A 230,686-nucleotide genomic window follows, 5' to 3' on the forward strand; every position below is an offset into this window, starting at 1 on the left:
CCTGTATCGAAAATTACCAGGTAATCGTCGATACAAGCTTTATATTTTAATGTTTAATAATGGTTATATATATTTAACATATGGGTGTCTTTTTTTATTGAGAATATGTGAATAGGGCAAATTATTTAGCCTAATCGTTTGTCATACATTAGCTGAATTTGTATGCCGTAAGGATCTTCAATAATCCCATATGCTTCACTAAATATATTTTTTTCTAGTGGAGAGAGTATCTTCACGTTCTTATCGGAAGTTAAATTATTATAAAATCTTTGTATTTCTTCTAAATTAGCGCTTTGAATGCAAAGTGACATGTTATTTCCAACGTTATAACGTTCATTAGGATTCATTGTATTTTCAGCTATCATTAGCTTTGTATTCCCAATTTGTAAAACAGAGTGAGCAATATGATCTTTATTTTCACTTGTAATTTTAAAAGAACGATCTCTTTTCGCCAGTTCTTCATACGTAACAATCATTAACTGCTTAGCTTCTAAATTGCGTGTATAAAAATTAATTGCCTCTTTTGCATGCCCATTCATTGAAAGAAAAATAGCTATTTCTAATGTCATAAATATATAACTCCTTTATTAGTTAATAATTATAATATAGACTAAAAAGGTTTCAATACATGACACCTTTCGGGAGGGAAATATGAAAAAAACGGAACGAATTAATGATATGCTTATTTTCTTAAATAATAAAAGGCATTTTAATTTAAAGGATTTAATGGTTAGATATGCTATTTCTAAAAGTACCGCGTTGCGAGATATTCAATCATTGGAAGAAATAGGTGTACCAATATATTCTGAATTAGGTAGAAATGGAAGTTATAAAATTATAGAAAATAGTGTGCTATCGCCAATTTATTTTAGTGTGGATGAGATGTATGCGCTATACTTTTCGATTCTTACATTAAATGGATACAAGACGAAACCATTTAATATAGAAAGTATGGCGCTTGAAAATAAATTTAAACATGTATTACCTGATAATGTGAGTAAAAATATTTCAATTATGGAACGAACGCTTTCTTTTGAAGTAACAAATCATAGTAATTTTAGTCCGTTCTTAAAACAAATTTTACAGGGGATTTTTGCTGAGCGAGTTTATCATTTAATATACTTAAAAAAAGACGAGGAGAAAGCATTGGTTGCCCAATTTATTCGAATAGAATCTAAATTTGGTCAGTGGTATGCTAAAATCTTTAATTTTGAGACAAATCATGTTCAAATAATTAGATGTGATAAAATTCTTTCTATTGTGGAAACAAGTAATACGAATCCAAAAAATCTTGAAGAATTATTAAGTTATCTTACTACTTTTCATAGAAAACCTGATGCAACTGATTTTATTGTCATTGTTAATCAAAAAGGAAAAGATATTTTTGATAAAGAAAATTATCCTTCCATGGAGATACAAAAAGAAAATGAAAATTACATTATAACAGGCTACTTTAACAAACAAGAAGTTGATTTTATCTCGAACTATTTTCTGAATTTCGGTGAAACGATTATCTCAATTCAGCCAGTTATGCTAAAAGAGTTAATCTATAATAAGGTATTATCTATAAAGCAGCATTTAACTTCGTTAAGATAAAGTTAGTTTTAGTCATTTTTTTGACATGAAAAAAGCCCTGGAGTATTAAATATCCAAAGGGCTTTTTTGTGATTTTATTTCTTCTTTAGAAAAATTATTTTTGGGGGACGGACAGTCCATAAAAGAACATCGTAACGATATCTTGTATATGTTTTTCGCGATCTCCTTCAAGAAGCTGTGCCCCAAAATCATCACCTAACTTAGTGAACATTTGAATGTACAGTAACATCATTTCTTTAGTAAGGTGAGGGTTAATTTCATTTTTTTTCTGTGCTTGTTCTAATATTTCTATATACCAAGGCAGGATTTTTTCGCTTTGATACTTATAAATAAATTCTTTGAGTTCTTCGTCTCTTTGCATCATTTGTAGCAACATGTCAGGTTGGAATAACCCGCCCGTATTCATTTTTCTTACAATCATTTTTTGCATCATCTCATGAAAAGGTAATTTTTCTTCTGCAAGTTTTTTATAATATTGAAATTCAGATGTTATAAATTCCTGTATAAGTTCTCTAAATAACGCGTCTTTACTTCCGAAATGATTATAAATGGTAACTTGAGAAACATTTGCTTCCTTTGCAATATGCTCTATTTTCACCTCATTAAATCCGCGTTCTGAAAATAATAGGAAAGCTGCTTCTTTAATGGCACGTTTTTTCTTTTCTTTCACTCTTTCAAAGCCGTTCAATGCAATCACCTCAATTAAAATATACAAGAAAAAATAATGGAAAACAATATTTTTGAAATATGGACATATAAATATTTCAAAAAGTTGTTGCGGATATGAAAGATGAGGAGTACAATGATTTTGAAATATCACATATTAAATATTTCAAAAAATGAGGTGGAATTATGATTTCAGTTCAAAATGTCACAAAACAATTTTCAAATGGGAAAGGCTTGTTTCATATTACATTTGATGTAAAAGAAGGTGAAGTATTCGGTTACTTAGGACCAAATGGTGCCGGGAAATCCACAACAATTCGTAATTTAATGGGATTTATAAAACCAACAGCTGGTAAAGCGACAATTTTTGGATTAGATTGTTGGAAAGCTGCTGCAAAAATTCAAAGAGAAGTTGGCTATCTACCGGGTGAAATCTCTTTTATAGAAGGAATGAACGGATTAGAGTTTTTAAAGTTAATGCAAGGAATGCGTGGGCTAAAGGATACGAAAAGACGAGATGAATTAATAGAACGTCTACAATTTGATGTGAAAACACCGATTCGAAAAATGTCTAAAGGAATGAAACAAAAAGTAGGAATTGTTGCTGCTTTTATGCATGATCCGGAAGTGTTAATTTTAGATGAACCGACATCAGGACTCGATCCTCTTATGCAGCAAGTATTTATAGATTTAATAGTAGAGGAAAAACAAAGAGGAAAAACAATTCTTATGTCGTCGCATATTTTCACTGAAATTGAGCGTACGTGTGATCGAGTAGCGATTATTAAAGATGGTCGTCTTGTGACGGTTGAAAATATGCATGATTTACAAAGTGTGAGACGACAGGTAATAGATGTAACCGTATCATCGCAAGAAGAGATTGAATCTCTGGCGCAATGTAATTTGCAATTTGAAGCGGTGAAAGGAAGAGAAGCATCGATTATTGTACAAGGAAATTATCAAGCTGTTTTACAAACACTTTCAAACTATAATGTCACGGCACTTCAAACGAGAGCAATGGATTTAGAACATTTATTTATGCATTATTACGATAAGAAAGAAGGGATAAAGCATGAATAAGCAATTGTTTTTAGCTAGTTTGAAAGAAACACAAAAAAGTATTTTGAGTTATGCAACTGGTGCAGCGCTATATTTATGGTTGTTAATTTGGATATTCCCTTCAATGGTATCGGCGAAAGGATTAAATGAATTAATAAGTGCAATGCCTGATAGTGTGAAAAAAATTGTTGGCATGGAAAGTCCGATTCAAAACGTAATGGATTTTTTAGCTGGCGAATATTATAGTCTATTGTTTATTATCATATTAACAATTTTTTGTGTAACAGTTGCAACGCATTTAATTGCTCGTCATGTAGATAAAGGGGCGATGGCATACTTGCTCGCAACGCCTGTATCTAGAGTGCAAATTGCTATTACACAAGCGTCTATTCTCATATTGGGACTACTAATCATAGTAACTGTTACGTATGTAGCGGGTATAGTAGGTGCAGAGTGGTTTCTACAAGATAATAACTTAAATAAAGAATTATTTCTGAAGATAAATGTTGTTGGAGGGCTCATATTTTTAGTCGTTAGTGCTTATTCATTTTTCTTTTCTTGTATATGTAATGACGAAAGAAAGGCACTTAGCTACTCAGCGAGTTTAACTATTTTATTTTTCGCATTAGATATGGTAGGTAAATTAAGTGATAAGTTAGAGTGGATGAGAAATATATCATTATTTACGCTATTTCGTCCGAAAGAAATTGCTGAAGGAACGTATAATATATGGCCAGTGAGTATAGGTTTAATTGTTGGAGCACTTTGTATTTTCATCGTAGCGATTGTAGTGTTTAAGAAGAGGGATTTACCGTTGTAAAGTAGAAAGTCCACTGAAATAGTGGGCTTTTTTTGATGAGGAGGAAACGAATGAATCATTTGTTCCGGGTGCAGCTATATGTAAATGATATAGAAAAGTCAGCATTGTTCTATAAAGAAGTAATTGGTTTAAAGCTGTATAAAAAAGGTATGCATGGAGCACGTTTTAATCACGACCAGTTCTCTTTATTACTAGTTAGTGATTCAAGATTGAATGAAAATCACTATTTTTACGATCGAAAAGAAATGAAGGGGAATGGTTTTGAACTAATTATTGTTGTCAATCGGATTGAAGACGTATATGAACGTTGTAAAGAGAAGCGGTGCACAATACAAGAAGAAATTCAAGCTTACCCATGGGAGATGAGGGGATTTAAAGTTCTAGATCCAGATGGATATTTCCTTAGAATTACATCTGAGTAAAGGTAAACATGAAGAATGTTTATCTTTTTTGTGAAAATATTCAAAAAAAATGAACCTTTTTCTAGGCCCATCCGTCTAATACATGTAAAGTTAAATTTGAAGTGAGGATGAAACAGGAGGAGGAATTGTGAAAGTAATCCCTTTATATAAAATGATTGTAAAAGAAGAAACAGATGTTTCCTTAGCGAAAAAAGGTGATCATGAAGCGTTTATGGCGCTTATACATACAGAAAAAGTGAAGATGTATCGTATTGCAAAGGCTATGTTACGTGATGAGACAAATATAGAGGATGCGATACAGGCAACAATTTTAAAAGCCTATGAAAATATAAAAAAATTAAAAAAAGAAGAGTTTTTTCAAACTTGGTTAATTCGAATTTTAATGAATGAGTGTAACAATATTATTAGAACATATAAAAAGGTAATTGTGACAGAAGAGAATGATTACAATATGAGTGCGTGTGATCAGTATGAAGATATAGATTTGTGTAATGCGATTCAATCGTTACATGAAGAATTAAGAGCTGTTACGGTGCTTTATTATTATGAAGATATGAATCAAGAAAGTATTGCCAAGCTTTTAGAAATACCAAAAGGAACAGTGAAATCGAGATTGTCACGTGCGAGGGAACAACTGCAAAAGCGATTAAAGATGGAATAGGGGGTGCAAAGGATGGATGATGAAAAATTATTTGATGAAAAATTAAAAAAGAGAATAAAAGAAGAGAATGTGATAGTACCGCCAGAGTTAAATGAAAAGATTAATAGTACCCTTCATAATCTCCCGGTAAAAAAGAAAGGTTACAGAGTTTATATGATGGCTATAAGTGCTGCGGTTCTAGCACTTTCAATCGTATCTATGTCGGAGTTCTCTGATCAAATTTTTGCTCAAAATGGCGGAGTATTTCAATATGTAAAGAAAAAGGCGTTTTCTGATTATGAAAATGAAGAGGAAATAAAATCGAATGTAAATTATCCAGATAAAGAAAAAATTCATGAAAAGATGCTGGATTCTATTGATCATTTTAATAATATTTCAGGACAATTTGAGGAATATTCTAGCTCGTCAAGAATTGCTACAACATACAAATATGCGATTGATACGGAGCAACAAAGTGGGATCTCTTCGAAAGAAGATAAACTAGCGAGAAAACGAACAATTATATATAACGAGGGCAAGAAAAAAGAATTTGATGATGAGAAGTATACATATAAAGAGACAAAATGGAGCCCGAAAGAAAAAAACAATGAACTATTAAAATTAAATCCTACGGAAAGGTTATTGAGAAAATCAGGTGAGAAAAAAAGATATGATGATGAATATGTGGGATTCGCGAAGTATAGTATTCAATCAGAATTTACTGATCTATTAATTCGATATAAAGATTGGAATTATAAAGAAACGAAGTATCTTGGACTTGATTGCTACAAAATAGAAGGAACAATAAACATAGAAATGCCTGTAAGTACATCTGAAGATTTAAGAGGGAAATTTGAAATGGTTGTAGAGAAAAATACAGGGATTATGCTAAAATTCCTTAGTTTCCACGAGGGTATGATTCAATATTCGATTACGACCGAATGGATACAAATAAACAAAGGATTGAAAGAGAATACATTTCAAAAGGAAAGCGCTAATTATGAAAAATTGAAAAATATATTAGATGAATAGAAAACGGAGGAAAACATATGGAGAATCACTCTTCTTCAAGAGAAAAGAAAAATAAACGAAAATATAAGAAGACAACGATAATAAGTATATTGTTAGCAATATTACTATTTGGCGGAGTTGGATATGGTACTTACGTATATATGAAAACTTCTAATCTCGTACAAAAATCAAATGTTAATTTAGCGCGGGGTGAAAAATCAAATTTACGTGAGAAAGCCGTAAAACCAATTGCAAATAATGTTTCACTTTTAATTATGGGAATTGATGAAAATCAAGAACGACAAAAGGAGTATAATGGTGCATTTCATACAGATGCACTACTGTTAGCTACTTTTAATAAAGATGATAAGACTGTGAAATTAACGAGCATACCACGTGATACATACACATATGTTCCGGTTGAAAAGAAAAAAGATAAAATAACGCATGCATATGGAAGTGGTTTCGTTAAAAATGGTAAAGATGGAGGGCCGCAAGCTTCAGTGGAAGCGGTAGAAAAATTATTACAAGTGCCTGTTGATTATTTTGTGAAGTTTAATTTTAATTCATTTACTAAAATTGTTGATGGGTTAGATGGGATTGAAGTAGATGTCCCAGTTGAATTTACGGAGCAAAATAGTAAAGATGAGCCTGACGCAATTCATTTGAAAAAAGGACTACAAAAATTAACAGGGGAAGAAGCACTTGCACTAGCAAGAACGCGTCATATTGATAGTGATGCAATGAGAGGTCAGCGCCAACAGCTTGTTATTGAAGCGATGTTAAGTAAATTAAAAAGTGTAGGTTCGATTACGAAACTAGAAAAAATGGTTGAGGCGGTTGACGGTGATTTTAAAACAAACTTAGTAATGGATGATATTTTATCTTTTTATAAATACGGTTTAAACGGTTCAGTTGAAAAGATTCAATTGGGTGGGGATGATTTATATTTGCCAAATGGTCCAAATGGGCAACGTGTATATTACTATAACCCTAATAAAAAAGATCTACAGAGTTTGAGTAATACGCTTAGAACACATCTAGGATTAAGTGAAAAGCAGATTGAGGAGAATTAAAGCAGGCGAAATGTCTGTTTTTTTATTGTATTTAGTAGTATGTCATTTATCTTTTAATGTTATATACTATTTAAAAATAAAAGGAAATAGTGTAACGTAAAGTTGTGGTTTAAGGTAAATAACAAGGGGGTTATTACATAGAATAAATGTTAATGATTAATATAGTTTGGGAGAAATGAAAAAACAGGGGAGCATTAAAAATGAGAATTGCAAAAAATTTAACATTCCAAGTTATTATGGCAATTATTTGTGGTATTGCAGTAGGGGCAATTTGGCCTAGTGTTGGACAGCAGATGAAGCCAATTGGTGAAACGTTCATCAATATGATTAAAATGGTTATTGCACCGATTATTTTTTTAACAATTGTGCTTGGTATTGCAAGTATGGGAAGTATGAAAAAGGTAGGTCGTGTTGGTGGTAAGGCACTATTATATTTTGAAATTGTTACAACAGCGGCTTTAATTATAGGTATCATCGTAGCGAATGTTGTACGTCCCGGAGATGGATTAGATCCTTCAAAACTAAAGGGCGGAGATGTTTCACAATATGTACAAAGCGGGCAAGAAATGAAATGGATGGATTTCTTTTTACATATTGTTCCATCTAACATGTTTGAAGCATTTGCAAAAGGAGATATTTTACAAGTTCTGTTCTTCTCCATTTTATTCGGTGCAGGGTTAACGATGCTAGGGAAAAATGGACAACCGGTTATCGACTTTTTTGAAAGATTATCGAAAGTATTTTTTAATATTTTATCCATTGTTATGAAGTTAGCACCGGTTGGCGCATTCGGCGGGATGGCGTTTACAATTGGTAAATATGGTTTAAGTACACTTATTCCACTCGGTAAATTAATGATTTGTGTATATGCAACAATGGCATTATTTGTTTTTATCGTTTTAAATTTTATTTGTAAATTGTATAAATTTAGTTTGTGGAAATATTTGGCGCATATTAAAGAAGAATTACTCATTGTTCTCGGGACATCATCATCAGAATCAGTACTGCCGCGAATGATGACAAAGATGGAAGACTTCGGGTGTTCGAAGCCGGTAGTAGGTTTAGTCATTCCGACGGGATATTCTTTTAATTTAGACGGAACAACGATTTATTTATCGATGGCTACTATATTTTTAGCTCAAGTCTTTCACGTCGATCTTTCACTAGGTCAACAATTAACTATAATAGCTATTTTGTTAGTTACATCTAAAGGTGCAGCAGCAGTAACAGGTGGAGGGTTTATTGTATTAGCATCTACTCTATCTGCAATGAATGTTATTCCATTAGAAGGGTTAGCACTATTACTTGGTGTAGATCGTTTCATGTCAGAAGCACGTGCTATCGTCAACTTAATTGGTAACGGTATTGCGACTGTAGTTGTTGCAAAAAGTGAAAATGAATTTGATGATGAGAAGTATAAGAGGATAGTAGAAGAAATGAAAAGAGAGAAAATGGCCGGATAAAAAAGTCAGCTTTGCTGACTTTTTTTATTTTTGTAGAAAAGAGGTTTGTTACGATATACATTATTTATTAACAATAATTTACAAGTGTTTTATAGTGGAAGGATATAAAGGTTATTAAATCAATACATAGAATTCAATGAGATATAGTGTTTCAAAAGATTATGGAATTTTTATGAATATTACTGTAAAAAAATAATTTTTTAAAAATTTTCAATAATAACACTTTACAAAACTCAAAAAATTAGTAGAATAATAGTTAATAAGAATCTTCTGATAAATATATAAAGAAAAACAGAATTATCAGAAAATTCTTAAATGAGAGCGTTAAGAATTAGGGAGGGTACAGAAAGTGAAAAAGAAAAAAATCAAAAAATTAACAGCAGTTGTAGCACCAGTTTTAGCAATGAGTATGGCATTGACAGCATGTTCTACATCAGGCGGAGATAAGAAGACAAGCACAAATTCTAGCTCTGGCGGAGATAGCAAATCAGAAGAAAAATTAGCAGCGAAACAAGTACTAAATCGTACTGAAACAAATGAGATTCCGACAATGGATACTTCTAAAAATACCGATACATTAGGTTCTCAAATTTTAGGGAACACAATGGAAGGTTTATATCGATTAGATAAAGATAACAAACCAATCCCAGCTGCGGCAGAGTCAAGCACGAAGAGTGAGGATGGTAAAAAATATACATTCAAATTACGTAAAGATGCAAAATGGTCAAATGGTGATCCTGTAACAGCGAAAGATTTCGTATATGCTTGGCAACGTCTATTAGACCCAAAAACAGCTGCTGAGTATGCATTCATTGCATTCCCGATTAAAAATGCAGAAGCTGTTAATAAAGGGGAAAAACCTGTAACAGAACTAGGAGTAAAGGCAGTAGACGACCTTACTTTTGAAGTTGAATTAGAACAAGCAGTACCATACTTCTTAAACTTAGTAGCATTCCCATCGTACTATCCATTAAATGAGAAGTTCGTAAAAGAAAAAGGGGATAAATACGGTTTAGAGTCTGATACAACAGTATATAACGGACCGTTCGTTCTTACTGATTGGAAGCACGAGCAAGGCTGGAAACTAAAGAAAAACGATCAATATTGGGATAAAAAGACTGTAAAACTAGATGAAATTAACTATAGTGTAGTAAAAGAAGTAGCTACAAGAGTAAACTTATATGATACAAATGCAATTGATTTCGCGCTATTAACAGGTGAATTCGTTGATAAGTATAGAAGCAACAAAGAAGAGTTTGGCACATACTCACAAGTAAGTACTTACTTCTTACGTATGAACCAAAAACGTGGTGGACAAGATACACCGTTAAAGAGCCAAAAATTACGTGAAGCAATCGCATTATCAATCGATAAAAAGAATTTATCAAACGTTATTTTAAATGATGGATCTAAGCCTGCGGACTTCTTAGTACCGAAAGGATTAGCAACTGGACCAGACGGTAAAGACTTCCAAGAAACATTTAAAAATGGTATTAAACCAGATGCGAAAAAAGCAGCAGCTGCATGGGATGAAGCGAAAAAAGAGCTTGGGAAAGACCAAGTTACAATTGAGCTATTAAACTATGACACTGGTAATGCGAAAAAAGTTGGGGAATATGTAAAAGATCAAATTGAGAAAAACTTAAAAGGTGTAACTGTTAATATTAAACTTCAGCCATTCAAACAAAAGCTGAAATTAGAAACAGAGCAAGACTATGATTTATCATATGCTGGTTGGGGACCTGACTACGCTGACCCAATGACATTCTTAGATATGTTCCAGTCTAATCATTCTCATAACCAAATGAGCTTCGCTGATTCAAAATATGATGATATGATCAAAAAAGCTGGCGGAGAATTAATGGGTGACGCGAAGAAACGTTGGGAAGAGTTAGGAAAAGCTGAGAAATTACTTCTTGAGCAAGATGTAGCGCTTGTACCTTTATACCAACGTGGTGATGCATACGTTCAAAAACCAAATGCAAAAGGCATCGTTCACCATAACATTAGCCCAGAGTATAGCTTCAAGTGGGCGTACATGACTGAAAAAGATGGAAAATAATTTTTAAGCAGTGAGGCTATATTTAAGTGGATGCATATAAGTTTCTTAGCTTATTTTGTAGTGAGAATCTCGTTGTCCACAATAGAAAGATAAACTGAAAGAGCATTCCAAAAGTAGACTATTTACTTTTGGAATGCTCTTTTATTATGTTATCAAATGCAAATAAATCAATAGATATAAGAAAGATGGTACTTGCATAGTGCTAATTGTAAAAAATACGTTTTACTATCACAAAAAAATAATTTTTAGAATATTTTAAAAATAACTTTACAAAAGCTGAAAAATTAGTAGAATATTAATTAATAAGAATTTTCTGATAACTAATTATTAGAAAATCTATCAAAATTAGTTTCGTACATATAATTGGGGAGGGTACAAAAATGAAGAAAAAGATGAAAAAGTTCACGGCGGTTGTAGCGCCAGTTTTAGCGATGAGTATGGCGTTGACAGCGTGTTCTGGATCTGGTGGGGAGAAGAAATCAACTACGACGTCTAGTGGTGGTGGGGAAGAGAAAAAATCAGAAATTAAATACGCAGCGAAACAAGTGTTAAATCGTACAGAGAATCAAGAGATTCCGACGATGGATGTTTCGAAATCTACTGATACATTAGGTTCTCAAATTTTAGGGAACACAATGGAAGGTTTATATCGATTAGATAAAGATAATAAGCCGATCCCAGCTGCAGCAGAATCTAGCACGAAAAGCGAGGATGGCAAAAAATATACATTTAAACTACGTAAAGATGCAAAATGGTCAAACGGCGACCCTGTAACAGCGAAAGATTTCGTATACGGATGGCAACGCTTACTTGATAAAAATACAGCGGCAGAATATGCGTTTATCGCTTTCTACATTAAAAATGCAGAGGCAATTAATAAAGGCGAAAAGCCACTAACAGATTTAGGGGCAAAAGCGGTAGATGATTATACGCTAGAAGTAGAATTAGAAAAACCAGTACCATATTTCTTGAATTTAATGGCATTCCCATCTTACTATCCTTTAAATGAAAAGTTCGTAAAAGAAAAAGGAGATAAATTCGGTTTAGAAGCAGATACAACGTTGTATAACGGACCGTTTGTGATGGCTTCCTGGAAACACGAACAAGGATGGCAGCTAAAGAAAAATGATAAGTACTGGGATAATAAGACTGTAAAATTAGAAGAAATTAACTACAGTGTAGTAAAAGAAGTTGCGACGAAAGTAAACTTATATGATACAGGATCAATTGATTTCACATTATTATCAGGAGAATTCGTTGATAAATATAAATCGAACAAAGAGGAGTACGGTGAGTATTCTGAAGCGAGTACATTCTTCTTACGTTTAAACCAAAAACGTAACGGACAAGATACACCGTTAAAGAGCAAAAAACTGCGTGAAGCGATCGCATTATCAATTGATAAAAAAGGATTAGCAAACGTTATTTTAAATAACGGTTCAAAAGCAACAGATCAATTAGTACCAAAAGGACTTGCGACAGGACCAGACGGTAAAGATTACCAAGATACATTTAAAAACGGTCTAAAATATGATCCGAAAAAAGGTGCAGCAGCTTGGGATGCAGCGAAAAAAGAACTTGGAAAAGACCAAATTACAATTGAATTACTAAGCTATGATGATGGAACTGCGAAGAAAATTGCTGACTACTTTAAAGATCAAATTGAGAAAAACTTAAAAGGTGTAACGGTTAACACAAAAATTCAGCCGTTCAAACAAAAACTGAAATTAGAGTCGGCACAAGATTATGAAGTTTCATTTGCAGGCTGGAGCCCAGATTATTCGGATCCAATGACATTTATTGATATGTTTGAGTCGAAGAGCCCATATAACCAAATGAGTTATTCGAATCAAAAATATGATGAAATGGTTAAACAAGCAGGTAATGAATTATTGTCTGATCCGAAGAAGCGTTGGGAAACGTTAGGAAAAGCAGAAAAATTATTCCTTGAAGAAGATGCTGGATTAGTTCCTTTATACCAAACAGGAAGAGCGTATGTAATGAAGCCGAATGTAAAAGGAATTGTGAAACATAACATCAGTCCAGAATATAGCTTTAAGTGGGCTTATGTAACGGAAGGAAAATAATAAAAAAGAGCGTGTTTAAAAGTAAATAATTCACTTTTAACACGCTCTTTTTCTATTCAATTAAATAGAGAAGAATAAGAAAAGTAGTACTGACATATAGTAGATGGGGGAGAATCCGTATAGTAGTAATAGTAAAATACATAGTTACTATGAAAATAAAATAATGGAAACTTCAAAAATGAGGATAATTACCAAGATGTTAATTGGTGAAAAAGTACTAATAACTAAGTTCATAGAAAATCTCTCAAAGTTAGTTTCGTACATATAATTGGGGAGGGTACAAGAATGAAGAAAAAAATGAAAAAACTAACGGCAGTTGTAGTGCCAGTTTTAGCAATGAGTATGGCGTTAACAGCATGTTCTTCTGGATCTGGTGGGGAGAAGAAATCGACTACAACGTCTAATAATGGCGGGGAAGAGAAGAAATCTGATATAAAATATGCAGCGAAGCAAGTGCTAAATCGTACAGAAACGAATGAAATTCCGACGATGGATACTTCAAAAAGTACAGATACACTTGGCGCACAAATTTTAGGGAATACGATGGAAGGTTTATATCGCCTTGATAAAGATAATAAGCCAATCCCAGCTGTAGCAGAATCTAGCACAAAAAGCGAGGATGGTAAAAAATATACATTTAAATTACGGAAAGATGCAAAATGGTCAAACGGTGATCCAGTAACAGCGAAAGATTTCGTATTTGCATGGCAACGTCTAGTAGATCCAAAAACAGCTGCTGAGTATGCATTTATTGCTTATTATATTAAAAATGCAGAAACAATTAATCAAGGAAAAGGAGAAGTTGCTACATTAGGTGTAAAAGCGGTAGATGATTATACACTTGAAGTGGAACTGGAAAGACCGGTACCGTACTTCTTGAACTTAATGGCATTTGCGTCATACTATCCATTAAATGAAAAGTTTGTAAAAGAAAAAGGGAATAAGTTTGGTTTAGAGTCTGATACAACAGTATATAACGGACCGTTCGTTCTTACTGATTGGAAACATGAGCAAGGCTGGAAATTAAAGAAAAATGATCAGTATTGGGATAAAAAGACTGTAAAACTAGAAGAAATTAACTATAGCGTAGTAAAAGAACCAGCTACTAGAGTAAATTTATACGATACAGGTGCAATTGATTTCGCACTTTTATCAGGAGAGTTTGTTGATAAGTATAGAAATAATAAAGAGGAGTTTGGCGCATATTCGGAAACAAGTACGTTTTACTTACGTCTAAACCAAAAACGTGGCGGGCAAGATACACCGTTAAAGAGCAAAAAATTACGTGAAGCAATTGCATTATCAATTGATAAGAAAGCTTTAGCGAATGTCATTTTAAATGATGGTTCAAAACCAGTGGATTACTTAGTGCCAAAAGGTTTAGCGAGTGGACCAGATGGTAAAGATTTCGCAGAAACGTTCAAGAATGGTTTAAAACAAGACACTAAAAAGGCAGCAGCAGCTTGGGAAGAAGCGAAAAAAGAACTTGGAAAAGATCAAGTAACAATTGAACTGTTAAATTATGATACTGGTAATGCGAAAAAGGTTGGGGAGTATGTAAAAGATCAAGTTGAAAAAAATCTAAAAGGCGTGACAGTAAATATTAAACTGCAACCATTTAAGCAAAAGCTAAAATTAGAATCAGACCAAGATTATGATTTTTCATATGGTGGCTGGAATCCAGATTACGCGGATCCAATGACGTATCTTGATATGTTTGAAACGACAAATTCTCAGAACCAGATGAGCTACTCAGATTCAAAATATGATGACATTATTACTAAAAGTAAGACAGAATGGATGGCTGATGCAAAAAAACGTTGGACAGAGTTAGGGAAGGCGGAGAAATTGTTACTTGAAGATGATGTAGCGCTTGTACCTTTATACCAAAGTGCTAAATCATATGTTATGAAACCAAATATAAAGGGAATTGTGAAACATAATATTAGTCCGGAATATAGCTTCAAATGGGCGTATATTGAAGAGAAATAAAAAAGAGAAGAGCATTTTCAAGTTGCGGTATTATAGCACTTGAAAATGCTTTTTCTATGCACTTTTATTTCTTCCTTGAATATATAAAATAAAAAAGGGAGAATCCCATGGAACGAAATGCTTACATCGATTTCCTAGCTTATTATGGAATAGGAAGTGCTCATCCTGGTGGCTTTACGTTAACAAAACAATTGTTGACGCAACTACCTTTTAGATTTGGAGCGAATGTCCTTGAGATAGGGTGCGGTACGGGGAAAACAGCGGCATATATGACAAAAGAATGTGGTTATAAAGTAACGGCGGTTGAAAAGAATGAGATTATGATTCAAAAGGCGAAAGATAGATGGTTAATTGAAGGACTAGACATTCAATTAATAGAAGGAAATGTAGAGCAATTACCTTGTTTGCATGACTCATTTGAGTTCGTACTCGGAGAATCGATCCTAGCTTTTACAGAGAAAGAAAGGGTTATCTCGGAGTGCTATCGTGTACTACAGAAAGACGGTAAACTTGTTGTCATTGAAATGATTATTGATAGGCACATTGAGAAGAGTGAGGAAGCAAAAATTGCGCAATTATACGGGATGAAAGAACTATTAACTGAGAATGAGTGGGTACAATTATTTCAGAAAGCAAACTTTAATCGGGTTACCATTGCTGGTGGTGGTACAATTGCAGAAACAATCTCGGGCTATATAGAAGAGCCAGAATGGAATGTATCCTCGCATATTCCAAATGAATTATATGAGGCATGGGTACAGCATGAAAATGTACGACTTATGTACCAACATATTTTAGGGCATCGTATTTTTATATGTGAAAAATAAAGAAAGAGAGTTGGCTAAAGGTAGTCAACTCTTTACTATGTTAAATGAAAAATAATGCAGCTAATGTAATTCCGAAGATGAAACCAAATCCGAGTTCAACGCCCCAGCCACCGCCGCCCCAGCCGCCACAACTACCGCAACCACGACCGCCACATCCACAGCCGCTGAATCCACCACCACAACCAAATCCGCAACTATCACATCTGCTAAGGCCGCCGCAAAGATCGCAACCACCGTTTGTATAAGCGTCATAGTATCCAAATCCTGTATCAAAAGATGAGCGCTGTTGCACTGGTTCAATCCATACAGAGCTTTTTGTCACATCAATTATTTTGCCTAAATGAATGCGGCCATCACGATCTTCAATTCGAACGACTTTACCGAAATAACGTTGGCACGTATCGTAACATTTTTGTCTATGCATGTTCTTTCCTCCTTCCCCATTACAGTAATACGATATGTAAAGGGGACAAGTGCGGCTTGTACGAATGCCCTATCTATCATAATTGTTAAAGGAAAGGGGAAATATAGGAAGAGGATATATAAGGAGGAAAAGGTATGAAATCTACAGATCAGTTTCAGACATACGAAGTACCATGGGAAGAATTTATTGAAGCATTGCGAGAGGAAATGAAGAAGCAAGTAGGGGCAGATATAATTGATACAGTAGTTTGTAATTTAGAAGATGGCTTTGAAGTGTATACATATGTGCAGGGGGATTTGGATTTTGAATACAAGGAAGCACTTGAAAGGAAATACGGAAGCGATGCAAAAACGCCTAATGTGTTAACGATTATGTTATTAGCTAGCATTTATAGTACAAGTGAAGAGAATTTACGCTTGCATGCGGATAATAAAGAAAATCCGGTTGTTGAAGTGTATGTGAAGCAATGAAACACGCTGTGAAAGGCGTGTTTTTTATTTTTATGATAAAATGTTAGAAAATTAAGAAAGAAGGTGGCGGTTTGAAAATTAAACATCTTAATTTAACAGTTTCAGATGTAGTAGCTGCTAGAGAGTTTTTAGAGAAATATTTTGGTTTAACTTGTAGCGGAACAAGGGGAAATGGCTTTGCAGTTTTGCGTGATAATGCTGGGTTTATATTAACATTAATGAAAGGGAAAGACGTACAATATCCACAAACATTTCATGTAGGGTTTCCTCAAGAAAGTGAAGAACAAGTAAATAAGATGAATCAAAAATTGAAGGAGGATGGCTTTTTGGTCGAACCTCCTAAGCATGCACATGCGTATACGTTTTATGTTGAAGCACCTGGTGGATTTACAATTGAAGTGATGTGTTAATTCAAAATCAAACTTTTTGATATATGTTTTGAAGACGAAAAGTAGGAAAAGTCTGTTTTAAGTGTAGAGCTTAAACAGGCTTTTTTACTTATAGTATCGGATAGAAAACGATAGAAGGAATAATATTCAACTTATATAACTGTTTACATAATAAAGTTATGATGTGTTAGTTGTCCTAAAATACAAGTCATATATCTTGTATCCTCTCATAAATTTAAACATAGGAATTTGTCTACAAAGGTGGCGAAGCCTCATCATGAAAATTCGAATTTGTGCCACATTCATGTTGTTTCTATTTATATGGTTACATCCTTTTTGGACTTTTGCAAAAGGAGAGGAGGCAAAGGAAAGGGTCGTTTCACTTGTATATGATGATTCGGGCAGCATGAGAAATAACGATCGCTGGAAATATGCCAATTATGCTTTGCAAAGTTTAGTTGCGCTATTAGATGAAAAAGATAAATTTTCGTATGTTCCAATGAGCAAGCCGAATGATCCATTAGACATTTCGTTAACGAAGGATAAGAGACAAACAGAAATTGAGGGAATTGGGGCATGGAAAACGTATTTAAATACTCCGTTTAGCGCAGTAGAAACGGCGATGCAATCTATAAAAAAGGAAGCAGATATAGATGGAAAACGTGAATTTTGGCTTATTGTCTTAACTGACGGGGCATTTAATGATTTAGAGAAAGATAAGGTTGGCGGGAAAGAACAAATCTCGCAGAAGTTAGCACAGTTTAAGAAGGATATGGATGCAAAAAAGATATCGCTACATCCAATTTTAATTACGATGGAAGAGGATTTAGGACAGCAAGAAAAGGCACAACTAAATACGTTTAAAGAGATATGGAAGAAAGAGATAAACGGAGTTACGATGCCATCTAGTGGAGAGGATGGTATTGTAAAAAGTGTCAATCAAGTCGCAGCATTAGTTGCAAATCGTGATCCGTTCTCTTCTGTTGAATCAATTGTAAAAACGAAAGTAGTAGGGAAGAAAGTAGAGATTACAACACCATTTCCATTAAAGCGTATGACGCTTGTACGACAATCGCCTTCTTTGTCTAATTATCAGGTCACACAAATTTCTAAACCGTTACAATTACAATCTTCCTATTCCATACATGCACCAGGAGAAGCGAAATTATTCGGAAATATAGTTCATATCAGTACGGAAAATCAGGAAGTTATTAAACCAGGAACTTATACGATAGAGGTGGACCAGAATATTGAGAAAGAAGGACTACAAGTACTAGTTGAACCAGCGCTTAACTATACTGTTTCTACTTATGACAAAGATGATCGTAGTCAAAAAAATGTGGAAGAAATGTACGAAGGTGTTACCGCTGTTATTGAAGCGAAGCCTACCGAATTACCAATTCAGTCTTCATATTTTCAGGCAGAAGTAGAAATAGACGGAAAACAGTACCAGATGAAGTGGGACGATAAAAAACATGTATTTTACTACGAAACGAAGATTGATAAAGGGTTAGTGCGCGGGAAAGTTCATATGAACATAAAGGGATTTTACAGACAAACGAAAGAATTTAAAGTCGAAGTAACGGAAAAACCAAAATTATCATTGCAAACTATTACGAAAGATTATGAAGAAAAAGTAACAAATTTAGAGAATAGTAAACCTTTTATTATACAACCACAGTTAGATGGTAAGCTGATGACAGAAGAGGCTGTAAAGAAACTAATAAAATCTACTGGTGTCACATCTAAACAATCAATCAACTATGAAATAAAACAACATGGTAAACAAATTTATATTTATCCTCGACCTCATTACTCCGACACATTCAATTTTACAGATACCGGCACCGTAGAAGCTACCATCGTAGTGCAAGATTCAAAATTACAAGAAGTAAAGAAAAATATATCACTTCATATTCAAAATGCACCGTTTTATGAAAAATATGCGCTTATTTTTAAGTTTGTTATTCCTATCACTTTATTATTGTTAGTAGTAGGAATAATCATTTTAGGATGGATTGTTCGTCCAAGATTTCACCGAAAAGCACTATTGTATTATGAATGGGATCAAGAGGTAGCAAAAGATTGGTTATATCAATCTGAACCAGAGTTACTTAAAAATAAATGGTGGAAACACTATTTTGGCATTCCATTCCGAGCAGAAAGAAAGACTGTGCAATCCGTTACGTTTATAGCAAAGAAAGGGTCGAAATCAATATTTGTAGCGAAAGAGTCACAAGTAGTAGGAATGATTATTGATGGGATGTCTATAACAGAAGATGAGGTTGGAATGGAACATAAGACGCTATATCCAAATGAACTTTTAGTAATTGATAGAGGGTATGGTAAAGAAATTTACAAATATGAGTGTGAATAGTAGATAGGGAAAAGGAGGGAGTCTCATCTTTCTCCCCCTTTTTTCAAACAAGCAAGAATAGGAAGGTGGTTCACATGACGTTACAAGTTCCAACGATATTAATTGGTTTAGGTGGAATCGGTAGTACTGTGACACATCAAATATATGAAAGGCTACCTGAGGAGCGCCGAAAAAAGGTAGCAATGCACGTATTTGATACAGATGTGAATACATTGAGTAAATTTGATCATATTCGAAAGTTTAAGACGCAAACGAGTTCTAGTAAAACGCCAAGAGAGTATATTGCGGGAGATCCAACGATTCCAGAGTGGTTTCCGATGGACCCGACTATACTTGATAAACCACTGACAGAAGGGGCAGGACAGTTACGCGTCATTTCCCGTTTAGCGTTACTTGCTGCGATGAAAGAAGATAAATTGACATCCTTTTGGCAAGAAATTGAGAAGATTTTTCCAGTTACAAGCGATCAAACGGAGTATGGAGTACGTGTCATTATCGTAACGTCACTAGCGGGCGGAACAGGTTCAGGGATGTTTCTACAAATTGCATTATATTTACGTGAAATGCTTCGGAAAAAACTGCAGCATCACAACATTTTAATACGCGGTGCGTTTCTAATGCCGGATGTGTTAGTTAAGACGAGAACGGTTAGTGCGAAAGAGTTTGAAACGGTGCAAGCAAACGGCTATGCATCGTTAAAAGAATTACATGCCATTACGCTTGGCTCTACCGGAGAACTATCCAAACGCGGTGGCGTCACGATTGAATTAGAGTATCGTCCTGATCAAGTAGATGAAGACGGAAGAACGAATCATACGATTAAACAACATCATTTACCGTACAATTATTGTTTCCTATACGATTACGAAAATCTACATGGACACCATCTGCACAATTTATCAGATTATATGGAGCAAATGGCAAATACGATTTATTTACAGTTATTTAGTCCGATGTCTGCCAATCATTTTGCACAGGAAGATAATCAAATTCAGCAATTAGCAGAATCGAGCGGGAAAGGACGATATTGCGGGGCAGGAACGGCAAAGATTATTTATCCGTATGAGCACGTGTTAAAATATTGTGCTTTAAAATGGGCTGTGCAAGGTTTAGATGAATCGTGGCTTCATTTAGATCAACTGTTTCAAGAGAAGAAACAAAGATATGATCAAGATGTAAAACGTGGTATGCAACGCGAAAAGCCAGAGCGTGGGAAAAGTTATTTAGAAGACTTAGAACATCTTGCTACTCGTCCGGAACAGGCTCATATTTTCTATAGACAAATGTACAATGAAACGCGTGAGGGAGCAGAAGGCGGTAAGGTCGGGGTTGCAAAATCTAAACTGTTTTTAGAAGCTGTAGAAAGTTATGTACAGCGTACGGTGCAAAAAGATGAGGAATTAAACCGTCTGCAGCACGAGTGTAAAATTTCGGCTGCGAAGCTGAAAATGATGGAACAAATGAAAGGTGAAGTAGCAAGGGTGGATCATGCGGTTCGTTTATATGCGTATGCGATTCCGAGCCGCGTACATGAACATGTAACGACACTATTGTATGACATGATTGAATCAGACCGTTTTTCACCAAGTGGTTCTGAAGGCCAGTCATATCAACTAAATACATGGTTTTTAAAGAAAACAGATCCTGTTCATCCAGTATCAGCTCGTTTTATGTTGTATGAAATTCGAAAGCAGTTAGTAGAGAAAATGAATCGTCTACATGAAAATAATGAACAAAAGCGCAATTTAATTCAAAACTACGATAAGAAATTTAATGTAAGTAATATTGATGGGACGGTAACAGCTGTTCGCCGAGTAGAAATCGCGCAGCAACAAGGCTGGTTTGGAAAAATGATGAATAATCAGCAGCGTTTGTTTAAAAAAGAATTTGAAGATATTGTAACGCAGTACGTACACAAATTAAACGAGTATCGTAAAGAAATGCTATTAGAACTCGTTTATCAATCACTATATCAAGCAGTTAGTAAAATGATTCAATATTGGGAAAGGTTTTTTGATAATTTACACGAAACACGTGAAAATTTATTGTTCGAAATTCAAAAACGAAGCAAGGAATTTGAAGGGAAAACAAACCCAACGAATGTATATGTATTAGCAGAAGAGAAGTTACAAGAAAAAATATGGCAAGATATGCAGCAACATTTAAATTTAGGAGTATTACCGAAAGATATATCTGCGGAAATTTATATGAGTTTATACGGGGAATATTGCCGGGATGCAAAAACAGAAGAGATTCAATCGAAAAAGGTAGAAGACTTTTATCGTGAGCACATACTAAGTTATTGTTACGATGAATTACAAATACGTTATCGCGATAAATTAGAACTGAATATCGTTGAAGCACTAAGAAAAGAAGCCGATTATAAGAAACGTGATCGTGATGAGTATGTTCGTGAAAAAATTGAAGACTTGTTCCATTTAGCAAGTCCATTCGTGCCGAAAGTTTCCCATCATAGGGAATTACAATATTGGGGTATACATCCATCTTTAAAGAAAGAACTACAAGAAGAATTAATTCAAGAAATGTTTAAAGAAAAAGATACAGTACATGAAGCTTTTTCGCCATTTGAAGTCATTTGTTATCGTGCGCATTACGGTTTATCGTTGCAAGACTTCCCTAAGCTTTCGTCTGGACACATTGCAAATGGATTTATGAATGATAAAGGTGATTATTTTCAGTCATACTATCGCCGTGTGAACAAGTTGAATAGTAAAAAATCTAGTTTAACGCCGCACTTAGATAAGTATTGGCACTTACCAGCATTCATGCCAGACTTAAATGCAACGCAAACGAAGTTGGATTACGACAAATGTAATCGAGCTCTTCTATACGCGTATATGTATCGCTGGATTAGTTTAGTTGCTGTTGATGGTCAGTTCGTATATCAATATAACGGCGTTGGACGTAGCTTCTTAATTCAGTCGATGGGAAAAAATATTTCAAGCGAAAGTTATAAATTACACAGAGCGTTGCTTCATAACCCATTTATTTATGAAAACATTCTGTCCAGATTTGAAGAAGAACAAGAAAAAGCTATGATACAGGGCGGACATTTATATACACATCCGTTCGTATTAGGAGCTCAAGATATTAGATGGCTTCGTAAAGAGCATGTCCATAATATTTTAGATATGATTTTAATGTATGACCGTGAAGCGAAATATGACCCAACGCTAGAAGAAACTTCTGATGAATTATTAAGGCTATTCCTTGATGAAATTGAGTTATATTTCCAAAACTATTACGGTACAGGTGCCGATATGGTTGCAAAGAAAGAGAAAGAAATGTTTATTAAACAATTGTGGGATCGTTCGTATGCGAAAGGTTATGTAGATCCAAATAGTGCTCCTTATAAAAAGTGGCAAAATTTATTAAGCGTTCATGATGAAGAGGAAACGCCAAAAACGAATGTTTAATGAATGAAAAGGGAATCCTTAAAAGTGGCAATACAACTTTAGAAAAGAGGGATTCCGATGCCGTTTTTAGGAAGTGTATATCAAATATTTGGATTGTATCCAGAAATTTATTATGGAATGATTTCAGCTGAACTTGCGGAGCAGCAAAGATTGGAACAAGCGGAAAACGAAGAACCAGAAACAGAAGCGTAACTGTATAAGAAGTTTCAAAATAAAAATGATAACACGCTACTTACTCTTTACATGTATAAGAGTAAGTAGCGTGTTTGTATTATTTAATGATTCCGTTTTCTAAAATTTTAATAGTAGAAGTTACTTTCACATTAGCTTTTGAAAAGGCACTTGGCCAATCATCTTCGACAGTTTTCCATTCTTTATATTGAAATGCTCTCGCATAATCACCAAATCCGAATGGATCAAGTTGCTGTTTTTGAATGTTGTGGATTAATTCGTTTAAATCTTTGTTTAGTTGTTTTGTAATAAGTGCAGTTAATTTCTTTGTATCTTTATCTATATCCATATTGAATGTAATCTCAGATATGGCCACATTCAAATTCATTCCAACGTTGAACTTAAAATGGTTGTCATTATAGCCTGTGTTAATATAACGATTTATGCTAAAGACATTAATCGTTATAAAATCTTTTTCCTTTGTATCTTTTAGACGGTTATTATTTTTAACTGGAGCAGAAGGAATATGCATTGTAAGAGAGACCGGTGTATTAGCTTTTTCTTGTAACATAAGAAGAAGGGCACTTTCATATCGATTTAAGGACATCTTATAAATTCCACGAGAAGTTAAAAGTGCGGATCCAGTAACAGTAATTTCTTTCTTGTCTTTCTTTATTTCTGAAATTGCTGGTGTTATCCCTTTATTAAAAGTTTGTCTATGGAATTCATGAAATGTTGTATAAACTGTCCGATTGTATAATTTGTTTGTATTAATTAATTCAGTCAAATGTTCAGGGAGATCCGGTTTATCTTTAAAGTTATTATAAATTATAGAAGAAACTGGTCCTTGTACTGCTACAATACGCATATTACCAGTGTTTTTCGGATCTCGATACCAAACATCAAGATAGGGCATGGCCCCTTCTTGTTTCAAAAACGTATTGCTTAATAAGACGATTTGTAATTTTTCAGTAGATACTAAACCACTACTGGAACTATTAAACATCGCCTTTGCTTCTCTAGGTGTATGTACTTTTGTTTCATGTGTTTCGTACTTTTTCTCGACGTCCTTGTTAAAAACAGGTATTATTTGGTACACTTTCAGCATTTCTTTATTTTCTTTATCAAAACCGTAAACTAATGAGATGGATTGTTTTTCGAGATCCAGTCGATCTCCGCAGCCAGTCAAAAAGATTGTGAGGAAACAAAGTATAGTGAAATGAGTAAATCGTTTCATTTAAATGTTTCTCCTTTTCCAATACTGATAAAATGTAATGTATGAGAGGAATACGACCGGGAATAGAAAAACGATAAAATAACTGGCAGTTCCCCAGAAATCCCGTAAAGCATTGATTTGATAAGAAGAAGGGGTATAAAAAAGTAGGACGAAAATACACCCGAATAATAAAAGCCAAATAGGTAATGAACTGCCTTGTTTGTTAAGTAATTGATTGATTCCATCTGAAGCAGTGAAAATATAAGGAATGCAAGAATCAAAAATAATGAAGAGATAAAATGATAAAAATATAATTTCAAATCGCTCTAAGAATGAAAAATGAAATGGTGTAATGAGAGACAGAGTAGGCCATAAAAACTTCGTAATGCCATCTGGGCTAAAATAAACAAAAGAAACGAACGTAACTTGAAGATAAATAAATAGTGTAATTAAATTCGCAAGAACAATGCCTTTTTTTGCAGATGATTTGTTACTAAGATAAGGATAAAGGACAAATGCAAACTCAAATCCAAGAAACGCAATGATAGTTGATTTTACTGTATTTAAAACGGGTAACCACCCCTCTTTCAGAAGAGGAAGAAGGTATATCCAATGGCCATCTTTAAGTGGAATAAATAATAATAATGGCATCCAAATTGTAAAAAAAAGAGTGAAAACGGCATACCGACTTATAATGAGTACGCCTTTGCACGCCAACATAATCATTGGGATGGATAGCAAAATCATAATTAAAAACATAGGAGATCTAGGTAAAATCCAAATATGAACGATGTATAAGAGAGAGAATATTAAGGAAACAGCAGCAAGAACAGCATATAAAATCCAAAGAACCATCATTCCTTTTCCTAGCCATTTTCCAAGGTAACGTATTAACACATCAAGTAAAGTATAGCCAGGGTGTTTTGACATGATATGTACAATGCAAAGGCTAACTAAGATAGTTATAGCACATCCAATAATAACTGATATCCAACCGTCAGTATTGGCTCCTTCTGCAACTTCACGCGGAAGTGTAAGTAAACCGAATCCGACTTGAACACCACTAATAGTGAGAATGTATTGAAATAAAGTAATCTCCCTCTTTGCACGCTTCGTCACTTGTTTTCCTCCGTTTCTTCTACATTTCGTTGTCGATTTTCTTGTTTTAAGTTAAGGGATAGTGGGCGTTTCTTCATAATTTTCCACGGTAAACGTACAAGGGTATCTTTTAAATCCGAAGTAAATAAGGGAGAAAAAGGACTACCATAAGGAACACCGAGAGATTCCATGGACAGTATATGAATGATAATGATTGCCATCCCAACCATAATTCCAATGACGCCAAATAAAGAGGCACTTATCATCATTGGGAATCGAAGAAGCCGAATTCCTGCAGACATTTCCATGTTAGGAATAATGAAAGAAGCGACCGCGGTAATCGATACGACGATAACCATAACGTTACTGACAATTCCTGCTTGAACCGCAGCTTGTCCAATTACAATACCTCCTACAACACCGATTGTTTGTCCGACGGGACCAGGAAGCCGAACAGCAGCTTCACGAAGCATTTCAAGTACTAATTCCATTAACAATGCTTCTAGTATAGGGGGAAACGGAATTTTAGCTCGAGACTCTCCAATTGTTAATAATAACTTCAGTGGAATGACTTCATAATGAAAAGAAATCATAGCAATATAAAGAGCAGGAGCAAAAATTGCAATAAATAACCCGGTGAAACGAAGGAGTCGTATAAAAGATGGAATCATTGGCCTGAAGCTGTAATCATCTATCGTCTGAAAAAAATCTGAAAAGGTCATAGGGCCAATTAATACGCCTGGTGAGCGATCTACAACAACAGCGATTCGCCCATCTAGAATGTGATGGGCCGTTGTGTCAGGGCGTTCAGTGATGGATAATTGAGGAAAGAGAGTATAGGAATTATCTTCAACAAACCCTTCTAATTCTCCGGTAGTAATAATGGCGTCCACTTTTATTGATTCGATGCGGCATGCCATTTCTTGTACGACATCTTCGTTTGCAATATCTGCTAGATACAGCAAAAAAACCTTTGAAGTAGCTCTTTCACCAACAGTGAATTCCTTCACTTTCAATTCGCGATTTGGAATATATCTACGAATAAGTGCAAGACTGTCGCTCGCTACCTCATTAAATCCTTCGTGTGAGCTTTTTATGGAAGTTTCTGTTGTAGGTTCTTCAATACTTCTTTTTGGCGCCGATTGCGTATCTAGTTCTAATGCCATAAGTTGTCCATTTATGAATAAAATGCTTTTACCGTGTAAAAGGGACTGTTCAATGTCTGTCCACTGCTGAACTTTTTTTACATTTCCGATTGTAACGGAGGATTCCCAAAAATCGTCCTCATTCCACTCTTTAAATAGGAGGGGGCGAAGAATATCAATGTTAATAACAGTTTTATCTACAAGTCCTTCCATATATATAAGTGCAGCTTCTTGTCCGTTTTTTAACGGAAAAGTACGTGTAATTAATTCTGGAATACCGCTAAACAATTTGGACAAATGCTTTAGATTAAGGGAAAGAGAAGAAGAAATAGGTTTATTTAATGTATGATCAGCTTGCTCTTGTGCAGAAAAAGATTTTTCACCACGTATCCATTTGTTAAAAGATCCCATTTGTTTGCTTTCTCCTTGTTATTTTTTATCCCGCTATTTGCGGACAGCCCCACTGATTATAGTTTCATTTTATATGGGTTATTATGGATAGTTCCGCGCTGACATATGCGTAGTTTAAATTTTATATTGTATATTTCCACCTTTAACGCTATAATTATAGTGTTAAAGATGGAATCGTGATATGACCTGTTATGAATCTATCGTTTTATTTATGAATAAATGGATTGGTATTTTAGCAAGATGTGCTAATAAACTACTCCACCATGATAATAACGTGCCGAAATGTGGTGCGTATATTTTCGTGGTGGAGTTTTTTTTATTCTCAAAAAGGGGGAAAGACCATGAATAACAACATGGTTCATATTACAATTGACGGAAAAAAGTATACAGCGGAGCCTGGTTCAACGATATTGGGTGTTATTAATGAGAACGGGATTGAACATCCGCAAATTTGTTACGTGCCAGAAGTAGATCCTATTCAAACATGTGACACTTGTATTGTAGAGGTTGACGGAAAGTTAGTGCGCTCTTGTTCGGCAGTAGTGACAGAAGGGATGAACATTGAACGTAATTCTGCTCATGCCAAAGAAGCACAAACAGAGGCGATGGATCGGTTACTAGAAAATCATTTATTATACTGTACAGTATGTGACAACAACAATGGGAACTGTAAACTGCATAATACAGCAGAATTAATGGAAATCGAACATCAAAAATATCCTTATGAACCGAAAGTAGATGCAAGTGAAGTTGATATGACGCATCCGTTTTATCGTTATGACCCTAATCAATGTATTGCATGCGGTCAATGTGTTGAGGTGTGTCAAAACTTACAAGTAAATGAAACGTTATCAATAGACTGGGAAGCGGAACGCCCACGAGTTATTTGGGATGAAGGAGTAAATATAAATGATTCTTCATGCGTGAGCTGTGGTCAATGTGTAACCATTTGTCCTTGTAATGCTTTAATGGAGAAAACGATGCTCGGTGAAGCGGGATTTATGACGGGATTAAAACCAGATATTCTTGAACCGATGGTAGATTTAATTAAAGAAGTTGAGCCTGGATATAGCGGCATTTTTGCGGTATCAGAAGTGGAAGCGGCCATGCGTGATACTCGTACGAAAAAAACGAAAACAGTATGTACATTTTGTGGTGTAGGTTGTTCATTTGAAGTGTGGACGAAAGGGCGTAAAATTCTTAAAGTACAACCTTCTTCTGATGCGCCGGTTAACGCAATTTCTACTTGTGTAAAAGGAAAATTCGGTTGGGATTTCGTAAATTCTAAGGAACGAATTACGAAACCTTTAATTCGTAAAAATGGAGCGTTTGTTGAATCTACATGGGAAGAAGCACTGAATGTAGTTGCAAGTAAATTAGGATCGATTAAAGAAGAGTACGGTAAGGATGCTATCGGTTTTATTTCTTCATCAAAAATTACGAATGAAGACAATTATGTTATTCAAAAATTAGCTCGACAAGTATTTGAAACGAATAATATTGATAACTGCTCACGTTATTGTCAATCGCCAGCAACAGACGGATTATTCCGTACAATTGGTATGGGCGGAGATGCTGGAACGATTAAAGATATCGCAAAATCTGGTCTTGTTATGATTGTAGGTTGTAATCCGACAGAAGGTCATCCTGTTTTAGCTACACGTATTAAACGTGCGCATAAATTACACGGACAAAAATTAATTGTGGCTGATCTTCGGAGAACAGAAATGGCAGAGCGTTCAGACGTCTTTATTAGTCCAAAACAAGGAACAGATCAAGTATGGTTAATGGCTGTTACGAAATATATGATTGATCAAGGCTGGCACGATCAGCAATTTATTGATGCGAATGTAAACTTCTTTGAAGATTTCAAAGAGAGTCTTACAGAATATACACTTGAATATGCAGAAGAAATGACTGGTATTTCAAAAGAAACACTTATTCAAATGGCTGAAATGATTCGTGATGCAGATGGTACATGTATCCTTTGGGGTATGGGAGTAACGCAAAATACAGGTGGATCTGATACATCCGCTGCGATTTCAAACTTACTTCTTGCAACAGGTAATTATCGTCGTCCAGGTGCTGGTGCATATCCACTTCGAGGTCATAATAACGTACAAGGTGCTTGTGATATGGGTACTTTACCAGGATGGCTTCCAGGATATCAGCACGTTACTAACGATATGGAGCGCACGAAATTTGAAATGGCTTACGGAGTAAAAATTAATAGTGAACCAGGTCTTAATAATATTGAAATGCTTCATGCAATTGATGAAGGGGAAATGAAAGCTATGTATCTTGTTGGAGAGGATATGGCTCTTGTAGACTCTAATGCGAACCACGTACATGAAGTGTTATCAAGCCTTGATTTCTTCGTTGTGCAAGATGTTTTCTTATCTAAAACTGCTCAATATGCAGATGTTGTATTACCGGCAGCACCGTCTCTTGAGAAAGAAGGTACTTTCACAAATACAGAGCGCCGTGTACAAAGATTGTATCAAGTTCTTCCTACGCTTGGAGATGCGAAGCCAGACTGGTGGATTGTGCAGGAGATTGCGAATAAATTAGGTGCAAACTGGAATTATAGCCATCCAAGTGAAATTTTTGCTGAAATGGCAAGTTTATCACCACTATTCTCACAAGCAAATTATGAAGTACTTGAAGGGTGGAATAGTTTCCATTGGGGAAGTTTTGATGGAACGAATACGCCACTTCTGTTCCAAGATGGATTTAACTTCCCAGATAAAAGAGCTCGTTTTGCGATTGCTGATTGGGTACGTCCAGCTGAATTCCCAGCGGAGTTCGATCTTCACATTAATAACGGTCGTATGCTTGAGCATTTCCATGAAGGGAATATGACAAATAAATCAACAGGTATTCAAACGAAAGTACCTGGTGTGTTTGTTGAAATTTCTCCAGCGCTTGCAAAAGAACGTGGAGTGAAAACAGGTTCATTAGTTCGTCTTGTCTCTCCTTTTGGAGCATTAAAATTACGTGCGCTTGTAACAGACCGTGTAAAAGCGAATGAGTTATATTTACCGATGAACTCTACAGATAATGAAACAGCAATTAATTTCTTAACAGGTCCTGCTGTGGATGTACGTACAAATACACCTGCTTATAAACAGACGAAAGTGCGCATGGAAGTGCTAGAAGTTGATGGCGAAAATCCGATGCCAAAAGCAAATCCACGCAATAAAAAACGTCACCCTCAAGCTGGTATTGAAGTGGATCGTAAGTGGGCACGTCCAGGGTATGTGCATTTAACGGATAAGTAGGAGGAGAAAAATGTGGCTGCACCTATAAAAATGATTCAGAAACAAGAATTAACTGAGGAAGAAATAAAACAGCAAAAATTAGATGATTTAAAAGAGCTTCTAGCAAATAATGAAGACGCTCTAAATCAAATGTTTAATATAGTAGGGGAATTGAATGATATTGGCATGCTAGAAGCAGCTAATTCTATGCTAAAGGCGAAAGAACCAATCGCAAAAATTGTTCTTGGCCAAGTGACCCGTGAGCCTGTTACAAATTTAATTAATAATATGATGGGTGCTGCAGGTGCTTTAACAGAACTTGATCCGGAACTTACGAAAAAGCTTATAGGTAGCTTATTAGTAGGGCTAGAAGAAGGTAATGAACATCTAGAGAGTAATAAAAAAGTAGGGGTATTCGATCTTATGAAAGTATTGAAAGATCCAGACATTAACCGTGCCATCGGATTTGGGCTTCATTTCTTAAAAGGTATGGGTAAAGGGTTAAAAGACGAGTAACCTTCATGAAGTGAATCTTTTCGCCTAAATGATTGTATGAAATAGTTTGGGCGGAAGGCTCATTTTGGTAAAATATATAATAAAGTAAAATGAGGCTTTTGGGAGGAATAATTGTATGTCAAAAAAAGTACATGAATTTAATGATATGATACGAAAACTTCGAAAGGAACTTTTCGGAAAAGGACCAGAACGAATTCATACTGTTTTTGCTGAAAATATGGCGATTGCGACCCTTTATGGAAACTTAACACCTACTGAAAAATTCATTTCAAGTACGATGGACGGTGCGGAAATGGTTCATATGGCTAGAACGAAAATGATTCAAGAAGTGTATGCTGCGAATTCCCGTGAACATTTGGAGGAACTTGTTGGAGCGAAATTAGTGAATTTGTTTTCAGATATGAAAGTAGAAGAAGATATTGCAGTTTCGGTATTTGTTTTTGATAAAAATATAACGTGAGAGAAGGATACTGATCGTGAAACCGATACAGGTAGAAAGAGAAATCTTTCGTTATGAACAAGGGGCGTTTAAGCATATAGAGGACAGCATTGTAACAGAGTTTCCAGTCACGATTAAAATGAACGGACAGGAGTTTGTTACAATGGTTAGTACTCCAGAATATATAGAAGATATGGTAATAGGCTTTTTAGCATCTGAAGGAATTATTCGGAAGTATGAAGATATTGATGACATATGGGTACAAGAGAAAGAAGGATTTGTACATGTCACAACGAAAAAAGTGAATCCGTATTACGAACAAATGCAAAATAAACGTTATATTACTTCATGCTGTGGTATGAGTAGACAAGGGTTTGTGTTTGCAAATGATGCACTAAGCGCGAAGAAAATGAATGGCGTACATGTACAGGTTGCTGCAGAAGACTGCTTTCGGTTAATGAAAGAAATGCAGCAATCTGCAGAGACATTTCGTCATACAGGCGGCGTTCATAATGCATCTTTGTGTGATGTGAATGGCATTATTTTAAGCCGAATGGATATCGGTAGACATAATGCATTAGATAAAATTTACGGTTATTGCTTAAAAAATAATATTTCTATAAAAGATAAAATCATTGTTTTTAGTGGTCGTATTTCTTCGGAAATATTATTGAAAGTTGCAAAAATTGGTTGTGAAATTATACTGTCAAAATCAGCTCCAACAGAGTTGGCTTTGCAGCTAGCAGAAGAACTAGGTATTACTACGATAGGGTTTATTCGGAATGAATCCTTAAATGTATATACGCATCCAGAGCGTGTTTTAAATATAAAATAAGTAAAAGCGAGGCAATAAATATGAAATCTGTCACATTAGACAAACTACAACGTCCTTTAAAGGATTTACGTATTTCTGTTACTGATCGCTGTAATTTTCGCTGTCGTTATTGTATGCCAGAAGAAATATTTGGTCCTGATTATTCGTTTTTGTCTAATGATAAAATTTTATCTTTTGATGAGATTGAAAGGATAACACGTATTTTCGTTTCTTTAGGTGTGAGAAAGTTACGAATTACAGGCGGAGAACCGTTACTTCGAAGAGGTCTTCCACAGCTTATCGAGCGCCTTAATAAAATTGATGGTGTGGAGGATATCGGTTTAACAACCAATGGATCGTTACTTAAAAAGTTTGCTCCTGATTTATATAAGGCGGGTTTATCACGTGTGACAGTTAGTTTAGATTCCTTAGAAGAAGAGCGATTTTTCTATTTGAATGGTAATAGAAGCAAAGTGCAAAGAGTTTTGGAAGGAATACAGGCTGCAGCTGAAGTTGGTATGAAAATTAAAATAAACATGGTCGTTCAAAAGGGAAAAAACGAACAGGACATCTTGCAGATGGCACAATACTTTAAGGAAAATAAGCATATTCTTCGTTTTATTGAGTATATGGACGTTGGGAATTATAACGGTTGGGAATTAAAAGAGGTCGTCTCGAAACAAGAAATAGTAGATGCCATTCATCAAGTTATGCCATTAGAACGGATAGAAGCGAATTATGCAGGTGAAGTTGCGACTCGCTATCGTTATATTGGAAGTGATGAAGAGATAGGTATTATTTCATCAGTAACAGATTCCTTCTGTTCATCATGTACGAGAGCCCGTATTTCTGCAGAAGGAAAATTATATACTTGTTTGTTCGCTTCTAAAGGAACTGACTTGAGAGAACTGCTTCGATCTGAATACACTGGCGAGGAAATAACAGATGTCGTACGTGATATATGGAACAACCGAGAAGATCGTTATTCAGATGAACGCTTAAATCATACAAGTAAAAAAAGAGTGCCTAAAATTGAAATGTCACATATTGGTGGCTGATATATAAGAGTGACGCTTTGAGGAAGTATATACAAAATGGAAAGTATGCAACGTTTGTAGATTTTCTATTTTATAGTAAAAGTGATGATTGATATCTCTGTAAAAGATGTGCAGAGAAATTAAGCAGCATTCAAAAACCTTTATTTTGAGGAGGTTTTTTGAAGCTGCTTTTTTATTTGGAGAAAATGGAGGAATGGGTAATGGCATTTCATAAACCGGAACAAATTGCTGAACTCGTAATTGAGGCCGGTGTTCAAAAAGTAAGTCAGACGTTGCCAGCAATGCTTATTCTCGGTTTTTTAGGAGGAGCGTTTATTTCGTTAGGTTTTTTGCTTAATATTCGCGTTTTAGGTAATTTACCTGAGCGCTGGGGTAGTTTAGTCAATGTTTTAGGAGGAGCGGTTTTTCCTGTTGGATTAATGCTCGTCGTATTAGCAGGAGGAGAATTAATTACTGGAAATATGATGTCACTGTCTATGGCGCTTTATGCAAAGAAAATTACATTGGTAAGTGTGTTAAATAATTGGGTTTGGATTACTTTCATGAATTTCGTAGGAGCTATTTTCGTAGCGTATTGTTTCGGTCATCTTGGCGGATTAACAGAGGGAGATTATTTAAATAAAACAGTAGCGATAGCGGAAGGAAAATTACATGAATCATTTGGGAGAACTTTAATTTTAGCAATTGGATGTAATTGGCTCGTTTGTCTTGCACTTTGGCTCGCTTATGGGACGAGTGATTTGGTCGGAAAAATAATCGGAATTTGGATTCCGATTATGGCATTTGTAGTGATTGGATTTCAGCAAGTGGTAGCAAATATGTTTGTTATTTCGGCAGTTATTTTTGCAGGGCATCTGACGTGGATGGATCTTGCTAGAAATTTTGTTCCTGTTTTTATCGGAAATGTAATTGGGGGAGCTGGATTTGTTGGATTTGCTTACTTTGCTTGTTATCAAAAACAACATTCTAATATGAAATAGAGTTCGTGAGAGGAAGGGTATGTAATGGCTAAGCGGTATTCACGACAACAGTTGTTCAAACCGATTGGGAGTAAAGGACAAGAAAAAATTCGAAATAAACATGTGTTAATTGTAGGAGCAGGCGCATTAGGAAGTGCAAGTGCCGAAAGTTTCGTACGTGCAGGTATTGGCAAGTTGACGATTATTGATCGTGACTACGTTGAATGGAGCAATTTACAAAGGCAACAACTGTACTCTGAACAAGATGCGAGAGAGAAAATACCGAAAGCAATTGCTGCTAAAAATCGGTTAGAGCAAATTAATTCGGAAGTACACATAGATGCTTTCGTAATGGATGCAAGTGCAGAAAACATGGAAGACCTATTAAAAAGGGTAGATGTAATAATTGACGCAACAGATAATTTCGATATTCGATTTGTAATAAATGACTTATCACAAAAACATAATATTCCGTGGGTATACGGTTCTTGCGTTGGATCGTACGGTATGAGTTATACGGTTATTCCGCAAGAGAAACCATGTTTACATTGTGTGCTGAAGAATGTTCCTGTTACTGGTGTGACATGTGATACCGCTGGAATTATTAGCCCGACTGTCCAAATCGTCGCAGCGTATCAAGTGGCGGAAGCATTCAAAATTTTAGTAGGAGATTTCTCGGCAGTTAGAAAAACATTTTTCATGTTTGATATATGGAGTAATCAAAACCATTTTATAAAACTAGGGAAAATCAAAACAGACGATTGCCCTTCGTGCGGCTTAAATCGAACTTATCCTTATTTATCATACGAAAACCAAACGAAGGTAGCTGCTTTATGCGGAAGAAATACAGTACAAATTAGACCAGTAGAAAATAGAACGTACGATTTTGACGATATAGAAAAAGTATTTAACAAACTGGGGAAAGTAGATCAGAATCCGTATTTACTATCTTGCCAAATAGACGATTACCGCGTCGTTATTTTTCGGGATGGTCGTGTTTTCATTCATGGTACAAATGATATTTCGAAAGCAAAACAATTATATTATCGTGTATTCGGTTAACAGAAAGGGTTGTCAATAATGGAAAAAAGAGTGCCAATTACGGTTGAAGAAGCTGTTCGTAAAGTAATGGGATTTGCTAATGAGGGGTTAAAGGAGCTACTGCCTATTGAATTAGCTTACGGACGTATATTAGCAGAAGATTTAGTAGCTGACCATGATGTACCTTCATTCAATCGTTCACCGTATGATGGATTTGCTATTAGAGCAGAAGATACGAATGTAGCAAGTTATGAAACGCCAATTGTGCTTGAAGTAGTTGGTGAAATTGGCGCGGGATCACTATTCCACGAGAAAGTAGGTCCGTTTCAAGCAGTTCGAATTATGACAGGAGCACAAATTCCGAATGGGTGTGATGCGGTTGTTATGTTAGAGCTGACTCGTCAATATGAGGAGACTGGCAATAATTATATAGAAGTGAAGCGATCATTCAAAACGGGCGACAATATTTCTTTTCAAGGTGAAGACGCTCGTAAAGGAACGGTTCTTGCAAAGAAAGGATCATACATTCATCCAGGTATTTCAGCTCTTCTTGCTACGTTCGGGTATAACGAGGTGCCTGTGGCGAGAAAGCCTGTAATTGGATTGTTAGCGACTGGTAGTGAATTACTTGATGTAAATGATTCATTACAGCCAGGGAAAATCCGAAATAGTAATACGTATATGATATTGTCTCAAATTCGCAGAGCGGGTGGCAGAGTAAAATGTTTTGGGAAGTTTAGCGATGATTTTCATACATGTTTTACAGCTGTAAAAGAAGCACTAAGCCAAGTAGATATGCTCATTACAACAGGCGGTGTATCAGTAGGAGATTACGATTATTTACCAGCTATATATGAAAAATTAGGTGCCTCTGTTCTTTTTAATAAAGTTGCAATGCGACCAGGGAGTGTTACGACTGTAGCACAATTAAATGGCAAGCTATTATTTGGTTTATCAGGAAACCCATCTGCTTGTTACGTAGGGTTTGAATTATTTGTAAGACCTTGTATTCGGACGTATATGTTTAGTGAAAAAGCACATGTAAAAAGAGAAAAAGCATTATTAGGAGAAGATTTCCTGAAACCAAACCCATTTACAAGATTTGTACGAGCAAAACTGGCATATAAGGAAGGACAGTTAATCGCTTATCCGTCAGGGTTTGATAAATCTAGCTCGGTTTCTTCATTAGCAGAGACAAATATATTTATTGTACTTCCAGGTGGTACGAGAGGTTACAAAAAAGATATGTTCGTAGATGTTCTTTTGCTGGAAGATAATGAAGGTAGTGAATGGTCTTGGACGATTTGTAAAGTGAGAGGTGGTTCTAGTGGGACAAGCGCTATTTGAGATTGTAGATATACCGATTGTAGTTGAAGAAGTAACGAATAAAGTCGCAAGAAGAGAAGCAGGTGCAATTACAACATTTATTGGTACGGTGAGAGAATTAACAAAAGGAAAACGAACACTATATTTAGAGTATGAAGCATATAAACCGATGGCAGTAAAACAACTTACGAAAATTGGTAAAGAGATTAATGATAAGTGGCCGGATGCCAAAGTAGCAATTACACATCGTGTAGGGCGGCTAGAAATCATGGATATTGCGGTAGTCATTGCAGTTTCATCACCGCATCGTAAAGTAGCGTATGAAGCGAATGAATACGCGATTGAACGGATAAAACGAATCGTCCCAATTTGGAAAAAAGAATTTTGGGAAGATGGAACGATGTGGATTGGAGATCAGCTTGAAAATACGGCATATCCAGAAGGAAAACCGAAGAAGGAAGAATGAGAAGATGATTACAATTTTATTGTTCGCAAATTTGCGTGAGGAAGTCGGATCGGATCGATTCGTAATTTTTGAAAAACAAGAAATGACAGTTCAGCAATTAAAAGAATGGCTCAAAGCAAACTATTGTTTACAATCGCTTGATAGAGTGATGGTGGCTGTTAATGAAGAGTTTGTAACGAATGAAGAGATGATAAAAGCTGGAGATATAGTCGCATTAATCCCGCCTGTTAGCGGGGGATAAAAAGCTTTTTTGCCAAGAAAATGTTGTATATAAATTCGAATACGAGAAGGGATGAGTGCTATGATTACGCAAGAACAAATAATGAACGCATTAAAACATGTAGAGGATCCGGAGTTACACAAAAGTATTGTAGAATTAAATATGGTTAGAAATATACAAATGAATGGAACAGAGGTTAAACTTGAAGTAGTGCTAACGATTCAAGGTTGTCCATTAAAGGCAAAAATTCAACAAGATGTGGAAGAGTCTCTTCAGGCAATTGGTGCATCTAAAGTAGATTTGACATTTGGTTCTATGACACAAGAAGAACGAGCTGCGCTAACAGAGAAGTTAAAGAAGAATACTAGAACAGAAACGGGAATGCCGAGTATGCTTCGCCTGGATTCAGGGGTACGATTTATTACTGTAACGAGCGGTAAAGGTGGAGTTGGAAAATCAACGGTGACAATTAACCTTGCAACTGCTTTAGCTCGTATGGGCAAAAAAGTGGGGATATTAGATGCAGATATATATGGTTTTAGCATTCCAGCTATGATGGAAACGAATCAAAAAACGACGATGATTGATCAAACAGCAATTCCAGTTGTTAGTCACGGTGTTAAAATTATGTCGATGGGATTTTTTACGGAAGGAAATACCCCGGTTATGTGGCGCGGACCGATGTTAAATAAATGGATTCAAAATTTCCTTGCGAATACACACTGGGGAGAATTAGATTATTTACTTCTTGATTTACCACCTGGTACAGGAGATGTTGCTATTGATGTTGCAGCAATGATCCCACAGGCTCAAGAAATTATCGTTACAACACCACACAATGTAGCTTCATTCGTAGCATCTAGAGTAGGTGTAATGGCAAAACATACGAAACACGAGATTTTAGGGATTGTAGAAAATATGGCTTATTATGAAGAACAAGATGGATCAAAAAATTATCTCTTCGGAAAAGGTGGAGGCGAAATGCTTGCAGAACAATTGCAAACAGAAGTGATCGCACAAATACCTTTTGCAAAACGAGAAGAAAATAACGGCTCATCTGTATATGATGAAGAATCTCTTGTAGGAGAAGTGTTTACATCGTTAGCGGAAGATATTATTTATAGAGGATAGAGGGGGAAGTTTAGTATGGCGTGTAATATCGATCATTCTATGGAAGATGTAATGAATAAGCTTGAAAGTCAGAAGGTTTTTTTACCGGAAGGGATTTTTATAGGATTGAAGGGATTTTTGCAACGTAATCATTCACAGGAGATATTAAATGATGTCTTTCATCTTCTAAAGAAGTATGACTTAGTTAGTGAAGAAGAACGAGAGATGAGAAATACTCAATTATTGCTGATTATAAAATAAATACACGTTTGCTTTTGTTTTGTAACAGGAGGCGTATATGTAATGGATATGAAAAAGATGATTGAAATGGTAGAAGCAACTAAAGTGACTGACGAAGAATTATCGATTTCTACTTTACATCAAAAGCTTGTGAAGTTGTATAGTCAAAAAGATAGTGTAGAGTATACGGAGCTATTAAAATGTATTTTATCATTATCCGTGCAGATGGATTTACATTTCGTATTGAAATATTTTGGGGTGCGACCAGTTGTTGCTTCAGATGAGCGCATGCAATTTCAAGGGATATTTAAATGTCTAGCTAACAAAGATGAAAATGGCGAATGGTTTCTAAATTTCGTTTCTTTATATGTAGGACTAATTGTAGTTCTTCATTTTGATGAAAAAGAGATTGAGAGAAGTTTTTTCGATGATATGGCAGTGGGTGAGGGGAATGCAATATAAGATTCTGTTCATAACATCTTTCTATTTAATTGCTTTAACTGCAATTTTAGTTGGTTATTTAAATATAAAGGTAACTAATTAATAAAAAGTGTTCTTCAGTTGTTTCCATCGTTTTTTCATGTTACCATTAAGCGAATTTTTCATAGGGAGAGAAAGCGATGAAATGGACTTATTTCATTATTATTAACGTTATAGCTTTTAGCCTTATGGGGCTTGATAAACGAAAAGCGAAGAAAAAACAGTGGAGAACGCCAGAAAGTACGTTGTTTTTATCAGCGGCAGCTGGAGGCGCAGTTGGTGCTTGGATCGGTATGTATATGTTTCGCCATAAAACACATAAAAAGAAATTTGTTTTCGGTATACCGTTACTTGTCGTTATAACAGTATGTTTACTTTTTGCTGTATGAGAAATGTCGAAAGAATTGCAGATTGATTATTGGTAAAGTGAGCATGCGGGACCGTATAATGGAGAAAAATGAGAAGAGGAGAAAAGGGAAGATGGAGAGTCAATCAGCACAGCAAAAAAAAGGGATTATATATGCGGCTGGTGCATATACGATGTGGGGAATCCTACCAATCTATTGGAAATGGGTTGAGGAAGTTCCGGCAGATGAAATATTAGCACACCGCATCGTTTGGGCGTTTGTTTTTATGTTACTTGTATTAGGTGTTACGAAAAGGTTTCGTCAGTTTATTGGGGAGTTCGTGAATCTTTTTAAACGACCTAAATTATTAATGTCATTAACAATAGCTTCAGTCTTGATTAGCGGAAACTGGTTTGTTTACATATGGGCCGTTAATCATAATCATGTCATTGAAGCGAGTCTTGGCTATTATATTAATCCTCTTATTAGTATTTTACTTGGTACAGTCGTTTTAAAGGAAAAGTTAAACTTTTGGCAATATGTTGCAGTTGGGCTAGCTGGGGTAGGGGTTATCATTTTAACAGTGCGTTTCGGATCTATTCCGTGGGTTTCTTTATCACTTGCCTTTTCATTTGGATTATATGGATTAACAAAAAAATTGTTAAACTATGATGCGACAATTGGTCTTACGATGGAAACAATGTTAGTGACGCCGTTTGCGATTATCTATCTCGTTATGACAGGAGCGCATGGATTCGGTTCATTTGGATCTATTTCCATGTTATCGACGTTACTATTAATAGGAGCAGGCATTGTTACAGCTTTACCACTTTTTTATTTTGCAAAAGGAGCACAACTTATTCCGCTCTATATGGTAGGTTTTTTACAATATATTGCGCCAACAATTAGTTTAATTTTAGGTGTATTCGTATTTGGTGAACATTTCACATCTACTCATATGATGGCATTTTTCTGTATATGGGTTGCATTATTTGTGTTTTCAATAGCGAAAACAAAGTTTTTAGTGCAGAAACAACCGAAATTTATAAAAAATAAATCAGCAAAAGTATCATAATGCGTAGTATTTTCTACGCATTTTTCTTTATACTGATACTATATAGATTTCCATTATAGTCAGTAGGGAGCTGAGAACGTGGAAACAATTTTACATAATGATCCGCTTATGGCCGCTGTAATTTCATGGTTTCTAGCACAATTAACGAAAGTAGTCTTTAAATTATTCAAAACGGGTGAATTTGATTTTGCAAAGTTTTTCGCTTCAGGTGGGATGCCGAGTTCTCATGCTTCAACTGTTACAGCACTTGCGACAGGTGTTGGCGTTGTGGAAGGTGTGGAAAGTACTTTATTTGCTATTGCTGCTATCTTTGCAATAATTGTTATGTATGATGCTTCAGGAGTAAGACTTGCAGTTAGTAAGCAAGCGAAAATATTGAATGAGTTCTTTCACGGTAGACAAACAGAATATAAGAAGTTAAATGAACTTGTCGGGCATACACCGTATGAAGTAGTAGTCGGTGCTTTAGTAGGGATTATTGTCGGAGTGGGATATTGCTTATGAGCAGAACATTTTATATGTTCTGTTTTTCTTTATTTTCATACATATTTAGCTACCTTTTTGAATATCGTTATACGGATTTCGAAAGGGTGGGTGAGTAATTTGTTATTATATGAAAAAGTGCATGAAGAAATAGCGAGAAGAACAACTGCACTTCAAACGATGCAACGGCAAGATGGTACGTGGCAGTTTTGTTTTGAAGGAGCACCATTAACAGATTGCCATATGATTTTTTTATTAAAATTATTAGGTAGAGATAAAGAGATAGAACCGTTTGTAAAAAGATTAGCATCACTTCAAACAAATGAAGGAACATGGAAGTTGTATGAAGATGAAGTGGGTGGCAATTTATCTGCTACAATTCAATCTTATGCTGCCTTACTAGCTTCAAAAAAATATACAAAAGAAGATGCGAATATGAGGCGAGCCGAAATGTTTATTAAGGAACGTGGAGGCGTGGCGCGTGCTCATTTTATGACGAAGTTTTTATTAGCAATTCATGGAGAATATGAATACCCTTCGCTCTTTCATTTGCCAACACCGATTATGTTTCTGCAAAATGATTCACCCCTCAGTATATTTGAATTGAGTAGCTCAGCACGTATCCATTTAATTCCGATGATGGTTTGTTTAAATAAAAGATTTCGAGTAGGAAAAAAGTTACTGCCAAATTTAAATCATATCGCAGGCGGGGGCGGGGAATGGTTTCGGGAGGAGAGGTCTCCGTTGTTTCAAACGTTATTAGGTGATGTAAAACAAATCATATCGTATCCACTTTCTTTACACCACAAAGGATATGAGGAAGTCGAACGTTTTATGAAAGAGCGTATTGATGAAAATGGAACGTTATATAGTTACGCAACTGCCTCATTTTATATGATTTATGCTTTACTCGCGTTAGGACATTCTCTTCAATCATCGATGATTCAAAAAGCTATAGCTGGGATAACATCTTATATATGGAAGATGGAAAGAGGGGATCATTTGCAAAACTCTCCTTCAACTGTATGGGATACGGCTTTACTCAGCTATACGTTACAAGAGGCACACGCTTCGAAAGATAATAAGATGATTCAACATGCAGCAACATATGTATTAAAAAAACAACATACAAAAAAAGCTGATTGGAGCATACATGCTCCGGCGCTGACTCCAGGCGGTTGGGGTTTTTCGGATGTAAATACGACAATTCCAGATGTCGATGATACAACAGCTGTGCTAAGAGCGTTGGCAAGAAGTAGAGGGAACGAAAATGTAGATAATGCTTGGAAGAAAGGGGTCAATTGGGTTAAAGGATTACAAAATAATGATGGTGGCTGGGCAGCGTTTGAAAAAGGTGTGACAAGCAATTTATTAGCAAATTTACCAATCGAAAATGCAAGCGATATGATTACAGATCCCTCTACACCAGATATTACAGGAAGAGTGTTAGAGCTTTTCGGGACATATGCGCAAAATGAATTGCCTGAGAAGCAAAAACAAAGTGCGATAAATTGGTTAATGAATGTACAAGAGAAAAATGGATCATGGTACGGGAAATGGGGGATTTGTTATATATATGGTACGTGGGCGGTGATGACAGGTTTACGGTCACTCGGAATTCCATCTAGCAATCCTTCATTGAAAAGAGCAGCTTTATGGCTGGAACATATACAGCATGAAGATGGTGGGTGGGGAGAATCGTGCCACAGTAGTGTGGAAAAAAGGTTCGTTACTTTACCATTTAGTACACCATCCCAAACAGCGTGGGCATTAGATGCTCTCATTTCTTACCATGATAAAGAAACACCAACTATTCGAAAAGGTATTTCATATTTGCTTGCGAATCCTTATGTGAATGAAAAATATCCTACCGGAACAGGTTTGCCAGGCGGGTTTTATATTCGCTATCATAGCTATGCATATATATATCCGCTACTTACTTTAGCACATTATATAAAAAAATATAGAAAATAAACCGAGAGGATGTCTCTCGGTTTATTTTGTTGGGTAGTAGGTCCCTGTTGAAAAGAATAAGGTTGTGCGTCCCTTATTTTTCTGTTGACTGGCGTTTTTGACGTGCATCAGCGGCATTTGCACGTGCGTTTGCTTCTAAATCATTGTGGTCAGCGAGTTCACGAGAGAACTCAACGTCAATGCCATCAGCAGCTTTGTTTTGCTTGAAATTTTTTTTGTTCATTCGACACAATCTCCTTGTGTTTTATGCGACGTTGCAAAGTTAGTTTGACACAAATAGACTTTTTTATACAAAGAGGAATTGGGAAGCAAAGAGCCGAAATATACAGTATAAGTAATAGAAATGGGGGATAGGGATGGAGTTTTTAAATGGAAAAACTGCTGTAGTAACAGGAGCTGCACAGGGAATTGGAAAAGAGATTGCAAGGGTTTATGCAAAACTAGGGGCGAAAGTATTAATTAGCGATGTAAATGAAGAAAAGCTACAAAAAACGACACGTGAGTTATCAGATGAAGGGTATGAAGTGAAGCAGTATCGTTGTGATGTGAGTAATCAAAATGATGCGAAGTCCTTAATTGAATACGCTGTCCAAACATTTGGTACACTGCATATTTTAGTAAATAATGCAGGGATTACGCGAGATGCAATGTTACATAAGATGGAGAAACCTGCATGGGAACAAGTACTGCAAGTAAATTTAACAGGTGTTTTTTATTGTATGCAGCCAGCGCTTCTTTACATGAGACAACAAGGGTATGGACGCATTATTAATATATCTTCAATTAGTAGAGAAGGAAACATAGGTCAAGCGAATTATGCTGCTACAAAGGCAGGAGTTGTAGGTTTGACGAAAACAGCGGCGAAAGAAGTTGGAAGCTTCGGCATTACGTGTAATGCGATTTGTCCAGGGTTTATGGATACAGATATGACAAAAACGATACCAGATAAAGTAAAAGAAAAGATGGTTGGTGCGATTCCAGTTGGTAGAATTGGAACGCCAGAAGATATTGCGAACGCAGCGGCCTTTTTAGCGTCAGAATACGCATCCTATATTACAGGAGAAGTATTAAATGTTAGCGGGGGACTGCAAGTTTAAATGAATACATAATGAAAAGAACCTGACCGGATAGGCCAGGTTCTTTTCATTAGTTTAAGTTGAGCCAAACGCTCTTCACTTCTGTATAGTTATTTAATGCGTAAGATCCCATTTCACGACCAAGACCAGATTGTTTAAATCCTCCGAATGGAGATGCTGCATCAAATACGTTATAACAATTAACCCATACTGTACCTGCACGTACTTTACTTGCAACATAGTGTGCTGTTTTAACATTTTCTGTCCACACACCAGCCGCTAAGCCGAATTGTGATTTATTTGCACGTTCAATTACTTCATCAATATCGTTAAACGGTATTGCAGAAATAACCGGACCGAAAATTTCTTCTTTTGCGATCGTCATTTCATCATTTACGTCAGCGAATACGGTAGGAGAAACGAAGTAGCCTTGATCGAATGGATTACTACCTCCGCAAAGTACTTCAGCGCCTTCTTCAATCCCTTTTTCAATGTAGCCCATTACACGTTTTTGTTGTTCTTCGGAAACGAGAGGACCGATTGTTGTTTCAGGGTTAAGACCGACACCTTGATTTAGTTTTTTAGAATAGAGGACGAGATCAGCCATGACATTATCGTACATTTTCTTCGGAACAAATAAGCGTGATCCAGCAGAGCATACTTGTCCTTGGTTAAACATAACACCAGAAAGTGCACCAGGAATCGCGCGAGATAAATCAGCATCTGGCAAGATGATATTTGGTGATTTACCGCCTAACTCAAGTGTAACGCGTTTTAATGATTCGGATGCTTGTCGCATAATTTGTTTACCGACTGGAGTAGAACCGGTAAATGCAATTTTATCAACGAGTGGATGATTAACGAGAGCTTGTCCAGCTGATTCACCGAATCCAGGTACGATATTAATAACACCTTTCGGGAATCCAGCTTCTTCAATTAATTCAGCTAAGTATAGAGCAGATAGTGGAGTTTGTTCTGCAGGTTTTAAAACGATTGTACATCCTGTAGCAAGCGCTGCTCCCATTTTCCACATTGCCATAAGAAGCGGGAAGTTCCAAGGAATAATTTGACCGACGACACCAACAGCCTCATGGCGTGTATAGTTAAAGTAATCACCGGAAACAGGAATTGTTTGACCAACGATTTTCGTAGCCCAGCCAGCATAATAGCGCATATGCTCAATTGCGAGCGGTATGTCTGCTGCCATTGTTTCACGGATTGGCTTTCCGTTATCTAACGTTTCGAGTTGTGCAAGCTCTTCTTTATGTTCTTCCATTAAATCAGCTAACTTGTACATAAGGCGGCTTCGCTCAGCAGTGCTCATGCGAGACCAAGGACCTTCGTCAAAAGCCATGCGAGCTGCAACGACAGCTTTATGAATATCTTCGCGACCAGCTTCAGAAACGATGGCAAGTGTTTCGCCAGTTGCTGGGTTAGGTGTTTTAAAGGTTTTACCGGAAGCGCTTTCAATGAAAGATCCATTCACATATAACTTTTTTGTACCTTGAAGAAACTTTTCTACCTTTTCATGAAGATTTACAGCTAGTTGACTCATTGTATAACCCCCTTGAAAATATAATGTAAACGCAGTACGAGACGGCGTTTATTCCGAAATCAAGGATGTGGGAACTAGATGGAAAGCCTCTAATTAAAATCATAATTAATAAATACTGAAAATTCAAATTTCATTTGTGTTACAATTGTAAAAAATATGTAATGTAAGAGAATCTTCTATATGATTATAAAAAATCCTGCTTGTTTTTGCTTTCTAGTAGGAAAAACTAGAAGAACAATGGTACAATAATACATCGTGAGAGGAGGGGGAAAATGAAGAATTATCATGATGATCCACGCTTTCGAATTGCCCATAGAGAAGCGTTAATTGGTCTTGGACTTGCTATTATTAATTTTATAATATGGTACGGATTTGCTTATGGGCTTGGTAGTAAAAATCCAAGTGAATATACATATGTATTCGGTTTTCCGGCATGGTTTTTTTATAGCTGTATCGTTGGATTTATCGTTATGGTTATTTTACTTAGTTTAGTTGTTCGTTTTGTATTTCAAGATATTTCACTCGATGAGGAAGAAAAAAGTGAGGAATAATAGATGAATTGGTATGTAATCATTCCAATGATAATTTCGTTTATCGTTGTATTTTTAATTGGTGTATATGCTTCAAGACGCGTGCAAGCAACTGCTCATAATAAATTTTTGCAAGAATATTTTCTTGGCGGTCGTGAGCTTGGCGGTTTATTATTAGCGATGACAATGATTGCTACATACGGTAGTGCTAGTAGCTTTATTGGTGGTCCTGGTATTGCGTACAATATGGGGCTTGGATGGGTACTACTATCTGCGATTCAAGTTGTAACAGGGTATATCGTTTTAACGGTTATCGGTAAAAAGTTTGCAATTATCGCTAGGAAGATGGAAGCCATTACTCTTATCGATTATTTAAAGGGAAGGTACAATAATAAGGCAGTTGTTATACTGTCTGCGTTATGTATTATTATCTTCTTATTTTCAGCAACAGTAGCTCAGTGGGTCGGCGGTGGCCGATTAATTGAGTCGTTAACGGGTCTCTCTTATACAACAGCACTATTTTTATTTACTTTTTCTGTACTTGTGTACGTATTAATTGGTGGATTTCGTGCAGTTGCTTTATCAGATACGTTATTAGGAATCATTATGTTAGTTGGAACGACAATCATTTTAATTGCTACTGTCATTGCTGGTGGTGGAATTGAAAAGATTATGCAGGAACTTGTTCAAATTAACCCGAATTTAATTACACCATTCGGAGCGGATGGTAGTTTAACGAAATCATATGTGACATCATTTTGGATTTTAATTGGAATTGGCGTTGTTGGCTTACCGCAAATTAGTGTGCGTGCCATGTCTTATAAAAACTCAAAAGCTATGCATCAAGCGTTAATAATTGGTACGGTTGTTGTAGGTACCATTATGATTGGTATGCATTTAACAGGTGTATTTGCACGAGTCGTACTTCCGGGTATAACGGTACCGGATAAAGTCATGCCGCTACTCGCGATGGAAGTATTGCCACCTTGGCTAGCTGGTGTTTTCTTAGCTGCGCCAATGGCAGCAATTATGTCTACAGTAAATTCGTTATTGTTACTTGTAAGTTCATCAATTATTAAAGACATATACGTAAATTACATAAATAAAGATGCAGCAGACAGTACAATCAGAAAAGGAAGTTTGTGGATTACTGCTATCGTAGGGCTGCTCGTTTATGCAGCAGCAATTAAACCACCAGATTTTTTAATATGGTTAAATTTATTTTCTTTCGGTGGATTAGAAGCAGCATTCATTTGGCCAATCGTATTAGGGTTATATTGGAGAAAGGGAAATGCAACAGGAGCGCTTGCCTCTATTTTAGTTGGGGTAGGTTCATATATGTGTATTCACCTTTTCTATCCAAATCCGTTCGGTATACATACAGTTGTCTTCCCAATTTGTTTTGCGTTTATCGCTTATATCATTGGAAGTATGAGTGTTGTGAAGAAAAACAGTATAGGTTAGAGGGAGAACGTAGTCCTTATAGGACTGCGTTTTTTTCGTATAAATTTGTTCTTTTTTATTCTGTATGCCTATTGCGATTCATAAATTAATAACAATTGAGGGGATGGAGTTGAGGTCGATGAAAAAAGTATTATTTTTGGGAGACCCGGGAATTGATGACTCTTTAGCCATCATGTATGGAATTATGCATCCTGATATTGATATTGTTGGTGTTGTAACAGGATATGGAAATGTAACGCAAGAAAAGGCGACAAGTAATGCAGCATATTTATTACAAATAGCAGGGCGGGAAGATATACCTGTTATTAATGGTGCAAAAATCCCTTTATCTGGGGACTATGTAACGTATTATCCGGAAATTCATGGGGCAGATGGATTAGGACCGATTAAACCACCAAAAGCTTTTTCGCCAAATATAAAACCTTTTTGTGCTTTTTTTGATATTCTTGAAAAGTATAAAGGAGAATTAATCATTGTGGATGCTGGTAGATCAACGACACTAGCGACAGCATTTATTTTAGAAAAGCCGATGATGAAGTATGTGAAAGAATATTATATAATGGGCGGTGCTTTTTTAATGCCCGGCAATGTGACACCAGTCGCAGAGGCGAATTTTCATGGTGATCCGATTGCATCACAATTAGTTATGCAAAATGCCAAGAATGTGACATTAGTGCCACTTAACGTTACATCTGAAGCAATTATTACGCCAGAGATGGTGAAATATATTACGAAACACTCTAAAACGAATTTTAATAAATTAATTGAACCAATATTTGCGTATTATTATAAAGCGTATAAAAAGTTAAATCCCAAAATAACAGGTAGCCCAGTACATGACGTTGTTACAATGATGGTCGCGGCGAATCCGTCCCTTTTAGATTATGTATATCGCCGAGTCGATATAGATACAGTTGGAATTGCAAAGGGTGAAAGTATTGCTGATTTCCGTCCTCAACCTGACTCAAAAGCTTTAAAGAATTGGGTGCGAATCGGTTGGTCATTGCATTATAAAAAATTTCTCGAAGACTTCGTGAAAATTATGACGTAGACATAATAGGAGAATACAAGTTAAAATAATGGAGATGGTTATTTCAATAACCATCTCCATTATTTTGTTTTTTTAAGATAAATAGAGAAGAGTTACACAATAGGAGAGGAATTTTACTTGAAAAAAACTATAGTATGCGCAGTAATTGTGGGTATTTTCGTTTTGCTAATATCGGGTAATTTTTTAGTAAAAAAAGTGTGGAGTTCTAATAATGATGATGCACAGTATATCGCATCCTTTATTGAAGAACATAAAGATGAAAAAAATAGTGCGCTTCTAGTAAAGAGAAATGATAAAGTTGTTTATTCTGTCAATCCCAACGTTGTATTACCAGTTGCTAGTACGATGAAATTAATTGTGGCGCTTGAATATACGAAACAAGTTACAGAAGGGAAAATTGACCCGTCTAGTTTCGTTTCCATTAATGATCTGAATCGTTATTACGTACCGAATACAGATGGTGGTGCACAAGATAGATGGCAAAAGTATTTGCAAAAGACAGACAAGATAACAGAAGGAGCGGTTTCTTTAGAAGAAGTGGCAAAAGGAATGGTTAAATTTAGTTCGAATGCGAATGCTGAATATTTAATGGAAGTGTTAGGATTAGATAATATTAATCGTAATTTACAAAGTTTATCGCTTCCAGCACATCAGCCGCTATTTCCGATTGTTTCATCTTTATACATCCCTGGATATTTGCATAAAGAACTACATGTTCCGAAATATAAAATAGAGAAAAAGTTAAAAGAAATGTCTCAAGAGCAATATCGTGAATATGCGATGATCATTCATGAACGCTTAAAAAAGAAAGGGCCATTATTACAGAAGGAAATTCCTCTTTATTTAGAGGAACGTTACGATAAAATTTGGTCAGATCGATTACCAGCAGCTTCTGCAAATGATTATATGGTACTGCTTCAAAAGGCAAATCATAAAGGTGGCCTGACAGACGCTGAAGAAAAAGTGTGGGCGAATATCGTTGAAACAGATATGAGTGCTAAGAAATACCGTAAAACATTTAGACATGCAGGGCAAAAAAATGGCTATACGCCATGGACAGTTACAAAAGCAGTTTATGCGATGGATAAACGCGGGAACTGTACAGAAATTGTGTTCTTAGCAAATAATTTAAATGAGGACGACAGTGCAGAAATACGAAAACATTTAGCGAACTTACATTTCCAAGTGTTGCAAAGTGATAAGTATGATGCGACTTTTATTAAGTAAACTCGGTGCTTTCTGCATCGAGTTTATTTTTATATACAAGCACTTTTTTCCTATCTCTGGGTATGATGGGTAGTAATACTTAGGTGAGAGGGGAAAAGGTGATGAAACAAAGTAAAGAAGAGTTTATAAAGAGTGAAGGCGCTGATTTCCCTGGGAGAACATATGTAGATTGTGTATTACAACATGTATTTCATTTTCAGCGAGATTACTTATTAAAAGATATGTTTCAAGTGCATAAAGCGCATATTGCGATGCTGACGGAAGAGAATTTAATGAAAAAGGAAGAAGCTAAAGTTATATTACACGCACTAAAAAAGATAGAGGGAATTCCAAAAGATCAATTGCTATATACAGAGCAGCATGAAGATCTCTTTTTTTTAGTGGAACATTTAATTTCTCAAGAAGCGAAATGCGATTTTGTAAGTAATATGCATATTGGTAGAAGTAGAAATGATATGGGGGTAACGATGTATCGCATGAGTTTAAGGCGATACGTACTACGATTAATGGAGCACCATTTGTTATTGCAAGAAAGTGTATTGCAACTTGCTGCTGACCATAAGGAAACGATTATGCCAGCTTATACACATACACAACCAGCACAGCCAACAACATTTGGTCATTATACGTTAGCGATTTATGATACGATGCAAAGAGATTTAGAACGAATGAAAAGAACGTACAAACTTTTAAATCAGTCCCCAATGGGAGCCGCTGCTCTTTCTACAACAAGTTTCCCGATTAAACGAGACCGAGTGGCCTATTTACTTGGGTTTACAAATGTAATTGAGAACTCATATGATGCTGTTGCTGGAGCGGATTATTTATTAGAGGTTAGTTCGTTACTTATGGTAATTATGACGAATACGAGTAGATGGATTCATGACTTCTTACTATTAGCAACGAAAGAGTATGATGGTATTACTGTTGCGAAGCCATATGTACAAATTAGTAGTATTATGCCGCAAAAGCGAAATCCAGTTTCAATTGAGCATGCGCGTGCGATTACGAGTAGCGCTTTAGGAGAAGCATTTACAGTATTTCAAATGATCCATAATACACCATTTGGCGATATTGTCGATACGGAAGATGATTTGCAGCCGTATTTATATAAAGGAATTGAAAAGACTATTCGCGTTTTTTGTATTATGAATGCAGTTATTCGAACGATGAAAGTAGAAGAAGAAACGTTGAAAAGTCGATCTTATAAACATGCAATTACGATAACTGATTTCGCAGATGTTTTAACAAAAAACTATGACATTCCATTTCGGCATGCGCATCATGCAGCAAGTGTTATTGCAAATATGTCATTGGAGCAACAAAAGGAGCTACATGAATTACATTTAAAAGATGTAAACATATACTTACAAGAAAATTATAAAATACATTTATTAGAAAACGAGTGGGAAGAGATTGTATCGCCAGAAGCTTTCATTCAAAAAAGAAATGTATACGGTGGACCGAGTAAAAAAGAAATGGAGCGCATGATTAAAAATCGAAAAGAGTCATTTCAAAAAGAAGAAAAGGTATTTGAAAGGGAAAAACAAAGAATTTTACAAGCTGAAAATGATTTGACTACGTTAGCTTTGAATATTATTGAATCGTAAAAGAGGAATTTAGTGAATTAATCGCCAATACTTTATGAAACTATAAATAGAGAGAAGAGATTGTCGATGATTCAATTACATGTATATGAAGAGATTCTTACTTTTAAAGAAGAGGTTACGTCATTTTTAGAAAAGAATGAGCAGGAAAATAATCTCATATTAGGTGTATTACAAATGGTCCAACAACCGGTATTTATGGGGGTAGCAAAACAAGAGGAAGAAATAGCAGCTGTATTTCTTCAAACAGAAGAGAAGAAACAAATCATTGTTGCTACGTCTGAAATGGCAGAAGAGGAGATCGTGGAACTTGCAAACAAATTAACGAAAGTATATTCAAATGTTCCTGGATTGATTGGTAATAAGAAAATTGTACAGAAATTAGCGGAAGAGATTGCCGTGTTAGAAAATAAGAAAACGAATGTTGTAATGGAACAAGGTGTGTATGCATTACAACAGGTTAAGAAGAAGTGGAATGAGGATGGGGCTTTTCGAGAAATAGGTGGTGATGAGCTACCATTAATAGAACAGTGGATTTATCAATTTTGCGAAGATGTAAGGCTTCCTACTACGAAAGACGAAGCGAAACAAACCGCCCATACATTAATTACTAACCGTCGTCTATTTGGTCTAGAAGTAGAAGGAAAGCTTGTTTCTGTAGCTGCAAAAACGAGACCGACTACAAACAATATAACAGTTAATTTCGTATATACGCCGAAAGAAGCACGGAAAAAAGGATACGCATCTAGTTGCGTCGCTGCACTTAGTCAACGAATGCTAGACGAAGGTTACAAAACAACTACATTATATACGGATCTGGCAAATCCGACATCGAATAAAATTTATCAAGAGATTGGTTATGAACAAATTGCGGAGTCTGTGCTCATATTTTTAGAGAAGTAGAAAAAAAGCGTGCTATTTTAGCACGCTTTTTTGTTATTCATCAATTCTAATAACCTCGCCTTGAGGGAAGTCTTCAGTTTCTAGTAAATTACGAATAGCTTTTGCAACATATTCGGGTGATAATAGCTTTCCTTCTTCTTTTAGTACGATGAAGCGGTCTAAATTTATGAAGTCTTCTTTATTTGTTTCACGAATTTGTGCTTGCATACTTGTATCAACAACACCAGGTGCAAATGCGACGATTTTTACTGGATATTCTTTTTCTGCTTCTTCGGTTGCTACGCACTGTGTAAACATATTTACACCAGCTTTCGTTGTACAATAAGCGCCCCATCCAAAATAAGGATTTTTTCCTGCGCCAGATGAAATGTTTATAACACGTTTATCTACTTTCCAGTCTTTCGTATGTTTCATGAAAGTGGAGGTAAGAATCATAGGTGCAAGTAAATTAATGTGAACGTTCGTAATGAATTGTTCGCTTTCTACTTTTTCAATCGGCTTCATAGGTGCAACTGTACCCGCATTATTAATTAAATGAATAGAAGATACATTGTCTTCTTTAATGGATGAAATGATTTCGTTAAAGTTAGTTTCTAAATGATGTACATCTTGAAGATCTAAGGAATGGAAAATGCAATTGCTGTTATATTGCGCTGCAAGTTTAGTAAGATCTTTATTTTCTCTTCTAGAAATAGAGATGATGCTCGTATTTTTTTCTAATAATTGTGCGGCGATTGCCTCACCTAAACCTTGTGAAGTTCCTGTTATGATAACGTAGCGCATAGATTTATAAACTCCTCTCATATGTGCGGAATTTTGTTGGACAACGTACATTGTATAGTTTGTCTACATTTTATAGTATAGAGCACTTTTTACTATAAATGAAATGAGATGATTACGTGCCTTTTATGAATCGATTTACAACGACAGTAACTGGTGCCGTCACGTTCACTGGGAATACGTTGGGACTCAGTCCTACATCGCCTGCACCAGGCAATAATTTCGGTACGATTGATGTATTTACTACAGTAAATACATCGCTTCAAGTGCCAGGGTTCCCAGCAGGAACGACAAATGATTGGCCATTAAATTCTTCAAGTGCAATTTTAAACCTTCCAGCAGGGAGTAGTGTTTTATACGCAGAACTAGTGTGGGCGGGCACATACAGGACTGATACTGAGGATGTTACTGCATTTTTAAATGATAATATTTCGTTTACGACACCGGCAGGGACGTTTTCTGTTACACCAGATCCCGCTACTGCGCAGCAAGGGTCGGTTGGGCAACAGTTTTATTATGTTCGATCAGCTAACGTAACCAACCTTGTTAATGCTAGTGGGTCCGGTACGTATACAACTGGTGCCGTACCAGCTGCAAGAACGTCTTTTGATTCAACCATCAGCCGCTCAGTAGGTTGGACCCTCGAAGTCGTTTATCAAAATGCGAGTTTGCCACTGCGAAATTTATCGGTGTACGCAGGGCAAGAAATCATCGATGCTTCATCACCGCCAGTTAATGCAATTATTTCAGGTTTTGCAACGCCGTCTACGGGAACTGTTACAGGAAGAGTACTTGTAACTGCCCAAGAAGGTGATTCTAACATCGTTGGAGATCAACTTCGCTTTGGACCGAATGCTAATGCTACAGTTGCTTTATTCGGACCGAGAAATCCTGCAAATAATTTCTTTCAGTCACAAATTTGTAATGACAGTGGAAATCTAGATACGAGCGGCACGTTTGGAAATTTGAATCAGCCATTAGGAATAGCTTTGGCAGTTCGAAGACAAGGGTGGGATATTACGAATGTAGATGCCTCCTCGTCATTAGTAAACAATCAGACGTCAGCGACTGTTCGTTTCATTACAAATGGAGATGGGTATGCGGCGGCAGGTTTTGGTGTTCAAATTGATGCAACGGGGCCAATTATAAATCCTGTTAAATCGGTTGATAAAACAGTTGCAGCAGTTGGCGATATTCTTACCTATACGATTACCGTTCCGAATACAGGGACGGGAAGTGCGGATAACGTTGTATTACAAGACAGTATTCCGAATGGAACAACCTTTATTGCAGGTAGTGTCACAGTAGGTGGGGTAACCCAGCCGAGTGCAAATCCAGCCATTGGAATTAATTTAGGGACAATACCTAATAATGCTCAAAGAATTGTTACATTTCAAGTGAGAGTAACGTCATTCCCAAGTCCAAATCCAATTCCCAATCGTGCAATGGTTTCTTACCAATTCCGTCCTTTCGTTGGAAGTCCTCCTATCACGAGTACAGCATCTTCAAATACAGTACAGACGACGGTAAATCGTGCAAGTCTAAGTTTGCAAAAATCTGTAGATCTACAGACGGCAACACTTAATGACGTACTAACCTACACAGTGAATGTCACGAACAATGGGAATGTCGCTGCAAATAATGTTATTTTTGTTGATAGTATACCTGCTGGAACAACGTTTGTAACAAATAGTGTTACGGTAAATGGAGTAGCGCGTCCAGGAGCGAATCCAGCAAGTAGTATTAATCTTGGAAGCATTAATGCTTCGCAAACGACTGTAGTACGCTTTCAAGTTCGAGTGACATCTAATCCTCTTGTCAATCCAATTCCGAACCGTGCGAGTGTAACATTTAACTTTATTCCAGTGCCTGGTCAACAACCAGTTTCAGGCCAAGCGACGAGTAATACAGTATTTACTACAATAAATATAGCTGATATAAGAACGAGAAAAACAGTAGATAGAGCTTTTGCGACAGTTAATGACGTTCTTACGTATACAGTTACAATTGAAAATACAGGAAATGTACTGGCGACGAACGTTATTTTTCAAGATCCAATCCCAATTGGAACGACTTTTATACCAAATAGTGTAACTGTTGATGGAGTTTCACAACCTGGGGCAAATCCAGCGACTGGGTTTACAGTAGCGAATATATCTCCAGGTGGAAGTAGAACGGTGACTTTTCAAGTACGAGTTACATCTACCCCATCAGGAGGTACGATTGCGAATCGCGGTAATGTATCTGCTAATTTCGTCGTTATTCCGAATCAACCACCAGTAACGATTAATAGACAAACGAATACCGTTGTAACACAAGTTAATACAGGTGGTTTAAATGTAATAAAAGAAGTAAATACAGCTCAAGCGGCAGTAGGTGATACTTTAACATACACGATTGCCGTCCAAAATACAGGTAACGTTCCGTTAACAAATGTATTTTTCCAAGACACTACTTCTTCAGCGGTTTCTTTCGTTGTAAACTCTGTAACAATTAATGGAACACCACAAAGTGGACTAAATCCAAATTTAGGATTTTCTCTTCCGAATATCCCTGCGGCACAGACAGTTGTAGTTACATTTGAAGTATTAATTGAGCAGGATCCGCCAAATGAAGATATTTTAAATAGTGCAACTGTATCCGCAAGTTTTCAAGTAAATCCGAGTGAACCACCAGTTACTATTACTGTTCCGAGTAACGTCGTGAATACAACAGTACAATCAGGGAATTTTGAAGTTGTGAAATCAGTGAATACGGATGTTGCAACGGTAGGTGATGTTTTAGTATATACAATCGAAGTCATAAATGCAGGTAGTGTACCAGCTACAAATGTATTTTTCCAAGATTCAATTCCACAAGGGACATTATTTATTGAAAACAGTGTAGTTGTTAATGGTGTTTTACAAGAAGGGGCAGATCCAGAACTTGGATTCCCATTAAATAATTTGTCTACTGGTGCGAATGTAATTGTTAGCTTTGAAGTATTAATTGATGAAATCCCCCAAGGAAATAATGTCGTAAATAATGCGAATGTAACGGGAGATTTCCTTGTAAATCCGACAGAGCCACCGATTACTGTAACAGTACCAAGTAATACGGTTATGACTGTCGTGAATTCCTCAGGATTAAATGTGATGAAAAGTGTAAGCGCTACTGAAGCTGGTTTAGGAGATACGTTAACGTATACAGTTCGTATACAAAATAGTGGAACAGTAGCAGCAACAAATGTATCATTCCTTGATCCAATTCCATCTGGAACAACGTTTGTAGCGAATAGTGTAACAATAAACGGAACACCTCAACCAGGTTTAAGCCCAACAACTGGATTTCCGCTTGCCAATATTCCAGTAGGAGGGATAGTAACAGTTGCTTTTCAAGTGACAATCACGAGTGTACCGCCAAATAGAGTTCTTCCGAATAATGCAAATGTAACTGCTGATTTTCAAGTAAGTCCTCTCCAGCCACCAATAACAATTGTAACGATTAGTAATATTGTTGTGACGCGAGTGAATGTAGGATCACTTAATGTAATGAAGAGTGTAAATACACCACAAGCAGGAGTAGGGGATACGTTAACGTATACGATTCTTATTCAAAATACAGGAACTGTTCCTGCAACGAATATTATTTTTCAAGATCCAATTCCGTCCGGTACTGCGTTTGTAGCAAATAGTGTAACGATCAACGGAGTCGTACAGCAAGGCGCGGATCCTATGGCAGGTTTCCCTGTTACCAATATTCCAGTCGGGCAAACGGCTACGATTACGTTTCAAGTTACAGTGACGAGTGTTCCGAGCGGTGGAAATGTTAGAAACCAATCGAACGTTACTGCCAGTTTTCTTATAAATCCAGCAAACCCTCCAATAACGACTGTTACAAATAGTAATTTTGTAGTGACACAAGTAAATACAGCTCGATTAAATATACAAAAATCTTCATCTGTACAACAAGCAGCACTTGGAGAAACTTACACGTATTCTGTTGTCATTCGAAATAACGGTACAGTAACAGCAACGAATGTCTCTTTCATTGATCCAATTGCTCCAGAAACAACATTTGTAGCAAATAGTGTAACGATAAATGGGACGCCACAACCAGGATTTGACCCAAATGTTGGTTTCCCGCTTCCTAATATTGCAGCTGGAACATCATTGACAGTAACGTTCCAAGTTACGGTAGTTGCACCGTCTACACGTGGAGCAGTATTAAATACAGCATCTGCTACAGCCACTTTCTTATTAAATCCTTTACAACCACCTGTAACAACAACGAACTCAAGTAATACAACGGTAGTTACAATACCGTTACCTCCTCCTGGTGAAGTAACAGCAACAAAAACAGTTGACGTTGCAACTGGAGCGGTTGGGGATGTATTAACGTATACCGTGCTCATTTCAAATGTAGGAATTATACCAGTTACAGATGTGTTCTTCCAAGATGTCATACCAGAAGGAACGACGTTTGTTGACAACAGTGTAACGATAGGTGGAATACAGCAACCTGGTTTGAATCCAGAAATAGGCTTTACAGTTAGTCCATTATTAAATGCTGGTGGAAGTATTACGGTAACATTCCAAGTGACGATTACAGAGGTTCCAGATAATGAAGTCATATTAAATGATGCTGACGTTACATTTACTTCACAACCGAATCCGCAGGAACCACCGATTACGCAAACGATATTAACGAATTTAGTCGTTACGACAATTAATATAGCGTCTATTTTTCCGTTAAAACTAGTAGATAAAGAAGTAGCGACTGTAGGAGAAATATTAACGTATGATGTATTGATTTTTAATTTCGGAACAGTGCCAGCGACCAATGTTCAATTTATCGATACGACTTCTGCTGGAGTAGCATTTGTACCAGGAAGTGTGAGTATAAACGGAGTGCCTGCACCAGGATTAGATCCTTTCATTGGTTTTACAGTTCCAGATATACCTGTAGATGATTTTGTGCTTGTGACATATCAGGAAGTGGTTACAAGCGTACCAGAAGGTGGAACGATTGTTAACTTTGTAGACGTTACAGCTACATTTTCTGTAAGTGAAACAGAACCACCGATTACGGAGACGACGACAAGTAATACGACATTAACAGAAATCAATGAGCCTGGATTAAATGTATTAAAATCAGTAAGTCAGCCGGTTGTTGCGGTAGGCGATACAATCACATATACAACAGTAGTTCAAAATACAGGAACAGTGACAGCAACGAATGTTCAATATAGTGATGTATTACCTTCCTCTATAGCATTCGTGCCGAACAGTGTAACGATAGATGGTGTGTTACAATCTGGATTCAATCCGAATAATGGATTCCCGCTTCCAGATATAAATCCAGGGGGAAGTGTAGAAGTCACATTCCAAGTAACAGTTGTTAGCGTTCCGTCAAACGGAACAATTGCCAATACGGCGAATGTTACGGGAAGCTTTATTTTAGTACCAGGAGAACCACCAGTTGTAGTGAATCAGCCAAGTAACACAACACTAACAACTGTAAATAGAGGCAGCTTTACTGTTATTAAACAAGTAAACAGAGCAGCTACTCTAGTTGGGGATGTAGTAACGTATACAGTGCAAATAACGAATACAGGAACAGTAACAGCAAATAATGTTCAATTTATTGATACGATTTCAGCAGGAGCGTCATTTGTACCGAATAGTGTAACGGTAAATGGAGTTTCTCAACCAAACTTAAATCCGATTACTGGCTTTGGAGTTGGAGATATACTAGTTGGTGAAACAGTTATAGTGACGTTTCAAGCGACAGTTACAAACATCCCGTCATCAGGAACCATTACGAACGTTGCAAATATAACAGGCAGCTTTACTTTAGTACCAGGAGAGCCACCGATTGTAGTAACTGAACCGAGTAATACGACAATAACAAGGGTAAATAGAGGACGCTTTAATGTTATAAAAACCGTGAATAAACAAGCAACACGATTAGGGGATACGTTAACTTATAGTGTGCAAGTTACAAATACAGGAACGGTAACTGCGACAAATGTTCAGTTTATTGATATTCCATCGCCTAGTTTAGAATTCGTTCCAGGAAGTGTACAGATAAATGGGATTCCGCAAGTAGGTTTAGATCCTTTTGTAGGTTTTTCATTACCGGATCTTGCAGTAGGGGATAGCGTATTAATTACATTTGAAGTAAATGTAATCGCAATACCGCCTTCTAATAGTATTATGAATTCATCGAGTGTAACGGGTGATTTCGTATTGATTCCAGGAGAACCACCGTTTACAATTACGAATTCAAGTAATACGACAGTGACACCGGTAAATAGAGGCAGTTTAGATATGTTGAAAGAAGTAGACAATTCAATTGTTGGAGTAGGAGAAACGGTAACGTATTCTGTTCGTATATTAAATACTGGTACTGCTGATGCGATGAATGTTCAATTTATCGATGTGTTATCTCAAGAAGCTGATTTCGTCGCAAATAGTGTAACGATAAATGGAGTTCCGCAGCCGGGGTTAAATCCGCAGGTTGGATTTACGATACCAGATATTCCAGTTGGTGAGACCGCACTTGTAACATATGAAGCTACAATTACAAGTTTTCCAGATGGTGGTACAGTAGTGAACGTTGCTGGGGCGTTAGCAGAGTATATTTTAGTACCAGGAGAGCCGCCGGTTACAGTAATGGACACGAGTAATACTGTTATTGTAACAGTAAATACTGCAATTTTATTTGTTGCAAAAGGAGCAAACTTTGAAGTAGCAATGGTAGGAGATGTTGTCACTTACGGAATTGCCGTTATAAATGACAGTACAGTTCCTGTGACGAATATTATTTTAACAGATATCATTGATCCGAATACGTTATTTATAAATGGCACGGTAACGGTAAATGATGTACCTCTTCCATTTGCCAATCCGAATACTGGTATCCCGTTAGGTGATTTTCAGCCAAATGATGCAGCAATTATTAATTTCCAAGTTGTCATAACAGGAGGACAAATAAATAATTTAGTTACAAATACTGCTACAGCGAATGGGCTTGCAACTGTGAATCCAAATGAACCACCTGTAGTAGTTGAAGGCGATAGTAACACAGTTGTTATCCCGTTTATTCCTCAAAATGTTTCAACGACAGTCGTAAAAACGGCAGATTTACAGGCAGCAACGATTGGAGATATCATTACGTTTACGACAGTTATTACAAATACGGGTGATACTGTGATGCAAAATATTCGTTTTCAAGATATGTTAGATAGTAGTGTACGATTTGTCCTTGGGAGTGTAACGGTTGATAATACACCAGTGCCAAATGTAAATCCAGTATCAGGATTTCTCATAGGCAGTTTAAATCCAGGTGAAGCAAGGACAGTTTCGTTCCAAGTAGTAGTGCAAAGCGCACCAAGTGGTTCAGGGAATTATATAAATCAAGCGAGTATTCGCTTCGAACATCAAGTAGGCACAGTATTGCCACCTGTTACACAAATAGTAGAAAGTAACATGGTTGTCATTCCATTTGTTCCAACAATCGAACAAATTTGCGAAACTAATTTTAATTGCTTAGATAAAATTTCGTTTCAATGTTCTCCGTGTAATCAGTTGCACGGGCATAAAAAATAAAACCAAAAAGAGCATCCGGAAAGAATAGGATGCTCTTTTTGTATTAATCACATAGATTCATTTTCGGGCGAGGCAAAAAACTCGTCAATTTTGTTGGAAAGTAGAAATGGAATGGCTCCTTTTATAACAGAAATATCCCAGTCCCACCATGCGAGATTTTCTAGTTTTTCAATGATTTCCTGCGGGAAACGATATCGAATAAATTTTGCAGGATTACCAGCTACAATTGCATATGGTGGTACATCTTTTGTAACAACACTCTTTGCACCAATAATGGCCCCGTTACCAATTGTAACACCAGATAAAATGCAGGATTGATAACCAATCCATACATCATTGCCGACTACGATATCACCTTTTGAAGAAGGGTGACCAGTAATATGTGCTCCTTCATCAAAAAGAGCATTAAATGGATAAGTCGTTATCCAGTCTGCGCGATGTTCACCACCAAGTATGAACACGACTTCTTCTCCTAATGAACAAAACTTACCTATTTTTAATTTTGTTTCATCATTCCAAGAAAAAATGGTTGGCCCTACTTTACTATAAGTATAATCACCAATATCATATTTATTATATTCAGGTTTTTGATTTAAATATAACATAACGAATTTAGCATCCTCTCTAAAGCAAGTAATGGATATGGAATATTATATGCAATTTGGAATAAGTCGAACTGTGTTGTATGAATCGGTAATGCACAAAAATAGTAGTAGGCGCAATGAATAGAAAAGGAGTGGAATGAATGATATACGAAATGGGATTATATAATAAACCTTTTCAATCAATTCAATTAGGGAAAAAAGTATATGAAGTACGTTTATACGATGCGAAACGTCAGCTTATAAAACAAGGCGACCATATTGTATTTACGAACCTTACGACAGAGGAAATGATGACTGTAAAAGTAACGGAAATAAAACGATACGAAAGCTTTAAAGCAATGTACGAACAAATTGATAAAAAATTATTGGATTGTGAAAATGATAGTTTAGAGGAAATGCTAGAAAGTACATACAAAATATATACGAAAGAACAAGAGAAAAAGTGGGGAACAGTTGCGATTCGTATTGAGGTAATAAAATGATAAGAAATCGCGGCGCAGCTATCATTGTGCAGGAAGGACAAATTGCTCTTATAAAACGTATTCGAGAAGGGAAAACATATTATGTTTTTCCAGGCGGAGGAATTGAAGAAAGAGAAACACCTGAAGAAGCAACTAAGAGAGAAATTTATGAAGAATTAGGGGTACATATAAAAGTGGAGCATCTGATTGCAAAGGTGGAGTATAAGGGTACGGAGTATTATTATAATGCCCATATTACAGGTGGAGTTTTCGGAAGTGGTAAAGCTGAAGAATTCGAACTGAAAGATAGAGGGATGTATATTCCGTTATGGTTGCCGATACACGAGTTGGAAAAAGTGAATATAAAACCGTATGAAGTGGTCGAAAGTATATTCAATCATTATAAAATGTAAAGTCTGACAACATACAAAAAAAACCATTGACATAGTCTTCTGATTTAAGTATTGTATTCGAGTATGTTTATAATCAGGAGGTTTATATGAGCAATCAATCTACTACACATCATGTGAAAATGACAACAGCAGATCCATCTGGAATTGGTCTATTTGGATTAGCGATGGTAACGCTTGTAGCATCATCTCAAAAGTTAGGCTTAACAGATGGCGTTTCACTTGTATTACCATGGGCAATCTTTTTAGGAGGATTCGCACAAATCTTTGCGTGCATTCACGATGCAAAGCATAACAATACGTTCGGTACAACAGCATTCGGTGCATACGGCCTATTTTGGTTAGGTGTTGGAATGACTTGGTTAATTCAACTTGGAGTATTTGGCGAAAAATTAGCACAAGCTGCAGATTCAAAACAGCTTGGTGTAGCCTTTATCGGATATTTGATTTTCACAATCTTTATGACAATTGGTGCAATGGAAACACATAAAGTATTATTTATGATTTTCGTCCTTATTGATTTCTTATTTATCGGTCTTTCATTAAGTACTTTAGGTGTTATGCCGCATGCAATGCATAATTTAGCAGCATATTCTGAACTTCTTATTTCATTATTATCTTTCTATGGTTCAGCAGCAGCAGTGTTAAATACACACTTCGGAAAAGTTGTTTTACCAGTTGGGAAGCCGTTTGGTATTTTTAAAAAGTAATAAAAAAGCACAGATGATTGTATAGTCATCTGTGCTTTTTCTATTTGTTCATAGCTACAGCAGTAGTCTTCGTTATTTCAGAAATTTTTTGAGAGCTAGCAGGATTACCGTCTATTGTTACATGAACTTGTTGCTTAGGATTTGCAGTTACTACCCATGCGTTTGGTAAATAGCGTGATTTATGCGATAAGGTGGAAGGGACATTTAAAATATCTCCCATTGCGTATAATGTTGCTGATGAACCGCCGTCCATTGCCATCGCATTTACAGCACCTTTTTCATAAAGAATATCTTGGCAGTCTCTTAAAGAGGCTCCGATACTATGAGATTGTCTTCCGTCAATAATGAAAAACATAATAGATCCATCTTTTTTCTGTGCCATAATACTTCGAGGACCATAGCCCCATCCACCGTCATTTTTTATCATTTTTTCACCATTTACAATTAGCTGAGGCATAAAACCAGCAGCGGAAACGACATTTTTATTTAACAGTTGATTAGCAGAAAAATCTCCTGACACCATTTGTCCGTATTTTGTAAGTCCACTAATAAGGGTAGGGGTGTTACTATCTTTTGGTGTGTTTATAACCTTTCCGTTTTCAATAACAATGCCGATACCAGTTTTACCACCACCATGTCCTGTTTCATCCGAAAAGCCGCTAGCATTTACTGCGGCGAGTGCATGATTCCGCTTTGCCATGACATATATTTTTTCCCCAACATCTTTCCCTTCTGACCCTTGTTGAGTAACAAGCTTTACGTTTAACGGATTACTAATGGTCATTAATTTCCCCTCGAAAAAATGGTCATTATATTTTTTCTTTATTGTTTCAATTGAAACATCTAGCGGTAAATCTTTTCGTCTTTCTAATTCTTTTTTTGAAAACTTAGAAGCAACGAAATCGCTATTTTTCCATATTGGATTTGTAATGGATTGAGAAATATCATTTAATTCTTTATCAGACAAAAACGTGAATTTTGCATATTGTGGATGCTGAGAAGTTAAAATACTTTCTGCTGCAATGACACGTAAATTATGACCGTATGAAGTCCCGAATAAGGTAATGGCGCCTCCAGTTAGTAATAATATCGTTAAAAGAGAGGATATTTTTAAAAATCTAATAAAATACTTTTTCATGATAAGGACTCCTCTTTCTGTAAAGTGAAAAAATTGATTAATGATTGAGTAAGATATACACACATTTCTTATTTGAAATAAGAAATGTGAAATGATGATAATACAATAATGTTTGAAAGTAGATTTGGCAATAGTTGAATATGAATGTAGCTATTTAAAATGAAATAAGATTCGTCAGATGTGAAATGTAAAAAAAGTAGGAAAAAATCAATTGAAATTGATTCTCATTATTAATATAATGAGAATGAGAATCATTTATTGTAAGAGGGGGATGCCGAAGTGGCGAAAATTTTAATAGCTTATGCAAGTATGTCAGGAAATACAGAGAGTATTGCTGATTTAATTAAAGTTAGTTTGGATGCTTTTGATCATGAAGTAGTATTACAAGAAATGGAAGGCATGGATGCAGAAGAATTGTTAGTCTATGATGGAATTATTTTAGGATCTTATACGTGGGGCGATGGTGAATTACCATTTGAAGCGGAAGATTTCCATGATGACTTAGATAATATAGATTTATCAGGGAAAAAAGTAGCGGTATTCGGATCAGGAGATACGGCGTATGAACTGTTTTGTGAAGCGGTAACGATATTTGAAGAGAAACTTGTAGAACGCGGTGCAGAGCTTGTACAAGAAGGGTTGAAAATTGAATTAGCTCCAGAAGATAAAAAGGATGTTGAAAAATGCAGTAATTTTGCAATTGCATTTGCTGAGAAGTTCTAAGAATGGGAGTGTCAACGTGGAGACAATGCTAAGTGCGACCGCTATCACAAAGTTAAGAGATGGGAAACTTATGTTAGCTACTACATATAATGGCTTATTTATTGAACAAGACGGAGAATGGAAACAAATTTTAAATGGTTTTCAAAAACGAATTAGGGATTTACATAGCGAAGATAATGTAGTGTATGGTGTAGGTGACGAAGGGATTTTTATTCGTAGTATGAATGGTGGAGAGAACTGGACGGTGCAGCGTTTTCCAACAAAAGCAACGAGTTGGAATGTGTGTAGTAATGTACAAGGAACTGTCATTGCTCATGGAGATAAAACGTTGTATCATTCGAATGATTTCGGTTCGACATGGGAAACCATTCATCCATTTCTTGAATATGGTGAAGAGGCGCCATCTATTCGATCGTTATTTTTATATAAACATTACTTATTTATCGGTACGAAAATACATGCTAAATATGGTGGTGTTTGGCTCTTTAATTTGGAAACACGTAAATTAAAGAGGATTAAAATCGTGATGAATCAGATGATCTCAGCGTTGACTTTACACAATTCTTATATAGTAGCAGCCAGTGGATCGTGCAAGGGGATTAGCGGGAATATTTCTTTTTGTAAAATAGATGAAAGTATTGAGAGTGAAAAAATATATTGGCACACATGTCAAAGTGAGCAGAAAGCAAGTAGCTATTTAGCCTTAAGTGTAGATCAACATGTGCTATATACAACGTCGACGCAAAATAAGGCGGGGATTAGTACGGTTTGTCGTGTACTTCTAGAAGAAGGAATTGTTACAGTATGTGACTCAGTTAAAGGGCATGGCTGGCGCATTGTTAACCAAAAAGAGGGCTATGTTGTAGCTGGATCAGGTGAATCAAAAGCGATGCAGTGGAAGAAAAAAGTTATTTAGCAAAAAAACTTTGCTTTTATTATAGTGATATGATATATTATATCTAAACCATTTTACTTTTAATAATATAGAGATTTAAATGAGCTGTAACTTCCGAGGAGGATAGCAATGTTAAATCTCCTCTGGGGTTGCAGTTTTTTAATGTCTGAAGTATTATTGTAAAGTGGTTGAAAATGAATATGTACATATAGGTACATTGTAGGAGGATTTTTTTCATGCAAAACGGTAAAGTAAAATGGTTTAACTCAGAAAAAGGTTTCGGTTTCATCGAAGTTGAAGGCGGAGAAGACGTATTCGTTCATTTCTCAGCTATCCAAGGCGACGGCTTCAAAACTTTAGAAGAAGGTCAAGAAGTTACTTTCGAAGTAGAACAAGGTAACCGTGGACCTCAAGCTACTAACGTTAACAAGAAGTAATTACGGAAAAAAGAAGGGCTTGCCCTTCTTTTTTTTTGCATTTTTATTGAATAACCTTCTATGTACATATAATAATGAGATTGAATTTTTGTTTTTTAGACGAATTATTACATGCATAAAGTGTATGAATAAATAAATACTGAAAATAGAGTATGTGTGTGAAAAGGAATGTAGAAAGAGGTAAATAAATTGGAAAACGCTACACATTTTATTGTGTTCGATATAGAGAGAAATTTCAGGCCGTATAAATCAGAAGATCCGTCAGAGATAGTTGATATCGGAGCTGTAAAAATAGAAGCAAGTACAATGAAGGTAATTGGAGAATTTTCGGAGTTAGTAAAGCCGAGTGCGCGACTCACTCGTCATACGACAAAATTAACGGGAATTACAAAGAAAGATTTAATTGGTGTGGAGAAATTCCCTCAAGTTATAGAGAAATTTATTCAATTTATTGGAGAAGACTCTATATTTGTTTCATGGGGAAGAGAAGATTATCGTTTTCTATCTCATGATTGTACGTTACACGGTGTAGAATGCCCCTGTATGGAAAAAGAGAGCAAATTTGATTTGCAGAAGTTTGTTTTCCAAGCGTATGAAGAATTATTTGAACATACACCAAGTTTACAATTTGCAGTAGAACAGCTCGGTTTAACGTGGGAAGGGAAGCAGCACCGAGCTTTAGCGGATGCTGAGAATACAGCCAAAATCCTTCTTAAAGTATATAGCGAGAGAGATATTCATAAACGGTATAAAAGACACGGTGAACTTGAACTTGTAGAGAACGGAAAACTAACAGAAAAAGCGAAAAAAAAGATGCGAAAATGGGTATTTAAAGAAATGAGAAAAAATATAGAGCGTCCTTTCGTTTGGAGTACATTTGAAAGTAGTGATACGTGGGAAAGTATAACGGAAAGATATTATATTAGTGAAGCTACAGTAGAACTTCTGAAAAAGCATTTTCGTACGGCGGTGAGAAAAGCGGAAAGGCAGATTAGGTATTTGGCTGAGATGGAGGAGAATGCAGAGGTTAAATGACATTCTCCTCTACTTCTATCTACATAAATGTTACGTCATTGTATTGATCGATAAATAAAGTATTCATATTAAATAGGAATTGATTTGTTGTGATTGGGCCATTATAATTGCATTGAAAATTAAGGTGTGGTAAGGATTTTCAAATATATTAATAGAATAAGAGCCCATAGAAATGAAAGAGGGTAGAGTTAAATAGAAGCAATCTTTAGCATTGTAACAGTTTTTGCTTCTATTATACCTCCTCTTATAGCAAAGAAGAAAAATTGGAAAACGTTTAATATATCTTTAAATCGTGGTTTATTAAAGATTAAAATCGGAGAGTAAGATAAGAATTTTATACAGGGGGTGCGATAGTGATAGATTTGGATATCAAAGATGTCACCGTACAGATGGAATTAAACGGAGTCTTTTGGAATGAGGATGGGATTGCTGAAATGATGGTGACTACAAAAGAAGAGCATTCTCTTCTTCTTCGTCTAGTAGTTGACTTAGAAAGTAAAACTATTAGGGCAACGAGTGCCAAAATAGTGAATGGATTCTGTCCTCTGTGCAAACAGAAAAAGAACGAATGTAGTGAACTTAATGAAGCGAAAAATATCATGGATATTTTAGAAGAAGCCTATGATTGGGTGAGAGAGCATCCAGAATATCGTTTTCAATTATCTTTTTACGAGTACAATAAATTTGAGGTAGTAAAGTGAAATTTTCATTTTAACAACATGCATAGTGACTAAAAGGAAAAATATTAAAAACTTATAGAAGGACTTGGTCAACTAGAAACATTGAGGCAGATATCTCTAATGGAAATACGCTTGTATAGCAAGGTAGGGATGTACTTGATTCTGCAACAAATGTCATCTTGGATCAAAAATGATTTTTAAACATAAGTATATTTTGTTATAAAGTAGAAAAACCGATTCTTAGTAGAATCGGTTTTTTATATAAATGTCAACTATGTACCAAATAAAAGAGCGCTTATTAAAAGCGCTCAGTAAAAATAGTTATATGGAAGGATTTATTCAATCCCGTTCGGATCATAAGAATACTGCTGCTTATTCTCAATCCGCTCAATCACATCTTGCAACTCATCCGGCTTTAGAAACTCAATTGGAGAGAAGCCTTTCTCGAACGTAAGTGTATCAGCCTCAATCATTAATACGTATCGGTCATTTACCTTTGCGATATGTATTTGATCCCCGAAATCAGCAAGCAGGGCCTTCACAGAGATATGATCCGCTTTTAGCTTTAATTCCACTTCAGGAGCATGCTCTACGATTTGAGCGGTAGCTTCCATTACTTCTTCGGTTGAGAATTGTTCCATAATTTCGCGTTTCGGACTGGCAGCCCATACTTCCATTGCTTGGTCGAATTGTTCGCGTTCTTCCGTACCTTCTTCAAATACATCTTCAATTTGGTCGTATACCATGTCCATTACTTGTGTTTTCATAATTTCAGGCATAGAGCGTTCGTACTCGACGAATTTTAAGAAGTCTTCAAAGTAGCGGGCGTGTGATGCTTGGTGAATTTTTAGTTCGCCCACTTCGACCATACCTTCTTCAGGCATGTACGGATATTGGATAGATTTCATGTTTTTTGTTGTGATGGCCATTTCAACGTTACGAATTAGTGTGGATTCATCTGAAATTGAAGCGACTTTCGGTTCAAAGTCACATTTCATAACGAAAACGAATGGATCATCAAAGTATTTGCGTAGTTTTGCTTGCGCAATTAAAAATACACCACCGCGTACAGCACTTGTGTCAAGATATGTATAAACGAGAGGTTCGCTCATATCTTTGAAGTTTTCCTTAGTTTCTGCAAAGCGAATGCGATTAAATAGGTTGTAATGAGGGTTTGAATCAAGTTCGTGTCCTTCTTCTACAATGAAGCGACCGATCTTTGTCGGAGCTTGTTCTGTTTTCGCATGGCGTTCTACTTTTCGCTTTGAAATTTTTAATAATTCACCATTCAAAAATTCTTTTAAGGAGCTATCTTCGTACTCTTCAGCGTCTAATGTTTGAAAATGTTTGTAGCGTTTATCAACAGCTTCGCCTTTTCCTTCTACCTGTACAACATAAAAGGAAAGATAATTTATTTCAAAATCCATATTTATCACCTTGTTTCATTTCATTAACTCTTATCAGTATAGAGATGGAAAAAACTTTCGTCAATTTATATAAGGAAGGGGGAGTCCCCTTCCTTATATATTTTTTTATTTTCGAAATTAAAATCCGTCTTCTAATGCTGAAAATGGAATGTTCAGTCTGTTTTCTACTGTACGTAAACGTTGGTTTAAGCGGTTTAATCTACGTGTATGACGCTCAACCGTGTTTTCTAATTGACGTACTCTTTGCTCAAGTTCATTTACTCGTCTTTCTAGTTGACGGTTTCCAGTACCAGGAAAAGAGATTGGAAGTTGGAATTGTCGATTTTGATCATATGGATTAACTTGTTCTACTGGATCTATATATTGTTGGTATTGTGCTTGTAAATCATATTCAGGCTGATAAGCATTTTGGTTATATGGATCGTATGGATTGTAGGGGTACATAAAACATCCTCCATTTCTTTAAAATAGGTTAAATTCACCATAATGTATGTGCAAAAGCGGAGCGGTGGCACGGCAAATACCTATGTATGTTCATAGGATGTTTCTTTGTAAATAAGAATATGGAGTTTTTACATTTGTATTCCGTTCGTTTTATGGTATATACTGGATAATACAATGGGGTTACATAAAGGTTACAATTCTATCAAACTCAAACTTTTATATAAATATGTATAGACATTTGGAAAAGAAAAGAGTAATTTATATAGAGTAAAAAATAACTTGTAACAATTTATAAATATATTGTAAAATGATTGTAACAAAACATACATAAAAATGAAATAATACATAAAAGTAATATTGGGAAAAAGGGGAGAGTATATTGTTCCGTAAAGTAAAGGGTATATTAGTTGGGGTGTTATGTGTAGCTGTAGTGAGTGGTTGTGGTACAAAAGTAAGTGATGTTGCATTAGTAAGTGATATTGGTGGCCACACGGTAGAGGCTAAAGCAGAAGTACAGGATTCTATTAGTTTAGTTGATGGTCGAACTGGTACGGAAGTGAAAAAGTTAGATTTATCGAGTCTAGGCTATTTTGAAGATGAAGCAAAATTTAAAAAATCGGTAGAGAAGGTTGCTAAGGAAGTTGGTAAAAACGTTGACAAAAAGATGGTTCCTTCACGTTTAACATCTGACGGAAGTTGGCAAGAAGGAAAGCCTTCTTTTGAATTAATGGAAAAAGAGTTAGTAAATAAATTATTAAACGTTGGTATGTGGGATTCTTCATATCAATTACCTATTGTTGAGAAAAAACCTACCGCAACATTAAATGATGCACAAGGAAGTGGCACGGTAATTGGTAGATATGAAACGAATTTAGGTGGCTCAACAGGTGGTCGTATTGAGAATATTCGTTTGTCAGCAGCGAGCATAAATGGAGTTGTATTAGCAAAAGGAGACAGTTTCTCTTTCAATGCATTAATTGGTGATACAACGCCAGATAAAGGATATCAACTAGGAAAAGAAATTGTAGATGGTAAATTAGTAGATGGATATGGCGGTGGTGTTTGTCAAACATCATCAACATTATACAATGCAGCAGATCAAGCTGGTTTGAAAATGGTAGAGAGAACTACACATTCTAAAACAGTAGGCTATGTTCCACAAGGAAGAGATGCTACGATTGCTTATCCATACTTAGACTTAGTGTTTGAAAACACGAATGATGCACCTGTGAAACTCTATATGGGCATTCAGGGCGGAAAGTTAGTTGCTGAAGTACATAAAATGAAATAAGTATAATACTAAAGTAAAGCCATTATTTCTAAGTTTGATAGAAGTAATGGCTTTTTCAGTGCGATTAATATTACACTTCAAGATATAATGCATTTTAGCAGGAGTAAAACAGTCTTAAAAAGTATTGAATTTAATTCTTAGTTTTCCTATTGACATTATCAATAATAGAATGTATTCTTCATAATAACAACTAAATAAATGGAAAAAATTATTAGTTTTCTTATCAAGAGAGATGGAGGGACTGGCCCGATGAAATCTCAGCAACAGGCTACAAAAGTACTGTGCTAATTCCAGCAAACGTATGAAGCGTTTGGAAGATGGGGGGAAATGGATTAACATTCAACTCTTCTTATATGTGTAAGAAGAGTTTTTTGTTTAGAGAGGGGGGATAGAGTGAAGTTTGATGTAACGTATTTTTTAGAAAGTTTTCCGCAATTATTTAAGTACGTATACATAACGTTAGGGATTACTGTAGTTTCAATGATTATTTCTTTTGTTATAGGGATTGGCTTGGCGATCATAACGAAAAACAAAACGAAATTTTTATATTCTATTGCAAGAGTATATATATCTTTCTTTAGAGGAACACCTTTATTAGTTCAATTATTTGTGTTGTATTTCGGATTGCCGCAAATATCCCCGACCTTTACAGTGCTTACAGCAATGCAAGCAACTCTAATTGGGCTCAGTTTAAATAATGCTGCTTATTTGTCAGAAATTATTCGAGGCTCCTTAAATGCTGTAGAATCAGGACAAATGGATGCTTGTTTATCAGTTGGAATGACAAAGGCACAAGCTATGCGGCAGATTATCTTTCCACAAGCTATTCGTGTCGCAGTACCGTCACTTGGAAATAATTTTGTCGGATTGTTAAAAGAATCTTCATTATCTTTTGCACTTGGGGTGGCTGAAATTTTGGCGCAAGCGAAAATGCTAGCGGCACAATCGTATCGTTATATGGAAAGTTATTTAGCGGTAGCGATTGTATATTGGATTATTACAATTGTAATTAGCTGGGGACAGAAAAAATTAGAAAGGAAACTTGATGCACCGTACTTGTAAAAGGAATGGGTGATATATGTGATTGAGATAAGAGATTTGTATAAGTCTTACAAGCATAATGACGTACTAAAAGGAATCTCACTTACTGTAAATAAAGGAGAAGTGGTAGTCATTATTGGGCCTTCTGGTTCAGGTAAATCGACATTATTAAGATGTTTAAATTTATTAGAACAACCAGAGGATGGAAGGATTAGAATTGAAGATTTAGAGATTCATGCGAAGAGATTTTATAAAAAGGAAATAATAAAATTACGCCAAAAAACAGCTATGGTCTTTCAAAACTATAATTTATTTAAAAATAAAACAGCATTACAAAATATTACAACGCCATTAACAGTTGTACAGAAAAAAAGTGAAGGAGAAGCACAGAAAATAGCAAGAAATCTATTAAAACAAGTAGGTTTAGCTGATAAAGAGGCTTCTTATCCATCAATGTTATCAGGTGGACAACAGCAAAGAATAGGGATAGCTAGGGCAATGGCTTTAAATCCTGCTGTATTACTATTTGATGAACCGACTTCGGCACTCGACCCAGAATTGGTGAACGAGGTATTGCAAGTGATTAAAGATTTGGCAAGGCAGCATATAACGATGGTTATTGTTACACATGAAATGAATTTTGCGAAAGAGGTGGCAGATCGCATTATATTTATGGCTGATGGCATTGTTGTAGAGCAGGGAACGCCGGAAGAAATTTTTCGGAATCCCAAAAATGAACGCACACAAAAATTTTTACGACAACTAAATGCTTCTGAAGAAGGCAATCATTTCGTTATTTAGGAGGAAGAGTTATGAGAAAATCATCATTATTACTAACATTAGCATTAACAGTATCAGTTGGAGTTTTATCAGCTTGTGGTTCGGATAAAGCAAGCGAAAAAACAAATGAAAAAGTAGTGAAAGTTGGGACTTCCGCAGGGCGTAGCCCATTTATTTTTAAAGAAGGTGAGAAAGTAAAAGGGTTTGATGCTGAGATTATTGAAGCAGCTGCTAAAAAGGCTGGATATAAAGTGGAGTGGAATGTTTCTGATTTTGAAGGATTATTCGGTTTATTAGATTCAGGTCGTATTGATACAATAGCAAATGAATTATCCGTTTCTTCGGAAAGAAAAAAGAAATATGATTTTTCAATCCCATACGTGTATTCAGGATCTGTTTTCGCGGTTAAGAAAGATAATAATGCAATTAAATCGTTAGAAGATCTGAAGGGAAAGACTGTAGGTGTTGGGCTTGGTACAGCGGGAGAACAAGAGTTAAAAGCTTTAAATAAAAACAATGCTTTTACAATTAAAACGTTCTCGGAAGATCCAACAGCAGAATTAAATGAAGTAGGGCTTGGACGCGTGGATGCTTACTATAATGATAAAGTTCAAGTGGAAACGACAATAACAAAGGCAAAACTAGATAATGTGAAAGTTGGATTTGGTCCACTTGAATGGGGAGAGATTGCATTTCCATTTGCAAAAAAGAGTGAAAAGTTAGAAGATATAAATAAAGCGTTGAAAGAATTAGAGCAAGATGGCACATTAAGTGACATATCGAAAAAATGGCTAAAAATTGATGCAACGAAAAAACAAAATTAAGGTGTATTCGTTGAATGGGAATATCGCCATTCAACTTATATAAAAAACTAAAGGGAACTAGAGAGGGAGTTATTCATGGTACAAATTCATCCGAAAACACGTATTGGTCATGTGGAATTTAAAGTGCAAGATTTAGAGTGCCAAATTGCTTTTTATGAGAATGTAGTAGGTCTAGAAGTAATTAAGCAAGAGGGGAATAAAGCATATTTATCAGGAAAAGGTGGAAAGGACACGTTACTTGTTCTGGAAAAGTTAGAGGACGGGGTACTGCAAGAGCCACGTACGACTGGTATATATCATATAGCCTTTTTAGTTCCGACTCGTGAAGCCTTTGCTTCGGCATTATTTGGGGTGATTCGTAATAAGAATGTAATTGATAGCCCAGCTGAACAAGAAGGGCGTTATACATATTCTAATGAAATTTTACCAATTTCAAGGTTTAATAGTGCAAGTGATCATACGTATAGCGAAGCGTTTTATTTACAAGATTTAGAGGGAAATGGTATTGAAATTTACGCAGATCGTCCGCGTGACCAATGGGGAGAAGGACCAGGGGGAAGTACGCCGCTAGATTTAAAAGAACTGGCAACGCTAGTTGATTATGAGGCTGATGGATTACCTGCTAATACTGTCGTTGGGCACGTACATTTACGAATAGCTGATGTAGAGAAGTCACATGAGTTTTATGTAGAGACAGTAGGATTTGAAGTGCAACAACGCGAAGATGACTGCCTATTCATTTCTGCAGGAGGATATCATCACCATATAGGTGCAAATACGTGGAACGGCGTAAATAATCCACACCCACCCGCACATGCAACTGGACTTAAAGTGTATACAATTGTATTACCGCATAAAGAAGCGTTAGATGAAGTGAAAGAAAGATTAATAGAAAAACAACATAAAGTAAACGAAAATACAAACGGATTTACAGTAGTAGATCCTAGCGGTATTACAGTGCAGTTTGAAATAGAAGCAGTATAAAAGAAGTCGGAAGGTGTATAATCACTTTCCGGCTTCTTTTTGATATGTAATCCAAGTAGCACAAGGATTGAAAGGAAAGGATTTTAATATTTCCATTGCATGTATACTCGTTGAATCGAATTCACCTTGAATGAAAGAATAACCGTGTTTATTTGCATACATAGCTTGTTTGAAAACGAGTAGTTTCAGTAAGGATAAATTTTCTGTAGTGTGAGTCCCGCCCCATCCTAGTTCTACCGTATTTTCCTTTTCTGATGTATGGAGGAAAGAGTATGCAATAATTTTATTCTCTCCATCTATCATTACAAAACTCCCATCTAGTAACACATCATCAGCTAAGATCTTTTCTTTCCAAGCTTCGAGCGGAAATGAGGCAACAGGATTTGCTAAGTGAGTATCCTCATAATTCGTTTTTACTAAGTGAGCTAGCTCTTCAAAGAAGATATTATTAGACAAGATGTTTGGTAAGGTTTGTACATCATAATTTGAATGAAGCATTGTATCGATAGGGATGATTTTTTGTACGTCTAATATTGGCATATAAGTTCTTCGGATTTCCGTAAAATCATGTTCTTCATAATAGGCTTTTAAATGAGCCGATGTTTCCCATATAGAGGTTTGTAATGGTAATTTGAAATTTTCTCGTTTTAGCATCTCGTTTAATAAAAATTGTTCTATGTGTAGCTCTGAATAGAAGGGGTTCGTATATATTCGAAAGTATGTGCAGTATGGATGGAAGCTACTGTTCCAGGTGAGAAAGATGCCTACTACATCTTTTTTATAGCAGGCAACATATGCACATTTTGTTTTACTATCTCGTAATAAGTTAAATACATAAGAGTCTTCCTTATATAAATCAATAAGTTGTTTTACTTTTAGCTCGTTACTTCTACTATATTTCTCTATAGTAAGATTATTTTCATTAGATGACTTCTTCATAGCTCAATCCAAAACCTTCTTACTACATTTCCATCTTCTTCAGTGAAATCATCATCACGAAGCCCACCGTTATGTAAAATTGTTTTTTCAGAAGCAGTATTCACTTCGTCACAAACGACAAGTGCTTTTGTGATGTTTAATTCCTTCGTTTTTTCTAGCGATAATTCTAATAACTTCGTAGCATAACCTTTTCTTCTTTCAGAAGGACGAATGCCATAACCGATATGGCCTCCAGCGTTAAATAAATGTTCGGTTAAACTATGACGTATATTCACAGCCCCTATAATTTTATTTTCATCTGTGACGAGCCAATATGTAGAGTCTGGTACCCAAGATTCAGGAAGGTTTACTCCGTTATGCGCATCGTGAAGTTCTTGAATCATTGCCGTGAAATTAGAAGGGTCTTTTGAGATAACCCATGGAATCATCGTTTCACCGCTATCTTTCCATTCTGTATAAAAATCTAAGTATTCTTCTTGTAAATCGATAGTAGGTGTTAGTAAAGAGACATTCATTGTCGGTAATCTCCTTTATTGATGTAGTATTTTAAAAAAATTACGATGTAAAATGAAAACGTTTTCTTAATTTTCTCAACCTCATTTTATACAATCCATATCTCGTTTTTAAATGGAAAGTACAGTTTATGGTTTTTCGTATAAAAAGTAGGTTGAATTCGATTTATGTTAATATTAAAAATATTAACATAAATCACTTGGGATATTAAGTATATTTTAATGAAACTCTTTTATATCGATAAATGGATTCGTGTGATAATTTTTATTTCATCTATCTATAATGAATGAAAGGGGGAAGGGCTCGTGAGTGTAAATGTTGATCTAATTATAAGAATCGGTGTTGCGGGTTTGTTAGGAGCAATAATTGGTATTGAAAGGGAAATTCGATCAAAAGAAGCGGGATTAAAAACACATTTCCTAGTAGCGGTAGGAAGTGCTTTAATAATGGTCGTTTCGAAATATGCCTTTTCAGATATTATGAATGAAGAACATATGGCTCTTGATCCGAGCCGTATTGCAGCGCAAGTTGTTAGTGGAGTAGGCTTTTTAGGTGCAGGGACAATTATTATTCAAAAGCAGGCGGTGAAAGGATTAACGACAGCTGCTGGTTTATGGGCCACTGCAGGACTTGGATTAGCAATTGGGGCTGGCATGTATGTAGTAGGAATTGGAGCGACGATTCTCGTTTTAATTGGTTTAGAGATTGTAAGTCGTATTTTTAAAGTGCAATTTTTATTTCCGCAAAATATAACAGTACAAATGTATATAAATAAACATGAGGCGGTACAACAAATATTAGAAACACTACAAGTGAAAGGCATCCCAATACTTTCATATGAAGTGGAAGCTTTACAGCAAGAAGCAGAAATAGTTTATAAGGTAGGGATGCAGCTGAAAAATATATCGTCAGAAGAAAAGAATGAGTTTATTCAGCATATGCAAACATTACCGGAAGTTACGTTTATAAAGTTAAAATCATAGCGTTGAAAATGAGGATAGATGTAGCAGGAATTTCGCTATTATCTATCTTTTTTTGATATAAAATGCACGGAAAGTCAAGTGTTAATATTACAAGACATGGATACATATGTGAACGTTCTCTTATTTTTTCTCAATACAGAATAAAAAGTAAGAATAGTAAAATAATGGTGCGGGACACTAAAAAATGTAAGGTAGGGGAGAGTATGAAAGGCTATTCAAAAAAAGTGTTAGTAGGGGTAAGTTTTGCTAGTTTAATGTTAGGGAGTTTCCAAGGGAGCACATTGGCAGAAAGTACAAAGGGAGAGCAAGTTTCTTATCGGAATGTGCTCAAAATGGAGCCAGTTGGTGTACAACTACCAGTGCAAGAATTAGCTCACTCATCAAAAGTACTTGAAAATAAGTCTTTTGAGAAAAGGCTACAATTTGCTGATTTGTCGCAAAGACCGCCTGAAGTGAAGAAGGAAAGTAAGCAATTAGCTGCAGCGAAAGCTTATACAATTGCTGAATTAAATCAATTGAGCAATCAGCAGTTAGTAGATTTACTCGTAACAATCAATTGGGAGCAAATTACGGGTCTATTTCAGTTTAATAAGGATAGTCTTGCATTCTATCAAAATGATAGTAGGATGCAGGCAATTATTGATAAATTGAAGCAGCAAGGACAAGCTTATACGAAAGATGATTCCAAAGGGATTGAGACTTTAGTAGAAGTATTGCGATCTGGTTTCTATTTAGGGTTTTATAATACAGAATTAAGCAAACTAAATGAACGGAGCTATCACGATAAATGCTTACCTGCATTGAAAACAATCGCAAGCAATCCGAATTTCAGGCTCGGTACATTAGAACAAAATAGAGTTGTATCATCATACGGAAAGTTAATAGGAAATGCTTCGAGTGATGTGGAAACGATAACAGCAGCTGCAAAGATTTTTAAACAATATAACGATAATTTTTCTACATTGGTAGACAATCTATCAGCTGGAAATGCGATTTACGATATTATGCAAGGTGTTGATTACGATATTCAATCGTATTTGTACGATACGAGAAAAGCACCGAAAGATACAGTATGGTACCAAAAAATTGATAGCTATATTAATGAATTAAGTCGTTTTGCCTTAATTGGAACGGTGACGGCGAAGAATGGTTGGTTAATTAATAATGGTATTTATTATACTGGTAGACTTGGTACGTTCCATAGTACAGGAACGAAAGGGCTACAAGTTGTAACAGACGCGATGAAAATGTATCCGTATTTAGGAGAGCAATATTTCGTAGCGGCTGAGCAAATCTCGACGAATTATGGTGGGAAAGATGCAAATGGAAATGTTGTTAATTTAGATCAAATACGAGAAGATGGGAAGAAAAAGTATTTACCAAAAACGTATACGTTTGATGATGGTGCAATTGTTTTAAAAGCTGGAGATAAAGTGACAGAAGAAAAAGTAAAGCGTCTATATTGGGCGGCAAAAGAAGTGAAGGCACAATTCCATCGTACAGTTGAAAGTGACCAACCTTTAGAAAAAGGAAATCCTGATGATGTATTAACGATGGTTATTTATAATAGTCCAGCTGAGTATCAATTTAATCGTCAATTATACGGATATGAAACGAATAACGGCGGTCTTTATATAGAAGGAACAGGTACGTTCTTTACTTATGAACGTACGCCAGAAGAAAGTATTTACAGTTTAGAAGAATTGTTCCGACACGAGTTTACGCATTACTTACAAGGTAGATATGAAGTGCCAGGGCTTTGGGGACAAGGTAAGATTTATGAGAATGAGAGATTATCTTGGTTTGAAGAAGGGAATGCGGAGTTTTTTGCAGGGGCAACGAGAACAGATAATGTTGTACCGAGAAAGAGTATTATAGGAGGGATATCTTCAAATCCAGCAGAGCGTTATACGGCAGAGCGAACGTTAAATGCAAAGTATGGAACGTGGGATTTCTATAATTATTCCTTCGCTTTACAATCGTACATGTACAATAAGAGATATGATATGTTTGACAAAATTCATGATCTTATTAGAAAAAATGATGTAACAGCATATGATGCATACCGCTCTGCATTAAGTAAAGATGCGAATTTAAATAAAGAGTATCAAGATTATATGCAAATGTTAGTAGATAACCGTGAGAAATATAATGTTCCATTAGTGTCAGATGATTATTTAGCAACTCACGCACCAAAACCAGTTTCAGATATTGCGGCAGAAATTACAGCAGAAGCAAAATTAAGTAATGTATCAGTAAAGAAAAATAAATCACAGTTTTTTAATACATTTACACTGCAAGGAACGTATACAGGAACTACTGCAAAAGGAGAGTATGAAGACTGGAAAACAATTACACAAAATGTTAATGATACGTTAAAACGTTTAAGTGCAAAAGAATGGTCAGGCTATAAAACAGTAACAGCTTACTTCGTAAATTACCGTGTGAATGCATCAGGACAATTTGAATATGACGTTGTATTCCACGGTATTAATACAGAAGAAGGTGCTGTGAATAAAGCGCCAGTTGCGGTTATAAATGGTCCATATAGCGGAAATATAAATGAAGCAATTTCGTTTAAAAGCGATGGATCAAAAGATGAAGATGGGAAAATTGTTTCTTATAAATGGGAGTTTGGTGATGGTACTGTAAGTAATGAACAAAATCCAACTCATGTGTATACAAAAGAAGGAACGTATACGGCGAAATTAACAGTAACAGACGATAAAGGAGCAACTAATATTGCTACATCGACTGTAACTGTTCAAAAGAAAGAAGATAACAGTGTAGAAAAAGAGCCAAATAACTCATTCCAAACAGCAAATAAACTGCAATTAAATCAAGTTTTACGTGCTAGTTTAGGAAATGGTGATACGAGTGATTACTTTGAAATTAATATAGAAACGGCGAAAAACCTTCAAATTAATGTAACAAAGGAAAATAATATCGGAGTAAACTGGGTTCTTTATTCAGAAGCAGATTTAAATAATTATGTTACGTATGCCCAGCAAGAAGGAAATAAGTTAGTAGGAAGTTACTACACGTATCCAGGAAAATATTATTTACATGTGTATCAGTATGGCGGGGGAACAGGGAATTATACGGTAGAAGTGAAATAGAAAAAAGGTCGCCGTGAGTGGCGACCTTTTTGTTGCGTGTTATACAAAAAAATTAAATAAAATTTACAAAAGCTTGATAGGCACTACCAAGGGAAAGTATCGTAGCTACCATATGTGCAGTCCATTTAGGCATACTTAAATTCAGTACGACATTATACAAGATTCCATATAAGGGGTCCTGCCGACAAAACGTGGAAATTATACGCTAAGCAACTTCTAGCAAAGAAAAAACCGATTTCCTGTACGCTAAGGAAATCGGTTTTTAGCTTAGTGATGAATTTATAGTTGTTTTCTTAACCTGGGGCCAAACAGCTACTTTGGTATAAATTGTGGTTTCAAAATATGGATGCCTTTATAGAGTATATAGCTAGTAGTAGAGCGGAATTATGCTATTATCTTTTTAGCCATTCGATAATTAGTTAATTTAATGCCCTTACGTTCTATAATTTGTGAACAGATTACGTGGCACCCTTTGTGTTTAAAGAATGACTTGGCAGTAATACTGGCCTCTGTGATAATCTCTAAAAAGTTTAATCTTTTTGCCTCTAACTCAAGCATATCAACAAGAGCTGAAGCTATACCTTTCCCTTGATAATCTTTATGAACATAAAGCCTATCAGGGGTTCAGCCGAGATACGTGTAAAAACGGGTCATAAGATGTAATATATTTCCATTATTAGTTTTTTAGTTAAAAATATCTACCTCATGATTAACAAAAAGCTGATTACCTATGCGCTATAAATGAACTGCCCCCAATTGTTAAACAAAACCTAGCAATTGGGGGCAGTTCATAGTTATCATTTGATTCTTCTAGTGACTTTCTCAAGTAAAGCACCCTTTGGTTTAAATTGGAGATTTCGCTCAATGTAACATCTCTTGTATGTTCAAGCATTGTTACAAGCTCTCCAATCTTATTTGAATAGTTTTCTCTTGAAATTATTCTATAATCTATCATATATATCCCTCCAATTCATGCTAAGCATAAGTTTACCAATAAAATAAAAAAACAAAGTCTGTAAATTTATGTAAAATAATGATATAATTTAATTGAATATAAAGAAAAAGGAAATCTGTTTTTATCAGTGTTACCTTATCCAAGACTAAATTTTACCCATACATCATTTTTTTGATGTAGCTCTTGAAGATAAAAACTATTTAATTTTCAAGGAACAGTTATTAACTTAAAACTTATTATACGAGGAGGGTGTATCATGAAAAAAATATGCTTTGTATTAATTGTCGACGCTGGTATAAATTATGGTTCAATATTTTCTCTACCATTTTTAAGGAATCAGGATGATTTGAAGGAATATTTCTCTGAGTATTATGATGTTTCAATTAATTATATCAGGGATAAAAACTCAGTTGACTATTTGGTAGTTCCCAAACCGTGTCCAGCTTTTGATAATGAAAATAATCTTCCAATAATTGAAGTACCAGCAATCTTATTTATGGAAAAGAATTTTGAAAAAATAAAGACTTATATAGACAATTATTTTTCTAATAACTCATAAAGGGGTCCCACCACATGCCCATCAAGCTAACCAAGTAAATTACTAGATAAGAAACGATCCTTGTTTCAAAACTAGCAATTGATAGAAAAGTAGGCATGCTAAAGAAGCCTATTAAAACGTGATTTTTTCGCTAGGCAGATTGTCTATGCTTCACCGTCGTTTTATACACAATCCCTAGAATATCAAAGACAGTCATCTTCTTATACCGATGACATTTACGACCGTTCTTTTTGAGCAGCAGATAAAGACGATGCAGAATTTTTAAAATTTCTTCTGTGCCAACGGCTATCGCTTGAAACAGTAACGGAAAGTAATCTTTAATCATATAAATCGCTTTGTATTCACTCAGCTCCTGCTTTGTCTTTTCAAGCAGAAACTGTCGCATTTGAAACATCGTAGAAGAACAGAGGAGAATGCCGATGAGTTGTCCATATAAATGGCACTCTAGGCGTTCTCTTTTAATATTTTTACATTCATCAATTTCAAAAAATGACTTCCACGTTTTAAACAAAATTTCAATCTGCCAACGAAGTGAATACAATGAGTGCACGTAGTTCGTTGGTACTCCTTCTAGAGACGTGTTCGTGATATATACATTCATACCCATTAAACGTTTACTTTTCTCCTTCATGACGATGCCTTTTTTCTTTTCACGTATCGCTTGGTTTTTCAGGCGTGTTTGCGTTTGATCATCGGTTAAACGATGGAAAATGACACGTGCTGGAAGCTTCTGATTTTGGCCAATGTATGCCTCGGGGATTTCTATCGTTTCACCTGGGATTAGACCCGACATCATTTGTGCCATATCAAGCTGGATGTATTCTGTTTGCTTTTTTAACGTGCCGTTGTTGAAGTATTCTGGCTCAGGGTTCTTGATATAAATGCGTGTATTCAGCTTCAACCGCGAGATATGGTAAGCCTCTTTATCATGAATAGTTTGTAAGTCTCCTAAATCGAAGTAGCCAAGATCACGTAAACACAAATCACCCGCCTCTACGGTTTCAAGGCAGATGGTACCGTATGCTTTATCATTATTCTTTCCTGGTCCAAGCTGCACGTTAAGAAATTGACCACTAAGTAAATCATATTCCAATTGGATTTTCACGCCTGCCGTATTACTACTCCCGCCTGAACCTTGATAGTTAGTGGCGTAATGATCAGGCAGTTGAAACACTGTCGCATCTAAAATACGGATACGATTGAAAGTAGAGATCATGTGTGCAGAAAGCGAGTGATTTGAACAGAGTTTTTGTGTGAGAAGAGAAGTAAAGACTTCTCGAAGAAATGCGACAGCTGCTGGATTAAAGCGTTGATTCAATCCTTCTGAGCTCATCAGTACCCCAGTTGAGGCTTCTAACTGACTGCACAATTGTGTAAGCGATGTGCTAGCGATTTCTTGACTGAGCCATACGCAAAGGGCAATGAGTTCGTTTGCTAGATACTTACTAGATCGCTGTACAAAACCAACTTGTTTGGCGATATCTTGTAGGACTATTGGAGATAAAAAGTATTGTAGCTCTTGTGCGAAAAGATTCAGTTCATTGGAAATGATAGGATTCATCAAAAACGCCATCCTTTCTGTATATTTCTACAAAAAGAATAGCGTTTTTTTGATTATATGGATACAAATTTATCTTAGCTTGATAGCGATGGGGCGGTACCCCTAATACCCCAGAAGGAAAAGAAGAGTTTGAATCCTTTAAGGTACAGGGCGTTCCATATATCATTGTAAAAGATCATGAAAATAACACTCAAAAATCAATTCTTGGATTCAGCACTCAATCATTAGAAGAGGCTTTTTCATGGTGTTTAATGCTCAAGAAAACTTATAACCGCATAAGTATATAGAACGACTAGAGCAAAGGCACATATTCCCATAATGATAATCGCTAGTGCGCTTTTCTCTTGTCTAAACCCTATAATTCCAAGAATAAATGCACTCAACATTGTTACCTTAAGCATTGTAGAAAGATTGGGAATTGAATATCCATTCAACCAGGTAGAGAAACTTACAATTACGGAAAAAGAGAACAAAGTTAGAACAATAGATAATATATTAATGTGCTTCCCATACTTCAGTTGCATTTCGCTACCTCCTTTTCTTTTCATTAGTGAATAATAGGTAGGTGACTGTATTTTTATTTTATTCTAAACTTTCTTAAAAATCTATAATAAAAAAAGAGGTTGTCTCAAAAGTCGCTGAATAGTTACTTTTAGGCAACCTCTTTTCTTTATTTTTTACTTTCCTCTAGTTTAGAGATACTTGCTTCTTTTTCAGGTAACGTATCAGCAAAATCCTTTTGAGATTTTAATAGGTCAGATTGTTGTATCCAAGCCATAAGATCATCTAAAGATTTACGGGCTTCTTTTACATCGCCAGTAATATCATTCATGTTCAACTTATTAAATGTAGCTAAAAATTCTTGTTGAATCTCACCTTGCAATGCATTTGCTTGCTTTGTTAATTCTTTATTTTCATCACATTTTGCCTTTTGAACATTATTCATAGCTTTCCCGATTTCATGCTTATCAAAAGCATCTTGCGCTTTCTTTAAATTTTCGGTTTGTTCTAACTTACTTTTAATCTTCTTATCATCCTTCAACTTCAAAGCCTCTTGATAATTCTTTATAGCTTCGCTATATTTTTTATCCTTAATGTTCTTATCAGCTTTTGATGTATAATCTTCAAAGGAATTACTACTACAAGCTGCCAGTAGCAAGATGAATGCTAGAATCAACCCATAAAACTTAACTTTTTTCATAGAAACTATGCCTCCTCTTCTATATGCATACACTTATAATATTACAATTTCTGTAAAAATAGAAAGGGATACATATGTTATCAATTTGATAAATATTCTATTCGAGGCATTATGTATCATTTATTACCTTTTTCGGTAGACTGAATATATTCAAAGAAATCCGGTGGTTCTTTCATTGCTTCTTTTTTTTATTTTTTCAAGTTCTTCACGTTCACGCGGAGACAATCTTTCTAGTAGGGGTACCCCCCATCACTATCAAGCTAAGAAATGCAAATACCTCAAAACGAAAAAATGAGCATTTTGTTACAAGTTAGTACAAAATTTCGTTCTGGGGGGGTACTATAAAATTTTAGCTTAATGGGCATGCGGCAGGACCCCTATAAGATAAAAATGATTAATATAAATGCAATGAATTGAAGAACTAACAAAAATAGTGGTTGTACCATTTATTCTCACTCCTTTTATTTAATATATTAATATAATATATTAAATAAGCGGAAGAGTTATTTCTATAAAGTACCAAAAATGTGATATAAAAGGGGTATTGGCAATTACAAGAACTAACGCGAACTATCATGTAACGTAACATATTATTATAAAATTAGTAAAAAAGGTTCGCCATTTATGGCGAACCTTTTTTACGCGTTATACCCGAATAATTTTAAATCTTCTCCTGAGTCTGAAATTATCTTTTCGAACTGCAATCCTACTTTTTCTAAAAGATTTCCTGAGGCGATGTTATCTATAGAAGTAATTGCTACTATTCGTTTCATACCTAGGTTCTGTACACCGTAGTCTATTACAGCGGAAGCTGACTCGTAGCCATATCCTTTTGAACGGAATTCTTCTAAAAAGGCAAAGCCGATATCAACATCTTCTAATGAATCCCTTTTAATAAGACCACACATACCGAGTGGAGTGAAATCTTCTTTTCGTTCAACTAAGTAAAGACCAAAGCCCATTTTATTATACATATCAACAGGTCCGTTTAAGATGTATTTTTTTGCATCTTCTAAGTTTTTGATCCTTTTATCACCGATATACTGAATCCATGCAGGATCATTTACTAATTTAAGAATAAATGGAGCATCTTTTATATCAAACCAGCGAAGAACGAGGCGTTCAGTTTCAAGAACTATCAAGCTATTGCACCACCTTTAACATTTATAATAATTAGTATGGATTGTGTAATACAAAATCGCAACATATTTTAAAATAGTCCTGATTGTTCACATAAAGTTCGTTTGTTTTGTATAAAGGGATATTTTATAATTAGGATTGATTGTAAAGAGTGAGATACTTATACAATGACTCCTAGGTAACTAGGAGTTTTTACTATATAACTATCATTATTACTAAATATGACACACTACACATTCTACTCAAGGAGGTACATAATGAAAAAATTATATAATGCATCGTTTACGTATTTGATTATCGGTTTATTATCAGGAATTTTCGCTAGGGAGTATGGAAAGTATAAGGGGATTGTAGGATCTACTTTGTTAAATCTTTTGCATACACATACACTTGTACTTGGCTTTTTCTTCTTCTTAATTGCTTTAGGATTAGCAAAAGTATTCGCGTTTCATGAAACGAAAAGTTTTAATAAGTGGTTTGTTGTACATAATATCGCATTAACTTTAATGTTAGGCTCATTGGCAGCGAGAGGGCTGCTTCAGCTAAATGGAGCGGACTTTAAAGGGTTAACTTATATTGTAGGATTTTCCCATTCGTTAATGGCAGTTACTTTAGTTTGGTTTATGTTGTTAATAAAGAAGTCGTTTAAAATATAGTTTTATAGAAAAGAACTTGCAGCAATTGCTGCAAGTTCTTTTTGTTTATTCGAAAGTAAGAAATGAATTTCGTATATGTAAAACTTGAATTATTTAATTTTTCGGATTATTATGTATAAAACCCTTAACATATTTTGTAATTCTAATTTATAGAAAGTAGGAGTGTGTACGATGGAGATAACAGTAGAACGTTTAGTAAATGAACTAAAGGGTGTACTTCCCGAAGATCGAGTAGTTGTAAATACGACAGTAAGAGAGTTACATAGTAAAGATGAATCTTATCATGCTAGTAGTTTACCTGATGTAGTAGTTTTTCCGAAAACGACTGAAGAGGTTAGTAGATTAATGAAAGTAGCGAGTGAGCATAAAAAACCTGTCGTTCCTTTCGGCGTAGGTTCTAGTTTAGAAGGGCATGTCATTCCATATGAAAAAGGAATTACAATGGATTTTTCGCTTATGAATAAAATACTCGAAATAAGAGAGAAAGATTTTCTAGTGAAAGTACAGCCGGGAGTGACTCGCTCTCAGCTTAATAAAGAATTGAAAAAGTATGGATTATTTTTTAGTGTAGACCCAGGAGCAGATGCAACGTTAGGTGGAATGGCTGCCACAAATGCGAGTGGAACGACAGCAGTTAAATACGGGGTAATGCGTGATCAAGTTCGTGATTTAGAAGTCGTTCTTGCGGATGGAGAAGTAATACATACTGGAAATTTAGCAGCGAAGTCATCATCAGGTTACCATTTAAATGGTGTTTTCGTAGGATCAGAAGGGACGCTCGGCTGCTTTACAGAGCTAACTTTAAAAGTATACGGCATACCAGAACATGTTATGGCTGCGAGAGCATCGTTTCCAACTATAAATGATGCAGTAGAAGCTGTCATTAATATATTACAAGCGGGTATTCCAATTGCAAGAATTGAACTTGTAGATGAATTATCTATGAAACAAGTAAATCATTATAATGAAACAAGTTACAGAGAAGAACCTACACTGTTTTTAGAGTTTCACGGTAATGAAGCAGGGCTTAAGCAAGATATTGAATTTACGAAGGAAATTGTTTTTGATCATAGATGTAAAGAAGTTGCTTTTGAAACAGAAACTGCGGCGAGAAATAAATTATGGGATGCACGGCATAATCTAGCATACTCTTACGTTCATAGCTATCCTGGTAAAAAGCTTATGAGTACAGACGTATGTGTCCCAATTTCAGAATTAGCTGGCGCAATCCAACATGCGAAAGAGACATTAGATAAAGTAGGTCTTGTTGGTGGTATTCTTGGCCATGTAGGAGACGGAAATTTCCACGTGCTCTTAATGATAGATCCAAACGATAAAGAAGAAGTGAAAAAGGGCGACGAAATAAATGAAAGTATCGTTTTATATGCTCTTAAACGAGGTGGAACGTGTACGGGAGAACATGGCGTTGGAATCGGAAAACGGAAGTACCAAGAAGAAGAACATGGGGCGGCATTACTCGTAATGGAAAAAATAAAGAAAGCTCTTGACCCGCAAAATATTTTGAATCCGAATAAAGTTTTTCAGTTGAAGGATAGGGGATGATGGGGTGAAAGTACTAGAAGCGATAAGTAATATAGCTGGAAAGTATTTTGCATTTTGGGTTATTTGTATTGCTGCTATTGCATATTTCATTCCTGGACCATTTCTCGGATTAACTAGTTACATAACAATTTTACTTGGCGTTGTAATGTTTGGGATGGGATTAACATTAAAGGCTGTTGATTTTAAAATCATTGCTACAAAACCATTGCCAGTTATTATCGGCGTATGTGCGCAGTTTATTATTATGCCACTTGTCGCATACGTACTAGCCTACGTTATGAATCTGCCAGCTGAGTTAGCAGCTGGATTAGTGTTACTCGGTTCAGTACCGGGTGGCACTGCATCAAATGTTATGGTTTATTTAGCAAAAGGGAACTTAGCGTTGTCAATCGCAATGACGTCATTATCAACGTTACTAGCACCAATTGCTACACCCCTCATTTTATTATTGCTTGCAGGACAATGGATGCCAGTAAATCCTATGTCTATGTTTCTTTCTATCGTACAAGTTATTATCCTACCTATCATTTTAGGATTAGTAGTGAAGAAGTTTTTCCCTAAAACTGTTACGAAAGGAATGACTGTTATTCCTTTCATATCAGTTGTAGCAATTATTATTATTGTTTCTGCAGTTGTTTCAGCCAATGTAAGTAGCATTACTTCTTCAGGTCTTCTTATCTTTATTGCAGTTATGCTCCATAATGCATTTGGCTTTTTACTCGGATATATAACAGCGTTCGTACTTGGACTAGACGAAGGGACAAGAAGAGCTATTTCAATAGAAGTAGGAATGCAAAATTCAGGCTTAGGTGTTGCGCTGGCAACAGCGCATTTTGGACCGGCAGCTGCACTGCCTAGTGTATTAGCAGCAGTATGGCATAACATTGCAGGACCAATTTTAGCGACCATTTGGTCAAAAAATGCAAAGAATACTTTCAGTGATGAAAATGTATCGGTAAATATAGAGAAATAGGAATGATAAAGAATGCAAAAACGTATTGTACATTTTGAAGGCTTAGTTGTATTCTTAGCCGCGACTTATACGTATTCAATATATGAATTTAGTTGGATCATATTTTTGGTGTTCCTTTTGGCACCGGATTTATCCATGTTGGCATATGGGATAAATAATCATGTAGGTGCTAAAATTTATAATATTTTTCACACATATATTATATCGATAGTAATAGCTATCATAGGTGTCTATTTTAAGATAGATACCGTTATAATGATTGGCTTAATTTGGACAGCGCATATTGGAATGGACCGAATGTGTGGATATGGATTGAAATATGAGACGGATTTTAAAGATACTCATATTCAAAGGTTATAATTGCTTTTGAGGAGAGGGATACATTGAAACAGAGAATTACTATCGAAGAATATAACATCAAATGGGAAAGTGAATTTAATAAGCTACAATCGCTCATTAACAATGCAATAAAAGAACTTGTTTTTTCCATTGAACATGTTGGGAGTACATCTGTTAAAGGACTTACCTCAAAACCAATACTAGATATTGACATAGTAATAGAAGATTACGAAATTTTTCCTGAAGTAGTAACAAAGCTTGGAACAATCGGATACTATCATCAAGCAGAATGGAGCTTCAAAGGGAGAGAGGCGTTTGGTAGAAAGGATGCTTTCGTTCCGTGGAGTGAAGAAAATACAGTTTGGATGGAACATCATTTATATGTGTGTGACAAAAATAGCGAAGAGCTAAGAAAACATATAGCGTTTCGGGATTACCTTCGTGAACATGAAGATGTTGCTGTTGAATATGGGCGTTTAAAGGAAGAGTTAGCAAGAGAATCGAAAAATCGATCCAGTTATAGTGAAGATAAGACTGCATTTATTACAAATATATTGGGAAAAATAAACTAAGGTCGCATTGAGTATATGCGACCTATTCTTTTTAAATTGAAAGCTGCCATTATAAAACAAATATAAACTGGCCCTGTTGAATGCTACGAGACTTAAATATAATGAGAAATAAAAGACCGGAAAAGAGGGAGTTTATGTACATATCAAAATATTTCGCAATACAAGATGAAGAGATGAAGTACGAAATAATGGAACAAAATAGCTTTGCGACATTATTTTCTCAACATAACGGGGAAGCATATGCAACGCATTTGCCGTTGTTATTAAATAGGGAGACTCTAACTTTACATGGCCATTTCGCACGTCCGAATGAACAGTGGAAAGATAGTGGGAATCAACACGTACTTGCTATATTCCAAGGACCCCACAGTTACATATCGCCATCGTGGTATGAAACAAACAATGCAGTACCAACATGGAATTACGTTGCAGTGCATGTATATGGAGAGTTGGAAATTGTTGAGGATGAACAGGAATTATTAAATTCACTTCAAGATTTAGTACATAAATATGAAGAGCCGCAGAGTACCTACTCGCTAAATGAGGTAGATTCGAATTATATGGCGGGATTAAGTAAGGGGATAGTTGGTTTTAAAATTAAGATTAGTAAAATAGAAGGAAAAGCGAAGTTAAGCCAAAATCATTCTGTGGAAAGAAGAAAATTAGTTGTGAAGGAACTTGAGAAAGTTGGTAGTGAGGGGAGTAGAGGGATTGCGGGTTTAATGAAAGAAACAAAATGAGTTCTGTGAAATAAAGGTAATTTGCTAGTTTTGTAGAAAATATATTTTTACTTAAAAGAAAATGCCTCCGTAGCTCTAGAAGGGAAGAGCGCCGGAAAACATGTCGCACCGGATCGCAAGGCGAAGGTTTCAGAAGCACCGAAAAGCAAATAAGCTGAGACAGGTGGAATTCCTGTCGGTGAAATTCCGTAGGGAAGTGTGTTCCCCTTAGCCTATGCTTACGAAAGGAGTACGGGTTCGAATCCCGTCGGAGGCATATGGAAAGCCCTGTATGAAGAGATAGCTTATTGATATCATTGACATTTAATGGTAAGTTTAAAACTAGGATGTTTTATAGGAGGAAACAAAATGGAAGTGTTTTTAGTAGCTATTTTTTCAGCTATTATCATAATGATGGGTGTTTTTGTTATAATAAAAGCTTGTTTTACTGGGTACAAGAGGAATGATATATCATTTCGGAAATTTATCCTTTTATCCAGTGCTTCCATTGTGATAGGTTGCTTAGTGTCATTAGTACTACCATTTGGATATGAAAAAATATTCGAATATATTAACTAAATAAGTGCATTTAAAAAGACCTTCTGAATTGAAGGTCTTTCGTTCTTTAAAGTGTTTTTTCAGCTGTTGTTGGGTTGTAGTCTTTACTTACGTCAACAGATTGAACAAAGTCAGGTCTTTGTGGTGCCGGGAAATCCGCATGGCCTGCTTGATATGTAAATGAACTATTGAGACCAATAGATACAATACCTATAACAGATAACCCTAAAACGATAGAACTAATTTTTTTTATCATTTTAATGCCCCCTTCTCAAACGTTTTTTCTTTTGCTTGTAATGCTTTATGAAAATACTCACTAGCTTTTATATGATTATTTTCATCGTAAAGTTTAACTGCTAATTTTTCTGAATATTCTTGAGTGTAGTTATATAAGGATTCTTTGTCGAAATACGCAATTCCTTCAAGAATAATATTTTCTAAGTCTTCAGTGGACTCATTATTGTTAAGAGACTCTAAAATTTTAAAGTGAAGCATATATTCTTCATTGTTTAGTTCTGTACAAATTTTTAATCCTTTTTTTATGAATTGATCAGCAATATTTATTTCATCAAGTTTAGAATGTTCTCTAGCTTGTAAGAAAATAGCTTTGAAATGGGTAGGCATTTTTGTCGTTACTTCAGATAGATGACGAATAGCTAGTGTCGATAAGTTTTGATTGGCATATAGCCATCCCAAATTATTACGCACTCTTAATAGTAATGATTCTTCATCCTGTTTCTGTAAAATGTTGATTGCTGAATTATATTTTTCCTCTGCTTGCTCGTATTGTTTTAAATATACAAAAGCTGCACCTAATACGCTTTCACAAGAGGCAACGTTCTTTTCATACCCTACAGCTTTTATGAAGAATTCTTTCGCTTTGGTTGCATATTCAATAGCTTCAATTGGCTGGTAAAAGTGATAGTGGAAAATAGCCATTCGATAATTAAATTCACCTTTTTCTACATCATCAATGGCATTTACTGATAGTTTCCCAGCTTTTTCATAATGTTCACTTGCTAAATTATAATTTGTTGTTAAAGTAGCATGAATTGCTTTAAATAAATGATAGTAGTAAGAAAGTTGGTGATTAGCTGGAATCGAGTAAGAATCTATCTTATTGAAACTGTCTTTTGTAATACTTAAACCATCAGTTAAAACTTTGAAACGAAAATTTAATAGAGAATAGTATAATGCTAAGTTTTCATCTTCCTCAAAGTTTAGTTCCTTTTCCTCAATTTCATGCTTTAAGTTTGTCGCCTGTGAAACATCTTGCTTTAGCATAGCTGCATACCAATCATTAAATAATTTCGTAATTTGTTCATTACCTTGTAGTTGAACGTTCATGAAATCCCCTCACTTTTTGAATATTCTTATAAAATATAGTATCAAAAATAACAATATTTAGAAATGATGTTTTATATTTCTCAACATTTGTATAGTAGAGTTGTGATTAAGCTCATTGAAATGGAGTTGAGTTTGTTTTTGGAGTAAAGAAAGAGCAGAGAAGATAGTATAAAAAAGGTGTGCTCACACAATTTGTATGAACACACCTTTTTACATTTTAAACAATCAAGTCCCACAAAAAGTACGATAAGGACGATTCGTCGGTACAGGTGGGACACAGTATTCTTCATGATCTGTAGTATAAGCATAAGGATTGGATAGAGCTTCAAGAAGCTTCTCCATTACGCTATAATCTCCACTTGTAACAGCTGCTTCTAATGCTTCTTCTACGCGGTGGTTCCTTGGGATGATGGATGGGTTATTATTTTTCATCATCTCGTAGGCGTTTTCTTTCGATTCTTCTTGTTTTTCTAATCGAGATTGCCACAGTTCGTACCATTCTTTAAATTCAGGGCTTTCAAATAGAGCTGTATTTTCGAGCGTATCAAGAGTTAATGAACGGAATGTATTTGTGTAGTCTGCTTTATATTTCTCCATCATTTTTAAAAGTTGCTCAATAAGTGAGTGATCTTGTTCTTCGTTGCTAAATAGTCCTAATTTCTTTTTCATTCCAAGGAACCACTGGTTTTCATACTGTACGCTAAATTTTGAAATTTCGTCTTGAGCAATTTTTAATGCTTCTTCCTCATCTTCATGTAGAATCGGTATTAAAGATTCTGCTAATCGTGCAAGATCCCATGCGGCCATATATGGCTGATTTCCATATGCGTAGCGGCCTTGTGTATCAATCGAGCTAAAGACAGTTCCTTGGTCGTAATTGTCCATAAATGCACAAGGGCCGTAATCAATCGTTTCACCGCTAATCGTTATATTGTCAGTGTTCATTACGCCGTGAATAAATCCAACAAGTTGCCATTTTGCGATAAGACTTGCTTGTCTTGTAATGACTTCTTGTAGTAAAGCAGTATATCGGTTTTCATGAGCTTCAATTTCTGGGTAATGCCTTTGTATCGTATAGTCAGCTAGTGATTGAAGATCCTCGATTGAGCCGCGAGCTGCAGCATATTGGAATGTGCCGACGCGTATATGGCTACTTGCTACTCTAGTTAAAATTGCTCCAGGTAACTTTGTTTCACGATATGTTGGTTCACCAGTCGTAACAACTGCTAAACTGCGTGTAGTCGGAATATCAAGTGCATACATCGCTTCACTAATAATATACTCACGTAGCATCGGACCGAGTGCAGCACGACCATCACCACGGCGTGAATACGGAGTAGGGCCAGAACCTTTTAGCTGAATGTCAAAACGTTTACCTGAAGGAGTAATTTGTTCGCCAATTAAAAGAGCACGACCGTCGCCTAACATATTAAAATGTCCGAATTGATGACCGGCATATGCTTGAGCTAATGGATGAGCTCCTTCTGGGAGAGCATTACCAGCGAAAATAGCAATTTCGACTTCTTTCTTCAGTTCTTCAGGATTAAAGCCAAGAGATATTGCGAGTGAATGATTTAGTTTAACTAGCTCCGGTGAATTTACAGGAGTAGGGGGGATTTCTGTATAAAATGATTGCGGCAGAGTCGTATAACTATTATCTAAATTCCAACCAGCTTCATTATTTTTAGTCATTTTATCTCCTCCTTGTTTATTTTTCTATTATGTATTTGTACGTATGTATTCTTTGTAAAATTAGCTAAAAGTATAATATGATATTTCCCCTTGCAATCTATTGTAAGGACTTCATTGCACTATGTCTATTTAACAGCAAATATAAAAACTCCATTTTAAAAAAATGGAGTTTTTATTATTATTTTATTTTTATTATTATTTTTCCTTTTGCTCTTCCAGACTCCGAATATTCCATTGCTTTTTGAACATCTTCAAAAGGGAAAACGCGATCGATTACCGGCTTGATTTCACCAGCTTCAATGTAGTTTGCGATAGTGCGTAGTTGATCTCCGCTTGGTTTCATAAATAAAAATGAATATTGCGCATTATGCTTTTTTTCAAGTGCAGTAAGTTTTCTACTTGCTAATGAAAATAAGAGCGTTTTGAAAAATCCGGAACCGAATTCTTTACCGAAACGAGCATTTGGCATTCCTGAAACGGAAACGATGTTGCCGCCGTTTTTTATAATGTTGAATGATTTTTCAAGTGTTGTACCGCCGATTGTATCAAATACTGCATCATAATCTTTTAGCATTTCTTCAAATTTTTCTGTTTTGTAATTAATCATTTCATCTGCGCCAAGAGACTTTACTAAATCAGAACCAGCTTCACTAGCAGTCGTTGTAACGGTAGCGCCCATTATTTTTGCTAACTGAATGGCGAAAGTACCAACTCCACCAGATCCAGCGTGAATTAAAATCTTTTGTCCTTGTTGTAATTGCATAATGTCATGTAAAGCTTGATAGGATGTTAAGCCAACGAGAGGAATCGACGCCGCTTCCTCAAAACTTAAATTTTTCGGTTTTAAGGCTATATCATCTTCATGAATGGCTATATATTCCGCGAAAGTACCGATTTTATTTTTTCTTGGACGTGCATATATTTCATCACCGGCTTTAAAGTGAGTCACTTTTGATCCAACCTTTACGATGACACCAGAAAAGTCATTCCCAAGGATTAGGGGCATTTCATATTTCAGTAACATTTTTACTTTGCCATCGCGTATTTTAAAATCAATTGGGTTAATACTAGCTGCATGAATTTCTGCGAGCACTTCATGCTCATTTATTTCAGGAGTAGGTACCTCTGCCATACGCATTGGAACTTTGCCGTATTTATCAATTATCATCGCTTTCATTTCTTATACCTCCAAATTTCAATAAAAGTTGTGCAATAGCTTTTCAATATCTAATACAAGGTTCTTTAATAAACTTAATTTTGTACGTATATCAATATAATAAAAGTTTTTTGTACCTTCTTTTCGCATTAAAATAATACCGGCTTCTCGTAAAATCCTAAGATGATGTGATACCGCTGGTCGAGAAAGATGTGTTTGTTTCGTAATTTCGCCTACACGTAATCCTGTTTGACATTCAGTTTCCATGAGAACTAACAAAATAGCTTGACGTGTTTCATCACCAATTGCCAATAATACTTTTTGAGAATCAACAAAATCTTTTTTTATAACATTTAATTGTTCTTGTTTATTCATTTTAATCACTATACCTCCTGGTAATGAGTCGAAAGGTTTAAGATGATGGACCATTACTTCGATACGGTAATGCTACATGATTGTTATATGAGCTGCAATATTGGGAAAGAAAATCGAGACGAATGAAATTTTATGTGTTGAAAGTGATAGGGGGAGAAAAGTATTTAATAATATGTTGTTTACAGAGGAGAATGGTTAAGCCATTGAGCAAAAAAATTAAGCGGTCGTAACCCTTTATAATTTTTAGGGTTACGACCGCTTATTATGTTTTCATTATTTGGGTGTCTACTAAAGTGAATTCTTTCGTTTTACTCTTTCATGCACACATAATGCAAACAGATTATAGATGTATGAAAAAGTAAAAGTAATTTGGGGCGTAATCTATCTATATGATAATTCAAAATGAAATATAAGTCTATATTTTAATGTTTTTTTGGGCTATATTTATGTCACTGAGCTCAGAACAATGATGTGGAGGGTAAATGTATGAAATCGAATTATGCACCAGTTTTAATTGTTGGAGGAGGATTATCAGGATTAGCGGCTGCGCTATTTCTTGCAAAACATAATATTGAGTACTTACTTATTGAAAGGCATCCGTCTACTGCAATTCACCCAAAAGCGGGTGGAATCACATTTCGTACGATGGAGTTATTTCGAGAATTAGGTTTAGAACAAAGAATTAGATCGGCGGGTAAAGCATTAGAAAATTGCCGAGGAAGAATAGCGGTTCACACAATAGCTGAGGCGAATAAGGAAGAATTGGAAAAAATGAGGACCGCTCAGTATGGAAACGATGAAAAATTACTTCAAAAGGTAGAAGAGATTAGTCCATCAAAACAAACGGCTTGTTATCAAATTACTTTAGAAGAGATGATGTTACAAGAAGCGAGAACATTAGGCGGAGAATTATCTTTTTATCATGAATTAGTTTCTTATGAACAAAATGAGCACGGAGTAATAGCAATGATTCGGAATCGTGAAACGGAAGAAGAAAGTATTATTCATTGTGACTATGTCATTGCAGCAGATGGGGCAAAAAGTAAAATACGTGACCAGCTAGGGATACGTACCGAGGGACGAGGTACAATCGGTGGCTATTATATGAATATTTATTTTGAAGCTGATTTAAGTGAATTTATACAAGGAGACGCATTCGGATTTTCTATGGTACTTCATCCGGAAGTTCTTGGGGCGCTTATTCCAGTTGATAACGAAAGAAGATGGATTTACCATGTATCCTACGATCCATTAAAAGAAGAACGGCCAGAGGATTTCACTATAAAACGTTGTAAACAAATTATTCAAACCGCAATCGGAAGCATAAATGTTGAGTTAGAAATAGTAAGTGTTTTACCGTGGGAAGCGACTGAAAGTATAGCCACAAAATTTCAAGATAATCGTATTTTTTTAGTTGGTGATTCTGCACATATTATGCCACCAACTGGAGGATTTGGTTCAAATACAGGGATACAAGATGCGCATAACTTAGCTTGGAAATTAGCGGCTGTTATAAAGGGAAAGGCAAAGCCAAAATTGCTAGAAACATATCATGAAGAGAGATATCCTGTTGCAAAATTAACGACAGATTATGCGAGTAGTTTACTGTTTCGTGCTGCCAATAGAGAGGAAGAAAGTTCGAATAATATGGACGGTTTAGCTGTAACTGTTGGGTATCAGTATTGTTCAAAAGCAATAATAGATGACTCAGCCAATTCACATAGAATGGATATCGTAGATTTGAGCGGACGACCTGGAACGCGAGCACCTCATTTTTTTGGAATGTATGAAGGGGAGAAGGTTTCTATATTAGACTTATTCGGTAACAATTTTGTATTACTTACTGAAATAGAAAATAGTTCTTGGGCTGAAGCTGTATTTGATGTTTCATCTAAATTAGGAATAAATATAAAAGTTTACAGCGTTGGTTTAAGGGGAGACTTTATTACTCAAGAAAATATTTTTCGTGAATTATATGGGATAGAGAATGAAGGAGTTGTACTAATTAGGCCAGATGGCTTTATTGGATGGCGTTCGGAAAAAGGTACAGCAAATCTACGTATAATGCTTAACGAGGTAATGAATCATTTATTATGTAATTTTTAAGTAACGAGGAAGAATTGTCTTATATAAGGCAATTCTTCTATTATGCTTTCAACTTACAAAATAAAAATATTGTAAGTTGAAAAAGGATATGTTAATCTTATAACCTAATTGAAATCGTATTTTTTTGTATTCAACTTACAAAAAATAAAAAATGTAAGTTGTTATTTAAATAATATTATTATGTAAATAACATGGACGGTGAGAAAAATGACAGATAAGGCGTTAACGAAAAATGTTGTTTTAGATGCAGCGGAAAAAGAGTTAATGAAATACGGATGGAGTAGGACGACACTTGTTAGTATTGCGAAGTCACTTGATGTTAGTCATGCGGCTTTATATTCTTATTTTCGGAGTAAAGTCGCATTACGCGATGCAATTTTAGAAAGGTGGCTGCTTAAGTACTCGGATCAGCTTGAGAAAATTGCAGAAAAAGATGGAGAGACAGAAAACGTTTTACAAGAGTGGTTCTTTTGCTTATTTCAGCTTAAAAAGAAAGAGCTACTTGAAAACGAAGAGTTATTTACATTGAATAGTTCGTTAGTGCAGCAAAAGAATAAGGTGATTCAAAAACATGAAGAAAGATTAGTTGGACAACTGGAGAACGTGATAAACCTTGGGATAGAGCGCAATGAGATTGAAAAACAAGATGGTTTGTTTTTAGCACATACGTTATTTGGTTTACTTTCATCGTTTTATCATCCCGCTTTTTCTGAGAGATGGAAAGAAGAGAGGGTAAACGAAGAGTTCCAAAAGTCATGGGATATTGTTGCCTGTGGTATTTTTCAGAAGTAAAAAGTTACGTATCATATAAGACTTTCAAATAGTATGAGAAGGAGAGATTATATGAGTCATTATAAAGAAGAGCAACAACGTGTAGATGTAGTTATTGAAAAAGTAGACGAGGAACTGAAAGAGCTGGATGGTCGAGTTGGTTCGGTGAAGTCTGAAATTGTCAGTATTAGAAAAAACTTTTGGGAAGATGTAAAAGTAAATATAGATAATATTAAAGAAGCGGTTGAAACAGCGGCGAGTATTAGGCAAGAGGCAGAGCTTCTTGCTGAAAGAGAACATACACATCGTCATACGAAAAATGAATATAACCTTTTAACGAAAATAAAAGAAACGCCGTATTTTGGGCGGATTGATTTTAAAGAAGATAATGAAGCGGATACTGATGAAATGTATATCGGTATCGGCTCTTTTTATGATAAAGAAAATGATGAGTTTTTAGTATACGATTGGCGGGCACCTATTTCGAGTCTTTATTATGATTACACTTTAGGGAGGGCACAATATAAAGCGCCCATCGGTACGATTTCAGGAGATTTACTTTTAAAACGTCAATACATGATTCGAAACGGAACGATTCAAAGTATGTTTGATACAGGTGTGACGATAGGTGATGAATTATTACAAGAAGCACTTGGACGAAATGCAAGTGAACAAATGAAAAGTATTGTAGCGACAATACAGAGGGAACAAAATCAAATTATTCGAAACGATAAAAGTGATGTGTTAATTGTGCAAGGGACTGCTGGGAGCGGAAAAACTTCAGCAGCACTGCAACGAGTTGCTTATTTACTGTATCGTTACCGCGGCACGGTTCACGCGGATCAAATGTTACTGTTTTCTCCGAATGAGTTGTTCAATAGTTATATTGCGAACGTTTTGCCAGAGCTTGGGGAAGAAAATATGCAACAAACGACTTTTCAAGCGTATGTGGAACATATGATTGGAAAAAGCTTTACTGTAGAAGGTTCATTTGCACAGTTAGAATACGTTTTAACGAAAAAGCATGAAAGTACGTATGAAACTAGAGTGAAAGGCATTCAATATAAATCTTCGGTTGAATTTATGGGACTACTTGAGAAATACGCGCGAAGCTTAGGTGAAAAAGGTTTACAATTTCATGATGTTACATGCAAAGGTGAAGTGCTTATAGAGGCAAAATCAATATGTGCTTATTTTTATAGTCTAGATATGTCTATTGCTATACCGAATCGAATGCAACTTACAATGGAATGGATTCTTCAGAAGTTACATGAATTTGAAAAGATAGAAGCGAAAAAAGATTGGGTGGAACGAGAAATTCAGTATGTAAATAAAGAAGATTACAATCGCATATATGAAAAAATAGAGAAGGATAATCAATTTGATTATTATGAGAAGGAACATGAGTTTTTAACGAAATATGTAGTGAAGAAACATTTTCGTTCGTTACGTAGAAGGATAAAAAAGTTCGCTTTTGTAAATCATCCTGCGATTTTTGAGCAGTTATTTGAAAGTAAGCAGAAAGATATTTTTGTACCAGATTGCTGGGGAGATATATGTAAGCAAACAGTGAAGCGTTTGAAGAATCAACAGCTAGCAAATGAAGATGCTACGCCGTATTTGTTTTTAAAAGAGTTACTGGAAGGTTTTAAAACCAATCATCTTGTGAAGTTTGTATTTATTGATGAAGTGCAAGATTATACATCATTTCAATTAGTGTTTCTAAAACGACTATTTCCGAAGGCGAAATGGACATTACTTGGTGATTGTAATCAAAATATTTTCTCGTATGATCATAATAGAGAAAACAATATTATCTCCACGTTATTTGCAGATTGTAAAGTAGAAACGGTCCATCTTAACCGTAGTTATCGATCAACAAAACCGATCATTGAATTTACAAAGTGTATGATTTCAAATGGAAATGATATTAAAGCTTTTAACAGGGAGGGTAAGAAGCCTGTTTATATAAAAGTAAGTGATGAACGAAATTATGTAGAAAATATGATTTTTAAGGTGAAAAAGTTAGAAGAAAACGGCCATAAAACAATTGCGGTTATTTGTAAAACAAATGAAGAATGTATGAAAGTTATGGGACTAATAGGGGATACGTTACAAGTCCATTTTATGCAAAAAGAGAATACAACTTATGAGAAAGGCGTTGTTATTATTCCTGCTTATTTGGCGAAAGGAATAGAATTTGACGCTGTTATCATATTTGATGCTTCAAATGAAAGTTACTATAGAGAGTCTGAGCGTAATTTGTTTTACACAGCGTGTACGAGGGCGATGCATGAATTATATGTATATTATACTGGAGAGTTAACGGACTTTCTTACACATGTTCCAGAAGCATTATATATAAGGGAGAGATGTTAAATGGGGAATCAATATAATACTTTTCAAAATTGTAGTAAAGAAGTGTCAATGTTATTACCACTTCCGAAGTATGTAAAGTTAGTACGAGAGCATGAAGAATTACGTGACGGTGTACAAGTTTCCATCAAGCGCTATCAAACAGAAGAGCCGTTACATTACGGTGGTGCTCATATTACAACTATTACTTCTCAAAATGGTAAGTGTTTATTAAGTTATACGAATATGATGCCAGTATACTCAAATAACCTGCCTCATAAAGATGATGCTGAAAAGATGGCAATGGATGTAATGGAAAAGGTTGATCAACAATATGCAAGTGGTTTAACTTTACTTCGTATGGAAAAACAAACGAGGCGGTATAAAGAGGACGGAAGCGTTGTTATTTTCCCCGTTTTGTGGGTGAAAATGATGCATCATAACGGCAGTTTCAACTGGGTGACAATTGGAGGAGAAGGACAAATCATCGAATTTGAGCGTGAAGTACGCTGGGATTATATGATGAGCCGTCGTCAAACAGAAATGTGGTATTATGATGACTGGGTGTTGGCACGTATGGGGAAAGGGGCACAATTAATGCCGCCAGCTGCTTTAGCGTAGATGTATACACGTGGTTAAAGTCTATGATACTATACGTCTAGTTATCTGGGTATGATGAGAAGAAAAGGCTATTATATAGATAATGAAATAGTAATTTCAAATAAAGGTCATCTAAATACCCCTACGTTAGAAAAGTTGAAAAAGATGGTTTTTAACGGTGAAATAGAAGAGGTGTTTTTCTCACATTATCTCGATAATCGGAAAAGTAATTTAGAACGTGAATCAATAGAAAATGTGAGGAGAAAGTAGGGATACAAGTTATCATAATAATATTTGTCTAACTGAAGAACCGGTATCTTTAGAAGGTTTCCCTAATGAATATCTATATTTTGTTGAATTATAAGAGAATGAAAAAGGGAATATAATTTTAGTGTTGTTTATGCATCATTAAATGATTTTATAAATAAGGAATGGAAGTGTTAGGGAAGTCTTTTTATAGACTTCCCTATATTTATTATGTCGAAAAAATATTATGCAAGATGTTGGTAATAAGATACATATTGTTCTAATCCTTCAACTTCCTTTTCGGGTGGCTGAATACCACCTTTTTTACCGTAGCAAACATTTCTCAAGTATTCTCCAAAAATCATAGAGCGACTCTTTTCATTTTCCATCCAATTATATCTATTAATTATAAAATCACCATCGAAACTTGTATCAAATGTATATGGAATACAAGTAACAGTTTTAGGTAAATGTTTCTTTAATACTCTATATTGCCGACCGGCTCCTAAGCTTTTGCATACAAATAGTAACCGATTAATCTTTGTGAAATCAAAAATTTTTTTCGCTTCCATTACATTAGCGATAGAATGGAGGGAATTTGTCTCAAACAAGATAGCATCTTTTGATACGCCATGTTCAATTAATTTATTTACAATTACTTCTGCTTCTGACAAATCCCCGTAATTCCAGCTCGGATGTTTCATACCATGCAAACTAGTACCACCTGTAACGATAATTTTATTTCCTAAACCTTGTCGATAAGCTTCTAGAGGAGCTTGCCAATTGCCAGGATGAGAACCGCCGAAAACGAAAATTACATCACATTTTTGTGGTGTTATTTCTTTTAGAAAAGTGATTTCTGTAATTTGATCGATTTGTTTTTTCGTAAGAGTAGGGACATCAGGATATTTAGGGATTACCATTTGAAAACCTCCTATATAGTAAAATGATAAATTCATTATATAGCGATTTTGTTAAGTGAAAAAAGGGAAGGTTTTCATTTGAAAGTACCCCTTTTAAGATAACTCACCAATAAACCAAATCTCTTTTTTATCGATTGCATCCTCATCATAAATGACTTCTTGAAAGTGCAACAGTTGGGCGGTAGGGCAAATTGAAATTCCCCATGTTTCCCAAAAATTAATTTCATTTGAAAGAGGAATCCATGTTTGAAATTCATTATTTCTATTGAAAAAATTTTGAAAGTAGTCATCGTTTTTAAATACGATAATTTGCGATTTCCATAAATTTTCTATAGAAATTAAAGTAACAACTCGATATGTATGTGTATCACTCGGTTTTGTTTTTATTAAATGATTTACTCGATCTATTAAGGTTTGCATACATAATCGTTTTACTTTTCTAGGTGTTTTACACGAATTGATAAAAGCTTGGGAAACTGGTAAAGGCATGTACCAATATTCATCGTTATAGAAAGCAGAAGGGAACGTTTTTGTATGTTCTTCAATTCGCTTTATCATAGTGTTTGTTTTTCGTTTCATCCCACGTATTTTCTTTTCACGCATTGTTAAATCATCTCCATAAATTTTTGTAATGCAGCTGAGTGATATAGATCTTTTCTAGTAATAAAAGTAGTAGGAACTTTTTTGAATCTATTAGGTAAAGGGTTGAATGATAAGTTATGTGCATGATCATTTAAAATAGATTTCATCATAATTGCTACGCCCATATTTGATTTTACACAGGCGAGTATCGCTTCAATTGTTCCGAACTCTAATACTCGTTTAGGTGAGATGTCTTCTTCTTGAAGCCAGTCTTCAAGTAAACTTCTATAATAGCAACCGTGACTAAAAGTGAGTAAATTCATATCTCCTACGTCTGTAAGAGAGGATAAAGGTTTTTTACTAATGAGAACTAATTCTTCTTCACGAAATACACTTGTATGAAGTTCAGCATGCTGAGTAGATCCTGCTATAAACGCTCCGTCTAGTCTTCGTTCTAACACTAGCCTAATTAGTTGTTCGGTCGTATTTGTTTCTAAAATCAATTCGACTTCTGGGTATTTCTCGTAGTAGGCCGTTAATATAGAGGGGAGCCTTACAGCGGTTGTAGATTCTGTACACCCGATTTTTAAAGTGCCTTTAGGCTCAGTTCCATTACTTTGAACCGCTTTTATTGATTGATCCATTAAGTGGATAATTTGTTTGGCGTATGTTAATAAAATTTCACCATTAGAGGTTAAAGTTACCCCTTTTCCGTTACGGTAAAATAAAGGCACACCTAATTCATTTTCTAGTTGTTTCATACGCATCGTTACGCCTGATTGTACATAGTTCAAATTTTTAGCTGCGTGAGAAATATTATTTACTTTCGCAACTTCGTAAAATACGGTTAAATCTTTTATGTCCACGTATCATCCCTCCGAAAAAGGTATCATTTTTTTTGATGGATTATATGATAAATCTTTATTTTATATGATATCAGAACTTTCATACAATGGAAGGGGATGGAGGGATTAATGTGTTGATCGAAGAAAGGATGAATAGTACTTATAAGTGGGTTATGTTAATTTTTGCGACAATTGCTCAAACAACAGCGACCCTTATAACGTATGGTGTAGGAGCTTTTACTTTATTTTGGAAAGAAGAATATGCGCTTACGAATATGGAGAGTGGATTGTTAATAAGTGTTGTAAATATTGGACCGTTATTTTGTATGCTTTTTGTAGGTCGGTTACTTGATCAATATAATGAAAAAATATTAATTTCTATCAGTTCATTTTTGCTAGGAGGTTCGCTTTTACTAACTAATATAGTAAGCGGATTTAATGGGCTATTATTTGTACTTTTATTAGTAGGAATGTTTTATAGTGTTTCCCAGCCAGGAGGAAGTAAAGTGATTATGAAATGGTTCCAAAAAGAAAATCGTGGATTAGCGATGGGAATAAGGCAAGCTGGTATACCGATTGGTGGCTCGTTAGCGGGAATACTAATCCCGTTTCTTACAATACAATATAATGTCACTTACGCGATAAATAGTATTGCATGCATTTGTATAATTGGAGGATTATTATTTTTTGTGTTTTATAAAGAGCCATATGTTCAGGAGGAAGCAAGGAAAGAACAGATTAAAATTTCTTTTTGGACGCAGCTAAAAGTAGTGATATGTAAGAAAGAGTTGTACCCAATATATATAACGGGTATTTGTATGATTTCATTACAAATGGTGTTAGTTGGGCATTTTATGAAATTTTTAGTAAGGGAACAATCCATTACATATATTGTAGCCGGAACAGTATTTTCAGTGATGTTCTTTTTTGGAATGATTGGCCGGGTTGCTTTAGCAGCTGTTAGTGATTTGTTTTATAAGGGGAATAGGCGCATACCTTTATTTATAGCTGTCTGTGCTTCTATCGGTTTGATTCTATTGTTAGTAATAAGCATACATACAGTAACGAGTGGAGTATTGTATGGTGTAAGTGCATTGTTAGGCTTCTTTTCAATTGGATGGTTTAGTCTTTTTATCGCCGAAGTTGCTGAATGTGCAAGTGAAGAATCTATTGGGATAACAGTTAGCTTGGCACTTACATTAAACCAGATTGCTATTATTGTTGCGCCTGTTTTATTTGGTTATATTGTGGACGAGAAAGGGTATACGTATGCGTGGTTGTGTATAGTGGTGGTACTAAGTATTTCGACAGTGAGTTTATATAATAAAAACAAAAAATAAAAGAAAGTTAGCAATGTAAATTTTTTATGAAGAAAGTCTAAAGAAATGCCGAATGAGCGACATTTCTTTTTTTATATGTTGTATAATCAAAAGAGTAAATGAGATTCGTTTTCAGTGACGTTCATTGCCCCTTTTGAAATTGCCTGTCACTTTAGCCATAATGAGTTGTTTTTCTGTATCGTTATGTGCATGATTTATTTTGTATAAAAATTTTTTAGCGTCATTTCCTTTTAATATCATAATCTATTTTCCGTAATATTCAATTTAAATTATGTTTTTGTTACCCTGTAATGAAACATCCTATCATTTAAACGATTGCGTTTATCAATATTTTTCATCGTAACAACTCCGTTTCTTATTATGTGTAACAAATGTTACATAAGATGTTAAAATTATAGTAGGGTGCATCCGATTGTATGGTGGAAATTTTGCAAGAAAGAAATACAATAGAGAGTAGCCAAAAACTGAATATGAGAAAAAGGAATCTAGCTCTAACAGAGTGAATATTAAATAATACTATAAAGTATTTGATAATCAAAAAATATAAAGTAGAATGGATGCACGTTAAGTGAAACTAGATAAAAGAGGGTTCCTAGTATGTTAAAGAAATGGTTAATTATTTTCTTTATTTTTGCTGTTTTTTGTGGAAGTGTTGTTACATTAATACATGCAAGTAAAGGAAAGAAATATGATATAAAGGCATTTTCTAATTTAAATAGTAAGCAAAAAGATGTTAAACAGGAAGTTGATGCGAATGAGAAAAAGCGTTATGAAATTGCAGCTGGAAAATTAGATCAGTATTTAAAAGATAAAGGATTTAATGGGAGTGTTCTTGTAGCAAGTAAAGACCATATCATTTTACGAAAAGGCTACGGTTATGCGAATGTGAAAGATAAAGTGTTCACGACGCCAAGAACGAAATATCGCATTGGTTCTATTACGAAAACAGTTGTTGCAATATCTATTATGCAGCTAAAAGAAAAAGGGAAATTAAATATTGAAGACAATGTAAATAAGTATATTCCATCGTTTCCAGCAGATAAAAACATTACGTTGCGAAATTTGTTAACACATACGTCCGGGTTGCCAGATCAGGGGCAAGGCAGTGTTGATGCAGCTTCACGTTTAAAGTTAGTAACGTGGATTGGTTCGCAAGCGTTACAATTTCCTGCAGGGACAGGATGGAAATATACAGACTATAATTATATGGTGCTTGCGTATATTGTAGAAAAGATTACGAATAAGCCGCTTGCTGAATATGTGAAAGAGAATGTTTTTATTCCTGTTGGTATGCATGAATCTGGAATGGGGGCAACTCTTCCTGAAGATATTTTCTTAGCAGAAGGTTATACAAAAAAAGATAATGAGTTAATAGATGCACCTCGCTTAAAAATGAACTGGTTATATGGGTGTGGTGAAATGTATACCACCGTTGAAGATATGAAAAGATTAGATGAGGCAATAATGGATGGAAAACTGTTATCTAAACAAAGTGTATTGGATATGTTTACTGCATCACCTGCAAGAAAATATGGATTTAGTTTCTATACGTATCCAGATTATTATCACAACCACGGCGTATTAGCAGGTTGGAATACTTTTAATAATTTTAACTGGGATAAAAAAACGTTTGTTATATTATTCTCTAACGTCCAAAATGGTATGAATGATGCATTTAATCAAGAGTTTAGGAAAATGGCGAATGATTTAATAGAAGGAAAATAATGATTTGTAAATCGGTATTGATATGAATTTATCAATACCGATTTTTTATTTGGGAATGTTCAGCGAAGGAGTAACTATGAAGGAAGAATATTAGAATAATTTTATATAGGAAGTTAAATGATATGAATGTTAAATATAGGAAAGTTGCTGCGTGAAGTTCATCTATTCGCATCGAATTTATGCAAAAAGCAAATTGGTAATTTTTACATCGATAAAAAAGCTTGAGCTTCACACTATGTGAAGCTTTACATTATTGAAGTAACGAACAGGAGGTTAAAAAAATGAAAAAAGCAGTAAAGTTTTGTTTAATAGCTACATTATCTACAACGATTATTAGTGGATGTTCTTTTGAAGGTAACAATGAAAATGCTAAAGGGAAAGAGAATGGAAAAGTAGAGGTACAGAAAACCGTCGGGAAATATACGATGCCCGATGAAAAAGATAAACATGAAGGTACATGGCTGCAATGGCCTCATGAATACACATATGGTGAAGAGTATAAGCAGGAAGTTGAACCGATTTGGGTTAAGATGGCAAGTGCTTTAACTGAGGGTGAGAAAGTCCACATTGTTGCATACGATGAGGAGGAGAAAGAGAGAATCAATACGCTTTTAATAGATAAAGGACTGAATATGGATAAAATTGATTTCTTTATCGCTCCTACTGATGATGTATGGGCACGAGATAGTGGACCGATTTTTGTTTATGACAATAATAAAAATTTAAAAATATTAGATCCGGCATTTAATGGATGGGGAAAGAAAACGCCTTATAAAAATGATGCTCGTATACGTGAAAATATTAGTAAACAATCAGGGATTGAAAGAATTGATTGGGGGAAATTTGTCCTTGAAGGCGGCGCAATTGAATTAGACAGCAATGGGACTGCTTTATTAACTCGAAGTGCAGTAACGAATAAAAATAGAAATCCTGATTTATCGGAAAAGGAAATCGAAAAATATATAAGTGATCTTGGGGTGTCGAACTTTATTTGGTTAGACGGAGTACCTAATTTAGATATTACGGATTTTCATATTGATGGATTTGCTAAATTCCATAATAAATCTACCATTGTAACGATGAAAGAAGATGACCTAGCCGAATGGGGTTTATCTAATAAAGATATGGATACATTGTTAGATGCAAAAAATGCTTCAGGAAAGAAATATAAGTATGAATACTTACCGCTTAGTAAAGAAAAAGTTGTATTAGAAAATGGAAAAACTCTCGATTATAAAGGGTCATATATCAATTATTATATTGGGAATACAGTGGTATTGGTGCCTAATTATAATGATCCAAATGATAAAATCGCAAACGATACGATTCAGAAATTATACCCAGATCGTAAAGTAGTTGGTATTGATGTGAGAGAGCTTTATAAAAATGGCGGTATGATTCATTGTGTGACACAACAACAACCGATTGCATTGAAGTAATGGATTGGAATTTCGTTATGTTGCTTTTGAGACAAAATAGGTGAAATCCTAACTTTACCTATTTTGTCATTCCTTATTATCTGAAACAATTAAATTTAAATATAATGATAAATGAATTATAGTGTGTATTCGCTTTTCGTTTTATATAAAAAAGGAGAAAAATGTTTGTGTTAAAGAACTTAAAAATAGTATTTTCGTTTTTCCCTATCGTTCTACAGTACATTTTAAATGTAGCTTTGATTTGTTTAGGGATTGTATTAAGTGTGTTTCTTATGAAAGAAGTCGTTCAATTTATACAAGAACTGAAATTAAATGGTGAAGAATCTAGTTATCATTTAATTGATAGTATCGTCGTATTTTTTTTATATTTTGAATTCATCGTAATGATTATAAAGTATTTTCAAATGAATTTTCATTTCCCATTACGATATTTTATATATATAGGTATAACAGCTATCGTTCGTCTCATTATTATAGATCACGATAGTCCGATAGATTCATTGTTATATGCCTGCGCGATTCTTGTACTAATTAGTGCTTTATTCATTGCAAATTTTAAAATAATGCGTCGTGATTTAGAAGAGTAGACTTTTGTTGTTGAAATTAAATAAGGTATTTTATCTTTTGGAAAAAAGGAGTAACGGTATTGAAAGAAATAATCTTAACCAGCCTCATCATGATAGGGTTTATGATTCTACTATTTAATTGTATACTCTCATGATTTAAAAAATAAAAAGTTAATAAGGGAAGAGGTTTTTGTAAATATGGTGCATTACAATAATCAAAATAGTTTACATCAAATATTTACATTAAAAGGGACAATTATAAGAGATATTTTCCCACAAATCTTATTTTATACGTGTGTTTCAACGATAGTAGCTGTGATTAATTATTACTATGCAGAAATAAATATAAATCAGACTCCTTGGGTAATCGTCGGGGGAGCTTTAGGATTATTATTAGTATTTCGTACTAACACTGCTTATGATCGGTACTGGGAAGGTAGGAAGTTATTTGGCACGATTGGTGCTTGTACTAGAAATTTGGCAGTTAGTTTTTTGTGTTATTGGGAGTCCGAGGGGAAAAAGATAGATCAGGAAAAACTAAAATTTTTACATTTATTAATTGCTTTTCCAAAGATAGCGAAAGGACATTTGAGAGACGAAAAAGATTTATCTGAAATAAAGGCATTGTTTAACATTTGTTCTGAGAAGGAAAAAGAAATGTTGACCGAGTCTATACATTTACCGATTAGTATAGTTCTTATGTTAAAAACTATACTATCAAAAGGCTTGAAATCTGGTCAAATTCATCCAAATGCAATAATTAATATGGAAGCTGATTTGAATAATCTGCTTACGGCTGTGGGGGGATGTGATCGTATTAAAACGACACCTATTCCTTTTGCATATTTTGCGCATATAAAAATTTTATTGCTCATATTTTGCGGGACGTTACCAATTGGTCTTGTTGATAGTCTTGGCTGGGTTACAGTACTTGCAACTACGTTTATAAGTTTTGCGTTTATTGGTATTGAAGCAATAGGAGTTGAAATTGAAGATCCTTTTGGGCAGGATCCGAATGACCTTCCATTAGAAGCGATTTGTATAGGTGTAGAAATGCATATATTGAATTTATGTCAACATCGTCTGCTAGAAGTAATGGAGATGCATTGTGATGAGAAAATTATGTAACGATTAAGTCGGCGCTATTGCATTTCTAAATCTTGTCAAGAGCCAATTTACGCCTCAATGACGGCTTTATATTTTTTATATAAATATATAATATTTCTCCGTGCTATAATCCACTCAAGAAATGTGCGTGTTTCAAAATTTGTAATGAAAAGTGAAAGGTATTGTGGAAGAGCAGGCCACTCAATTATTATAAAAAGTGAGGTAAATAAGATGGAACAAAAACAAAAGGGAATTATTTTTACTGCGATACCAGATGAATCAAATGAGTATTATGAACCATTTTATGAAGAACTTATTTATTTTAATGAAAATTTAAATGAAAAAAAGGGAGTTACTGATCAACTTATTTCTTTATCTGTTGAAGAGCAAGACTTTCATACAAGTTTCTTTGAATATGATGATATTTGGCTAAGGGATGTTGCGCCAGTTGTAACGAATCATTTAGTTAAATTTAAATATCGACCAAATTATTTGCCAGATGATCAAGGACGATATTTAGATCAACAATTTAATAAATGGTTGAAAAAGAATGACTTTGAATATGTGAAATCCCCGTTAATATTAGATGGTGGCAATCTAATTTGGAATAAAAAAGATACTGTTATATTAACAGAACGCGTATTTGATGATAATGACGATTGGACAGAAGAGGAAATTATTGAGCAATTAGAATGGGATTTAGATGTGAGCCGAGTTATTATTATTCCTGCTGAAGAAGGAGACGTACTTGCACACGCAGACGGAATGGTTAAATTTATTGATGAACATACGATGTTTATTAGTGATTTTCTAGGGGATCATGAATTTAGATATCATGTTCAAGAGATTATTCAAGAGCAAATGCCAGAGGCTGAATTCATAGTTGTTCCTTCCTCATATACAGAGAAAGGGCAATATGATCAAGAAATAGCATCGGCAAAAGGTTTATATATAAATATGTTAGAAACATTTGATGCTCTGTATGTCCCTAAGTTTGGACTAGCTAAAGATGGGGAAGTTTTACGATATATTCAACAATATACGGAGAAACAAGTTATTCAAATTCATGTAGGAGAAATATCGACTATGGGAGGCGCAATGAATTGTTTAACGTGGTATTGTCCAAGTCAATTATTACCATCGAAAATGAAGAGATTAGACAATCAAAATGAAGGTTCTTCAGTTAGAAAGATTTTTGATTGGTTTTAAAATAAGCTTATAAGAGAATGTATTCAAGGGGTAAGTATATGTATACAATTACTGAGTTTTCACGGATTTGTAAAATGAGTACACGGATGTTAAGACATTATGATAAAGAGGAAATATTGAAACCGGCATATGTAAATCCAGTTAATGGATATAGATATTATGAGCAAGGGCAGCTAGAGATAGCGTTGAAAATTAAAAAGCTGAGGGAGTACAAGTTTCCTTTGCCGAAAATTAAAGTCATTCTCCAGTCATCAGATCAAAATTCATTTATTCAGCATATGCAAGCGCAAATTGTAGAATTGTCTCATGAGGTAAAACAAAATTTACAGGTTATTTCTGAAATGAATGAAATGGTTAATATGAATCATGCTTTAAATATTGCTCGTCATAGAAATTACGATATATTAATGGGAACGAGAAATGAAATAATAGTAATTGCTCAAAGGTTACAAATAGATATAGATGATATGGATGATTATTTCTATGATTTATATGAAGAAGTACAAAAAAATAACTTTCAAATAGTTGGTTCGCCTTCTAGCGTCTTTTATGATGAAGAGTTTATGCCAGGCCACAGTGATATTGAATTAAGAATACCGATTATGGATGGAGACAATAAAAGTGTATTACAAGGGTGCGAAATAAAAAAGATACACCAACATCAAATTATTACCACTATGCATTATGGCAGCTATGACTATATAGGTTATGCTTATATGGCGTTAGAAGAGTGGGTGGAAAGGAACGGTTATATAATTGATGGTCATCCATATGAAGTCTATATAAAAGGGCCTGAATGTGATTGTTTAGCAGAAGAGTATGTGACACAAATTTGTTTTTTAGTTATGAAAATAGACTGAGAATAAGGATTGACATTAACATTATGTCAATCCTTATTCTATTTATGTAAGTAATTTATCATAATAAAAAGGAGAAAGAATATGAAAAAAACAATCATGATTATTTGTCTGATTCTAAGTATGACATGGATTTCAGCATGTACTCCTGGAGTAGGAGAAGGGGAGAATGGTAACTTTGTTCTACCTAATCAGTTGCCCAAAAATGTAGTGTTTAAAAATGGTACAATCTATACTGCAAATGGAAAGCAAGACATTGTAGAGGCTGTAGCTGTTAAAGAAGGAAAAATTACATTTGTTGGTTCAAATAAGGATGTAGAGAGATTTATAAATGAAGATACGAAAGTGGTGGATTTACAAGGACGTTTTATCCTCCCTGGTTTTGTGGACAATCATAATCATATATTTGAAGCGAAATCACCAGCAGCAGGGAATTGTAGTGTCTCACCAGATGCTTCGCTGCAAAAACAACGCTCGTATTTAAAGGCTTGTAAAAAAGATGTGAAAGATGGCGAATGGATAAGTGGAACAGGATTCAGTTTGGAAGAGCTGTTAAAAGATATGGACGAAAAATCAGAACATCAAACGCCATTACAAGTTCTTGATGAGTTATTTCCTAATAATCCCGTATTAATTATGGAAAGGACCTCTCACTCTGTATGGGTTAACTCGAAGGCATTGGAGTTAGCGGGAATAAATAAAGATACGAAAGATCCGCAAGGCGGAAGAATTATTCGGGATCCAGAGACAGGAGAACCGTTTGGTATTCTTTATGATACAGCAGGAGATATCGTAATGGAAAAAGCATGGAATTCTCAGCCCAATCTCTTTGAAAAAAATTATGAAGGTTTGTTAGACGGATTAGATGAGGTTGCTAAGAATGGTATTACTACAGTCGGCGATGGACGTCTCTACTGGAAACGGGGCTGGTTAGATGTTTGGAATAAAGTAAATGATGAGAAAAAGTTAACATCGCGAGTAGTACTTCGTCCGTGGGTATATCCGAATTTAAATGAAGCAGAACAAATGGAGTATTTCAAAAAAATTAAGCGTAATGATGTATCATCTCGAATGCTTATTAATCAAGTGAAGATGTATAGTGATGGAATTAGTATTAATAGTACAGCTAAAATACTAGAAAAATATAAATTTGAGTGGTTTAAAGGAACGCCGTATGGTTTGAACTATATTCCAGAAGAAAAAATGAAATGGTGGTTGACGGAACTGAATAAACTTGGTTACGGTGCACTCATTCATACGATTGGAGATGGCGGGGTAAGAGAGAGTTTAAATGCAATTGAAGCAGCAAAAAAAGAAGGGGCGAATCAGCCTTATACGCTCACACATGTTGAAATGGTAGAAGATAGTGATATAAGTCGTTTTGCTAAGTTAGGTGTTAGTGCTGATTTTCAGGTAGGGCATGATTTTGCGGAAGACCCTAAACAAGGCTGGGCAAGTACGTATTTTTCAGATCAACAGATGAAACGAATTATGCCGTTAGGACGAATTTGGAAAACAGGGGCAAATGTATCGCTTAGTAGTGATTGGGATGTAAACGAACTGAATCCGCTTGTGACGATTTCGAATGCATTAAGCATTGATGACAAGGGTTTGTCTGATGTATATGCAGCTATTGATGCCTATACAATTAAGCCAGCTAAAGCATTAGGTCTTGATAACATCACTGGCTCAATTGAAGTAGGGAAATCAGCTGATATGGTATTACTAAATGAAGATATTACTAAAATGAAGGCCGATAAGATTCCGAATGCGAAAGTTTTGGTGACGGTTTTACAAGGAGAAATAGTGTATCACAAGAAGAAGTAAAGAGTCACCTTATAAAGTTTCTACAAGTAAATGAATATATTCCTGTTGACCTTAACACGATGTCAAAGTTTAGACTGAACTTACATTCGAAGAAGGGGTGAACATGTATGAAAAGTATGGAAAATAGTTTGTTTTATATGCCAGCTGAGTGGGAAAAGCATGAGGGGACATGGCTCCAATGGCCTCATGATAAAGCGCATAGAGGTGAAGGTTACAAAGCTAAGTTAGATGATATTTGGGTAGCGATGGCAAAAGAACTTCATTATGGGGAAAATGTGCATATTGTTGTATGTGATGAAGAAGAGAAAGTACATGTCCAATCAAAGTTAATGGAAGCAAAAGTAAATATGGATAAAATTGATTTCTTAGTTCAGGAAACTGATGATGTTTGGATAAGAGATAATGGACCGATCTTTGTGAAAGATAAAGAGGGAAATCTCCGCCTAACACACTGGGTATTTAATGGTTGGGGGGATAAATATCCGTATGAAAATGATGCTATTATACCAACTAAAATAAGTGAAAGGTATAGTATTCCAAAAGTTGAATCTAGTGTCTGTATAGAGGGCGGAGGAATTGAGGTAAACGGAAACGGGACCTTAATGGCAGCGAAAACTTCTATTATAAATGAGAATCGAAATCCTACACGAAGTCAGAAAGAGATTGAAACGGAGTTGACCAAATATTTAGGAGTAACGAATTTTATATGGATAACCGGTATTCGCGGTGAGGATAATTATGATGAAGATACAGATTATCATATTGATGGTGCAGCACGTTTTGTAAATGAAAATACAATTCTTTATGAATATGATCCTTTCGGGGAAAGTGAATCATACCTTTTGGAAGCGTATGAAAAGCATTATCAAGAATTGCGACAGGCAAGAAATATAGATGGAAAGCCATTTCAGCTCATACCAGTACCGGTGACAAGAAGAATGGTAAAAGAAGCAGACTGTAAGGGCTCATATTTGAATTTTTATATTGGAAATGAAGTTGTATTAGTTCCTATATATGGCGATGAGCATGACAAGTTAGGGCTTCAAATCATTGAAGGGCAGTTTCCGGGAAGAAGAATTGTCGGCATTTATGTAAATGAGCTGTTTGCATATGGTGGCATGATTCATTGCGTAACGCAGCAACATTTAGCATAAAGTAACCCAAATGAAAAAAGCATGCAGAGTATATACTCTGCATGCTTTTTATAATGCTGAAAACTCTTCAACAAGTGAGCTGAAACGATTTAGTGCACTTTCAATCGGTTCTGGCGTAGTTAAATCAACACCAGCTTTTTTCAGTAGATTTAATGGATAGTCAGAACTGCCACCTTTAAGGAATTCAATATAATGTTTTTGAGCATTTGGATCGCCGCTCAATAACTTATCAGCAATTTGGATTGCAGAAGCGAATCCAGTTGCATATTTGTACACGTAAAATGGACGATAAAAATGCGGTATTCTAGCCCAGCCGTATTTTACTTCTTCGTCAAATACGAGAGAGTCGCCATTATACTCTCTAAACAAGTTTTCATAAACTTCGCTAAAGACTTGGGCATTTAATGGTTTACCTTGCTGCGCCATTTCATGTGTGATTTTTTCAAACTCTGCGAACATAATTTGTGTAAAGAAAGTGCCTTTAAATTTCTCGATGAAATGGTTTACTAAATGGTTACGTACATTAGCATCTTTTGCTTCTTTTAATAAATGATGAATTAATAGCACTTCATTTACTGTAGAAGCGACTTCTGCGACAAAAATAGTATAGTGTGCAGAAATTCTTGGTTGGTATCCGTGTGAGTAATGTGTATGCATACCGTGACCACATTCGTGAGTAAGGGTGAAAAGGCTATTTAAATCATCGTGATGATTTAAAAGAATGAAAGGATGAACACCATATACACCAAAGTTATAAGCACCGGAACGTTTTCCTGGCGTTTCTCTCACGTCGATATAACGTTTATCTTTAAAGCTTTTTAATGTTTCGATATATTCTTCACCTAATGGAGCTAGTGATTCGATCATCATGTCAAATGCTTTGTCATATGGAATGTCTTGTTTTACACCCGCTACTAAATCAACGCCCAAGTCGTATTGACGTAGTTCATCTACATTTAATTTTTCTTTTCGAAGTTCATTATAGGTATGTAATGATTGAATATTTTTTTTCGTCGTCTCAATTAAATTTTCATATACTTCTTTCGGAACCATGTCGCCAAATAATGACTTTTCTAAAGCTGATGGATATTTTCTTAGCTTTGAAACAGTAACATTATTTTTAATAGCAGCAGATAAAGTAGAAGCGATAGAATTCTTTAATTGAACGTATGGTTTGTAATAAGCTTTATAGGCTTCTTTACGTTTCTCGCGATTTTCATCTTCTATTAACTTTGCATACATTCCGCGCGTTAAAGCAACTTTTTCTCCATCATCAGTAGTCACTTCACCAAATAGTATATCCGCATTATTTAACATGCCATATGTATGCTGCGGAGAGGAAAGTGCTTCACCCATTTGTGATAAAATCTCTTCTTGGTCTTTATTCAATACGTGTTTTTTATAACGGTATAATTCAAATAAGTCTTCTTTATAATATTGTAAACCTTCTGCTTCTTCTATGTAAGAATGTAATGTGTTTTCATCTACGCTAAGTAAGAATGGGGAAAAGAACGATTTAGCCGCACTTACTTTCACATGTAATTGTGACACTTTATCGACAAGAGATTGAGCGTCAGTATCGCGCGTATCAAGATCAGATTGTAATCGCGCATAAGCGAACATTAAAGATATTATGCTAGAAATTTCTTCACTCTTTGTTAAATAGGCTAATAAACTGTTACCATCGTGAATATGTCCATTAAACTCGTGTAATTCTTTCGTTAATACTTCAATTTTATGAAAATCGCTTTCCCAATCTTCAATGCTATGGTATATATCCGTTAAATCCCATTTCTCTTTATCAGCTACTTGTAGTCGATCTTTAAGTTCTGTCATAATCATTTCCTTTCTAAATATGTAGTTATATTCCTATATAACTATGAAATACAACAAATTGCAAAAAATCCCTGCTGGAAAATGTAAGCCTTGCTAAAATAGCAAGGCTTACATGCTTATAGTGTAATTCCGAATTTTGAATGTAAAAGGTTTGTATATTGCATGTCTGTAACGGTTTCTTTCGTTTTATTACCGTTCTTTGCTACTGTCAGACTATCCTTTGTTAAAGATGCATGCCCATCTTCAGTTAGTTTTACAATAAGAGGTACTTTGTTAAACGGTGAGCCCTTATGTTCGACAATAATCTTTTGTGCTGCATTTGCTTTTTCTTCATCAACTGCTTCTATATAAAATGCATAGCCTAACGTCCAATCATCAGCAGAAGATTGATCCAAAAACTCATTATTTTTACGCATCTCTAAAATGTAGTTTCCTTTTTCGGTTATTTCTTTACGAATACGATAATCTCCTGTAACGGAGTGAATGACTTCACCTGAGAAAGGAACAGGTGCAAGAGGTAAGTATGATCCGAATCCTACTTCAATTAAATAAAGTTCATTATGATGTGTTAAAACAGTTGCTATATGGCCAGAATCAACAGCCCATATAGAATTTGCAGCGTTATACACTGTTCCTGAAACGAGATGAACATCGAATCCAGAGTCTTTCAGGAAGTAATACATAGTGGGATTGAGTTCATAACAAAGACCGCCACGGTTATTTACTAAAATTTTCTCGTTCAAATTTTCTTTTGATATTTCTTTAAAATTCTTTTCGAGAACATTTAAGTTTTCAAATGGGACAGTTTGTGCCATTGCGTACATAATGTTAGGTAAATCTTCAAATGAAACTGTGTCTTTTTCTTCTATATGTAATCTTGCAAAAAATTGCTTTTGAAAGTCGGTCATAGAAATCCCCCCGTTATGCTTTTATAGATAAATTGTAAACAATCTTGAATGAGATGTGAAATTAAAACTACGTTGAATATTTGAAGTTAGACTAAAAATAATGTGGGAGAGTGAGAGATTGCTACTTTACTAATTGTGGAACGAATATTATAATAATTCCGATAAAGTATGCAAACGTTTTCTTTAGAGGGGATGGAGTACAGATGTTTAAAAGAATAACAATAGTCGGATTATCAGTTGTTATGTTTTTACCTAGTATATATGGGGGGAGTAAAGCATATGCAGATACAGTTAACAATGGAACGCTAATGCAGTATTTTGAGTGGTACGCTCCGAATGATGGGAATCATTGGAATCGTTTGCGTACTGATGCTGAAAATTTAGCGCAAAAAGGAATTACATCTGTTTGGATACCACCTGCATATAAAGGAACTACGCAAAATGACGTAGGATATGGAGCATATGATTTATATGATTTAGGTGAATTCAATCAAAAGGGAACAGTGCGGACGAAATATGGGACGAAAGCACAATTGAAATCTGCAATTGACGCTTTACATAAGAAAAACATCGATGTATACGGTGATGTAGTTATGAATCATAAAGGTGGGGCTGATTATACGGAAACTGTCACAGCAGTTGAGGTAGACCCGAGCAATCGAAATGTTGAAGTATCAGGTGATTATGAAATTAGTGCGTGGACGGGATTTAACTTTCCGGGGCGTGGAGATTCTTATTCTAATTTCAAATGGAAATGGTATCATTTTGACGGAACGGATTGGGATGAAGGAAGGAAATTAAACCGAATTTATAAATTTAGGGGCATAGGTAAAGCGTGGGACTGGGAAGTGTCTAGCGAGAATGGGAATTATGATTATTTGATGTATGCGGATCTTGATTTTGATCATCCAGATGTTGCGAATGAAATGAAAAAATGGGGAACGTGGTATGCGAATGAATTAAATTTAGATGGCTTTCGTTTAGATGCTGTTAAACATATTGATCATGAATATTTGCGCGATTGGGTAAATCATGTCAGACAGCAAACGGGGAAAGAAATGTTTGCAGTAGCTGAATATTGGCAAAATGATATCCAGACTTTAAATAATTATTTAGCGAAGGTCAACTATAATCAATCTGTGTTCGATGCACCACTTCATTATAATTTTCATTATGCTTCAAAAGGAAATGGGAATTATGATATGAGAAATATTTTAAAAGGAACAGTAGTTGCGAATCATCCTACACTTGCAGTTACGCTAGTTGAAAATCATGATTCACAGCCTGGTCAGTCATTGGAATCTGTAGTGAGCCCTTGGTTCAAACCGTTGGCATATGCATTTATTTTAACGCGTGCAGAGGGATATCCTTCTGTTTTCTATGGTGATTACTATGGTACAAAAGGAAATAGTAACTATGAAATTCCAGCGTTAAAGGACAAAATTGATCCGATTTTAACGGCACGAAAAAACTTTGCATATGGTACGCAGCGTGATTATTTTGATCATCCAGATGTGATTGGCTGGACAAGAGAAGGTGATAGTGTACATGCTAATTCTGGTTTAGCAACATTAATCTCTGATGGACCAGGAGGTGCAAAGTGGATGGATGTTGGAAAGAATAACGCAGGGGAAATATGGTACGATATTACGGGTAATCAAACAAATACTGTAACAATTAATAAGGACGGGTGGGGGCAGTTCCAAGTAAGTGGAGGATCAGTTTCTATATATGTCCAGAGGTAGGTTTCCACCTTCCTTTTTACATGCTGCATAGTTATAAAGGTATGACACCTTTACTTCTTACAAAACATATAGTATGATGATTTCAGTAAATTAGATTTCAATGACTATAATATAAATTAATGAGAGGTGCTTTTTGTGAGTGCGGTAGGTACTAAATAGGAAAAATTTAATGAAATAAATCGGATAAGACCAGGGGATTTTTATGTATAGCATACCCCTAATTTTGTCATGGATTTATTTCGATACCTATGAAGATACCTACAATACTTTATAAAGCGTGTAATAAGAGGAGTGCCATCCGTTTTTTTATGGCTTATTTCCTCATATGTTATTACACATGCCTTGTAAATGTAAAAGCTGCGGTATCCCCGCAGCTTTTTTGTATATATATTTAATGTATAAAAATGGTAATTGAATAATGTAGAGCTCATTGGAATCTAATGAGTAGGTATCTTCATTTATGATAAAAATCAATCATAGTGAGGAGAAACAAAATGAATACGATGACTTTTGAAAAGTTACAATATAACGAATTAAAGGATATAGTGAAATCTTATTGTGTAAGTGGATTAGGTAAGGAATTATTAAACAAATTAGAGCCGAGTACGAGTATAAAAGTAGTGAAAAATCGCTTGAATGAAACGACAGAAGCACGAGCTATATTAGATGCAGAAGGGCATGTTCCTTTCTTCGGCATTTCTAATATTGCTAGTACAATTCAAAAATTAGAAAAAGGGATGATTTTAGATCCAGAAGAATTAGTAAGTGTTTCTGACTTTTTACGTGGCTGTAGAAAGATTAAAAAATTTATGTTAGATAAAGAATTTTTTGCGCCAGTATTGGCTTCTTATGCAAATTCAATGACTGAATATAAAAGTATTGAAGAGGAAATTAACTTTTCAATTAAAGGTAATAGTATTGATGCAGCTGCAAGTAAAGAGTTAAAACGAATTCGAAATAACATTGATTCGGTAGATGGGAAAATAAAAGAACGTTTAACGAAGTTTTTAAATAGTAGTGCAAATAAGAAGTATATTCAAGAATTCTTTATTAGTAAGAAGGATGATAGGTATACGATTCCAATTAAATCTTCTTATAAAAATCAAGTTGCGGGAAGTATAGTTGAAGCGTCCGCTAAAGGTTCTACTGTATTTATAGAACCGCATACGGTTACGAAATTGAATGCAGAATTAGCAGGTTTGAAAGCAGAAGAAGCGGTTGAAGAGTATCAGATTTTAGCGACTTTATCAGGAATGGTGTTAGAAAACATTTATAGTATAAAGATTAACATGGAGCTAATTAGTCAGTATGATATGGTATTTGCGAAAGCGAAGTTTAGTAAATCAATTGATGGAATAGAGCCGAAATTAAATGATCATGGCTACATTCATTTAGTAAATTGTAAGCATCCGCTTTTAAATGGGAAAGTAGTACCGTTACACTTTGAAATCGGTCAAGACTATCGTAGTTTAATTATTACAGGACCAAATGCGGGCGGGAAGACAATTGTATTAAAAACAATCGGATTGTTAACATTAGCGACAATGTCAGGTCTGCATATTGCTGGAGATAAAGAAACAGAAATTGCTATTTTCGAAAATGTATTTGTAGATATTGGTGATAATCAAAGTATTGAAAATGCACTAAGTACATTTTCATCTCATATGAAAAATCTATCCGAGGTTATGAGGATGGCAAATAATAATACGTTGCTATTATTTGATGAAATAGGAAGCGGGACTGAACCGAATGAAGGAGCAGCACTTGCAATTTCTATTTTAGAAGAGTTGTACCTTGCAGGATGTATTACAGTTGCGAGTACGCATTACGGTGAAATTAAACGCTTCTCAGAAATGCACGATGATTTTATGAATGCAGCAATGCAATTTAATAGTGAGACATTAGAGCCTCTATATAAAATAGTGATCGGTAAATCAGGTGAAAGTAATGCACTTTGGATTGCGAATAAAATGAACGTAAAAGAACATGTACTGAAAAGAGCGAAAGAGTATATGGAAAATAAAGAATATCGGTTTGAAAAACTGAATGAAAGTAAAATTAGAAAACCGAAATTCGTGCAAGAAAAAAGAGAAAATCATTACGATTACCAAATCGGTGATCGTGTAAATTTATTAGATTATGATGATTTTGGTATTATCTATAAGGAAATAGATAATTTCTATAACGCTGTTGTATATTATAACGGTGAATTCGTTGAAGTGAACGTAAAACGTATTACGTTAGAGGTAGCAGCAAAAGAATTATACCCAGAGGGATACGATTTAAATACACTATTTGTCGATTATAAAGAAAGAAAAATGCAGCATGATATTGAACGCGGATCGAAAAAAGCGCTCCGTAAAATTCAAAAAGAAATGAGAAAGAATAGAGGGTAAGTTAAAATGGTAACGATTAGACAAGAACAACAAAATGATTATAGAAAGACAGAAGATGTGGTAAAAGAAGCATTTTTACATGAAGAATTTAGTGATAAAACAGAACATGACCTTGTAAAACGTATTAGAGAATGTGACGCGTTTATTCCAGAGTTATCAATCGTTGCAGTAGATGAGGAAATAGTCGGTCACATTCTGTTATCTAAAATTACGATAGAACAAGATGGAACTTCTGTAGAATCATTAGCACTTGCACCAGTTTCAGTTGCTAGGGGTCATCAGAAGAAAGGGATTGGCGGAAAGCTTATCGCAGCTGCTTTAGAAAAAGCGAAAGAACTTGGATATGGATCAGTTGTTGTGTTAGGACATCCAGAGTACTATCCGAAATTTGGTTTTAAGAAAGCGAGTGAGTGGAATATAAAAGCGCCATTTGAAGTGCCAGATGAAGTGTTTATGGTAATGGAATTAAGGGAAAATGCTCTTGAAGGTGTAGAAGGAATGGTGCAATATTCGAGTGCTTTTGCTGAGTAGGAAAATCGGTTAAGAAATGTAATTATAAAAGACGCTATCTTTTTGTAGGGATATACAGAAAGATAGCGTTTTTTTAGTAAGAATATTACTGACGTATATTTTGCTCTATGAATAATTAAGATGGTAAAATTGATTTAGCAATGTAAAGGGAGCGAAGAGAATGAATAAGCGAGAAACAGAGAGAAATGAGAATGCAGTTACGTTATATGTTACAAGACACGGTAAAACAATATTAAATACGAATCATCGCGCGCAAGGTTGGGCAGACTCTCCGTTAGTAGAAAAAGGTGTGGAAGTTGCCACTAATTTAGGAACAGGATTAAAAGATATTCATTTTACGAATGCGTATAGTAGTGACAGCGGCCGCGCAATTGAAACTGCTAATTTAGTATTAAAATATAGTGAGCAGTCAAAATTGAAACTTGAGCAAAGAAAAGATTTACGAGAATTGAATTTCGGTATTTTTGAAGGTGAAAAGCTTGAAAATATGTGGGATGTAGTTGGAAAAGCTGCAGGCGTTTCGTCACCAGAAGAACTCATGAAGTTTTCTATTCAAGAAGTTATTGATCTTATTAGAGCAGCAGATCCTACGAAACAAGCGGAAGATTGGGAGTTGTTTTCTACTCGTATAAAAGCAGAGATTGATCAAATTAGTGAAGAAGCTGCTAAAAATGGCGGCGGTAACGTATTAGTTGTCGTTCATGGGCTTTTGATTACTGCCTTAATAGAAATGTTAGACAGTAGCAAAACAAAACTTGGAGTGGAAAACGCTAGTGTGACGAAGGTTGTATATCAAGGTGGAACATATACAGTCGAGTCAGTTGGAGATATGAGCTATGTTGCAAAAGGGAAAGAAAGTGTGGAAATATAATACTATCTCAAATAGATATAAGAAAAGGAAGGTAGAGAAATCTAGCTTCCTTTTGTGTATTATGGGATTAATAAAATCTTCCCAGTACTTTTACGGCTTTCTAATAATTCATGAGCACGGGCACCGTCTTGTAAAGAGAATGTAGTAGGACTCGCGATGTTTAATTTTCCAGTAGCGATCCAATTAAATAATTGAGTAGAGCGCTGCTTACGTTCTTCAAAAGTAGTAAGCACGTTCCAAAGGTCTCCACCAGTTAACGTTTTTGAAGTATCCATAAGCATACGCGGATCAACAGGCGCAGGATTACCACCAGCCATTCCGAAAAATACGACAGTACCACCAATTTTAGTAGCGTTAAAACTTTCCTCAAGTGTAGAGCCTACGGATTCATATACAACATTTACTCCAGTATCATTTGTTATTTCAAGTACTTTTGAAGGCCATGCTTCAGTATACAAAAATACGTGATCAGCACCAGCTAACGTGGCTACGTTTGCTTTTTCGTTTGATGACGTGAGGCCAATTACTGTTCCGCCCTGTAGTTTAATCATTTGAATAAGAAGTTGCCCAACACCACCAGCTGCGGCATGAACTAAAGCTACATCACCTTGTTTTATTTGATAGCTATCTTTCGTTAAATAGTGTGCTGTTAGACCTTGCAATAAGACAGAAGCGGCTGTTTCAAAAGAAATAGATTTAGGAAGTGGGATTGCTTTCTCTGATGGAACAGCTACTAGTTCTGCGTTTGCAAATGGAACATCAGCAAATGCAATACGGTCTCCAGGGTTGATATTCGTAACGTTAGCTCCCACTTCTTCAACAATACCAGCGCCTTCATAACCTAATATATATGGTGGATTGCCAGCGAGATGATAATCGCCGCGGCGTCTATAAATATCGGCGAAATTTAAACCGATTGCTTTCGTGCGGACAAGAATTTCATTTGGTTTTATGATTGGATCATGTATTTCTTTATATTGTAGTACATTAGCGTCTCCGAATGTTTCGAAACAAAGTGCTTTCATATGGAATACCTCCATTTATATTGTTTGTCGATGTTCTTTATCATACAATACAAATATCAATAGGAAAAGAGGATTATTCCGATGGAATCAATCGGAAATATCGATCGAAAAAGAGGGACGATAAATGGAGATAAAACAATTAATTACATTTAAAGTAGCGGCAGAGACTTTGAATTTTACCCAAACTGCGAAGAAATTAAACTTTGCTCAATCGAGCGTAACGGCGCAAATTAAAACGTTAGAGGCTGAGCTTGGTACGCCGTTATTTGAGAGATTAGGAAAACGACTTTTCTTAACTGAAGCAGGAAGGAAGTTTCAACTATATGCCGATAAGATGATTGCGCTCAGTAACGAAGCAAAAATGGCTGTGAAAGATGATGAAGAAATAGCAGGTACATTAATAATTGGTGCACAAGAAAGTCAGTGTACATATAGACTTCCATCCATATTGAAGAGGTTTAAAGCACAATTTCCTCAAATAAAGCTTATATTTAAACCAGCGCAGTCCAATAAAGATGCGAAGGGACAATTGATGGAGGGGAAAGTTGATCTTGCATTTATTTTGGACGAATGTAAAACAGAAGATGTTTTGCATGTGGAACCGCTTATGAAAGAAGAATTAAAAGTAGTGGCGGCTCCAGTGCATCGTTTACTTGAACAGCCTTCCGTCTCTATAAAAGATTTAGAGAGTGAAACACTGTTACTAACAGAACTCGGTTGCTCGTATCGGACTTTATTTGAAGAGTTATTTCGCAGGGAAGACGTATATCCAGCAAATAAGATTGAATTTGTTAGTGTCGAGGCAATTAAACAATGTGTTATTGCAGATTTAGGTATAGCAGTTTTACCAGCAATAGTAGTAGAAAAAGATATACGAGAAGGGACGATAAAAGAGTTACATTTAGAAAATGCAATCTCTCCGATTTATACACAAATTGCTTGGCATAAAGATAAATGGATGACAGCGCCGTTACAGCAATTTATTGATGTAACGAGGGAGTCTTTTACAAAGAAGTAAGTGGAGAAATATTTGTTTTATACGAAAGAAGAATAGCACTTTTGTATAGAGAAAACCGATACTTGGATGAAACAAGTATCGGTTCTTTATAGCATATTTTTATAATCACTTTTAAGTATGGCCATAATAATTTCATCCGAGTATGTATCGTTATAAAATAAAGATTGACGTAAAGTTCCTTCTTTTATAAACCCAACCTTTTCATAAGCTCTAATTCCACGTAAGTTATGGCTAAATACTTCTAACTGTAAACGATTTAATGTGAGTTGTTCAAAAACAAACTTTAAAACTATTTTAATAGCTTCAGTTCCATATCCTTTTCCGGTTAAGGGAATAGAAATCATCGATATTCTGAATACTGCTTTTTGGTTCTCCTCATCGATATTTAAAATCGATAACTCTCCAATCATTTCGTCATTGCCTTTCAAGCAAATAGCGAAATCATAGCGACTTGAATCATTATTTATATTTTCTATATGTTTCTTAATTTGTTCTAATGAAAAAGTAGGCTTGGTCCCAGTCATATATCTTATTTCTTTATCCATCGTACTTTCTAATATAATGGGTGCATCTAGTTCACAAAGGGGCCTTAAATAAATTCTTTCACTCTCTAATCTCATTATAAATTTCTCCTTAAGTTTGGTGATAGAGTATATAAATATTTTTGCTCTACATGGAAGAAGAGTTTTATTTTGTGTATTGTTTGAAAAGTATGTGTCTTACTTTGATGTTACATGAATTTTATCATGATATGGTATACCTAAAACGAATAATAAAAGTTTTATACATAACAAAATGCATCAACGAGTTTTTTATAGATATTTTAAGCTGAAAACAAGCATGTACCAATAATCTACATTGTAGTTCAACAAGAATTAAATTATTTTATCGTCACTTTAAAAGCGCGTGTCTTTATCGTTTTTCAAAACAAGCCTTTTTTGTTTATTTATCCCCCCTTAACGGATAGTAAGACTCCACATTCGAATTGCGAATGAAGCAAAGTAGGTGGGTGGAAGTGGGCTCACTCATAAAAGCCTGATTTAGTATGGATGTTCCTTTAATGTTTTTTGGGATAATTTAACATTAAATATTTTATTTTATCCAAATTTATGCTGTAATTAAAATAAAGGAGGCAAGTAAATGGGGAATGAGATTAAACGATATGTAATATGTACTTTAATAGTTACATGGACACTTTGGGGGTTATTAATTAGCTTGATAAGATTAAACATTACGACATTTGGTACACCGCTAGCGAGGATACTATTTGTTTTCGGCGGAATCATGCCGGCAATCATTGCGATTAGTCTAAAGAAAAAATATGGATCAAAAGAGGAGTTTAGAAGTTTCATTAAAAATATTGTAAATCCTAAACATCACTTTGCATGGTATATTCTAATCACTATTCTAGCTTTTATTAGCTGTTACCTTCCAACGATATTTGGTGGAGCAACGATGCAAAAACCATTATACGTGGCGTTACTTAGTTTTCCAATAATGATCGTTGGTGGTGGTCTTGAAGAAATTGGATGGAGAGGATTCTTACAACCTGCCCTTCAGAAAAGATTTTCGGCATTTTTAAGTACGGTTATTGTAAGCTTTATATGGGCAATTTGGCACTGGCCGTTATGGTTTATTCCAGGCACGAATCAAACTCAAAGGGATTTTATAGCCTTTATAATTACGACAATTGCTGTTTCTTTCTTATTAACTACAATTTTTAACGCAACTAAAAGTATTTTTATGTGTCTAATTTTTCATGCGCTTCTGAATTCTTTTTGGAGTGTGTACGTGCCAAATGATAAAATTTTACCAGCATTTTCAACTTTATTTTTCGGAATATTCGTATTTATTTTGTGCAAAGTTGTAATAAAAAGAAAGAACCTCTTATTGATTAGGTAACTGCAATAATAAAAGGAAACATATTAATATATTTTTTTGGGATATGAAACTAATAAATAAGAACACGACACAAACATAATTAAAATAACATACAAGTTTGTGCCGCAAAAAAATTGCAGAACTATAAACAACATCAAAAAGAATGAAGAGCCTTTTCATATATAAACAATGCTAACGACAGTTATAGTAGTTGAGTTGTTAGAATTAACTAAGATCTGTATCAGGAGGAGTGTATCCGAGGTGACGAGCCATGGATACGATTTGTCCTTTATGATGAAACTCATGTGTTTCTGTATGAGTTAAAAGCCATAGCGGTGTTGTACTCCAAGGTTCTTTTTGCCATTTCACTTCATTGGCTATATTTTCGAGCCAACGGTCATTGTATTCATCTAAAAAACGTTGTACAGTCTCATCTACTAACTTAAATCTAGCACGGACTATTGCCACATCTGCATGCTCAATTTCATAATCACTAGCGAATGAAAAATCTGCTCGTTTTTGCTTGAATGCGAATGATCCAAGCCAGTATTGATAGCAATCGGCTACATGAATATGCGTCTTTATAATGCTACCGTTCCCGAAATTAGGAACAGTGCTATGTAATTTTTCTAGTGGGATTTCTTCCAAAAACGAAAATAGAGTTTCTCTTGTAGCGCTAATAAGATTATATTGCTGTTTTAAAACATGTAACATGAAATTAACACTCCTCTTTTATTTACTAAACTATTTGTGTAGTAAGTAATTCTATATTTACGAGAGGTGAACCTTTTTATTATTTTTACTAAGCAAATTAGATGTATTTCTTCATTGTTTCTGATAAATTAAACAAAGTGAAACTTTAATAAGTTGAACATTCTTAGTTCATAATAAATTGTACATCAAGAAGGGGAACGATAAAATGAATAGACTAGTGGGTTTAAAACAATTTGAAATAACGCGCGGGGCGTTACTTAAATTTATGGAAACGTTAGATGATAAAACTGCGGATACGCAGCCAGAGGGTTTTAACAATACAATTCGTTGGCATATCGGTCACGTGTTAACAGCAGCAGAAGTTTTCATGTTTGGAAAAGAATTTAAACAATTACCAACTGAATACCCAGGTATGTTTGGATATGGATCACGACCATCTAAATGGAAAACAGAAGGACCATCGTTAGAAGTATTAACGGCTCAATTAAAAGAACAAGCAAAACGTATTAACGAAATTCCAGCAGAAGCATTTGAAAATAAACTGCCAGAGCCATTCCTAGGATTGGAAACAGTAGGGGAGCTTTACGGTATGATGCTTTATCATGAAGCTGATCATATTGGGCAAATGAAAGCGATGGAACGTATTATTAAAGCTCTTTAGTCTTAATTGCATATAACAAGCAATACAGTTGTAATGTTAAATAATATATACAAAAAAGGTAGATAAATTATTATCTACCTTTTTTGTATAACTTCTTGAAGGATTAGGGATTATCATCGTGGTGCTGATGAAGAAGGATAAGAGAATTTTATAATTTTTATGGTGTGATTATTAATTATAGTATTCCTAAATATGGAATATACGTATAATAATAGAGAAGAACTAGAAATAGGGGTGAATACTATGATTACATTAGAACAAAAGTTGGAGCAATATAAACATACATATGTACAGTTAAAGGGAGAACTAAAATGGAAAACGAGTGATTCTCGAACAGGAATGATGATTGCTGCTATGTATGCAGGTAGTGATAAATTGTTTGATCTCGGACGTTTTTTAGAAATTAGTAGTTATATTAAGAATCAGGTAGGGATGTTTTCATACTTAAAGTCTTATCATCGTTTTGTAGTGGCCGCAACATTAGATATTCACTTTACAGATTACAAGAAAGCTTTTCGGGAGTTTTTAGATTTATATGAACAATTGGTCACTGGTGGCTTTAGCCGGAGTATATTTACTTATCTCGCAGCAGCGGTGCTTTTAACAGAAGAAGATGAACAGCATGGCGCGCACATTGAGCGTTCGATGCAAGTATATAAACGCATGAAAAAGGATCACCTCTTTCTTACAAGTACAAATGATTATCCGCTCGCGGTTTTATTAGCAGGACAATCAGAGCATGTAGAAACACTTATGGACCGAGTAGAACGTCTGTATCAGAAACTAGCGACAGCTGGCTTGCGTAAAGGGAATGATCTTCAATTTTTAAGTCATATTCTCTCACTAAAAAAGGATGTCAGGGAAGAACTAATAGTTGCAAAATGCACAAATATATGGAATTTGTTAAAGCAAGAAAAGGTAAAAGTGAAACAGATGCATTATCCAGCTATCGGGCTACTAGCGTTACTTGAGGATGGAGAAAAAGAGATTCATTCTATTAAAGCATTTATTGAAAAATTGCAGGGAGAGAAATTGTTCCGTTGGCATACAGATACAAATATTCTTATTGCTATTCAGCTGTTCGTAAGTCAGAAAGGTGAGGAAAGTAAAGCTACCAACACAGGTTTACAAACTATGATAGAAGTCCTTATACAAGCACAACAAGCAGCTATGATGGCAACGATTGCCGCTTCATCTGCAGCGACATCTGCAGCTAGTACTAGTTCATAATGTGCAACTGCTTATGCTCTTGTAATTTATAACTCCTTTGATAAGGACGGTAAAAAAGCCCATCAATCTCTAATGAGTGATGGGCTAACTATTTTTATATAATCAGTATTATCTTTTCGACGCCTTCAAATGTTTGAGTTGCGTAACAATCATAATGCTAATAACAACGAGTAAAAACCATGAGCTAATTTTGCTTAAGTGAACGAGATTCCACGCTTCACGTTGATTTGGATATTGCCATGCACCGAAAAATGTTGCGATGTTCTCTGCAATCCAAATAAAGAACCCGATAAGGAAAAAGGAAAGAACGAGTGGCATTTTATATGTAACGCCTCGTAATGAAAATTCCACAAATGTCCGAAAGAAAACGATGAATAATAGTAAAGTTAATACCCATCTAAAGTCATATAGAAAATGATGTGTGAAAAAATTAAAGTAAATCATTGCGCCTAGCGGTACGGCAAAAATAGCCCTCGGCCAATGGTGCATTTGTAAATGCAATCTTCTCCACGCTTGGCATATGTAACTGGCAACACTTGCATACATAAAACCACTGTAAAGCGGAACTCCAAAAACTTTTGAATAAGCTTCTTCTGGATAACTCCATGAACCGAAATGTACTTTATATATTTCTAGTAGAAGGCCGACAAAATGGAAGACGGTAATTACTTTTAATTCGTCTTTCGTTTCAAGTCCAGTTTTGTACATAATCCACTGCATAAGAAGACATACGATGAGTATGAAATCGTAGCGGTATAATCCTGGGATAGAAATGATTTTTGATAGGGCTAGTGTTAAGAAAATAACAACTGGGAATAAGCAAGATAATGCTTGCTCGTAAGTGAAGTGTAGTAGTTGTTTTATATAGAACATTGTGTCACCTTCAATATTTTTATTTGAAAACTCAAAATAATGACTAAGTATACTACAATTTTAAAAATAAGCTAGTAGTCTATTTTGCGTGTATTTGTAATTTTTGGAAGAGAATTATAATAATTATTTTAATATTGTAGCAAAGTAAAAAAATAGTTTGCTATTTAAAAAAAGTGGAGATATAATATCTAAATGAAAATGATAATTATTATCAGTAATGATTATAAATTAAAAATAATTATAAAAAACAACTGAATATAAAGGATGAAATGAAACATGTTACATAAGTTTGCTGTACATGCTGGCAATAATCGCTGGATACATATTAAGTTCATATGTTTCATGAGCTTAACAATTTTATGTTTAATCGGATCTATATTTTTAGCTATTGCATTCGGTGCAAAGGATATCCATTTGCAAACTGTATGGGCAGCGGTTTTTGATTATAATCCGAAAGTAACGCAGCACCAAATTATTTATGAATTAAGGCTTCCTAGGGTAATTGGCGCAGCAGTGGTAGGAGCAGCTTTTGCGGTCGCAGGGGCAGTTATGCAAGGAGTAACACGAAACCCTTTAGCTGATGCAGGTGTGCTTGGGATAAATGCAGGTGCGATGTTTGTAGTTGCACTTAGTTTTGCCTTTTTCCCGCATATGCCATATTCCTATTTAATGATTGTTTCCTTTATTGGAGCGGTTTTAAGTACAGTACTCATTTTTATTATCGGATCAGCAACATCAGGCGGATTAACACCGATGAGGTTAACGATTGCAGGGGCAGTTATGGCCGCACTTTTGCACTCGTTAAGTTCAGGTGTCGCGATTTATTATGACTTAAGTCAAGATTTAGCGTTTTGGTACGCTGGTGGTGTTGCAGGGGTTAAGTGGGAACACTTGGAATTTTTAGTTCCTATTATTCTCATAACCATTCTTTTTGCGACAGTGATAGGGCGGTCTATTTCACTCATATCAATGGGGGATGATGTTGCTACGAATTTAGGAGTAAAAACGAACCGAACGAGAATACTAGGGATGATTATAGTAGTCATTCTTGCAGGTGTATCTGTTTCAGCTGTTGGCTCTATTGGGTTTGTAGGACTAGTTATCCCGCATATTGCTAGAAAATTAGTTGGTGTGAATTATCGACTCATTATTCCTATGTCAGCATTTTTAGGAGCTATGTTATTAGTTGTAGCTGACTTAGGGGCAAGAACAGTAAACCCTCCTAAAGAACTTGCAATAGGAATTATGGTAGCTCTCGTTGGAGTTCCATTCTTCCTCTATATAGCACGTAAAGTTGGGAGGGAGCTATAAGTGAAGGATCTTTTGAACACAGATAAAAAGAGAGCCATTACTGTAACTACAATTTTTGGTTGTATGAGTATCGCTGTCATTTTAATTAGTTTAAATACAGGGACACTAAGCATTGCACCGTTCAAAGTAATTCAAACGCTTTTCGGTTATGGTGATTTTGAAAGCGAGACCGTGCTATACGATTATCGTATGCCAAGAATTATAATCACGATGTTAGCTGGTATTGGCCTTGGTATTTCCGGTGCGATTTTGCAAGGGTTATCACGTAATGCACTTGCAGACCCTGGTATTTTAGGATTACATGCAGGTGCATCTTTTGGGTTAATTATATTCGTTACTTTCTTTCATTCTATTAATGAGAATGCATCGATTTTAATACCGTTATTTACATTTGGTGGGGGAGTACTAGCTGCGTTTTTAATTATTATGCTTGCGAGTGATCGATCAAAAGGCTTACTTCCTATTAGACTCATTCTCGTTGGTATTGCTGTTTCAGCTGGCTTTAGTGCGATTTCGTTATTTTTCTCCCTCAAGTTAAATGATGAGACATATACATTCGCTTCTAGATGGTTAGTTGGTAACGTGTGGGGAAGGGATTGGATTCATGTCCTAGCATTATTACCTTGGATTTTCATACTAACCCCGTATGCATGGCTAAAATCTAAAACGTTAAATGCATTGTCACTAGGTGATAGTGTGGCAGCAGGACTTGGTGTTTCTGTTCAAAAAGAACGGTTACTTCTTTTAGCTACAGCGGTTGGATTATCTTGCGCAAGTGTATCGATGGCAGGGGGGATTGGGTTTATCGGTTTAGTTGCTCCGCATATTGCAAGAAAGTTAGTAGGTACTACCTATCAACATTTCCTTCCACTAGCTGGCATTATCGGAATGATTATTTTAGTGCTAGCAGATACGATAGGTCGTTCTATATTCGAGCCAAATTCTATTCCAGCTGGTGTAGTAGTGGCAGCTTTAGGAGCACCGTATTTTCTTTATTTACTTACAAAAACAAAATAAATACTTCAAAGAGGAGAACATATGAAAAAGAAACTTACTATTTTATTTAGCATCATGTGTATTTTAGTATTAGCAGCATGTGGCCAAACGAAATCTACTGAAGAGGCAACGAAAAAAACTGAAAAAAGTAATGATCCGAAAATCGCTTCTATGTCCATTCACTTAACGAATAATTTATTGGCATTAGGAATTACACCTGTAGGCTCTGTTATTGGTGGAGATTTAAAAGATTTCTTACCGCATGCAAAAGAGCAGTTGAAAGATACGAAGAAACTTGGTGTTGTAACGGATCCGAATATGGAAGCATTACTTCAATTGAAGCCAACTGACATTTATGTGGATGAAAAATACGCGGGCAAAGATTTAGCGAAATACGAAAAAATTGCAAAAACACATTCTTTCAATTTAGATGAAGGTACGTGGAGAGATCAGTTAAAACAAGTTGGTAAACTTGTAAACCGTGAGAAAGAAGCGGATACATATATTCAAGATTACGAAGAGCAATCAAAACGAGTAAGAAGTTTAATAGATAAAGAATTAGGTAATAACGAAAAAGTAATGGCAATTCGTGTTACTGCAAAAGAATTACGTGTATTTAGTACGAAAAGACCGATGGGACCAATTTTATTCCAAGACTTAGGATTACAACCTGCAAACGGTGTAGAGAAAATTGATGGAAACCGTCCTTTCGAAGTCATTTCACAAGAAGTATTACCTGACTTTGATGCAGATGCTATTTTCGTTGTTGTAAACAGAGATGATAAGGCAAAAGCTGCATTTAAACAACTTCAAGAAACACCAATTTGGAAAGACTTAAAAGCAGTTAAAGGTAAGCACGTATACATTATTAATGACCAACCATGGCTTGACTATTCTGCTTTAGGTAACAAAATGGCAATGGATGAAGCAGAGAAAATGTTTACGAAATAATATCGATTCGTAGTTAGGAAGATCCTCTAAATTTTGAGGGTCTTTTTTATTGATAGAATAAATGAAAAAATATACAATAAATGTAATTTAATGTAGAGGAGATGTGCCAATGTCAGCGCTTATTGTAAGTATCCCGTGTATAAAGCAGTTTATAGAATAAGGGGATAAATAGGCTAGAATAATTGTCCCTGCTATTTAATAAGGGGGAGTTTGAAATGACAATGAATCTTTTTCAAAATAAAACGATTAAATTATCAGCTATTAGAGAAGTAGATGCTGAAGTAATGGCTATGTGGCAAGAAGATAGTGAGTATGTAAGAAATGTAGATACAGATGTAGCATTCCCGCAATCGATACAAGAAATAGCAAGTGATGGGCTATTAAAAGGACGGAGATCAAATAGTGTTTCTTTCATGTTAAGGACAGTTCAGGATGATCGCTTAATTGGTTTTGTTGCAATTCATGGCATAGAGTGGAATAACAGAGCGGGTTTATTAGCAATAGGAATAGGAGATATAAATGATAGAGGGAAGGGATATGGAAGGGAAACAATACACCTTATTCTAAAGTATGCTTTCTATGAATTGAATTTACACCGCGTCGGTCTGGATGTTATTTCCTATAATAAAGCTGCTATTGAGTTGTATAAAAAAATGGGTTTTCAGATAGAAGGCTGTATGAGAGAAGCAGTGCAAAGAGATGGGAATTGTTTTGATCGTATCATTATGGGGATATTGTGGGGGGAATGGATGGAGCTGCAAAAATAAAAGTGATGATATGAATAATGGACTAAAAAGGAAAACTAGGTAGGTGCTAGTTTTCCTTTTTTATTTTTAGTACTAGTTATATGTTCTTCTAAATAGTTTGTATCCTGCGAATAAAAGAGTACAGCCTAAGACAAATGTTAACATAATCCCATTTGAAAGATTAATAGAAGGATTAAAAACTAAAGTCGCTGTTTCGCCAGTTAGAACACTGTGAATATTCACGTAAGTAAATGGGTTGTAAGGAGAAGAGAAACTCTTCATTCCGATAAAAGTTATAATACCTACAAGAGACGTTGTAATACTTAGGCTTTTGAGTAAAAGTGATGAAATGTAGTAAAAAGAATATAGAAAAAATGTGAGTACAACAGTTAGTAATAATACTTGTCCAAAGTAATTTTTCAAAGTGATAAAGTGAAATTGATCTTTAATGGGATTTAAACTATTATACTCACTGCCAAATGGATTAGGTTCTGATCCTTCGTATACAAGGACTGGATAATCAAAATTTCCTATTCCTTTCGTGAAATAGCTACATAACAAAGGAATGAGTAGCATTAGTAAAACGAAAACAAGTGTAGAAAGAAAGCCACTAAAATACTTTATTATAAATAATGATTTTCGTTTAATAGGCAAAGTATAGTAAAAGTGCAAACCACGCTTCTTATTATTCATTTCAGAAGAGATATTGTTTCCAAAAATAAAGCATCCCAATAAAATGAGTACTGGTATATAGTAGTACTGGATTATTTGATATAAAAATAAAGAGCCAGTTGTGCCATAACGCATCGTGCTCTTTTTCCAATCTTCTAAGGCACTACCTGTAAATAGATAGGGGGTATAAATGGTGTTTTGAATGAATGGTTCAGCTTTATTTTTTTTCAGTAATACTAATTCTTCCAACGTTGCCCGTGCTGTAAATAAGGAAATATATTGTTTCTCAATTGCGTGAGGGAAAGAGTTAGAGCCTTTTGAGCTCTTAAACATAAATTGTAATTCATTTATATTTTCTTCGTATATTGCTTGCCAATTACCTTGAGAATAGTTCGCGATCCATTTGTTCTTCTTGGAAAGAGATTGCTGATATTCTTGAATAGCTAATTTACTTTCTGTGATTTTTTCAACATCGCCATTCTGTTCAGCTTCAATCTTTTGTAGTTCTAGTTCTTTTAAAGCCTGTTGTGAAATGTTAACGCTATATTGTGCAAATGATAAATTTCCACGCTGGATATCTTTCGCGACAGAATAATTTAAGAAATATAAACTACTAACGAAAAGAATAGAAGTTAATACTGCAATCCAGGTTGTTTTTTTCTTGAAATATTTTTTGAATTCAAATTGGAAGAATTGTTTCATATTACACACCCCGCTTTCGATTCATGCATATGGCACATAGTAAGAGCAAAAGTGTACTTCCAATTAACACCACTGCACCTAATGGGTAATATTTATTATTATCTAAAATGATGCGATCTATTTGTTGATAGGAAAGGGGTGATAGAAACGGATTAAAGCTGATTTTTGATAAAATGAAACCACTGCTCAAAATAATAGAGAGAATTAAATATGTAACAAGAGTATTTCTTATCCAAAATCCAATGAGCACTAATAAGGGAATAGCTACAGTGGAATAACATAGACTGTAGGTGAGAGCTGTTTTTAAGTATGTGCCTGTACTAATAATAGTTTCTGTTTTTGTGAAAAGCGGGTAATTAAAAATATTACCGGTAGATTTTCCGAATATTGTTGGTAGCATATAAGATAGTGAAAATACTAGTAAAATCCATAGGAGACTAACAATAAGTAAACTGAAAAATTTTATTAAGATATAGTGAGTACGAGAAATGGGTAAAGTATAGGCTAGCTTAATCGTATGGTCTTCAAATTCTTTCGTAATGACTGTACCTAGTAAGAGTAGTAAAATAAGGAATCCTGGGGCATTGAGTAGTAGTGAAATTACTTTTTTCATAAATAGAGATGGTTGAATGGAAAGGTCAAGGTCTTCTTTTGGTAAACCTTGTTGTAATAAGTTTTCATTCAGTTGAATTGCTTTTTTCATATCTTTTTCGCTAGCGGAGAAACTTCCTTCTACTTGTTGATAGCGCATAGCTAAGTCATAAACTTTCATTTCAGTCTGTAATTCATTTTTCCACTTGTTATCTTTTACTTCTTGAATAAGTTGATTCAAATTTTTTAATAGCGGAAGTCCAATTTCTAATCGAGATTCGATTTTTGCGTTAGGTCCTTTTTTTAATGTATCTTGATCTCCTGTAACTTGATTAGAAACTTCTGTTTCATATTTAGAAAATAATTCAATTTTTTTCATTTGGACTATGTCTTGTTTTAGTGCATTATGAAGAAATAATCCGCAGATGATTAGCATAGTAGCAGTGATTAAAGTAAAGAGAATGTTAGAGTAGAGCATTTTTTTAGTTCGAATAGAAATATTTTCATGTCGTATCACCACATACATTAAATAGTTCTTCATATCTTTTTTCAGAACCGATAACTTCTTTTTGGATATCAATAATATTAATGTTATGAGAATAAAATAGATTAATAAGGTCTTGGATGGTGTGGTGTTCTAATTGGATTCGAAGGCTTTTCTTAGTTAACACTGCTTGTACGTTTTCTTGTAATAAAACGTGTTGTGCATGTTTTAAATTTGAAAATAAGAAGTGATAATGAATTTTTTCGTACTTTGTCATATCCTCTTCTATTAATTTGCCGTCTTTTAAAAAAAGAATCTTCTTTGTAACACGGTCAATTTCTGACAAATTATGAGAAGAAAGAATGATTGTTGTACCTTCTTCTACTAAGCGTAATAAAATGTTTCTCATCAGTATCGCACTAGTTGGATCCAAACCATTCAGAGGTTCATCAAGGAACATAAGCTTTGGTTTATTTAAGATTGCCATCGCTAAGAGAAGGTGTTGTTTCATACCTAAGGAGTAATCTTTGACTTTCCTCTTCGCATAACTTTCCATTCCTACATATTTTACAACTTCATTCATGCGTTCTTTTAAAAGTTTTTGCACATCACAAATGAATGTAAGATGGTCGTAGCCATTTAAATAGTCATATAGTACAGAATTGTCCTGTAAAAAAGAAACGTCTGTAAACACAGAAACATCTTTGTTAGATTTCCCCATCAATTCAATATTTCCAGATGTAGCTGGCAAAAGGTTGGTAACTACATTTAAAAAAGTAGTTTTACCAACACCGTTAGGACCTACTAAAGCCCAAATTCCTGGGGAGTTGATGGTGAGGTTAATGCCATCTAATATTTTTTTATGTTTGTAACTTTTTGATAAATTATTGATAGATAGAATAGTCAACTAGAATTCCTCCTTTTTAATAAATTGGTATAAAATGTAATTATGCAATTAATTATAACTGAAAATTCAGATTTATAAAGAGGTATAGATATAAATTTAAGCTTTTTCTAAATCTCATTCTGAAATCTATTATATGAATAAATTAGAAATGAGACTGTGAAGAAAGGAAAAAGAGCACTTGTTGGAGAATTTTTACAATGTGTTGATTAGAGAAAAAGGAGTTATGCAAAATGAATTTAGAAAAAGCAAAACCAGTAAATGAAGAAGTCGCTGAATTAAAGGAACTAATTAAAGAATTGCACGGAAGTGTACATCAACTGCAAAGTGAAGTACAGCAACTAAGGCATGAAAGACCAGTTGTAGAAGTAAGGAAAGGTGTTCAACTATCGCCAACAATCGTTGGACAAATTGGTGGTATGATTTTAGGTGGATTAGCAATTATCGGTATATTTTGGTGATGACAAAAGGTATGCAATTTAGAGCTGCATACCTTTTTCTTTGTCGTTATTTATCGGTAAGTCGATATTCTCTGTCGAATCGTCGATATAATTTCACGCACTTCAACTTTTACATTAAATAACGTAGATAAATATAAGCGTGTGATAATAGTAATGCAATGATTGTTAACGGTAAACCAATTTTTAAGAAGTCCATATAGGAGAAAGCATGTCCTTCACGTTTTGCAATACCAGCAACGACTACATTTGCGGATGCTCCGATTAATGTTCCGTTTCCTCCTAAGCAAGCTCCAAGTGATAACGCCCACCATAGTACTTCGATTTGCGGAGAATCGACAGATAATCCGAGTCCTGTAGCTAAATCTTGAATAAGCGGGATCATCGTTGCGACAAAGGGGATATTGTCAATTGTCGCAGATGCGATGCCTGATACCCACAAGATAAGTATCGCAGCGAAACCGATATCGCCATTTGTTACGTCGAGTACTTCTTTTGCGAGTGAAGAAATAAGTCCGATATCAATTAACCCGCCAACGAGAACGAATAGTCCGGCGAAGAAGAAAATGGTTACCCATTCAACGTGGGCAAATACATCTTCAATATCATGTTCCTTTACTCCAATTAGCATAAGAAGTGTAGCGCCTGTCATCGCGACAACGGCAGCGTCTACATGAATAACCGAATGAAGGATAAAGCCTAAAATAGTTAGTCCCAAAATCGTGATCGATTTTAAAAGGAGGCTTTGATCTTTAATATAATCTTTTTCGTTTAATACCATAAGTTTTTCGATTTGCTCAGGTGTTGTTTTTAGTTTATTGCGATACATAAAGTAAATAATGCCAAGTGTAACGATAGAAATAATAATTACGATTGGAGCTAAGTTCAGTAAAAAGGCATTAAAATCTAAATGCTTATTTGCTGATCCAATCATAATGTTCGGTGGGTCACCAATTAATGTTGCTGTTCCGCCTATATTTGAAAATAGCACTTCTGAAATCAAATAAGGAACAGGGTTTACTTTTAAAATACGTGTAATGGACAGTGTAACAGGAACGATTAGTAAAACGGTTGTTACGTTGTCCAAAAAGGCAGAACCGACAGCGGTTAATAGGGATAGTAATAATAAAATGCGGATTGGTTTTCCGCCAGCTGCTTTTGCCGCTTTAATGGCCACAAATTCAAATACGCCGGATTGACTCGTAATATGTACGAGAATCATCATCCCAATTAAAAGGGTGATTGTTTCCCATTGAATATGTGATGTGAAAGCGGTATGTAAATCTACAACTCCAAAAATAATCATAATAGCAGCGCCGAATAGTGCAATTACAGCACGATTCAATTTCTCAGAAATAATAAATCCGTAAGTGATTAAAAATACGGCAATTGCAAAATAATATTGCCAATTTGCTACTTCATGTGCTGATTGTTCCAATCATGTCACCTTCTTTAAAGTATGTATTCAATTGTCGAAATGTATCTCGCTGCATAAATACGGGATAAAATATATTGTAGCAAATTCAAAAAAGAAAGAAAACTATTTAACAAAGTGAAGGAAAAAATATGATTTTTACATATCATATAAAAAAATAAAGAAACACAGTGCAAATTATTAGGAAAAGTGGGCGTTGTCCTCTAATATAGAGATAGCAATTTACATTATTTTTGCGTAAAATGGTTTAAAGAGGTGAATTCCGATGGAAATAGTAAAAGATAGTTCTCTTATTCAAAATGAAATTGAACGTTTTGTAAATAAAGATGTATATATTCATTTAGAAACAACGAACGGAGCGTATGCATCCCACATAAATGAAAAGATGATGACAGTTGGTGCTTTCATTCGAAATGCAATTATCCGTTTTGAACGCGGGAAGATAACTGGAACAAATCCATACCGAGTTGGTTTAAAAATGGATCATGGCTGGGTATATGCAGAAGGTATTACGCACTGGGAGGTAGACGATCAAGAGCGTTTATTACTAGCTGGACATGATAATTTAGGTCGCCTAGCAGTTGCACTTGAATTAAGCTTAACACCATTTAAGTAAGAAGGAGGGAAACTTATGGAGAGACATGTACTTGTTGTATTTCCGCATCCAGATGATGAAGCATATGCTGCGGGAGGAACAATTCGCTTATTAACAGATCAAGGAGTACCTGTAACATATGCATGTGGTACTTTAGGACAAATGGGACGTAACATGGGTAAGAACGTATTCGCTAACCGTGAAACGATTCCAAATATCCGCGAGAAAGAATTGAAAGATGCTTGTGAAGCGATGGGAATTCAAGATTTAAGAATGCTTGGCTTCCATGATAAAACGTTAGAGTTTGAAGATGTTGATTTCGTTGCTGACAAAATTGAAGCAATCATTCAAGAAGTAAATCCATCTCGAATTATTACATTTTACCCAGAACACGGCGTACATCCAGATCATGATGCATTTGGCCGCGCTGTCGTTCGCGCTGTATCACGTATGCCAAAAGAAGAGCGCCCAGTTATTCATGCTGTTGCGATTACGAAAAATCGTGAGGCAATATTAGGAGAACCGGATGTTGTAAATAATATTAGTGAAGTATTTGATCATAAATTAACTGCACTAGGTGCGCACCGTTCACAAACAGAAGCAATGCTTGAAGACACGCATGCAAAAATCAAAAACAAAGATGCAGCAACATTAAAATGGCTGCAACTTGAACAATTTTGGACTTATAAATGGGAGTAGGCTAGAAGGGAACCTTCTAGTAGCTCTTACATAGAAAAAAGCACCGTCATTTGTGACGGTGCTTTTTCTTGTTGAAGACTATATATTCCTTAGAGATGTGCTTTGAAATTTTTTCATTAACGTGCAGTATAGCCTCCGTCAACAAGAAGTGTTGTACCATTAACAAAACTAGCATCATCACTTGCTAAAAATAAGACAGCTTTAGCTACTTCTTCTGGTGTTCCAAGTCGGCCTTGTGGATGAAGGGAAGCTAAATATTCTTTCTGTTGAGGATTAACACTACTAAGCAACGGGGTATCAATATACCCAGGGCACACCGCATTAATACGTATTCCATATTTAGCGTAGGCAGTACATAAATTTTGAGTTAATAGTTTCACACCACCTTTTGCAGAGGAGTATGCTGTTGGGGTAGGTAATGAAACAAAACTATGAATCGAACCAGCATTAACGATGACACCGCCTGTACCTTGTTTAAGAAATTGTTCAATCGAATATTTATCAGAAAGGAATACCCCAGACAAGTTAATATCAATGGTTTTCTTCCATTTTTCATAGGACAATTCGTTTGCCGGTGCATCATCAGCAACGCCAGCATTTGCATACATAATATCTAATTTACCGTATTTACTTACTGTCTCATGGATTAGCTGTTTAATATCTGCCTCTACTGTTACATCAGTTTTAATAAATAATGTATCATATCCATTTGCGTTCAATTCATCTGATAGGTCTTTCCCACGTTCAGAAAAGTCAGCGATAACCACTTTTGCACCTTCTTCAATAAAAAGACGAACGGTGGATTCGCCAATCCCGCTTGCACCACCAGTTATGATTGCTACTTTGTCTTTTAATTTCATATAAACCTCTCCATTCATTAATGAATTTAATTCGAATTTTTTGAGCTGGTTATGCCACTATTAACCTTAAATGATAAGTAGATAGAAGAAAAAAATAGCGTTTACTTAATTGTGAGAGTACTAATTTTTTCTTTATTTACTTACTTTCTTTCTTTTTACACTTAATCCTTTTAGAACTGATATTTAGTAATAGTGAATGAGAAGCGTATATTTTGAATTATTTAATACAATGATATATATTTATATTAATTTAATGATTTTAGTTTGTTAAAAATGGGGAAATCGATATGAAGATTAAATTTTCTGTAATAAAAGATGAAAATTTTGATTTTAGTCTATTAGAAACAAAATTATTGAAAACCTTTAAAGAAGTGGATAGTAAAGCTGATATTGTAAAAGTTGAGGATGAAATTATTGAAAACAATGCCATTCAAACACATTTAGTGGAAATTAGCATTAATGTTAATGGAAAAAATATCGGATATAGATCTGCTTCAGCTAGTATATTTCTTGTGCTAGAGAGTTTATCAATACAGCTATTTCATATTAATATTAGTATACGTTAAATAGCTAAAAAAGCTGATTTATAAGAAGAGAATACTGACTATTTTGAGATGTAAATATGAGAATTGTGATTTAAATAATAGTAATTATCGTAGGTGCTACCACATGTTGGATTGCGCCTTGTTTGTTATTAAAAAATAAAAAAGCCTTTACATATGCTACAGGTCAGGTCTTTTTGAAACGGCATATAAAGAGTACTCAGAATACATTTTTAAAGTGAAATAATGAGATTTTCTTTCATACCATATATTATCTAAACGATGGTTTATATATATGAGAATGGAGACGTGTAAGTAATTCAATTAGATTGTACAAATAACTTGGTGTTCGGATATACGGAATGTATTCACAGGTAAGAGGGTTGTCTCATAATATATATAGATTTTTCTATTAAGATGAACAAAGGGTGTGAATATATGGAAGATGTTTACGCTAAAATTGACAGTCTCAAAGCGGAGCAAAAAGAAATTATGAGAGATATTCGTAATTTAGAAACGCGTACCACTATTAATGAGAAAGACATAGCAACAATTAATAAGCAATTAGAAAAAATAAGTACAAACACAACTTGGATTTTACGAATTATTATTAGTGCGATAGTAATGTCAGTTTTAGGGTTGATATTAAAAGGGATGATTTAATCTTGTGAAACAGGGCGATATAAAAGAAAGAGGGGAGCTCCCCCTTTCTTTTATGTAAATGAGAAGCTATAAATTTTCCGTTTCTTTTTCATCTGCATACTTTTCCTCTAAGGCAATTAATAGAGGAATTGATATAGTTACAAGAATGATTAAAGTGGTTATAAAAGATTTAGAAAGAGAAAAAGAACCTTCGATTAAAGGTGATAAAAACTTGAATGAAAGTATACTAGTTATTAAGGAAACTACTAAAAAGCTAAAAAGAGACACATTTTTATTTTTGATAGATGTTTCTATAAAATCTTTAAGACAGCTTATGACGACAAATATAGTTAATATAATAAGAGAAATAAAATAATGTGTTACATTTGTCATACTAATAGTAGGATCGTCTATTATGTAAGCAAGTAACTTAGATACTAACATACCTCCAAATAATAAAATAATAAAAGCAAGTAATCCTTCCGATGTATAAGTGCTGAAATTATCTTTCTTGTTAAAGAGTTTATAATTCAGAGTAGATTGGCTTATTTGAATTAGGAATAGGGTAATAATCCACACATAATATACAATTGGTAATTCTCCTGAGAATAGCGCAATCAGGAAATTTAGTACTGTCTTTAAAATTTCAATCATTACGAAAGGCCTCCTGTTTGTAAGCTTTGTGAAATTAGAAATATGCTAGTCTATCGTTTAATAATTAGAACTATCAATTCAAACTATTCCTAATTATTCCATAAAAAGGTGGTAGCATCAAGTTATCTTTTTAACAAATACTCTAAGGCCTAGCACTAGAAAAAGAAACGCAATATGTAATATAATTGAAAAAGTATATTTAAAAAATCAATGTTAATATTACCCTCCTATAAGTATTAACATACGTAATTGAGGTGTTTTCTTTGTTGTTTTATGATCGAATTTCTATAATGGCCCCTCCTGTTCCGTAGCTTAGGAAAGTCTTTTTATTTCTGAGATTTTCAAAGTTATAGGAGGGTATGAAAAATGAAAAAAGTCTCAGTACCATCACTTTTGTTAATGATTATTCTTGTGGCATTTCCGCAAATTAGTGAAACGATTTACACACCGTCTTTACCTGACATTTCACAGGCGCTACATGTAAGTAATAATGAGGTACAGTTAACTCTTAGTGTGTATTTCGCTGGATTTGCTTTAGGTGTATTTTTTATTGGATGGTTATCAGATATAGTTGGTCGTCGCCCGGCAATGTTATTTGGAATTGTCGTATATGGTGTTGGGAGTTTCTTATGCTTTATTGCAAATTCCATTGAAGTTTTATTGTTAAGTCGTTTTATTCAAGCGTTTGGAGCAAGTGCTGGCTCTGTTGTGACACAAACGATTCTTCGTGAAAGTGTAGAAGGGCATAAACGCCATGTTATGTTTGCTCAAATTTCGGCAGTCATTGCTTTTACACCAGCGATAGGACCGTTAATTGGTGGCTTTCTTGATCAAATGTTTGGATTTGAAATCGTATTTTTAAGTTTAGTAGTTATGAGTATCGGGATTTTTCTGTATACGTTTGTTTCTCTTCCGGAAACAAAGACGGACTCAGTAACGAATAAAATAAATGTCTTTTCAGTTTTGAAGAGGTTAATTACAAATCCGAAAGTAGTAACATATGGGTTATTAATTGGAGGAGCGAATGGTGTTTTATTTAGCTATTATGCAGAAGCACCGTTTATCTTTATTGAATACTTTCGGTTATCACCTAGTATGTATGGATTTTTAGGGATTGTTGTTGCTTCTGCTTCTATTATTGGAGCGAAAGTTTCAAAACGATTGCTTGCCACGTATAAACCAGAGAAAATTATATATATTGGTTGTCTTGTAATGACAGGGGGAGCTATCCTTTTATCTGTTATTACGTTTGTTGGATCAAATCCAAACGTAATATATATGATTGGATTTTTAATAGCGATGTTTATATTGCTATTAGGAATTGGGGTGGCGTTACCTAACTGTTTAAGTTTAGCATTAGTAGATTTTCAAGATGTTATTGGTACAGCCGGAGCATTGTTTAGCTTAGGCTACTATGTAATTGTAACGATGACAATTTGGGGAATGAGCCAGCTTCATACGGGATCGTTACTCGTGATGCCACTTTATTTTCTAGCTATAGTAGTTATCATGATGGTGTTTACTAAAGTGTTTATTTTAGGTAAACAAACTTCAAAAATGATTTAAATATGAAATGGTAAAAGAGTCTCATTTTTTAATGAGACTCTTTTATATTTTATGAAAATGATTAGTGGATATACGAACAAAAATTAAAGGTATTGTTGATAGATTTAAGTGTAATTATATTTTTCTTAAAGTAGGGGATGGAGATACAGAAGTTAGTGACTTTGTAGTTTACTAATATATTAAATTTATACGTGATGTGTTAATTGTATGTGTAAGCAATTATAGTACAAACTATAATTAGTGAAGTATATGCGGTCTGAAACCGAGGACGGAATACTCCCCTCGGTTATTTATATTGTAATAATATTCATGCCGGAATCATATTGAATAGATGTATTTTATTGTTAATTTAGTTAAAAATTAATCAGACTCATGTATAATAATCTATCGAAAAAATAATTGAACTTTTCAGATAAATGAATTAATATAAGGTAAGTAATTTTAAGATTTATAGAATATTGGAAGATGAAAGGTTTTGAGAATTTTGTAAGAGGTGAAAAAACGATTTTAGGATAGCTTTAAAGTTAGTCTAAAATGACGTTTGCTTCATCATTTTCAGGCCGAAAGGAATTAGGGGAAAGCATCTTGTTTTAAAATGCGGCTATGAATCATCTAAGAGGGGGAAATGAAGTGGCAAACAAAGAATTGAAAAGAGGCTTAGAAGCACGTCATATTCAAATGATTGCTTTAGGCGGAACGATTGGTGTTGGTTTGTTTATGGGGTCGGCCAGCACGATTAAATGGACAGGTCCGTCAGTAATGCTTGCTTATGCAATTGCAGGTGTTTTTATCTTCTTCATTATGCGTGCGATGGGTGAAATGTTGTATATGGAGCCGAGTACAGGTTCATTTGCGACGTTCGGTCATAAGTATATTCATCCGCTAGCTGGTTATATGACAGCGTGGAGTAACTGGTTCCAGTGGGTTATCGTTGGGATGTCAGAAATTATTGCGGTTGGAGCATATATGAAATATTGGTTCCCGGAATTACCAGCTTGGATACCAGGCGTAATCGCAATGGTTATTCTTGGCGCAGCTAACTTAATTTCTGTTAAGTCATTTGGTGAATTTGAATTTTGGTTTGCGATGATTAAAATCGTTACGATTCTATTAATGATTATTGCGGGATTTGGACTTATTTTCTTTGGAATTGGTAACGGCGGAGAAGCGATTGGCATATCTAATCTTTGGTCAAATGGTGGTTTCTTTACAGGTGGTTTTTCAGGATTCTTCTTTGCATTATCACTTGTAGTTGGTGCATACCAGGGGGTAGAATTAATCGGGATTACTGCTGGTGAAGCGAAGGATCCGAAGAAGACACTTACAAGAGCGATTCAAAGTACAATTTGGCGTATTTTAATATTCTATATTGGTGCTATTTTCGTTATTGTAACTGTGTATCCGTGGGATCAATTAAGTACAATTGGTAGCCCGTTCGTAGCGACTTTTGCGAAGGTTGGTATTACGGCAGCTGCGGGACTTATTAACTTCGTTGTTATTACAGCAGCAATGTCGGGTTGTAATAGTGGTATTTATAGTGCGGGTCGTATGCTTTATACGTTAGGTGTAAATGGACAAGCACCGAAGTATTTCACGAAACTTTCTGGAAATGGTGTACCTTTATTCGGTACAGTTGGTGTAATTATCGGTTTAGCGGTCGGTGTTGTTTTAAGTTATATCGCACCGAAAAACTTATTCGTATATGTATATAGCGCGAGTGTACTTCCTGGTATGGTACCATGGTTCGTCATTTTAATTAGTCAAATTAATTTTAGAAAAGAAAAAGGGGCAGAGATGAAAGATCATCCGTTCAAAATGCCATTTGCTCCTGTTACAAACTATTTAACAATTGCCTTTTTAATTATGGTATTAATCGGAATGTGGTTTAACGATGACACGCGTATTTCACTAGTTGTAGGTATTATTTTCTTAGCTATCGTAACAATTAGCTTCTATGCTTTCGGAATAGGAAAACGACCTCCGTTAGATGTTCAAAATGATCAAGAGATTTCCAGTAAATAAAGATAGTAAAAAGTCCGATTTCTCATATAGAAATCGGACTTTTTGTTATTAAAACTTTTCTAAAACGATTTTCCCAATGGTACTTCCGCTTTCAAGCAGGGCATGAGCTTTCTTTATATTTTCAGCGTTAATTGGTGTTAGTGTTTCATTTAATGTAGTCTTTAAAATGCCTTCATCTAATAGTTCGCTTACTTTATTTAATAGTTCATGCTGCGTGATCATATCGCCAGTTTCATACATCGCTTTTGTGAACATAAACTCCCAAACGAGTGTAGCACTTTTACTTTTTAAAATCCCCATTTCAAGAGGGTGCTCATTTTCTACGATAGAGCAAATTTTTCCTTGTGGTTTAATGAGGTCACATATTGCTTGCCAATGTTGATCTGTATTGTTTAAGCAGAAAATATAATCTACATCTTTTATCCCGAATTCTAATATTTGATCTTGTAAAGGTTGGTGATGGTTAATGATATAATCGGCACCAAATTTTTCAACCCAGTGTATCGTTTCGGTGCGGGATGCAGTTGTGATTACATTCAGTCCAGCCCATTTTGCAAGTTGAATGGCAATTGAACCTACACCACCAGCTCCACCGATAATTAAAATGTTTTTAAATGAGTTTGTATCTTTTTTATTATAATCAATGCCTAAGCGCTCGAATAAACCTTCCCAAGCTGTGATAGCTGTTAAAGGAATTGCTGCAGATTCAGCATCACTTAACGTTTTTGGTTTCTTGCCGACGATTCTTTCGTCAACTAGGTGGTATTCACTATATGTACCTTGTCTCGTAATGCTTCCAGCGTAAAACACTTCGTCGCCTTCTTTAAATAACGTACAACCTTCGCCAGTTTGCACGACAACACCACTAGCATCCCAGCCAAGTATTTTCGCTACATCTTCTTTTTTATCTTTCGGAGATCGGACTTTTGTATCAACTGGATTAACGGAAATAGCGTTAATTTTAACGAGTATATCTCTTCCTGTAGCAACAGGTCTTTCAACTTCAATATCAATTAAACTGTTTTCTTCTTCAATAGGTAAGTATTCATATAAACCAATTGCTTTCATTTCTATTCCCTCCATTAAAGTAAGAGTCATTCTCCTTTATTATAGTAGGTAAAGTGTCATTATGTAAAAAAGTTGCGTTCTTTCCATTTTGTAAAAGACTTGTTTCAGCTTTATTTTGAACTTTGCAACTGGAGAGGACCACCCACCGTTTTGATTTTATAAGCGTCGGATGAAAGGTATACTTATTTTTCCAGTGTACCTTGCATTGAACAATACTAACTGTTATATTATACTTGTAGTTACTTATTATAAAACAGTACTGAACAATAAACAGTAGTGGATTTCAATTAGAATAGGGTGAATGAATATTGAATGTACAATTTAAAAAAGGAGTTTTAGAACTTTGTGTTCTTGTCTTACTTGAGAAGCAAGACCGTTATGGGTATGATTTAGTGCGAAGTATTTCCAATCAAATTGAAATATCAGAAGGGTCTGTTTATCCGCTACTTCGTAGATTAACTAAAGAAGAGTATTTTACAACTTATTTACAGGAGTCTTCAGAAGGGCCTTCAAGGAAGTATTATACACTGACGGATAAAGGTAGAACGTATTTGTACCAACTTTTGGAGGAATGGAATGAGTTCTCACAAGGTGTCAATCAATTAATTAAAGAAGGTGTACGTAATGACGAAAGATAAATTTTTGCAACAATTAAATGTATCTCTAAAAAGGTTATCTGATAAAGAGCGTGAAGATATTTTAAAAGATTATGAAGAACATTTTACTTTCGGATTAGAGGAAGGGAAAAGCGAAGAAGAAATTGCAGCCTCATTAGGTTCTCCATCTCAAATCGCCAAAGAATTATTAGCAGATTATCATATTGAGAAAGTAACAACAAGTGCGACAACAGGAAATGTTTTCCGGGCAATTTGGGCAGTAATTGGATTAGGTTTTTTCAATTTGTTAATCGTGCTTGGACCTGCAATTACATTAGCGGCATTGATTTTTTCAGGATGGGTTCTAGGTATCTCATTTTTAAGCACACCATTACTTGTTTTAGTTGATACTATTATACATCCAAATGCATTCTTGCTATTTAATCTTTTTGTTTCTTTAGCACTTTGTGGACTTGGATATTTCATTGTTATTTCTATGTTATTTTTAACGAAGCTAGCAAAGAATGGATTTGTTCGTTATTTAAAGTTCAATATAGCATTAGTAAAAGGTGGTTTGAAGCATGATAAATAAAAAGAGTCTTTCAATCATTGCAGGTATTATTTTTATTATTGGTATTATCGGAAGTTTATTCACATATCGTTCAGTTGCTGCAGTACCAATTTCAGAAGAAAAGGTCATTAACAATAATAATGTGTCAAGTGTCATTATCGATACGAATAACGTTCGTGTTAACATCAATCCTACGACAGATAGTAACATGAAAGTGAAATTAGATGGCGAAGTTAATCCTAACGTAAAAAGAACATTAGCAACGGATGAGAAAGATTCAACGCTTCTCATTTCTTACAAAGAAAAGCAACAGAGCTGGTTCAACTTTAATATTTCTGAAGTATTGGCGCCATTAACATTAAATGTGTATCTACCCGAAAAACAATATGATTCATTAAAAGTTTCCAATAATAATGGCTACGTTGCTGCTAAAAAACTAAACGCAACACATTTTAATATCAATACAAGCAATGGACGTGTTGAATTAAGAGAAATCAATTCGCCAAAAATTATCGCAGAAGCAAACAATGGAATTATAGATTTCCAGGATATATTGGCACAAAATATTCATGTGAAATCGAACAACGGACGAATAATGCTAGACCATGTTGAAGGTGAAATAGAGGGGCAAACTAAAAATGGAAGTCTTACTCTGAAAACGAATGAACTGGATCGAAATCTCAATTTTACGACTCACAATGGAAAAATTAATATTGAAACCGAAAAAGAACCAACCAATGTTCAATTTAATGTTTCTGTCGACAACGGCAGCGCAAATATCCTGAATAAATATAACGGGAATACGGTTATTGGAAAGGGAGAAAATATAATTAAATTAAACACACATAACGGAAATATTACAGTGAAAAACCAATAGCATATTACCTTTTATAATCGCAGCTCGTCGCACATAAAGAGCAATAATAAATATAAAAGAACCGACTACTTTTTTTCAACATATAGGTAGTCGGTTCTTTTATATGTAACATTCGTTTAAGTGTGTATCCTTTTCGTATTATAAAATACAAACAGTTGATTTATTACCCTGGATTCTTAGAAAAATAACGAATAGTAATTAATAGTGTAAGGAGAATTTGTGAATGACTCAAAAATAATAGCTGAAATAATGAAAAGTGAGGAGGAGTTTATTTCTAGCGAGAGGAATTCTTTACTGTATTGTTTTATTCAAAACTAAATGTAAAGGTGGATACATAATGACGGTAAAGAAGCTTTATTTCATCCCAGCAGGTCGTTGTATGTTAGATCATTCTTCTGTTAATAGTACGCTCACACCGGGGAATTTATTGAACTTACCTGTATGGTGTTATCTTTTGGAGACAGAGGAGGGGCTTATTTTAGTAGATACAGGTATGCCAGAAAGTGCGGTTAATAATGAAAATTTATTTGACGGTACATTTGTTGCAGGGCAGATTTTACCGAAAATGACTGAAGAAGATAGAATCGTGAATATTTTAAAACGCGTTGGTTATGAGCCGGAAGACCTTCTTTATATTATTAGCTCTCACTTGCATTTTGATCATGCAGGTGGAAATGGTGCTTTTACAAATACACCGATTATTGTACAGCGTGATGAATATGAGACGGCACAACATAGTGAAGAATATATGAAAGAATGTATATTGCCGAATTTAAACTACAAAATCATTGAAGGCGATTATGAAGTCGTACCAGGAGTTCAATTATTGCATACACCGGGCCATACTCCAGGGCACCAGTCGCTATTAATTAAGACAGAAAAATCCGGCTCTGTATTATTAACAATTGATGCATCGTATACGAAAGAAAATTTTGAAGATGAAGTGCCATTTGCCGGATTCAATCCAGAATTAGCTTTATCTTCAATTAAACGTTTGAAAGAAGTTGTGATGAAAGAAAAGCCGATTGTTTTCTTTGGGCATGATATAGAACAGGAAAAGGGATGTAAAGTGTTCCCGGAATATATATAGTGCAAAAAGTCATGAGCTCACTTGCTCATGACTTTTTTATTTAAATAATTTTTTTAAATAAGTTATAAACTCTTTTTGAACTGTCTTCATTTAATTGATAGTACGTAAGGTTTACATCATCAGGAGTATCTTGCTGAGCAATCATCACTTCACTACTGTGATGGTCAACTACCCATATGAAATATTTTTTATAAGTTCCATCCTCGAAAGTAATCCACATATCACAATCTATTAAATCTGATCCTTCTTCATCTAATGTTAATTTTCCTTTTTTAGCGGTATCCATACTGTTAATAAACGTTTGTAATTCATCTGTTTTTGTGAGAAAGATATCCTTTTTTGTTTTAATTGACTCGACATGTATATCTTTTATTTCCTGTTTTCCTAAAAAGACAGGGGGCTCATTTGGATCTCTTTGAGTTGAAATGATAGTAGCCTTCTTTTTGGGCTTATTTGCTGTATACAAATCTTGAATAGATTTTCCAGAGTTTACAAACCATACGATTCCACAAATAATTAATGCACTACCTAGCAGTAAAATGATTTTCTTAATAGAATATTCTCCTCTCTATTACTTCGTATGAAGAGCTTTTCTATTAATATATGATAGGGAAGCGTAAAGTATTATAGTTGAACTTGGTTATGCTTCACAGTTTTTATCGGGCGATCTACGAGTAAATTGTAAGTGAGCCCAATTAATACGAGAATGCCACCAACAACTTTGCCCATTGAGAGTTCGTGTGACAAAATGAAATCAATGATAGTCCCGGCAAATAATTGCCCGATAAAGATGAGTAACGTTAAATAAAATGCTGATATTTTAGGCGTAATATAGTTCGATAACGAGATGACGATAACGCCTACTAATCCACCTAAGTACACAGCAATAGGAATAGATTGTAACGTGTGCACTGGAATATACAATGAATCTGAACTGAAAATTAAAAATAACATAGAGAAAAATAATCCAGTAATATAATTAAAAAACGTGCCTTCCCAATTGCCAATTTTCGCTGCTAAATTCGCATTAATAATCCTAGCAACAACGATAGAAACACCAGCTAAAATAGCGATAGTAATATATAACATTTTTTTGCCCCCATTAATAAATTGTCATGATTATAATTCCAGAAGAAATGAAACATAATCCAATTAGTTTTTTCTTTTCAAATTTAGCAACTTTCATTCCTAATAAGCCGAAATGATCAATAACGATGGAAGCAATGGATTGACCGAGTAAACTTAATGCGATCGTAATAGAGGCACCAAGGACGGAGAAACTTATATTATTAAAAAGAACAGTGAATACCCCAATCGCTCCAGCGCTATATAAAAAAAGTGGAATATTTTTATCGAAATGAATTTTATTTTTGTTTATGATTAAAACGAAAATAACTGCAATTAAACCGACAAGATGAATGACAACGCTTGCTGTATACTTGCCAATTAATTCAGATAAAATCCCATTCAATGGAAGCATAACGGCGATGAGCACACCAATAAAGACAGAAAGAAAGTTAGACAATGTAATATCCCCTTTAATTTTCATATTTGTAATGACTGTATCATGTTGAAATTGTCTATTACTATGACATATGTCATAGTGAAAGAAGAAAATTTTGATTACAATGGGGATGAGTTGTAAAGGTGGGGGAACTATGAAGAAAGTATGTAATTCTATTAAATTAGCAGAGTATATGAAACAAAATAATATTGACGCATTTTTTAGTAATGATATGAAGCCGTATATGGAACTCATATTTTTTAAAAAGAATGAGTTTATTTGTAGAGAAAATGAAGAGATAGATTATTTATATTTTTTTGTTGAAGGAAAAGCGAAAGCATTTAATACATTAAGTAACGGGAAATCTGTATTATTATGTTTTTATGACAGTTTGCAGTTGTTAGGAGATGTGGAGTTAATTCATTCTCAAAAAACTGCTTCAAACGTACAAGTGATGGCAGATTCATATTGTGTTGGTTTACCTTTAGGCAAAGTGAGAAATCAACTATTTCATGATGCGAAATTTTTAAGATGTATTTGCGGATCGTTAGCACATAAATTAAATCGACTTTCAAAAAATAGTACAATTAATTTACTATATCCACTTGAAAATAGACTTGCGAGTTACATGTTAGCAGCAGGGGAACGAGCGGTGCAGCACGGAAATAGAATTGTATTTAGTGGGAATTTAACGGAAACAGCTGAATTGTTAGGAACGAGTTATCGGCATCTATTACGTACATTAAATATTTTTTGTGATAAAGAGATTATAAAGAAAAACAATGGTTGCTTTGAAGTAGTAAATGTGGATGTTTTGAGGGAACTGGCGGCAGATGTTTATAAATAGGAGAGGATTATAAATGATTACACCTATATTTAGAATTTTTGATGTTGAAAAAGTAAAGCTATTTTACTTTGATTTTTTAGGATTTAAACTGGATTGGGAACATCGGTATGAGGAACATATGCCATTATATATGCAAATTTCGTTACATGATGATGTGATACATTTATCAGAGCATCATGGGGATGCTTCGCCAGGTGGTGCAATTCGGATCAAAATAGATAATGTAAAGGATTATCATTCTGTATTATCAAGGAAAGAATATGCTTATTCGAATCCTGATATAGAAAAAACACCTTGGGGTACAATCGAATTAACTGTGATTGATCCGTTTTCAAATAGAATTATATTTTATGAGGAAATGGTTTAGAAATAATTTATGAAAATAGGGGGTAACAATGGAGCGGAAAATAGCGATAATTTCAGATATTCATGGGAATAGCCACGCTTTACAAGCAGTATTAAAAGATATTGCACGTCGCAAGGTCGAAATGGTAATAAATTTAGGTGATAGCTTGTATGGGCCGTTAGATCCTTTAGGGACAATTGAATTATTAATGAATAAAGAGATGATACATATTAAGGGGAATTGTGATCGCATACTTTGGGAACCTATACAAGAGGAATCTACTACACTAACTTTTGTTCGAAATCAATTAACGAATCATCATATAGATTGGTTAAAACAGCATCCTGCACAATTTATTATAGACGATATGTTATTTTGTCATGGTACACCGACTTCAGATGAGATGTATTTGTTAGAAGAGATGAATGAATATGGTGCGGTATTAAAGAATGAAAAAAATATAATGGATCAACTCCAAAATATTGAGCAAAAAATAATAGTATGTGGTCATACACACATTCCTAGAGTTGTGCATTTAGTAAACGGAAAAATTGTTATAAATCCAGGGAGTGTAGGACTTCCAGCATACAAAGATGAGTTACCTATTATGCATAAAATGGAATCAGGAACTCCGCATGCAAAATATGTAGTGATAGAAGAGGTTTTGGGAGAATGGATAATTGAACAAATTTCAGTTCCTTATAATTGGGAAGAAGCTGCTAAATTGGCTGTTCAACAGGGAAGATATGACTGGGCACAGGCGCTAAAGACTGGGAAGATAGAATGAAGGGGAGTTTACTTTATGATAAACTGCTCTTTTTTATTTTGTGTAGATATTGAATTATATAAAAATAAAATGTTATGATTATGGAAACGTATGAATATATGAACAATTGTTCATATATAAGGGGGAGGGATTAGAATGAAAGACCTAATTATTATTGGTGCGGGTCAAGCTGGATTAACAATGGGATACTACTTGAAGCAAGAAGGATATAATTTTTTACTACTTGAGGCAGGAAACCGAGTTGGTGATTCATGGAGAAACAGATATGATTCTTTACAGCTCTTTACACCGAGGGAATATAGTAGTTTACCAGGTATGATATTAAAAGGAGAAGGAAATGGATTTCCACATAAAGATGAAATTGCAATGTATTTAGAAGAATATGCAAGGCATTTTCAATTACCGGTACAATTGCAAACAAAAGTTTTAAAAATAAGGAAACAGGAAGAAATATTTGAATTACACACTCCTACAGAAGTTTTACAATCGAAAAAGGTTATTATCGCATCAGGTGGTTTTCAGCAACCATACATTCCCTCATTTTCACAACATCTTTCATCACATGTCTATCAAATACATTCATCACAATATAAATCACCATCACAAATTACTAAGGGGAAAGTATTAGTAGTAGGTGGCGGGAATTCAGGAATGCAAATTGCAGTAGAACTTGCAAAAACTCATGAAGTTACAATGGCTATCAGTCATCCGTTAACATTTTTACCGTTACATTTATTTGGAAAAAGTATTTTTAATAGGTTAGAAAAGGTAGGTTTATTGTACGCTGAAATAAATACAAAGAGGGGGAAGTGGTTTCAAAAGAGAAAGGATCCCATTTTTGGATTTGAAGGTAAGGAACTCATTCGTAGTGGAGCAATTAAACTAGAGGGAAAAGTGGTTGGTGCATCAGAAAATAGCATTATGTTTCAAAATGGTGGCACGTATAGTGCAGAAAGCATTATATGGTCAACAGGTTTTATTCAGAACTATAAATGGATTGAAATAGAAAAGGCAGTGAATGAGAATGGATTGCCTAAGCATGTAAAGGGAATAAGTCCAGTAAGAGGATTATATTATATCGGTTTGCCATGGCAATCTCAAAGAGGTTCTGCACTGATTTGTGGTGTAGGAAAAGATGCAGCATATTTACTTTCTGAAATCAAAAAAATAGATCAGTAGCAACAGCAACTACTGATCATCCATATGTACATGAATTAGGAGAGGTCAAACATTTATTAACTTTATTATAATAGATTTTCAAAAGAATAAAAACTGAAAATTCTAATTTTATGTTGAGAAAGTTTTTTGTATCGAAATATATGAAAAGATAGGAATTTTTATTAAAAGAAATAATGATATTTATATTTAATCAAATTATGATATAGTCTAAATGATAAGCATTTCCATAAACATGATTTCATTAATGTTAATCACATCTCTGTGAAGGAAGGAGAAGTAATTATGAAGTTTGATGATCAACGCCTATTAGGAATACGATTAGGTTCGATGCTCGTGACAGAGGAAAATCAATATTTAGTCATTAAGAAAAAAAATCATTATGCACTATTGAATATACATACTCTAGAATGCACTCATGTTGAAGTGCAGCTAGAACATATTGAAGAATTGTTGCGGGAAGATTTCCAAGAAAGTATAACGGAGATTATCGCACCAGAACATATGAAAATTGTTGCGAAAAATGTAATATAAATAAAGAAGCTGGAAGGAACAGCTTCTTTATTTATATTATAAGGATAATATTTTTAAAATGTCACCAATAATTCCTTCCATTTGATGAACACCTAAATCAGCGTTTGTCATTATAACTGCACCATTACCTCGGTATGGATAGCATACCATCATACATTGAAATCCAACGCCCCATCCAAGGGAATGAATTTGGAGGTCCTCATCCGAATCATCTAGAAAAACACCTAGTCCAGTCCATTTTGAGCAACCTTGTGGAGAAATCATATCTTGTACTGTTTTTTTAGAAAGTGTTAGTTTTCCCTGTCCTTGTAAGGGATGAATGAGTTCAATTACTAAAGTTGATAAGTCAGTTGGTGTTGTCCAAATGCCTGAAGCAGCAGTGAATGGATAAAATGGATACTTCTCATTTGAAACGGTGCCATCTTTATTATGTCCACAAGAGAAAGTATCTAATATACTTATATCTTCAGCAGAGAATACTGTACTATTCTGTAGCTTCAGTGGCTGAAAGATATATTCTTCAAGTAAAAGATTAAATGTTTTTCCAGTAATATTTTCAAGTAGTAGTTCGATAATACAAAAGTTTGCATCAGAGTAGTGAAATTCACTTTCTGGTTTATAAGTTACTTCAATAGGTACGGAGCAATATGATGTTTTACCAGCAAGGAGTTCAGCCATTTTTGGTCGTCCTTGTGCAAGTGTATAATGCTCAAAACTATTAGGAGGATCAATAATTCCAGATTGGTGACTTAATAAATTTCGTAACGTGACTTTTTTCTGTGAGGTAAATAGATTGGCAGGGATATTCCAAGATGTGAGTCTATTATTTACGTCTTCATCTAAATGCACGATTTCTTGATCTGATAGCGTTAGTACGAGCATTGCAGTGATGAACTTACTGATAGAACAAGAATTGAATATAGAATCCGTAGTTACCGTTCTAGTTGTTCCAGATTCAAGTGTTCCGAAAGCAATCGCTTCGTCTAGTTTGCCGTCACGTATAACGGCAAGACTTAAACCTGCAACGGAATATTGGCTCATTTTCTCATATATATCGTTACTTTTTAATTTCATAGTGACTCCTTTCTGCAAAAAGACAGAATATTAGTTCTATTATACCGTAGTAAATAGATAGAATGAGAGAAAAAGAAAAAACTTCATCTTTTATCGATGAAGTTTTTTAGTTAATTCGAAGTGAATGTTTTAAAAAATTTATCCCGGTACATGTATATTAACCATGAGGCTGTTAGTAAGGAAATAATGCTTACTTTGTTTTTAATTGGTGCATTGAAAACAAGCCAGCCAACGATATCAAATAATAAATGTAGTGCAATTGAAAGAACTACAAATTGTAGTAATGTCTTCGAAAATCTTTTCATAAAGTGTCCCCCTAAAATAAAAGGTTTTATCAACATTGTTGTATATTACTATTATACATTAAATGTGTCCTGTGGTAAAATTTACATAAGTTAGTGAAATAAAACAAATGAAAGCTAATGAGGAGGAATAGTCATGGAATTTTGGATGATCATACCGATAGCGGTCTTTGGGTTTATTTATATCGTTGGAAAATTAAATAGAATCGAAAAGAAAACGGATGCACGTTTAAAGAGGATGGAAGATAGATTACAGCTAATTTCGAAAGAAATGGGAATTATAGATAGAGAACCTGAAATTAATAAAGAGTTGCGTCAGCTTATGGAAGAAGGAAAAATAGTTGCCGCAGTTAAGAGAGTAAGAGAGGCTTTTGGGTTTTCTATACTAGAAGCAAAGCAATATGTCGATAAATTATAAAAAAGATCATCCATTGGGTGATCTTTTTCATTTCACCATACGTGTATTTACATAGGCAGCAATTATAACGTGGCCAATTATTATGATAGGAAATAAGATTTTGGCATTAGGAGTAGTGAAGACACTGCCAATTGTGGCGATAACACCAGCAGTTAAATTATAAAGACCAACTATTTTTGATAACTTTATTTTATCTGATACACGGCGTTCATTGAATCCTGATAAGAGCCAAGTGTATTGTTTTACTCCGATGAAATAGGCTAGTGTAAATGAAATGATTGCTAGTATGAATAATGATGGATACGCGAAGAGAGTCATTGAAAACACCTCCGTTAAAGGGCTGTAAATAAATTATAGTATGAATGTTATAATTTAACAAAATACATTTTTGATTTTAAACGTATTAGAAAACCAGAGTATCTGTGATGAGGGAGATAAAGTATGAATATAGTGGAATTCCAGAGATACGTATCAAATTTCAGTGAAGAAAAAGGATTTCAAGATACAACAATTGAAGAGCGTACAATGTATGCAATGGCGGAATTAGGTGAATTAGCGGAAGTTATATTAAAGCGCAATAAAATACAAGATGCAAAAAGAGAAATCGGTTTAGAAATGTTTGATGTAATTTGGAATGTATGTGATTTAGCAAACAAGTTAGAAATTGATTTAGAGAAGGCGTTTGAAGAAAAAATGATGATGAATAAAAAACGTGAATGGTAAAAGAAAAGTTAAAAAGCGCACAAAATGTTGTGCGCTTTTTATTTATGTTATGAAAAATATGTAAGAAAAGATGGAACAAACACTGAAGATGAATTGTCTATTATAGGTAATAACTATTTCGTTTGAAAGAAAGGATGGAGAAAATGAAAAATACATTATTAAAATTAGGGGTATGTGTTAGTTTACTAGGAACAACTCAATTTGTTAGTGCAATTTCTTCTGTGAAAGCGGAACAAAAGCTAGAGCAAAACGTAATAAAAAATGAGACAGGAACCATTTCAATTTCTCAGTTAAACAAAAATGTATGGGTTCATACGGAGTTAGGTTATTTTAACGGGGAAGCAGTTCCTTCGAACGGTCTAGTTCTTACTACTTCTAAAGGGTTAGTACTTGTCGATTCTTCTTGGGACGATAAGTTAACGAAGGAATTAATAGAGATGGTAGAAAAGAAATTTAAGAAGCGCGTAACGGATGTCATTATTACACATGCGCACGCTGATCGAATTGGCGGAATAAAAACGTTGAAAGAAAGAGGCATTAAAGCACATAGTACGGCACTGACTGCAGAACTAGCAAAGAAAAATGGATATGAAGAACCACTTGGAGACTTACAAACCATTACGAATTTGAAGTTTGGAAATATGAAAGTAGAAACGTTTTATCCAGGGAAAGGACATACAGAAGATAATATCGTCGTATGGTTACCGCAATACAACATTTTAGCTGGAGGCTGTTTAGTGAAATCTGCGGAAGCTAAAGATTTAGGAAACGTTGCTGATGCTTATGTAAATGAATGGTCTACATCGATTGAGAATGTGCTGAAGCGATATGGAAACATAAATGCAGTAGTGCCTGGTCATGGAGAAGTAGGGGATAGAGGATTACTTTTACATACATTAGATTTGTTGAAATAAGAAACTGTGGAATATAAAAGCGAGGAGAAACAATTTTCTCCTCGCTTTTTTCTAACTATATTTAAATGCGAAGCTATCAATTATACCTGCATACGTTACTGAGATTTTAATTCCAAGTATACAAATACCAGTACCGTCATAATTGCTATAACAACATAAGTAGCATCAAGCATTATAAGTGTTTTTAAAGTTTCAGTCATCCTCATTCACCCCTGGTATGAAAATATAACATAATCTCTTATCAATCAGATCAGAGATTATAAAGATAACGATGTACATTAAATTTCTTAAGTAGTTTCTATATAAATATATCATATAAATAATGTAAATAATGTTAAGATAGTGTAAATGTATTGTAAAGAAAGAGGATACTCATAATGTCTATAAATCTTTTAATTTGTAAATACTATGTATCTCTCGTGTGCGGGGTAGAAAACAGTTATAACATGTGAAAAATAGATTTACTTTGACAAATCAATCACGATGGTAGTTGTTACTACATTTTCCTCTAATACTTCTACCTGTACTTGTTCATCGTTTCTCCAATTGATATGGAAGTTCTCTGTCGTATACATGTCCTTAAGAGTGACCTCTTTATATTTTTCTAAAATGCTCCCTCTTTCCCCATAATAGATTCTTACAGTTGAACTGGGACTTGGTCCTTTTGATTTTATTGTTTCTCTAAACTCGATAATATTTATTAGATTTGGAGATTCACTTTTTTGAAAGGTAAAGGAACTGACCACTTTTTGTACTTTCTTAAAAATAGAACCACTGGATTTATTTGATATGCTAAATTCTACAACTTCAGGTACTGTTTCTTTTCCGCGTAGTGTTATTGTTGCTTCATAATCATTTTTCCAATCTACTGAAACGTTTGAGGGATCGAGACGTTCCCCATCATTTGCAATACTCGTGTCCAAATGTTCCCACAAGCCGTATTTAATTCTGACGGGAGAGGAACTAAGAGAAGAGTCCGAATCTATTTTCACTACTTTAATTGTATTTTTATTATTTGGAGAATGACTTTTTTTAAGTGTAACGTCCTGTACATACAAAAAGTAAGAAAAACAGCCTACTACTAAAATAATTGGAATTAAAATACGTATGGCAGTAACGGGACGAATTCGTGTCGTTTTTTTCTTCGTACTTTTTATACTTTGTTCAAGGTCTTTTTCAATACTCGTTTGAACTTTTACTTTGGGCAGGCGAATAAGCCACCAAATGAAAGCTATAAGTAGTAAGAAAAGAGGTATTCCTTGAATAAAGAGAAATCCTTTCCAAAAATCAAGTCTAGTACTATATGGAGAATCTGTTGCCATCACCCCTATAAAAAGTGCCACTGGACTTGCAAGTATATTTATCCCTAAACCGATCATTATGAATGAAAGATTTTTATTCCTAATTTTTCGTGACCCAGCCATAATAAACAGAAATACTGCAATACCGAGTATAAGAAATAGTATCCCATAATAAAACATCATATATACCATATTATCCCTCCATAATTTTGATTGTACCATCAACAAGGAAAATTTTGTGAAATATTAGATGGATATGATATTTGCATTTCTTAAAAGTGCGCCGATATATTATGCAAATAAAGTATCATACGGAAGTATTAATATCAGAAGACAGTAAAAATATTATGTCAACAATGTGAACTGTCACAAATTTATACATATTATTGTGATTCATATCACATCCCTTTTCCTCTATGGGTATTATGCTTAGGTTGTAAGCAATGATTGGGAGAGGGTGGGATGATCATGTTTTGTTATCAATGTGAACAAACGCCAACAGGCGGATGTAAAGTAATGGGTGTTTGCGGTAAAAATGAAACAATTGCAAGTTTACAAGATACGATTGTGTTTGGGCTAAAAGGAATTGCAGCTTATCGTACGCATGCTGCTCAGCTAGGGTATACGGATGCATTTGTAGATGCTACGACGCAAGAAGCGTTGTATATGACATTAACAAATTCTAACTTTAATGAACAAGAACATATTGATATGGCTATGAAAGTTGGCAAAGCAGCTTTACGAGTAATGGAGTTGTTAGATGAGGCACATACGAATCACTTTGGTGTTCCAGAGCCTGTTCAAATTACACAAAACCATGTAGAAGGTAAAGCAATTGTAGTTACTGGTCATAATTTATTTGCACTAGAAGAATTATTAAAGCAAACAGAAGGAAAAGAAATTAATATTTATACGCATTCTGAAATGTTACCAGCACATGGTTATCCGCAGCTGAAAAAATATAAGCATTTAAAAGGAAATATTGGTAAGGCATGGTATGATCAACGACGTCTTTTTGAAAAATTTACAGGTGCCATATTAGCGACAACAAACTGTGTTATGCCAATTAAAGGATCATACTCTGATCGATTCTTTTCATATGATATTGCAGGCTTAGAGGGTGTACAAAAAATTGAAAATGATGATTTTGCACCATTGATTCAAAAAGCGATAGAACTTCCAGAAGTACGTATGGAGTCGGATGAACAGTTAGTAACAGGCTTTCATCATAATACAGTATTATCATTAGCTCCAGAAATTATTGAGGCAGTAAATGAAGGAAAGATTAAGCGTTTCTTTGTCATCGCAGGTTGTGATGCTCCAGGGAAAGGCGGAGAATATTATCGTGAACTAGCAACGTCACTTCCACCAGAAACGGTTATTTTAACAACTTCTTGCGGGAAATTCCGTTTTAATGATGTGAGTTATGGTGTTGTACCTGGTACGGAGATTCCACGTTACATTGACTTAGGGCAATGTAATAATTCAATTTCTACAGTGAAAATAGCGGTCGCTTTAGCAGATGCTTTTCGGTGCGAAGTGAATGAATTGCCAGTTAGTATTGTCTTATCATGGTTTGAACAAAAAGCGGTTGCCATTTTACTTGGGCTATTTAGTCTTGGTATTCAAGATATTCGCATTGGTCCAAAGGCGCCTGAATTTATTTCACCTGGCGTGCTTGATGTATTACAAGAAGCATTTGGTTTGAAACTGATTACAACTGCAGCGGAAGATATGGATATGATGTTATCGTAACAAAAATATGATTCGATTTATTAATTTCGGTATAATATAGCACCCCAAAACAAAAATGTAGAATGTTTGCTTTGGGGTATTTTCTTTTCTTAGTGGAATAGGTTTGTGGCGAAAGTTATTCAAAAAAAATTGACTGTATCTAATAGGTAATAGCTGATTTTAGAAAAATATAAAAATCAAGTTGACATTTACGACTACTCAGTCATACAATGTACTTGTAATAGGTGATACTGAGTAGTGTTGTTTCTCGAAATATTTTCAGTAAACAATGGGTAATAGCTGATTTTAGAAAAATTTTAAAAATCAGTTGACATCCACCGCTACTTAGTCATACAATGTAGTTGTAATAAGTAATACTGAATAGTGTGATTTTACTCAAAAGCTATTCAGTAAAAATTCGCCTTAGTACTCTGTAATACTGAATATAAGTCAGACAGAATAGGGGGTAAAGGAGGATCATAACATGGAAAATTTAACTGAAATGCTGAAAGGTTCACTGGAAGGGTGTGTTCTGGAAATCATTAGCCGCCGTGAAACGTACGGCTATGAGATTACTCGCCACCTGAATGATCTTGGGTTTACCGAAGTCGTAGAAGGGACGGTTTATACTATCCTCGTGCGATTAGAAAAGAAAAAGCTTGTGAATATTGAAAAGAAACCATCAGATATGGGGCCGCCTCGTAAGTTTTATTCATTAAATGAGGATGGCCGTCAGGAGCTTGAATTGTTTTGGGAAAAATGGGATTTTGTATCGTCAAAAATTAACGTCTTGAAGTCAAACTAGCCTCATAATATAAAATGTTCCGGCTCATATTTGGAGAGTTTCTTGTTCTGCTTTATAAAAAAGGAGGAAGATAAGATGTTGGAAATGTTCAAAAAATTAATTGGTGATAAAAAAGAGTACAAAATGATGATGGCACGTGTTGGGGCACTGCCAGAGGACTATCAGTTTGTGTTTAAGAAAATTCAAAACTACATGTGGAATTTTTCTACCGGCAACGGGATGGATATGCTGCACATACAGTATGAATTAATCGATTTGTTTGAAGCCGGTGCAGCTGAAGGTAGACAGGTGCTAGACATTACTGGGGAAGATGTGGCATCCTTTGCTGACGAACTAGTAGCAAACGCTAAAACGTATGTCTCCAAGTATCGTGAAGATTTGAATGAAAGTATTATGAAGCAATTGAGAAAAAAATAAATGTAATACGAAATACCGACTGATTAGCTGGTTACAAATGTGAATTGCCGCCATCGCTATTCAGTTATATTTTTAAATCAGTACTAAGTAATACAGATTATCAGTGATACTAAATAGAGGGTGTAGGTAATCTAATTTTATAAGGGGGAAAAAGTATGAGCAATGCAGCGATTTCTGTAAAAGGATTAAAAAAATCTTTTAAAGATAAAGAAGTCTTAAAAGGAGTAGATTTTGATGTGCAGCGTGGTGAAATTTTTGCGCTACTAGGATCGAATGGAGCAGGCAAGACGACAACAGTCAACATCTTATCGACGCTGATGAAGCAAGATGACGGTGAAGTAGTTATTTGCGATTTTGATGTTCAGCGTCAACCGGATGATGTTCGTCAAAGCATCAGTTTGACCGGACAGTTCGCAGCTTTAGACGGCATGCTTACTGGGAGGGAAAACTTGATAATGATCGCTCAGTTACGAGGTGTTTCCAATCCCGCTCAAGTTGCTGACAATCTACTTGGAAGGTTTAGCCTGACAGATGCCGCAAATCAGAGGGCAGATCAATATTCAGGTGGGATGAAGCGTCGGCTTGATATTGCGATGAGTTTGATCGGGGCGCCAGCTGTTATTTTTCTTGACGAACCAACGACTGGACTTGATCCTGAAGCGCGGATCGAAGTGTGGGATACAGTCAAGGAACTTGCCGGTAGCGGTACAACGATCTTGCTTACGACCCAGTACTTGGAGGAAGCAGAACAACTGGCTGACCGTATCGCTATTTTGCATGGCGGAAAAATTATTACGACAGGTACTCTTACTGAACTAAAAGAGATGTTCCCGCCAGCAAAAGTAGAATATATCGAGAAGCAGCCGACATTAGAAGAAATTTTCCTTGCGATTATCGGTAAAAAGGAGGAGATGTAAATGAAAAGCAAAACAGGAGTATTACTAGGGCGCTTAATGCGCAATATTATGCGTAGTCCAGATACAATTATTACTGTAGCGATTACACCGATTATGATGATGCTATTGTTTGTTTACGTGTTTGGCGGTGCAATAAAGACCGGAACGGATAACTACGTGAATTATTTATTGCCGGGAATTTTGCTCATGGCTATCGCGTCTGGTGTAGCTTACACTTCTGTGCGATTATTTACGGATGTAAAAAGCGGGCTTATGGCACGTTTTATTACGATGCCTATTAAGCGCTCATCAATATTGTGGGCTCACGTTTTAACCTCTCTTGTTGCTAATGTACTTACTATTGTGGTGGTTATTCTCGTTGCTCTCTTAATGGGCTTCCGTTCAAGTGCTAATATTCTAGATTGGCTTGCGGTAGCTGGTATACTAGGGATGTTTACGTTGGCGCTAACATGGCTAGCTATCATTCCAGGGCTTAAAGCAACGTCTATGGAAGGGGCGACAGCATACTCGTACCCACTCGTTTTTCTTCCATTTATTAGTTCAGCCTTCGTACCTACCGAAACGATGCCAAAAATTGTTCGTGCGTTTGCTGAGAATCAGCCTGTGACCTCAATCGTAAATGCGATTCGTGCTCTATTATATGAAGGAACTGTTGGCAACGATATTTGGATTGCGCTCGCTTGGTGCGTAGTCATCATGATTATCTCTTACTTTTTCGCTAGTAAAGCATTTAAACGTCAGTTAGGGTAAGTGAATGAAATCTTCTGAAATAATATATATTTGAAAAAGCACGGGAAGATTTTCCGTGCTTTTATTATTTGTTGCGCACTTATGGTAGAAAATATGGGACAACTGGTAACGAATCAAACTCAATATTGTGAGGTTTAACTGATTACTGCTTATGGGGAATATAAACATAATCGCTCTTGTAAATCTTTTAATACTTCATCGGGTATTTCTCTAATTGTAATATCCTTCCCTAGGAAAAGTAGCCAATTTATTATTTCCGTCACTTCATCGGGGTTGTTAATATCGATAAATGTTTTTAAAATGGCTGTAGATTGGTAAGGATTTGTATAAGATATTGAAACTTTGAAAGGATGGTATTTTTTGAACTGGACAATCGCTTTTGGACCAAGTTCAAGTACAAGGTTAATTTCTTTGTCCTTCTTACTGAGTTTTTCTAAAATCTTTTTCTTATTTAACCGTTTTTTCGTCGTGTACGGTTCGATATTGATGAGGTCATCGACAGGAAACATTATTTTCTTTTCTTCTTTTAAGTCAAACCCTTCAATAATCCAATGGCTTTTTTCTTGATAAAGGTGTAATAGATAAATGGAATAAGACTTAACTTCTTTCTCTTCTTTGGTTGTAATCAATAAATGTCTATCCAAAAGAAGGATTAGGATGAGTTTTTCTAACATAGGGTGGGGGAGGTCAGAAAGCTCAAGTAGATCGGGATTATGAGGGTTAGTCCCTTCAAAAAGCAAGAGTTGATTTAAAAGAACGAGATCATCTTGCTGGGTTTCTGAAATAAGTCCTAATAGTTTTTCGGCTAAAGATTGACGACTCTTTAGATAGGGAAGTTGTTGATTTCTTGTAGCCATAAAGGCAATAAAAAGAGCTTTCACTTCATTATCAGTAAAGCGAACAACGGGTAAGATAGAATTATGCATAACAGAATATCCCCCAGCTCTTCCGACTTCAGCTACAAGTGGCATCCCCATAGCTTCAATTTCTCTAATGTCTCTAACAGCTGTCGAACGTGAGATGTTAAATTCTTGTATGATTTCAGAAATTGTAAAATGGGAGCGATTGTTGATATATCGCATGATGGTATTAATCCGTTCAACTTTTTTCATTTGAGTCTCCTAAACAGTATCATTTTTTGACATGATTTAAAGATATTATAAACTCATCAGATGAAAAGATAAATCGTTTGATTCATTTTAAAAAAAGGAAGGTATTGAATATGAAAAATTATACGATTGAAGAAAAAGATAGCTTTATTGTGTTAGGTATTGGAACTGAAATGAAGAGTGACTATACAGACTTTGCTGGAATAAATAAAGAAAAGGAAGACTTTTGGTCGGCTGTTAAAGAAGATGGAAGGCTAGATACTTTAAAAGCTTTAGCCACAAACGAATACATTTTTTCTGTGAGCGAAGCGGTGAATAATAAGATGATGTATTATGCTGGTGTCATGACAGAAGCACAAATAGAAGGAGAATCTAGAGTGATTCAGTTTCCAAAGGGAGAATACTTAGTAGTGAAAGGGGAAGACAAAACGGCTGAGGAGCTAAGTAATAAGCTGACTGGCATCGCCTTCGGTCAGGCTTTACGAGAAGCAACGGATTTTGCTTATGTTGGCGGACCAAATACAACGGTTGCGATGGGGCAAAGAAACGGCTTAGTATTTGGTGAAATGTGGATTCCAGTTGTTAGAAAGTAAAGTGATAAAAGGTACGAATATGGAAAGTAGAGGTTAACAATCTTGGATTGTTGGCCTTTTTCCTATGAACATAATATTTATAGTCAGCTACACGCTACATTCTGATAAAAGGACATTACTGTAAGATTATGTTGGGGTGAACAAAAAAATTAGGATTTCTTCTAGCATAAGGGCACAACTAAAAGTCGTAAAAGATAAATAAATTAACGTTGTAATTAAACTTTAAATGTTAATTACTGTAGCATTTAAATTTCTTTCATTAGTGTACAAAATTCGTGTTTTATTGGTGGGACCATTAATATAAAAATTTCATTTTGTCATAAATAAAAAGGCGATTGTTTTCACAATCACCTTTTTATAAACCCTATTTTTATAACTCAAGTGACGAGCTTAATTCATAAGAAAGGAATGACTACATTATATGAAAGCTTGTCTAACTTTGTTACAAATAAAAGAACAGCTAGAAAAAGCTAACTGCTTGATTCACGACCAAGAGAGTTAGAGTGGGAAGAATTTAAGCAGATTTTTTAAAGCCTTGTCTATACTATTTACGGAATATTAAGTTTTATTTGGGTGGTGAGAGAAGTAGGATATTAACCTGGATATGTGCAATTTCATATTCTATAAGTAATAAATTAATGATGGAGTAGGTTGAGAATGGATGATCCGATTAAGGAGATAGTTGGAGCTTGGTTTGTTGCAGTAGGGACAATTATTGCTGCGATTGGGAGTACACCTTTAAAAAGATTGAACAGCGAAATAAGAAAAGACTTGAGCATATGGGGAAATGTATTACAGGCGACGGGGAATGGTCTGGAAGCTGATGGACAACGAGAAGTATCCCTTGAATTTATTGGTCACGGAATTCAATCAATTGGTAATGTAACGGTTCTAACAGGACTCATTATAGATTTTGAAGATGAAATGCAAAAAAAATTAGTGATTGCAGGGAACTGGGTACAGGCATTAGGTGGTGTTACAGCAATAGGTGAGGAAGTAGAGGATAGTTCAAATATAGATGAATCGTATAATATTGTCGGGAATCTGTTACAAGCAACGGGTAATTCATTGCAGGCAATAGGCGGGATAGATGAATTGAAAGCTAGTCGGGGTAAAGTGGAGGGGGTTTTTGAAGGTGATGATGAGGAGGATGGACAGCTTATAGTAATTACGGGGAGTTGGGTCCAAGCGGTTGGCTCAGTAGTTTCATTAATCGGTCAAATAAGAGAAGAAAGCCAAGAGATAGAAGAAAATAATTTACAAGGAAATTAACAAAATAATCCTTTTATGAAAAAAAGGCCCCGTTGTCTCCAACAGAACCTTTCCTAAAATGGCAAAGAGTAACTCTTACCTTACTCTTTGTTCGTATAGTACAGGATTGATAGCGAAAATCCAAGGCTCTTTATATTGAAAAATAAAGAAAACTCATTATAAAGAATCTTATTTTTTCGTAAATAAAAGAGCAGCTAGCAAACGTTAACTGCTCGTTCTAAAGGTGACAATCTGGATGCATAAATATAGTATAGTCAAGAATAGGGAAAACCATTCAATTAAGTAGATCGAACGGAAGGGAACCGTATCGTATGAATTAACCGTCTAGGCATGTAAATGAAAAGGAAATACGGCCTTTCGGGATAGAAGAGTTACAAGAATACCGTGTGTTAAAAGTGAAATTTTAAAATATAGAAGAGCAAGCAGCATTTGAAGAAGCTTTGGATGAAGATGAGCAAGAAATGCTTAAAATGAAGTATATGAATCGTAAAGAGTTAAATGATGGCTACATTTATACAGTGTTTGGGATGAAAAGAGGAAAGTATTATAGAAAAAGGAAATCTGGTGCTTTATGATTTGCAAAAGCGCTTAGTATGACATAAGAATGGAATTTTTAGGGTGCCATTTAGGGCACTAAATCAGGTACCTTTTTACATTGGAATCGACGATACGATATTCCTACAGTTACTTGTTCTTTGATAAGAGCATAACATATCTATGCGCTCATAACTGATGATCATAGCCCTTGCACCAAAACGTTACTCGGTCGGAATGGATGGAGTAGGCAGAAACCGTATGATAAAAATGGAATTTATATATCCAACCGCGATGCCTGAGTGTCGTGGCTTTTGAGTTTCTTATTGAGTTTAGTATTTTTTTACTAGATTCATAAGTGACATAAAGGAAATTATGAAAAAAGGTTACTTCTCTCTAACTTTAGATACGAGAATAGTGTAATAGTGAAGATTTTGCTATTCATTTTTTGAATGTTACTTTAAAATTTAGATAAAAAGATAGTATTACTTTTGATTAATTTTAAATGTCGAAATTGAGGGTGAATGCTAGTGTCTAAATTTACACAACAGGACCAAAAGGATTTTTAAAAAAATCTGCTTTATAAAAAAGATAAGAAATTTGTTGAATTTATCGTGGATAGTTATGTACATACCAAGGAGTTTTCTAACGATACTGATAGTTTATCTAATAAGGATAAATTAATGGAGTTAGAAAAAAATGATTTAAAGTATGTGAAAGCAAGAATAGAAAGTTTATCTGAGTACCATGATCCACTTAAGATGGATTCAATGATTCTACCAGCTGTTACGGTTTTATTTTCTGTACTTGCAACTGGATTTTTCGTTAATGCAAAGATGATTAATGGATCCACTAATTCTATGCAGGTTAGTGGATTTACCGTAACAGGTTTCTGGATTTTTACAATCATAACTTTCATTCTTTTCGTATTGAGACCTGGGAAAAAGAAGCATAGTAAGATTATTTTTTTTAGTAAACTGGTTGACATATGTATTGAAGAGAAAGAACAGAAAAAAGAGCAAGAAGAAAAGAGAAGAGAGCAGAAAGAGAAAGAACAGGAAGAGCAGGAAAAGAGAAGGGAGCAGAAAGAAAAAGAAGAGAAAGAAAAGCAGCGAAAAGAGAGTGATGATAAGCTAGTACGTTTATACCTTGAAAAATTAGCTGTGCAAGAAGAAATGAAGGAAGTAAAAAGAAGCAGAAGAAAAAGATATAGAAAAAGATGATTCGGTAAAAAGCGCCTATTTAGGTGCTTTTTTTGTACAAAACAAACGGACTCAATAAACGAAAAAACAGCGATGTATGAGAGTTGTATTTCATTATATTGCATTTAATTTAAAATAAAATGTGAAACTTTTCAAAAGTAGCTATTTTTATTTTGTATAATAAATTTTAGGCGAATTGAAAGGGGATGTTGATGTGAAGGAAATAAAACGCGGTACTGAACCTTATTTTGAGACATTAGGCGGACGAAATGAAATCTATATAGTTGTTAGACATAAAGATGGAATTGAACACCCTTTTGGCGAAGGATTCAAAACGTTAAAGCAAGGATGTTCAACAATAAATACGCTCATGATAATCCAGAATGGCTAAGTGAAAATGGAGATATAAGCGAACTTAATGTGAAAGAGAAAACGCTCAGAATTGTTGGCACGGAAATACAACCGAAACAGCTTATAGTAAATATACCGATTTTAAAGATTGGAACAAATAAAAGTGGCGAATCCGTTTCTTTTTATTTTACATAGAAAAAAGGAAACCATAAAGGATTCCTTGTACATTACGCTATCTTATAAATTTTATTTTTAATCCTATTTTTAGTATCCATAAATGCGGCGTATGTAGCTATAGCACCACCTAAATAATAGACTTGGAATTTGTGGTCAAAAGCTAATCCTGTAATGAAATTGTAGCTGTATATAAAACAAGTTATACCGAACAACCATAACATGAACTTTAAATCTTTTAAGCTCAATCTATAATTCTTAATTCTTTTCCACATATGTATCAACTCCTATTGTCATGAGGTTCTGTAGTTTTTCTTTTTAAAATCGCGCATGTTGAGGATAAAGAATAAAAGGAAGATAACAGCTGCGATGCCATTAATCCAGTAGTATGTGCGCCCTGTTGTGAATCCGTTATAGAAGGAATAGACATTCCAAATTATAAGAAGTACTGAACAGACAGTAGAGATCATTAATGAGCTAAAACTTCTCATGATTTTCACCTCGATTCAAAATGTTAAAACTTATTTATAATTTTACATTCAAATAATTAGATTTACAAGGATAGGATGTAATAAAATGATTTAAAGAAATTACCGTAAAATTATTTAGAAGAACTTGGTAAGGGGGAAGGTTTATGGTCAGCTTTAGTACTTTGTTAGCTTTTGCAATTGTTTCACTTAGCATGGTTTGTTCACCTGGGCCGAATATGATTTATCTCATTTCCCGTTCCATTACGCAGGGACGTATGGCAGGATTTATTTCTCTCTTGGGCATTATGCTCGGATTTGTCATTTATATAATCGCAACAATGTTCGGACTTACAGTTCTATTCCTTGCAGTACCCGCTATCTACGAAGCAGTCAAGTGGACAGGTGCTGCTTACTTACTCTGGCTTGCCTGGAATTCGATAAAACCGGGTGCTACATCTATTATGGAACCTCGTACGATTCCTAATGAGCCACCACGGAAATTATTTTTGATGGGACTTATGACTAATCTTCTAAATCCAAAGATTGCTATTTTGTATGTGTCACTTTTACCTCAATTTGAAGATCCTGAGAAAGGATCGTTACTTTTACAAGGTGCAGTTTTAGGCCTTACGCAAATCACTGTTAGTTTTATAGTTAACCTTTTAATCGTATTTACAGCAAGTAAAATTGCAAAATGGTTTGGCACACGCCCGACGTGGCTACGAGTACAGCGTTGGCTTATGGCAAGTGTCTTAACGGGTCTTGCAGTACGTCTTGCTTTTGAACGTCGACAGTAATAATATCAAAAAAATTTGAAAATCTTTTTATGTTACGGCAGGAATGCCGTCTTTTTTTTGTTTTATGGGAATTTTATTTTGTATTGCTTGATAGCACTGTAAAACCTAAAGCAATATGATCATATTGTTTTAAGTACTTTTTTTATAATACGATCATATTATAAAAAGGGAGGAGGATATGAATGCCTAAAATAGTTGATCAAATACAAAGGAAGAATCAAATAGCCACTGCTACTTGGCGTGTAATATTAGAAAAAGGTATTGATAAAGCTTCTATACAGCAAATCGCTGATGAAGCAAATATTTCGGTCGGGCTTGTTCAGCATCATTTTTCGTCTAAAAATGAATTAATTCATTATGCGATGAATTTAGTGTTGAATCGAATGAAAGAGCGGGCAAATACTCGTACAAATGAATTTAAAGGAACGAAAGAAGAAGCACTTAGAAGATTAATGAAGTTTATTATTCCTATTAATAAAGAAGAAATGTTGGAAGGAAAGGTTTGGATTACATTTCTCGGTATATCCTTTAGCTCCCCAGAGCTTATTGAACTTCGGAAGAAAATGGATGACCATACGAGGTATCTTATCGGAATGATCCTAGATTTAATGAAGAAGCTAGGCTATGTCAAACCAGGGTATAATAGAGAGTTTGAATTGGAGATACTGTACGGATTTATCGATGGACTAGTAATTCATGTCCTTCAAACACCAGAATCATATCCAGAAGAGAAAGTAGATCAACTAATTGAGTATTATTTAAAAGAAAAAAAGAGGGATTGATCGCATGAATAAAGTTTTCATTATTATTCTTGTAGTCGTTATCGTATTGATCATTAGGCAGCTTATCCCTAAAAAAGTAGATAGTTTTGATCTTCTTGGTATACCCATCATGGCTATAATTAGAACTTATATCGGTCTTCCAAGTAGTTTGGACTTTATTATTACAATTGAATTAATTAGCTTGCTTATAGTAGGAGCGATAGTTGGTTATTGGCAAGCTAAGAGAGTGAAAGTTTTTCATCATAACAATCAATTATGTAGTGTTGGAGGCTATTCGTATATTATCGGATGGATTATTCTGCTTTTGGGAAGGATTGTTATTTTATTGTTGTTCAACCTTAATGCTCTCATATCAACAGTTCATGCGGGACATGAACAATTTACGAGTGAAGTAATTAGAGTTCTTTCGCATGCTGGAGATTGGTTAATATGGTCTACTATTCTTGCATCTTCCATCATGTATACTGTTACTTTATATAAGGATCACCCGGATATCAAAAAATTTATACGTGCTCGTTTTAAAGAAATACAACAACGGATAAAAGATTAATTTAACTAATACAAATTGTGAAAGCATGTATTTGTTGCTTTGTGTCTGCCAAATATACCAATCAACTTAATAAATATATATTTTATAAAAAATATTTTTTGACCCCCATAAAACTATGTATTCCTCCGAATATATATAGTGAAGAAAAATGGTCATGAAACAATATTGAAGCATTAATAAAATTGCTAGATAAATTTAGGGATCTGAAATAAAAGGTTGAAATTACCAATGATATAGAGAAGAGTTATTCAAAGATTGCAGATAGAATAGAAAAAGAGCAAGCAAAATAAGCAGAAGAAAATAAGAACGTACATTAAAATACAAACTTAACTTTAGTGCCGAGAGAAAAGGAAGATCATTAAGAAAACGGTGAAAAAAGTTAGTCTCGAAAAATATAACTAACAGCAAGAAGACAAGACCAAAGAAAAGTACTAACAAAATGTGGTTAAATGGTCACTTGTTTAGTGACCATTTTTCTATTTAAAGCAGAAGGAGGCTGAGAGATTACCAGTGTTAAGTTTAGTAATGAAGATCTTAAGAAAACCGAAAATAGAAGATATCGTATGTAACATACAAAACAACGGAGAAGATAAGGAAGCCTTTATCGTTCAGTATCAGCCGTTTATTAGAAAATCAATCTCATCTGTCTGCCGTCGATATATTACAGAACAGGATGATGAATATAGTATTGGACTGTTTGCGTTTAACGAAGCAATTGAACAGTATTCATATAAAAAAGGAAAATCTTTTCTAGCGTTTGCTGATCTTCTTATAAAAAGAGATGTAATTGACTATATACGCAAGGAATCTAAGCATAACCGTGTCTTTTTAAAAGAAGATGAGCAAGAGGAAATGTTAGAAATGCAAGTATCGCTTACGGAGTATATGAAAGAGATGGACAATAGTAACCGTAAGGAGGAAATTCTTCATTTTCAAAGTGTGTTAGCTGAGTTTAAAATCACATTTTCAGAGCTTGCGAAAGAATCCCCGAAGCATCGTGATACGCGTGAGCACCTAATAGAAATTGTGAAGATTATTATAAAAGAAGAGGAAATGATGGAGGAGCTGTTCCGAAAGAAAAAGTTACCGCTTAAACATATTGAACCACGTGTTAGGGTAAGTCGTAAAACGTTGGAACGACATAGAAAATACATTATTGCAATGTGTATTATTTTTGCAAACAACTATACATATATTCTTGATTATATAAGAGGGGAAAAGCATGATGAATAAAGGAATTGTGATGGATATAAAAAAACATAGCGTAGTTGTTTTAACTCCAAATGGGGAGTTTATTACGTGTGAAAGAAAAGAGAACTCTTGCATGATTGGAGAGGAAATCTCGTTTGAAGAACAAGAACAAAGAGTATCGTATTTTTCGATCCCTTCTTTCTTAAAGCCAGCTTCATTACTTGTTGCTTGTTTTCTATGTGCGTTGTTATTTTTCTACAATCAACCAGAAGAAAAAGTGTTTGCTTATGTCTCAGTTGATATAAATCCAAGCTTAGAGGTGAGCGTAACAAAGGATCTTCGAGTTATAGATTTGCGAGCTTGTAATGATGATGGAAGGCGTATTTTAAAAGAATTGAAGCAATGGAAAGATAAACAATTGCAAGGTGTAATACGTACTATAATAAAGCAAAGTGAAGATGATAAGTACTTAACGAGTGATAAGCAAGTTATGCTAACGGCTGTTGCAAAGGACAATTCGCTAGAACCACAGTTGGAAGAGGCTATGCAGGAATTAAAGAAAGAGTATGAGATAAAACATATTACAGTCGAATATCAAAGCAGTACGATGGAAATACGGGAGAATGCTAAGAAAGCAGGAATTGGAACAGGCGTTTACATAAAACAAGAGAATGAGAAGAAAAAATTGCTTACTCCACCTGTACCGCCTTCTAATCAAGAACAACAAAAGTCATCTTCTGATGCATCAGAAGATGTGACTCCTGTAAAAGAAGAAAGGTACGAGAAGAAAGAGTATATAGAACAAAAGCAATCTAAGGAACAACAACCGAAGCGAATAAAAGAAAATAATAGAAATCAGCAAGAGAACAACGATAGAGGCTCGCAAGAGAATAATGGGCACCAGCAAGAAAATAACGGAAGAGGCTCGCAAGGGAATAATGGAAATCAGCAAGAGAACAACGGAAGAGGGTCCCAAGGAAATAATGGGCATCAGCAAGAAAATAACGGAAGAGGCTCGCAAGGGAATAATGGGCATCAGCAAGAGAACAACGGAAGAGGGTCCCAAGGAAATAATGGGCATCAACAAGAGAACAATGGTAGAGGATCGCAAGGGAATAATGGAAATCAGCAAGAGAATAACGGAAGAGGGTCTCAAGGGAATAATGGAGATCAGCAAGAGAATAACGGAAGAGGGTCCCAAGGAAATAATGGGCACCAGCAAGAGAATAACGGAAGAGGGTCTCAAGGGAATAATGGACACCAGCAAGAGAATAACGGAAGAGGGTCTCAAGGGAATAATGGACACCAGCAAGAGAATAGCGGAAGAGGGTCTCAAGGAAATAATGGGCATCAACAAGAGAACAATGGTAGAGGGTCTCAGTAAGGAAAGTTCCTATCACATAATATAGAGTGAAAGAAAAATCTATAGAATTGGGAGAATTCCCTCTATCTGAAGAGGTTTTTTAATATTTTTTAAAAATGACGGACATAAAATGGGATATCTTTTCGAATTATATATATGGATATCATTAATAGTTATATAAAAGGGGAGAAAAAATATGAAAGAAATGTATGAAGAAATCACTGAAGTATTAAAGGTGTTAGCACATCCTGTTCGTTTATCATTAGTAAAAATAATGCTTGCAAAAGGTCCTATTAATGTAACGACAATGTATGAAATGTTACAAATGCCTCAAAGTACAATTAGTCAACATTTATCTAAACTAAAAGCTACTAAAGTCGTTACAGGCACTCGGAAAGGGTTAGAAATTTATTATGAAGTAACGGATAATCGTACAAAATCGATATTATTAAGCTTGGCTTAATGGGTGATTGTTTAGACTTCAAAATAAAGTAAGAAATTCAGCGATTGAAATTTTCTTATTAACATTAGTCGTATGCGTTGTTGCTTTTAATTTGTTTAATATATTTCTTTATTTGGGTCTTGCCGTATCACTATCAAGCTAAAGTTTAAACGGACTATAAAAATGACAGTTTTCTTATTAAGGTCTTTTTGTTAGCTTGATAGTGATGTGCCGTTCCCACTAGTATGTAAAGAAATGGGTAGGCTTTTTTAGTCATGTAATCTTTTGATTTGATGATCTTTTCCCCATTCACATAGTTCATCCATAATTTGCATTAAAGATTTCCCGTATTCGCTTATTGTGTATTCAACCTTTGGTGGTACTTCTTGATATACAGTACGATGGATAATCCCGTCAGCTTCAAGTTGCCGAAGTTGTTGTGTCAGAACTTTTTGCGTAATGTTTGGGATTTCTCGCCGGATTTCATTTGTCCGCATTTTTCCATCCATCAAAACACATAAAATATGAACTTTCCATTTTCCACCGATAACATCGAGTGTCGTTGCAATTGGGCAGTCATCATTTTGATTCATATTACACCTCCAAAGGTACTTTAAGGTTCCTATAGCACTTTAAAGTACGTACTTTTCAATTATATGTGACTCACTCATACTAATACGTAAAGGATTGAATAATTTAAAAAGGGGATGGGAAATGATGAGAACACTTGTAATTGTAGCACACCCTCATATTGAAAAATCAAAAATTAATAAAAGATGGATTGAAGAACTTGAAAAACATTCGGATGAAATAACGGTGCATGAATTATATAAAGTGGCACCGAATTGGGAGTTTAATATTGAGGAAGAGCAAAAACTATTAGTAGAACATGACCGATATATATTTCAATTCCCGCTTTATTGGTACAGCACACCACCATTATTGAAAAAATGGTTTGACGATGTATTAACATATGGATTTGCGTACGGATCAAAAGGAGATAAAGTGAAAGGGAAAGAATTTGGTCTAGCTATTTCTATAGGTGGATTAGAAAAAGACTATAACAACAGCGGAATTACGATGGATGAGTTAACGAAACCATTTCAAGCTACGTGCTTATATACAGACATGAAATTTATACCTTCATTTTATTTATATGGTGCCGAATATAAATTAAGTGATGAAGAGATTGATAAAAGTGCACCTGAGTATGTGCGATATGTGATGAATAAGCAGTATTCTAATATATAAGGAGAAACAGTCATTTACTTGTGAAGTAAATGGCTGTTTTTTTATTCGTTTTATATTCACTAAGTGTAATCTTTAGTAAATTAATAATTAATCTGGTAAAATAAAAAACCTAACATATATAAAGGGGAGTTTTACTTGAGAACGATGCAAAATTTATTACAAAAAAGAGCAATGCAATCACCAAATTTGGAAGCGCTTGTAGGGGGAGAGAAAAGGTATTCGTTTCAGCAGTATAATGAACGAGTAAATCAGCTTGCACACTATTTGCTACATAACGGTGTACAAAGAGGGGATCGTATTGGAATACTATGCAAAAATAATCATCCGTTTCCAACCGTTATGATGGCAAGTTTAAAAATTGGAGCTGTATGTATTCCGCTAAATCATCAGCTTACTGCTTTTGAATTAGAAACGATTGTAAAAGAAGCAAAATTAAAAGTGTTAGTTATTGATGAAGAATTTAAAGAAGTTTTATTAAAGATTGATGCTGTTAAAGAAATCTCTTATGTAATTAAAACGACAGAAGAAGGTTTTGGTTCATTTGAATTAACATTACAAGAACAGCCAATGACAGAACCGAACGTAGAAGTTCATGAAGAGGATGATGCGATTTACTTATTTACTTCAGGAACGACTGGACAGGCGAAAGCATGTGTTATTGGACATAAAAACTTACATCATTATTTTGCTGAGATTGCAGGACAAAGAGAAATTCCAGCAGGTGAACGCTTTTTATCCGTGCATCCATTGTTTCATATGAGTGGCGTGCTTTCTATTTTAAATTGTATTTATCATGGTGTTACGATGATATTCTTAGCTGACTTAAACCCTACTCTAATTTGGGATAAGATTGAAGAAGAGAAAATTACGACGATGCTGGCGTTCCCAGCCGTTTATAGCTACATGCTTGATGAGCTAAATAAAAAAGAACGTAACATTTCGACTTTTAAAGTAGCGCAAAGTGGTGGTACAAAAGTGCCAGAAACACTCATTCAAAAATATATGGAAAAAGGAATATATATGGTGCAAGGCTATGGTAGTACAGAAGGTTGGGTTGTAACTTCTTGGCATCCAATGATGGGGAAAGAAAAGATGTCTTCTGTAGGAAAAACGCTTAAACATGTAGAGCTGAAAATTGTTCATCCAGAAACAGGTGATGAACTAACAACAAATGAAGTTGGCGAAATTCATGTAAGAAGTCCATACATGTTTAAAGGATATTGGAATAATGAAAAGGCGACAAAGAAGGTAGTAAAAGATAATTGGTTTAACATGGGCGATGCTGGCATGATAGATGACGACGGATTCCTGCATATTATGGGAAGATATAAAGACGTTATCATACGTGGTGGTGACAACGTATATCCAGATCAAGTAGAAGATGTCATTCATGAAATACATGGTGTTTTAGAAGTTGCAGTAGTCGGGGTTCCAAATGACTTTTGGGGAGAGATTCCGACAGCGTACATTGTAAAAGACATGCAAACGTCTTTAACGGAAGAAGAAATTATGCAGCACTGTAAAGAAAAACTAGCAAGTTATAAAATACCCGAAGTTGTATTTATGGACAAATTACCGAAAAATGCTTTAGGAAAAGTGTTGAAGAGGGAATTAAGGGAAGATGTACTTGTAAAATAAAAAGTTATTAGATGATAAGGAATCCAGTTATGCAGTGAGCATGACTGGATTTTTGTTTGTAAGGAACATAATAATTTACTGGATTTTGTATTTTGTGTAAGATAATAAAGAATATTCGATTAATAATTCGAGGATGAGAGGCAAATGAAGCTACCATTATTAGAAGTAGAAACAGAGAGACTTATGATCCGTCCGTTCCAAAAAGATGATTATGAAAGTTGGTTAGATGGATTTAATAAGAGGCTGCCATCTCAATATAAATACGATGATGGTTATCATGACATGTCGTCTTCAACAAAAGAATGGTTCACGGAATGGATAAGAGGTTTTGATGAAGCAGCACATCGAGATGAGATGTATGTATTAGGTATTTTTCGTAAAGAAGACGGAGCTAATATTGGAAAGCTAGAGCTAATAAAAATTTTACGTATAGATTATCAATGGGCGATGATGGGGTATTCCATACATAATCAATACTGGAAAAATGGATATGGTGTTGAAAGTGTGAAAAACGCGTTATCGTTATTTTTTAATAGTCTTCATTTTCATAGAATTGAATTACATATACGTGTTGATAATGAGCCATCCGTTCGTCTTGCGGAAAGAGCAGGTTTTTCTTTTGAATGCAAGAGAGAGGCGTTTTCATTAGAGAATGGTAAGTGGATGGATTTTCTTATTTATTTTAAAAATAAGGAGATGGATATATGAGAGTGTTTATTACAGGTGGAAATCGTGGATTAGGGTTACAGTTAGTAAAAGTATTTCATGAGAATAGGCATACTGTTTATCCGTTAGTTAGAACTGAGGTTGCGGTAACACAATTGAAGCAAATGTTTAGTTGTAGATGTTTTCCTATATTGGCAGACTTATCGAGTGACGAGAGTACGGAACAAATTAAGAAACAACTAGATCAACATACAGAGTATATGGATCTAGTTATAAATAACGCAGGAATTACTGGAAAGGAGACGGAGGTTTTACATACAAATTCAGAAGAGTTAACGGACTTATTTAATATTCATTGCTTAGGTGTAATTCGAGCTGTAAAAGGTACATATGTAGCGTTAGCGAAATCGGATCATCCGAGAGTAATAAATGTATCTTCTCGATTAGGATCATTACATAAAATGGCGAACAAAGAGTTTCCGCAAGGTCAGTTCTCATATTCATATCGAATTGCTAAAGCTGCACAAAATATGTTAACGCTCTGCTTACAACAAGAGTTTGAGGATAAAGGAATTCGTGTAACTGCCATTCACCCTGGGAAATTAAAGACTGACATTGGTGCTTTTGATGCGAATATGACTCCGGCTGAAGGAGCAAAAAATATATATGATTGGGTAATGGATTCAAATGAGGGTGCTTCAGGGAAGTTTATTGAGCCGGGTGTGGGGGAAATAAAGTGGTGAAGTACGATCTTACAGTAGTTCAAAATTTATTTGGTCCTTCGAAAAAAATATTAAATGGTTTACCAAATGCAGTAACGATTGAAGAGATAGAAGATGTTTTTTATAACGTACAAACATATAAAGAAAAGATAAGTAGATTTGAAGAGGTTTGTTTTAATTGGGAGCTAAAAAGAGCGAGTATTGTATTAAACAAGAGGTTTAGTAGTTATAACTCAAGTGCAAAAGTGTTACTTGATGCCGGTTTTTCTTTGTATGCCGCAAAGATAGAAGTATGTAGAGAATTGAACAATATAGAAGAGCTTGAAAGACAATATACATATCGATCAATAGCAGAAGGAACGTTATCGGAAAAAGAATTTAAATATATTTGGGAACGATGTATGTCGGGTTCAGGGAATCAAACTTCAATTTTAACTATCGATGAGCATTTTTATTCAGTGCAAACAGAGTTAGGTAAGGGCTGGGAAAAGTCATGTATTGTTTTTTATGATAAAAATGAGCCGATTGGTATGTCCATACCGCATATAGAAACTGGAACAGAAGGGGAAGGACGGTTATTTTATTTTGGGGTAATGCCTTATTGTCGCGGGAAAGGAATTGCTTCCCAGCTGCATCTTCAATCTTTGCATATGTTAAAGGAAATGGGGGCCACTTATTACATCGGAGGCACACATACTTCAAATGAAAAGATGCAGAGGATATTTTGGAGAAATAATTGTTCGTTGAAAACGGAGATAGAGCTTTATTATAAAATTTTTAAAGAAGGTTAGAGGAAAAGAGAATGAAGACTATAAACGTATTTCATTACGATGCATTTACAAATAAACCAAGTATGGGGAATCCAGCAGGTATTGTATTAAATGCAGATGGATTAACGGAAGAAGAAATGCAACGTATTGCTGAAAAAGTTGGATTCAACGAAACTTCTCTCGTTCTTTCTTCAGAAATAGCAGACATAAGAATGCGTTTTTTTACACCTGGTTTTGAAATGGATTTATGTGGTCATGGGACAGTTGCAACAATATTTGCCTTGCGTGAAAGAGGGTTATTAGAAGAGAAAAATAATCTTACGATTGAAACGAAGGCCGGGATTTTACCGATAAAAATAGATGTAAAAGAAAATGGAGAAACCTCTATTAAAATGAGGCAGGCAGCACCTCAGTTTAAAAAATTTACCGGTTCAACAGAAGACTTAGCTCATAGTATCGGTTTAGAAGTAAATGATTTAGATGTAAGTTTACCAATTGTATATGGAAGTACGGGGAACTGGACGTTAATTGTACCGATTAAAAATCTTAATGCATGTGAGAGAATGAAACCTAATAATAGTGCATTTCCCTCAGTATTAAAAGAAATACCTAATGCTTCTATTCACCCAGTTTGTCTAGAAACTTATGACGAAAAGGTACATATGCATGGACGTCATTTCTCATCGGCTTATGCGGGAACAATTGAAGATCCAGTGACAGGAACGGCTTCAGGTGTAATGGGAGCGTACTATGCGACGTATTTGGAGAAAGTTTTCGACCAGAAAATAGAGCTAATTGTTGAACAAGGACAGGAAATGAATAAAGATGGCCGTGTAACGGTATATGTAACGAAAAATGTGGAAAATGAGAAGTTACAAATAGATATTGCTGGAACAGCGGTATATGTGAAAGAGTTTGAGGTTTTAATATAAAAAAGAAAGCCCGGCATACATCCGGACTTTCATTATCTGTTCAATACTTCAATATATGAAGCATCTCCAGTTGTTCTTAAAGCGGAGCGGAAATTATTATTTTCTAACGTTTCAGCAACTTGTTTTAATTGCTGGGCATCATCATGATGAATAATTAAACTGTCTGCACCACTTTCTTCTATATGAATATGTTCGACATTTCCGATTGCATCATGTACAGCTTTTAAAAATTCAGGTTTCATATTGTCCTCCTATATGTATGTAACGTTGTTGTTAGTGTTTCCTTATTTTTGAAATATAAAAGTAAATGAATTTTTGTTATATTATGATTTTGGAAGGTGTTTCCTATTCGTTTGTCAAATAATAGTAAAGTTGTCTTTTGAATTAAGGGAATCTTCGGAAATAAAGGGTGAGGGAATGGACATTTCAATAATCGCTGCACAACTAGTTAAGGAGAAAGTGATTTCACATTATCCAAATAGCGTAAAAGCGTTGAACGGAGGAACGACAAGTACTGTATATTTGTTGGACGAAAAATATGCTGTAAAGCTGAATGAAGCGGAAGTAATACGTGAAGAAGCTAATTTTCTTTCTTTTTATGAGGGAAATACTTTGTTTTCAAAGCTTTTGTATAAGGAACCTTTACATACGTATATTGTGTATTCTTTTCTTGAAGGTAGTACTTCGTGCGGACAAGGACATAAACGACGTACGCTTCATACACTTGTAAAAGAAGTTATCAATAAGTATAAAATTGTTCCAGAGGCAGGTGGCTGGGGATGGAAAGAAAGTCAGGTTCAATCTTGGCATGAATTTTTAACGACAAATGTGATGGAAGCTCATGAAAATGTAAGACGTTACATAAGTGAGGAAGAGTATAGAAGGGTTCTTAAGCTAGCAAATAGTCCAAGTAGGGGGACTGGAATAAATCAGCCATTTTTATTGCATGGTGATTTCGGATTTCATAATTTTATATTTCAAGAGAATAAACTGCACGGTGTAATTGATCCCTTACCGGTGCTAGGAGATCCTATATACGATTTAATTTATGCGTTCTGTTCAACCCCGGAAGACTTAACAAAAGAAACAATTGATTATGCGATGGAACAATGTGTAGTTCATAAAAAAGACCATGATTTATATGAAGAAATAGTCATAGGCTTATATTTACGTATAGATGCATGTGTAAGACACCACCCGAAAGATTTAGAACATTATTTAGTAGCTTGGCGTTATTGGATGGACAAAATTGAGCCGGCTTTATAGTACAGATAGTTTGGGGGAGATAGTGAAATGAACATTTCAGAAGCAAAAAGAGATTTAGCACAAAAAACGAAGAGGGGATTTCCTGTTATAATAGCTGGTATTTTATTTTGGATTGTAGCGAGTATAGCGGGTGTTCTTCTTTCAGAAAAGCAAGTTGTGTGGGTATATTTAATCGGTATGGGATGTGTGTTTCCTTTCGGCTTAATGGTAGCTGCCATATTGAAAATTGATATGTTTGCGAAAGGAAATCCGCTAGGGACTTTAGCTGGAATAATTGGTGGGATAAATGTATTAAATATTCCGTTTGTATTACTTGCATATTTTCAATTTCCAGAGTGGTTACCTTTTGTAGTAGCGATGTTAATAGGTGTTCATTTTGTACCGTACGTATGGATTTATGAGAGTAAAAGTTATGGTGTATTGTCAGTAGGGACTGTATTCGTAACGTCAGTTTGCGGGTTTCTTTTTGCAGACAATGGATTTACTGTAATTCCATTGTCAGTTACAGCTGTCTACTTACTGACTCTAATAGGTTTAGTAATTGAAAATAAAAAATTAGATCACTATCAACAAAAATCAGCTTAATAAAAATATAGGGATGGGGGAATTATTATGAAAAATTTCGTTTGTACAACGTGCGGCGTACAGTATGCAGCGAGTGTAGAGGAACCGGTGAGTTGTCATATTTGTGATGAAGAAAGGCAATATGTTAATCCGAAAGGGCAGTCTTGGACGACTTTAGAAAACTTGCAAACAGATGATACATACAAAAATGAAATAATCAAAGAGGAAAATAGACTTTATAGTATTACGACAAAACCAGGGTTTGCGATCGGTCAAACGGCATTTGTAGTGAAAACAGAATCATATCGATTACTATGGGACTGCATTACTTATTTAGATGAAATGACAATTGCGAAAATAAAAGAGCTTGGCGGATTAGATGCAATTGCATTGTCTCATCCTCATTATTATTCAACGCAAGTAGAATGGGCAGAGACATTTGATGTACCAATTTATATACACGAAGATGATAAAGAGTGGGTAATGCGCCCGAGTAGTCGTATTATTTATTGGTCTGGTGAGTCTTTACAATTAGCTGATGGATTGGTCATTTATCGTTTAGGAGGCCATTTTAAAGGAGGATCTGTCTTACATTGGGAAGAAGGTAATGATGGAAAAGGAATTTTGTTAACAGGTGATATTATTCAAGTTGTAGCGGATGAGCGATGGGTAAGCTTTATGTACAGCTATCCAAACTTAATTCCATTACCGGCGAGAAAAGTGGAAGAAATGGTGAATCGAGTGAAGCCGTTACAGTTTAATCGTTTATATAACGCTTTTCATCGCGTAGTAAAAGAGAATGCAAATGAGGCAGTGGAACGTTCTGCTGAAAGATATATTAAGGCGGTAGAAGGTAAGTTATTTCATACGTAAAAAGTAATTTGATAAACAGCAAAGCACTGGATGCTTTGCTGTTTTTATAGTATTGAAATGTCGTTATTCGTCGGTAAGTGGATATAATGAAAAAATCCTTGATATATTTCAAGTTGTGATCGATATATTTGAAAAATCGTCGATATAATTTCATGCCCCCCAAAAAGAGCAGATAGAAAAAAGCAAAGCGATATCACTTTGCTTTTCATTGTTTTTAGTAGTCAGTCTAGAAATGCTTGTTGCAATGCTTTCAGTCCATCGCTGTAGATGCCATGAAACAGATTAATTGCCTCTTCATCACTAACCTCAACAGGCGTGAACGTACCAGACCACTCTACTAACGATGTGTTACTTTCAGTCCCATCTTTCACCTGGATTGTAGATAGATAATTAGTGACTGGGAATGGTGCATTTATAATTGAATACGTGTAGTAGCGTTCTTTCTCATTGAATACTTCTAAGCGTTCTATAATCGTATCACCATCTGGATTAGCTAGGTGACGTACACGACCGCCTTCAGTTAATTTACTGCTAGGTATATAAGGTAACCAGTCTGGAAGGGAGTTGAATCCTCCGATTAATTGCCATACTTGTTCAGTTGAAGCGAAAATTGTCATAGATGTAGTAGTATGTGCCATATTTATTATGCTCCTTTTTAACTCGCTATTTGTGGGAAAATAATCAGTGGGGGATACTCCCACTGATTAAAGTTTCACTTTATTTCACATTGATAGGTAGTGGTGCATGAGGTGCTACTAGTTTTTGTTCGCGCATTTCTTCCCAGAATGCTGCTGGAATTACTGTGTTTAAGGCGTTTTGATCTTCTACAATTCGTTCCGGTTTACTTGCACCAGGAACAACAGCAGCAACTGCTGGATTCGCTAGTGAAAATTGTAATGCTGCAGCTTTGATGCTAATTTCGTGACGATCTGCAAGAGTTTGGATTTTCTCAACTTTTGCAATAATTTCTGGTGATGCTTTTTGATATTCGAAGTGAGCACCTCCAGCGAGAATACCTGAGCTATATGGGCCACCAACAACAATATCCATATTATGCTTAACAGCTGCAGGCATTACTCGTTGCAATGCACGCTCGTGGTCTAGTAATGAATAACGACCAGCTAGTAAGGATATATTTGGCTTCGCTTCTTCTAAATCAAGCATAAGTTCAATTGATTCTACTTTGTTTACTCCTAGTCCCCAGCCTTTAATGACTCCTTCTTCACGTAAACGTGTGAGTGCACGGAATGCTCCTGTTCGAGCAATTTCAAATTGTGAAATCCACTCATCACCATAAAAGTCTTGTGCTAAATCATGAATGAAAACAAAGTCTAGACGATCTGTTTTTAGACGTTTCAAACTTTGCTCGATAGAACGAAGTGTTGCATCTGCGCTATAATCATTGATCATTTTATTTTTACGACCAAATTCAAACAGTCCGCCTTTTTCACCTAAATCACGTGCAGATGGATCTTCTAGTTCATCTGAAATCGTTCGACCTACTTTTGTGCTTAAAAAGTAATCATCACGATTTCTGTTTGATAGTGCTTCGCCAAGACGAATCTCCGCTAAGCCAGATCCATAAAGGGGAGCTGTATCAAAGTAACGAACGCCATTCTCCCAAGCAGCATCCACTGTAGCGATTGCTTCTTCTTCTGGGATATTACGGTACATATTTCCTAGTGGTGCTGTACCAAAACCGATTTTTTCTTTTAGTAATTTACTCATTATAGATATCCTCCTAAAATGTATTTGAAAATTAATTAATGATTGTGAAAATCAATATATGTCATTTCATCGTCTGACAAAAGGCATGATAAAAGTATATAAACAGTTAAAAAAGTACGTTAGCACTAAAAGGTAACATGGGTAATTTCTAACACTGCATGACTCACTCAACTCTTACAAATGCTATTATGAAATGTATTTTACATAATGAAAAGTACGTACTTTAAAGTAATATAGATACTAAAAAGTAATACAGGTACTTTTTAGTGCCGTACTACTCATCTGCTGTTTACGTATGCTATTATGAAACATATTTAATACAATAAAAAGTACGTACTTTAAGGTGCTATAGATACTTAAAAGTAATATTTAAATATTTAGCTTAATTGCCTTATAACATTATTAAAGGAGATTTTTATATGAAAACATACAATATTCCTGTAGAGGCGACTTTAGAGGTTATCGGTGGGAAGTGGAAAGTCGTTATCCTTTGTCATTTAAAGAAAGACAAAAAGAGAACGTGCGAATTAAAACAATTAATGTCTGGTATTACACAAAAGATGTTAACACAGCAATTACGTGAATTAGAAGAAGATGGTGTAATCGAGAGAAAAGTGTATAACCAAGTGCCGCCAAAAGTAGAGTATTCCTTAACGGATTACGGTCATTCATTAGACTCTATACTTGATACTCTTTGTAACTGGGGAGAAAATCATCTTGAAAAGAATGGCAACACGTCTTTGCTCATTACAGCAGCAGAATAAACAAGAAAAAACGAACGAGAATACGTTCGTTTTTTCTTTTTGTATAGAGGGAGATTTTTAAGCAGCATAATTACTTTTTTGTAATATAGGTACTTTTTTGTGCTGTAGGAACTAAAATGTGCCGTATAGAAAATTAGTTATTTTTACGTAACAATAGAGAAGAAATTTAGAAAGAAGGAGGGAGATTGCGTGAAACAATATAATATACCGATAGAAGCAACTTTAGAAATCATCGGGGGAAAATGGAAGGTTGTCATTTTATGTCACTTAACGAAAGGAACGAAGCGAACGAGCGAGTTGCAGCGTCTAATTCCTGAAATTTCAGTTAGAATGTTGACGCAACAATTACGTGAGCTGGAAGATGATGGTGTGATTACACGTGAAATCTATAAAGAAATTCCGCCCCGAGTAGAATACTCCTTAACTGATTATGGGTGGTCTTTGCAAAATGTATTAAATCAATTGACCGTATGGGGAGAACGATGTATAGATAGAAAAAATAGTAAAGTTAAGTGAAATCTCTATATGTAATATTGAAAACACTACCTAATGAAGAGGTGGTGTTTTTTAGTATAAAAATTTAGAAAGTAAAAGTAAGGATCTATACCATATTAACAACTGTTTTAGCTGTGATGAATAATTGATTAAAGTTTTAATAGGTACTTAAAAGTGCCTTCATCACTTTAAAGTACGTACTATGCTTCATAATATAACCGTTTTATAATGACACTCGTAGCAAGAAGTCGTAATAATTTTAAGCTATGTTCAAAAAGACTTATTAACTAGTATAGTTTTTTGTTCAATTTCTTTAGTAGGAGATGTCTATATGGTTGAAGAACTTTTTTATAAAAAAATACTTAAAAATCTTTTTTCAGATCCAGTTCAAATTACACTTTGGAATGGAGAAACAATACAATATGGCGAAGGAGAACCTCAATTTCATGTAACATTCCATAAGCCGCTTTCAAAAAAAGAGATAGCTAAGGATCCTTCTATTGCATTCGGTGAAGCATATATGAATGGGGACCTTGAAATAGAGGGTAATCTTGAAAAAGCAATTCAATCTATTTATAGAAGGCAGGATAGCTTTTTAGGTGATAGTAAGTTGCAATATTTCAAAAGTAAATGGAATTTCTCGAAACAAAAAAATAAAGATGATATTGCTCATCATTACGATATTGGGAACGATTTCTATAAATTATGGCTTGATGAAACAATGACATATTCTTGTGCATATTTCCAAAATGAGCAAGATTCTTTAACGATAGCCCAGCATAATAAAGTGAATCATATTTTGAAAAAGTTGAACCTTCAAAAAGGTGATACGTTATTAGATATTGGTTGCGGGTGGGGTGAGCTCATTACAGCTGCCGCTAAGCAGTACGGTGTGAAGGCTATGGGAGTAACGTTAAGTGAGGAACAATATGCTAAGACTTCCGAGCGAATTAAACAAGAGGGACTTACGGATTTAGTTGAAGTATCTTTACTTGATTACCGCGATATTAAGAATCGTAAATTTGATAAAATTGTTAGTGTAGGTATGATTGAACATGTAGGAAAAGACAACATTACGCAATACTTTGAAACAGTGAATACACTACTAAATGATGGTGGGATTTCTCTACTTCATTGTATTACTTCTCCAGCCAATGGTGGTGCTACGAATGGTTGGATTGAAAAGTATATATTCCCTGGTGGATATGTTCCTGCTGTTAATGAATTAATCACGAACATGACAAACGAACAATTTTTCATTGTTGATGTGGAAAGCTTACGTAGACATTACGGGAAAACATTACAACATTGGGCTCAAAATTTTGAAAACGTACTGGAGGAAGTTCGCAAAACGAAAGATGAGCGATTCATTCGTATGTGGCGCTTATATTTAAATGCATGTGCAGCTTCGTTCTTTACAGGTAATATTGATTTACATCAATTTGTATTTACAAAAGGTATTAACGATACAATTCCGATGACACGTTCTTATATGTATGAATAAGAGTGTGATCTAATAGCTCTTAAACAATGTTTAAATTTATAAATCCATAACTTAAAGTAAAAAGTCGGGATGAAAATCGAAATGATTTGTATCCTGACTTTTTTATTTAGTATATACATTTAAAAACAAAACTATATACTTTTGATAATAAAAATATATAATAAAAATAGAAACGAAATTTTATGAGCAAGGAAGTTGAAGAATATGACATTAACAATGGGCTTTATTGGATTTGGAAAATCAGCTAACCGCTATCATTTACCTTATGTAAATACACGTAAAAATATAAAAGTAAAAACGATTTTTGCTCGCCAAATTCATGAAGAATTAACGGCTCCGTATGAGGAAAAAGGTGTTAGTTTTACTACTAATTTGGATGAATTGTTGAATGATAAAGAAATTCAAGTGGTGACGGTCTGTACGCCAGCACATACGCATTACGAATTAGCAAAAAAAGTTATACTTGCTGGAAAATCAGTTATCGTTGAAAAACCATTTTGCGATACAGTTGAACATGCGAAAGAATTATTAGCTTTAGGCCGAGAAAAAGGTGTAGTAGTTATGCCTTATCAAAACCGTCGTTTTGATGGTGATTTTTTAGCGGTGAAGCAAGTTGTTGAACAAGGATTTCTTGGTGATATTGTTGAGGTTGAATCACATATTGATTACTTCCGTCCTGGTTCAATCACTCACGAAGGTCCAAAAGAAGAAGGTTCATTTTATAGTTTAGGTATTCATACGATGGACCGCATGATTTCACTATTTGGCCGTCCAGATACGGTGACATACGATATTCGCAATAATGAAGAGGAAGGTGCCGTTGATAACTATTTCGATGTTGGTCTACATTACGGAAATCAGCTGAAAATTAAACTAAAAACGAACCATGTTGTAGCGAAAGATTATCCACGTTTTATCGTTCATGGAACAAATGGGTCGTTTATTAAATACGGTGAAGATCAGCAAGAGAATGATTTGAAAGCAGGTATTATGCCTGAGAGTGCAGGATTTGGTGAAGATTCACCGATGTATTATGGAATTGCTAAATATCGCAATGCAAATGGTGATTGGATTGAAAAACAAATTAAAACGCCGCTTGGTGATTACGGTCGTTTCTATGATGCAGCATATGAAACAATCGTAAATGGTGCACCAAAGCTTGTGAAAGACGAAGAAGCAGTAACGAATATTGAAATCTTGGAAAATGGATTTGCTGCTCCATCACCTTCAGTTTACAAACTTGAGACTTTACATTTGAATGAATAGAAGAGGGAATACAGCTTAAAGGAGGTATGGAAATGGCAAGAGGATCAACACAAGTAAAATACCTCGGCATTTATCAAAAAATTAAACAGCAAATTTTAGACGGTGAATATAAAATTAATGGAAAAATTCCAAGTAGCCCCATCCTTGCTGAAGAATTTGGGGTTTCAGCTCTTACTATTAAAAAAGCGCTGGATTTGTTAGTTAGAGACGGATACATCATCCGCCGGCGCGGAAGTGGAACGGTCGTTCAAGATTGGCGTCAGCAGGAAAAGACACGAATGATTCAAACTTTAACAGGTACGAAAGCTGTTTATGGTAGTGAGGTAGAAAGTAAAATTATCGAGTTTACGATTGTCGGAGCCGAGGAAATCATTGCTGAAAAATTGGGCATTTCAGTAGGGGAGTTTGTATATAAAATCATTCGCCTCCGTATCATTCACAGTATCCCAACGATTATGGAGCATACATGGATGCCTATTTCGGTCATCCCAGGTGTTGAAGCTTCGGTTTTAGAAGAGTCGATCTACTCGCACATTCAAAATAAACTTGGACTTGAAGTGGGAACCTCTGTTGTTAGGGTCAAAGGAATTCGCCCAGATGATAAAGAAAAGCAGTTTATGAACTTAACAAATCAAGATTTCCTAATGAGAGTTGAACAAGTAGCCTACTTAACGGATGGACGCACTTTTGAGTACTCTTACGCCGATCATTTGCCGGAAACCTTTGAATTCGAAACAGTTATTACTGCAAAAAGTTATAAAGAGGCATGAAAAATAGGTTGGGGCAAGTATTGCCTCGACCTATTTTTTGTCTTCAATATAGTTATAAAAGGAACAGTTATTATTCATCGGCTGTAATAAGCATAGATGTGTTCCCTTTTTTTTCAAGATGAACTTCGCCCCAAGTGCAGAGGGAATCGAGTATGGCTCCTAAAGACGAACCGTAATTAGTTAAAGAATACTCTACTTTCGGTGGTACTTGATCATATACTTTTCTTTGAATTACATCATCTTCTTCTAATTCACGTAATTGTTGTGTTAACATTTTTTGAGTAATACCAGGCATTAAACGTTTTAATTCGCTCGTTCTTTTTGTTCCTTTCTTTAAATGGCAAAGGATAACGACTTTCCACTTTCCACCAATAACTTCTAAAGTTGCTTCGACAGGAATATTATATGTCTTCATAAAAAACTCCTTTGATAAATTTAGATTACAGTTTTGGATTCACATATTAAAATTATTTCTTTTTAGTGCCTATAATACTTTAAAGTGCGTACTATTTATTGTGCTAAATATCGTTCATAATAACCGATGTAAGAGAGAAATAAGCAGAACGGCACTTTAAAATGCATACGTTACTTTTTAGTACCTATAACACTTTAAAGTGCGTACTTTTTATTTTGCTAAATATATTTCATAATAGCACATGTAAGTAAGAAATGAATAAAATGTATTTTGAAGTGCATTGGAAATTGGTTCGCAATAACGCTATGGGGAAATTCACACAAAAAATGATTCATTACTCCAAGACTTAACAGTTGATTAATTGAACTGTAATGTTTAAAATTACAGTAAGGTTTTTAAAAGTGAGTGGTCATCGTCTGTAACATGGAGTTTCAATAATTTTATAAAAGAAGCATGAGAAGAAACGAATAGTAGAAATAAACGAAACATTGCCGAATAAATAATATTACGTGTATTTGTTTCTGAACTGTAATTTTTTTTAATACATTTCAATAACCGATATTTAACATGTACGTTTCATAAAGAAAATTAAAGGAGTGAGTGAAATATGGTGGTTTTATATACGACAGCAAGCTGTAGTTCATGTCGAAAAGCGAAAGCATGGCTTGAAGAGAATCAAATTGATTATACTGAAAAAAATATCGTATCCAATTCTATGACAGTGGATGAACTTAAATCCATTCTTCGTTTAACTGAAGAGGGTGCTACTGAAATTATTTCAACTAGATCCAAAACTTTTCAAGACTTAAATATAAATATAGATGAGCTTTCACTGAATGAATTTTATAAATTAATAATTGAGCATCCGCTAATGTTGCGTCGCCCAATTATGCTGGACGAGAAAAGATTACAGATTGGTTTTAATGATGAAGAAATTCGTAAATTTTTACCACGTAGCGTTCGAACATTCTTAAATATTGAACTGCAAAAGTTGGCTAATTAATAAGAAATAGTATGAAAGAGAAATTTTTTGAAAGGAGGAAACAGAAGGTGATAGAAGTATGCGTAACAGTTAATTATAACGATAGAAATTATCAAACAAATGTTATTGTAAGCAAAGATACGATATGGACAAAAATTAAACAATTGGCAGAAGAACAAGTGAAGAAACAATGGAGTCTTTAAATGAATTTTTAACTTAAAAAGCTAAATGAAGTTATGGAATATAGGCGAGTTCGGATAAAATATAAAGGAATTTATTTTTTATGATAAGAATTATTTATATATATTTTAACATTCGACCAACCTATCTGTAATATTTATGGCTACAGTATGTTACTAAGCGAGAAATCATATTTTTTATCGTAGGAGGAAAACAATGAACAGTGACTTTACCTTGGCCATTCACAGTTTAACTTATTTAGCTTTACAGCCAGACCGGATGTCAACAAGTAGTGCCATTTCAGAAAGTGCAGGTGTTCATCCAGTACGTATTCGCAAAGTGCTAAGTTTGTTAAAAAAACATAAGTTTATACAATCAAAAGAGGGAACTGGTGGAGGTTTTATTTTTGCCCGAGATTTAAGTGAAATTAATCTTTGGAATATTTATCAAATAACTTCAGAAGGTGCTCTGCAACCTAAATGTCCAGAGTCAAATGGCCAGTGTATTGTAGGTTCGAATATGCGAAAAGTTCTTTTTGCTATTTTCTTAGGTGCGGAAGAACATCTAGGTGAATATTTAAAGAATTATACAATGAAAGAAGTTGTTGATCTTATCAATCAAGAACGTTAAGCGGCTTAATCGCTATATAGCCGTGGAGTACTTAATATCTAAATGTAATAAAAAACATTACAGTTTGAGTTGGTTTTTATATCTCTTTTATCGTCACAAAAAATATTTATAAGAAGGTGAAAAAGTATGATGTCAAATAATAATCATGTTTTAAAAGTGGGAGATTGGGTTCGTGGAATATCAAATGAGGGTGAATTCATAGTTGGTTACATTGTATCACTTGATGAAGTGGAAGATGTGGTTACAGTTAGTATTGTGAAACGTGACGACAAGTACACAATAAACGAAGCGATTTTACTCTTTAGTAAACACGTTAACAAACTCCCTGAATCAAAGGTAATCAATAAGGAGCAAATCCTTTATCTTATAGACCTTGCGTTATTAACAGGAGATGAAGAATGGTTTATTGAGCTTTCTGCAAAACTGAACTCGATAAAAGAGCTAGTTAATGGGGGATTTTAAAGATTACATTATTTTCTATGTAACTGTTCAAATTCAAACTTTTGAGGGTGCGCACAATCCACCTTATGGAGAGGACACAATTACTTTTCGTATAAAAGGAAATGATGTAAAAACGATTTATTACAAACATAGGGATATTCCTGAAGAAGAGTTAAAAAAACTCGAATTAAGATGACATGGAAGTGAGTTGTTTGCACACTCCTGATAACGATAATGATGTAAATAAGCTGTCCGTATGGGCAGCTTATTTTATTTTTTGTTTCGCGTAGGTTTTGCAAAATGTTAGCGGTTCTCTCGTTGCCATCAAGTTAAAATATGTTTTTTTCCTAAAAATGTATATGAATGCAATGTCTATAATATATATCCTGAAATTTGGTTTGTACATTCAATGAGATATTTCTTTTTAACCACGTTAATTATTTATTAGAATATCTTTTTTAAGTTAAAATAAAATTTTTCGGCGAAGAAGAATATAAATATTTTTAAAATGAGTAGCTTAAATAAGCAATATTTTACTGTATTTTATGCTAATTAATTCCGTTATAAGTGATAGGGACAAGGGTTACATGCTAACTGTAAAACATTATCCATGTAAAATTATATCCAATTAATATTTCTGAAAATATAAAAATATTAATTTTATAAATATACACGTTATAATGAGGGCGTCGAGAGAAATTTTATTATCTCTGGAGAAAATATAAAAAATGCGATTATTAGTAAGAAAGGTGTGTGGTTAGAGGCGAAATGTATGTAAAGTGCTTCAGTGGCTTGTGTAATCAATACCATAAATGCTGCCGAAGCTATTAAAGTGATGTATAGAATTGAGAAAGAAATGCCTCGTAAATTATGAGAGGCTGGTTTATCTAAAATTACTGTTACAAGTAAAAAAGAGAAACCATTAAAGTAATACACTGTTATTAGAAATGTTGAAACGTATTTATGAAGTCTATTCCATATTGTTCTCTTAAGGGGCCTTTATATAAAGAGCGGATATTACGAGTAAACTTTTTTGTGAACGCTAACAATTATATTAGGACGCTAACTAGCGAATATTTCAATTTGGTTTCATTATGATGAAGAACATACAATGTGGGGCAACTTGTAAGGAATTCATCTTCTGAAAAAGGGAATATTTGGTATCTATAAAGAGAGATGTAGGAATAGATACAAGGGGGAGTTATTATATGAACGGGAATACTGCAAAGAAAATAGAAGTTCAAGCTGAAAATATCGCACTAAAAAATGAGCAATATGCAGATCCGAAAAAGTGGCATAAGCAGGATACTACATGGGCACTCAGCCTATTTGGAACTGCAATTGGAGCAGGGGTGCTCTTTTTACCGATTAATGCAGGTTCAGGTGGTTTATTATCATTACTACTAATTACATTGCTTGCATATCCAGTTATGTATTACTCACATAGGGCACTTGCTAAAATGATATACGCTTCTAATTCTGCTGATGAGGGGATCACAGGTACAATTAGAGAGTATTTCGGAAATAAAGCGAGTATCATTTTTAACATCGTATATTTCGGTTCAATTTATACAATCGTATTAATGTATTCGGTTGCGCTTACAAACACTGCAAGTAGTTTTATCGTGCATCAATTGCACATGCCAGAGCCTCCAAGGGCTATTTTATCACTTGTATTAGTTCTTGGTCTTATCGCTATACTGAATTTTGGTCAAGATATTACTGTAAAGATCATGAGTATGCTAGTGTATCCTTTCATAGCTTCTCTACTGTTTATCGCAATATCTTTAATTCCACAGTGGAATACGTCAATGCTTAGCTTTTCAGCTGTTTCTACTGCTTCAACAGGAACAGGATATTTTGGAACGATATTGTTGATTCTGCCAATCATCGTATTCTCATTTAATCATTCACCTATGATTTCATCATTTGTTGTGAAACAGAGAGCTACGTATGGAATAGAAGCTACTGATGCGAAATGTGCGCAAATACAAAAAGTTTGTTATATCATGACATTCGCTGTAGTTATGTTCTTCGTTTGGAGTAGTACATTAAGCTTGACTCCAGAGGATTTAAAAATGGCAAAAGAGCAAAACTTATCAATCCTTTCATATCTTGCGAATGAACTTAATTCACCTGTAATTACAATTGCAGCTCCAATCATTGCTTTTGTGGCTATTACAAAATCTTTCCTTGGCCATTATATCGGAGCATTTGAAGTAATGCGTGACATGATTATTAAGTTCGGTAAATCACGTGGAAAAGTAATTGAAGAAAAAACGATTAAGACAATCGTCCTTACTTTTGTTGTATTATCATGCTGGTTTGTTGCTTATACAAATCCAAGTATTCTTGGACTTATTGATTCTCTAAGCGGTCCATTAGTTGCTGCTATCTTATGTCTATTACCGATGTATGCAATTCAAAAAGTACCAGTACTAGCTAAATACAAAGGGAAAATGAGTAACGTATTTGTTATTATTGTAGGTGTACTTACTGTCTTAGCAAGTATTAAATCATTATTCTAATTCACGATTGTTAGTTCTAATGTGAAATAAAATAGAACGATTTTGGGACAGACTTCTCCGTTTGGAGAGTCTGTCCCTTTTTATATAGGCTCTTTTCGTACATAAGGTTGCTTTATTACGTTACAATTTTATCTTATTGACTTTATAAGATAAAATTGTAACTAAGGGAGATGATTTCAAGTTGAGTAAACTGAATATTAGCACGACAGTTTCAGGAGATATAATTGTTACCCGTCTAATTGGCAAGGTTAAAACAGATGATGTGTATGAATGGTTTAATGGATTCGAGCAAGTTTGTCAGCAATTCATTTCCGAGGGACGGAAATACAAATTGCTGGTCGATAGAAAAGGATACATACCAGATCATTTTTCTGTTCAAAAAGCATGGAAAGAGAAGTTTTTCAATGAAACGATTTTGAACCACAGTAAGGCAATTGCTTTTCTCCTTGAAGAAGGGGAGATACTGAATTATTTACAACAGTCCAATACAAAAGAATCTGTAAAATTTTTCGATGATTATGAACAAGCGTTCCTTTGGTTGAATGAATATCCCATATGAAATTGTTAGCGAACCAGTTGCTTAAGTAACTGGTTTTTTTATGCTTGTATGTAGTAGCAGGAAGAAAACTTCTATACGAAATGTTTAGCACTAGAGGACATACATTTTTAATGCGTTAAATATAATTCATAATAGCACCAAGAAGAGAAGAATACGCTTTACGGTATTAGTTATATGGAAAGGTCGTACGATAGAGTCACAGAAATTCAAAAATATCAATGCGGCATAAAGTGAGTAAGGGGGATAAACATATGAGTACTTCAAATTTAAATGAAATCAGTAAACAAATTTTAATAGAGGAGGAAACACTTCAATTTTCCTCTTTTACAAATGAAGATGCTTTGCAATTAGGTTTATTTATCGTTGAAACAGCAAAGCGAGAGGGAAAATTGATTGCTGTGGATATAACGAAAAATGGTGTGCAATTATTTCATTTCAAGATGACAGGGACAACTGAGGAAAATACGCAATGGATTGAGCGTAAAAAACGAGTTGTTTCTTTGCATAATCATAGCTCGTATTATATGCAAATACAAAGTGAAATAACTGGAATTTCATATAATGAAAAATATCTTTTAGATAGGTCGGATTATGCTGCGTTTGGTGGATGCTTTCCTGTCCAAATAAAAGACGTAGGGGTTATTGGAATGATAACAGTTTCAGGATTACCACCAGAAGAGGATCATGAATTAGTTATAAGGGCAGTTAAAAATCATTTAAACCAATAGTTGTAGTGAGTGAATAATTAATTTTAGTGGGCAATACTATGCCATTAATTGAGCTAAATACTTGGCCAACCATGTTAACAGAAGAAAAGAAGGAATTCATTTATAATGTAACGGTATTTACAATAAAACTATTAAAAATTGTCCCTGACAAAATTCAAGTGTTGATAACGGAACTTGAGAAAGAACATTGGGGGAAAGCTGGGGCTGTAGCAAGTGATGCTACCTTTGCTGAGAAAAGTAGGGTGTCCAATTGGGAGACAAAAGAGTCTTACGATACACCGGGTCGTAACGTAGATGGAATGGCTATTATTAAGATTGATATATGGAATACATTTGATCAAGATACAAAGGATAAGTGGGTAAACGAACTTACACAAGTAACATCTAAATATAGTCATGCACCTTTGGATAAAGTACTAATTCTTATCCGTGAGTTAATGCAGATTTTCTTTCCAAAAGCCGTACATTTTAATGATTAAATAAAAAGGCAAAAATGAACATATTTCTGTTCGTTTTTGCCTTTTTATTATTTGACTGTGGTAATGAACATGGTCCTTTACATTTTTAAGCAATGTCCTCTAAAGTTGCCTCTACGGGAAAAGGGTATTCCTTCATTTGAAAGCCTTCTTCATGGAATGTAGATTTCAATTTTTGAGCAAAATAAGCTAGGTTATATAAATGTTACTTTTTAGTACCTATAGTACTTTAAAGTACGTACTTTTTATTATGTTAAATATCATTCATAATAGCACATGTGAGAGGGAAAGAAGCTTTATGGCACTAGTAATTAACTATGTTACTTTAAAGTACGTACTATTTATTATGTTAAATATGTTTCATAATAGTACATGTAGGAGAGAGACAAGCTTTACGGTACTAAAAAGAGAATGAAACCATTCATAATAGCATTTGTAGAGATTAAATATATTTTTTGAAAGATAAAAGGGCCTTTTTATCACACTATTATGATAGGAATTGTAAGAAGGAGAGAAAATAAAATGAAAAACTTACAAAGTAAAACAAAATTGCATAACGGCGTAGAAATGCCTTGGTTCGGTTTAGGTGTATTTAAAGTAGAAGAAGGACCAGAACTTGTAGAAGCGATTAAAGCAGCAATTAAAGCAGGATACCGTAGCATCGATACAGCGGCGATTTACGGAAATGAAACAGCTGTAGGTGAAGGAATCCGTGCTGGTATTGAAGCGACTGGAATTTCAAGAGAAGAATTATTTATCACTTCAAAAGTATGGAACGCAGATCAAGGATTCGAAGAAACAATTGCTGCATATGAAGAAAGTTTAAAAAAATTAAAACTAGATTATTTAGATTTATATCTTGTTCACTGGCCTGTAGAAGGGAAATATAAAGATACGTGGAGAGCGTTAGAAACCCTTTATAAAGAAAAGCGTGTACGTGCCATTGGCGTAAGTAACTTCCAAATCCATCATCTGCAAGATGTAATAAAAGATGCAGAAATTAAGCCAATGATTAACCAAGTAGAATACCACCCTCGTTTAACACAAAAAGAATTACAAGCTTTCTGTAAAGAACAAGGTATTCAAATGGAAGCATGGTCACCATTAATGCAAGGTCAATTATTAGATAATGAAACATTACAAACAATTGCTGAGAAACACGGTAAAACAACAGCACAAGTTATTTTACGTTGGGATCTTCAAAATGGAGTAATTACAATTCCAAAATCAACGAAAGAACACCGCATTATTGCAAATGCTGATGTATTTAACTTTGAATTAACGAAAGAAGATATGGACAAAATGGATGCGTTAAATGAAAATCACCGCGTTGGTCCAGATCCTGATAACTTTGATTTCTAATAAAAATGAGTAAAAAGAGTGCAAAAAATTGCACTCTTTTTTTTAGTTTCTATTCAATAAAGTGTTTCTGTTTATGACTTTTGGATTGTTTTAGGCTATGTGGAAAACTGATTTTAAAATAGTATAAAGTTTGACATAAAATAATGCATTCTATAATATATATGCTATAGCATATATATTATAGGTTATTTGGAGGTGACATATGGACTTATATGATTTAACAGGATATCTTGTTCATCGTACTGATGTGAAGTGTACAAATTATATAAGGTAAGTTATTATCACATATTCCTTATATAATTTACCCTTTATATGCTATAGCATATAAAAGTCACCTCTTAACTTGTAACGGCAAAAATTTAAATAATATAGAAGATATATTATGAAACGAGGAGATTTTAGTTATGGAAAAATTTATATTAGCGTTTGATAGAGAACTTGTAATTGCAGAAAAAAAAGACTCAACATGGAGCGTCCAATCACAGTTTGTAGGTGCTAATCCAGTTGCGTTAGCTTCTGATCCATACGACCAAGAAAGAATGTATTGTGGTATTTTTGATAGGGGATTATGGAGAAGCAAAGATGGAGGAAGTTCATGGGAAGCGATTGGAACTTTACCTTCTTTTGGTGAAGTGTTCCCAGCCAATGCTATTCATATGAGAGCTATTACAGCAGTTTCTGTATCTCCAGCGAAGGGGGATGACGGTAACGGGATTGTATATGTAGGAACTGAACCGAGCGCAATGTTCGTATCCAAAAATGGAGGAGACAGTTTTGAGTTGCTAACAGATTATCGACAAATGCCATCATATTCATCATGGTTCTTTCCTCAAAGAACATATACACACCACGTAAAACATATTGAAATTGATGCTAATAATCCAGAAACTATTTATACGACTATTGAGGTAGGCGGATTAATTAAAAGTGTAGATGGAGGTAAGACATGGACTGAGGAAAAAGAGGGGAACTATCCTCAAGATATTCACATTCTTAAATCACATCGCAATGCCCCAAATCGTTTATACGGGGTGTTAGGTGATTCATTCTTGAAAGAACCAGGTCAAGAGTATGCGGAGAGTAATGATGGAGGTAAGACTTGGAACTATATGTGTAGTGGGCTAAAGCATCATTACGCATATCAAATGGCAGTTAACCCAAATGATCCAGAAAATATTATCATTGCGACATCTTCAAATCCACACGTAGCGCATGATTACAATAATGGAAATTGTGAATCATTTATTTATAAGAAAGAAAAAAATCAGTCTTGGGCAGAAATGAATGCAGGTTTACCAACTCCTAAAGGGACAATCATACCAGTATTAAAGGCAACAAGTGATGGAACGTTTTATCTGTTTAGCAATAAAGGAGTGTATCAGTCAGTAGACGGTGGTTCAAATTGGACATCATTAGAGATTCCTTGGGAGAATAGATTTATGGAACAACATCCTTATGAGATGTTAATTATTAAATAAGCGATGAGTATAGTTTTTACTACTATTCATTAAGAATGTTTAGTTGAATTTAAATTAAAAATGTACAAAGCCAGGTAATGCGTTATTCGTGCTACCTGGCTTTTTTGATCATCAATTTAAGGTTATTTTCATATTTGTGTAAATATGAAACACGCAGGATACATGAATAGAGAATGGGTAAAATAGTACCGAATGGTCACTAGATTTTATCAATGATGCTATAAGGATTTTTTAGGGCAACTAAAGGAAGCAGTGTGTTTAGATTCAGAATGACTGACAATGGGTGTTATGAAGTTCAATGATTCAAAAATGGACTCATTTAAACGCATATTATCTTCGAGATGTATCATTTTGAAGAATATTAAAACTTAGGAGGAAATGAATTATGACAAAAGATTTCTATACTGCACTGAAAGAAAGACGTACTTACTATGGGATTAATAAAGAGGTACAAGTATCAGATGAAAAAATTAAAGAAATCGTGGAGTTTGCTGTGAAATATACTCCATCAGCTTTCAATTCTCAAACTGCGCGATTAGTTGTATTATTTGGTGAAGCTCATAATAAATTATGGGATATTACAACTGAAACATTAAGAAAAGTAGTTGGAGATGGAGATTTTTCAGGAACGCAACAAAAAATGGATTCCTTTAAAGCTGGTTATGGAACAGTACTATTCTTTGAAGATGAGGCTATCGTTAAATCGCTTCAAGAAAAATTTGCTGCATATGCTGAAAACTTCCCAATTTGGTCACACCAAGCATCAGGTATGCACCAGTTAGTTGTGTGGACAGCATTAGAAGCAGAGGGATTAGGGGCATCTTTACAACATTATAATCCATTAATTGATGATGAGGTAAAACAAGAATGGAATGTTCCTGCTAATTGGAAACTAATTGCACAAATGCCATTTGGTAATCCAACAGCTGCACCAGGTGAAAAAGAATTCCAACCGCTTGAAGAGCGTGTGAAATTTCATAAGTAATATTCAAATGTAATAATACGGTCTAGCTATAGTAGAGTTATTCGTTCTAGGGTTAGGGATATGCTATTGATGAAATCCGAAAAACACTATTATATTTTTAAAAAGAACAAGGCGATCATTTTTGATCGCCTTGTTTAACATTTGTACAATTAATCTACGCATTAAGCTAAACAGCACGAATGAATCATTATTTTTAGTATCGAGTTATAGTCACCAAACGTTTTTCAAAACTATTTTACCTATTGCTTTATTCGACTCCAAATACTCATGTGCTTGTGCAACTTCATCAAACGTAAAAGGTTTAGAATCTAGCAATGGTCTAAGGTGTCCTTCTTCTACTATTTGCGTTAGTTTAGTTAAAATTTCCCCGCAAGCGTCACGTTTATCTGTATGTAATATTTTTAACGCCATAAAAGTAACGTGCAGAGTAAGTCCTTTTGCGTGTAAAGGAGAGAGGTCATGGGTTGAACGAGCTGCAATTGTTACGACAGTTCCATTGACTGCAGCAGCTTCAAAAGAATGATCGAGATTTTTGCCACCTACCGTATCAAATATAACTTCAAATCCGTTTCCATTCGTATGTTTTTGCACATATTCTTGAACAGATTCTTCTTTATAATTAATAGCTATATCGGCTCCTAGACGATGGGCTATTTCCATTTTGTTTTGCTGAGAAGCTGTTGTGAAAACTTTAGCACCTGCCCATTTAGCTAATTGGATGGCTACGTGTCCTACACCACCAGTAGCTCCATGAATGAGAACATTTTGACCCGGTTTAATATTTGCACGATCAAATAAAGATTCCCAAGCTGTAATTGCAACTAATGGCAAGACAGCTGCTTCTTCCATTGTTAAATTGTTAGGTTTGTGAGCAATCAGTCGTGCATCAGCAAGCATAAATTCTGCAAGTGCACCACCAGTTTCTTTAAAACCTCCGGCACATCCGTATACTTCATCCCCAGATTTGAATTTCGAAACACCTTCTCCTACTTCAATGACAATACCAGCTACATCTCCGTGTAATATAGCTGGAAACTCAGGAGCGACTGTTGAAACGGCACCACTACGCATTTTTGTATCGATTGGATTTACACTTGTTGCTTTTACATGGATTAGAACATGACCTGGTAAAAGTTTCGGTTTTGAAACTTCTTCTAATTGAAATACAGATGAATCCCCAAAAGAATGGATAATTTGTGCTTTCATTGTGTATACCTCCTGTTTGTGGTTATAGCATAGCAAAGTACGAAAAATAAGTATAATATTTTGAATTTTGTTAGTGAGAATTTTATATAAAGAAGGGGAAAGTACGTAAACTAATATAACGTACTTGTAAAAGCAATTGTAAAGCTTTTTGAAGAAAGGATAGATGTTATTTTTGCAGCATGATTTATTCATTATGTTTATTATTACTCACTTAGTATAGGTACTTAAAAGTGCCTACATCACTTTAAAGTACGTACTGTTATTCATATTATGACCGATTTATAATAACACTCGTAGCACAAAGAAAGTTATAACGATTACAATCGGCAACAATGTGGTGTTACAGTATTGCTCATGAATTTTGAGAAGAAATATGTAAAGTAAAGAAAACTATAGATTGATATGAATGAAGGAAAGTGAGTGAAACACATGGAAAAGTTTGCGAACCATTTTGGATATAATCGTATGTTTGCGAAAGATCAACTTACATTAGGAGTTCACATTCCGATTGAAAATTATCAGTTTCATGCGCCAACGATGGAAAAACAAGTAGAGTTAGTGCAAAAAGCGGAACAATACGGTTTTACAGGCGTATGGCTTCGTGATGTATTGCTGCAAGACCCTGACTTTGGCGATCCTGCAACAGGTCAAATTTACGATATGATGATTTATTTAACGTATTTAGCAAGTAAAACAGAGAAAATCGCATTTGGAACGTCGGCAACCGTATTGTCACTTCGCCATCCATTGCGTGTGGCGAAAGAAATTGCGACATTAGATCAACTGTTTCCAGAAAGAATTATGCTCGGCGTTTCATCCGGTGACCGACGTGCTGATTTTAAAGCGTTAGGTGTTAGTCATGAAACAAGAGGTGAAAAGTTTAGAGAAGCGTTTGCTTACCTGGAAGAGATTTTGTATAAAAACTTCCCAACAATTGAGTCGACATTAGGAGAAGTGCATGGTGCAAATTTAGTTCCAAAACCGTCTAAACGTGTTCCAACCTTTATTACAGGTTTTAGTCAGCAAAATATGGACTGGTTCGCTGAACATGGAGATGGATGGATGTATTATCCACGTAGTCCGGTACATCAGGCTGCAGCAATTGGACAATGGAGAGAACGAGTAGAGGATTATCATCCAGATGTATTCAAACCATTTATACAACCGATGCATTTAGACTTATCTGAAGATCCAAATGAACGTCCTACACCAATACGTTTAGGTTACCGTACAGGGCGTAAGGCACTAATTGAATTACTTGATATATATAAAAGTATTGGTGTGAATCATTTATTCCTTGCTCTATTTGATGGTCAACGTCCAGCTGACGAAGTATTGGATGAGCTAGGAGAAGAAGTACTACCTCATTTCCCAGCATTGTAAAGGAGTGGAAAGAATGAAAGCGATAGGACTTATGCAATATGGAGATACAAGTGTACTACAAGAGATTGAAATGCAGACACCGCTATTGGGAGACAACGATGTACTGATTGAAGTTTATGCAGCTGGTGTAAATCCTGTAGATTGGAAAATACGTGAAGGTTTACTTCAAGACGTAATTACTTATAACTTCCCGCTCGTTTTAGGATGGGATGTTGCAGGGGTAGTTGCTGATATAGGGAAAAACGTAACAGCATGTAAAGTGGGGGATGAAGTATATAGTCGTCCAGATATTGAACGAAATGGTACTTATGCAGAGTACGTGGCTGTAGATGAGAAGTATGTGGCGAAAAAACCGAGAAATCTATCTTTTGAGGAAGCTGCATCAATCCCTCTAGTAGGTTTGACAAGTTGGCAAAGTTTAGTGAAGTTCGCAAATGTTCAAAAAGGTAATAAGGTTTTAATTCATGCTGGATCTGGCGGGATTGGCACGTTTGCTATTCAGCTAGCGAAAAGTTTAGGTGCACATGTTGCAACTACGACTAGTACGAAAAACATGCAGTTTGTAAAGGATCTAGGCGCTGATACTGTCATTGATTACAAAACAGAAGACTTTTCTTTACTTCTGCATAATTACAATATTGTATTTGATGTGTTAGGCGGGGATGTACTAAAGGATAGTTATAAAGTGCTTGCACAAAATGGAAAGTTAGCGTCTATTTATGGTCCGAAAGGTATGGAAATTCCACAAACTGAAATATCAAGAGAGAAAAATATTGAGAGTGACCATATATTTACTGAACCTAATGGATATGAACTTTCTCTTATTACAGAATTAATTGAGGGCGGGAAGATTAAACCTGTTGTAACGCATGTGTTGCCTTTACATGTAGAAGGCGTAAAAAAAGCACACCACATAAGTGAGTCAGAACGTGCTCTTGGCAAAATTGTATTGAAGAAACATTGGTAAAGTATGAGGTTGTAGAGACAGTATTGTGCTAAGTAGCGAATGAGCTTATATATTCTATTCTAGCAATTGTTTTAAAAGGGAGAGAACAAATGGATTCAATGACATTTCTTTTATTCGGAGCGACAGGAGATTTAGCGAAACGCAAAATTTATCCTGCTTTATATAAACTATTTAGTAATCAAAATATACCACAATCTATTTCGATTATCGGTATTGGCAGAAAGGTAATGTCAGATGTGGAATTTCAAACAAAGGTAGAACAATCCCTTGCTACATTTTCTAGAATATCTACTGATGACGAATCAGGAGTAGAAGAATTTATTAGCACATTTCGTTATTGTCAATTAGATACAGCGAATATAGTGGGCTATCAAGATTTACTGAGCCTAGTAAAAAAGCGTGAAACAGAATTAAACATTCCTGAAAACCGTATGTTTTATCTATCTGTTGTACCAGAAGTATTTGATGTGATTGCTTTAAATATTAAAGAGAGTGGATTGTGGGCTACAAAAGGATTGAACCGTCTCATTATAGAAAAGCCTTTTGGTCATAATGTAAAATCTGCTCGTGAGTTAAATACGAAGGTAATTAAAAGTTTTGATAAAGCTGATATTTATTGTATTGATCATTACCTTTGAAAATGAATGGTAACTAGGAATACACAAAAAAAATATTGTGAAATAAAGAATCTTTATTTCGAGGCATTTTTATTGACGATAGTAATTTATATAGTTAATATACTAGACGTAAGGTTATTTGATTACTAAAAGTAATTTGATATATATTAGTTTGTTAAGTTCGATAAATAAGTAAGTTGTAGTAGAAATGCTTTGAATTGGCACTATTAATATTGGGGACAATTAGAAAGCGAAAGGTATAAAAAAGAATTGGAATTTGATAACTCTTTGTTTTTTATAAAACATGGGCTTCTGTACAATTCATTTCTAATATATTGACCAGGATTATACAACAAGAGGGGGACTAAAATTGGAATCAATGACCTTTGTTTTATTTGGAGCGACAGGGGACTTAGCGAAACGCAAAATTTACCCCGCACTATATAACTTATATAGAGATCAAAAGCTTCCAAAGCAAATATCCGTTATTGGGCTTGGAAGACGTGAAGTATCTCATATAGATTTTCAAAAAAGAATACAAGAATCAATAGAGACGTTTTCCCGTCATAGAGAAGAAGGTACTCCAGAGCTCGAAGGTTTTTTAGATAATTTTCGTTATTGTCCATTAGATGTGAGTAAGCCGGAAGACTATGAGAGGTTATTACAAGTCGTTCGTGAAAGGGAAGAGGAACTACATATAAAAGGTAATAGAATGTTCTATCTTTCAGTTGCTCCTGAATTTTTCGAGACCATTGCTTTAAATATTAAGGAAAGCGGACTTGATAAAACGGATGGATGGAAACGCCTAATGATTGAGAAACCGTTTGGGCACGACCTTACATCTGCTCGTGAGCTTAATGATAAGCTTAGTCGCACGTTTGAAGAAGACGAGATATACCGTATTGATCATTATTTAGGTAAACCGATGATTCAAAACCTTGAAGCACTAGAATTTGCAAATCCTGTTCTCCAATCAATTTGGAACAAAGAACATATAGCAAATGTACAAATCACAGCTAGTGAAACGGTTGGGGTTGAAGAAAGAGCCGGATATTATGATCACGCCGGAGCCATTCGTGATATGGTTCAAAATCACATGTTACAAATATTAATGATGACTGCTATGAATCTGCCGGAAAAAATTAACGCATGTGAAATTCGAGAGGAAAAAAGAAAGGTAATGGAGACGCTTCGCAAAGTAAAAAAAGAAGACGTTCAAAGCCATATCATTCGCGGTCAATACTCTTCAGGAGAGATAAAAGGCGGGCAAGTTGTAGCGTATAAAGAGGAGCCAGGAGTAAATCCTTCTTCTAACATAGACACATTTGTTGCTGCTCGTTTGTGGATCGATAATCCATTTTGGACTGGCGTTCCTTTCTATATACGAACAGGCAAAAGAATGAAAGAAAAGTCTACTCGTATTGTAATCGAATTTAAAAATACGTTAAAACAACAATATCAAGATAATAATCCAAATGCAGAACCTAACTTATTAATAATTGAAATTAGCCCAGGTGAGAATGTTTCATTACAGTTAAATAGTAAAAATCCATTGAAAAATGGAGAGATTGAACCGATCCGTATTAACTTTACTTGCGAGCAAGTGGATGTGGGAGTACCTGAAGCGTATGAAAGACTTATCCATGATGCTGTGAGTGGAGACGCTACATTCTTTGCACACTGGAGAGAAGTTGAATTGTCATGGGAATGGGTACAACCAATTCTTGAAGCATTCGAGGAGAACTTATTACCACTTCATGAATATGAATCTGGTTCATATGGTCCAGATGCGTCGAATGAATTATTGCAAGAAAGTGGATTTAAATGGTGGTTAGATCAAGAAACGGAAAAATAAGTACTTTCATGAAAGTACTTAGGGGGACGATTACTATGACACAAAACATAAATCAATTAGCAGTGAATACACTTCGTACGTTATCAATTGATGCTATTAATGCGGCAAATTCAGGTCATCCAGGTCTTCCGATGGGAGCAGCACCGATGGCTTATGCATTATGGGCGAATCATTTAAATCACAATCCTAATCATCCAAAATGGTTTAACCGTGATCGATTCGTTTTATCAGCGGGACACGGATCGAGCCTACTATATAGCTTACTTCATTTAGCTGGATATGACGTTTCAATTGATGACTTGAAAAGCTTCAGAAAGTTAAATAGCAAAACACCAGGACATCCTGAGTTTGGTCACACTTCTGGAGTTGAAGCGACTACAGGACCGTTAGGACAAGGGATTGCAAATGCTGTCGGAATGGCAATGGCAGAAGCGCATTTAGCAGCGAAGTTCAATAAGGATAGTCACTCTATTATAGATCATAATACGTACGCTTTAGTTGGAGACGGTGACTTAATGGAGGGTGTCGCTTATGAAGCGATGTCGATGGCAGGGCATATGAAACTTGGCAAGTTAATTGTACTGTATGATTCAAATGAAATTTCACTTGATGGTGAATTAAACATTGCTTTTTCTGAAGATATTCAGAAAAGGGTAGAATCTGCACATTGGCAATATGTAAGAGTTGAGGATGGAAACGATGTTGAGGCTATTACAAAAGCTATTCAATTAGCGAAAGACAATACGGATCAACCTACTCTTATAGAAATTAGAACCATTATAGGTTATGGAAGTCCAAAAGTTGCTGGAACGAACAAAGCACATGGTAACCCGCTTGGAGTAGAAGAAGCAACAGCGACAAAACAAGTGTATGGTTGGCATTATGAGGAAGACTTCTTTGTGCCTGAAGAAGTAACAGCTCATTTTAATGAACTGAAACAAAAAGGTACTGAAAAAGAGAACGAATGGAATGAGCATTTCAACTTATACAGAGAATCGAATTCTGCACTAGCAGATGAATTAGAAAAAGCGATTACAGGTGAGGTTTTAATCGAAGCGAAAGACATTCTATCCTTTGATACTGAAAAAACGATTTCCACTCGTGTTGCAAGTGGGGAAGCTATTAATCATTATGTGAAAACGATTCCTTCTATTTTCGGTGGAAGTGCGGATCTTTCTCATTCTACGATGACAGATATAAAAGGTGAAGCAGTGTATGCAGTAGAATCGTATGCTGGCCGAAATATATACTTCGGTGTACGTGAACATGCAATGGGCGCGGCAGCGAATGGACTGGCTCTTCATGGAGGAGTAAAACCTTTCGTAAGTACATTCTTTGTATTTAACGATTACCTTCGTCCATCTATTCGACTCGCTGCGTTGCAAAAGTTACCTGTTACGTACGTATTCACACATGATTCGATCGCTGTAGGAGAAGATGGTCCAACGCATGAACCAATCGAGCACTTGGCAGCTCTTCGGGCAATTCCTGGTTTAACAGTTATCCGCCCGTCAGATGCAAATGAAACAGCGAGCGCGTGGGCGTATGCATTACAGCAAACGGATGGTCCAGTTGTTTTAGTACTTAGTCGTCAAAATTTACCGGTGTTTAATGAAACGAAAGTAAACATAGAAAATCTTTCTAAAGGAGCTTATGTACTAACGCAAACAAATGAAAATCCGGATGTGATTTTAATTGCGACAGGTTCAGAAGTATCCTTAGCTGCTAGTGCAAAACAGAAACTAGAAGAAGAACAAGTTTCTGTTCGCATCGTTGCAATGCCGAGCTGGGAATTATTCGATCGCCAATCGAAAGAATATAAAGAATCTGTTCTTCCGTCTTCTGTAACGAAACGAGTATCGCTTGAGATGGGTGTATCTCTTGGATGGGAGCGTTATGTAGGACAAGAAGGAAAAATATTATCGATTGAAACATTTGGAGCTTCAGGAACTGGAGCTGAAGTCATGAATCTATTTGGATTTACGACAGAAAATGTTGTTCAGATTACAAAAAGTGTACTGAATTCTTAAGCTATGACTGTGAATACCTTTCTGGATTTATCGATATTGAAAGGTATTCAAAATCGTAGTGTATTGAATTTTTAATAAAAGATGATTTGAGGAGGAATTATATTATGCAAGTAGGATTAATTGGTTTAGGTAAAATGGGATTAAATTTAGGGAAGAATTTAATGGATCATAAGCATGAAGTAGCAGCGTTTGATTTAAATACGAGCGCAGTAGAAGAAATGAAAGAGTACGGGGCTACAGGTACATCTAGTTTAAGTGAACTTGTTCAGTCATTACAATCACCAAGAATTCTTTGGGTTATGGTACCACACGCTGTTGTTGATTCTGTTATTGATGAGGTTACACCACTTTTATCAAAAGGAGATATTTTAATTGAAGCGGGTAATTCACATTATAAAGAGTCTATCCGCCGATATGAGCAACTAAAGAAAGATGGTATTCACTTTATGGATGCAGGAACTTCTGGCGGAATGGAAGGCGCTCGTAATGGTGCTTGTTACATGATCGGAGGAGATCAAGAAGCTTGGGACATCGTTGAACCTATCTTCCGTGATACAGCTGTAGAAAATGGATACTTATACGCTGGAAAAGCTGGTAGTGGTCACTTCTTAAAAATGGTTCACAACGGAATTGAATACGGCATGATGGCTGCTATTGGTGAAGGGTTTGAGATCCTAGAGAAAAGTGAATTTGACTACGATTATGAAAAAGTATCAAGAGTATGGAATAACGGTTCAGTAATCCGCTCATGGTTAATGGAATTAACTGAAAATGCATTTTCTAAAGATGCAAAACTGGATGAAATTAAGGGCGTTATGCATTCTTCTGGTGAAGGAAAATGGACAGTAGAAACAGCATTAGACCTTCAAACAGCAACTCCTGTTATCGCAATGTCTCTATTAATGCGCTACCGCTCATTAGACAATGATACATTTACAGGAAAAGTAGTAGCAGCTCTGCGCAATGAATTTGGCGGACATGCAGTAGAAAAGAAATAAAGTGAAACTGTAATCAGTGGGGGCTTCACCCCACACTGATTATTAGTTGAACCAATCGGGGGCTTACTGCCCGGCAAATAGCGGGATAAGCATATTAAACATGTAACTCATCAACGTTTAAAAACTGGAGGGAATTAATCATGAAATTTTTTATTGATACTGCAAATCTTGAGGACATAAAAAAAGCATATAAACTTGGAGTTTTAGCTGGTGTTACAACGAATCCTTCTTTAGTAGCAAAAGAGGGCGTTAAGTTTGAAGACCGTATCGCAGAAATTTGTCAGGCAGTACCTAAAGTTGAGTCTGTTTCGGCAGAAGTAACGCCAGATGCTGTTACTGCTGAAGAAATGATTACTCAAGCAGAAGAGTTAATTAAAATTAACGGTGGAGATAAAAATGTCACGATAAAACTCCCAATGACGCTAGCAGGATTAGAAGCTTGTCGCTATCTTACTGAAAAAGGTGTGAAAACGAACGTTACACTTATTTTCACTGTGAACCAAGCTCTTTTAGCAGCCCGAGCAGGTGCAACATACGTTTCTCCATTTTTAGGACGTTTAGATGATATTTCTGAAGATGGTGTACTATTAGTTGCTAAAATTGCTGAATTATTCGAGGTTCATCAATTAGATACACAAATTATTGCGGCTTCTGTTAGACACCCAGATCATGTAACGCGTGTAGCGATGGCAGGTGCTCACATTGCAACAATTCCTTATAAAGTAATTGAACAACTTGCTATGCATCCATTAACAGATCAAGGTATTGAAAAGTTTGCTGCGGATTGGGCGAAAGCGCCTAAGTTATAATGAAGTAAAGTTTCACCAATTTCTTTTTCACGAGAGGGCCAATCTCTATGTAACTTCATCCTATAAACTTAATCTCGAGTTTGGCATCTTATTACGTGAAAGCAGCAATATGAAAAGGAACTCAGAATAGCACAATGGTTATGAGAAGGACCCCCTTATGAGAGTGTAGTTTATTAAAACGTAGCTCTCATAAGGGAGAGTCTTTTTTGTGTAAATCAAAATCAGAGTGCTCTTTTGTTATAGGAATAATTTGAAAGGGGTTACATGGTGAGCTCGAAATATATGATCGGTGTAGATATTGGAACAACTAGTACAAAATCAGTTTTGTTTTCGATTGATGGATCAGTTATTACAAGTCATGGGATTGAATACCCTTTATATTCTCCCGCACCAGAAACAGCAGAACAAGATCCAGAAGAGATTTTTCAAGCGGTCATACATACGATTAAAGAAACTATACAATCAAGTAATGTGCAGCCAGTTGATATTCTTTGTGTTTCTTTTAGTTCGGCAATGCATAGTGTCATTGCTGTAGACGAAGCAGGGAAGCCGTTAACGAGATGTATCACTTGGGCAGATAATAGAAGCGCAAGCTGGGCAGAAAAAATAAAGAATGATATGAATGGTCATGAAATTTATTTTCGTACTGGAACACCAATCCACCCTATGTCACCACTTTCGAAATTAGTTTGGCTTAAGAATGAACATGCTGAGTTGTTTGCAAAGAGCTATAAATTCATCTCTATTAAAGAGTATGTTTTCTATAAGTTATTTAAGGAATATGTAATTGATTATTCTATTGCATCAGCAACAGGAATGTTCAATTTGAAATCTTTAAAATGGGATGAAGAAGCCTTGCGTGTTGCAGGAATTACAGATGAAAAGCTATCTACAGTTGTTCCAACGACGCACAGTTTAAGAGGGATAGATGAAGAGCTTGCAAAAGAGATGAATGTACTTGTTACTACTCCTTTTATAGTCGGTGCGAGTGATGGAGTACTATCGAATTTAGGTGTAAATGCAATAGAACCTGGAGTAGTTGCTATTACAATTGGTACGAGCGGTGCGGTGCGAGTTGTAACAAATCGGCCTGTAACGGATCCGAAGGGGAGGACTTTTTGTTATGCGTTAACTGAGGATCTTTGGGTAATTGGAGGACCGGTTAATAATGGTGGTATGATTTTTAGGTGGGTTCGCGATCAATTATGTACGTTAGAAGTTGAGCATGCGCAGCGTTTAGGAAAAGATCCATATGAAGTGCTTACGGAAATAGCAGCAAAAGTGAATCCTGGATCTGATGGTTTATTATTTCATCCGTATTTAGCCGGTGAAAGAGCACCTTTATGGAATGCGAATGCGCGGGGATCTTTCTTTGGGCTTGGGCTACATCATAAGAAAGAGCATCTGATACGTGCTGTTTTAGAGGGAATCATTTATAACTTGTATACAGTTCTTCTTGCGTTAAAAGAACTAATTGGCGAACCGAAAAAAATTCAAGCGACAGGTGGTTTTGCAAGGTCGGAACTTTGGAGACAGATGATGGCAGATATTTTTCATCAAGATGTATATGTTCCGGAAAGTTTTGAAAGCTCTTGCTTAGGAGCTGCAATCCTCGGTTTATATAGTTTAGGTGAAATAGATACATTATGCGTAGTTTCTGAAATGGTAGGTGCAGATTTTCATCATGAGCCAAACATGGAAAGTGTAGAAAAATATAAAGATTTAACACCAATCTATATTCGTCTATCTCGTCACTTGGAAGAAGAATATGAAAGTATAGCGGCGTACCAAAAAAAGTGGGTTTAAAGGCTATTTAACAAGAAAATATGGTAACGTATAAAGAGGTACTCCGATTTTTTAGGATACTCTTTCAACATAAAATATTTTAAGAAGTATGATGAACGAAAAATATAGGGAGAGAGGGTTATGAAAATGAAGGATAACAAAGAGTTTATTGGATATGTTGGAACATACACGAAAGAAAATAGTGAAGGAATATATAAGTTTACGTTAGACACGGAAGCGAAAAAAATTAGTAATGTAACACTTGCGGCCAAGCTGGATAACCCTACATATGTAACGATTAATCGAAATAATGAATATCTCTATTCCGTTGTTAAGGAAGGCGAATCTGGTGGTGTAGCTGCTTATTCGATTGATAGTAAAACTGGAGAGCTAAAGGTAGAAAACAGACAAGTAGTAGAAGGGGCTTCTCCTTGTCATGTGAGTGTTGATAGTGGAAATCATACAGTAGTTACAGCGAATTATCATAAAGGAACGATTGAGTCTTTCGTAGTAAATGAAGAAAATGGAACTGTAAATCCTGCCGCATCTATTATGACGCATAAAGGTTCAGGTCCGAATAAAGAAAGACAAGAAAAACCACATGCGCATTACGCGGGATATACTCCTGATGAAAAATATGTGGTGGGTGTTGATTTAGGGATAGATAAATTAATTACGTATGATATAAAAGGTAGTGCATTAACAGAAGTGAATAGTTTATCTGTAAATCCAGGGAGTGGCCCGAGACATATTACTTTTCACCCGAATGGAAAGTATGCGTATGTGATGACGGAGCTTAGTTCAGAGGTTATTGTGTTAACATATAATCCAGCAGAGGGAACGTTTACAGAATTACAGTATATTTCTACCATTCCAGAAGAATTTGATGGAAATAGTCAAGGAAGTGCGATTCATATTTCATCTGACGGCCGTTTTGTATATGCAGGTAATCGTGGTCATAATAGTATTGCGATTTTCAGCGTGGATCAAAACTCAGGTCAGCTTACATTTGTTGCACATACATCTACAGAAGGAAATTGGCCGAGGGACTTTGTATTAGATCCTACTGAAAAGTTCCTTGTTGCTACAAATGAAAAGTCGCATAATCTTGTGCTATTTTCAAGACATGAATCTACAGGTAAGCTAACGCTTATCCAATCTGATGTTGTTGTCCCAGAGCCTGTTTGTGTTAAATTTTTAAATGTTTAAGTTGTGATCGGTAGAATTTATATATCAAAAACAGTAAAAAAGCAAAGCGATATCGCTTTGCTTTTTATTGTTTCTTTTTCGGTCTACGTACTAACTCGCCGCCGCAGTTTGGACAAACGTTATGTCTTTCTTCTGTACACGGTGCGCAAAATGTACATTCATACACGCAAATGTAAGCTTCAGAATCTTGCTCGAGCGATTGATCGCAAATTTGACAATTTGTTTTCATTTGTAGTGCCATAGTAATCCTCCTTGTTATTTGAAAGTTCTTAATTTAATTATAATTGATAGTGTAGTGGAAGTCTTTTTTTATTGAAAAGAAATAAAAGGATTATGTTGTTGTTTGAAATGAAATATGCCCGTTTATTTTAAATTTGATAATTTACTATAGTTGGATTATTATGGAATAGTTGAAAGGCAACTGGGGGTATATATTTTGACTAATAATAACGATTATTTTCATGTAGAAGAGGATGTAAATCACAATAGTTTAAAAGCAGACTGTGAAAAGTGTTTTGGTTTATGCTGTGTAGCATTACCGTTCGCAGCGTCAGTAGATTTCGCAGTGAATAAAGATGGTGGTAAACCATGTTCCAACTTACAATCAGATTTTAAATGTAGCATACATAAAAATCTTAGAGAAAAAGGTTATAAAGGTTGTACAGTATTTGAATGTTTCGGCGCGGGGCAGAAAATTTCTCAAGTTACATTTAACGGGATTGATTGGCGGAAAGATGCTAAGCATGCGAGAAAAATGTATGATGCTTTTCCGATTATGCATCAGCTTCATGAAATACTGTGGTATTTGAATGAGGCTATTCTTTTACAGGCGACACAATCGATTCATAAAGAGTTAAGTAAAGCGATTGAAGAGACGGAGCGCCTATCAAATTTAAGTTCAGATGAGTTAATGAAAATAAATGTTCCATTACACAGAGCGGAAGTAAACATTCTTCTTTTAGAAACGAGCGAATTAGTCTGGAAGGAAATGAATGCTGCGCGTAAGAAACGAATCATTCACCGCGGAGCAGACCTTATGGGAGCAAATCTGAAAAAGAAAAATTTGCAAGGGGCGAATTTAAGAGGAGCATACTTAATTGCTGCTAACTTAAATGGCGCAGACTTACGTGGAGCAGATCTCATCGGAGCAGATTTGCGAGATGCAGATATTTGCGGCGCCGATTTTACAAATAGTATTTTTCTGACGCAAGTTCAAGTTAATGCGGCGAGAGGGGATAAACATACGAAATTACCGGAATTGTTGTCCCGTCCATCGCATTGGAGTGCGTAAGGAGTGAGGAGTAGTTAGTGTGGATATATTTCAGTATTTAGAAGAGATGCAAGAGGATATATTTTCGTTATCAGTAGAGCAAATAGAAGTGAAGTATTATGATATTTGTAGCACGTTAGCATCAAGTGCGCATGCCGAGCGAATTAAATCGATTCCTTTAGATTCATATGAAAAGAGTATGAGGATAGGTTTGAGAGAAACATTAGAAGTTGCTGAAAGTGAAGAAGCAAAGGCAATTTATTTTGAGTATGATCTCGAGAATGAATGGGATAGTCAGTTTTATATTTGTGAGGATTATGTTCCATTTGAAGAAGAGGATGATGATTGGGCATCTGAATGGACATATGATATAGAGGGGCCGAGGTCTGTAGAATTAGCGGATATGTATGCTGAAAATGGTTTTGATACAAACGAAAAAGCAATCGGTATAACTTTATATTTAATTGCAAAAACAGTATGTAGTTTTATGCGTGTATGTAGTGAAGTGCAAAGCAATATACCAATTTGTATTGGATTCCATGATCAAGATCCAATAATACGAACAGGAAGAGACTAAGTCTCTTCCTGTTTTTTTATACTACGTTCGCTTTTCAAACGTAGTAATGAAAACACTACATACAATAAGAATACCACCAATAAAAAAGTTACTATTTAATGTTTCATTTAATAAGAGCCAACCAAGCAATGATCCCACGATAGGTTGGAAGAAGAAAAATAAGGAACCAATGCTTGCGTCCATTAGTTCTAATCCTTTATTCCAAAGGAAAAAGGCACCTGCTGTTGAGATGATTCCTAAATAAAGTACGCCTAATACTACATACATGTTCATATGTTCAATCGGGTTTGATTGAAATTCCCATATCATAAAAGGTGTAATAAAAAAGAGTGAAAAGAATATGGCGTACGTTGTAATTACTAAAGATGAAAATCGAGCTGAAGCAATCTTCACATAAATGGATAGTAAAGCCCACGTAATAGCGGCCCCGACTAATATGATTGTACCGATAAAATAGGAGCCAATTTCAATATCCCATCCAATGACGATAATGACACCGATTGTCGCTATTATAGTTGAGAAAAGTCTACGAGTAGTTAGTTTCTCTTTTAAAATGAGCGCTGCAAATATAACCATAAATGCAGGGGTAGCTGATGTCACTAAGGAGCCTGTATGAGCATCGGATAATTTCGTTCCGATAAATTGACATGTGATCGAAATGAAATACCCGATGAATCCAATCCAAGCAAATGATAGCCAATCTTTTTTGCGAATGGTTATTTTTTTCTTTTGCTTTTTCTCAGCTATTTTCAAAATTGCATATAAAACAACAAAAGCAATAATAAAGCGTAGCCAAACGAGTGTCAGTGGTGGGATAAAGTCGAGTACGTATTTACTAACGACGTACATACCGCCCCATATACTAGCTGCTAGTGATAAACATATAGCTCCTAAAATTGTTTGTTTCATTTGAATTACCTCCGTCTATTTTTAGGGTTATGATTTATTCCCTAAGACGAGGCATAGTGCACTTGTTATATGAATGCCCGTCTTAGATTATAGACGGTCTACAGGTTGATCGTTTTCGAATGAAGTGTTGTAGTACATACGTGCATTCCTCCTTCATATTTTATAATGATATTATAACTTAATTTTCAGTTTATTGTGATGTTTCTTTAGAAAATGGAAATGGTGGTTGTGTAAGAAAGCATAGTATATGGTAGAAAAACATATTTTTAAAATAAAAGAAACCAATTACATAACTGATAAGTATAGTAAGAGTAGGATGAAAAAGTAGATTAATAGAGAAAGAGGAGGAGATTATTATAACTACAACCGTTATTTCTCATTTTTACAATGAAGAATATTTATTACCGTGGTGGCTTATGCATCATACGAAACTGTTTGATCATGGTATTTTAATTAATAAAGGTTCAACAGATCGTTCAGTTGAAATTTGTAAGCGATATGCGCCGCATTGGGAAGTACGAGATTCTGCATACCCGGAATTTGATGCGCTAGCGACAGACCATGAAGTGATGATGGTAGAACAAGAAGTAAAGGGATGGAAAATGATTTTAAATACGACTGAGTTTCTTTGCGTGCAAGATAAAAATCAGTTTTGGAAATCACTAAATGAATTGGGAGGGAGAATGTATTGGCTAGAAGGGCTTATTATGGTCGATGACCTTAACTATACTTATCCGGAACTTAAATATGGAATCCCTTTAATGAAGCAGCGATTTCACGGCTATTTACCAGAAGATTGGGCGTTATGGAGAAGAGGCAGATTTATTCATAATCATGGACATGGAAGTTATACGGTTGGAAGACATTTATCTGCGCATGAATCTATGATTTATCCGCCCCTTGCGTGTATTGCATGGTTTGGTTTCAGTCCGTGGAATGATGCGATGAGAAAGCGAAAATTACAAATTGGTCCGACTCTTTCTGAAGCTAGTAAGCATGGGGGAATGGGAACGCATCATATTATTACACCTGAAAAATTAGAAGAATGGTATAAAGATTTAGCGAGAGGAGCGAAGGATTTACGTTTTAGTGGTGCGTATCGTTATGCTTTTTTATAAATGATTCCCACCACAAAATTGTTTCTTCAATTCCTGTATTTAGATCGTATGTTGGTTTCCAGTTTACTTCATTTTTTAAACGTTCTACATTAACGCCGACGAATAAAGGTTCATCTTTAGAGAAAGGGATCGCACCTAGTTTAATTAAATGTTCTTTTCCTATCTTTTTAGCAATAATAGAAGCTAATTCTTTAATTTGTACAGATTGACCAGAAGCGATATTGATTGTGCCTGTAACGTCGTGTTCTAATACTGTTACGAGAGCATCAGCGACGTCCCCCACATGGAGGAAATCTCTTGATTGTTTTCCATGTGTACATAGTGCTTCCTCATTTTTTAATAAGGAAGTGATAATGTTAGAAACGAGCCGATTCCCTTGTTCGTGAGGGCCATACATATGGAAAATGCGGCCCCAACACATGCTGAGGCCTGTTTGCTCAGCATATGATTGTAGCCAAGAGTGTAGTGCGTTTTTACATAATGAATACGGGGTTTTATAGGAAAGAAGCGGTGAATCTTCAAATAGTACGCCGTTAAACCATTCATACTCTGCGCCAGTACCTGCAACAACGACTCGCTTTCCACCGCATGTTGTGAAGTGTTGAATTAATGAGATACTGGATGTAAGCCAATAGTAATTATGAATAGATACATAACACGCTGGCGGCACTGCTTCCCAAGCTAAATGAATGAGATGACTAGGTTTAATGTTGTAAATGAGTTTTTTTACTTCTTCATCGCAAAGTAAGTTTACTTTATGCCAATGGCAAGAAAGGTGAGAAGGTTTATTTGTATTGTAAGTGGCGTGCACTTCATAGCCCTTTTGTATAAGAGAATATACAACATATTTACCAATCCATCCACTACCGCCTGTTACAAGGATTTTTTTCATGGCTTAATTACCTCAACTTCTGGTATCATTACTAAAAATTTGCCGCCCCATTCACGAATGAAAGAGCATTCTTTCATAATTTCATCTTTTAAATTCCAAGGAAGTATGAGAATGTAATCAGGTTTTGTACGCTTAATTTCTTCTGGAGGTTGTATTGGAATGCGGGTACCTGGTAGAAGGAGATTTTGTTTGTGAGGGTTTTTATCTACTGTATAAGCTAGAAATTCTTTTCCTATCCCGCAATAATTTAAAAGGGTGTTTCCTTTAGCAGGAGCACCGTAACCGATAATTTGTTTGTTTAAAGCTTTTGCTTCGATAAAAAACTTTAAAATATTTATTTTCAATTGTTCGATGTGTTTAGAGAAAAGGAGATAGCAATCTAATGTATCTAGCCCGTGATCTATTTCTTTTTGGATTAAATTTGTAACATTGGAATGGATAGTAGATGAGTCATTATAATGGTTTATAAAAATACGCAATGAACCACCGTGCGTTGCAAGTTCTTCTACATCGACAATTTGTAAATGATGATGAGCTAAAACTTTTTGAAGACTTATAAGTGAGAAATAGGAGAAGTGCTCATGGTAGATCGTATCAAACTGTTTACATGATATGAGATTTAATAAGTGCGGGAATTCAATTGTTATCGTGCCATCTTGTTTTAATAACGTTTTTAAACCGGCGACAAAATCATGTAAGTTCGGAACGTGTGCCAATACGTTATTTGCGATGATTAAATCAGCTTGTGGTAACTCTTTTGCTAAATCATTGCTGAAAAAATTTACTTCAGTAGGAATTCCTTTTTGGATAGCGATTTCTGCTACATTTTTTGCTGGTTCAATTCCTAACGTTTCGATATGTTCTTTTTGAAAGTATTGTAATAAGTACCCGTCGTTACTCGCGATTTCAATCACTTTCGAATGGTTTGTTAAGTTAAAACGCTTTATAGCCATTTCTACATATTGCTTAGCGTGTAGTAGCCAGCTTGATGAGTAAGAACTGAAGTATAAATAGTCATGAAAAATATTGTGCGGAGATTCAAATTCATCTAATTGTACAAGTAAACAAGAGTTACAAACAAATGTGTGCAGCGGATAAAATGGTTCCATTTTATATGAATTTTCAGGAGCTACAAATGAGTTAGCGAGAGGGGAAACTCCTAAATCTAAAAAAGTATTTGTTAGTAATGAGTGGCAAAAACGGCATTTTTTCTGTTCCATTTTATAGCCCCCTTATAAATTTTTGAATGCATCGATTTGTTGTCGCGTGAAAGATTCCATATTTTCACCAGATGCATATTTTTTGTACCAATCAACAGTCCAAGCGATAGAATGGTCTGTTGATAACTTAGGTGTCCAACCGAGTTTATTTACTGCTTTTGTACTATCAAGTGTTAAAATAGGTGATTCATAAGGAGTGTTTGTATGAGGAGAAAGGATTGTTAGTGGTTGATTCCATAATTTCATTATAGATTGAATGACATCATGAACGGTTCTGTTAGGTTCATTTATCGGGCCGAAATTCCACGCTGCTGCATATTCGGCGTCTTGCCCAAGCTTCTCAGCTAAAAGAATATAGCCGTGTAAAGGATCTAATACGTGTTGCCACGGACGAATAGCGTTTTTGTTTCTAATAGTTAATGTATCATGTTGTAAATACGCTCGAATAATATCTGGAAATAATCGGTCTTCTGCCCAATCGCCACCACCGATGACGTTACCTGCTCTTACTGAGGCAAGTTTCTGAGTATGAGTGCGGAAGAATGATTTTTGATAGGATGTTGCAACTAGTTCAGCGCAAGCTTTACTAGCACTATAAGGATCGAAACCTCCTAGCCGGTCACTTTCCACAAATGCCCGATTACCGCTCCCGTCATTTTCATAACATTTATCACTTGTAACATTAATGATGCTGCGTATGCTTTCTATATGTTTTGCGGCTTCTAATACGTGAACAGTTCCTAAAACATTCGTTTTAAATGTTTCGATAGGATTTTTATAGGAAGTGGTGACGATTGGCTGGGCTGCTAAATGAAATAGTATGTCTGGGTTATGTTGTTTTAGGGCAAGGAATAAAGAATCGTAATCTGTAATATCGCCCTTAATTGTCATGCATTCTTTTGCTACGTTACATTGTTCAAAAAGGTTAGGAATGGATGGAAGATGAGAAGAGTAACCGATTACTTCTGCACCTAATGAGGTTAAAAAAAGGGTGAGCCAAGAGCCTTTAAAGCCAGTATGTCCCGTAATAAATACTTTTTTCTTATCCCAAAAAGATGATGAAGTCATATTACCAAACCTTCCACGGAGCTTTATTACTTTCCCATAGCTCGACTAATTTATTTTTATCGCGCAATGTATCCATCGGGTGCCAAAAACCAGTATGTTGAAAGGCTGCTAATTCATTTTTATTTACTAACTGCACTAAAGTTTCTGTTTCAAAAACAGACTTATCTCCGCTAATATAATTGAAAACATCAGGATGTAAAACGAAAAATCCACCGTTAACCCATCCACCATCACCTAAAGGTTTCTCTTGAAAGGATGTGACAGACTGTTTATCTAAGACGAGAGAACCGAATCTCCCAGGAGGCTGTACGGCTGTAACAGTAGCTAATTTCCTGTGGCTTTTATGAAATGCAATAAGATCTTTTATATTTACATTGCTTAATCCGTCACCATAAGTAAGGCAAAAAGGTTCGTCCCCGACGTAATTTTGTATTTTTTTAACCCGTCCACCCGTTTCGGTATTTAGACCGGTGTCAATTAGTGTAACTTTCCACGGTTCAATACGATGAGAATGGCTAGTAATTGTATTGTCGCTTAAATGTATTGTGAAATCTGACATGTGTAAGTTGTAATTTAGAAAGAACTCTTTAATTGCATATCCTTTATAGCCTAAGCAAATAATAAACTCAGTAATGCCGTAATGACTATATAAACTCATAATGTGCCATAGAATAGGCTTTGTTCCAATTTCAATCATAGGTTTTGGTTTTAAATGCGTTTCTTCCCCAATCCGAGTCCCGTATCCACCAGCAAGAATAACAGCTTTCATTTTATCCTCCTAAGTATAAAAGAATTTAATATCGATGTTGTTATGATATGTACTTAAAATTAGAAAGGAACGGGAAATTCTATGGTTATATTTCGTTAATTTTAATCTAAGTATTTCACTATATAATTAAATTAATAGATTAGATAATAAAAGATGAGACGATAAATTTTGTGTGAATTATGAATAAAAAACCGTCACGTTTGACTGTACAGTTTATGTATTGTATGATGGTAGTAATATAAACAAGGGGGGAAGATCGTTGGGAAGGTGTATCGAATCGGACAGTTGGCTCTCATGGCTCACGTGTCGAAACGAACGATTGATTATTATACGAATCTAGGAATCTTAAAAGCGGAGCGATCTCAATCTAATTATCGCTATTACGACGAAACAGCATTTGAGACATTACAATTTATTGAGAAGTGCAAAGAAATGCATATGCCGCTTTGTGAGATTAAAGAGAAAATCGAGGAGAAGAAGAAGCTGCTCGGTATCAATGAACACGTTTCGAAACAAGTGAATGAAGTGACAGACCATATTCATCGATTAGAAGCAGAGTTAACGGAGTTAAAACCGCTTTTAGATGGATTGACTGATTCACAACGTGAAAAAATATCGAAATCTTTATCTGGTCAAACGACAGCTTTAATACAGACACTTGCTCTATTATTATAGAAAAAAGTGAAATCCGACCTCTTTAATTTTTGTATCGGGCTATGTTTTCTAATGAACAAATAAGAAAACATTATAGTATACAGGAGGTGGACACCTTAGTTTTTTAAACTAGGGGGATTCATTGGAAATATTTAATTTAGTCATGGTTGCGATTTTAATCGCATTTACTGGATTTTTCGTAGCAGCAGAGTTTGCGATTGTAAAAGTACGTTCAAGTCGTATCGATCAGCTTGTTGCGGAAGGGAAACGCGGTGCTTTAGCAGCGAAAAAAGTAACAACAAATTTAGATGAATATTTATCTGCTTGTCAATTAGGTATTACAGTTACAGCTATGGGATTAGGTTGGTTAGGTGAACCGACAATTGAAAAGTTACTACACCCGTTATTTGAGAAATGGAACTTAAACCCTTCTATCTCATCAGTATTAACATTTGGTCTTGCTTTTATGCTAATGACGTATTTACACGTTGTAGTAGGGGAATTAGCTCCGAAAACGATGGCGATTCAAAAGGCTGAACAAGTAACATTATTATTGGCAACTCCGTTAATGATGTTCTATAAAATCATGTATCCATTTATTTGGGTATTAAACGGTTCAGCGCGTGTGATAACTGGTTTATTCGGTTTAAAACCAGCTTCAGAACATGAAGTAGCTCATACAGAAGAAGAATTACGTCTTATCCTTTCAGATAGCTATGAAAGTGGCGAAATTAATCAAGCCGAATACAAGTATGTAAATAACATTTTTGAATTTGATAATCGTATTGCAAAAGAAATTATGGTACCGCGAACAGAAATCGTTGGTTTCTACCTGGAAGATTCAGTAGAAGAACACATGAAAGTAATCCAAAATGAGCGATACACACGTTATCCGATTTTTGGAGAAGATAAAGATGATATTATCGGTATGGTCAACGTAAAAGATTTCTTTATTCGATATATGACCGAAGATCAAAAAGATTTATCATCAATTCGCTCGTATATGCGTCCGATTATTGAAGTGATGGAAACGACTCCAATTCACGACTTATTACTTCAAATGCAGAAGAAGCGAATTCCGATGGCTGTTTTATATGATGAGTACGGAGGAACAGCAGGGATTGTAACGCTTGAGGACATCTTGGAGGAAATCGTCGGCGAAATTCGTGACGAATATGATGAAGATGAAGCACCACCAATTCAACATGTGAACGAGCAACACATCATTGTTGATGGAAAAGTACTTATCTCAGAAGTGAAAGATTTATTTGGATTACACATTGAAGAAGATGATGTGGATACAATCGGTGGATGGATCATGATGCAAAATCATGAAATTGAAGAAGGACAACACGTTGAGGCGGAAGATTATGAATTTAAAGTGTTAGAAAAAGACGCTTACCAAATTAAACGTGTTGAAATTCGTAAAATGGAGCAAGAACAAGAAGAAGAGAAAGCAGCAACTGTGTAAGTTGCTGCTTTTCTTCTAAAGTATAAAAAATGCGAAATTAGGAGCGGATATTTTGATTCAAGCAGCCTTACGTGTATATCGATTACAATTGTATGTGATCTTTAGTGGTTTACTACTTATGTGGACGATTACTCCGTTTGGAAAACAAGTAACAGGGTTTGGTATCGGATTGGCTGTAAGTGCGTATTGTCTTTGGTTATTAGCTCGCAGAGTGGAGAAACTTGGGAAAAGTATCGTAATGAAAGAAAAGGCTCCAGGATTAGGAGTTCTAAATCGATTTGCAGCAGCCATTTTAGGAGCTATCATCATGTATGAAATTGAGCATGAAATGGAAATGTGGGCATTCGGTACAGGCATTTTAGGTGGTCACTTTTTAATGATTGCGAATTTAGCTTATGCAAATATGCAGTTAGTGAAAGAAGAAGAGAAGCAAAGGGAACATGCTTCGAAAAACATAGAGCTATGATGAAAGGGACCTAATGGGGTTCCTTTTTTGAATTTAAGTGCGTTAAGGATAGGAATCAAATTTACGACAAATATAATACGCTTCTTTTTTACGTTTTTCAATAGTATGAAAAATATTGAAAAAAAATTTAAAAAGCCATCGATTTCTAAAGGTTATGTATGTTATTATGACAAAAGACTTTTTGAAAGAGGTGGATACCAATGTTACAAGCGTTACTTATTTTTGTGCTTCAAATTATTTACGTTCCCATTTTGACAATCCGTACGATTTTGCTTGTAAAGAATCAAACAAGATCCGCTGCTGGTGTTGGATTGTTAGAAGGAGCTATTTACATTGTCAGTTTAGGTATTGTGTTTCAAGATTTATCAAATTGGATGAACATCATTGCCTATGTCATTGGCTTTAGTACAGGACTATTATTAGGCGGTTATATAGAGAATAAATTAGCAATTGGTTATATTACGTATCAAGTTAGTTTACTAGACCGTTGTAACGAATTAGTAGATGAATTACGTCACTCTGGATTTGGTGTTACAGTATTTGAAGGCGAAGGAATTAATTCAATACGTTATCGCTTAGATATCGTTGCAAAGCGTTCTAGAGAAAAAGAACTGTTAGAAATTATTAATGAAATTGCACCAAAAGCGTTTATGTCTTCTTATGAAATCCGTTCATTTAAAGGCGGATATTTAACGAAGGCGATGAAGAAGAGAGCGTTAATGAAGAAGAAAGATCATCATGCATCGTAAAAAAGGGGAATCGTACGGCTTTAAAAACGCAGTATAAGCTCATATATAAATGTAAAAGAGAGGAATCTATTTTGATGTAGATTCCTCTCTTTTTTATGAAAAATATTTATCTGCTAATAAAAAAACTAAATCGTATACTTATTTTTTTTACTCATCCTCAAATTAATGATTAGCCATACGACTTGAATAAATATCGGTATGATAAATGCGATTAATAAAACGATAAGTGATATGGATTTAATTTCGGGTGTTTGAGTAACACCGGCACCTTCAACCTCTCTTAGCCAAATGATAGCTGGCAATATCCCGAAAGCTATAATCCAAAATATGTTACCCATCCACCAAGAAATCCATCGTTTTTTCATATTAGTATCCCTTACATTTACCCTTTGTTAACAGTATATTTTCGTTCGTTATATTTATAATGAAGCAACTTTAAAATTAGTTTTTAACTGTATATCTAACTTGTTTAAACGTTACCATTTCTCCATCCTTATCATCATCTTTCGTTTGCAAAAGTTGAACTCTTGGTTTGTAATCTGTCCTATGAGCGTGTTCAATATCTTTAATGTTAAGTTTGTAAGGTTCACCATTTTTTATTTTTTGTTCCAATACTTTTTTATTGGCAACATAAATAAACGTCACTTTATTTTCATCAATACCTTCAGTCTTAATTTCTAATTCGTTATCTGTTGTTGTAATCGTTGGTGTTAATAATTCCATACTGCCTTTTCCAGTTTCTAAAGAATTTTCTGCTATAGTTGAACATCCGGATAATATGATTCCAATGAATAGAAGAGCAGCTAATTTCTGTTTCATAACATCCCCCAATTTCAAGTGATTTTTGATTTTAGCATTGCTAGACTGCTAGTGTGGAACGTAAATGTTTAGCTAGCACTCTTTTTAATTGTACCATAATATGTAAAATGAAACAGGCTGTATATCCAGTTTTAGGGAAACTGAAAAGTTTACTTATTGTTGTAAATTCGTGTGTTTTAACTTCTATTTCAATCGAAATGTAGACAGGCGAAAGAACTTATTTTTATGGGAATTACAATTTTTTCATATTAAAATAAAGATATAGGATAGATGAATTTATTCACTTCGGAGGTAGTTACTTGAACATTAACGAGAAGGCAATTGAAATGTTTGAACAAAATAAATACGAGGAAGCAATGGAACTGTTTCAACGAGCAGTACATAAATCTAGAGGTGTACAATCTCTCAATAATCTTGCTTGGATGTACTTTTATGAGGAAGAGGATGATGATAAAGCTCTTGAATTAATAAGAGAAGTTGTTAAGTTGAATCCTTCCTCATACTTTCCTTATAACATCTTAGGGGACGTTTACATAAAACAAAAAAAGTGGGAAGAAGCGAAAGAAGTATTACAAAAGTCTATTTCGATTCAACCATCGGATGAAGCATTTCAAAATGTAGCTGTAGCACATTATAACCTTGGAGAGTTTGCAAAAGCTTCGGAATTTTTCTTGCGAGTTGCAGGGGATTCGGACTATATAATGTATAGCTATGTAAAATGTTTAATTGATTTAGGGAGAACGACAGAAGCGAAAGAGAAGTTAGATGCTTTTAACAGGAAAGCTGATGATTTTTTAGGAGAAATTAGTGTAGCAGATTTATATGTTGAGTTGAATTGCTATAACGAAGCAATTGAATGGTTCGAAAAGGGATACAAAGAAGTTTGGAAAAGTCCCAATTGGATTGGGAGATTTGTGTATGCTCTATATAAAGCTAATAATTTCACGCGTATAAATGAAGTGATACGGGAATCTATCGAAGCGAAAACAGCAGAAATAGAAGATGTTCAAAATGAAGAAGTAGAAGAAAACTGGACAGAAAAAGATAAGAATGAGCTAATTGAGGAATATACAGAAGAGAATAATTGTTATAAAACAATGATAGCACGTATCAAATCTGGATATGTTCCAGGGTTAGAATTTGAAACTTATCATTTAGGGGGTTGCTATTTATTTGGTTGTAAAAGGCATAATCATCTTGAATATGGAGAGTGAAAAGATTCGACTATCAAATATGATGGTCGAATTTTTTTATCCTTTCCGGCAAGAAGACTCCATCTGATTTGTGTTACGGGTGAAACCCAACAATTCAGGTGGAGATGAATTGCCGTCAGCAGGTAGGCTGAACGCTTTTGTTTCGCTCCTAATAATTTTTGAGGGCGAATGTTTGTTTCTTTTTGTCTTACGATATTATGTAGTTAAGGAGGGAATAGATTGTAAGGCAACGAAATTAGATAATGATTATCATTCAGCTACTTAAGCCAAAAGTAATGAATACGCTTAATGAACTCTCTAAGAAAGGTGGTGAAAACAATGGCTAGAAAGAAAGCAGTGAAAGTATTACGTAAACAAAAGAAAAGAGAAACTATGCAACGGTTCACACAGAAACAGAATATCGGACGAGCTTGCCTTACTGCAAAAGAATTTCGTTTACTTCAGCGCATGTCGCATAGTTCAAAAGCACTGCGAAATGTTGGGTTGTACACGATAAAACAAAGTTATTTGAACGATAACAGGGTGGCTACTGTAAAAGAAGTGGACAATGCCATGCAGGCTGATATGAACTACTCGGGCGTTCAATCAAATTCTGTTCAAGCAATTCGTAGAGCCTTATTTACAGAAGTGACGAGCTTTTTTAAAGCGTTGGAACAGTGGAAGAAACATCCTGAGAAGTTCACAGGTCGTCCGAAGTTTCCAAATTATTCTCGTTCCACTGAAAAACGAATCATTGAAATCTATCAAGTGCCAAAAGTGGATGAGAACGGGTATTGGATTATTCCGATGAATGTTGCATTTAGAAAAAAAATCGGTTCCATTCGAATACGTATGCCTAAAAACTTAAGAAATAAAAAAATCTCCTACATTGAGATTGTACCGAAGCAAAAAGGTCGGTTCTTTGAGGTGCATTACACATATGAAATGCACGTTTCTCAAATGAAGAAACAACCCATGACTACGAGTAATGCTTTAGGTTGCGATTTAGGTGTAGACAGATTAGTAAGTTGCATGACCAATACAGGTGATGCCTTCTTAATTGATGGGAAAAAATTGAAATCCATAAATCAATACTTCAACAAAATGATATGTAACCTCCAGCAGAAAAATGTGGAAAATGGACTTTCAAAACGAATTGTAACGAACAAAATCGCTGCACTTTGGCATAAACGCGAACGACAAATACATGGTTACATTGCACAAACGGTAGGCATGTTGTTTAAAAAAGTGAAAGAATTCGATATAGATACGATTGTTGTAGGGTATAACGCTGGTTGGAAACAAAAATCTCATATGGGGAAAAAGAATAATCAAACATTTGTGCAAATCCCGTTCCATAAACTGATGGCAGCAATTGAGAATAAATGTGTAAAAGAAGGCATCCGCTTTTTAAAACAAGAAGAAAGCTATACTTCAAAAGCTAGTTTTCTTGATAAAGATCCGGTTCCAGTTTGGGCTAAGGATGATAAGATGCAGTATCACTTTAGTGGCAAACGGATCACGCGTGGTCTGTACAAAAGTAAAGCAGGAATATGTATCCATGCTGATATTAATGGTGCCCTGAATACATTGAAAAAATCAAAAGTTGTAGAATTGGATGACAATCTGAAAGTGAAAACGCCGATTCTATTAGAAGTGCAAAAACGTAA

231 protein-coding genes, 4 pseudogenes and 1 riboswitch (1 of these 236 cut by a window edge) are annotated in these 230,686 nt (G+C 35.0%); of the genes and pseudogenes, 168 read left to right on the forward strand and 67 right to left on the reverse strand.

What is annotated here, in order from left to right:
• Positions 1-125: 125 nt before the first annotated feature.
• Entirely contained in the window at positions 126-569 is a 444-nt protein-coding gene (locus KVT31_RS15585) for a VOC family protein (RefSeq protein WP_088097288.1), read from the reverse strand.
• An 82-nt stretch (positions 570-651) separates the two neighbouring features.
• On the opposite strand from KVT31_RS15585, the gene KVT31_RS15590 reads away from it, so the two are divergent.
• Entirely contained in the window at positions 652-1,596 is a 945-nt protein-coding gene (locus KVT31_RS15590) for a helix-turn-helix transcriptional regulator (protein WP_088097287.1), read from the forward strand.
• A 94-nt stretch (positions 1,597-1,690) separates the two neighbouring features.
• Here KVT31_RS15590 and KVT31_RS15595 read toward each other — a convergent pair whose 3' ends face one another.
• Positions 1,691-2,311 (reverse strand): TetR/AcrR family transcriptional regulator, encoded by a 621-nt coding sequence (locus KVT31_RS15595; RefSeq protein ID WP_140392519.1) that lies wholly within the window; start codon positions 2,309-2,311, stop codon positions 1,691-1,693.
• A 137-nt stretch (positions 2,312-2,448) separates the two neighbouring features.
• Between KVT31_RS15595 and KVT31_RS15600 the strand changes: the two genes are divergently transcribed.
• From KVT31_RS15600 to KVT31_RS15650, 11 genes are all read left to right on the forward strand, one after another.
• Positions 2,449-3,342 (forward strand): ABC transporter ATP-binding protein, encoded by an 894-nt coding sequence (locus KVT31_RS15600; protein ID WP_088097285.1) that lies wholly within the window; start codon positions 2,449-2,451, stop codon positions 3,340-3,342.
• Positions 3,335-4,141 (forward strand): ABC transporter permease subunit, encoded by an 807-nt coding sequence (locus KVT31_RS15605; protein ID WP_088097284.1) that lies wholly within the window; start codon positions 3,335-3,337, stop codon positions 4,139-4,141. The genes KVT31_RS15600 and KVT31_RS15605 overlap by 8 nt, the downstream gene beginning before the upstream one ends.
• Before the next feature lie 50 nt (positions 4,142-4,191).
• Entirely contained in the window at positions 4,192-4,563 is a 372-nt protein-coding gene (locus KVT31_RS15610; RefSeq protein WP_088097283.1) for a VOC family protein, read from the forward strand.
• A gap of 127 nt (positions 4,564-4,690) precedes the next feature.
• Positions 4,691-5,224 carry a sigma-70 family RNA polymerase sigma factor gene (locus KVT31_RS15615; RefSeq protein ID WP_088097282.1) on the forward strand — a complete coding sequence of 178 codons (534 nt, stop codon included), beginning with the start codon at positions 4,691-4,693 and terminating at the stop codon, positions 5,222-5,224.
• A gap of 12 nt (positions 5,225-5,236) precedes the next feature.
• Positions 5,237-6,235 (forward strand): anti-sigma factor, encoded by a 999-nt coding sequence (locus KVT31_RS15620; protein ID WP_088097281.1) that lies wholly within the window; start codon positions 5,237-5,239, stop codon positions 6,233-6,235.
• A gap of 17 nt (positions 6,236-6,252) precedes the next feature.
• Positions 6,253-7,290, forward strand: a complete 1,038-nt coding sequence (locus tag KVT31_RS15625) for an LCP family protein (protein ID WP_088097280.1) — start codon at positions 6,253-6,255, stop codon at positions 7,288-7,290.
• Between the two features lie 200 nt (positions 7,291-7,490).
• On the forward strand, positions 7,491-8,753 hold the full coding sequence (locus tag KVT31_RS15630; RefSeq protein ID WP_088097279.1) for a dicarboxylate/amino acid:cation symporter: 1,263 nt from the start codon (positions 7,491-7,493) through the stop codon (positions 8,751-8,753).
• Positions 8,754-9,102: 349 nt separating this feature from the next.
• Positions 9,103-10,815, forward strand: coding sequence for a peptide ABC transporter substrate-binding protein (locus KVT31_RS15635; protein WP_061679901.1), 1,713 nt, complete (start codon positions 9,103-9,105; stop codon positions 10,813-10,815).
• Positions 10,816-11,195: 380 nt separating this feature from the next.
• Complete coding sequence (locus tag KVT31_RS15640) at positions 11,196-12,902, forward strand: peptide ABC transporter substrate-binding protein (protein WP_088097278.1); 1,707 nt, start codon at positions 11,196-11,198, stop codon at positions 12,900-12,902.
• Positions 12,903-13,187: 285 nt separating this feature from the next.
• Positions 13,188-14,894 (forward strand): peptide ABC transporter substrate-binding protein, encoded by a 1,707-nt coding sequence (locus tag KVT31_RS15645; protein ID WP_088097277.1) that lies wholly within the window; start codon positions 13,188-13,190, stop codon positions 14,892-14,894.
• Positions 14,895-15,001: 107 nt separating this feature from the next.
• The gene (locus KVT31_RS15650; protein ID WP_088097276.1) at positions 15,002-15,721 is read left to right on the forward strand and encodes a class I SAM-dependent methyltransferase; all 720 of its coding nucleotides are present in this window, start codon (positions 15,002-15,004) and stop codon (positions 15,719-15,721) included.
• Between the two features lie 40 nt (positions 15,722-15,761).
• Here the strand turns inward: KVT31_RS15650 and KVT31_RS15655 are convergent, their stop codons facing one another.
• Complete coding sequence (locus KVT31_RS15655) at positions 15,762-16,145, reverse strand: hypothetical protein (RefSeq protein ID WP_217613532.1); 384 nt, start codon at positions 16,143-16,145, stop codon at positions 15,762-15,764.
• Between the two features lie 134 nt (positions 16,146-16,279).
• Here KVT31_RS15655 and KVT31_RS15660 point away from each other — a divergent pair, with 134 nt between their 5' ends.
• The 5 genes from KVT31_RS15660 (at position 16,280) to KVT31_RS15680 (ending at position 23,010) form a co-directional block, all read left to right on the forward strand.
• On the forward strand, positions 16,280-16,615 hold the full coding sequence (locus KVT31_RS15660; RefSeq protein WP_088097275.1) for a hypothetical protein: 336 nt from the start codon (positions 16,280-16,282) through the stop codon (positions 16,613-16,615).
• 71 nt (positions 16,616-16,686) lie between these two features.
• The gene (locus KVT31_RS15665; protein WP_088097274.1) at positions 16,687-17,025 is read left to right on the forward strand and encodes a VOC family protein; all 339 of its coding nucleotides are present in this window, start codon (positions 16,687-16,689) and stop codon (positions 17,023-17,025) included.
• 256 nt (positions 17,026-17,281) lie between these two features.
• Positions 17,282-19,381: a vWA domain-containing protein gene (locus tag KVT31_RS15670; protein WP_088097273.1), complete on the forward strand. Its 2,100-nt coding sequence runs from the start codon at positions 17,282-17,284 to the stop codon at positions 19,379-19,381.
• Between the two features lie 74 nt (positions 19,382-19,455).
• Positions 19,456-22,818 (forward strand): tubulin-like doman-containing protein, encoded by a 3,363-nt coding sequence (locus KVT31_RS15675; protein WP_088097272.1) that lies wholly within the window; start codon positions 19,456-19,458, stop codon positions 22,816-22,818.
• A 57-nt stretch (positions 22,819-22,875) separates the two neighbouring features.
• A complete protein-coding gene (locus tag KVT31_RS15680) occupies positions 22,876-23,010 on the forward strand; it encodes a hypothetical protein (protein ID WP_001116178.1) in 135 nt (44 codons plus the stop codon).
• Between the two features lie 79 nt (positions 23,011-23,089).
• Here the strand turns inward: KVT31_RS15680 and KVT31_RS15685 are convergent, their stop codons facing one another.
• The 3 genes from KVT31_RS15685 to KVT31_RS15695 are packed head-to-tail and all read right to left on the reverse strand — an operon-like array spanning position 23,090 to position 26,859.
• Positions 23,090-24,226 (reverse strand): Ger(x)C family spore germination protein, encoded by a 1,137-nt coding sequence (locus KVT31_RS15685; protein WP_088097271.1) that lies wholly within the window; start codon positions 24,224-24,226, stop codon positions 23,090-23,092.
• The gene (locus KVT31_RS15690) at positions 24,227-25,324 is read right to left on the reverse strand and encodes an endospore germination permease (RefSeq protein WP_088097270.1); all 1,098 of its coding nucleotides are present in this window, start codon (positions 25,322-25,324) and stop codon (positions 24,227-24,229) included.
• Positions 25,321-26,859 carry a spore germination protein gene (locus KVT31_RS15695; protein WP_088097269.1) on the reverse strand — a complete coding sequence of 513 codons (1,539 nt, stop codon included), beginning with the start codon at positions 26,857-26,859 and terminating at the stop codon, positions 25,321-25,323. Before KVT31_RS15695 ends, KVT31_RS15690 begins: the two co-directional genes overlap by 4 nt.
• A 341-nt stretch (positions 26,860-27,200) precedes the next feature.
• On the opposite strand from KVT31_RS15695, the gene fdhF reads away from it, so the two are divergent.
• The 17 genes from fdhF (at position 27,201) to KVT31_RS15780 (ending at position 42,667) form a co-directional block, all read left to right on the forward strand.
• The gene (gene fdhF, locus KVT31_RS15700) at positions 27,201-30,140 is read left to right on the forward strand and encodes a formate dehydrogenase subunit alpha (protein ID WP_088097268.1); all 2,940 of its coding nucleotides are present in this window, start codon (positions 27,201-27,203) and stop codon (positions 30,138-30,140) included.
• Positions 30,141-30,152: 12 nt separating this feature from the next.
• Positions 30,153-30,635 (forward strand): helical membrane plugin domain-containing protein, encoded by a 483-nt coding sequence (locus tag KVT31_RS15705; RefSeq protein WP_042514764.1) that lies wholly within the window; start codon positions 30,153-30,155, stop codon positions 30,633-30,635.
• A gap of 115 nt (positions 30,636-30,750) precedes the next feature.
• The gene (locus tag KVT31_RS15710) at positions 30,751-31,095 is read left to right on the forward strand and encodes a Na-translocating system protein MpsC family protein (protein ID WP_000039582.1); all 345 of its coding nucleotides are present in this window, start codon (positions 30,751-30,753) and stop codon (positions 31,093-31,095) included.
• Positions 31,096-31,111: 16 nt separating this feature from the next.
• A complete protein-coding gene (fdhD, locus tag KVT31_RS15715) occupies positions 31,112-31,909 on the forward strand; it encodes a formate dehydrogenase accessory sulfurtransferase FdhD (RefSeq protein ID WP_088097267.1) in 798 nt (265 codons plus the stop codon).
• 20 nt (positions 31,910-31,929) lie between these two features.
• Positions 31,930-32,946, forward strand: coding sequence for a GTP 3',8-cyclase MoaA (gene moaA, locus KVT31_RS15720; protein WP_088097266.1), 1,017 nt, complete (start codon positions 31,930-31,932; stop codon positions 32,944-32,946).
• Positions 32,947-33,146: 200 nt separating this feature from the next.
• Positions 33,147-33,926 (forward strand): formate channel, encoded by a 780-nt coding sequence (locus KVT31_RS15725; RefSeq protein WP_033662741.1) that lies wholly within the window; start codon positions 33,147-33,149, stop codon positions 33,924-33,926.
• A 24-nt stretch (positions 33,927-33,950) separates the two neighbouring features.
• Positions 33,951-34,967 carry a molybdopterin-synthase adenylyltransferase MoeB gene (locus tag KVT31_RS15730; protein WP_088097265.1) on the forward strand — a complete coding sequence of 339 codons (1,017 nt, stop codon included), beginning with the start codon at positions 33,951-33,953 and terminating at the stop codon, positions 34,965-34,967.
• Between the two features lie 18 nt (positions 34,968-34,985).
• The gene (moeA, locus tag KVT31_RS15735; RefSeq protein ID WP_088097264.1) at positions 34,986-36,293 is read left to right on the forward strand and encodes a molybdopterin molybdotransferase MoeA; all 1,308 of its coding nucleotides are present in this window, start codon (positions 34,986-34,988) and stop codon (positions 36,291-36,293) included.
• Positions 36,274-36,738: a molybdopterin synthase catalytic subunit MoaE gene (moaE, locus tag KVT31_RS15740; RefSeq protein WP_088097263.1), complete on the forward strand. Its 465-nt coding sequence runs from the start codon at positions 36,274-36,276 to the stop codon at positions 36,736-36,738. Before moeA ends, moaE begins: the two co-directional genes overlap by 20 nt.
• 4 nt (positions 36,739-36,742) lie before the next feature.
• Complete coding sequence (gene moaD, locus KVT31_RS15745) at positions 36,743-36,979, forward strand: molybdopterin converting factor subunit 1 (protein ID WP_088097262.1); 237 nt, start codon at positions 36,743-36,745, stop codon at positions 36,977-36,979.
• A 60-nt stretch (positions 36,980-37,039) separates the two neighbouring features.
• Positions 37,040-38,089 carry a P-loop NTPase gene (locus KVT31_RS15750; RefSeq protein WP_088097261.1) on the forward strand — a complete coding sequence of 350 codons (1,050 nt, stop codon included), beginning with the start codon at positions 37,040-37,042 and terminating at the stop codon, positions 38,087-38,089.
• A 15-nt stretch (positions 38,090-38,104) separates the two neighbouring features.
• Positions 38,105-38,329 carry a group-specific protein gene (locus tag KVT31_RS15755; RefSeq protein ID WP_088097260.1) on the forward strand — a complete coding sequence of 75 codons (225 nt, stop codon included), beginning with the start codon at positions 38,105-38,107 and terminating at the stop codon, positions 38,327-38,329.
• A gap of 42 nt (positions 38,330-38,371) precedes the next feature.
• On the forward strand, positions 38,372-38,770 hold the full coding sequence (locus KVT31_RS15760; RefSeq protein WP_088097259.1) for a hypothetical protein: 399 nt from the start codon (positions 38,372-38,374) through the stop codon (positions 38,768-38,770).
• Between the two features lie 158 nt (positions 38,771-38,928).
• Positions 38,929-39,177 carry a DUF1294 domain-containing protein gene (locus tag KVT31_RS15765; protein WP_088097258.1) on the forward strand — a complete coding sequence of 83 codons (249 nt, stop codon included), beginning with the start codon at positions 38,929-38,931 and terminating at the stop codon, positions 39,175-39,177.
• A 91-nt stretch (positions 39,178-39,268) separates the two neighbouring features.
• The gene (gene rarD, locus KVT31_RS15770; protein WP_088097257.1) at positions 39,269-40,210 is read left to right on the forward strand and encodes an EamA family transporter RarD; all 942 of its coding nucleotides are present in this window, start codon (positions 39,269-39,271) and stop codon (positions 40,208-40,210) included.
• A gap of 78 nt (positions 40,211-40,288) precedes the next feature.
• On the forward strand, positions 40,289-40,714 hold the full coding sequence (locus KVT31_RS15775; protein WP_000447816.1) for a divergent PAP2 family protein: 426 nt from the start codon (positions 40,289-40,291) through the stop codon (positions 40,712-40,714).
• 99 nt (positions 40,715-40,813) lie between these two features.
• Positions 40,814-42,667 (forward strand): terpene cyclase/mutase family protein, encoded by a 1,854-nt coding sequence (locus KVT31_RS15780; RefSeq protein ID WP_217613533.1) that lies wholly within the window; start codon positions 40,814-40,816, stop codon positions 42,665-42,667.
• A 73-nt stretch (positions 42,668-42,740) separates the two neighbouring features.
• Here the strand turns inward: KVT31_RS15780 and KVT31_RS15785 are convergent, their stop codons facing one another.
• Complete coding sequence (locus tag KVT31_RS15785) at positions 42,741-42,890, reverse strand: YfhD family protein (RefSeq protein WP_001035806.1); 150 nt, start codon at positions 42,888-42,890, stop codon at positions 42,741-42,743.
• 133 nt (positions 42,891-43,023) lie between these two features.
• Here KVT31_RS15785 and fabG point away from each other — a divergent pair, with 133 nt between their 5' ends.
• Entirely contained in the window at positions 43,024-43,764 is a 741-nt protein-coding gene (fabG, locus tag KVT31_RS15790; RefSeq protein ID WP_000395031.1) for a 3-oxoacyl-ACP reductase FabG, read from the forward strand.
• A 49-nt stretch (positions 43,765-43,813) separates the two neighbouring features.
• Here fabG and dhaS read toward each other — a convergent pair whose 3' ends face one another.
• A complete protein-coding gene (dhaS, locus tag KVT31_RS15795; protein ID WP_088097256.1) occupies positions 43,814-45,298 on the reverse strand; it encodes an aldehyde dehydrogenase DhaS in 1,485 nt (494 codons plus the stop codon).
• 272 nt (positions 45,299-45,570) lie between these two features.
• Between dhaS and KVT31_RS15800 the strand changes: the two genes are divergently transcribed.
• The 6 genes from KVT31_RS15800 (at position 45,571) to KVT31_RS15825 (ending at position 52,080) form a co-directional block, all read left to right on the forward strand.
• On the forward strand, positions 45,571-45,849 hold the full coding sequence (locus KVT31_RS15800) for a YhdT family protein (protein WP_000800722.1): 279 nt from the start codon (positions 45,571-45,573) through the stop codon (positions 45,847-45,849).
• Positions 45,850-45,852: 3 nt separating this feature from the next.
• Complete coding sequence (gene panF, locus KVT31_RS15805) at positions 45,853-47,292, forward strand: sodium/pantothenate symporter (RefSeq protein WP_088097255.1); 1,440 nt, start codon at positions 45,853-45,855, stop codon at positions 47,290-47,292.
• A 118-nt stretch (positions 47,293-47,410) separates the two neighbouring features.
• A complete protein-coding gene (locus KVT31_RS15810) occupies positions 47,411-48,343 on the forward strand; it encodes a nucleoside hydrolase (RefSeq protein ID WP_088097254.1) in 933 nt (310 codons plus the stop codon).
• A 117-nt stretch (positions 48,344-48,460) separates the two neighbouring features.
• A complete protein-coding gene (locus KVT31_RS15815) occupies positions 48,461-49,570 on the forward strand; it encodes a serine hydrolase (RefSeq protein WP_098342898.1) in 1,110 nt (369 codons plus the stop codon).
• A gap of 101 nt (positions 49,571-49,671) precedes the next feature.
• The gene (argH, locus tag KVT31_RS15820; protein ID WP_088097252.1) at positions 49,672-51,180 is read left to right on the forward strand and encodes an argininosuccinate lyase; all 1,509 of its coding nucleotides are present in this window, start codon (positions 49,672-49,674) and stop codon (positions 51,178-51,180) included.
• Between the two features lie 66 nt (positions 51,181-51,246).
• A complete protein-coding gene (locus tag KVT31_RS15825; protein ID WP_088097251.1) occupies positions 51,247-52,080 on the forward strand; it encodes a GNAT family N-acetyltransferase in 834 nt (277 codons plus the stop codon).
• Positions 52,081-52,113: 33 nt separating this feature from the next.
• Here KVT31_RS15825 and KVT31_RS15830 read toward each other — a convergent pair whose 3' ends face one another.
• Positions 52,114-52,863: a (S)-benzoin forming benzil reductase gene (locus KVT31_RS15830; protein WP_088097250.1), complete on the reverse strand. Its 750-nt coding sequence runs from the start codon at positions 52,861-52,863 to the stop codon at positions 52,114-52,116.
• A 116-nt stretch (positions 52,864-52,979) separates the two neighbouring features.
• Here KVT31_RS15830 and KVT31_RS15835 point away from each other — a divergent pair, with 116 nt between their 5' ends.
• On the forward strand, positions 52,980-60,452 hold the full coding sequence (locus tag KVT31_RS15835) for a DUF7507 domain-containing protein (RefSeq protein WP_088097249.1): 7,473 nt from the start codon (positions 52,980-52,982) through the stop codon (positions 60,450-60,452).
• 47 nt (positions 60,453-60,499) lie between these two features.
• Here KVT31_RS15835 and KVT31_RS15840 read toward each other — a convergent pair whose 3' ends face one another.
• On the reverse strand, positions 60,500-61,057 hold the full coding sequence (locus tag KVT31_RS15840) for a CatB-related O-acetyltransferase (RefSeq protein ID WP_088097248.1): 558 nt from the start codon (positions 61,055-61,057) through the stop codon (positions 60,500-60,502).
• A gap of 140 nt (positions 61,058-61,197) precedes the next feature.
• Between KVT31_RS15840 and KVT31_RS15845 the strand changes: the two genes are divergently transcribed.
• The 3 genes from KVT31_RS15845 (at position 61,198) to KVT31_RS15855 (ending at position 62,638) form a co-directional block, all read left to right on the forward strand.
• Positions 61,198-61,539 carry an ASCH domain-containing protein gene (locus tag KVT31_RS15845; RefSeq protein WP_088097247.1) on the forward strand — a complete coding sequence of 114 codons (342 nt, stop codon included), beginning with the start codon at positions 61,198-61,200 and terminating at the stop codon, positions 61,537-61,539.
• Entirely contained in the window at positions 61,536-61,931 is a 396-nt protein-coding gene (locus KVT31_RS15850) for an NUDIX hydrolase (protein ID WP_088097246.1), read from the forward strand. Before KVT31_RS15845 ends, KVT31_RS15850 begins: the two co-directional genes overlap by 4 nt.
• Positions 61,932-62,017: 86 nt before the next feature.
• A complete protein-coding gene (locus KVT31_RS15855; RefSeq protein ID WP_088097245.1) occupies positions 62,018-62,638 on the forward strand; it encodes an acetate uptake transporter in 621 nt (206 codons plus the stop codon).
• Positions 62,639-62,678: 40 nt separating this feature from the next.
• On the opposite strand, the gene KVT31_RS15860 is transcribed toward KVT31_RS15855, so the two are convergent.
• Positions 62,679-63,776, reverse strand: coding sequence for a phosphodiester glycosidase family protein (locus tag KVT31_RS15860; protein ID WP_088097244.1), 1,098 nt, complete (start codon positions 63,774-63,776; stop codon positions 62,679-62,681).
• Between the two features lie 279 nt (positions 63,777-64,055).
• Here KVT31_RS15860 and KVT31_RS15865 point away from each other — a divergent pair, with 279 nt between their 5' ends.
• The 5 genes from KVT31_RS15865 to KVT31_RS15885 all read left to right on the forward strand — a co-directional run bounded on the left by KVT31_RS15865 (position 64,056) and on the right by KVT31_RS15885 (position 67,567).
• Positions 64,056-64,499, forward strand: coding sequence for a flavodoxin (locus tag KVT31_RS15865; protein WP_088097243.1), 444 nt, complete (start codon positions 64,056-64,058; stop codon positions 64,497-64,499).
• Between the two features lie 16 nt (positions 64,500-64,515).
• Complete coding sequence (locus KVT31_RS15870; RefSeq protein WP_088097242.1) at positions 64,516-65,415, forward strand: WD40/YVTN/BNR-like repeat-containing protein; 900 nt, start codon at positions 64,516-64,518, stop codon at positions 65,413-65,415.
• A 215-nt stretch (positions 65,416-65,630) separates the two neighbouring features.
• Complete coding sequence (gene cspB / locus KVT31_RS15875) at positions 65,631-65,831, forward strand: cold shock-like protein CspB (RefSeq protein WP_001179148.1); 201 nt, start codon at positions 65,631-65,633, stop codon at positions 65,829-65,831.
• 189 nt (positions 65,832-66,020) lie between these two features.
• Complete coding sequence (locus tag KVT31_RS15880; RefSeq protein ID WP_088097241.1) at positions 66,021-66,866, forward strand: exonuclease; 846 nt, start codon at positions 66,021-66,023, stop codon at positions 66,864-66,866.
• 353 nt (positions 66,867-67,219) lie between these two features.
• Entirely contained in the window at positions 67,220-67,567 is a 348-nt protein-coding gene (locus KVT31_RS15885; protein ID WP_140392518.1) for a hypothetical protein, read from the forward strand.
• Positions 67,568-67,881: 314 nt separating this feature from the next.
• Here KVT31_RS15885 and KVT31_RS15890 read toward each other — a convergent pair whose 3' ends face one another.
• Positions 67,882-68,973: a DUF3900 domain-containing protein gene (locus KVT31_RS15890; protein WP_000345047.1), complete on the reverse strand. Its 1,092-nt coding sequence runs from the start codon at positions 68,971-68,973 to the stop codon at positions 67,882-67,884.
• Positions 68,974-69,090: 117 nt separating this feature from the next.
• Positions 69,091-69,417: a hypothetical protein gene (locus tag KVT31_RS15895; RefSeq protein WP_088097240.1), complete on the reverse strand. Its 327-nt coding sequence runs from the start codon at positions 69,415-69,417 to the stop codon at positions 69,091-69,093.
• 379 nt (positions 69,418-69,796) lie between these two features.
• On the opposite strand from KVT31_RS15895, the gene KVT31_RS15900 reads away from it, so the two are divergent.
• The 5 genes from KVT31_RS15900 to KVT31_RS15920 all read left to right on the forward strand — a co-directional run bounded on the left by KVT31_RS15900 (position 69,797) and on the right by KVT31_RS15920 (position 74,337).
• Positions 69,797-70,708: a VanW family protein gene (locus tag KVT31_RS15900; RefSeq protein ID WP_088097239.1), complete on the forward strand. Its 912-nt coding sequence runs from the start codon at positions 69,797-69,799 to the stop codon at positions 70,706-70,708.
• 217 nt (positions 70,709-70,925) lie between these two features.
• Positions 70,926-71,032: riboswitch (SAM riboswitch) on the forward strand.
• 69 nt (positions 71,033-71,101) lie between these two features.
• Positions 71,102-71,770, forward strand: coding sequence for an amino acid ABC transporter permease (locus KVT31_RS15905; RefSeq protein WP_088097238.1), 669 nt, complete (start codon positions 71,102-71,104; stop codon positions 71,768-71,770).
• Between the two features lie 18 nt (positions 71,771-71,788).
• Positions 71,789-72,550 (forward strand): amino acid ABC transporter ATP-binding protein, encoded by a 762-nt coding sequence (locus KVT31_RS15910; RefSeq protein ID WP_088097237.1) that lies wholly within the window; start codon positions 71,789-71,791, stop codon positions 72,548-72,550.
• Positions 72,551-72,561: 11 nt separating this feature from the next.
• Positions 72,562-73,353 (forward strand): amino acid ABC transporter substrate-binding protein, encoded by a 792-nt coding sequence (locus KVT31_RS15915; protein ID WP_088097236.1) that lies wholly within the window; start codon positions 72,562-72,564, stop codon positions 73,351-73,353.
• Between the two features lie 75 nt (positions 73,354-73,428).
• Positions 73,429-74,337, forward strand: coding sequence for a VOC family protein (locus tag KVT31_RS15920; protein ID WP_088097235.1), 909 nt, complete (start codon positions 73,429-73,431; stop codon positions 74,335-74,337).
• A gap of 21 nt (positions 74,338-74,358) precedes the next feature.
• Here KVT31_RS15920 and KVT31_RS15925 read toward each other — a convergent pair whose 3' ends face one another.
• Together KVT31_RS15925 and KVT31_RS15930 are read right to left on the reverse strand one after the other, a co-directional pair.
• Positions 74,359-75,276 (reverse strand): GNAT family acetyltransferase, encoded by a 918-nt coding sequence (locus KVT31_RS15925; RefSeq protein WP_088097234.1) that lies wholly within the window; start codon positions 75,274-75,276, stop codon positions 74,359-74,361.
• Positions 75,273-75,791, reverse strand: coding sequence for a GNAT family N-acetyltransferase (locus KVT31_RS15930; protein WP_088097233.1), 519 nt, complete (start codon positions 75,789-75,791; stop codon positions 75,273-75,275). The genes KVT31_RS15925 and KVT31_RS15930 overlap by 4 nt, the downstream gene beginning before the upstream one ends.
• Before the next feature lie 303 nt (positions 75,792-76,094).
• On the opposite strand from KVT31_RS15930, the gene KVT31_RS15935 reads away from it, so the two are divergent.
• Positions 76,095-76,772 (forward strand): MgtC/SapB family protein, encoded by a 678-nt coding sequence (locus KVT31_RS15935; RefSeq protein WP_088097232.1) that lies wholly within the window; start codon positions 76,095-76,097, stop codon positions 76,770-76,772.
• 203 nt (positions 76,773-76,975) lie between these two features.
• Positions 76,976-79,891, forward strand: coding sequence for a collagenase ColA (colA, locus tag KVT31_RS15940; RefSeq protein ID WP_088097231.1), 2,916 nt, complete (start codon positions 76,976-76,978; stop codon positions 79,889-79,891).
• A gap of 384 nt (positions 79,892-80,275) precedes the next feature.
• Here colA and KVT31_RS15945 read toward each other — a convergent pair.
• Positions 80,276-80,497 (reverse strand): annotated as a pseudogene (locus KVT31_RS15945) (GNAT family N-acetyltransferase); the annotation flags it as partial.
• Positions 80,498-80,615: 118 nt separating this feature from the next.
• On the reverse strand, positions 80,616-80,846 hold the full coding sequence (locus tag KVT31_RS15950) for a hypothetical protein (RefSeq protein WP_088097230.1): 231 nt from the start codon (positions 80,844-80,846) through the stop codon (positions 80,616-80,618).
• 256 nt (positions 80,847-81,102) lie between these two features.
• On the opposite strand from KVT31_RS15950, the gene KVT31_RS15955 reads away from it, so the two are divergent.
• Positions 81,103-81,405, forward strand: a complete 303-nt coding sequence (locus tag KVT31_RS15955; RefSeq protein ID WP_086404148.1) for a hypothetical protein — start codon at positions 81,103-81,105, stop codon at positions 81,403-81,405.
• Positions 81,406-81,535: 130 nt separating this feature from the next.
• Here KVT31_RS15955 and KVT31_RS15960 read toward each other — a convergent pair whose 3' ends face one another.
• The 4 genes from KVT31_RS15960 to KVT31_RS15980 all read right to left on the reverse strand — a co-directional run bounded on the left by KVT31_RS15960 (position 81,536) and on the right by KVT31_RS15980 (position 85,309).
• The gene (locus KVT31_RS15960) at positions 81,536-82,966 is read right to left on the reverse strand and encodes an IS4 family transposase (RefSeq protein WP_088097218.1); all 1,431 of its coding nucleotides are present in this window, start codon (positions 82,964-82,966) and stop codon (positions 81,536-81,538) included.
• A gap of 248 nt (positions 82,967-83,214) precedes the next feature.
• The gene (locus KVT31_RS15965) at positions 83,215-83,490 is read right to left on the reverse strand and encodes a hypothetical protein (RefSeq protein WP_088097217.1); all 276 of its coding nucleotides are present in this window, start codon (positions 83,488-83,490) and stop codon (positions 83,215-83,217) included.
• Positions 83,491-83,636: 146 nt separating this feature from the next.
• Positions 83,637-84,167 carry a hypothetical protein gene (locus KVT31_RS30285; protein WP_249276718.1) on the reverse strand — a complete coding sequence of 177 codons (531 nt, stop codon included), beginning with the start codon at positions 84,165-84,167 and terminating at the stop codon, positions 83,637-83,639.
• A 638-nt stretch (positions 84,168-84,805) separates the two neighbouring features.
• Positions 84,806-85,309, reverse strand: a complete 504-nt coding sequence (locus KVT31_RS15980) for a GNAT family N-acetyltransferase (protein WP_088097216.1) — start codon at positions 85,307-85,309, stop codon at positions 84,806-84,808.
• A 255-nt stretch (positions 85,310-85,564) separates the two neighbouring features.
• Here KVT31_RS15980 and KVT31_RS15985 point away from each other — a divergent pair, with 255 nt between their 5' ends.
• The 7 genes from KVT31_RS15985 (at position 85,565) to KVT31_RS16015 (ending at position 90,708) form a co-directional block, all read left to right on the forward strand.
• Positions 85,565-85,963: a DUF2871 family protein gene (locus KVT31_RS15985; protein ID WP_088097215.1), complete on the forward strand. Its 399-nt coding sequence runs from the start codon at positions 85,565-85,567 to the stop codon at positions 85,961-85,963.
• A 171-nt stretch (positions 85,964-86,134) separates the two neighbouring features.
• Positions 86,135-87,526: an FAD-binding oxidoreductase gene (locus KVT31_RS15990; RefSeq protein ID WP_088097214.1), complete on the forward strand. Its 1,392-nt coding sequence runs from the start codon at positions 86,135-86,137 to the stop codon at positions 87,524-87,526.
• A gap of 4 nt (positions 87,527-87,530) precedes the next feature.
• Positions 87,531-88,499 (forward strand): bile acid:sodium symporter family protein, encoded by a 969-nt coding sequence (locus KVT31_RS15995; protein ID WP_088097213.1) that lies wholly within the window; start codon positions 87,531-87,533, stop codon positions 88,497-88,499.
• Positions 88,500-88,511: 12 nt separating this feature from the next.
• Positions 88,512-88,859 carry a DUF4260 domain-containing protein gene (locus tag KVT31_RS16000; RefSeq protein ID WP_088097212.1) on the forward strand — a complete coding sequence of 116 codons (348 nt, stop codon included), beginning with the start codon at positions 88,512-88,514 and terminating at the stop codon, positions 88,857-88,859.
• Between the two features lie 23 nt (positions 88,860-88,882).
• Positions 88,883-89,410 carry a GrpB family protein gene (locus KVT31_RS16005; RefSeq protein ID WP_088097211.1) on the forward strand — a complete coding sequence of 176 codons (528 nt, stop codon included), beginning with the start codon at positions 88,883-88,885 and terminating at the stop codon, positions 89,408-89,410.
• Between the two features lie 134 nt (positions 89,411-89,544).
• Positions 89,545-90,150, forward strand: a complete 606-nt coding sequence (locus KVT31_RS16010; protein WP_088097210.1) for an FMN-binding negative transcriptional regulator — start codon at positions 89,545-89,547, stop codon at positions 90,148-90,150.
• A gap of 348 nt (positions 90,151-90,498) precedes the next feature.
• Positions 90,499-90,708, forward strand: coding sequence for a hypothetical protein (locus KVT31_RS16015; protein WP_088097209.1), 210 nt, complete (start codon positions 90,499-90,501; stop codon positions 90,706-90,708).
• A 46-nt stretch (positions 90,709-90,754) separates the two neighbouring features.
• Here KVT31_RS16015 and KVT31_RS16020 read toward each other — a convergent pair whose 3' ends face one another.
• The 5 genes from KVT31_RS16020 to KVT31_RS16040 form a co-directional block, all read right to left on the reverse strand.
• Positions 90,755-90,943: a Phr family secreted Rap phosphatase inhibitor gene (locus tag KVT31_RS16020; RefSeq protein WP_088097208.1), complete on the reverse strand. Its 189-nt coding sequence runs from the start codon at positions 90,941-90,943 to the stop codon at positions 90,755-90,757.
• Positions 90,940-92,034 carry a Rap family tetratricopeptide repeat protein gene (locus KVT31_RS16025; RefSeq protein ID WP_088097207.1) on the reverse strand — a complete coding sequence of 365 codons (1,095 nt, stop codon included), beginning with the start codon at positions 92,032-92,034 and terminating at the stop codon, positions 90,940-90,942. Before KVT31_RS16025 ends, KVT31_RS16020 begins: the two co-directional genes overlap by 4 nt.
• Before the next feature lie 225 nt (positions 92,035-92,259).
• On the reverse strand, positions 92,260-93,726 hold the full coding sequence (locus KVT31_RS16030; protein ID WP_088097206.1) for a protein adenylyltransferase SelO: 1,467 nt from the start codon (positions 93,724-93,726) through the stop codon (positions 92,260-92,262).
• A 178-nt stretch (positions 93,727-93,904) separates the two neighbouring features.
• Positions 93,905-94,903 carry an NADP-dependent oxidoreductase gene (locus KVT31_RS16035; RefSeq protein WP_088097205.1) on the reverse strand — a complete coding sequence of 333 codons (999 nt, stop codon included), beginning with the start codon at positions 94,901-94,903 and terminating at the stop codon, positions 93,905-93,907.
• A gap of 18 nt (positions 94,904-94,921) precedes the next feature.
• Positions 94,922-95,266 (reverse strand): ArsR/SmtB family transcription factor, encoded by a 345-nt coding sequence (locus KVT31_RS16040; RefSeq protein WP_048557152.1) that lies wholly within the window; start codon positions 95,264-95,266, stop codon positions 94,922-94,924.
• Between the two features lie 477 nt (positions 95,267-95,743).
• On the opposite strand from KVT31_RS16040, the gene KVT31_RS16045 reads away from it, so the two are divergent.
• From KVT31_RS16045 to KVT31_RS16060, 4 genes are all read left to right on the forward strand, one after another.
• The gene (locus KVT31_RS16045) at positions 95,744-97,363 is read left to right on the forward strand and encodes an FAD-dependent oxidoreductase (protein WP_217613534.1); all 1,620 of its coding nucleotides are present in this window, start codon (positions 95,744-95,746) and stop codon (positions 97,361-97,363) included.
• Between the two features lie 207 nt (positions 97,364-97,570).
• A complete protein-coding gene (locus KVT31_RS16050) occupies positions 97,571-98,155 on the forward strand; it encodes a TetR/AcrR family transcriptional regulator (protein WP_088097203.1) in 585 nt (194 codons plus the stop codon).
• Between the two features lie 51 nt (positions 98,156-98,206).
• Positions 98,207-100,513: an RNA polymerase recycling motor HelD gene (helD, locus tag KVT31_RS16055; protein ID WP_088097202.1), complete on the forward strand. Its 2,307-nt coding sequence runs from the start codon at positions 98,207-98,209 to the stop codon at positions 100,511-100,513.
• Positions 100,514-101,110 carry a hypothetical protein gene (locus KVT31_RS16060; RefSeq protein ID WP_088097201.1) on the forward strand — a complete coding sequence of 199 codons (597 nt, stop codon included), beginning with the start codon at positions 100,514-100,516 and terminating at the stop codon, positions 101,108-101,110.
• Positions 101,111-101,580: 470 nt separating this feature from the next.
• Here KVT31_RS16060 and KVT31_RS16065 read toward each other — a convergent pair whose 3' ends face one another.
• The 3 genes from KVT31_RS16065 to KVT31_RS16075 form a co-directional block, all read right to left on the reverse strand.
• The gene (locus tag KVT31_RS16065) at positions 101,581-102,258 is read right to left on the reverse strand and encodes a YdcF family protein (RefSeq protein ID WP_088097200.1); all 678 of its coding nucleotides are present in this window, start codon (positions 102,256-102,258) and stop codon (positions 101,581-101,583) included.
• 93 nt (positions 102,259-102,351) lie between these two features.
• Positions 102,352-102,861, reverse strand: coding sequence for a DUF3916 domain-containing protein (locus tag KVT31_RS16070; protein ID WP_088097199.1), 510 nt, complete (start codon positions 102,859-102,861; stop codon positions 102,352-102,354).
• Positions 102,862-102,863: 2 nt separating this feature from the next.
• Entirely contained in the window at positions 102,864-103,706 is an 843-nt protein-coding gene (locus tag KVT31_RS16075; protein WP_088097198.1) for a LysR family transcriptional regulator, read from the reverse strand.
• 86 nt (positions 103,707-103,792) lie between these two features.
• Between KVT31_RS16075 and KVT31_RS16080 the strand changes: the two genes are divergently transcribed.
• Complete coding sequence (locus KVT31_RS16080; protein WP_140392513.1) at positions 103,793-105,025, forward strand: MFS transporter; 1,233 nt, start codon at positions 103,793-103,795, stop codon at positions 105,023-105,025.
• A 111-nt stretch (positions 105,026-105,136) separates the two neighbouring features.
• Here the strand turns inward: KVT31_RS16080 and KVT31_RS30290 are convergent.
• A pseudogene (locus KVT31_RS30290) lies at positions 105,137-105,363 on the reverse strand (hypothetical protein).
• 259 nt (positions 105,364-105,622) lie between these two features.
• Between KVT31_RS30290 and KVT31_RS16090 the strand changes: the two are divergent.
• The 8 genes from KVT31_RS16090 to KVT31_RS16125 all read left to right on the forward strand — a co-directional run bounded on the left by KVT31_RS16090 (position 105,623) and on the right by KVT31_RS16125 (position 114,909).
• Positions 105,623-106,750: a serine hydrolase domain-containing protein gene (locus tag KVT31_RS16090; RefSeq protein WP_088097197.1), complete on the forward strand. Its 1,128-nt coding sequence runs from the start codon at positions 105,623-105,625 to the stop codon at positions 106,748-106,750.
• A gap of 281 nt (positions 106,751-107,031) precedes the next feature.
• Positions 107,032-108,189, forward strand: coding sequence for an agmatine deiminase family protein (locus tag KVT31_RS16095; RefSeq protein ID WP_098343517.1), 1,158 nt, complete (start codon positions 107,032-107,034; stop codon positions 108,187-108,189).
• Between the two features lie 167 nt (positions 108,190-108,356).
• Positions 108,357-108,776: a phosphate-starvation-inducible protein PsiE gene (gene psiE, locus KVT31_RS16100; RefSeq protein WP_140392511.1), complete on the forward strand. Its 420-nt coding sequence runs from the start codon at positions 108,357-108,359 to the stop codon at positions 108,774-108,776.
• 177 nt (positions 108,777-108,953) lie between these two features.
• On the forward strand, positions 108,954-109,883 hold the full coding sequence (locus KVT31_RS16105) for a bestrophin family protein (RefSeq protein ID WP_088097195.1): 930 nt from the start codon (positions 108,954-108,956) through the stop codon (positions 109,881-109,883).
• A gap of 210 nt (positions 109,884-110,093) precedes the next feature.
• A complete protein-coding gene (locus KVT31_RS16110) occupies positions 110,094-111,071 on the forward strand; it encodes an agmatine deiminase family protein (RefSeq protein WP_088097194.1) in 978 nt (325 codons plus the stop codon).
• Between the two features lie 38 nt (positions 111,072-111,109).
• Positions 111,110-111,931: a MerR family transcriptional regulator gene (locus KVT31_RS16115; protein ID WP_088097193.1), complete on the forward strand. Its 822-nt coding sequence runs from the start codon at positions 111,110-111,112 to the stop codon at positions 111,929-111,931.
• Positions 111,932-112,012: 81 nt separating this feature from the next.
• The gene (locus KVT31_RS16120; protein ID WP_088097192.1) at positions 112,013-113,755 is read left to right on the forward strand and encodes an amidohydrolase; all 1,743 of its coding nucleotides are present in this window, start codon (positions 112,013-112,015) and stop codon (positions 113,753-113,755) included.
• Positions 113,756-113,862: 107 nt separating this feature from the next.
• The gene (locus KVT31_RS16125) at positions 113,863-114,909 is read left to right on the forward strand and encodes an agmatine deiminase family protein (RefSeq protein ID WP_088097191.1); all 1,047 of its coding nucleotides are present in this window, start codon (positions 113,863-113,865) and stop codon (positions 114,907-114,909) included.
• A gap of 48 nt (positions 114,910-114,957) precedes the next feature.
• Here the strand turns inward: KVT31_RS16125 and pepF are convergent, their stop codons facing one another.
• Complete coding sequence (gene pepF / locus KVT31_RS16130) at positions 114,958-116,745, reverse strand: oligoendopeptidase F (protein WP_088097190.1); 1,788 nt, start codon at positions 116,743-116,745, stop codon at positions 114,958-114,960.
• 116 nt (positions 116,746-116,861) lie between these two features.
• On the reverse strand, positions 116,862-117,653 hold the full coding sequence (locus KVT31_RS16135) for an arylamine N-acetyltransferase family protein (RefSeq protein ID WP_088097189.1): 792 nt from the start codon (positions 117,651-117,653) through the stop codon (positions 116,862-116,864).
• 203 nt (positions 117,654-117,856) lie between these two features.
• Between KVT31_RS16135 and amyS the strand changes: the two genes are divergently transcribed.
• The 4 genes from amyS to KVT31_RS16155 all read left to right on the forward strand — a co-directional run bounded on the left by amyS (position 117,857) and on the right by KVT31_RS16155 (position 123,196).
• On the forward strand, positions 117,857-119,398 hold the full coding sequence (gene amyS / locus KVT31_RS16140; protein WP_088097188.1) for an alpha-amylase: 1,542 nt from the start codon (positions 117,857-117,859) through the stop codon (positions 119,396-119,398).
• Between the two features lie 494 nt (positions 119,399-119,892).
• Entirely contained in the window at positions 119,893-121,794 is a 1,902-nt protein-coding gene (locus KVT31_RS16145; protein WP_088097187.1) for an endonuclease MutS2, read from the forward strand.
• Positions 121,795-121,800: 6 nt separating this feature from the next.
• The gene (locus tag KVT31_RS16150) at positions 121,801-122,325 is read left to right on the forward strand and encodes a GNAT family N-acetyltransferase (protein ID WP_088097186.1); all 525 of its coding nucleotides are present in this window, start codon (positions 121,801-121,803) and stop codon (positions 122,323-122,325) included.
• Between the two features lie 160 nt (positions 122,326-122,485).
• The gene (locus tag KVT31_RS16155; RefSeq protein WP_088097185.1) at positions 122,486-123,196 is read left to right on the forward strand and encodes a histidine phosphatase family protein; all 711 of its coding nucleotides are present in this window, start codon (positions 122,486-122,488) and stop codon (positions 123,194-123,196) included.
• A gap of 59 nt (positions 123,197-123,255) precedes the next feature.
• Here the strand turns inward: KVT31_RS16155 and KVT31_RS16160 are convergent, their stop codons facing one another.
• A complete protein-coding gene (locus KVT31_RS16160; protein WP_088097184.1) occupies positions 123,256-124,221 on the reverse strand; it encodes a quinone oxidoreductase family protein in 966 nt (321 codons plus the stop codon).
• A gap of 124 nt (positions 124,222-124,345) precedes the next feature.
• Here KVT31_RS16160 and KVT31_RS16165 point away from each other — a divergent pair, with 124 nt between their 5' ends.
• Complete coding sequence (locus tag KVT31_RS16165) at positions 124,346-125,239, forward strand: LysR family transcriptional regulator (protein ID WP_088097183.1); 894 nt, start codon at positions 124,346-124,348, stop codon at positions 125,237-125,239.
• A gap of 86 nt (positions 125,240-125,325) precedes the next feature.
• On the opposite strand, the gene KVT31_RS16170 is transcribed toward KVT31_RS16165, so the two are convergent.
• Entirely contained in the window at positions 125,326-125,859 is a 534-nt protein-coding gene (locus tag KVT31_RS16170; RefSeq protein WP_088097182.1) for a GNAT family N-acetyltransferase, read from the reverse strand.
• Positions 125,860-126,379: 520 nt separating this feature from the next.
• On the opposite strand from KVT31_RS16170, the gene KVT31_RS16175 reads away from it, so the two are divergent.
• A complete protein-coding gene (locus tag KVT31_RS16175) occupies positions 126,380-127,141 on the forward strand; it encodes a CPBP family intramembrane glutamic endopeptidase (protein ID WP_088097181.1) in 762 nt (253 codons plus the stop codon).
• Between the two features lie 204 nt (positions 127,142-127,345).
• Here KVT31_RS16175 and KVT31_RS16180 read toward each other — a convergent pair whose 3' ends face one another.
• Positions 127,346-127,834: a DinB family protein gene (locus tag KVT31_RS16180; RefSeq protein ID WP_088097180.1), complete on the reverse strand. Its 489-nt coding sequence runs from the start codon at positions 127,832-127,834 to the stop codon at positions 127,346-127,348.
• Between the two features lie 205 nt (positions 127,835-128,039).
• On the opposite strand from KVT31_RS16180, the gene KVT31_RS16185 reads away from it, so the two are divergent.
• Positions 128,040-128,495: a DinB family protein gene (locus tag KVT31_RS16185; protein ID WP_001081119.1), complete on the forward strand. Its 456-nt coding sequence runs from the start codon at positions 128,040-128,042 to the stop codon at positions 128,493-128,495.
• Between the two features lie 192 nt (positions 128,496-128,687).
• Entirely contained in the window at positions 128,688-129,725 is a 1,038-nt protein-coding gene (locus KVT31_RS16190) for a DUF4003 domain-containing protein (RefSeq protein WP_098343531.1), read from the forward strand.
• A gap of 108 nt (positions 129,726-129,833) precedes the next feature.
• On the opposite strand, the gene KVT31_RS16195 is transcribed toward KVT31_RS16190, so the two are convergent.
• Positions 129,834-130,598, reverse strand: coding sequence for a DUF817 domain-containing protein (locus KVT31_RS16195; RefSeq protein WP_088097178.1), 765 nt, complete (start codon positions 130,596-130,598; stop codon positions 129,834-129,836).
• A 276-nt stretch (positions 130,599-130,874) separates the two neighbouring features.
• Here KVT31_RS16195 and KVT31_RS16200 point away from each other — a divergent pair, with 276 nt between their 5' ends.
• The 4 genes from KVT31_RS16200 (at position 130,875) to KVT31_RS16215 (ending at position 134,623) form a co-directional block, all read left to right on the forward strand.
• A complete protein-coding gene (locus KVT31_RS16200; RefSeq protein ID WP_088097177.1) occupies positions 130,875-131,909 on the forward strand; it encodes a FecCD family ABC transporter permease in 1,035 nt (344 codons plus the stop codon).
• A complete protein-coding gene (locus KVT31_RS16205; protein WP_088097176.1) occupies positions 131,910-132,926 on the forward strand; it encodes a FecCD family ABC transporter permease in 1,017 nt (338 codons plus the stop codon).
• 21 nt (positions 132,927-132,947) lie between these two features.
• Complete coding sequence (locus tag KVT31_RS16210) at positions 132,948-133,856, forward strand: iron-hydroxamate ABC transporter substrate-binding protein (protein WP_088097175.1); 909 nt, start codon at positions 132,948-132,950, stop codon at positions 133,854-133,856.
• 215 nt (positions 133,857-134,071) lie between these two features.
• On the forward strand, positions 134,072-134,623 hold the full coding sequence (locus KVT31_RS16215) for a GNAT family N-acetyltransferase (protein WP_088097174.1): 552 nt from the start codon (positions 134,072-134,074) through the stop codon (positions 134,621-134,623).
• Between the two features lie 72 nt (positions 134,624-134,695).
• Here KVT31_RS16215 and KVT31_RS16220 read toward each other — a convergent pair whose 3' ends face one another.
• Genes KVT31_RS16220 through KVT31_RS16230 form a run of 3 tightly spaced genes read right to left on the reverse strand, consistent with a single transcriptional unit; the run spans position 134,696 to position 137,958 of the window.
• Complete coding sequence (locus tag KVT31_RS16220; RefSeq protein ID WP_170930147.1) at positions 134,696-135,976, reverse strand: ABC transporter permease subunit; 1,281 nt, start codon at positions 135,974-135,976, stop codon at positions 134,696-134,698.
• Between the two features lies 1 nt (position 135,977).
• Positions 135,978-137,093 (reverse strand): ABC transporter permease subunit, encoded by a 1,116-nt coding sequence (locus KVT31_RS16225; protein WP_308162474.1) that lies wholly within the window; start codon positions 137,091-137,093, stop codon positions 135,978-135,980.
• Complete coding sequence (locus KVT31_RS16230; RefSeq protein WP_088097173.1) at positions 137,071-137,958, reverse strand: ABC transporter ATP-binding protein; 888 nt, start codon at positions 137,956-137,958, stop codon at positions 137,071-137,073. The genes KVT31_RS16225 and KVT31_RS16230 overlap by 23 nt, the downstream gene beginning before the upstream one ends.
• A 230-nt stretch (positions 137,959-138,188) precedes the next feature.
• Between KVT31_RS16230 and KVT31_RS16235 the strand changes: the two genes are divergently transcribed.
• Positions 138,189-138,416 (forward strand): coiled-coil domain-containing protein, encoded by a 228-nt coding sequence (locus tag KVT31_RS16235; protein ID WP_001047304.1) that lies wholly within the window; start codon positions 138,189-138,191, stop codon positions 138,414-138,416.
• Positions 138,417-138,525: 109 nt separating this feature from the next.
• On the opposite strand, the gene KVT31_RS16240 is transcribed toward KVT31_RS16235, so the two are convergent.
• Positions 138,526-139,851 (reverse strand): ArsB/NhaD family transporter, encoded by a 1,326-nt coding sequence (locus KVT31_RS16240; protein ID WP_088029411.1) that lies wholly within the window; start codon positions 139,849-139,851, stop codon positions 138,526-138,528.
• Between the two features lie 262 nt (positions 139,852-140,113).
• Between KVT31_RS16240 and KVT31_RS16245 the strand changes: the two genes are divergently transcribed.
• Together KVT31_RS16245 and bshB2 are read left to right on the forward strand one after the other, a co-directional pair.
• Positions 140,114-140,464 carry a YojF family protein gene (locus tag KVT31_RS16245; RefSeq protein WP_000407045.1) on the forward strand — a complete coding sequence of 117 codons (351 nt, stop codon included), beginning with the start codon at positions 140,114-140,116 and terminating at the stop codon, positions 140,462-140,464.
• 15 nt (positions 140,465-140,479) lie between these two features.
• Entirely contained in the window at positions 140,480-141,142 is a 663-nt protein-coding gene (gene bshB2 / locus KVT31_RS16250) for a bacillithiol biosynthesis deacetylase BshB2 (RefSeq protein WP_088097172.1), read from the forward strand.
• Positions 141,143-141,258: 116 nt separating this feature from the next.
• Here the strand turns inward: bshB2 and KVT31_RS16255 are convergent, their stop codons facing one another.
• The gene (locus KVT31_RS16255) at positions 141,259-142,002 is read right to left on the reverse strand and encodes an SDR family NAD(P)-dependent oxidoreductase (protein ID WP_088097171.1); all 744 of its coding nucleotides are present in this window, start codon (positions 142,000-142,002) and stop codon (positions 141,259-141,261) included.
• A 287-nt stretch (positions 142,003-142,289) separates the two neighbouring features.
• Here KVT31_RS16255 and KVT31_RS16260 point away from each other — a divergent pair, with 287 nt between their 5' ends.
• Both KVT31_RS16260 and KVT31_RS16265 read left to right on the forward strand, forming a co-directional pair.
• Positions 142,290-142,568 carry a hypothetical protein gene (locus KVT31_RS16260; RefSeq protein ID WP_088097170.1) on the forward strand — a complete coding sequence of 93 codons (279 nt, stop codon included), beginning with the start codon at positions 142,290-142,292 and terminating at the stop codon, positions 142,566-142,568.
• Between the two features lie 414 nt (positions 142,569-142,982).
• The gene (locus KVT31_RS16265; protein ID WP_000390463.1) at positions 142,983-143,207 is read left to right on the forward strand and encodes a hemolysin XhlA family protein; all 225 of its coding nucleotides are present in this window, start codon (positions 142,983-142,985) and stop codon (positions 143,205-143,207) included.
• A 66-nt stretch (positions 143,208-143,273) separates the two neighbouring features.
• Here the strand turns inward: KVT31_RS16265 and KVT31_RS16270 are convergent, their stop codons facing one another.
• Positions 143,274-143,840 carry a DUF5823 family protein gene (locus tag KVT31_RS16270; protein ID WP_088097169.1) on the reverse strand — a complete coding sequence of 189 codons (567 nt, stop codon included), beginning with the start codon at positions 143,838-143,840 and terminating at the stop codon, positions 143,274-143,276.
• A 366-nt stretch (positions 143,841-144,206) separates the two neighbouring features.
• Here KVT31_RS16270 and KVT31_RS16275 point away from each other — a divergent pair, with 366 nt between their 5' ends.
• Both KVT31_RS16275 and KVT31_RS16280 read left to right on the forward strand, forming a co-directional pair.
• Positions 144,207-145,406 (forward strand): multidrug effflux MFS transporter, encoded by a 1,200-nt coding sequence (locus KVT31_RS16275; RefSeq protein ID WP_088097168.1) that lies wholly within the window; start codon positions 144,207-144,209, stop codon positions 145,404-145,406.
• Between the two features lie 630 nt (positions 145,407-146,036).
• Positions 146,037-147,428: an amino acid permease gene (locus tag KVT31_RS16280; protein ID WP_140392510.1), complete on the forward strand. Its 1,392-nt coding sequence runs from the start codon at positions 146,037-146,039 to the stop codon at positions 147,426-147,428.
• Positions 147,429-147,476: 48 nt separating this feature from the next.
• Here KVT31_RS16280 and KVT31_RS16285 read toward each other — a convergent pair whose 3' ends face one another.
• Positions 147,477-148,496 (reverse strand): zinc-binding alcohol dehydrogenase family protein, encoded by a 1,020-nt coding sequence (locus tag KVT31_RS16285; protein ID WP_088097166.1) that lies wholly within the window; start codon positions 148,494-148,496, stop codon positions 147,477-147,479.
• Positions 148,497-148,804: 308 nt separating this feature from the next.
• Here KVT31_RS16285 and KVT31_RS16290 point away from each other — a divergent pair, with 308 nt between their 5' ends.
• The 4 genes from KVT31_RS16290 to aiiA all read left to right on the forward strand — a co-directional run bounded on the left by KVT31_RS16290 (position 148,805) and on the right by aiiA (position 151,630).
• Positions 148,805-149,134 carry a PadR family transcriptional regulator gene (locus tag KVT31_RS16290; protein ID WP_048560091.1) on the forward strand — a complete coding sequence of 110 codons (330 nt, stop codon included), beginning with the start codon at positions 148,805-148,807 and terminating at the stop codon, positions 149,132-149,134.
• Complete coding sequence (locus KVT31_RS16295) at positions 149,121-149,684, forward strand: HAAS signaling domain-containing protein (protein WP_088097165.1); 564 nt, start codon at positions 149,121-149,123, stop codon at positions 149,682-149,684. Before KVT31_RS16290 ends, KVT31_RS16295 begins: the two co-directional genes overlap by 14 nt.
• A complete protein-coding gene (locus tag KVT31_RS16300) occupies positions 149,674-150,540 on the forward strand; it encodes a DUF4097 family beta strand repeat-containing protein (protein WP_088097164.1) in 867 nt (288 codons plus the stop codon). Before KVT31_RS16295 ends, KVT31_RS16300 begins: the two co-directional genes overlap by 11 nt.
• A gap of 337 nt (positions 150,541-150,877) precedes the next feature.
• Positions 150,878-151,630 carry a quorum-quenching N-acyl homoserine lactonase AiiA gene (gene aiiA / locus KVT31_RS16305; RefSeq protein ID WP_088097163.1) on the forward strand — a complete coding sequence of 251 codons (753 nt, stop codon included), beginning with the start codon at positions 150,878-150,880 and terminating at the stop codon, positions 151,628-151,630.
• Positions 151,631-151,670: 40 nt separating this feature from the next.
• Here aiiA and KVT31_RS16310 read toward each other — a convergent pair whose 3' ends face one another.
• The 3 genes from KVT31_RS16310 to KVT31_RS16320 form a co-directional block, all read right to left on the reverse strand.
• Positions 151,671-152,165, reverse strand: coding sequence for a hypothetical protein (locus KVT31_RS16310; protein ID WP_088097162.1), 495 nt, complete (start codon positions 152,163-152,165; stop codon positions 151,671-151,673).
• Between the two features lie 89 nt (positions 152,166-152,254).
• Positions 152,255-152,719, reverse strand: coding sequence for a DMT family transporter (locus KVT31_RS16315; RefSeq protein WP_088097161.1), 465 nt, complete (start codon positions 152,717-152,719; stop codon positions 152,255-152,257).
• Between the two features lie 13 nt (positions 152,720-152,732).
• The gene (locus KVT31_RS16320) at positions 152,733-153,179 is read right to left on the reverse strand and encodes a DMT family transporter (RefSeq protein WP_140392509.1); all 447 of its coding nucleotides are present in this window, start codon (positions 153,177-153,179) and stop codon (positions 152,733-152,735) included.
• Between the two features lie 109 nt (positions 153,180-153,288).
• Between KVT31_RS16320 and yeiL the strand changes: the two genes are divergently transcribed.
• The 5 genes from yeiL to KVT31_RS16345 all read left to right on the forward strand — a co-directional run bounded on the left by yeiL (position 153,289) and on the right by KVT31_RS16345 (position 156,824).
• Positions 153,289-153,981: a transcriptional regulator YeiL gene (gene yeiL, locus KVT31_RS16325; protein WP_088097159.1), complete on the forward strand. Its 693-nt coding sequence runs from the start codon at positions 153,289-153,291 to the stop codon at positions 153,979-153,981.
• Between the two features lie 13 nt (positions 153,982-153,994).
• A complete protein-coding gene (locus tag KVT31_RS16330; protein ID WP_088097158.1) occupies positions 153,995-154,348 on the forward strand; it encodes a glyoxalase superfamily protein in 354 nt (117 codons plus the stop codon).
• Positions 154,349-154,376: 28 nt separating this feature from the next.
• Entirely contained in the window at positions 154,377-155,114 is a 738-nt protein-coding gene (locus tag KVT31_RS16335) for a metallophosphoesterase family protein (RefSeq protein ID WP_088097157.1), read from the forward strand.
• A 135-nt stretch (positions 155,115-155,249) separates the two neighbouring features.
• Positions 155,250-156,293, forward strand: a complete 1,044-nt coding sequence (locus KVT31_RS16340; protein WP_088097156.1) for a flavin-containing monooxygenase — start codon at positions 155,250-155,252, stop codon at positions 156,291-156,293.
• Positions 156,294-156,575: 282 nt separating this feature from the next.
• Entirely contained in the window at positions 156,576-156,824 is a 249-nt protein-coding gene (locus KVT31_RS16345; RefSeq protein WP_088097155.1) for a hypothetical protein, read from the forward strand.
• A gap of 36 nt (positions 156,825-156,860) precedes the next feature.
• Here KVT31_RS16345 and KVT31_RS16350 read toward each other — a convergent pair whose 3' ends face one another.
• Positions 156,861-157,898, reverse strand: coding sequence for a serine hydrolase domain-containing protein (locus KVT31_RS16350; RefSeq protein WP_088097154.1), 1,038 nt, complete (start codon positions 157,896-157,898; stop codon positions 156,861-156,863).
• Between the two features lie 110 nt (positions 157,899-158,008).
• On the reverse strand, positions 158,009-158,203 hold the full coding sequence (locus tag KVT31_RS16355) for a hypothetical protein (protein ID WP_088097153.1): 195 nt from the start codon (positions 158,201-158,203) through the stop codon (positions 158,009-158,011).
• A gap of 133 nt (positions 158,204-158,336) precedes the next feature.
• On the opposite strand from KVT31_RS16355, the gene KVT31_RS16360 reads away from it, so the two are divergent.
• Complete coding sequence (locus KVT31_RS16360; RefSeq protein ID WP_088097152.1) at positions 158,337-158,618, forward strand: hypothetical protein; 282 nt, start codon at positions 158,337-158,339, stop codon at positions 158,616-158,618.
• A 27-nt stretch (positions 158,619-158,645) separates the two neighbouring features.
• On the opposite strand, the gene KVT31_RS16365 is transcribed toward KVT31_RS16360, so the two are convergent.
• Positions 158,646-158,936 carry a DUF3784 domain-containing protein gene (locus KVT31_RS16365; protein ID WP_088097151.1) on the reverse strand — a complete coding sequence of 97 codons (291 nt, stop codon included), beginning with the start codon at positions 158,934-158,936 and terminating at the stop codon, positions 158,646-158,648.
• A 123-nt stretch (positions 158,937-159,059) separates the two neighbouring features.
• Between KVT31_RS16365 and KVT31_RS16370 the strand changes: the two genes are divergently transcribed.
• Together KVT31_RS16370 and bla2 are read left to right on the forward strand one after the other, a co-directional pair.
• Complete coding sequence (locus KVT31_RS16370; protein WP_088097150.1) at positions 159,060-159,341, forward strand: MazG nucleotide pyrophosphohydrolase domain-containing protein; 282 nt, start codon at positions 159,060-159,062, stop codon at positions 159,339-159,341.
• 143 nt (positions 159,342-159,484) lie between these two features.
• Positions 159,485-160,255 (forward strand): BcII family subclass B1 metallo-beta-lactamase, encoded by a 771-nt coding sequence (gene bla2 / locus KVT31_RS16375; protein WP_088097149.1) that lies wholly within the window; start codon positions 159,485-159,487, stop codon positions 160,253-160,255.
• Positions 160,256-160,716: 461 nt separating this feature from the next.
• Here the strand turns inward: bla2 and KVT31_RS16380 are convergent, their stop codons facing one another.
• Entirely contained in the window at positions 160,717-161,748 is a 1,032-nt protein-coding gene (locus KVT31_RS16380; RefSeq protein WP_088097148.1) for a hypothetical protein, read from the reverse strand.
• 276 nt (positions 161,749-162,024) lie between these two features.
• On the opposite strand from KVT31_RS16380, the gene hcp reads away from it, so the two are divergent.
• The 5 genes from hcp (at position 162,025) to KVT31_RS16405 (ending at position 166,179) form a co-directional block, all read left to right on the forward strand.
• Positions 162,025-163,311 (forward strand): hydroxylamine reductase, encoded by a 1,287-nt coding sequence (gene hcp, locus KVT31_RS16385; RefSeq protein ID WP_088097225.1) that lies wholly within the window; start codon positions 162,025-162,027, stop codon positions 163,309-163,311.
• A gap of 463 nt (positions 163,312-163,774) precedes the next feature.
• Positions 163,775-164,095 (forward strand): PadR family transcriptional regulator, encoded by a 321-nt coding sequence (locus KVT31_RS16390; protein ID WP_000429485.1) that lies wholly within the window; start codon positions 163,775-163,777, stop codon positions 164,093-164,095.
• A gap of 75 nt (positions 164,096-164,170) precedes the next feature.
• On the forward strand, positions 164,171-164,512 hold the full coding sequence (locus KVT31_RS16395) for a DUF1048 domain-containing protein (RefSeq protein WP_088097147.1): 342 nt from the start codon (positions 164,171-164,173) through the stop codon (positions 164,510-164,512).
• Positions 164,513-164,667: 155 nt separating this feature from the next.
• Positions 164,668-165,429, forward strand: coding sequence for an ABC transporter ATP-binding protein (locus tag KVT31_RS16400; RefSeq protein ID WP_088097146.1), 762 nt, complete (start codon positions 164,668-164,670; stop codon positions 165,427-165,429).
• Complete coding sequence (locus KVT31_RS16405; protein ID WP_088097145.1) at positions 165,430-166,179, forward strand: ABC transporter permease; 750 nt, start codon at positions 165,430-165,432, stop codon at positions 166,177-166,179.
• A gap of 149 nt (positions 166,180-166,328) precedes the next feature.
• Here KVT31_RS16405 and KVT31_RS16410 read toward each other — a convergent pair whose 3' ends face one another.
• Entirely contained in the window at positions 166,329-167,291 is a 963-nt protein-coding gene (locus KVT31_RS16410) for a helix-turn-helix transcriptional regulator (protein ID WP_088097144.1), read from the reverse strand.
• Positions 167,292-167,401: 110 nt separating this feature from the next.
• Between KVT31_RS16410 and KVT31_RS16415 the strand changes: the two genes are divergently transcribed.
• The 4 genes from KVT31_RS16415 (at position 167,402) to KVT31_RS30300 (ending at position 171,435) form a co-directional block, all read left to right on the forward strand.
• Positions 167,402-167,881 (forward strand): GyrI-like domain-containing protein, encoded by a 480-nt coding sequence (locus tag KVT31_RS16415; protein ID WP_088097143.1) that lies wholly within the window; start codon positions 167,402-167,404, stop codon positions 167,879-167,881.
• A 657-nt stretch (positions 167,882-168,538) separates the two neighbouring features.
• A complete protein-coding gene (locus tag KVT31_RS16420; protein WP_088097142.1) occupies positions 168,539-169,153 on the forward strand; it encodes a DUF6944 family repetitive protein in 615 nt (204 codons plus the stop codon).
• A gap of 1,109 nt (positions 169,154-170,262) precedes the next feature.
• Complete coding sequence (locus KVT31_RS16425; protein ID WP_308162481.1) at positions 170,263-170,910, forward strand: hypothetical protein; 648 nt, start codon at positions 170,263-170,265, stop codon at positions 170,908-170,910.
• A gap of 327 nt (positions 170,911-171,237) precedes the next feature.
• Positions 171,238-171,435, forward strand: a complete 198-nt coding sequence (locus KVT31_RS30300) for a hypothetical protein (protein WP_226545129.1) — start codon at positions 171,238-171,240, stop codon at positions 171,433-171,435.
• A gap of 32 nt (positions 171,436-171,467) precedes the next feature.
• On the opposite strand, the gene KVT31_RS16435 is transcribed toward KVT31_RS30300, so the two are convergent.
• Both KVT31_RS16435 and KVT31_RS30305 read right to left on the reverse strand, forming a co-directional pair.
• Positions 171,468-171,689: a hypothetical protein gene (locus tag KVT31_RS16435; RefSeq protein WP_088097140.1), complete on the reverse strand. Its 222-nt coding sequence runs from the start codon at positions 171,687-171,689 to the stop codon at positions 171,468-171,470.
• Positions 171,690-171,707: 18 nt separating this feature from the next.
• Positions 171,708-171,905, reverse strand: coding sequence for a hypothetical protein (locus KVT31_RS30305; protein ID WP_082181434.1), 198 nt, complete (start codon positions 171,903-171,905; stop codon positions 171,708-171,710).
• Between the two features lie 143 nt (positions 171,906-172,048).
• Here KVT31_RS30305 and KVT31_RS16440 point away from each other — a divergent pair, with 143 nt between their 5' ends.
• The 6 genes from KVT31_RS16440 to KVT31_RS16465 all read left to right on the forward strand — a co-directional run bounded on the left by KVT31_RS16440 (position 172,049) and on the right by KVT31_RS16465 (position 177,030).
• On the forward strand, positions 172,049-172,681 hold the full coding sequence (locus tag KVT31_RS16440) for a LysE family translocator (RefSeq protein ID WP_088097139.1): 633 nt from the start codon (positions 172,049-172,051) through the stop codon (positions 172,679-172,681).
• Positions 172,682-172,863: 182 nt separating this feature from the next.
• Positions 172,864-173,463 (forward strand): TetR/AcrR family transcriptional regulator, encoded by a 600-nt coding sequence (locus KVT31_RS16445; RefSeq protein ID WP_088097138.1) that lies wholly within the window; start codon positions 172,864-172,866, stop codon positions 173,461-173,463.
• Positions 173,464-173,467: 4 nt separating this feature from the next.
• Positions 173,468-174,013, forward strand: coding sequence for a hypothetical protein (locus KVT31_RS16450; protein WP_088097137.1), 546 nt, complete (start codon positions 173,468-173,470; stop codon positions 174,011-174,013).
• A 510-nt stretch (positions 174,014-174,523) separates the two neighbouring features.
• The gene (gene sigI / locus KVT31_RS16455) at positions 174,524-175,246 is read left to right on the forward strand and encodes an RNA polymerase sigma factor SigI (protein ID WP_088097136.1); all 723 of its coding nucleotides are present in this window, start codon (positions 174,524-174,526) and stop codon (positions 175,244-175,246) included.
• Positions 175,239-176,588 carry an anti-sigma-I factor RsgI family protein gene (locus tag KVT31_RS16460; protein WP_283162010.1) on the forward strand — a complete coding sequence of 450 codons (1,350 nt, stop codon included), beginning with the start codon at positions 175,239-175,241 and terminating at the stop codon, positions 176,586-176,588. The genes sigI and KVT31_RS16460 overlap by 8 nt, the downstream gene beginning before the upstream one ends.
• A gap of 175 nt (positions 176,589-176,763) precedes the next feature.
• The gene (locus KVT31_RS16465) at positions 176,764-177,030 is read left to right on the forward strand and encodes an ArsR/SmtB family transcription factor (RefSeq protein WP_088097134.1); all 267 of its coding nucleotides are present in this window, start codon (positions 176,764-176,766) and stop codon (positions 177,028-177,030) included.
• Positions 177,031-177,278: 248 nt separating this feature from the next.
• Here the strand turns inward: KVT31_RS16465 and KVT31_RS16470 are convergent, their stop codons facing one another.
• Positions 177,279-177,602, reverse strand: coding sequence for a winged helix-turn-helix transcriptional regulator (locus KVT31_RS16470; protein ID WP_088097133.1), 324 nt, complete (start codon positions 177,600-177,602; stop codon positions 177,279-177,281).
• A 124-nt stretch (positions 177,603-177,726) separates the two neighbouring features.
• Between KVT31_RS16470 and KVT31_RS16475 the strand changes: the two genes are divergently transcribed.
• The 6 genes from KVT31_RS16475 (at position 177,727) to KVT31_RS16500 (ending at position 182,988) form a co-directional block, all read left to right on the forward strand.
• Entirely contained in the window at positions 177,727-178,260 is a 534-nt protein-coding gene (locus KVT31_RS16475; protein WP_140392516.1) for an NAD(P)H-dependent oxidoreductase, read from the forward strand.
• 135 nt (positions 178,261-178,395) lie between these two features.
• The gene (locus tag KVT31_RS16480) at positions 178,396-179,898 is read left to right on the forward strand and encodes a class I adenylate-forming enzyme family protein (protein WP_098344209.1); all 1,503 of its coding nucleotides are present in this window, start codon (positions 178,396-178,398) and stop codon (positions 179,896-179,898) included.
• 144 nt (positions 179,899-180,042) lie between these two features.
• Positions 180,043-180,606 carry a GNAT family N-acetyltransferase gene (locus KVT31_RS16485; protein ID WP_088097131.1) on the forward strand — a complete coding sequence of 188 codons (564 nt, stop codon included), beginning with the start codon at positions 180,043-180,045 and terminating at the stop codon, positions 180,604-180,606.
• A complete protein-coding gene (locus tag KVT31_RS16490) occupies positions 180,603-181,307 on the forward strand; it encodes an SDR family NAD(P)-dependent oxidoreductase (RefSeq protein WP_088097130.1) in 705 nt (234 codons plus the stop codon). The genes KVT31_RS16485 and KVT31_RS16490 overlap by 4 nt, the downstream gene beginning before the upstream one ends.
• Positions 181,304-182,077: a GNAT family N-acetyltransferase gene (locus tag KVT31_RS16495; protein WP_140392515.1), complete on the forward strand. Its 774-nt coding sequence runs from the start codon at positions 181,304-181,306 to the stop codon at positions 182,075-182,077. Before KVT31_RS16490 ends, KVT31_RS16495 begins: the two co-directional genes overlap by 4 nt.
• Before the next feature lie 11 nt (positions 182,078-182,088).
• Complete coding sequence (locus KVT31_RS16500; RefSeq protein ID WP_088097128.1) at positions 182,089-182,988, forward strand: PhzF family phenazine biosynthesis isomerase; 900 nt, start codon at positions 182,089-182,091, stop codon at positions 182,986-182,988.
• A gap of 32 nt (positions 182,989-183,020) precedes the next feature.
• Here the strand turns inward: KVT31_RS16500 and KVT31_RS16505 are convergent, their stop codons facing one another.
• The gene (locus KVT31_RS16505; RefSeq protein WP_088097127.1) at positions 183,021-183,230 is read right to left on the reverse strand and encodes a hypothetical protein; all 210 of its coding nucleotides are present in this window, start codon (positions 183,228-183,230) and stop codon (positions 183,021-183,023) included.
• Positions 183,231-183,405: 175 nt separating this feature from the next.
• Between KVT31_RS16505 and KVT31_RS16510 the strand changes: the two genes are divergently transcribed.
• From KVT31_RS16510 to KVT31_RS16520, 3 genes are read left to right on the forward strand one after another with little or no spacing between them, the layout of a single operon-like run.
• A complete protein-coding gene (locus KVT31_RS16510) occupies positions 183,406-184,254 on the forward strand; it encodes a phosphotransferase family protein (RefSeq protein WP_088097126.1) in 849 nt (282 codons plus the stop codon).
• Between the two features lie 27 nt (positions 184,255-184,281).
• The gene (locus tag KVT31_RS16515) at positions 184,282-184,839 is read left to right on the forward strand and encodes a DUF7010 family protein (protein WP_088097125.1); all 558 of its coding nucleotides are present in this window, start codon (positions 184,282-184,284) and stop codon (positions 184,837-184,839) included.
• Between the two features lie 27 nt (positions 184,840-184,866).
• On the forward strand, positions 184,867-185,691 hold the full coding sequence (locus KVT31_RS16520; protein ID WP_088097124.1) for an MBL fold metallo-hydrolase: 825 nt from the start codon (positions 184,867-184,869) through the stop codon (positions 185,689-185,691).
• 221 nt (positions 185,692-185,912) lie between these two features.
• Here the strand turns inward: KVT31_RS16520 and KVT31_RS16525 are convergent, their stop codons facing one another.
• The gene (locus tag KVT31_RS16525; RefSeq protein ID WP_088097123.1) at positions 185,913-186,329 is read right to left on the reverse strand and encodes an SRPBCC family protein; all 417 of its coding nucleotides are present in this window, start codon (positions 186,327-186,329) and stop codon (positions 185,913-185,915) included.
• 79 nt (positions 186,330-186,408) lie between these two features.
• Positions 186,409-187,419 carry an aldo/keto reductase gene (locus KVT31_RS16530; RefSeq protein ID WP_088097122.1) on the reverse strand — a complete coding sequence of 337 codons (1,011 nt, stop codon included), beginning with the start codon at positions 187,417-187,419 and terminating at the stop codon, positions 186,409-186,411.
• Positions 187,420-187,838: 419 nt separating this feature from the next.
• On the opposite strand from KVT31_RS16530, the gene KVT31_RS16535 reads away from it, so the two are divergent.
• The 5 genes from KVT31_RS16535 to KVT31_RS16555 all read left to right on the forward strand — a co-directional run bounded on the left by KVT31_RS16535 (position 187,839) and on the right by KVT31_RS16555 (position 192,218).
• A complete protein-coding gene (locus tag KVT31_RS16535; protein WP_086412363.1) occupies positions 187,839-188,183 on the forward strand; it encodes a winged helix-turn-helix transcriptional regulator in 345 nt (114 codons plus the stop codon).
• A gap of 189 nt (positions 188,184-188,372) precedes the next feature.
• Positions 188,373-188,699 (forward strand): winged helix-turn-helix transcriptional regulator, encoded by a 327-nt coding sequence (locus tag KVT31_RS16540; RefSeq protein ID WP_000816333.1) that lies wholly within the window; start codon positions 188,373-188,375, stop codon positions 188,697-188,699.
• Between the two features lie 310 nt (positions 188,700-189,009).
• On the forward strand, positions 189,010-190,182 hold the full coding sequence (locus KVT31_RS16545; RefSeq protein ID WP_088097121.1) for a cyclopropane-fatty-acyl-phospholipid synthase: 1,173 nt from the start codon (positions 189,010-189,012) through the stop codon (positions 190,180-190,182).
• Positions 190,183-190,386: 204 nt separating this feature from the next.
• Positions 190,387-191,448 carry an oxidoreductase gene (locus KVT31_RS16550; RefSeq protein WP_088097120.1) on the forward strand — a complete coding sequence of 354 codons (1,062 nt, stop codon included), beginning with the start codon at positions 190,387-190,389 and terminating at the stop codon, positions 191,446-191,448.
• A 32-nt stretch (positions 191,449-191,480) separates the two neighbouring features.
• Positions 191,481-192,218 (forward strand): GntR family transcriptional regulator, encoded by a 738-nt coding sequence (locus tag KVT31_RS16555; protein ID WP_088097119.1) that lies wholly within the window; start codon positions 191,481-191,483, stop codon positions 192,216-192,218.
• Positions 192,219-192,288: 70 nt separating this feature from the next.
• Here KVT31_RS16555 and KVT31_RS16560 read toward each other — a convergent pair whose 3' ends face one another.
• Entirely contained in the window at positions 192,289-192,633 is a 345-nt protein-coding gene (locus tag KVT31_RS16560; protein ID WP_088097118.1) for a winged helix-turn-helix transcriptional regulator, read from the reverse strand.
• Between the two features lie 607 nt (positions 192,634-193,240).
• On the opposite strand from KVT31_RS16560, the gene spxA reads away from it, so the two are divergent.
• The 12 genes and pseudogenes from spxA to KVT31_RS16620 all read left to right on the forward strand — a co-directional run bounded on the left by spxA (position 193,241) and on the right by KVT31_RS16620 (position 202,982).
• Positions 193,241-193,636, forward strand: coding sequence for a transcriptional regulator SpxA (gene spxA / locus KVT31_RS16565; protein WP_088097117.1), 396 nt, complete (start codon positions 193,241-193,243; stop codon positions 193,634-193,636).
• A gap of 47 nt (positions 193,637-193,683) precedes the next feature.
• Positions 193,684-193,818, forward strand: coding sequence for a BA3454 family stress response protein (locus KVT31_RS16570; RefSeq protein WP_000573531.1), 135 nt, complete (start codon positions 193,684-193,686; stop codon positions 193,816-193,818).
• Positions 193,819-194,011: 193 nt separating this feature from the next.
• Positions 194,012-194,425 carry an Rrf2-family transcriptional regulator SaiR gene (saiR, locus tag KVT31_RS16575; RefSeq protein WP_088097115.1) on the forward strand — a complete coding sequence of 138 codons (414 nt, stop codon included), beginning with the start codon at positions 194,012-194,014 and terminating at the stop codon, positions 194,423-194,425.
• 126 nt (positions 194,426-194,551) lie between these two features.
• A complete protein-coding gene (locus KVT31_RS16580; RefSeq protein WP_088097114.1) occupies positions 194,552-194,887 on the forward strand; it encodes an IDEAL domain-containing protein in 336 nt (111 codons plus the stop codon).
• A 10-nt stretch (positions 194,888-194,897) separates the two neighbouring features.
• A pseudogene (locus KVT31_RS16585) lies at positions 194,898-195,062 on the forward strand (DUF3888 domain-containing protein); the annotation flags it as partial.
• A gap of 1,012 nt (positions 195,063-196,074) precedes the next feature.
• Positions 196,075-197,394: an aromatic amino acid transport family protein gene (locus KVT31_RS16590; RefSeq protein WP_088097113.1), complete on the forward strand. Its 1,320-nt coding sequence runs from the start codon at positions 196,075-196,077 to the stop codon at positions 197,392-197,394.
• Between the two features lie 154 nt (positions 197,395-197,548).
• Positions 197,549-197,953 carry an STAS/SEC14 domain-containing protein gene (locus KVT31_RS16595; RefSeq protein ID WP_140392508.1) on the forward strand — a complete coding sequence of 135 codons (405 nt, stop codon included), beginning with the start codon at positions 197,549-197,551 and terminating at the stop codon, positions 197,951-197,953.
• 251 nt (positions 197,954-198,204) lie between these two features.
• Positions 198,205-198,681 (forward strand): heme-degrading domain-containing protein, encoded by a 477-nt coding sequence (locus KVT31_RS16600; RefSeq protein WP_088097111.1) that lies wholly within the window; start codon positions 198,205-198,207, stop codon positions 198,679-198,681.
• A 38-nt stretch (positions 198,682-198,719) separates the two neighbouring features.
• Positions 198,720-199,153, forward strand: a pseudogene (locus tag KVT31_RS16605) (tautomerase family protein).
• 526 nt (positions 199,154-199,679) lie between these two features.
• On the forward strand, positions 199,680-200,519 hold the full coding sequence (locus tag KVT31_RS16610; protein WP_088097109.1) for an aldo/keto reductase: 840 nt from the start codon (positions 199,680-199,682) through the stop codon (positions 200,517-200,519).
• A gap of 404 nt (positions 200,520-200,923) precedes the next feature.
• On the forward strand, positions 200,924-201,997 hold the full coding sequence (locus KVT31_RS16615; RefSeq protein ID WP_088097108.1) for a WD40/YVTN/BNR-like repeat-containing protein: 1,074 nt from the start codon (positions 200,924-200,926) through the stop codon (positions 201,995-201,997).
• Between the two features lie 385 nt (positions 201,998-202,382).
• Entirely contained in the window at positions 202,383-202,982 is a 600-nt protein-coding gene (locus KVT31_RS16620; RefSeq protein WP_071725055.1) for a nitroreductase family protein, read from the forward strand.
• Between the two features lie 210 nt (positions 202,983-203,192).
• Here the strand turns inward: KVT31_RS16620 and KVT31_RS16625 are convergent, their stop codons facing one another.
• On the reverse strand, positions 203,193-204,188 hold the full coding sequence (locus KVT31_RS16625; protein ID WP_088097107.1) for a zinc-dependent alcohol dehydrogenase family protein: 996 nt from the start codon (positions 204,186-204,188) through the stop codon (positions 203,193-203,195).
• 429 nt (positions 204,189-204,617) lie between these two features.
• Here KVT31_RS16625 and KVT31_RS16630 point away from each other — a divergent pair, with 429 nt between their 5' ends.
• From KVT31_RS16630 to KVT31_RS16670, 9 genes are all read left to right on the forward strand, one after another.
• Positions 204,618-205,571: an LLM class oxidoreductase gene (locus KVT31_RS16630; protein WP_088097106.1), complete on the forward strand. Its 954-nt coding sequence runs from the start codon at positions 204,618-204,620 to the stop codon at positions 205,569-205,571.
• Positions 205,572-205,584: 13 nt separating this feature from the next.
• Positions 205,585-206,538: an NADP-dependent oxidoreductase gene (locus KVT31_RS16635; protein WP_088097105.1), complete on the forward strand. Its 954-nt coding sequence runs from the start codon at positions 205,585-205,587 to the stop codon at positions 206,536-206,538.
• Positions 206,539-206,627: 89 nt separating this feature from the next.
• Positions 206,628-207,176: a glucose-6-phosphate dehydrogenase gene (locus tag KVT31_RS16640; RefSeq protein ID WP_088097104.1), complete on the forward strand. Its 549-nt coding sequence runs from the start codon at positions 206,628-206,630 to the stop codon at positions 207,174-207,176.
• Positions 207,177-207,525: 349 nt separating this feature from the next.
• Positions 207,526-209,010, forward strand: coding sequence for a glucose-6-phosphate dehydrogenase (zwf, locus tag KVT31_RS16645; RefSeq protein WP_088097103.1), 1,485 nt, complete (start codon positions 207,526-207,528; stop codon positions 209,008-209,010).
• 35 nt (positions 209,011-209,045) lie between these two features.
• A complete protein-coding gene (tkt, locus tag KVT31_RS16650; RefSeq protein WP_088097102.1) occupies positions 209,046-211,040 on the forward strand; it encodes a transketolase in 1,995 nt (664 codons plus the stop codon).
• Between the two features lie 104 nt (positions 211,041-211,144).
• Positions 211,145-212,038: a phosphogluconate dehydrogenase (NAD(+)-dependent, decarboxylating) gene (gnd, locus tag KVT31_RS16655; RefSeq protein WP_048525136.1), complete on the forward strand. Its 894-nt coding sequence runs from the start codon at positions 211,145-211,147 to the stop codon at positions 212,036-212,038.
• A 140-nt stretch (positions 212,039-212,178) separates the two neighbouring features.
• A complete protein-coding gene (fsa, locus tag KVT31_RS16660; RefSeq protein WP_088097101.1) occupies positions 212,179-212,847 on the forward strand; it encodes a fructose-6-phosphate aldolase in 669 nt (222 codons plus the stop codon).
• A 264-nt stretch (positions 212,848-213,111) separates the two neighbouring features.
• Positions 213,112-214,653, forward strand: a complete 1,542-nt coding sequence (gene gntK, locus KVT31_RS16665) for a gluconokinase (RefSeq protein ID WP_088097100.1) — start codon at positions 213,112-213,114, stop codon at positions 214,651-214,653.
• Positions 214,654-214,773: 120 nt separating this feature from the next.
• Entirely contained in the window at positions 214,774-215,841 is a 1,068-nt protein-coding gene (locus KVT31_RS16670; protein ID WP_088097099.1) for a lactonase family protein, read from the forward strand.
• A 64-nt stretch (positions 215,842-215,905) separates the two neighbouring features.
• Here the strand turns inward: KVT31_RS16670 and KVT31_RS16675 are convergent, their stop codons facing one another.
• Positions 215,906-216,082: a DUF1272 domain-containing protein gene (locus KVT31_RS16675; RefSeq protein WP_001207874.1), complete on the reverse strand. Its 177-nt coding sequence runs from the start codon at positions 216,080-216,082 to the stop codon at positions 215,906-215,908.
• A 195-nt stretch (positions 216,083-216,277) separates the two neighbouring features.
• On the opposite strand from KVT31_RS16675, the gene KVT31_RS16680 reads away from it, so the two are divergent.
• On the forward strand, positions 216,278-217,132 hold the full coding sequence (locus KVT31_RS16680) for a pentapeptide repeat-containing protein (protein ID WP_088097098.1): 855 nt from the start codon (positions 216,278-216,280) through the stop codon (positions 217,130-217,132).
• Between the two features lie 19 nt (positions 217,133-217,151).
• Positions 217,152-217,688: a hypothetical protein gene (locus KVT31_RS16685; protein ID WP_088097097.1), complete on the forward strand. Its 537-nt coding sequence runs from the start codon at positions 217,152-217,154 to the stop codon at positions 217,686-217,688.
• 21 nt (positions 217,689-217,709) lie between these two features.
• On the opposite strand, the gene KVT31_RS16690 is transcribed toward KVT31_RS16685, so the two are convergent.
• Positions 217,710-218,597: a DMT family transporter gene (locus tag KVT31_RS16690; RefSeq protein WP_088097096.1), complete on the reverse strand. Its 888-nt coding sequence runs from the start codon at positions 218,595-218,597 to the stop codon at positions 217,710-217,712.
• A gap of 332 nt (positions 218,598-218,929) precedes the next feature.
• On the opposite strand from KVT31_RS16690, the gene KVT31_RS16695 reads away from it, so the two are divergent.
• The gene (locus KVT31_RS16695) at positions 218,930-219,715 is read left to right on the forward strand and encodes a glycosyltransferase family 2 protein (RefSeq protein WP_088097095.1); all 786 of its coding nucleotides are present in this window, start codon (positions 218,930-218,932) and stop codon (positions 219,713-219,715) included.
• On the opposite strand, the gene KVT31_RS16700 is transcribed toward KVT31_RS16695, so the two are convergent.
• From KVT31_RS16700 to rfbF, 4 genes are read right to left on the reverse strand one after another with little or no spacing between them, the layout of a single operon-like run.
• Positions 219,684-220,607: an NAD-dependent epimerase/dehydratase family protein gene (locus tag KVT31_RS16700; protein WP_140392507.1), complete on the reverse strand. Its 924-nt coding sequence runs from the start codon at positions 220,605-220,607 to the stop codon at positions 219,684-219,686. The two genes, KVT31_RS16695 and KVT31_RS16700, sit on opposite strands and share 32 nt — an antisense overlap.
• Positions 220,604-221,827, reverse strand: coding sequence for a class I SAM-dependent methyltransferase (locus KVT31_RS16705; RefSeq protein ID WP_088097094.1), 1,224 nt, complete (start codon positions 221,825-221,827; stop codon positions 220,604-220,606). The genes KVT31_RS16700 and KVT31_RS16705 overlap by 4 nt, the downstream gene beginning before the upstream one ends.
• 12 nt (positions 221,828-221,839) lie before the next feature.
• Positions 221,840-222,895 (reverse strand): CDP-glucose 4,6-dehydratase, encoded by a 1,056-nt coding sequence (gene rfbG, locus KVT31_RS16710; RefSeq protein ID WP_088097093.1) that lies wholly within the window; start codon positions 222,893-222,895, stop codon positions 221,840-221,842.
• A 1-nt stretch (position 222,896) separates the two neighbouring features.
• Positions 222,897-223,664: a glucose-1-phosphate cytidylyltransferase gene (rfbF, locus tag KVT31_RS16715; protein WP_088097092.1), complete on the reverse strand. Its 768-nt coding sequence runs from the start codon at positions 223,662-223,664 to the stop codon at positions 222,897-222,899.
• A gap of 267 nt (positions 223,665-223,931) precedes the next feature.
• Between rfbF and KVT31_RS16720 the strand changes: the two genes are divergently transcribed.
• From KVT31_RS16720 to KVT31_RS16735, 4 genes are all read left to right on the forward strand, one after another.
• Positions 223,932-224,339: a MerR family transcriptional regulator gene (locus KVT31_RS16720; protein WP_000285637.1), complete on the forward strand. Its 408-nt coding sequence runs from the start codon at positions 223,932-223,934 to the stop codon at positions 224,337-224,339.
• 121 nt (positions 224,340-224,460) lie between these two features.
• Positions 224,461-225,789, forward strand: coding sequence for a hemolysin family protein (locus KVT31_RS16725; RefSeq protein WP_088097091.1), 1,329 nt, complete (start codon positions 224,461-224,463; stop codon positions 225,787-225,789).
• A gap of 52 nt (positions 225,790-225,841) precedes the next feature.
• A complete protein-coding gene (locus KVT31_RS16730; RefSeq protein WP_000613585.1) occupies positions 225,842-226,255 on the forward strand; it encodes an ATP synthase subunit I in 414 nt (137 codons plus the stop codon).
• 200 nt (positions 226,256-226,455) lie between these two features.
• Positions 226,456-227,004 carry a DUF2179 domain-containing protein gene (locus KVT31_RS16735; protein ID WP_061678949.1) on the forward strand — a complete coding sequence of 183 codons (549 nt, stop codon included), beginning with the start codon at positions 226,456-226,458 and terminating at the stop codon, positions 227,002-227,004.
• Positions 227,005-227,129: 125 nt separating this feature from the next.
• Here the strand turns inward: KVT31_RS16735 and KVT31_RS16740 are convergent, their stop codons facing one another.
• Both KVT31_RS16740 and KVT31_RS16745 read right to left on the reverse strand, forming a co-directional pair.
• Positions 227,130-227,369, reverse strand: coding sequence for a DUF3923 family protein (locus tag KVT31_RS16740; RefSeq protein ID WP_088097090.1), 240 nt, complete (start codon positions 227,367-227,369; stop codon positions 227,130-227,132).
• A 76-nt stretch (positions 227,370-227,445) separates the two neighbouring features.
• The gene (locus KVT31_RS16745; RefSeq protein WP_140392506.1) at positions 227,446-227,823 is read right to left on the reverse strand and encodes a hypothetical protein; all 378 of its coding nucleotides are present in this window, start codon (positions 227,821-227,823) and stop codon (positions 227,446-227,448) included.
• Positions 227,824-228,122: 299 nt separating this feature from the next.
• Here KVT31_RS16745 and KVT31_RS16750 point away from each other — a divergent pair, with 299 nt between their 5' ends.
• Together KVT31_RS16750 and KVT31_RS16755 are read left to right on the forward strand one after the other, a co-directional pair.
• Entirely contained in the window at positions 228,123-229,037 is a 915-nt protein-coding gene (locus KVT31_RS16750; RefSeq protein ID WP_088097088.1) for a tetratricopeptide repeat protein, read from the forward strand.
• Positions 229,038-229,355: 318 nt separating this feature from the next.
• On the forward strand, positions 229,356-230,686 hold the 5' portion of the coding sequence (locus KVT31_RS16755; protein WP_217613535.1) for an RNA-guided endonuclease TnpB family protein. Its footprint extends 25 nt past the window's final position; only the first 1,331 of its 1,356 coding nucleotides appear in the window; it begins with the start codon at positions 229,356-229,358; its stop codon lies beyond the right edge, outside the window.

It is taken from the genome of Bacillus sp. GbtcB14 (assembly GCF_019091205.1).
Taxonomy (GTDB): Bacteria; Bacillota; Bacilli; order Bacillales; family Bacillaceae_G; genus Bacillus_A; species Bacillus_A cereus_AG.

What these genes read in the sequence shown, in the direction of transcription:
- KVT31_RS15585 (WP_088097288.1), bottom strand. Translation starts at nt 569, where the DNA reads ATGACATTAGAAATAGCTATTTTTCTTTCAATGAATGGGCATGCAAAA.
- KVT31_RS15590 (WP_088097287.1), top strand. Translation starts at nt 652, where the DNA reads ATGAAAAAAACGGAACGAATTAATGATATGCTTATTTTCTTAAATAAT.
- KVT31_RS15600 (WP_088097285.1), top strand. Translation starts at nt 2,449, where the DNA reads ATGATTTCAGTTCAAAATGTCACAAAACAATTTTCAAATGGGAAAGGC.
- KVT31_RS15605 (WP_088097284.1), top strand. Translation starts at nt 3,335, where the DNA reads ATGAATAAGCAATTGTTTTTAGCTAGTTTGAAAGAAACACAAAAAAGT.
- KVT31_RS15610 (WP_088097283.1), top strand. Translation starts at nt 4,192, where the DNA reads ATGAATCATTTGTTCCGGGTGCAGCTATATGTAAATGATATAGAAAAG.
- KVT31_RS15620 (WP_088097281.1), top strand. Translation starts at nt 5,237, where the DNA reads ATGGATGATGAAAAATTATTTGATGAAAAATTAAAAAAGAGAATAAAA.
- KVT31_RS15625 (WP_088097280.1), top strand. Translation starts at nt 6,253, where the DNA reads ATGGAGAATCACTCTTCTTCAAGAGAAAAGAAAAATAAACGAAAATAT.
- KVT31_RS15630 (WP_088097279.1), top strand. Translation starts at nt 7,491, where the DNA reads ATGAGAATTGCAAAAAATTTAACATTCCAAGTTATTATGGCAATTATT.
- KVT31_RS15640 (WP_088097278.1), top strand. Translation starts at nt 11,196, where the DNA reads ATGAAGAAAAAGATGAAAAAGTTCACGGCGGTTGTAGCGCCAGTTTTA.
- KVT31_RS15645 (WP_088097277.1), top strand. Translation starts at nt 13,188, where the DNA reads ATGAAGAAAAAAATGAAAAAACTAACGGCAGTTGTAGTGCCAGTTTTA.
- KVT31_RS15650 (WP_088097276.1), top strand. Translation starts at nt 15,002, where the DNA reads ATGGAACGAAATGCTTACATCGATTTCCTAGCTTATTATGGAATAGGA.
- KVT31_RS15655 (WP_217613532.1), bottom strand. Translation starts at nt 16,145, where the DNA reads ATGCATAGACAAAAATGTTACGATACGTGCCAACGTTATTTCGGTAAA.
- KVT31_RS15660 (WP_088097275.1), top strand. Translation starts at nt 16,280, where the DNA reads ATGAAATCTACAGATCAGTTTCAGACATACGAAGTACCATGGGAAGAA.
- KVT31_RS15670 (WP_088097273.1), top strand. Translation starts at nt 17,282, where the DNA reads ATGAAAATTCGAATTTGTGCCACATTCATGTTGTTTCTATTTATATGG.
- KVT31_RS15675 (WP_088097272.1), top strand. Translation starts at nt 19,456, where the DNA reads ATGACGTTACAAGTTCCAACGATATTAATTGGTTTAGGTGGAATCGGT.
- KVT31_RS15680 (WP_001116178.1), top strand. Translation starts at nt 22,876, where the DNA reads ATGCCGTTTTTAGGAAGTGTATATCAAATATTTGGATTGTATCCAGAA.
- KVT31_RS15685 (WP_088097271.1), bottom strand. Translation starts at nt 24,226, where the DNA reads ATGAAACGATTTACTCATTTCACTATACTTTGTTTCCTCACAATCTTT.
- KVT31_RS15695 (WP_088097269.1), bottom strand. Translation starts at nt 26,859, where the DNA reads ATGGGATCTTTTAACAAATGGATACGTGGTGAAAAATCTTTTTCTGCA.
- fdhF (WP_088097268.1), top strand. Translation starts at nt 27,201, where the DNA reads ATGAATAACAACATGGTTCATATTACAATTGACGGAAAAAAGTATACA.
- KVT31_RS15710 (WP_000039582.1), top strand. Translation starts at nt 30,751, where the DNA reads ATGTCAAAAAAAGTACATGAATTTAATGATATGATACGAAAACTTCGA.
- moaA (WP_088097266.1), top strand. Translation starts at nt 31,930, where the DNA reads ATGAAATCTGTCACATTAGACAAACTACAACGTCCTTTAAAGGATTTA.
- KVT31_RS15725 (WP_033662741.1), top strand. Translation starts at nt 33,147, where the DNA reads ATGGCATTTCATAAACCGGAACAAATTGCTGAACTCGTAATTGAGGCC.
- KVT31_RS15730 (WP_088097265.1), top strand. Translation starts at nt 33,951, where the DNA reads ATGGCTAAGCGGTATTCACGACAACAGTTGTTCAAACCGATTGGGAGT.
- moeA (WP_088097264.1), top strand. Translation starts at nt 34,986, where the DNA reads ATGGAAAAAAGAGTGCCAATTACGGTTGAAGAAGCTGTTCGTAAAGTA.
- moaD (WP_088097262.1), top strand. Translation starts at nt 36,743, where the DNA reads ATGATTACAATTTTATTGTTCGCAAATTTGCGTGAGGAAGTCGGATCG.
- KVT31_RS15750 (WP_088097261.1), top strand. Translation starts at nt 37,040, where the DNA reads ATGATTACGCAAGAACAAATAATGAACGCATTAAAACATGTAGAGGAT.
- KVT31_RS15755 (WP_088097260.1), top strand. Translation starts at nt 38,105, where the DNA reads ATGGCGTGTAATATCGATCATTCTATGGAAGATGTAATGAATAAGCTT.
- KVT31_RS15760 (WP_088097259.1), top strand. Translation starts at nt 38,372, where the DNA reads ATGGATATGAAAAAGATGATTGAAATGGTAGAAGCAACTAAAGTGACT.
- KVT31_RS15765 (WP_088097258.1), top strand. Translation starts at nt 38,929, where the DNA reads ATGAAATGGACTTATTTCATTATTATTAACGTTATAGCTTTTAGCCTT.
- rarD (WP_088097257.1), top strand. Translation starts at nt 39,269, where the DNA reads ATGGAGAGTCAATCAGCACAGCAAAAAAAAGGGATTATATATGCGGCT.
- KVT31_RS15785 (WP_001035806.1), bottom strand. Translation starts at nt 42,890, where the DNA reads ATGAACAAAAAAAATTTCAAGCAAAACAAAGCTGCTGATGGCATTGAC.
- fabG (WP_000395031.1), top strand. Translation starts at nt 43,024, where the DNA reads ATGGAGTTTTTAAATGGAAAAACTGCTGTAGTAACAGGAGCTGCACAG.
- dhaS (WP_088097256.1), bottom strand. Translation starts at nt 45,298, where the DNA reads ATGAGTCAACTAGCTGTAAATCTTCATGAAAAGGTAGAAAAGTTTCTT.
- KVT31_RS15800 (WP_000800722.1), top strand. Translation starts at nt 45,571, where the DNA reads ATGAAGAATTATCATGATGATCCACGCTTTCGAATTGCCCATAGAGAA.
- panF (WP_088097255.1), top strand. Translation starts at nt 45,853, where the DNA reads ATGAATTGGTATGTAATCATTCCAATGATAATTTCGTTTATCGTTGTA.
- KVT31_RS15810 (WP_088097254.1), top strand. Translation starts at nt 47,411, where the DNA reads ATGAAAAAAGTATTATTTTTGGGAGACCCGGGAATTGATGACTCTTTA.
- argH (WP_088097252.1), top strand. Translation starts at nt 49,672, where the DNA reads ATGAAACAAAGTAAAGAAGAGTTTATAAAGAGTGAAGGCGCTGATTTC.
- KVT31_RS15825 (WP_088097251.1), top strand. Translation starts at nt 51,247, where the DNA reads ATGATTCAATTACATGTATATGAAGAGATTCTTACTTTTAAAGAAGAG.
- KVT31_RS15830 (WP_088097250.1), bottom strand. Translation starts at nt 52,863, where the DNA reads ATGCGCTACGTTATCATAACAGGAACTTCACAAGGTTTAGGTGAGGCA.
- KVT31_RS15840 (WP_088097248.1), bottom strand. Translation starts at nt 61,057, where the DNA reads ATGTTATATTTAAATCAAAAACCTGAATATAATAAATATGATATTGGT.
- KVT31_RS15845 (WP_088097247.1), top strand. Translation starts at nt 61,198, where the DNA reads ATGATATACGAAATGGGATTATATAATAAACCTTTTCAATCAATTCAA.
- KVT31_RS15850 (WP_088097246.1), top strand. Translation starts at nt 61,536, where the DNA reads ATGATAAGAAATCGCGGCGCAGCTATCATTGTGCAGGAAGGACAAATT.
- KVT31_RS15855 (WP_088097245.1), top strand. Translation starts at nt 62,018, where the DNA reads ATGAGCAATCAATCTACTACACATCATGTGAAAATGACAACAGCAGAT.
- KVT31_RS15860 (WP_088097244.1), bottom strand. Translation starts at nt 63,776, where the DNA reads ATGAAAAAGTATTTTATTAGATTTTTAAAAATATCCTCTCTTTTAACG.
- cspB (WP_001179148.1), top strand. Translation starts at nt 65,631, where the DNA reads ATGCAAAACGGTAAAGTAAAATGGTTTAACTCAGAAAAAGGTTTCGGT.
- KVT31_RS15890 (WP_000345047.1), bottom strand. Translation starts at nt 68,973, where the DNA reads ATGGATTTTGAAATAAATTATCTTTCCTTTTATGTTGTACAGGTAGAA.
- KVT31_RS15895 (WP_088097240.1), bottom strand. Translation starts at nt 69,417, where the DNA reads ATGTACCCCTACAATCCATACGATCCATATAACCAAAATGCTTATCAG.
- KVT31_RS15915 (WP_088097236.1), top strand. Translation starts at nt 72,562, where the DNA reads ATGAGAAAATCATCATTATTACTAACATTAGCATTAACAGTATCAGTT.
- KVT31_RS15920 (WP_088097235.1), top strand. Translation starts at nt 73,429, where the DNA reads ATGGTACAAATTCATCCGAAAACACGTATTGGTCATGTGGAATTTAAA.
- KVT31_RS15925 (WP_088097234.1), bottom strand. Translation starts at nt 75,276, where the DNA reads ATGAAGAAGTCATCTAATGAAAATAATCTTACTATAGAGAAATATAGT.
- KVT31_RS15930 (WP_088097233.1), bottom strand. Translation starts at nt 75,791, where the DNA reads ATGAATGTCTCTTTACTAACACCTACTATCGATTTACAAGAAGAATAC.
- colA (WP_088097231.1), top strand. Translation starts at nt 76,976, where the DNA reads ATGAAAGGCTATTCAAAAAAAGTGTTAGTAGGGGTAAGTTTTGCTAGT.
- KVT31_RS15950 (WP_088097230.1), bottom strand. Translation starts at nt 80,846, where the DNA reads ATGATAGATTATAGAATAATTTCAAGAGAAAACTATTCAAATAAGATT.
- KVT31_RS15955 (WP_086404148.1), top strand. Translation starts at nt 81,103, where the DNA reads ATGAAAAAAATATGCTTTGTATTAATTGTCGACGCTGGTATAAATTAT.
- KVT31_RS15960 (WP_088097218.1), bottom strand. Translation starts at nt 82,966, where the DNA reads ATGAATCCTATCATTTCCAATGAACTGAATCTTTTCGCACAAGAGCTA.
- KVT31_RS15965 (WP_088097217.1), bottom strand. Translation starts at nt 83,490, where the DNA reads ATGCAACTGAAGTATGGGAAGCACATTAATATATTATCTATTGTTCTA.
- KVT31_RS30285 (WP_249276718.1), bottom strand. Translation starts at nt 84,167, where the DNA reads ATGAAAAAAGTTAAGTTTTATGGGTTGATTCTAGCATTCATCTTGCTA.
- KVT31_RS15985 (WP_088097215.1), top strand. Translation starts at nt 85,565, where the DNA reads ATGAAAAAATTATATAATGCATCGTTTACGTATTTGATTATCGGTTTA.
- KVT31_RS15990 (WP_088097214.1), top strand. Translation starts at nt 86,135, where the DNA reads ATGGAGATAACAGTAGAACGTTTAGTAAATGAACTAAAGGGTGTACTT.
- KVT31_RS16000 (WP_088097212.1), top strand. Translation starts at nt 88,512, where the DNA reads ATGCAAAAACGTATTGTACATTTTGAAGGCTTAGTTGTATTCTTAGCC.
- KVT31_RS16010 (WP_088097210.1), top strand. Translation starts at nt 89,545, where the DNA reads ATGTACATATCAAAATATTTCGCAATACAAGATGAAGAGATGAAGTAC.
- KVT31_RS16015 (WP_088097209.1), top strand. Translation starts at nt 90,499, where the DNA reads ATGGAAGTGTTTTTAGTAGCTATTTTTTCAGCTATTATCATAATGATG.
- KVT31_RS16020 (WP_088097208.1), bottom strand. Translation starts at nt 90,943, where the DNA reads ATGATAAAAAAAATTAGTTCTATCGTTTTAGGGTTATCTGTTATAGGT.
- KVT31_RS16025 (WP_088097207.1), bottom strand. Translation starts at nt 92,034, where the DNA reads ATGAACGTTCAACTACAAGGTAATGAACAAATTACGAAATTATTTAAT.
- KVT31_RS16030 (WP_088097206.1), bottom strand. Translation starts at nt 93,726, where the DNA reads ATGACTAAAAATAATGAAGCTGGTTGGAATTTAGATAATAGTTATACG.
- KVT31_RS16035 (WP_088097205.1), bottom strand. Translation starts at nt 94,903, where the DNA reads ATGAAAGCGATGATAATTGATAAATACGGCAAAGTTCCAATGCGTATG.
- KVT31_RS16045 (WP_217613534.1), top strand. Translation starts at nt 95,744, where the DNA reads ATGAAATCGAATTATGCACCAGTTTTAATTGTTGGAGGAGGATTATCA.
- KVT31_RS16050 (WP_088097203.1), top strand. Translation starts at nt 97,571, where the DNA reads ATGACAGATAAGGCGTTAACGAAAAATGTTGTTTTAGATGCAGCGGAA.
- helD (WP_088097202.1), top strand. Translation starts at nt 98,207, where the DNA reads ATGAGTCATTATAAAGAAGAGCAACAACGTGTAGATGTAGTTATTGAA.
- KVT31_RS16060 (WP_088097201.1), top strand. Translation starts at nt 100,514, where the DNA reads ATGGGGAATCAATATAATACTTTTCAAAATTGTAGTAAAGAAGTGTCA.
- KVT31_RS16065 (WP_088097200.1), bottom strand. Translation starts at nt 102,258, where the DNA reads ATGGTAATCCCTAAATATCCTGATGTCCCTACTCTTACGAAAAAACAA.
- KVT31_RS16070 (WP_088097199.1), bottom strand. Translation starts at nt 102,861, where the DNA reads ATGCGTGAAAAGAAAATACGTGGGATGAAACGAAAAACAAACACTATG.
- KVT31_RS16080 (WP_140392513.1), top strand. Translation starts at nt 103,793, where the DNA reads ATGGAAGGGGATGGAGGGATTAATGTGTTGATCGAAGAAAGGATGAAT.
- KVT31_RS16090 (WP_088097197.1), top strand. Translation starts at nt 105,623, where the DNA reads ATGTTAAAGAAATGGTTAATTATTTTCTTTATTTTTGCTGTTTTTTGT.
- KVT31_RS16095 (WP_098343517.1), top strand. Translation starts at nt 107,032, where the DNA reads ATGAAAAAAGCAGTAAAGTTTTGTTTAATAGCTACATTATCTACAACG.
- KVT31_RS16105 (WP_088097195.1), top strand. Translation starts at nt 108,954, where the DNA reads ATGGTGCATTACAATAATCAAAATAGTTTACATCAAATATTTACATTA.
- KVT31_RS16110 (WP_088097194.1), top strand. Translation starts at nt 110,094, where the DNA reads ATGGAACAAAAACAAAAGGGAATTATTTTTACTGCGATACCAGATGAA.
- KVT31_RS16115 (WP_088097193.1), top strand. Translation starts at nt 111,110, where the DNA reads ATGTATACAATTACTGAGTTTTCACGGATTTGTAAAATGAGTACACGG.
- KVT31_RS16120 (WP_088097192.1), top strand. Translation starts at nt 112,013, where the DNA reads ATGAAAAAAACAATCATGATTATTTGTCTGATTCTAAGTATGACATGG.
- KVT31_RS16125 (WP_088097191.1), top strand. Translation starts at nt 113,863, where the DNA reads ATGAAAAGTATGGAAAATAGTTTGTTTTATATGCCAGCTGAGTGGGAA.
- pepF (WP_088097190.1), bottom strand. Translation starts at nt 116,745, where the DNA reads ATGACAGAACTTAAAGATCGACTACAAGTAGCTGATAAAGAGAAATGG.
- KVT31_RS16135 (WP_088097189.1), bottom strand. Translation starts at nt 117,653, where the DNA reads ATGACCGACTTTCAAAAGCAATTTTTTGCAAGATTACATATAGAAGAA.
- amyS (WP_088097188.1), top strand. Translation starts at nt 117,857, where the DNA reads ATGTTTAAAAGAATAACAATAGTCGGATTATCAGTTGTTATGTTTTTA.
- KVT31_RS16145 (WP_088097187.1), top strand. Translation starts at nt 119,893, where the DNA reads ATGAATACGATGACTTTTGAAAAGTTACAATATAACGAATTAAAGGAT.
- KVT31_RS16150 (WP_088097186.1), top strand. Translation starts at nt 121,801, where the DNA reads ATGGTAACGATTAGACAAGAACAACAAAATGATTATAGAAAGACAGAA.
- KVT31_RS16155 (WP_088097185.1), top strand. Translation starts at nt 122,486, where the DNA reads ATGAATAAGCGAGAAACAGAGAGAAATGAGAATGCAGTTACGTTATAT.
- KVT31_RS16160 (WP_088097184.1), bottom strand. Translation starts at nt 124,221, where the DNA reads ATGAAAGCACTTTGTTTCGAAACATTCGGAGACGCTAATGTACTACAA.
- KVT31_RS16165 (WP_088097183.1), top strand. Translation starts at nt 124,346, where the DNA reads ATGGAGATAAAACAATTAATTACATTTAAAGTAGCGGCAGAGACTTTG.
- KVT31_RS16170 (WP_088097182.1), bottom strand. Translation starts at nt 125,859, where the DNA reads ATGAGATTAGAGAGTGAAAGAATTTATTTAAGGCCCCTTTGTGAACTA.
- KVT31_RS16175 (WP_088097181.1), top strand. Translation starts at nt 126,380, where the DNA reads ATGGGGAATGAGATTAAACGATATGTAATATGTACTTTAATAGTTACA.
- KVT31_RS16180 (WP_088097180.1), bottom strand. Translation starts at nt 127,834, where the DNA reads ATGTTACATGTTTTAAAACAGCAATATAATCTTATTAGCGCTACAAGA.
- KVT31_RS16185 (WP_001081119.1), top strand. Translation starts at nt 128,040, where the DNA reads ATGAATAGACTAGTGGGTTTAAAACAATTTGAAATAACGCGCGGGGCG.
- KVT31_RS16190 (WP_098343531.1), top strand. Translation starts at nt 128,688, where the DNA reads ATGGAATATACGTATAATAATAGAGAAGAACTAGAAATAGGGGTGAAT.
- KVT31_RS16195 (WP_088097178.1), bottom strand. Translation starts at nt 130,598, where the DNA reads ATGTTCTATATAAAACAACTACTACACTTCACTTACGAGCAAGCATTA.
- KVT31_RS16200 (WP_088097177.1), top strand. Translation starts at nt 130,875, where the DNA reads ATGTTACATAAGTTTGCTGTACATGCTGGCAATAATCGCTGGATACAT.
- KVT31_RS16210 (WP_088097175.1), top strand. Translation starts at nt 132,948, where the DNA reads ATGAAAAAGAAACTTACTATTTTATTTAGCATCATGTGTATTTTAGTA.
- KVT31_RS16215 (WP_088097174.1), top strand. Translation starts at nt 134,072, where the DNA reads ATGACAATGAATCTTTTTCAAAATAAAACGATTAAATTATCAGCTATT.
- KVT31_RS16220 (WP_170930147.1), bottom strand. Translation starts at nt 135,976, where the DNA reads ATGAAACAATTCTTCCAATTTGAATTCAAAAAATATTTCAAGAAAAAA.
- KVT31_RS16225 (WP_308162474.1), bottom strand. Translation starts at nt 137,093, where the DNA reads ATGTATGTGGTGATACGACATGAAAATATTTCTATTCGAACTAAAAAA.
- KVT31_RS16235 (WP_001047304.1), top strand. Translation starts at nt 138,189, where the DNA reads ATGAATTTAGAAAAAGCAAAACCAGTAAATGAAGAAGTCGCTGAATTA.
- KVT31_RS16245 (WP_000407045.1), top strand. Translation starts at nt 140,114, where the DNA reads ATGGAAATAGTAAAAGATAGTTCTCTTATTCAAAATGAAATTGAACGT.
- bshB2 (WP_088097172.1), top strand. Translation starts at nt 140,480, where the DNA reads ATGGAGAGACATGTACTTGTTGTATTTCCGCATCCAGATGATGAAGCA.
- KVT31_RS16255 (WP_088097171.1), bottom strand. Translation starts at nt 142,002, where the DNA reads ATGAAATTAAAAGACAAAGTAGCAATCATAACTGGTGGTGCAAGCGGG.
- KVT31_RS16260 (WP_088097170.1), top strand. Translation starts at nt 142,290, where the DNA reads ATGAAGATTAAATTTTCTGTAATAAAAGATGAAAATTTTGATTTTAGT.
- KVT31_RS16265 (WP_000390463.1), top strand. Translation starts at nt 142,983, where the DNA reads ATGGAAGATGTTTACGCTAAAATTGACAGTCTCAAAGCGGAGCAAAAA.
- KVT31_RS16270 (WP_088097169.1), bottom strand. Translation starts at nt 143,840, where the DNA reads ATGATTGAAATTTTAAAGACAGTACTAAATTTCCTGATTGCGCTATTC.
- KVT31_RS16275 (WP_088097168.1), top strand. Translation starts at nt 144,207, where the DNA reads ATGAAAAAAGTCTCAGTACCATCACTTTTGTTAATGATTATTCTTGTG.
- KVT31_RS16285 (WP_088097166.1), bottom strand. Translation starts at nt 148,496, where the DNA reads ATGAAAGCAATTGGTTTATATGAATACTTACCTATTGAAGAAGAAAAC.
- KVT31_RS16295 (WP_088097165.1), top strand. Translation starts at nt 149,121, where the DNA reads ATGACGAAAGATAAATTTTTGCAACAATTAAATGTATCTCTAAAAAGG.
- KVT31_RS16300 (WP_088097164.1), top strand. Translation starts at nt 149,674, where the DNA reads ATGATAAATAAAAAGAGTCTTTCAATCATTGCAGGTATTATTTTTATT.
- aiiA (WP_088097163.1), top strand. Translation starts at nt 150,878, where the DNA reads ATGACGGTAAAGAAGCTTTATTTCATCCCAGCAGGTCGTTGTATGTTA.
- KVT31_RS16315 (WP_088097161.1), bottom strand. Translation starts at nt 152,719, where the DNA reads ATGTTATATATTACTATCGCTATTTTAGCTGGTGTTTCTATCGTTGTT.
- KVT31_RS16320 (WP_140392509.1), bottom strand. Translation starts at nt 153,179, where the DNA reads ATGAAAATTAAAGGGGATATTACATTGTCTAACTTTCTTTCTGTCTTT.
- yeiL (WP_088097159.1), top strand. Translation starts at nt 153,289, where the DNA reads ATGAAGAAAGTATGTAATTCTATTAAATTAGCAGAGTATATGAAACAA.
- KVT31_RS16330 (WP_088097158.1), top strand. Translation starts at nt 153,995, where the DNA reads ATGATTACACCTATATTTAGAATTTTTGATGTTGAAAAAGTAAAGCTA.
- KVT31_RS16335 (WP_088097157.1), top strand. Translation starts at nt 154,377, where the DNA reads ATGGAGCGGAAAATAGCGATAATTTCAGATATTCATGGGAATAGCCAC.
- KVT31_RS16340 (WP_088097156.1), top strand. Translation starts at nt 155,250, where the DNA reads ATGAAAGACCTAATTATTATTGGTGCGGGTCAAGCTGGATTAACAATG.
- KVT31_RS16345 (WP_088097155.1), top strand. Translation starts at nt 156,576, where the DNA reads ATGAAGTTTGATGATCAACGCCTATTAGGAATACGATTAGGTTCGATG.
- KVT31_RS16350 (WP_088097154.1), bottom strand. Translation starts at nt 157,898, where the DNA reads ATGAAATTAAAAAGTAACGATATATATGAGAAAATGAGCCAATATTCC.
- KVT31_RS16355 (WP_088097153.1), bottom strand. Translation starts at nt 158,203, where the DNA reads ATGAAAAGATTTTCGAAGACATTACTACAATTTGTAGTTCTTTCAATT.
- KVT31_RS16360 (WP_088097152.1), top strand. Translation starts at nt 158,337, where the DNA reads ATGGAATTTTGGATGATCATACCGATAGCGGTCTTTGGGTTTATTTAT.
- KVT31_RS16365 (WP_088097151.1), bottom strand. Translation starts at nt 158,936, where the DNA reads ATGACTCTCTTCGCGTATCCATCATTATTCATACTAGCAATCATTTCA.
- KVT31_RS16370 (WP_088097150.1), top strand. Translation starts at nt 159,060, where the DNA reads ATGAATATAGTGGAATTCCAGAGATACGTATCAAATTTCAGTGAAGAA.
- bla2 (WP_088097149.1), top strand. Translation starts at nt 159,485, where the DNA reads ATGAAAAATACATTATTAAAATTAGGGGTATGTGTTAGTTTACTAGGA.
- KVT31_RS16380 (WP_088097148.1), bottom strand. Translation starts at nt 161,748, where the DNA reads ATGGTATATATGATGTTTTATTATGGGATACTATTTCTTATACTCGGT.
- hcp (WP_088097225.1), top strand. Translation starts at nt 162,025, where the DNA reads ATGTTTTGTTATCAATGTGAACAAACGCCAACAGGCGGATGTAAAGTA.
- KVT31_RS16390 (WP_000429485.1), top strand. Translation starts at nt 163,775, where the DNA reads ATGGAAAATTTAACTGAAATGCTGAAAGGTTCACTGGAAGGGTGTGTT.
- KVT31_RS16395 (WP_088097147.1), top strand. Translation starts at nt 164,171, where the DNA reads ATGTTGGAAATGTTCAAAAAATTAATTGGTGATAAAAAAGAGTACAAA.
- KVT31_RS16400 (WP_088097146.1), top strand. Translation starts at nt 164,668, where the DNA reads ATGAGCAATGCAGCGATTTCTGTAAAAGGATTAAAAAAATCTTTTAAA.
- KVT31_RS16405 (WP_088097145.1), top strand. Translation starts at nt 165,430, where the DNA reads ATGAAAAGCAAAACAGGAGTATTACTAGGGCGCTTAATGCGCAATATT.
- KVT31_RS16410 (WP_088097144.1), bottom strand. Translation starts at nt 167,291, where the DNA reads ATGAAAAAAGTTGAACGGATTAATACCATCATGCGATATATCAACAAT.
- KVT31_RS16415 (WP_088097143.1), top strand. Translation starts at nt 167,402, where the DNA reads ATGAAAAATTATACGATTGAAGAAAAAGATAGCTTTATTGTGTTAGGT.
- KVT31_RS16420 (WP_088097142.1), top strand. Translation starts at nt 168,539, where the DNA reads ATGGATGATCCGATTAAGGAGATAGTTGGAGCTTGGTTTGTTGCAGTA.
- KVT31_RS30300 (WP_226545129.1), top strand. Translation starts at nt 171,238, where the DNA reads ATGTTCAACAATAAATACGCTCATGATAATCCAGAATGGCTAAGTGAA.
- KVT31_RS16435 (WP_088097140.1), bottom strand. Translation starts at nt 171,689, where the DNA reads ATGTGGAAAAGAATTAAGAATTATAGATTGAGCTTAAAAGATTTAAAG.
- KVT31_RS30305 (WP_082181434.1), bottom strand. Translation starts at nt 171,905, where the DNA reads ATGAGAAGTTTTAGCTCATTAATGATCTCTACTGTCTGTTCAGTACTT.
- KVT31_RS16440 (WP_088097139.1), top strand. Translation starts at nt 172,049, where the DNA reads ATGGTCAGCTTTAGTACTTTGTTAGCTTTTGCAATTGTTTCACTTAGC.
- KVT31_RS16445 (WP_088097138.1), top strand. Translation starts at nt 172,864, where the DNA reads ATGCCTAAAATAGTTGATCAAATACAAAGGAAGAATCAAATAGCCACT.
- KVT31_RS16450 (WP_088097137.1), top strand. Translation starts at nt 173,468, where the DNA reads ATGAATAAAGTTTTCATTATTATTCTTGTAGTCGTTATCGTATTGATC.
- KVT31_RS16460 (WP_283162010.1), top strand. Translation starts at nt 175,239, where the DNA reads ATGAATAAAGGAATTGTGATGGATATAAAAAAACATAGCGTAGTTGTT.
- KVT31_RS16465 (WP_088097134.1), top strand. Translation starts at nt 176,764, where the DNA reads ATGAAAGAAATGTATGAAGAAATCACTGAAGTATTAAAGGTGTTAGCA.
- KVT31_RS16470 (WP_088097133.1), bottom strand. Translation starts at nt 177,602, where the DNA reads ATGAATCAAAATGATGACTGCCCAATTGCAACGACACTCGATGTTATC.
- KVT31_RS16475 (WP_140392516.1), top strand. Translation starts at nt 177,727, where the DNA reads ATGAGAACACTTGTAATTGTAGCACACCCTCATATTGAAAAATCAAAA.
- KVT31_RS16485 (WP_088097131.1), top strand. Translation starts at nt 180,043, where the DNA reads ATGAAGCTACCATTATTAGAAGTAGAAACAGAGAGACTTATGATCCGT.
- KVT31_RS16490 (WP_088097130.1), top strand. Translation starts at nt 180,603, where the DNA reads ATGAGAGTGTTTATTACAGGTGGAAATCGTGGATTAGGGTTACAGTTA.
- KVT31_RS16500 (WP_088097128.1), top strand. Translation starts at nt 182,089, where the DNA reads ATGAAGACTATAAACGTATTTCATTACGATGCATTTACAAATAAACCA.
- KVT31_RS16505 (WP_088097127.1), bottom strand. Translation starts at nt 183,230, where the DNA reads ATGAAACCTGAATTTTTAAAAGCTGTACATGATGCAATCGGAAATGTC.
- KVT31_RS16510 (WP_088097126.1), top strand. Translation starts at nt 183,406, where the DNA reads ATGGACATTTCAATAATCGCTGCACAACTAGTTAAGGAGAAAGTGATT.
- KVT31_RS16515 (WP_088097125.1), top strand. Translation starts at nt 184,282, where the DNA reads ATGAACATTTCAGAAGCAAAAAGAGATTTAGCACAAAAAACGAAGAGG.
- KVT31_RS16520 (WP_088097124.1), top strand. Translation starts at nt 184,867, where the DNA reads ATGAAAAATTTCGTTTGTACAACGTGCGGCGTACAGTATGCAGCGAGT.
- KVT31_RS16525 (WP_088097123.1), bottom strand. Translation starts at nt 186,329, where the DNA reads ATGGCACATACTACTACATCTATGACAATTTTCGCTTCAACTGAACAA.
- KVT31_RS16530 (WP_088097122.1), bottom strand. Translation starts at nt 187,419, where the DNA reads ATGAGTAAATTACTAAAAGAAAAAATCGGTTTTGGTACAGCACCACTA.
- KVT31_RS16535 (WP_086412363.1), top strand. Translation starts at nt 187,839, where the DNA reads ATGAAAACATACAATATTCCTGTAGAGGCGACTTTAGAGGTTATCGGT.
- KVT31_RS16545 (WP_088097121.1), top strand. Translation starts at nt 189,010, where the DNA reads ATGGTTGAAGAACTTTTTTATAAAAAAATACTTAAAAATCTTTTTTCA.
- KVT31_RS16550 (WP_088097120.1), top strand. Translation starts at nt 190,387, where the DNA reads ATGACATTAACAATGGGCTTTATTGGATTTGGAAAATCAGCTAACCGC.
- KVT31_RS16555 (WP_088097119.1), top strand. Translation starts at nt 191,481, where the DNA reads ATGGCAAGAGGATCAACACAAGTAAAATACCTCGGCATTTATCAAAAA.
- KVT31_RS16560 (WP_088097118.1), bottom strand. Translation starts at nt 192,633, where the DNA reads ATGAAGACATATAATATTCCTGTCGAAGCAACTTTAGAAGTTATTGGT.
- spxA (WP_088097117.1), top strand. Translation starts at nt 193,241, where the DNA reads ATGGTGGTTTTATATACGACAGCAAGCTGTAGTTCATGTCGAAAAGCG.
- saiR (WP_088097115.1), top strand. Translation starts at nt 194,012, where the DNA reads ATGAACAGTGACTTTACCTTGGCCATTCACAGTTTAACTTATTTAGCT.
- KVT31_RS16580 (WP_088097114.1), top strand. Translation starts at nt 194,552, where the DNA reads ATGATGTCAAATAATAATCATGTTTTAAAAGTGGGAGATTGGGTTCGT.
- KVT31_RS16590 (WP_088097113.1), top strand. Translation starts at nt 196,075, where the DNA reads ATGAACGGGAATACTGCAAAGAAAATAGAAGTTCAAGCTGAAAATATC.
- KVT31_RS16600 (WP_088097111.1), top strand. Translation starts at nt 198,205, where the DNA reads ATGAGTACTTCAAATTTAAATGAAATCAGTAAACAAATTTTAATAGAG.
- KVT31_RS16610 (WP_088097109.1), top strand. Translation starts at nt 199,680, where the DNA reads ATGAAAAACTTACAAAGTAAAACAAAATTGCATAACGGCGTAGAAATG.
- KVT31_RS16615 (WP_088097108.1), top strand. Translation starts at nt 200,924, where the DNA reads ATGGAAAAATTTATATTAGCGTTTGATAGAGAACTTGTAATTGCAGAA.
- KVT31_RS16620 (WP_071725055.1), top strand. Translation starts at nt 202,383, where the DNA reads ATGACAAAAGATTTCTATACTGCACTGAAAGAAAGACGTACTTACTAT.
- KVT31_RS16625 (WP_088097107.1), bottom strand. Translation starts at nt 204,188, where the DNA reads ATGAAAGCACAAATTATCCATTCTTTTGGGGATTCATCTGTATTTCAA.
- KVT31_RS16630 (WP_088097106.1), top strand. Translation starts at nt 204,618, where the DNA reads ATGGAAAAGTTTGCGAACCATTTTGGATATAATCGTATGTTTGCGAAA.
- KVT31_RS16635 (WP_088097105.1), top strand. Translation starts at nt 205,585, where the DNA reads ATGAAAGCGATAGGACTTATGCAATATGGAGATACAAGTGTACTACAA.
- KVT31_RS16640 (WP_088097104.1), top strand. Translation starts at nt 206,628, where the DNA reads ATGGATTCAATGACATTTCTTTTATTCGGAGCGACAGGAGATTTAGCG.
- tkt (WP_088097102.1), top strand. Translation starts at nt 209,046, where the DNA reads ATGACACAAAACATAAATCAATTAGCAGTGAATACACTTCGTACGTTA.
- gnd (WP_048525136.1), top strand. Translation starts at nt 211,145, where the DNA reads ATGCAAGTAGGATTAATTGGTTTAGGTAAAATGGGATTAAATTTAGGG.
- fsa (WP_088097101.1), top strand. Translation starts at nt 212,179, where the DNA reads ATGAAATTTTTTATTGATACTGCAAATCTTGAGGACATAAAAAAAGCA.
- gntK (WP_088097100.1), top strand. Translation starts at nt 213,112, where the DNA reads ATGGTGAGCTCGAAATATATGATCGGTGTAGATATTGGAACAACTAGT.
- KVT31_RS16670 (WP_088097099.1), top strand. Translation starts at nt 214,774, where the DNA reads ATGAAAATGAAGGATAACAAAGAGTTTATTGGATATGTTGGAACATAC.
- KVT31_RS16675 (WP_001207874.1), bottom strand. Translation starts at nt 216,082, where the DNA reads ATGGCACTACAAATGAAAACAAATTGTCAAATTTGCGATCAATCGCTC.
- KVT31_RS16690 (WP_088097096.1), bottom strand. Translation starts at nt 218,597, where the DNA reads ATGAAACAAACAATTTTAGGAGCTATATGTTTATCACTAGCAGCTAGT.
- KVT31_RS16700 (WP_140392507.1), bottom strand. Translation starts at nt 220,607, where the DNA reads ATGAAAAAAATCCTTGTAACAGGCGGTAGTGGATGGATTGGTAAATAT.
- KVT31_RS16705 (WP_088097094.1), bottom strand. Translation starts at nt 221,827, where the DNA reads ATGGAACAGAAAAAATGCCGTTTTTGCCACTCATTACTAACAAATACT.
- rfbG (WP_088097093.1), bottom strand. Translation starts at nt 222,895, where the DNA reads ATGACTTCATCATCTTTTTGGGATAAGAAAAAAGTATTTATTACGGGA.
- rfbF (WP_088097092.1), bottom strand. Translation starts at nt 223,664, where the DNA reads ATGAAAGCTGTTATTCTTGCTGGTGGATACGGGACTCGGATTGGGGAA.
- KVT31_RS16735 (WP_061678949.1), top strand. Translation starts at nt 226,456, where the DNA reads ATGTTACAAGCGTTACTTATTTTTGTGCTTCAAATTATTTACGTTCCC.
- KVT31_RS16740 (WP_088097090.1), bottom strand. Translation starts at nt 227,369, where the DNA reads ATGAAAAAACGATGGATTTCTTGGTGGATGGGTAACATATTTTGGATT.
- KVT31_RS16745 (WP_140392506.1), bottom strand. Translation starts at nt 227,823, where the DNA reads ATGAAACAGAAATTAGCTGCTCTTCTATTCATTGGAATCATATTATCC.